The organism is Nitratireductor sp. B36, assembly GCF_020833685.1.
Lineage (GTDB): Bacteria > Pseudomonadota > Alphaproteobacteria > Rhizobiales > Rhizobiaceae > Nitratireductor.
Map to the genome: position 1 here is coordinate 914,570 of NZ_JACKZY010000002.1, position 166,833 is coordinate 1,081,402.

The 166,833-nt window shown below is 58.3% G+C and carries 149 protein-coding genes, 4 tRNA genes, 2 pseudogenes and 1 riboswitch (1 of these 156 running past the window's edge); of the genes and pseudogenes, 75 read left to right on the forward strand and 80 right to left on the reverse strand.

The features are described from left to right. On the forward strand, window positions 1–1,729 hold the 3' portion of the coding sequence (thrS, locus tag H7H48_RS10930) for a threonine--tRNA ligase (protein ID WP_229449072.1). 260 nt of this gene lie to the left of the window's left edge; 1,729 of the gene's 1,989 nt are visible here — the last part of the coding sequence; its start codon lies beyond the left edge, outside the window; it ends in the stop codon at window positions 1,727–1,729. 69 nt (window positions 1,730–1,798) lie between these two features. Here thrS and H7H48_RS10935 read toward each other — a convergent pair whose 3' ends face one another. Next, a complete protein-coding gene (locus H7H48_RS10935) occupies window positions 1,799–2,707 on the reverse strand; it encodes a hypothetical protein (RefSeq protein ID WP_229449073.1) in 909 nt (302 codons plus the stop codon). Between the two features lie 206 nt (window positions 2,708–2,913). On the opposite strand from H7H48_RS10935, the gene H7H48_RS10940 reads away from it, so the two are divergent. Continuing rightward, window positions 2,914–3,474 (forward strand): nitroreductase, encoded by a 561-nt coding sequence (locus H7H48_RS10940; RefSeq protein WP_370633362.1) that lies wholly within the window; start codon window positions 2,914–2,916, stop codon window positions 3,472–3,474. Then, a complete protein-coding gene (locus H7H48_RS10945) occupies window positions 3,474–4,082 on the forward strand; it encodes a flavin reductase family protein (RefSeq protein ID WP_229449075.1) in 609 nt (202 codons plus the stop codon). The genes H7H48_RS10940 and H7H48_RS10945 overlap by 1 nt, the downstream gene beginning before the upstream one ends. Before the next feature lie 10 nt (window positions 4,083–4,092). Here H7H48_RS10945 and H7H48_RS10950 read toward each other — a convergent pair whose 3' ends face one another. Together H7H48_RS10950 and H7H48_RS10955 are read right to left on the reverse strand one after the other, a co-directional pair. Next, a complete protein-coding gene (locus H7H48_RS10950) occupies window positions 4,093–4,971 on the reverse strand; it encodes a CoA ester lyase (protein ID WP_229449076.1) in 879 nt (292 codons plus the stop codon). Between the two features lie 2 nt (window positions 4,972–4,973). Then, window positions 4,974–5,429, reverse strand: coding sequence for a MaoC family dehydratase (locus tag H7H48_RS10955; RefSeq protein WP_229449077.1), 456 nt, complete (start codon window positions 5,427–5,429; stop codon window positions 4,974–4,976). 136 nt (window positions 5,430–5,565) lie between these two features. On the opposite strand from H7H48_RS10955, the gene H7H48_RS10960 reads away from it, so the two are divergent. Continuing rightward, complete coding sequence (locus H7H48_RS10960; protein WP_229449078.1) at window positions 5,566–6,711, forward strand: DUF2336 domain-containing protein; 1,146 nt, start codon at window positions 5,566–5,568, stop codon at window positions 6,709–6,711. A gap of 13 nt (window positions 6,712–6,724) precedes the next feature. On the opposite strand, the gene parE is transcribed toward H7H48_RS10960, so the two are convergent. The 8 genes from parE to H7H48_RS11000 form a co-directional block, all read right to left on the reverse strand. Beyond that, on the reverse strand, window positions 6,725–8,782 hold the full coding sequence (parE, locus tag H7H48_RS10965; protein WP_229449079.1) for a DNA topoisomerase IV subunit B: 2,058 nt from the start codon (window positions 8,780–8,782) through the stop codon (window positions 6,725–6,727). A 192-nt stretch (window positions 8,783–8,974) separates the two neighbouring features. Continuing rightward, a complete protein-coding gene (gcvP, locus tag H7H48_RS10970; protein ID WP_229449080.1) occupies window positions 8,975–11,776 on the reverse strand; it encodes an aminomethyl-transferring glycine dehydrogenase in 2,802 nt (933 codons plus the stop codon). A gap of 9 nt (window positions 11,777–11,785) precedes the next feature. Continuing rightward, window positions 11,786–12,154: a glycine cleavage system protein GcvH gene (gene gcvH, locus H7H48_RS10975; protein ID WP_229449081.1), complete on the reverse strand. Its 369-nt coding sequence runs from the start codon at window positions 12,152–12,154 to the stop codon at window positions 11,786–11,788. Window positions 12,155–12,161: 7 nt separating this feature from the next. Then, a complete protein-coding gene (gcvT, locus tag H7H48_RS10980) occupies window positions 12,162–13,265 on the reverse strand; it encodes a glycine cleavage system aminomethyltransferase GcvT (protein ID WP_229449082.1) in 1,104 nt (367 codons plus the stop codon). Window positions 13,266–13,307: 42 nt separating this feature from the next. After that, a riboswitch (glycine riboswitch) is annotated at window positions 13,308–13,415 on the reverse strand. 225 nt (window positions 13,416–13,640) lie between these two features. Further along, a complete protein-coding gene (locus H7H48_RS10985; protein WP_229449083.1) occupies window positions 13,641–14,024 on the reverse strand; it encodes a helix-turn-helix transcriptional regulator in 384 nt (127 codons plus the stop codon). A 211-nt stretch (window positions 14,025–14,235) separates the two neighbouring features. Then, window positions 14,236–15,075 carry an S-formylglutathione hydrolase gene (gene fghA, locus H7H48_RS10990; RefSeq protein WP_229449084.1) on the reverse strand — a complete coding sequence of 280 codons (840 nt, stop codon included), beginning with the start codon at window positions 15,073–15,075 and terminating at the stop codon, window positions 14,236–14,238. Window positions 15,076–15,079: 4 nt separating this feature from the next. Beyond that, a complete protein-coding gene (locus tag H7H48_RS10995) occupies window positions 15,080–15,544 on the reverse strand; it encodes a YaiI/YqxD family protein (RefSeq protein ID WP_229449248.1) in 465 nt (154 codons plus the stop codon). A 4-nt stretch (window positions 15,545–15,548) separates the two neighbouring features. Next, window positions 15,549–16,676 (reverse strand): S-(hydroxymethyl)glutathione dehydrogenase/class III alcohol dehydrogenase, encoded by a 1,128-nt coding sequence (locus H7H48_RS11000; protein WP_229449085.1) that lies wholly within the window; start codon window positions 16,674–16,676, stop codon window positions 15,549–15,551. A gap of 196 nt (window positions 16,677–16,872) precedes the next feature. On the opposite strand from H7H48_RS11000, the gene H7H48_RS11005 reads away from it, so the two are divergent. The 3 genes from H7H48_RS11005 to dnaE all read left to right on the forward strand — a co-directional run bounded on the left by H7H48_RS11005 (window position 16,873) and on the right by dnaE (window position 23,212). Continuing rightward, complete coding sequence (locus tag H7H48_RS11005; protein ID WP_229449086.1) at window positions 16,873–18,885, forward strand: acetyl/propionyl/methylcrotonyl-CoA carboxylase subunit alpha; 2,013 nt, start codon at window positions 16,873–16,875, stop codon at window positions 18,883–18,885. Between the two features lie 13 nt (window positions 18,886–18,898). Further along, window positions 18,899–19,585, forward strand: a complete 687-nt coding sequence (locus H7H48_RS11010) for an HAD hydrolase-like protein (RefSeq protein ID WP_229449087.1) — start codon at window positions 18,899–18,901, stop codon at window positions 19,583–19,585. Window positions 19,586–19,687: 102 nt separating this feature from the next. Beyond that, the gene (gene dnaE / locus H7H48_RS11015; RefSeq protein WP_229449088.1) at window positions 19,688–23,212 is read left to right on the forward strand and encodes a DNA polymerase III subunit alpha; all 3,525 of its coding nucleotides are present in this window, start codon (window positions 19,688–19,690) and stop codon (window positions 23,210–23,212) included. A gap of 60 nt (window positions 23,213–23,272) precedes the next feature. On the opposite strand, the gene H7H48_RS11020 is transcribed toward dnaE, so the two are convergent. Then, the gene (locus H7H48_RS11020; protein WP_229449089.1) at window positions 23,273–24,583 is read right to left on the reverse strand and encodes a DNA polymerase IV; all 1,311 of its coding nucleotides are present in this window, start codon (window positions 24,581–24,583) and stop codon (window positions 23,273–23,275) included. Between the two features lie 82 nt (window positions 24,584–24,665). Between H7H48_RS11020 and H7H48_RS11025 the strand changes: the two genes are divergently transcribed. Further along, window positions 24,666–25,241 (forward strand): GNAT family N-acetyltransferase, encoded by a 576-nt coding sequence (locus tag H7H48_RS11025; RefSeq protein ID WP_229449090.1) that lies wholly within the window; start codon window positions 24,666–24,668, stop codon window positions 25,239–25,241. 95 nt (window positions 25,242–25,336) lie between these two features. Here H7H48_RS11025 and H7H48_RS11030 read toward each other — a convergent pair whose 3' ends face one another. Both H7H48_RS11030 and H7H48_RS11035 read right to left on the reverse strand, forming a co-directional pair. Then, on the reverse strand, window positions 25,337–25,990 hold the full coding sequence (locus tag H7H48_RS11030) for a DUF2608 domain-containing protein (protein ID WP_229449091.1): 654 nt from the start codon (window positions 25,988–25,990) through the stop codon (window positions 25,337–25,339). A gap of 20 nt (window positions 25,991–26,010) precedes the next feature. Next, window positions 26,011–26,295 carry a DUF3572 domain-containing protein gene (locus H7H48_RS11035; RefSeq protein ID WP_229449092.1) on the reverse strand — a complete coding sequence of 95 codons (285 nt, stop codon included), beginning with the start codon at window positions 26,293–26,295 and terminating at the stop codon, window positions 26,011–26,013. Between the two features lie 225 nt (window positions 26,296–26,520). On the opposite strand from H7H48_RS11035, the gene H7H48_RS11040 reads away from it, so the two are divergent. Together H7H48_RS11040 and H7H48_RS11045 are read left to right on the forward strand one after the other, a co-directional pair. Next, window positions 26,521–26,892 carry a response regulator gene (locus H7H48_RS11040; protein WP_229449093.1) on the forward strand — a complete coding sequence of 124 codons (372 nt, stop codon included), beginning with the start codon at window positions 26,521–26,523 and terminating at the stop codon, window positions 26,890–26,892. Window positions 26,893–26,934: 42 nt separating this feature from the next. Next, complete coding sequence (locus H7H48_RS11045; protein ID WP_229449094.1) at window positions 26,935–28,299, forward strand: PleD family two-component system response regulator; 1,365 nt, start codon at window positions 26,935–26,937, stop codon at window positions 28,297–28,299. 598 nt (window positions 28,300–28,897) lie between these two features. Here the strand turns inward: H7H48_RS11045 and rpmG are convergent. Then, window positions 28,898–29,065 carry a 50S ribosomal protein L33 gene (gene rpmG, locus H7H48_RS11050; RefSeq protein WP_007008183.1) on the reverse strand — a complete coding sequence of 56 codons (168 nt, stop codon included), beginning with the start codon at window positions 29,063–29,065 and terminating at the stop codon, window positions 28,898–28,900. A gap of 345 nt (window positions 29,066–29,410) precedes the next feature. Between rpmG and H7H48_RS11055 the strand changes: the two genes are divergently transcribed. Both H7H48_RS11055 and H7H48_RS11060 read left to right on the forward strand, forming a co-directional pair. Beyond that, window positions 29,411–34,306 carry a DUF11 domain-containing protein gene (locus H7H48_RS11055; protein ID WP_229449095.1) on the forward strand — a complete coding sequence of 1,632 codons (4,896 nt, stop codon included), beginning with the start codon at window positions 29,411–29,413 and terminating at the stop codon, window positions 34,304–34,306. Window positions 34,307–34,482: 176 nt separating this feature from the next. Then, window positions 34,483–37,836 (forward strand): DUF11 domain-containing protein, encoded by a 3,354-nt coding sequence (locus tag H7H48_RS11060; RefSeq protein ID WP_229449096.1) that lies wholly within the window; start codon window positions 34,483–34,485, stop codon window positions 37,834–37,836. Window positions 37,837–37,896: 60 nt separating this feature from the next. On the opposite strand, the gene H7H48_RS11065 is transcribed toward H7H48_RS11060, so the two are convergent. Together H7H48_RS11065 and H7H48_RS11070 are read right to left on the reverse strand one after the other, a co-directional pair. Beyond that, window positions 37,897–38,598: a TIGR02281 family clan AA aspartic protease gene (locus H7H48_RS11065; RefSeq protein WP_229449097.1), complete on the reverse strand. Its 702-nt coding sequence runs from the start codon at window positions 38,596–38,598 to the stop codon at window positions 37,897–37,899. 5 nt (window positions 38,599–38,603) lie between these two features. After that, entirely contained in the window at window positions 38,604–38,837 is a 234-nt protein-coding gene (locus H7H48_RS11070; RefSeq protein ID WP_229449249.1) for a DUF1289 domain-containing protein, read from the reverse strand. Window positions 38,838–38,961: 124 nt separating this feature from the next. Here H7H48_RS11070 and H7H48_RS11075 point away from each other — a divergent pair, with 124 nt between their 5' ends. Next, complete coding sequence (locus H7H48_RS11075; protein ID WP_229449098.1) at window positions 38,962–39,918, forward strand: nicotinate-nucleotide--dimethylbenzimidazole phosphoribosyltransferase; 957 nt, start codon at window positions 38,962–38,964, stop codon at window positions 39,916–39,918. Window positions 39,919–39,945: 27 nt separating this feature from the next. Here H7H48_RS11075 and H7H48_RS11080 read toward each other — a convergent pair whose 3' ends face one another. Beyond that, complete coding sequence (locus tag H7H48_RS11080) at window positions 39,946–41,487, reverse strand: HAMP domain-containing sensor histidine kinase (protein WP_229449099.1); 1,542 nt, start codon at window positions 41,485–41,487, stop codon at window positions 39,946–39,948. Between the two features lie 165 nt (window positions 41,488–41,652). On the opposite strand from H7H48_RS11080, the gene H7H48_RS11085 reads away from it, so the two are divergent. The 4 genes from H7H48_RS11085 (at window position 41,653) to H7H48_RS11100 (ending at window position 44,007) form a co-directional block, all read left to right on the forward strand. Beyond that, a complete protein-coding gene (locus tag H7H48_RS11085; protein WP_229449100.1) occupies window positions 41,653–42,168 on the forward strand; it encodes a thermonuclease family protein in 516 nt (171 codons plus the stop codon). Further along, window positions 42,165–42,776 carry a glutathione S-transferase gene (locus H7H48_RS11090; protein ID WP_229449101.1) on the forward strand — a complete coding sequence of 204 codons (612 nt, stop codon included), beginning with the start codon at window positions 42,165–42,167 and terminating at the stop codon, window positions 42,774–42,776. Before H7H48_RS11085 ends, H7H48_RS11090 begins: the two co-directional genes overlap by 4 nt. Window positions 42,777–42,855: 79 nt before the next feature. Beyond that, on the forward strand, window positions 42,856–43,413 hold the full coding sequence (locus H7H48_RS11095) for a uracil-DNA glycosylase family protein (protein WP_370633363.1): 558 nt from the start codon (window positions 42,856–42,858) through the stop codon (window positions 43,411–43,413). 99 nt (window positions 43,414–43,512) lie between these two features. Then, entirely contained in the window at window positions 43,513–44,007 is a 495-nt protein-coding gene (locus tag H7H48_RS11100) for an Lrp/AsnC family transcriptional regulator (RefSeq protein ID WP_229449103.1), read from the forward strand. Between the two features lie 5 nt (window positions 44,008–44,012). Here the strand turns inward: H7H48_RS11100 and H7H48_RS11105 are convergent, their stop codons facing one another. The 10 genes and pseudogenes from H7H48_RS11105 to moaA form a co-directional block, all read right to left on the reverse strand. Next, window positions 44,013–44,570 (reverse strand): DUF3299 domain-containing protein, encoded by a 558-nt coding sequence (locus H7H48_RS11105; protein WP_229449104.1) that lies wholly within the window; start codon window positions 44,568–44,570, stop codon window positions 44,013–44,015. 9 nt (window positions 44,571–44,579) lie between these two features. After that, window positions 44,580–45,467 (reverse strand): annotated as a pseudogene (locus tag H7H48_RS11110) (NAD(P)-dependent oxidoreductase); the annotation flags it as partial. Between the two features lie 18 nt (window positions 45,468–45,485). Continuing rightward, the gene (locus tag H7H48_RS11115) at window positions 45,486–46,310 is read right to left on the reverse strand and encodes an ABC transporter permease (protein ID WP_229449106.1); all 825 of its coding nucleotides are present in this window, start codon (window positions 46,308–46,310) and stop codon (window positions 45,486–45,488) included. Beyond that, on the reverse strand, window positions 46,307–47,020 hold the full coding sequence (locus tag H7H48_RS11120; protein ID WP_229449107.1) for an ABC transporter permease: 714 nt from the start codon (window positions 47,018–47,020) through the stop codon (window positions 46,307–46,309). Before H7H48_RS11120 ends, H7H48_RS11115 begins: the two co-directional genes overlap by 4 nt. 155 nt (window positions 47,021–47,175) lie before the next feature. Next, window positions 47,176–47,961: an ABC transporter substrate-binding protein gene (locus H7H48_RS11125; protein ID WP_229449108.1), complete on the reverse strand. Its 786-nt coding sequence runs from the start codon at window positions 47,959–47,961 to the stop codon at window positions 47,176–47,178. A 141-nt stretch (window positions 47,962–48,102) separates the two neighbouring features. Beyond that, on the reverse strand, window positions 48,103–48,621 hold the full coding sequence (mobB, locus tag H7H48_RS11130; protein ID WP_229449109.1) for a molybdopterin-guanine dinucleotide biosynthesis protein B: 519 nt from the start codon (window positions 48,619–48,621) through the stop codon (window positions 48,103–48,105). Continuing rightward, window positions 48,618–49,241 (reverse strand): molybdenum cofactor guanylyltransferase MobA, encoded by a 624-nt coding sequence (gene mobA / locus H7H48_RS11135; protein ID WP_229449110.1) that lies wholly within the window; start codon window positions 49,239–49,241, stop codon window positions 48,618–48,620. Before mobA ends, mobB begins: the two co-directional genes overlap by 4 nt. 9 nt (window positions 49,242–49,250) lie before the next feature. After that, the gene (locus H7H48_RS11140) at window positions 49,251–50,456 is read right to left on the reverse strand and encodes a multidrug effflux MFS transporter (protein WP_229449111.1); all 1,206 of its coding nucleotides are present in this window, start codon (window positions 50,454–50,456) and stop codon (window positions 49,251–49,253) included. A 114-nt stretch (window positions 50,457–50,570) separates the two neighbouring features. Next, window positions 50,571–51,521, reverse strand: coding sequence for a DMT family transporter (locus tag H7H48_RS11145; RefSeq protein WP_370633349.1), 951 nt, complete (start codon window positions 51,519–51,521; stop codon window positions 50,571–50,573). Between the two features lie 149 nt (window positions 51,522–51,670). Continuing rightward, a complete protein-coding gene (gene moaA / locus H7H48_RS11150; protein ID WP_229449112.1) occupies window positions 51,671–52,675 on the reverse strand; it encodes a GTP 3',8-cyclase MoaA in 1,005 nt (334 codons plus the stop codon). A 174-nt stretch (window positions 52,676–52,849) separates the two neighbouring features. On the opposite strand from moaA, the gene H7H48_RS11155 reads away from it, so the two are divergent. Further along, complete coding sequence (locus H7H48_RS11155; RefSeq protein WP_229449113.1) at window positions 52,850–53,203, forward strand: gamma-butyrobetaine hydroxylase-like domain-containing protein; 354 nt, start codon at window positions 52,850–52,852, stop codon at window positions 53,201–53,203. Continuing rightward, a complete protein-coding gene (locus H7H48_RS11160; protein ID WP_229449114.1) occupies window positions 53,196–53,822 on the forward strand; it encodes a pyridoxamine 5'-phosphate oxidase family protein in 627 nt (208 codons plus the stop codon). Before H7H48_RS11155 ends, H7H48_RS11160 begins: the two co-directional genes overlap by 8 nt. 6 nt (window positions 53,823–53,828) lie before the next feature. Here H7H48_RS11160 and H7H48_RS11165 read toward each other — a convergent pair whose 3' ends face one another. Both H7H48_RS11165 and H7H48_RS11170 read right to left on the reverse strand, forming a co-directional pair. Further along, window positions 53,829–54,179, reverse strand: a complete 351-nt coding sequence (locus tag H7H48_RS11165; protein ID WP_229449115.1) for a VOC family protein — start codon at window positions 54,177–54,179, stop codon at window positions 53,829–53,831. A gap of 19 nt (window positions 54,180–54,198) precedes the next feature. Continuing rightward, entirely contained in the window at window positions 54,199–55,407 is a 1,209-nt protein-coding gene (locus H7H48_RS11170) for an MFS transporter (RefSeq protein WP_229449116.1), read from the reverse strand. Window positions 55,408–55,539: 132 nt separating this feature from the next. On the opposite strand from H7H48_RS11170, the gene H7H48_RS11175 reads away from it, so the two are divergent. After that, window positions 55,540–56,352 (forward strand): helix-turn-helix domain-containing protein, encoded by an 813-nt coding sequence (locus H7H48_RS11175; RefSeq protein WP_370633350.1) that lies wholly within the window; start codon window positions 55,540–55,542, stop codon window positions 56,350–56,352. 30 nt (window positions 56,353–56,382) lie between these two features. Here the strand turns inward: H7H48_RS11175 and H7H48_RS11180 are convergent, their stop codons facing one another. Then, window positions 56,383–56,835: a MarR family winged helix-turn-helix transcriptional regulator gene (locus H7H48_RS11180; protein ID WP_229449117.1), complete on the reverse strand. Its 453-nt coding sequence runs from the start codon at window positions 56,833–56,835 to the stop codon at window positions 56,383–56,385. Between the two features lie 212 nt (window positions 56,836–57,047). On the opposite strand from H7H48_RS11180, the gene H7H48_RS11185 reads away from it, so the two are divergent. Both H7H48_RS11185 and H7H48_RS11190 read left to right on the forward strand, forming a co-directional pair. After that, window positions 57,048–57,836 carry an alpha/beta fold hydrolase gene (locus H7H48_RS11185; RefSeq protein WP_370633364.1) on the forward strand — a complete coding sequence of 263 codons (789 nt, stop codon included), beginning with the start codon at window positions 57,048–57,050 and terminating at the stop codon, window positions 57,834–57,836. Window positions 57,837–57,961: 125 nt separating this feature from the next. After that, window positions 57,962–59,842, forward strand: coding sequence for a murein L,D-transpeptidase (locus H7H48_RS11190; protein WP_370633351.1), 1,881 nt, complete (start codon window positions 57,962–57,964; stop codon window positions 59,840–59,842). A 205-nt stretch (window positions 59,843–60,047) separates the two neighbouring features. Here the strand turns inward: H7H48_RS11190 and H7H48_RS11195 are convergent, their stop codons facing one another. The 11 genes from H7H48_RS11195 to H7H48_RS11245 all read right to left on the reverse strand — a co-directional run bounded on the left by H7H48_RS11195 (window position 60,048) and on the right by H7H48_RS11245 (window position 72,941). Next, on the reverse strand, window positions 60,048–61,502 hold the full coding sequence (locus H7H48_RS11195) for a TrkH family potassium uptake protein (protein ID WP_229449120.1): 1,455 nt from the start codon (window positions 61,500–61,502) through the stop codon (window positions 60,048–60,050). 130 nt (window positions 61,503–61,632) lie between these two features. Beyond that, entirely contained in the window at window positions 61,633–62,433 is an 801-nt protein-coding gene (locus tag H7H48_RS11200; RefSeq protein ID WP_229449121.1) for a methyltransferase, TIGR04325 family, read from the reverse strand. A 147-nt stretch (window positions 62,434–62,580) separates the two neighbouring features. Further along, complete coding sequence (locus H7H48_RS11205) at window positions 62,581–63,096, reverse strand: hypothetical protein (RefSeq protein WP_229449252.1); 516 nt, start codon at window positions 63,094–63,096, stop codon at window positions 62,581–62,583. 70 nt (window positions 63,097–63,166) lie between these two features. After that, window positions 63,167–64,510, reverse strand: a complete 1,344-nt coding sequence (locus H7H48_RS11210) for an HlyD family type I secretion periplasmic adaptor subunit (protein ID WP_229449122.1) — start codon at window positions 64,508–64,510, stop codon at window positions 63,167–63,169. Between the two features lie 13 nt (window positions 64,511–64,523). After that, window positions 64,524–66,650 carry a type I secretion system permease/ATPase gene (locus H7H48_RS11215; RefSeq protein ID WP_229449123.1) on the reverse strand — a complete coding sequence of 709 codons (2,127 nt, stop codon included), beginning with the start codon at window positions 66,648–66,650 and terminating at the stop codon, window positions 64,524–64,526. A 20-nt stretch (window positions 66,651–66,670) separates the two neighbouring features. Further along, window positions 66,671–68,638 carry a type I secretion protein gene (locus H7H48_RS11220; RefSeq protein ID WP_229449124.1) on the reverse strand — a complete coding sequence of 656 codons (1,968 nt, stop codon included), beginning with the start codon at window positions 68,636–68,638 and terminating at the stop codon, window positions 66,671–66,673. A gap of 168 nt (window positions 68,639–68,806) precedes the next feature. Further along, entirely contained in the window at window positions 68,807–70,603 is a 1,797-nt protein-coding gene (locus tag H7H48_RS11225) for a hypothetical protein (RefSeq protein WP_229449261.1), read from the reverse strand. A gap of 484 nt (window positions 70,604–71,087) precedes the next feature. Beyond that, the gene (locus tag H7H48_RS11230; protein WP_229449125.1) at window positions 71,088–71,573 is read right to left on the reverse strand and encodes a hypothetical protein; all 486 of its coding nucleotides are present in this window, start codon (window positions 71,571–71,573) and stop codon (window positions 71,088–71,090) included. A gap of 146 nt (window positions 71,574–71,719) precedes the next feature. Then, window positions 71,720–71,923 (reverse strand): hypothetical protein, encoded by a 204-nt coding sequence (locus tag H7H48_RS11235; RefSeq protein WP_229449126.1) that lies wholly within the window; start codon window positions 71,921–71,923, stop codon window positions 71,720–71,722. 181 nt (window positions 71,924–72,104) lie between these two features. Beyond that, window positions 72,105–72,179, reverse strand: a tRNA-Val gene (locus H7H48_RS11240). Window positions 72,180–72,257: 78 nt separating this feature from the next. Next, entirely contained in the window at window positions 72,258–72,941 is a 684-nt protein-coding gene (locus H7H48_RS11245) for an HAD family hydrolase (RefSeq protein WP_229449127.1), read from the reverse strand. Between the two features lie 145 nt (window positions 72,942–73,086). Between H7H48_RS11245 and rpiA the strand changes: the two genes are divergently transcribed. The 8 genes from rpiA (at window position 73,087) to H7H48_RS11285 (ending at window position 80,913) form a co-directional block, all read left to right on the forward strand. After that, window positions 73,087–73,788, forward strand: coding sequence for a ribose-5-phosphate isomerase RpiA (rpiA, locus tag H7H48_RS11250; RefSeq protein ID WP_229449253.1), 702 nt, complete (start codon window positions 73,087–73,089; stop codon window positions 73,786–73,788). Window positions 73,789–73,810: 22 nt separating this feature from the next. Further along, window positions 73,811–74,356, forward strand: coding sequence for a DUF2059 domain-containing protein (locus tag H7H48_RS11255; protein WP_229449128.1), 546 nt, complete (start codon window positions 73,811–73,813; stop codon window positions 74,354–74,356). Between the two features lie 165 nt (window positions 74,357–74,521). Then, window positions 74,522–75,907: a glutathione-disulfide reductase gene (gor, locus tag H7H48_RS11260; protein ID WP_229449129.1), complete on the forward strand. Its 1,386-nt coding sequence runs from the start codon at window positions 74,522–74,524 to the stop codon at window positions 75,905–75,907. A 1-nt stretch (window position 75,908) separates the two neighbouring features. Then, window positions 75,909–76,511, forward strand: a complete 603-nt coding sequence (locus H7H48_RS11265) for a gamma-glutamylcyclotransferase family protein (RefSeq protein WP_229449130.1) — start codon at window positions 75,909–75,911, stop codon at window positions 76,509–76,511. A 132-nt stretch (window positions 76,512–76,643) separates the two neighbouring features. After that, a complete protein-coding gene (locus tag H7H48_RS11270) occupies window positions 76,644–78,020 on the forward strand; it encodes a class II 3-deoxy-7-phosphoheptulonate synthase (RefSeq protein ID WP_229449131.1) in 1,377 nt (458 codons plus the stop codon). 99 nt (window positions 78,021–78,119) lie between these two features. Then, window positions 78,120–78,551 carry a GFA family protein gene (locus H7H48_RS11275; RefSeq protein WP_229449132.1) on the forward strand — a complete coding sequence of 144 codons (432 nt, stop codon included), beginning with the start codon at window positions 78,120–78,122 and terminating at the stop codon, window positions 78,549–78,551. Beyond that, window positions 78,548–79,141, forward strand: a complete 594-nt coding sequence (locus H7H48_RS11280; RefSeq protein ID WP_229449133.1) for a hemerythrin domain-containing protein — start codon at window positions 78,548–78,550, stop codon at window positions 79,139–79,141. Before H7H48_RS11275 ends, H7H48_RS11280 begins: the two co-directional genes overlap by 4 nt. Window positions 79,142–79,227: 86 nt before the next feature. Beyond that, on the forward strand, window positions 79,228–80,913 hold the full coding sequence (locus H7H48_RS11285) for an NAD+ synthase (protein WP_229449134.1): 1,686 nt from the start codon (window positions 79,228–79,230) through the stop codon (window positions 80,911–80,913). Here the strand turns inward: H7H48_RS11285 and H7H48_RS11290 are convergent. The 3 genes from H7H48_RS11290 to H7H48_RS11300 are packed head-to-tail and all read right to left on the reverse strand — an operon-like array spanning window position 80,910 to window position 82,279. Then, window positions 80,910–81,572 (reverse strand): ATP-dependent Clp protease proteolytic subunit, encoded by a 663-nt coding sequence (locus tag H7H48_RS11290; protein ID WP_229449135.1) that lies wholly within the window; start codon window positions 81,570–81,572, stop codon window positions 80,910–80,912. The two genes, H7H48_RS11285 and H7H48_RS11290, sit on opposite strands and share 4 nt — an antisense overlap. 39 nt (window positions 81,573–81,611) lie before the next feature. Next, window positions 81,612–81,968, reverse strand: coding sequence for an SRPBCC domain-containing protein (locus tag H7H48_RS11295; protein ID WP_229449136.1), 357 nt, complete (start codon window positions 81,966–81,968; stop codon window positions 81,612–81,614). After that, entirely contained in the window at window positions 81,965–82,279 is a 315-nt protein-coding gene (locus tag H7H48_RS11300) for a helix-turn-helix transcriptional regulator (protein WP_229449137.1), read from the reverse strand. The genes H7H48_RS11295 and H7H48_RS11300 overlap by 4 nt, the downstream gene beginning before the upstream one ends. Window positions 82,280–82,424: 145 nt before the next feature. Between H7H48_RS11300 and H7H48_RS11305 the strand changes: the two genes are divergently transcribed. Together H7H48_RS11305 and gltX are read left to right on the forward strand one after the other, a co-directional pair. Then, window positions 82,425–83,642, forward strand: coding sequence for an MFS transporter (locus H7H48_RS11305; RefSeq protein WP_229449138.1), 1,218 nt, complete (start codon window positions 82,425–82,427; stop codon window positions 83,640–83,642). 46 nt (window positions 83,643–83,688) lie between these two features. After that, window positions 83,689–85,062 (forward strand): glutamate--tRNA ligase, encoded by a 1,374-nt coding sequence (gene gltX, locus H7H48_RS11310; RefSeq protein WP_229449139.1) that lies wholly within the window; start codon window positions 83,689–83,691, stop codon window positions 85,060–85,062. Here gltX and H7H48_RS11315 read toward each other — a convergent pair. After that, a complete protein-coding gene (locus H7H48_RS11315; protein ID WP_229449140.1) occupies window positions 84,980–86,080 on the reverse strand; it encodes a DUF2865 domain-containing protein in 1,101 nt (366 codons plus the stop codon). The genes gltX and H7H48_RS11315 overlap by 83 nt on opposite strands. Before the next feature lie 167 nt (window positions 86,081–86,247). After that, window positions 86,248–88,563: an NADP-dependent malic enzyme gene (locus H7H48_RS11320; protein ID WP_229449141.1), complete on the reverse strand. Its 2,316-nt coding sequence runs from the start codon at window positions 88,561–88,563 to the stop codon at window positions 86,248–86,250. A 309-nt stretch (window positions 88,564–88,872) separates the two neighbouring features. Between H7H48_RS11320 and H7H48_RS11325 the strand changes: the two genes are divergently transcribed. Next, a complete protein-coding gene (locus H7H48_RS11325) occupies window positions 88,873–89,703 on the forward strand; it encodes a UDP-2,3-diacylglucosamine diphosphatase (RefSeq protein WP_229449142.1) in 831 nt (276 codons plus the stop codon). Window positions 89,704–89,727: 24 nt separating this feature from the next. Here the strand turns inward: H7H48_RS11325 and dgcA are convergent, their stop codons facing one another. Continuing rightward, window positions 89,728–90,711: an N-acetyl-D-Glu racemase DgcA gene (gene dgcA, locus H7H48_RS11330; protein WP_229449143.1), complete on the reverse strand. Its 984-nt coding sequence runs from the start codon at window positions 90,709–90,711 to the stop codon at window positions 89,728–89,730. Window positions 90,712–90,825: 114 nt separating this feature from the next. Between dgcA and H7H48_RS11335 the strand changes: the two genes are divergently transcribed. From H7H48_RS11335 to H7H48_RS11350, 4 genes are all read left to right on the forward strand, one after another. Beyond that, a complete protein-coding gene (locus tag H7H48_RS11335; protein WP_229449144.1) occupies window positions 90,826–92,016 on the forward strand; it encodes an ABC transporter permease in 1,191 nt (396 codons plus the stop codon). An 8-nt stretch (window positions 92,017–92,024) separates the two neighbouring features. Next, complete coding sequence (locus tag H7H48_RS11340) at window positions 92,025–92,837, forward strand: ABC transporter ATP-binding protein (RefSeq protein ID WP_229449145.1); 813 nt, start codon at window positions 92,025–92,027, stop codon at window positions 92,835–92,837. A 9-nt stretch (window positions 92,838–92,846) separates the two neighbouring features. Continuing rightward, complete coding sequence (locus H7H48_RS11345; RefSeq protein ID WP_229449146.1) at window positions 92,847–94,220, forward strand: MlaD family protein; 1,374 nt, start codon at window positions 92,847–92,849, stop codon at window positions 94,218–94,220. A gap of 109 nt (window positions 94,221–94,329) precedes the next feature. After that, the gene (locus tag H7H48_RS11350) at window positions 94,330–94,932 is read left to right on the forward strand and encodes an ABC-type transport auxiliary lipoprotein family protein (protein WP_229449147.1); all 603 of its coding nucleotides are present in this window, start codon (window positions 94,330–94,332) and stop codon (window positions 94,930–94,932) included. 19 nt (window positions 94,933–94,951) lie between these two features. Here the strand turns inward: H7H48_RS11350 and H7H48_RS11355 are convergent, their stop codons facing one another. Next, complete coding sequence (locus tag H7H48_RS11355) at window positions 94,952–95,992, reverse strand: zinc-dependent alcohol dehydrogenase family protein (RefSeq protein ID WP_229449148.1); 1,041 nt, start codon at window positions 95,990–95,992, stop codon at window positions 94,952–94,954. A 210-nt stretch (window positions 95,993–96,202) separates the two neighbouring features. Continuing rightward, window positions 96,203–101,008 carry a hypothetical protein gene (locus H7H48_RS11360; RefSeq protein WP_229449149.1) on the reverse strand — a complete coding sequence of 1,602 codons (4,806 nt, stop codon included), beginning with the start codon at window positions 101,006–101,008 and terminating at the stop codon, window positions 96,203–96,205. A gap of 263 nt (window positions 101,009–101,271) precedes the next feature. Between H7H48_RS11360 and H7H48_RS11365 the strand changes: the two genes are divergently transcribed. Next, window positions 101,272–101,631 carry an Hpt domain-containing protein gene (locus H7H48_RS11365; RefSeq protein WP_229449150.1) on the forward strand — a complete coding sequence of 120 codons (360 nt, stop codon included), beginning with the start codon at window positions 101,272–101,274 and terminating at the stop codon, window positions 101,629–101,631. A gap of 150 nt (window positions 101,632–101,781) precedes the next feature. Continuing rightward, window positions 101,782–102,102: a 2Fe-2S iron-sulfur cluster-binding protein gene (locus H7H48_RS11370; RefSeq protein WP_229449151.1), complete on the forward strand. Its 321-nt coding sequence runs from the start codon at window positions 101,782–101,784 to the stop codon at window positions 102,100–102,102. Between the two features lie 39 nt (window positions 102,103–102,141). On the opposite strand, the gene H7H48_RS11375 is transcribed toward H7H48_RS11370, so the two are convergent. Then, window positions 102,142–102,756, reverse strand: coding sequence for a DUF922 domain-containing Zn-dependent protease (locus H7H48_RS11375; protein WP_229449152.1), 615 nt, complete (start codon window positions 102,754–102,756; stop codon window positions 102,142–102,144). 152 nt (window positions 102,757–102,908) lie between these two features. Between H7H48_RS11375 and folP the strand changes: the two genes are divergently transcribed. From folP to folK, 3 genes are read left to right on the forward strand one after another with little or no spacing between them, the layout of a single operon-like run. Beyond that, entirely contained in the window at window positions 102,909–103,745 is an 837-nt protein-coding gene (gene folP, locus H7H48_RS11380; RefSeq protein ID WP_229449153.1) for a dihydropteroate synthase, read from the forward strand. 15 nt (window positions 103,746–103,760) lie between these two features. Further along, window positions 103,761–104,120, forward strand: coding sequence for a dihydroneopterin aldolase (gene folB, locus H7H48_RS11385; protein ID WP_229449254.1), 360 nt, complete (start codon window positions 103,761–103,763; stop codon window positions 104,118–104,120). Continuing rightward, a complete protein-coding gene (gene folK / locus H7H48_RS11390; protein ID WP_229449154.1) occupies window positions 104,089–104,643 on the forward strand; it encodes a 2-amino-4-hydroxy-6-hydroxymethyldihydropteridine diphosphokinase in 555 nt (184 codons plus the stop codon). Before folB ends, folK begins: the two co-directional genes overlap by 32 nt. 65 nt (window positions 104,644–104,708) lie before the next feature. On the opposite strand, the gene H7H48_RS11395 is transcribed toward folK, so the two are convergent. The 4 genes from H7H48_RS11395 to H7H48_RS11410 form a co-directional block, all read right to left on the reverse strand. Beyond that, window positions 104,709–105,254 (reverse strand): hypothetical protein, encoded by a 546-nt coding sequence (locus H7H48_RS11395; protein WP_370633352.1) that lies wholly within the window; start codon window positions 105,252–105,254, stop codon window positions 104,709–104,711. A 199-nt stretch (window positions 105,255–105,453) separates the two neighbouring features. After that, window positions 105,454–106,512, reverse strand: coding sequence for a YcjF family protein (locus tag H7H48_RS11400; RefSeq protein ID WP_229449155.1), 1,059 nt, complete (start codon window positions 106,510–106,512; stop codon window positions 105,454–105,456). Further along, the gene (locus H7H48_RS11405; RefSeq protein WP_229449156.1) at window positions 106,509–107,990 is read right to left on the reverse strand and encodes a YcjX family protein; all 1,482 of its coding nucleotides are present in this window, start codon (window positions 107,988–107,990) and stop codon (window positions 106,509–106,511) included. Before H7H48_RS11405 ends, H7H48_RS11400 begins: the two co-directional genes overlap by 4 nt. 70 nt (window positions 107,991–108,060) lie before the next feature. Beyond that, a complete protein-coding gene (locus tag H7H48_RS11410; RefSeq protein WP_229449157.1) occupies window positions 108,061–108,567 on the reverse strand; it encodes a histidine phosphatase family protein in 507 nt (168 codons plus the stop codon). A 266-nt stretch (window positions 108,568–108,833) separates the two neighbouring features. On the opposite strand from H7H48_RS11410, the gene dksA reads away from it, so the two are divergent. Beyond that, window positions 108,834–109,250, forward strand: coding sequence for an RNA polymerase-binding protein DksA (gene dksA, locus H7H48_RS11415; RefSeq protein ID WP_223020818.1), 417 nt, complete (start codon window positions 108,834–108,836; stop codon window positions 109,248–109,250). Window positions 109,251–109,359: 109 nt separating this feature from the next. Here dksA and H7H48_RS11420 read toward each other — a convergent pair whose 3' ends face one another. Then, window positions 109,360–110,205: a flagellar biosynthetic protein FliO gene (locus H7H48_RS11420; protein WP_229449158.1), complete on the reverse strand. Its 846-nt coding sequence runs from the start codon at window positions 110,203–110,205 to the stop codon at window positions 109,360–109,362. 241 nt (window positions 110,206–110,446) lie between these two features. Here H7H48_RS11420 and cckA point away from each other — a divergent pair, with 241 nt between their 5' ends. Then, the gene (cckA, locus tag H7H48_RS11425) at window positions 110,447–113,029 is read left to right on the forward strand and encodes a cell cycle histidine kinase CckA (RefSeq protein WP_229449159.1); all 2,583 of its coding nucleotides are present in this window, start codon (window positions 110,447–110,449) and stop codon (window positions 113,027–113,029) included. A 51-nt stretch (window positions 113,030–113,080) separates the two neighbouring features. Here cckA and pncB read toward each other — a convergent pair whose 3' ends face one another. Then, window positions 113,081–114,385, reverse strand: coding sequence for a nicotinate phosphoribosyltransferase (gene pncB / locus H7H48_RS11430; RefSeq protein ID WP_229449160.1), 1,305 nt, complete (start codon window positions 114,383–114,385; stop codon window positions 113,081–113,083). A 243-nt stretch (window positions 114,386–114,628) separates the two neighbouring features. On the opposite strand from pncB, the gene H7H48_RS11435 reads away from it, so the two are divergent. Continuing rightward, window positions 114,629–114,967: a hypothetical protein gene (locus tag H7H48_RS11435; RefSeq protein WP_229449256.1), complete on the forward strand. Its 339-nt coding sequence runs from the start codon at window positions 114,629–114,631 to the stop codon at window positions 114,965–114,967. 33 nt (window positions 114,968–115,000) lie between these two features. On the opposite strand, the gene H7H48_RS11440 is transcribed toward H7H48_RS11435, so the two are convergent. Further along, window positions 115,001–116,533, reverse strand: a complete 1,533-nt coding sequence (locus H7H48_RS11440; protein ID WP_229449161.1) for an acyl-CoA carboxylase subunit beta — start codon at window positions 116,531–116,533, stop codon at window positions 115,001–115,003. A 112-nt stretch (window positions 116,534–116,645) separates the two neighbouring features. Further along, complete coding sequence (gene gloA / locus H7H48_RS11445) at window positions 116,646–117,086, reverse strand: lactoylglutathione lyase (RefSeq protein ID WP_229449162.1); 441 nt, start codon at window positions 117,084–117,086, stop codon at window positions 116,646–116,648. A gap of 226 nt (window positions 117,087–117,312) precedes the next feature. On the opposite strand from gloA, the gene H7H48_RS11450 reads away from it, so the two are divergent. Genes H7H48_RS11450 through H7H48_RS11465 form a run of 4 tightly spaced genes read left to right on the forward strand, consistent with a single transcriptional unit; the run spans window position 117,313 to window position 120,093 of the window. After that, window positions 117,313–117,909: a cold-shock protein gene (locus tag H7H48_RS11450; protein WP_229449257.1), complete on the forward strand. Its 597-nt coding sequence runs from the start codon at window positions 117,313–117,315 to the stop codon at window positions 117,907–117,909. A gap of 33 nt (window positions 117,910–117,942) precedes the next feature. Continuing rightward, window positions 117,943–118,449 carry a DUF192 domain-containing protein gene (locus H7H48_RS11455; protein ID WP_229449163.1) on the forward strand — a complete coding sequence of 169 codons (507 nt, stop codon included), beginning with the start codon at window positions 117,943–117,945 and terminating at the stop codon, window positions 118,447–118,449. Window positions 118,450–118,472: 23 nt separating this feature from the next. Further along, window positions 118,473–119,237 carry an alpha/beta fold hydrolase gene (locus H7H48_RS11460; protein WP_229449164.1) on the forward strand — a complete coding sequence of 255 codons (765 nt, stop codon included), beginning with the start codon at window positions 118,473–118,475 and terminating at the stop codon, window positions 119,235–119,237. Further along, window positions 119,224–120,093 (forward strand): alpha/beta fold hydrolase, encoded by an 870-nt coding sequence (locus tag H7H48_RS11465; RefSeq protein ID WP_229449165.1) that lies wholly within the window; start codon window positions 119,224–119,226, stop codon window positions 120,091–120,093. The genes H7H48_RS11460 and H7H48_RS11465 overlap by 14 nt, the downstream gene beginning before the upstream one ends. 4 nt (window positions 120,094–120,097) lie before the next feature. Here H7H48_RS11465 and H7H48_RS11470 read toward each other — a convergent pair whose 3' ends face one another. Beyond that, on the reverse strand, window positions 120,098–120,898 hold the full coding sequence (locus H7H48_RS11470) for an enoyl-CoA hydratase/isomerase family protein (protein ID WP_229449166.1): 801 nt from the start codon (window positions 120,896–120,898) through the stop codon (window positions 120,098–120,100). 209 nt (window positions 120,899–121,107) lie between these two features. Here H7H48_RS11470 and cysE point away from each other — a divergent pair, with 209 nt between their 5' ends. After that, window positions 121,108–121,944: a serine O-acetyltransferase gene (cysE, locus tag H7H48_RS11475; protein WP_229449167.1), complete on the forward strand. Its 837-nt coding sequence runs from the start codon at window positions 121,108–121,110 to the stop codon at window positions 121,942–121,944. Between the two features lie 294 nt (window positions 121,945–122,238). Beyond that, window positions 122,239–122,445, forward strand: coding sequence for a DUF3126 family protein (locus H7H48_RS11480; protein WP_007008028.1), 207 nt, complete (start codon window positions 122,239–122,241; stop codon window positions 122,443–122,445). Window positions 122,446–122,535: 90 nt separating this feature from the next. On the opposite strand, the gene H7H48_RS11485 is transcribed toward H7H48_RS11480, so the two are convergent. Then, a complete protein-coding gene (locus H7H48_RS11485; protein WP_229449168.1) occupies window positions 122,536–123,321 on the reverse strand; it encodes a hypothetical protein in 786 nt (261 codons plus the stop codon). Window positions 123,322–123,485: 164 nt separating this feature from the next. On the opposite strand from H7H48_RS11485, the gene H7H48_RS11490 reads away from it, so the two are divergent. Continuing rightward, window positions 123,486–124,013, forward strand: coding sequence for a gamma carbonic anhydrase family protein (locus tag H7H48_RS11490; RefSeq protein ID WP_229449169.1), 528 nt, complete (start codon window positions 123,486–123,488; stop codon window positions 124,011–124,013). A 200-nt stretch (window positions 124,014–124,213) separates the two neighbouring features. On the opposite strand, the gene H7H48_RS11495 is transcribed toward H7H48_RS11490, so the two are convergent. The 3 genes from H7H48_RS11495 to H7H48_RS11505 all read right to left on the reverse strand — a co-directional run bounded on the left by H7H48_RS11495 (window position 124,214) and on the right by H7H48_RS11505 (window position 126,720). Continuing rightward, window positions 124,214–124,828: a transglutaminase-like cysteine peptidase gene (locus H7H48_RS11495; RefSeq protein WP_229449170.1), complete on the reverse strand. Its 615-nt coding sequence runs from the start codon at window positions 124,826–124,828 to the stop codon at window positions 124,214–124,216. A gap of 543 nt (window positions 124,829–125,371) precedes the next feature. After that, complete coding sequence (locus tag H7H48_RS11500) at window positions 125,372–125,989, reverse strand: PilZ domain-containing protein (RefSeq protein ID WP_229449171.1); 618 nt, start codon at window positions 125,987–125,989, stop codon at window positions 125,372–125,374. Window positions 125,990–126,081: 92 nt separating this feature from the next. Further along, window positions 126,082–126,720, reverse strand: a complete 639-nt coding sequence (locus H7H48_RS11505) for a PAS domain-containing protein (RefSeq protein ID WP_229449172.1) — start codon at window positions 126,718–126,720, stop codon at window positions 126,082–126,084. Between the two features lie 339 nt (window positions 126,721–127,059). On the opposite strand from H7H48_RS11505, the gene H7H48_RS11510 reads away from it, so the two are divergent. Continuing rightward, entirely contained in the window at window positions 127,060–127,809 is a 750-nt protein-coding gene (locus tag H7H48_RS11510; protein ID WP_229449173.1) for a rhomboid family intramembrane serine protease, read from the forward strand. 97 nt (window positions 127,810–127,906) lie between these two features. After that, entirely contained in the window at window positions 127,907–128,338 is a 432-nt protein-coding gene (locus H7H48_RS11515; RefSeq protein WP_229449174.1) for a CBS domain-containing protein, read from the forward strand. Window positions 128,339–128,374: 36 nt separating this feature from the next. On the opposite strand, the gene H7H48_RS11520 is transcribed toward H7H48_RS11515, so the two are convergent. After that, window positions 128,375–128,632, reverse strand: coding sequence for a YjhX family toxin (locus tag H7H48_RS11520; protein ID WP_229449175.1), 258 nt, complete (start codon window positions 128,630–128,632; stop codon window positions 128,375–128,377). 288 nt (window positions 128,633–128,920) lie between these two features. Between H7H48_RS11520 and gatB the strand changes: the two genes are divergently transcribed. The 5 genes from gatB (at window position 128,921) to H7H48_RS11545 (ending at window position 132,550) form a co-directional block, all read left to right on the forward strand. After that, complete coding sequence (gene gatB, locus H7H48_RS11525; protein WP_229449176.1) at window positions 128,921–130,423, forward strand: Asp-tRNA(Asn)/Glu-tRNA(Gln) amidotransferase subunit GatB; 1,503 nt, start codon at window positions 128,921–128,923, stop codon at window positions 130,421–130,423. 7 nt (window positions 130,424–130,430) lie between these two features. Further along, a complete protein-coding gene (locus tag H7H48_RS11530; protein WP_229449177.1) occupies window positions 130,431–130,925 on the forward strand; it encodes a GNAT family N-acetyltransferase in 495 nt (164 codons plus the stop codon). 2 nt (window positions 130,926–130,927) lie between these two features. After that, on the forward strand, window positions 130,928–131,410 hold the full coding sequence (locus tag H7H48_RS11535) for a GNAT family N-acetyltransferase (protein WP_229449178.1): 483 nt from the start codon (window positions 130,928–130,930) through the stop codon (window positions 131,408–131,410). Window positions 131,411–131,512: 102 nt separating this feature from the next. Then, entirely contained in the window at window positions 131,513–131,911 is a 399-nt protein-coding gene (locus H7H48_RS11540; RefSeq protein WP_229449179.1) for an NADH:ubiquinone oxidoreductase subunit NDUFA12, read from the forward strand. A 258-nt stretch (window positions 131,912–132,169) separates the two neighbouring features. Next, window positions 132,170–132,550 (forward strand): DUF2155 domain-containing protein, encoded by a 381-nt coding sequence (locus H7H48_RS11545; RefSeq protein ID WP_229449258.1) that lies wholly within the window; start codon window positions 132,170–132,172, stop codon window positions 132,548–132,550. Between the two features lie 11 nt (window positions 132,551–132,561). On the opposite strand, the gene aat is transcribed toward H7H48_RS11545, so the two are convergent. From aat to H7H48_RS11580, 7 genes are all read right to left on the reverse strand, one after another. Further along, the gene (gene aat, locus H7H48_RS11550) at window positions 132,562–133,182 is read right to left on the reverse strand and encodes a leucyl/phenylalanyl-tRNA--protein transferase (protein ID WP_229449180.1); all 621 of its coding nucleotides are present in this window, start codon (window positions 133,180–133,182) and stop codon (window positions 132,562–132,564) included. A gap of 47 nt (window positions 133,183–133,229) precedes the next feature. Further along, window positions 133,230–134,573: an acetyl-CoA carboxylase biotin carboxylase subunit gene (accC, locus tag H7H48_RS11555; RefSeq protein ID WP_229449181.1), complete on the reverse strand. Its 1,344-nt coding sequence runs from the start codon at window positions 134,571–134,573 to the stop codon at window positions 133,230–133,232. Between the two features lie 16 nt (window positions 134,574–134,589). Beyond that, on the reverse strand, window positions 134,590–135,057 hold the full coding sequence (accB, locus tag H7H48_RS11560) for an acetyl-CoA carboxylase biotin carboxyl carrier protein (RefSeq protein ID WP_229449182.1): 468 nt from the start codon (window positions 135,055–135,057) through the stop codon (window positions 134,590–134,592). Between the two features lie 21 nt (window positions 135,058–135,078). Further along, a complete protein-coding gene (gene aroQ, locus H7H48_RS11565) occupies window positions 135,079–135,522 on the reverse strand; it encodes a type II 3-dehydroquinate dehydratase (protein WP_229449183.1) in 444 nt (147 codons plus the stop codon). Window positions 135,523–135,641: 119 nt separating this feature from the next. After that, window positions 135,642–136,409, reverse strand: coding sequence for a DsbA family protein (locus tag H7H48_RS11570; RefSeq protein WP_229449184.1), 768 nt, complete (start codon window positions 136,407–136,409; stop codon window positions 135,642–135,644). A gap of 83 nt (window positions 136,410–136,492) precedes the next feature. After that, complete coding sequence (locus tag H7H48_RS11575; RefSeq protein WP_229449259.1) at window positions 136,493–137,854, reverse strand: M48 family metalloprotease; 1,362 nt, start codon at window positions 137,852–137,854, stop codon at window positions 136,493–136,495. A gap of 242 nt (window positions 137,855–138,096) precedes the next feature. Then, entirely contained in the window at window positions 138,097–140,835 is a 2,739-nt protein-coding gene (locus H7H48_RS11580) for a ribonuclease E/G (RefSeq protein WP_229449185.1), read from the reverse strand. A 668-nt stretch (window positions 140,836–141,503) separates the two neighbouring features. Between H7H48_RS11580 and H7H48_RS11585 the strand changes: the two genes are divergently transcribed. The 3 genes from H7H48_RS11585 (at window position 141,504) to prfB (ending at window position 146,724) form a co-directional block, all read left to right on the forward strand. Then, entirely contained in the window at window positions 141,504–142,691 is a 1,188-nt protein-coding gene (locus H7H48_RS11585; RefSeq protein WP_229449186.1) for an N-acetylmuramoyl-L-alanine amidase, read from the forward strand. A gap of 324 nt (window positions 142,692–143,015) precedes the next feature. Then, complete coding sequence (locus tag H7H48_RS11590; RefSeq protein ID WP_229449187.1) at window positions 143,016–145,472, forward strand: penicillin-binding protein 1A; 2,457 nt, start codon at window positions 143,016–143,018, stop codon at window positions 145,470–145,472. Window positions 145,473–145,592: 120 nt separating this feature from the next. Then, a protein-coding gene (gene prfB / locus H7H48_RS11595) for a peptide chain release factor 2 (protein WP_229449188.1) occupies window positions 145,593–146,724 on the forward strand; the annotation gives its coding sequence in 2 pieces (ribosomal slippage) (window positions 145,593–145,661 and window positions 145,663–146,724; 1,131 coding nt in all). A 65-nt stretch (window positions 146,725–146,789) separates the two neighbouring features. Here prfB and H7H48_RS11600 read toward each other — a convergent pair. Next, window positions 146,790–148,088, reverse strand: a complete 1,299-nt coding sequence (locus H7H48_RS11600; RefSeq protein ID WP_229449189.1) for a M23 family metallopeptidase — start codon at window positions 148,086–148,088, stop codon at window positions 146,790–146,792. 180 nt (window positions 148,089–148,268) lie between these two features. Further along, on the reverse strand, window positions 148,269–148,748 hold the full coding sequence (locus tag H7H48_RS11605) for a peroxiredoxin (RefSeq protein WP_229449190.1): 480 nt from the start codon (window positions 148,746–148,748) through the stop codon (window positions 148,269–148,271). Window positions 148,749–148,992: 244 nt separating this feature from the next. On the opposite strand from H7H48_RS11605, the gene H7H48_RS11610 reads away from it, so the two are divergent. Next, entirely contained in the window at window positions 148,993–152,214 is a 3,222-nt protein-coding gene (locus H7H48_RS11610; RefSeq protein WP_229449191.1) for a DUF3971 domain-containing protein, read from the forward strand. 57 nt (window positions 152,215–152,271) lie between these two features. Here the strand turns inward: H7H48_RS11610 and tyrS are convergent, their stop codons facing one another. Further along, window positions 152,272–153,525, reverse strand: a complete 1,254-nt coding sequence (gene tyrS, locus H7H48_RS11615) for a tyrosine--tRNA ligase (RefSeq protein ID WP_229449192.1) — start codon at window positions 153,523–153,525, stop codon at window positions 152,272–152,274. 64 nt (window positions 153,526–153,589) lie between these two features. Further along, window positions 153,590–154,264, reverse strand: a complete 675-nt coding sequence (locus tag H7H48_RS11620) for an alpha/beta hydrolase (protein ID WP_223004011.1) — start codon at window positions 154,262–154,264, stop codon at window positions 153,590–153,592. Between the two features lie 261 nt (window positions 154,265–154,525). Here H7H48_RS11620 and H7H48_RS11625 point away from each other — a divergent pair, with 261 nt between their 5' ends. The 8 genes from H7H48_RS11625 (at window position 154,526) to H7H48_RS11660 (ending at window position 162,070) form a co-directional block, all read left to right on the forward strand. Continuing rightward, window positions 154,526–155,689: a cysteine desulfurase family protein gene (locus H7H48_RS11625; protein ID WP_229449193.1), complete on the forward strand. Its 1,164-nt coding sequence runs from the start codon at window positions 154,526–154,528 to the stop codon at window positions 155,687–155,689. 181 nt (window positions 155,690–155,870) lie between these two features. Beyond that, the gene (gene sufB / locus H7H48_RS11630; RefSeq protein WP_229449194.1) at window positions 155,871–157,394 is read left to right on the forward strand and encodes a Fe-S cluster assembly protein SufB; all 1,524 of its coding nucleotides are present in this window, start codon (window positions 155,871–155,873) and stop codon (window positions 157,392–157,394) included. A 27-nt stretch (window positions 157,395–157,421) separates the two neighbouring features. After that, on the forward strand, window positions 157,422–158,177 hold the full coding sequence (gene sufC / locus H7H48_RS11635) for a Fe-S cluster assembly ATPase SufC (protein WP_229449195.1): 756 nt from the start codon (window positions 157,422–157,424) through the stop codon (window positions 158,175–158,177). 9 nt (window positions 158,178–158,186) lie between these two features. Further along, window positions 158,187–159,458 (forward strand): Fe-S cluster assembly protein SufD, encoded by a 1,272-nt coding sequence (sufD, locus tag H7H48_RS11640; RefSeq protein WP_229449196.1) that lies wholly within the window; start codon window positions 158,187–158,189, stop codon window positions 159,456–159,458. A gap of 159 nt (window positions 159,459–159,617) precedes the next feature. Beyond that, entirely contained in the window at window positions 159,618–160,859 is a 1,242-nt protein-coding gene (locus tag H7H48_RS11645) for a cysteine desulfurase (RefSeq protein ID WP_229449197.1), read from the forward strand. Between the two features lie 5 nt (window positions 160,860–160,864). Further along, a complete protein-coding gene (locus H7H48_RS11650) occupies window positions 160,865–161,263 on the forward strand; it encodes an SUF system Fe-S cluster assembly protein (RefSeq protein ID WP_229449198.1) in 399 nt (132 codons plus the stop codon). An 89-nt stretch (window positions 161,264–161,352) separates the two neighbouring features. Continuing rightward, the gene (gene sufA, locus H7H48_RS11655) at window positions 161,353–161,733 is read left to right on the forward strand and encodes a Fe-S cluster assembly scaffold SufA (protein ID WP_229449199.1); all 381 of its coding nucleotides are present in this window, start codon (window positions 161,353–161,355) and stop codon (window positions 161,731–161,733) included. A 10-nt stretch (window positions 161,734–161,743) separates the two neighbouring features. After that, entirely contained in the window at window positions 161,744–162,070 is a 327-nt protein-coding gene (locus H7H48_RS11660; RefSeq protein WP_229449200.1) for a TfoX/Sxy family protein, read from the forward strand. Window positions 162,071–162,144: 74 nt separating this feature from the next. Here H7H48_RS11660 and H7H48_RS11665 read toward each other — a convergent pair whose 3' ends face one another. Further along, on the reverse strand, window positions 162,145–163,551 hold the full coding sequence (locus H7H48_RS11665; RefSeq protein WP_229449260.1) for a DEAD/DEAH box helicase: 1,407 nt from the start codon (window positions 163,549–163,551) through the stop codon (window positions 162,145–162,147). A 164-nt stretch (window positions 163,552–163,715) separates the two neighbouring features. Further along, window positions 163,716–164,489: an NAD kinase gene (locus H7H48_RS11670; protein WP_229449201.1), complete on the reverse strand. Its 774-nt coding sequence runs from the start codon at window positions 164,487–164,489 to the stop codon at window positions 163,716–163,718. Window positions 164,490–164,650: 161 nt separating this feature from the next. Here H7H48_RS11670 and H7H48_RS11675 point away from each other — a divergent pair. Further along, a tRNA-Thr gene (locus H7H48_RS11675) sits at window positions 164,651–164,726 on the forward strand. Window positions 164,727–164,781: 55 nt separating this feature from the next. Here the strand turns inward: H7H48_RS11675 and H7H48_RS11680 are convergent. After that, window positions 164,782–165,195, reverse strand: a complete 414-nt coding sequence (locus H7H48_RS11680) for a nuclear transport factor 2 family protein (protein WP_229449202.1) — start codon at window positions 165,193–165,195, stop codon at window positions 164,782–164,784. A 93-nt stretch (window positions 165,196–165,288) separates the two neighbouring features. Beyond that, entirely contained in the window at window positions 165,289–166,143 is an 855-nt protein-coding gene (locus tag H7H48_RS11685; RefSeq protein ID WP_229449203.1) for an RNA methyltransferase, read from the reverse strand. Window positions 166,144–166,327: 184 nt separating this feature from the next. Between H7H48_RS11685 and H7H48_RS11690 the strand changes: the two genes are divergently transcribed. The 3 genes and pseudogenes from H7H48_RS11690 to H7H48_RS11700 form a co-directional block, all read left to right on the forward strand. Continuing rightward, window positions 166,328–166,412 (forward strand) — tRNA-Tyr (locus H7H48_RS11690). 32 nt (window positions 166,413–166,444) lie between these two features. After that, window positions 166,445–166,518 (forward strand) — tRNA-Gly (locus H7H48_RS11695). Window positions 166,519–166,756: 238 nt separating this feature from the next. Continuing rightward, window positions 166,757–166,833: pseudogene (locus H7H48_RS11700) on the forward strand (elongation factor Tu); the annotation flags it as partial.

Sequence of the window (166,833 nt, forward strand, 5' to 3'; positions counted from 1 at the left end):
GGAATTGTGGCCCGGCACGCAGGTGACCATCGGCCCGGTGATCGAGAACGGCTTCTACTATGATTTCGCCCGCAACGAGCCTTTCACGCCCGAGGACCTGCCGGTCATCGAGAAAAAGATGGCCGAGATCATCGCGCGCAACAAGCCTTTCACCAAGGAAGTTTGGTCGCGCGACAAGGCCAAGAAGGTGTTTGCGGAGAAGGGCGAGAGCTACAAGGTTGAACTGATCGACGCGATCCCCGAGGATCAGGACGTGAAGATCTATGCGCAGGGCGACTGGTTCGACCTGTGTCGCGGTCCGCACATGGTGTCCACGGGCCAGATCGGCAAGGCGTTCAAGCTGATGAAGGTGGCCGGCGCCTATTGGCGCGGCGATGCCAACAATCCGATGCTGACGCGCATTTACGGCACAGCCTGGCAGACTCAGGAGGAGCTCGACCAGTATCTGCATATGCTGGAAGAGGCCGAGAAGCGCGACCATCGCCGCCTTGGTCGCGAGATGGACCTGTTCCATTTCCAGGAAGAGGGGCCGGGCGTCGTCTTCTGGCACTCCAAGGGCTGGCGCATGTTCCAGAACCTCGTCAGCTATATGCGTCGCAGGCTTGCCAGCGATGGCTATGATGAGGTCAACGCGCCGCAGGTGCTCGACAAGAGCCTCTGGGAGACGTCTGGCCACTGGGGCTGGTACAAGGAGAACATGTTCAAGGTTGAGTGCGCCGATGACGAGGCGGAAGACACCCGTACCTTCGCGCTGAAGCCGATGAACTGTCCCGGCCATGTGCAGATATTCAAGCACGGCCTGAAATCCTATCGTGACCTGCCGATCAGGCTCGCCGAATTCGGCAATGTGCACCGCTATGAGCCATCTGGCGCGTTGCACGGGCTGATGCGTGTGCGCGGCTTCACGCAGGACGATGCCCACATCTTCTGCACGGAAGAGCAGCTTGCGGCCGAGTGCCTGAAGATCAACGACTTGATTCTCTCCACCTATGCTGATTTCGGCTTTGAGGAGATCACTGTCTACTTCTCCACGCGGCCGGAAAAACGCGTCGGCTCCGATGCGCTATGGGATCATGCCGAAGAGATCATGAGCAAGGTGCTGGTGCAGATTGCCGAACAGTCGGGCGGGCGCATCAAGACCGCGATCAATCCCGGCGATGGCGCATTCTACGGTCCGAAGTTCGACTATGTGCTGAAGGATGCCATTGGCCGCCAGTGGCAATGCGGAACGACCCAGATCGACTTCAACCTGCCGGAGCGCTTTGGCGCGTTCTATATCGATCAGGATTCAGAGAAGAAGCAGCCGGTTATGGTGCATCGCGCCATCTGTGGTTCGATGGAACGCTTCCTTGGCATTCTGATCGAAAACTATGCCGGACATTTCCCGCTCTGGTTTGCGCCGGTGCAGGTGGTGGTGGCGACGATCACCTCCGACGCCGATGATTATGCGCTGAAAGTGACGGAGACGCTGAAGGAGGCTGGGCTTCTGGCTGAGGCGGATCTGCGTAACGAGAAGATCAACTACAAGGTCCGCGAGCATTCGCTGGCCAAGGTTCCGGTCATTCTGGTGTGCGGCAAGCGCGAGGCGGAGGAGGGCACGGTCAACATCCGTCGTCTGGGCAGCCGCGATCAAGCCTCCATGTCGCTGACCGACGTGACCGCGATACTTTCAGAAGAGGCAACACCGCCCGATCTCAAGCGGAAGGCTGCAAAGGTGCCTGCGGCCTGACGGCGTTCAATGCCTCATTCGGAAAAAGCCGCGCCGATGCGCGGCTTTTTCATCTGAGGCGGAAGCAAATCAATCTGGAAACTGATTGCGCGTATCGAGCAGGTCTGTGGGGAGGAGTTCAACGTCCTGATTGCGACCGGGGACGACCGAGAAATCGCGTTGGTAGATTCGGTCACGGTTTTTGGCGACGATGGTATAGTCCCCCTCCGCTAGCACCATGGATGCATAGGCACTGACCGTTTCATACACGATTTCGCCTGTGTCGGTGAGCACCGACCAGGCGGTGTCGGCAATGGCTTCGCCACCGCGTTCGCGCACGAGCTTCATGGTGAGGTCGGCGGCCCGGTGCTCGACTGTCGCTTCAGTGAGCTTGCCAGCTTCGACACGGATATCGGAGCGGATCACGGCATTCATGGCGCCATACTTGGCGACGACGTGATATGTGCCGGCATTGAGACGCACGATGCTGCCAGGCTGAACGTCGGGGAGAATCAGCGTACCGTCTCCGATGTTGTCTTCACCGGCCTCGTAGATTGAAAAGCGAAGCTGATTCTGCGGAATCCTCACGCCGCCGGGAAGGATTGCATTCAGTTTCAGGCCACCCGCGTCAAGGAACAGGTCCTCACGCATCGGTTCCCGCCCGACCGTGATGCGCTTGGTGACACCGGCGCGACCGTAGGCAGCGTGTACCAGATAGCTCCCCGGGGCGAGCTGGAAAACCGTGTTGCCGCCACGGGCGGTGGCCACCAGTGGGAGCTTCTCATCTGCGCCTGGCTGCGTCCCAAAAATACGCCAAACAAGCCCATTCGGGATCTCCTCGCCACCCTCATTCAGGTGAGCGACAAGAGTGACCTCGCCAGTCTCGGCGATGGCCAAGGCATTATCCACTGAAGCAGGAGCATAATTGTTGAGGCCCGGCAGGCGCAGACCATCCACTGCATTTGCCCCATCTTCCTGCGCATGAGCGGGAAACGCCATCAGGGGAGAAGCACACAGGGCGAAACAGGAGAGTATCGATCTTAAAGGACTGCGCATGCCTGACATGAAGCCCAAGGCGGTGGCAATTTCAAGGCGATTGTGCGATCTGAATTCCACGAAAGAAAGCTTTCGCAAAACATTCTGCCTGAGTCAGGCCTTTTTATCCTACAGGAGACAGACAATTGCACCCATCCGTGCTTGATTTCATGCTTGCGCGCCGCTCGACGCCGGTGAAAGATCTTGCGGAACCAGCGCCGTCCGACAAGGAAATCGAGACCATATTGAAGGTGGCCTCGCGTGTGCCAGATCATGGCCGGTTAACACCGTGGCGTTTCATTCTTTATCGGGGCGACGCCAGAAAGCAGGTGGGTGAGGCCTTGGCCGCACGTGCCATGGAGCGGGAACACAACCTCCCGGAGGCGCGGATCGAGCAGGAACGGACCCGGTTTTCGCGCGCACCCCTGGTGATTGGCGTGGTGTGCGTTCCCAAAGAGAGCCCGACGATCCCCGAGTGGGAGATGTTCCTCTCCGGTGGCATGGCTGCAATGAACCTGATGATTGCCGCCAACGCTCTGGGCTACGGCACCAATCTCATTACAAACTGGTATTCGGATGATGCCGAAGGTCGCCGCATATTGGGGCTCGCGCCGCAGGAGCGTGTGGTTGGATTTGTTCACATCGGCTCTTTTGACGGTGAGCTTCTAGAACGTCCGCGCCCGGAGCTTGATGATATCGTCTCCGAGTACAGCGGACCGTGGGAGGAATGATGTTTTACGAACCATCCAAGGGCCATGGGCTACCGCACGACCCGTTCAAGGCCATCGTGTCGCCGCGCCCGATTGGCTGGATTTCCACGCTCTCTCAAGAGGGAGTTGCCAATCTCGCTCCATATTCCTTCTTCAATGCGATCTCGTCCAATCCGCATTTGGTCTTCTTTTCCTCGGAAGGGGCAAAGGACAGCGCTACCCACGCCGAAGAGAGCGGCGAGTTTGTCGTCAATCTGGCCAGCAAACATCTCGCCGAACAACTGAACGCCAGTTCGGTGGATGCGCCGCGTGGTGTCAACGAATTTGCATTTGCCGGTCTCACGGAAGCTCCCTCAAAGCTTGTAAAGCCGCCGCGCGTGGGTGAATGCCATGCGGCGCTTGAATGCAAGGTGACCGAGGTGAGGCGTCCGCTGGGTCTCGGTGGGGCACCGGCGGGCGTGATTGTTGTTACCGGTGAAGTGGTTGGCGTGTATATCAGCGAGGCGGTGTTGAAGGATGGCCAGTTCGATGCTGTCGCTGCAAGCAATCTCGCGCGTCTCGGCTATCGCGATTATGCGGCGATCACCGAGACTTTCGAGATGACACGGCCGCAATGGAAGGGCGACTGAACCCCTTCGGTCAATCCTCAGAAACCGCAGCGGCGCGTTCAAGAACACGCTGGGCAAGGGCGAGGTGCGGGCGATCATACATTCGCCCGCCAATGTTCACCACGCCTGCATCGCCCGCGGCGGAAAATGCCTTCACCACCGCGCGCGCGTCCTCTATCTCCCGAGCGGAGGGCGTAAAAATGGTATTGATGGGCTCGATCTGGGCCGGATGAATGGCCATCTTGGCGACGAAACCATCACGGGCAGCGGTGTGGCATTCTCTCTCAAATGTTTCTGTGTCGGAAAAATTGGGGAATACCGTGTCAACGGCTGGAACGCCCGCTGCGGCTGCGGCCAGAAGCGTCATGCTGCGCGCGAGCTGGAAGAGTGATGTATAGCTTCCGTCTTCGTGGCGCGCTGTGAGCGCGCCAATATGCGCGGAAAGATCTTCGGCTCCCCAGGTCAGTCCGCAGAGACGCGGGCTGCAATTGCGGTAGCTGGCGGCATTCAGAACGCCAAGGGCAGTTTCCGTGATGATCGGGAGAATGCGTGTTCTGCCGTCCTCAATTCCGTTTTCTGCTTCGTGGACGCGTAGCATCGTTGCGAGACGTGCCACGTCGTCTCCGCCTTCGGCCTTCGGGAGCATGATGCCATCCGGTTTTCCCTTCATGATCCCGTCGAGGTCATCATTGGTGAAACCGGAGGACAGGTCGTTTACCCGCACAAAAAGCCGAGCTTTTGTGCGGGCTCGTGCGTGCTCCAGAAACGCGGCCGTGACGCGACGTGCTTCTTCCTTCTTGTGGAGACCGACTGAATCTTCCAGATCAACAATCAGAACGTCGCTTGATCCGTGCAAAGCCTTTTCGAGCTTGCGTTCAGAATCGCCTGGAACAAAGAGCAGCGAGCGCATGTTCAAGCGCTCTTTTTCTTGAGGATCATCGCCTGGCGCAGGCAGCGGGCCACCAGTTTGTCATTCTGATTGAAAGCCCGATGCTCGAATTCCACGATGCCTCGATCGGGCTTAGATTTGGATTCGCGCACCGACTTCACCTCCGTCTCGACACGGATCGTGTCGCCGTGGAACACCGGGTTCGGGAAGTTGGTTTCGGTCATTCCAAGGTTGGCCACGGTGGTGCCGAGCGTTGTGTCGTGTACCGAGATGCCGATCATCAGACCGAGGGTGAAGAGTGAGTTGACCAACGGCTTGCCCCACTCGGTCTTCTCTGCAAAATCGAAATCGATGTGAAGCGGCTGAGGGTTCAGCGTCATGGTTGAAAACAACATGTTGTCGCTTTCGGTAACGCTTTTGCGCAGGGTGTGTTGAAACACCTGTCCTGGCTGGAATTCCTCAAGATAAAGGCCCGCCATAGGGCTCCTCCCGTCCAAAGGATGATCTGTCTCTTGATAGGGGCGGCGGCGGCGGGCTGCAAGTCGCTCTTATGGTAAACGTTTCCTATACGAATTCACGCTAGGTTTGCTTCAGACAGGGCGGGAGTGTGACTTCGTGCAAGTGGTTCAGCATTTTCTCAAGTGGACGCAGACGGCAAAGGTGTCCGAACGCGCAGGAGCAGCAGCAGCCCTCGCCAGAGCCTATCTCGAGGGAGAGCTGCCGTTCGAGGATCGCTACGCGGCAGAGGCCGCACTGACGGCTTTGCTTGACGATCCATCTTCCAAGGTGCGCTTCGCGCTGGCAGAGGCGCTTTCCATGAGCAGGCACGCGCCCGTGCAGGTGGTGGCGGCTCTGGCGTCTGATCAGCCGGACGTCGCTGCGCCAATCCTGGCGCGCTCTCCGGTTCTGTCCGACACTGATCTCATTGATCGGGTCGCGGACGAAAGAGTGGCAACCCAATGCCTCATCGCGCGGCGCGCGCATCTGAGTATGAGTGTGTCTGCCGCCATAGCGGAGGTGGGGGCTCTCGAGGCTTGTATAGCTTTGGCGGAAAATTCGAGCGCGGACATTGCGGCCGTGAGTTTTCGCCGCATGATCGAACGCCACGGAAACGATGCGCGTTTGCGGGAAAGACTGGCCGGGGACCCGCGTTTGCCCTCGGATTGCCGCCACGTGCTCTTGCGACAGTTGGGAGAAGCCTTGCGGGACGCTCCTTTAGTGCGAGCGCTGGTGGGCGCGGCGCGTGCTGAAAAGCTCACCAAGGATGCCTGTATTCGCGCTTCGCTCACGCTGATCGAGACCCTCGACGCTGATGAACACGGGGCTATGGTTGAGCATCTTCGCATCCAGGGGGAATTGACGACCAGTTTCATCGTGCGACTTGTGGCCCATGGAAAGATCGATTTTTTTGGCCATGTCCTTATGTCATTGACAGGAGAGTCCCTGGCAAGGATCGGGGGGCTTCTGGTAAGTGGACGCGATCTACCGCTGGCCGCTCTTTTCAAAAAAGCAGGTCTTGCAAAGCCTGTTCATGCACCGATCATCCGAGCTTTGGCCGTATGGCGTGACGTCGCGCTCGGTAAGCGGATAGCAGGCGCTCAGGAGGTTTCGTGGCTGATGCTTGAGAGCATTGGAGCCACGCCGGGGCAGGATGGACCTGCAGCGGATGCCGCAGAACTGGCCGGATTGTTGCGGTCCATTCACCTAGACGCCTTGCGCGAGAATGCGCGTATTCAAGCACAGGCGATCGCAGCCGCCTGAAGAAGCCGGCAGATCAGATGTCCAGCTCGTCAGCGAACTCTGCGTTCTCCTGAATGAAGCGAAAGCGTGCCTCGGGTTTGGTACCCATCAGGGAATCTATGGCGCTCTTTGTCGCCTCCTCGCCATCGAGAACGGACACGCGCAGCAATGTGCGTTTGGCCGGATCCATGGTCGTTTCCTTGAGCTGGCTCGCCATCATCTCGCCAAGTCCCTTGAAGCGCCCGATCTCGACCTTGCCACGACCCGTGAACTCCGTTTCCAGAAGCTCGTCCTTGTGCGCGTCGTCGCGAGCATACATGGTCTTGCCACCCTGGCTGATGCGGTAGAGCGGGGGTACGGCCATGTAGAGATGCCCGTTCTCGATAAGCTGCGGCATCTCCTGGTAGAAGAAGGTGATCAGCAGAGACGCGATATGCGCGCCGTCGACGTCGGCGTCCGTCATGATGATCACGCGATCGTAGCGCAGGTCATCTTCGCGATATTTCGACCTGGTGCCACAGCCAAGCGCCTGAACGATGTCGGAGATCTGCTGGTTGGCGGCGAGTTTTCCGGTGCCGGCACTGGCCACGTTTAAAATCTTGCCTCGCAGTGGCAATACGGCCTGACTGGCTCGATTGCGCGCCTGCTTGGCGGAGCCTCCGGCGGAGTCGCCCTCGACAATGAAGATTTCGGCACCCGCCGCTGCACCCATGGTACAGTCGGCGAGCTTTCCGGGAAGGCGCAGTTTTCGCACCGCACTCTTGCGGCTGACTTCGCGTTCCTGGCGGCGGCGCAGGCGTTCGTCTGCGCGGGCCACAACCCAATCGAGAAGCTTGGAGGCCTCCTGCGGATTTTCCGCAAGCCAGTGGTCAAAGGGATCGCGCACGGCGTTTTCGACAATGCGCATGGCGGCAGCCGTGGCCAGCTTGTCCTTGGTCTGGCCGACGAATTCCGGCTCGCGAACGAAGACGGAGAGCATGCCGGCGGCCGAGATCATCACGTCTTCGGAGGTGATGATGGACGCGCGCTTGTTGCCGGTGAGCTCGGCATAGCCGCGAAGGCCGCGCAGGAGCGCGTTGCGGAAGCCGGTCTCGTGGGTTCCGCCTTCGGGAGTGGGCACGGTGTTACAATAGGAATTGAGCATGGCGTCGCCGCCATACCAGGTGATCGCCCATTCCACCGCGCCATGGCCGGAGCTCTTTTCGCTGCGGCCGGAAAACACTTCCTTCGTGACCTGGAACTGCCCGTCGAGCGAAGCGATCAGATAATCCTTCAATCCGCCGGGGAAGTGGAAGGTGGCCTTGTCCGGCGTCTGGTCTTTCTCACCGATCAACTCGGGCGCACAGACCCAGCGGATCTCGACACCGCCGAAGAGATAGGCCTTGGAGCGTGCCATGCGGTAAAGGCGCGCCGGTTCAAACTTGGCGCCCTTGCCGAAGATCTGCTCGTCCGGCTTGAAGCGCACTTTCGTGCCGCGACGGTTGTGGACATCGCCGAGCTTTTCGAGCCCGCCCTGAGGCAGACCGCGCGAAAAGGTCTGGCGGAAGAGCTGTCGATTGCGCGCGACCTCGACTTCAAGGAGTTCGGAGAGCGCATTCACGACAGAAACGCCCACACCGTGCAAACCACCGGAGGTCTCATAAACCTTGGAATCGAATTTGCCGCCGGCATGCAGCGTGGTCATGATGACCTCGAGCGCCGACTTGTCCTTGAACTTAGGGTGGGGGTCTACGGGGATGCCGCGACCATTATCCGTGACAGAAAGAAAGCCTTCCGCGTCCAGCTCCACCTCGATGAAAGTGGCATGACCGGCCACCGCCTCATCCATGGAGTTGTCGATGACCTCGGCGAAGAGGTGGTGCAGCGCCTTGTCGTCGGTGCCGCCGATATACATGCCTGGACGTCGGCGGACAGGCTCAAGGCCTTCCAGAACCTCGATGTCGGCTGCACTGTAGCCCTCGCCAGACGATGCGGGCGAGGGGGAGGGCGCAGGGCGCGGCGCGGGCTTGCGTTCAGGCGCTGCCGGCTCCGGTGCTTTCGCACGTTCCACATTTGCGGTCATTCCGGCGAAGAGGTCGTTGTTGTCGTCCATGAAGCGTGTTGTGTCCTGTCCGCGAATCACATCGCAGTTTGCCATGGATTCCAAGGCAAAGCGAAGCCTGTTCCGGTTCCGTTCGGAGTGTGTGGACGACGCTTTATCAGAAAGCGCGGGCCCCAGCCAAGTGCATGCGGCAAAAAGAGCGATCATCTCCCCCGACAGGGGAGATGATCCGTGGTGTTAGTCTCAACTGGCCAATGCCTCGACGGGCGGGCAGGCGCAGACCAGATTGCGGTCGCCGCTGACATTGTCGACGCGCGAGACCGGCGGCCAGTATTTGGACGCGGACGCCAGCGCACCCTCGGGGAAGGCGGCTTCATTGCGGCTGTAGGGGTGTGTCCACTCGTCGCCCATCAGCTCCATCGCCGTGTGGGGTGCATTGACGAGAGGATTATCCTCCTTCGGCCATAGGCCCTTTTCAACCTTCGCTGCTTCCTCGGCAATGGAGATCATCGCCTGACAGAAGCGATCAACCTCGCTCTTTGGCTCCGATTCCGTTGGCTCGACCATCAATGTTCCCGCAACCGGAAAGCTCATGGTCGGGGCATGGAAGCCATAATCGATGAGCCGCTTGGCGATATCGTCGACGGTGATGCCGGCACGATCCTTGAAGACACGCGTGTCCAGAATGCACTCATGGGCGACCCGGTCATTGCGGCCTTTATACAGCACCGGATAGTGCTCTTTCAGCCTGTGAGCGATGTAGTTGGCGTTGAGGATTGCCATTTCCGTCGCCCGTTTGAGCCCGTCTCCACCCATCATTCGGATATACATCCACGTGATGGGCAGGATCGACGCGCTGCCATAGGGCGCTGCCGCGACCGCCTGGTCGCTGCCCAGCGCCACATGGCCCGGCACGAATGGTTTGAGATGTGCCTTGACGCCGATGGGGCCGACACCGGGGCCCCCGCCACCATGGGGGATGCAGAAGGTCTTGTGCAGGTTCAGGTGGCAGACATCCGCGCCCAGATCGCCCGGACGCGCAAGGCCGACCATGGCATTGAGATTGGCGCCGTCGAAATAGACCTGGCCGCCATGCTCATGAATGACCGTGCACATGTCGCGCACGCCTTCCTCGAACACGCCGTGGGTGGACGGGTAGGTGAGCATGAGAGCGGCCAGCCTGTCTGAATGTTCTGCCGCTTTGGCCTTCAGGTCGTCCTGATCGATATTGCCATCATCCGTGCAGCGCACGACCACCACCCGCATACCCGCCATGGAGGCGGACGCCGGGTTGGTGCCATGGGCGGAGGAGGGGATGAGACAGATGTCGCGACCGGCCTCGCCACGCTCGGCATGGTAGCGGCGGATCGCCAGAAGACCGGCATATTCGCCCTGGCTGCCGGCATTGGGCTGCAGGGAGACCGCATCGAAACCGGTGATTTCCGAAAGCCAGCGGTCGAGATCCTCGATCATGCGACGATAGCCTGCCGTGTGCCCGGCAGGAGCAAAGGGATGCAGCCCTGCCACTTCCGGCCAGCTGACCGGCATCATCTCGGCGGCGGCGTTGAGCTTCATGGTGCAGGAGCCGAGCGGGATCATGGCGCGGTCGAGTGCCAAATCCTTGTCGGCGAGCCGGCGCAGGAAGCGCATCATTTCCGTTTCCGAGCGGTGGGCATGGAAGTCGGGCTGGGTGAGGAAGCCTTCGCCACGCGCTTTTGACGGAGCAAGGCGCGGTGCTTCATCCGGCAGCTGCGCACCGAACAGGGCGGCAATGGCCGCAAGATCATCCTCATCGGTGGTCTCGTCGAGATTGATCCCGATGCGATCCGCGTCGATGACGCGAAGGAGACGGCCGCCAGCCTCTGCTTTCTGGGCGATTTCCTCCGCCTTGCTCGGAACGGTGGCGGTTACCGTATCGAAGATTGTGTCGCCCGCAAGTTGGATGCCTGCGGCTTTCAACGCTGCATGAAGGCGCGACGCACGCGCGTGGATGCCCTCGGCGATGGCAACGAGGCCTTCCGGTCCGTGCCATATGGCAAAGGCTGCTGCCATATTTGCAAGCAGCGCCTGCGCGGTGCAGATGTTGGAGGTCGCCTTGTCGCGGCGAATGTGCTGTTCGCGGGTCTGGAGCGCCAGACGATATCCCGGGCGGCCGTGGGCGTCGACCGACTGGCCGACGAGACGGCCGGGCATCAGACGTGTGAGCTTGTCAGAGACTGCACAATAGGCAGCGTGCGGGCCGCCAAAGCCCATTGGCACACCGAAGCGCTGCATTGAGCCAACAGCGATGTCCGCGCCAAGCGCTGCCGGCGTTTCGCTCAAAAGCAGGCCGAGCGGATCGGCCACCATGATGACGATGGCACCCTTGTCTTTGGCCTTGGCGATAAGCGCGCTGTAATCGCCATAGACGCCATATGTATCCGCCCAAGGCACGATGAGGGCGAACGTGTCGTCGTCGATCGTGTCGCCGTCAACCTCAATGCCCAATGGCTCGGCGCGGGTGACGACCACATCACGCGTTTGCGGATGGAGTTCGCCGGCAAGTGCCAGCCTGTTGCGCTTGGAACGATGGTGCCGCCAGGCAATGCCCACGGCCTCCGCCACCGCCGACCCTTCGTCGAGCAGGGAAGCGGAGGCGACAGGCAGGCCGGTCAGCTCTGTTACCAGCGTCTGGAAGTGGAACAGGAGCTCCAGGCGGCCCTGACTGATTTCAGATTGGTACGGCGTGTAGGCCGTGTACCAGGCCGGGTTCTCGAACAGATTGCGCTGGATGACCGGTGGCACCTTCACGCCGTGATAGCCGGTGCCGATGAAGCTTTTCAGAACCTTGTTCTCGCGCATGGCGGCGCTGAGCTCGGACAGAGCCTCGGATTCGCTGGCCGCCGGTGGCAGGTCGAGCGGACGGTCGAGGCGAATGGATTTCGGCACCGCCTGCGTGATGAGCGTTTCGAGTGAAGGAACGCCAAGCGTTGCCAGCATGGCCTTGGTTTCCTCACCGCGCGGGCCGATATGGCGGGCGGCGAAAGGGAGCGATTTGGCAGACATGGTGTTTCCTCAGGCTATCGACGCCTTGTAGGCGGCTTCGTCCATAAGGCCTTCGAGCTGGCTCTCATCGGCAAGTTTCATTTTCCACAGCCAGCCATCGCCGGTCGGGGCAGAATTCACCAGGGCCGGATCGCCCGTCAGAGCATCGTTCACTTCCGCGACTTCGCCATCGACCGGAGCATAGACATCGGAGGCAGCCTTGACGGATTCGACCACCACGGCAGTGTCACCCTTGGAGAGCGTGGCGCCGGTTTCCGGCAATTCGACAAAGACCAGATCGCCAAGCTGTTCCTGCGCGTAGTCGGTAATGCCCACGGTTGCGACGCCGTTCTCGACTTTGATCCATTCGTGATCTTCGGTGAAATAGGTCTGGCTCATCTGGCTGTTATCCTTTTTTGTAGCGCTGCGGCGTGAAGGGAAGGGGATGGACGTCGAGTGCGATGCGATTGCCGCGCACTTCGGTAAAAAGACGGGTGCCGGGTGCGGAGAGCGGTTTGGCCACATAACCCATGGCCACCGGGTGTCCGGCCGAAGGCCCAAACCCGCCCGATGTGACGCGGCCGACCCTCTCGCCTGCCTCGTTGATCAACAGCGCACCGGCACGGACCGGCTGACGACCTTCCGGCTTCAGACCGACACGCTTTTCCCTTGCGCCGTCCGCGATGATTTTCTGCAACGCTTCCGCGCCGATGAACTGGCCCTTTTCGCGCAGCGCCTTCGGCACGGCCCATAGGATGGCCGCACTCGCCGGATCTGTGTTTTCGTCGAGATCCTGACCATGCAGGCAAAGGCCTGCTTCCAGGCGCAGGCTGTCGCGCGCGGCAAGACCCACCCATTGAACCCGTTCATCGTCGAGCAGTGTGCGGACAAAACGCTCCGCCTCATCGACGGGCAGTGCCACCTCGAAACCGTCTTCGCCGGTGTAGCCCGACCGGGCCGCGAACCAACCCTTGCGCGGCTCGGTGCCGGTCATGAAGGTGAGGTCGCTCAGATCGAGGCCCGCCGCAATCATGGCAGCTTCGGCTTCAGGGCCCTGCAGCGCCAAGAGCACGCGTTCTAGCGGGGTGAGCGAAACCTCGAACGCGGTAGCAATGGCCCGGAAATGCGCTTCGTCCTTGTCGGCATTGCCGGCGTTTGCAACGACCATGAAGCGGTTTTCGCCAAGACGCGTGACAATCAGATCGTCGATGATGCCGGCATTCTCGTTGAGAAGAACGGTGTATTTCGACTGGCCCTCCTTCAGGGCCGCTGCATCGATGGGGCAGGCGCGCGACAGGAAATCGGCGGCACCGGCGCCTTCGACCTCGAAAAGCTGCATGTGGGAAATATCGAAGAGGCCCGCACTTTCGCGCGTGTGCAGGTGTTCTTTCATGACGCCGGCAGGGTAGGTCAGCGGCATGCGCCAGCCGGCGAATGTGCCGAAACGCGCGTTCGCATCTTCATGCAACGCTTCCAGCGGCAGGTGTTTTTGAGGTTTCGTATCGCTCATCATTCCTCCAGAATCGCACGCATGCCGCGATAAGCGACATGTTCGTGCCCCTCTGTCGGAAGCCTGAGAGACTCGCGCAGCCGGAACCCTGTCGACCACGCTTACACCTTCGGCGCGGGGATCGCTCCCCGACTTTCCAGAGTGTCTTGGCCCGTCTACGGTTCTTTTGCCTGAGAGATTTCGGGCGATTTCCCCTTCGGCGTCCGCTCCGGCACTTGCCGGTTTGGCCCTCTCCCGCAGCCAGGCAGGGCTTCTGCCCTCGACGGCTGGAAACTAGCGCAGGCGAATGTGTTTGTCACCTGACATAATGCTCTGCCTGGCATTGGCATGATGGTTTCTGTGCACAAGAGAGACGACGGCTTTAACGACCGTTTCTCAACGTGAGCCCACCGCGCGGGCAAGGTCGGCTTCGATCTGGGCGACCAGACGGTTTGTCTCGTCCTGAAGTTTGCGGATACGCTTCAGATTGGCTGAAACGGCATTGACAAGTTCCGAGCGGCTTTCATCAGCGGGCGAGACTCCGACACCATGCAACAGCCAGGACAGGCTCACATTCAAAACGCCGGCAAGCATGGCAAGACGGTTGGCGCGTGGTTGTGCCCGGTCGCTCTCCCAGGCCTGTATCGTTGCTGTCTTCACGCCCAGACGGCGGGCGAGTTCAGCGACAGGAAGTCCAGCAGCGTCGCGGGCTCGTGAAAGGCGGCCGCCCATCGTGTCGTGATCGGGTGAATCTGTATAAATGTGTGCGGTGTCATGCACCGGTCTGAACCTCCATATTCCCAGCGGACATCTCCGGTTGTGTCTTCCACCCCGAGAGCAGGTTATTCCCATGAAGCATGCCGGAAGGGACGCTTCAGGACAAGTTTTGGTAATATCGCGGAATGGGGCGCTGGCAAAATATCGTTATTTCTCGGTGTGTTGACCGGGAAAGGTGAGAGGGTGATTCATGGATGTCACAAATTGATTCAGATCAAGATGTGCCCTGGCGCTTGGCGTGCCAGGCAAGATGATCATTCATGAAGCTCGAGATGAAGAAATAGGAATGGTCGTATCCCTCGCGCATGTTGAGCGTAAGTGGAATTCCGGCCTTCTTGCAGGCTTCCTCGAACAGCCATGGCCGCAGACCTTCGTCCAGAAACCCGTCTGCGGTGCCCTGGTCGATCAGGAACTCTGGAAAGCGTGCGCCATCGGCGACGAGCGCACAGGCGTCGTATCGGCGCCAAGCCGCCTGATCCTTGCCCAGATATTTCTCGAGCGCTGGCTTCGACCAGCCGGCCGTGGATGGTTCAACTATCGGAGCGAAGGCGGAGCAGCTTTTGAACCGGTCGGGGTTCTTGAGCGCGATCGTCAGCGCGCCATGCCCTCCCATGGAGTGTCCGAAAATGCCTTGGCGGTCCATATCCGCCGGAAAGTGTTTTGCGATCAGTGCCGGTAGTTCGTCGGCAATGTAGGAATACATTCGGTAATTCCTGGCGAAAGGCTCCTGTGTCGCGTCGACATAAAAGCCGGCACCCTTGCCGAACTGCCAGTTCTCCGGCTCGTCCGGCACATCATCGCCGCGTGGGCTGGTATCGGGACAAACGATCATCAGGCCGAGGTCGGCGGCCATGCGGCGGTATTCGCCCTTGTCCATGACATTGGCGTGGGTGCAGGTAAGGCCGGACAGATACCACAGGATGGGGCAGGGGCCATCTTCGGCTTGCGGCGGAACGAACACGGCGAATGTCATGTCGCATTGGCAGGTTTCGGCTTCGTGGGTGTAAACGCCCTGAACCCCGCCATGCGAGCGGGCGGTGGAAACGGTTTTCATAGGTTCAGTCCTTTGGTTCTTTCAATGCGCGGCGTACCGTTCGGTCGAGCGCCTGCAGGAAGTCGGAGCGATCGCGGGCGGTGAAGCCGGGATTGTATCCCTTGATCTCCCCGGATTCGCGCAGGTCCTGCTTGAGATTGCGCATGGCGACGTCCATGCCGATGCTTGCGGGCGTGAAAGTCCGCCCGGTGGGCCCAAGCACATGCACGTCCCTTTCGACGAGGCGCGCTGCCAGCGGCACATCCGCCGTGATGGCGATGTCGCCCTTAACGGCATTCTCCACGATCCAGTCGTCGGCGGCGTCGGCGGTGCCCGGCACCACGACGTGCCGCACCATGGGATCGCGTGAAGGACGCAATCCGCCATTGGAGACATAAACGATCACAAGCCCGTGCCGCTCGGCGACACGGGCTGCTTCCGGTTTCACCGGACAGGCGTCTGCATCCACATAGATGGTCGTCAATGTGATGGCCTCAGTAGACCACCACGGAGCGGATGGATTCGCCCGCATGCATGAGGTCGAAACCCTTGTTGATCTCATCGAGCGAAAGCGTGTGCGTGATCATCGGGTCGATGTCGATCTTTCCTTCCATGTACCAGTCGACGATCTTGGGAACGTCTGTGCGGCCGCGCGCGCCACCGAAGGCGGTGCCTTTCCAGGTGCGTCCGGTGACGAGCTGGAAGGGACGGGTGGAGATTTCCTGACCCGCGCCGGCCACGCCGATGATAATCGATTCACCCCAGCCGCGATGCGCGCTTTCCAGCGCCTGGCGCATGACAGTGACATTGCCCGTGCAGTCGAACGTGTAATCCGCGCCGCCGATCTGGTCGGCGCCGCGCTTGGTCATGTTGACGAGATAGGGGACAAGGTCTTCGCCGACTTCCTTCGGATTGACGAAATGCGTCATGCCGAATTTTTCGCCCCACGGTTTCTTGTCATTGTTGAGGTCGACGCCGATGATCATGTCGGCACCGGCAAGCCGCAGGCCCTGAATGACATTGAGGCCGATGCCGCCGAGGCCGAACACGATCGCAGTCGCGCCGATTTCCACCTTGGCTGTGTTGATAACGGCTCCTACGCCAGTGGTCACACCGCAACCGATGTAACAGATCTTGTCAAAGGGGGCATCGGGATTGACCTTTGCCACCGCGATCTCGGGAAGAACGGTGAAGTTCGAGAAGGTCGAACAGCCCATATAATGATGCAGCTTTTCGCCGTTGATGGAGAAACGGCTCGTGCCGTCGGGCATCAGGCCCTGGCCCTGGGTCGAGCGGATGGCGGTGCAAAGATTGGTCTTCTGCGACAGGCAGGACGGGCACTCACGGCACTCGGGCGTGTAAAGCGGGATTACGTGATCGCCCTTCTTGAGGCTGGTGACGCCGGGGCCCACGTCCACAACGACGCCGGCGCCCTCGTGGCCGAGAATCGCCGGGAAAATTCCCTCGGGATCGGCACCCGACAGAGTGAACTCATCCGTGTGGCAGATGCCGGTCGCCTTCACTTCGATCAGCACTTCGCCTTCGCGCGGCCCGTCGAGGTCGACCTCCATGACTTCAAGTGGTTTTCCTGCCTGAACGGCGACAGCGGCACGGGTTTTCATGGACACTTCTCCTGCAAGTCCGGAATCTACGCCGAAAGTTTCAGGAAATGCATCATGCCGCAAGTCCGATCGGGCCTGCGGATGACGCAAACTGGCAAAGCCGCTTCGCACATGACAGTGCCGCGAAGTGCTTGAGTGGGGCGGCATCAGGCCATAGAACAGTGTCAACGCTGCTCGTTGGGGGGAACCACCGTTCATGTTCAAGAAGATCCTCATTGCCAATCGCGGTGAAATCGCCTGCCGGGTGATGAAGACAGCAAAACGGATGGGCATCGCGACTGTCGCAGTCTATTCCGATGCCGATGCGGATGCTGTGCATGTGGAGATGGCCGATGAGGCGGTGCATATCGGCCCGGCTGCCGCCAATCAGAGCTATCTTCTCGGCGATCGGATCATCGCCGCCTGCAAGCAAACCGGGGCTGAAGCCGTTCACCCAGGCTACGGATTTCTTTCCGAGAATGCTGCCTTCTGTGAAAAGCTGGAGGCGGAGGGCATCGTTTTCATCGGGCCCAAGCCCAAGGCCATTCAGGCTATGGGCGACAAGATCACCTCCAAGAAGATTGCTGCGGAAGCAGGGGTCTCGACCGTTCCAGGTTTCATGGGGCTGATCGACGATGCCGAACATGCGGTGAAGATTGCCGGTGAAATCGGTTATCCGGTGATGATCAAGGCATCGGCGGGCGGTGGCGGCAAGGGCATGCGGATCGCGTGGAACGATGATGAGGCTCGCGAAGGCTTCGAACGCTCGAAATCCGAGGCGGCATCATCCTTCGGCGATGACCGGATCTTTATCGAAAAATTCGTGGAAGAGCCGCGGCATATCGAAATCCAGGTGCTGGCCGACGCGCACGGCAATTGCCTCTATCTGGGGGAGCGCGAATGCTCCATTCAGCGCCGCAATCAGAAAGTGGTTGAGGAAGCGCCATCACCCTTTCTCGATGCGGAAACCCGCGCTGCCATGGGCGCGCAATCCGTGGCGCTTGCAAAAGCCGTTGATTATCAAAGTGCTGGCACAGTCGAGTTCATCGTCGACAAGAACCGCAACTTCTATTTCCTCGAAATGAACACACGCCTTCAGGTGGAACATCCGGTGACCGAGCTTGTCACCGGGATTGACCTGGTGGAGCAGATGCTGCGGGTGGCCGCAGGAGAGGCGCTCTCCTTTGAACAGGCAGATGTCAAGCTCAATGGCTGGGCCATTGAAAGCCGCATCTATGCCGAGGACCCTGTGCGCAACTTCCTGCCCTCCATCGGCCGGCTCACCCGGTATCGCCCGCCTCAGGAAGGGCGTTTTGGGGATGCGGTGCTGCGCAATGACACCGGTGTCACCGAAGGCTCCGAGATCTCGATGTTCTACGACCCGATGATCGCCAAACTGTGCACCTGGGCGCCGGAACGTCTGGACGCGATCAATGCCATGAGTGAAGCGCTCGACCGGTTTGTCATTGACGGGATCGAACACAATATTCCTTTTCTTGCCGCCCTGATGAGCCATCCGCGCTGGCGCGAAGGGCGGTTGTCGACAGGTTTCATTGCCGAGGAATTCCCGGAAGGCTTCTCTCCGCCTTCCCCGATGACTGGTGAGCGCACGGTGCTTGCTGCCGTGGCGCTGGCCGTGGAGCTTCTGCGGCGCGACAGGCTGGACCGGCTGACCGGTCGACTGGCCCCGCATTCGGGTGGATTGAAGCGCGACTGGGTTGTGCGGTTGGAGGACACGTATCTCCCGGTCAGTCTTGTTGAGGGCATGATTTCAATTCCGCTGGAAATGGATATCCGCATTGACGGTGCTGAACCATTGACCGTGCGCTCCAACTGGCGTCCCGGGGAGCCGGTCTGGGAAGGGGAGGTCAATGGCCGTAGTGTTGCCGTTCAGGTGCGGCCCATTCTGAATGGAGTGAAACTTGCGTGGCAGGGCGTCTCAGCGGATGCGCGCGTGATGCTGCCAAGAATTGCTGATCTGGACCGGCTGATGCCGGTGCGCGAAGCGCCGGACACATCCAAAATGCTGCTATGTCCTATGCCGGGGTTGGTCGTCTCCATCGCCGTCACGGAGGGACAGGAGGTGAAGGCCGGCGAGACGCTGGCCATCGTCGAGGCGATGAAGATGGAAAACGTCCTGCGCGCGGAGCGAGATGCTACCGTCTCCAAGATCAACGCAGCGCCGGGCGATAGTCTTGCCGTGGACGCGGTTATAATGGAATTCGAATAGGAGTTTTTTCTGAATGGCGGAGAACATAAAGCGGGCAGCGGCGCTGTTTGACCTCGATGGCACGCTGACGAACCCGTTTACCGGAATTTCAAACGGCATCCGCCACGCGATGGAAAAGATGGGGCGCACTGCGCCCGACGATGCCACCATTCGCTCTCATATCGGGCCGCCCTTGCAGGTAACCTTTGCTGCGTTTCTGGAGACGGATGACGAAGCGAGGATCTGGGAAGCGGTCGGCCACTACCGTGACCGCTATCAGGAGATCGGCAAGTTCGAGAACGAACTGATTCCCGGAATCAAGGATGTCCTCGTCCATTGCGTTGAGGCAGGATATTTTCTGTCGGTGGCGACGTCGAAACTGGAGAGTTACAGCAAGGACATCATCGCCCATTTCGGCCTCTCGGAATATTTTCATGCCATTCATGGTTCCGCGCCCGACGGGACCAATTCAAACAAGGCAGACCTGATCCGGCATATTCTGGCGAACGAACCCATCGATCCATCAAACGCCGTTATGATCGGCGACCGCCTTCACGATGTCGCTGGTGGCAAAGCCAATGCAATTCCGGCAATCGGCGTTTTATGGGGTTTCGGTGACAGGGACGAACTCGAAGAGGCCGGAGCCGTAGCGGTCGTTGAGCTCCCTTCGCAGCTTGCCGCTGCGATCGATCGGGTTCTGGTGCCTGCACCGGCGATCTGACCCCTGAATAAGCCGCCGGCGGCGGAGCGTCGGTCTTTACGCTCGATGCTCAATACGGAACAATGGCGATCTGAGTCTTCAGGAAAGAGACGGCATCAATTCATGGCGAGCGACCGACGTTTGCGCGACCCGATTTTCGCGGCAGCAGAGCGTGAGAAAAACAGACCCGAGCGCCCCTTCATACATCTGCGGGTACATTCGGCCTATTCGCTTCTCGAAGGCGCGTTGCCACTAGGCAAGATCATTGGTCACGCACTGAAGGACGAAGCGCCCGCGATTGCCATTACCGATACGAACAATCTGTTCGGCGCGCTGGAGTTTTCGCAAAAGGCATCCAAGGAAGGTTTGCAGCCGATCATCGGATGTCAGCTTGATTGTGCCTTCGAGGATGCGCTGGCGGAGGCCCGGCGCGGCAATGGCCGCAAGGGCGGTGGTACGCAGTATGAGCCCCTCGTTCTGATTGCGGCCACCAAGGAAGGCTATGCCAATCTTGTGCGCCTGGTGAGCCGCGCGTATCTGGAAAACGAGCCGGGGGAGGCCACCCATATCACCACGGAGTGGCTGTCCGAACTGGCTGAGGGGATTATCTGCCTGACTGGAGGGCCGCGCGGACCCGTCGGGGCGGCGCTCAAGGCGGACCGTCCGGAGGTTGCCGAGCAGCGGCTGATGTTTCTCAGGGAATGTTTTGGCAACCGGCTCTATATGGAACTGGAGCGGTTCGAGGGCTACGACCGGGCTTTGGAGGCGGCCACCGTTGAGCTTGCTTACAGGCATGAATTGCCGCTGGTAGCCACCAATGAGGCATTTTTCCCCGCTCGCGACGATTATGAAGCCCATGATGCACTGATCGCCATCGCGGAAGGGGCGGTCATCGCCATGGATGACCGCCGGCAACTCACCCCTGACAATTATCTCAAGAGCCAGGCCGAAATGGCACGGCTTTTTTCCGACCTGCCCGAGGCCATCGACAACACGATCGAGATTGCCCGGCGCTGTTCCTATTTTACGCAGACGCATCCGCCAATCCTGCCGCGCTTTACGGGCGCGGACGCTGCCGATGCGGAAGCGGCCCTTCAGGCAGAAGCCGACGAATTGCGGCGGCAGGCTCATGAGGGACTGCAGCGTCGGCTTGAAACACAGGGGCTGGCGGAAGGCTATACCCGCGAGACCTATGTCGAGCGGCTCGACTACGAGCTCGGCATCATCGAACGCATGAAGTTCCCCGGATACTTTCTGATCGTTGCCGATTTCATCAAATGGGCCAAGGCACAGGATATTCCGGTGGGGCCGGGGCGTGGTTCGGGTGCGGGCTCGCTCGTGGCCTATGCGCTGACGATCACGGATGTGGATCCGCTGCGCTTTTCGCTGCTGTTCGAGCGCTTTCTCAATCCCGACCGCGTGTCGATGCCCGACTTTGATATCGACTTTTGCCAGGACCGCCGCGAAGAGGTCATCCGCTACGTGCAGGAGAAGTACGGCCGCGATCAGGTGGGGCAGATCATTACCTTCGGAACCCTGCAGGCCCGCGCCGTGCTGCGCGATGTGGGGCGCGTGCTGCAGATGCCCTACGGACAAGTGGACAGGCTCTGCAAGATGGTGCCGTCCAATCCGGCCAATCCCACCCCGCTGCCCAAGGCGATCGAGGACGAGCCGCGCTTCGCCGAGGAAGTGGAGAAGGAGCCGATTGTTGGCACGCTTCTAGACTATGCGCAGAAGCTGGAAGGGCTCTACCGCCACGCCTCCACGCACGCTGCCGGCATCGTGATCGGTGATCGACCGCTCTCGGAACTGGTGCCCATGTATCGCGACCCGCGGTCCGACATGCCGGTCACCCAGTTCAACATGAAATGGGTTGAGCAGGCGGGGCTGGTCAAGTTCGACTTCCTTGGCCTGAAAACGCTGACGGTTCTGGAAACGGCGGTGAAGCTCATCCGCCGGCGCGGGATCGAGATCGATCTTTCACGCATTCCGCTGGATGATCCGGACACCTACGCGATGCTTTCGCGCGGCGAGACGGTCGGCGTGTTCCAGGTGGAATCGGCGGGCATGCGCAAGGCGCTGATCGGCATGAAGCCGGACCGGATCGAGGACATCATTGCGCTTGTGGCGCTTTACCGTCCAGGTCCGATGGAGAACATCCCGACCTACAACGCGCGCAAGCACGGCGAAGAAGAAATCGCTTCGATCCACCCCAAGATCGACCATCTGGTGAAGGAGACGCAGGGCGTTATCGTCTACCAGGAGCAGGTGATGCAGATCGCCCAGGAGCTGGCCGGCTACACGCTCGGACAAGCTGACCTTCTGCGTCGCGCCATGGGCAAGAAGATCCGCGCCGAGATGGAAAAGCAGCGGGGCATCTTCGTGAAGGGGGCGACCGAGCGCGGCGTTTCCAAGCAGCAGGCCGATTTCATTTTCGATCTTCTGGCCAAGTTTGCCGACTATGGCTTCAACAAGTCACACGCGGCCGCCTATGCCATCGTCTCCTATCAGACGGCCTATCTGAAGGCGCATTACCCGGTCGAGTTCCTGGCCGCGTCCATGACCTACGACATGGCCAACACGGACAAGCTCAACGACTTCCGGCGCGATGCCATGCGGCTGGGCATCGAGGTCGTTTCACCCTCGGTTCTGACGTCGCATCGCCCATTCGAAGTGGGCGAGAACAAGATTTACTACGCCCTTGCCGCAATCAAGGGCGTGGGCGATGCGGCGGTGGAGCACATCGTCGAAAAACGCAACGAAAAGCAATTTGAAAGCCTTGAGGATTTCTGTGCCCGCATTGATCCAAAGATTGTTGGCAAGCGGGTGTTCGAAAGCCTCATTCAGGCGGGCGCGTTTGATTGTTTCGGCCATGACCGGGCAGCACTGTTTGGTGGCATCGACCGTTTGATGGGCATGGCTTCGCGCGCTGCCGAAGATGCGGCGATGGGACAGGGCGATATCTTTGGCATTTCGGGGGGCGGTGAGCCGCAGAAAATCCACCTGCCTGCGGTCGAACCATGGTCGGCTGCCGACAAGCTCCACCGCGAATTCCAGGTTGTCGGCTGCTATCTCTCGGCTCATCCGCTCGATGAGTATGCCGAAATCCTCGAGAAGATGCGGGTGCAGAATTGGGCCGATTTCCAGGCTGCGGTGAAACGCGGCGCGACGGCCGGCCGGCTTGCCGGCACCGTCACCTCCAAGCAGGAACGGCGCACACGCACCGGCAACAAAATGGGGATCATTCAGCTCTCCGATGCCACGGGTCAATATGAGGCGGTGCTGTTTTCCGAAGCCTTGGCGCAGTACAGGGATCTGTTGGAGGCGGGCTCGTCCGTGGTCATCATGGTCGGAGCCGAAAACAGACCTGAAGGGGTCAATCTGCGTATACAGGCCGTGCAGTCCCTGGAAGAGGAAGCCTGTCGTATGCAGAAGGCGTTGCGGATCTATCTGCGTGATCCCAAGCCGCTACCGGCGATTTCCTCGCAGCTCACCCAGCGTGGTGATGCGCAAGTGAGCCTGGTGGTGATCAAGGATGGCGGACAGGGGGAGATCGAGGTGGGGCTACCCAACCGCTATCGCATTTCGCCGCAGATCGCCGCCGCAATGCGCGCCGTTCCGGGCGTTGTCGAGGTTGAGCTCGTCTAAGATTCGATTGTTTGCCTTGCAGACGTGCAGGCAAGGGCCGGTGCACATATCAGGCAGCGGTCAGGTTTCTTCATCGCGCTGCGGACGTCCGGCCTGTCCGTGGCCAAAGGTGTAACCGGTTTCAACGGCCTGTTTGCCGAACTTTTCGCGCAGACTGTCCATCGCGCCCTCCGCGAGAGCGCGTTTGTGGGAGAGGCGGTCCACAAGGTCAGGGGGATCTGCCCTTGCCGCATCCGTAAGATCACTCACTCCGATGCCGAGCAAGCGAAACCGCGTGCCGTCGATCTCGCGCTTAAGAAGCTCGAGCCCGGTGTGGAAAATCCGGTCGGCCAACCGGGTCGGATCTTCCAATTGTCGATTGCGCGTGCGGATCCGGAAGTCAGAGGTCTTGAGCTTCAAGACTATCGTGCGTCCGGCTATATCCGCTTTCTTGAGGCGGGTTGAAACGCGCTCCGAAAGTGCACGCAACACCGGAACCAGATCCGCCGCACTCGACAGGTCGTTGTTGAACGTGGTTTCCGAAGAAACACTCTTCGCCTCACTGCGCGGCTTAACGCTCCGGTCGTCCAGTCCGCGCGAGAGGTGATAAAGACGATCTCCCATGGTGCCATAGCGGCGCATAAGGTCGCCACGCTCCATGGTCTGCAATTGTCCGATGGTGCGCACGCCGTCTCGCGCCAGCGTCGCGGCAAAAGCCTTGCCCACACCCCAAATAAGGGTGACGGGCTTCTGCGAAAGAAAGGAGAAAGCTTCCGTTCTGCCGATGACCGAGAAACCCTTCGGCTTGTCCAGATCGGAGGCCACCTTGGCCAGAAATTTGCAGTAGGACAGTCCGACAGAAACGGTAATGCCCACCTCTTCTTCCACCTGACGCGCAAAGCGGGCGAGCACCATTGCCGGAGGAGCGCCATGCAATTTCTCGGTGCCGGAAAGATCAAGGAAAGCCTCGTCGATGGAAAGCGGTTCGACCATCGGAGTGAGCGCCTCCATCATCGAGCGTACCTGGCGTCCGACACGAACATATTTCTCCATGTCGGGCTTGATCACGACCGCCTCGGGGCACGCTTCAAGCGCTTTGAACATGGGCATTGCAGAACGCACCCCGTTGATCCTGGCGATATAGCAGGCTGTTGAAACCACTCCCCGCTTTCCGCCGCCGATGATGACGGGCCTGTCGCGTAGCGCCGGATTGTCCCGTTTTTCGACAGCAGCATAAAAGGCGTCGCAATCGATATGTGCCAGGAATAGACCTTCCAGCTCCGCATGGGCGAGCATACGCGGACTGCCGCAGGACCGGCAACGCCTCGACGCAGTCTGCGCCGGGGTCAGGCAATCACGACAAAGGCCGTGCGGAAGGGCGTTGACAGGCATGGTTGATCATGTGAACATAAAGTGAACATGAATATTACTGGAAACGCTGACGCTGCACAAGCTGTGGGCGGGGAGAGCATGGGTGCTCTATGAGGTTGCGCCTTTAACGCCGCATCTGTGGCCGGCATTTGAGGAACTGTTCGGTAAACAGGGCGCCTGTTACGGGTGTTGGTGTACGCATTTTCGGCTTCCGCCGTCGGTGCGACGCGAGAACAATCGCGAGCGTAACAAGGATCACATCAAAGCGCGGATCGAGGCTGGTCCGCCGCCCGGTCTGCTGTTGCTTGAGAACGACCGTGCTGATGGTTGGATGCAGATTGGACCGCGCGGTGATGTTCCCGAGTGGAACAACAAGGGCAGGGTTTCAGCACCGGTGGAGGATGGCGATGCAAGGGACCCGGCCGTCTGGGCGATATCCTGTTTTTTCCTGAGGCCGTCCGTACGTGGCAAGGGCCTGTCGCATCAGCTTGTGGCTGCGGGAATCGAACATGCCCGCCGTGGAGGGGCGCGCATTCTGGAAGCGTGTCCGATAACCCATTCGAGAGATTCGCGCTCTATTGGCCTGTTCGTCGGGGCCACACGGGTCTTTGAAAAGGCGGGCTTCAAAATGGTTCTGGAGCGCAAGGCCGGCCGGCCGCTCATGCGGCTGACACTGTAATTTCTGAAACTTTCTCACCTGTATCAGGCGCCCGTTTCCGGTGTCGCGCACCAACCTCTTTCAGCCATGAAAGACCATGCGGGAAAGCTTCCTGGCTATAGTGCGAGTGAGCGGGCGATCTTTTCACCGGCCTCCTTCCAGTGCTCCACCACCGTGATCCCTGCAGGGATTGGCGGCATGAGCGCTCGGACAGAATTGTCGGCCATAAGATGAAAGAGGTGAGCATCCTCGACCGTGTCGCGCACGGAAACGAGGTTGTAATACATGTCATCGACGAAGGCGACGGGACGGGGATGCTCCCCACGCAAGCGCTTGATCGCAGGACCCTTGGCCCGCTCCGTCGTCAGCAGCGGATAGCGCATATCGAGCTGATCGAGCAGGGTGCGACGCGTCTGCCGGTAACGGTGTGGCATCGCGGTCAGAAGAACAACCTGGCTCGCTGTGGACAGGCGTGCGATGGTCTCCGATGCATCCTCGGCGAGCTTTTGCCAATCATGCTGAACCTCGAAGAAGGAATCGACGAGCTGCGAGACCGTCTCGTCGTCGGCGCGGACACCTGTGGTCAGGTCGACAACATTCCCGTTCAAGCCAAAACTTTCCAGCTTCAGTTCGAAGCCGCGGGTGCGCAGATATTCCGGAAACGGTCTGATGAACTCCAGTATCACGTCGTCGACATCCAGCACGAGAAGAGGGTCGTTGCTGAGCGAAAGTTCGTCAATCTGCCTGGCTGTTTCAGGGTCAATCGTCATGTAGCTTGTCCAAAGTCATATTAAGGCTGGATGTCGTAGGATGGGTTGCCGTGGGGCAGCAGGGACGGCGCCCGTGCGACGATCTCCGGAGCGATGCCGCTTTCCTGGGAAAACCGTAGCAAGGTCGGTTCATGTGCGAGGATGAATTGCAAAACCCCGGTCAAAAAGCCTGGTTCGGCCGCCGCCGCGCGAATCTGATTTGCCTCGATACCGGTCAGTGAGAGAAACCTGGGAAGGAGCTGCTCGTCTGCCGCAATAAATGCCAGGGCAGAAACGGCGATGGTCTCGGCTTCCTCTCGTTGCATGGTGGTACCTCTCCATTGGGCATGAAACGCCATCGTGGCCCGTCGATCAGATGAATTGCGCAGCGATGCTGGGCCGCTATGCTGTAAAGCTACGATTCGCAGGCGCCCATTACCGATTCATAAATCAAATCGTGCAAGGGTGGCGCCGGAAATTTCGCGATTTGAGGCGGTGTCGGCGAGAACAGGTGACAAGCGGCGGCGCGGGGTTGAGTGGGACGGGGTGAAATGCCGAAGAAAGTCATGATCGTCGAAGACAATGAGCTCAACATGAAGCTCTTTCGCGATCTTATCGAGGCCAGCGGCTATGACACCGTTCGGACGCGCGACGGACTGCATGCGCTCGACCTTGCTCGTGAACATCGCCCCGACCTCATTCTGATGGATATCCAGTTGCCAGAGGTTTCGGGACTTGAGGTCACGAAATGGCTCAAGCAGGATGATGACCTCCACACGATCCCCGTCATCGCGGTGACGGCCTTCGCGATGAAGGGCGATGAGGAGCGTATCCGCCAAGGTGGATGCGAAGCCTATATCTCGAAGCCAATTTCTGTGCCGAGTTTCATCGAAACGATCAAATCCTATCTTGGGGATGCCTGATGCTGCTGATGGCTTCCCGGAGACATTCGTGAGGAGCCGGTCATGACCGCGCGCATTCTGGTTGTCGACGACGTCCCGTCGAATGTGAAGCTGCTCGAAAGCCGGCTCTTGGCTGAGTATTTCGAGGTTGTCTGCGCCTATAGCGGGGCAGAGGCGCTAAAAATCTGTGCTGATGGGAAGGTGGATGTCGTCCTGTTGGACGTCATGATGCCGGAAATGGACGGATTCGAGGTGTGCCGCAGGCTCAAGTCAGAGGCTTCGACACAGCACATTCCGGTTGTGATGATTACAACACTTGGCGAAACATCGGATCGTGTGCGAGGCCTGGAGGCGGGCGCTGACGACTTCCTGACAAAGCCAGTCGGCGCGCTTCAACTTGTCACGCGGGTCAAAAGCCTCGTTCGGCTGAAAATGCTCACAGATGAATTGCGGTTGCGCACCGAGACCATCGACAATGTGGGATTTGAGCCGGGTATGGAGGACGACCGGCGCGGGACGCCCTCTGTTTTGTTGATCGACGAGAACACCCAATCTTCTGCTGCGGTTTCTGCCATGCTGCAGCGTCGCTTCGCGCTTGACATCGAGGACGATCCCCAGGCCGGATTGTTTCGCGCGGCCGAGGGTGGCTATGAGTGCGTTCTCGTTACCTCCAACTACGCCTCCTACGATCCATTGCGGCTTTGCGCTCAGTTGCGGGCGCTGGATCGTACGCGTCTCCTGCCGGTCATGCTGGTGGTTGATGGGGATGAGGAGGGGATGATCGCCCGAGCGCTGGAACTGGGCGTGAATGATTATATTGTTCGCCCGATTGACGCGCAGGAACTACAGGCGCGTTTGCGGACGCAGCTGCGACGCAAGCGCTACAATGATCGCCTTCGGACGAGTGTCAGTCAGAGTTTTCGCATGGCTGTCACCGATCCGCTGACGGGGCTGCATAATCGGCGCTATCTTGATGCGCATTTGCCAAAGCTCCTGGCGCGAGCTGTTGCCCGGCGACGGCCTTTGTCCGTAATGATGGCTGATATCGACCGGTTCAAAACGATCAATGACCGCTGGGGGCACTCCAGTGGCGACGATGTGTTGCGCGAGTTCGCTGATCGATTACGCCAGAATATCCGTGGTATCGACCTGATTTGCCGGTTCGGGGGCGAGGAATTCGTCGTTGTGATGCCAGATACCGAGCATGACATGGCGGAGATGGTGGCAGAACGTTTGCGGGTTGCCATTGCCAGCGAACCTTTCACGGTCGACGGAGGCAAAAATGCTATTGCCGTTACCACAAGCGTAGGGGTTGTTGGCTGCGCAAATGGCAATGATGATCCGGCCGATCTGATAAAGCGTGCGGACATTGCGCTCTATGATGCGAAGAGCAAAGGCCGCAACCGCGTGGTGGCTTCTGCAGCCTGAAGTCGCAGCACACATGATGCCAACCAGAGAGGTGACGGCGCACGTCAGTCGGACCTCGAGAAGGGCAATTGTTGCCTTATTCGTGGCGCGTAATCGCACAACACCAAAGAGTGATGATGCATTCCACCAATTTGGGGGCTGACGGAGTGCCGCATCCGCCCCATATTTAACCCTAACGTAAGGGAGTTGGCGGGAATGGTTAAGTAAGTATTGATTTTCTAACCGCCCTGCGCAAATCTCTCGCCGAAAGGGGCGGGTCTTATGTCTCGGCGTTGTCGTCGGGCAGCCGCCTCGGGATACCCCATGATGCTCAGGTCCGCCGCATCTCCTGGGTCCGTGGGGTCGGCCGGCCGGCGCTGGTTGAAAGTGGCCTCCTCGTACCGCTGCCAGTTTGCCGACCGGCCCCCAGTTTCTTCACCGCTTCCCAATATCTTCAGATGATGATTCCGACTTCCGAAGCACATGGAAGGCTTTCTGCAGCGCGCATTTGCGGATCGCACTGGGAAATCGCACGGGGAAATCGCATCGGGAAGTTGAGATCTCAAACAGAAAACGCCGCCCGAAGGCGGCGTTTCGAAGGAATACGGTGAAACCGGATCTATTTGATCTTGGTTTCCTTGAACTCCACATGCTTCTTGGCGATGGGGTCGTATTTGCGCTTGGTCATCTTGTCGGTCATCGTGCGGCTGTTCTTCTTCGTGACGTAGAAGAAGCCCGTGTCCGCCGTCGACTGAAGCTTGATCTTGATGGTCGTGGCCTTCGCCATGTCTGTCGTCCGTTTCTGGTGGTTTGTCGGTCGCGCAAAAGCAGAATCTCTCCACCAGCGCTTAAAGAGTCTGGCGGACACATAAAGGGTACGCGCGGAAAGTCAAGCCGGGTTGTTTGAGGCGCGGTGTCAAAAAGCGCGCAAACAGTCTCCGTCTCCCCGTATGCACAGTGATACCCCACGCATGAACAAATGCGAAGGATGAGGCGAAACTCACACGTCTGACGTCAGGGCGCGTTTGCGAGCCCTGCGTGAAGAATTGTGGGCGCCGAGGGTTGGGAAATGCAATTATTTTAATATAAATTTATTAATAAATAGTTTTTCCATGATTTTAGGAAATAAAACATGAGAAAAATTATTAGATCATCAATATTTGATTTCAAAAAGCTCTCTTTCTTTTCCTGTTTCTGGGTTTTTGCCATCCTGGGGGGCTTTCTGGGAGTGCCGGGAGGAGGGGCTGACGCTCAAACCCTACCTGATTTTGGAACGTGCGATTCTCGCATGTGGCTGTCTCAGGGAACACAGACCAGCTTGAATGCCATCGACACGTCCACGAACCCTTTCACATTTGTGAACCAGGGGAGCGTGTCCTTCACCTACAATGGAACGGCTTACAACCCGTTGGACAATTATGGGTATGCTGTAAATAATAATTCGCCAACCCTTTATAGAATTGGTTCTAACGCTCAGCTTCAAAATCTTGGGAATATTACCGGTCTCCCATCGGGTTTTAAGGCGAATACGGGAGAGATATCTGATGATGGCTCTTACTATATATATAGTAGAACTCATGATAACAGTTTATACAAAGTAGATATCTCTGCGACGTCAGCAACCAGAATACCTCTGAGTAGAAGTGTATTCCTTACGGATCTGGCGTGGTCCAACGGGCTCCTTTACGCCAAAGAAGGTGACTCGCGCCAACTGATTTCCATCAACCCGGTAACCGGGGCGGTTATAAATATCGGGGATACAGGGCTTGCTGCGAGCAGCCTCTTCGGTGCCATGTTCGGCACACCAAATACCGTCTATGGCTCAGGAAATAGCGGAGAGGGCTTTTTCGAGTTTGATACTGCTACCGGGCGCGCAACCCGCATTTCCAACTCCCCCGGTTCGTCAATCAACGACGGCATGAAGTGCGCGACAACAATACTCAGCTTTCCAGCGGACATCGCCATTTCCAAAACGGATGGGAAGGAGGCCTACATCTCCGGGGAGGACGTGACCTACGCAATAACAGTGGTCAACAACGGTCCATTCGGGGCTACCGACATTGGGGTGGATGACCCGTTGCCAGCGGGGGTCACCGAAGCGAACTGGACCTGTTTCGGATTAAACGGCGGCGTGTGTGACGCGGCAAGCGGAACAGGCGCGCTTGACAATCAGACTGCCAGTCTTCCGGTGGGGGGCGTGGTGACGTATAATCTGACGATTTCGATCCCACCGGATCATTCGGGAGATTTGATCAACACGGCGACGCTCAATCTTCCTGACACGATCATCGACAATTCTCCAGAAGACAACAGTGATACCGACACCGACCTTGAAGCCTCGATGTCGATCGTCAAGGCCGCCAGACATGTCGACGCCAACGGAAATGGCAAAGTCGATATCGGAGAGGAGATCGTTTACGACTTCACAGTTGAAAATACCGGTGGCGCAACGCTTACCGACATCGAGATCACCGATTCAAAGGTGAGAATCGAGGGAAATCCAATTCTCTCCTTAGCTCCAGGGGCAAGCGACAGCGAAACCGTGAAGGGATACTACACGGTCACCGAGGCGGACCTGATCGAAGGTAAGGTCGACAATCTCGCTTCCGGTTCAGCGAAGGGGCCAGACGGTCAAGACGTCACCGCAAAATCTCGGGCACCGAACGGCAACCCAGGAGATCCCACAAGCATCGAAACACCAATGGAAGGCGACTACGACTTCGTAAAGGAGGCAGAGCACGTAGACGCAAATGGCAATGGGCGGATCGATGCCGGCGAAACGATCAGCTACAAGTTCATCGTGGAGAACACCGGCAATGTTCCGCTGACGGATATTGTGGTTACGGATTCTCGAGCGACGATTGAAGGCAGCCCGCTAGCTGGACCGCTGGAGCCCGGTGCTAAAGACGAGGAAAGTGTCAAAGGCACCTACGTCGTAACGCAGGATGATGTTGATGCTGGTGATCTCGACAACGTTGCCGATTCAACCGCAAAGCTGCCGACCGGCGACGACGTCACGAAGCAATCCCGTCCGCCTGGGGGAGATGCCGGCGACCCAACCAGACCGCCTGGGGGCTTGGAGCAGGAAACCGATTATGATGTGGTCAAAAGGGCGGTGCACGACGATGCTAACGGCAACGGTCGAGCTGATGTTGGTGAGGAGATCAAATACGATTTCACGGTGACAAACACCGGCAACACGACTTTGACCAATGTGGAAATATCGGATCCTAAGGCTGAGATATCCGGAAGTCCGACCGCCTCCTTGGCGCCAGGGCAAATTGACTCGGATTCGGTCAAGGGAGTTCACAAGATCACCGAGGAAGATCTGGCTGCGGGCAGTGTAGAGAATGTTGCGCTGGCGACGGCGAAGGGACCGAACGGCGAGGATGTCAATAAGCAATCGCGACCGCCAGATGGTCAGGAGGGAGACGCAACACGCGTCGAAACGCCCCTGGAGGGCGATTATGACTTCGTCAAACAATCGGAACATGAGGATGCGAATGGAAACGGTTTGATCGATGCTGGTGAGGTGATCAGGTATAGGTTTACCATTGAAAACACGGGGAATGTCTCGCTCACCGACATCGTGGTAACGGATGCGCGGGCCAGGGTGGAAGGCAGTCCACTGGCCGGGCCTCTCGCTCCAGGCCAGAAGGACGAAGAAAGCATATCCGGCACCTATGAGGTGACCCAGGCAGATATCGATGCTGGAGATCTCGATAACCTTGCCACCTCGAACGCCAAGTTGCCCAATGGAGTTAGCCTATCCAAGCAGTCGCGTCCTCCAGGCGGAGAAGCAGGCGAGCCCACACTGCCGCCTGGCGGTCTGGAAACGGTGTCCGACTACGATCTTGTCAAGAAAGCAGAGCATATCGATGCCAATGGAAACGGATTTGCCGATGCTGGTGAGGTAATCGAATACACATTCACAGCTGTGAACACGGGCAACGTCACACTCAGCAACATAGCGGTAACCGACGACAAAGCGGAGATTAAAAATAGCCCTATAGCTTCGTTGGCGCCGGGCCAGAGTGATTCCAACGTCACAGCCGAGCATGTCATCACTCAAGAAGACATTGATGAAGGCTCGTTTTCAAACAATGCGACCGCCGTAGCGCAAAATCCCAAGGGCGAAGACGTGGTCAGATATGCTCGTCCACCGGGGGGGCGCCCCGGCGATCCGACGACAGTACCATTCGAGACGATCCCGTCCGTAGAGCTTGAGCTTTCAGGGGAGTGGATCGACACAAACTCAAACGGGTTTCCAGATCCAGGTGAGCCGATCCAGTATTCATTCTCGGTTCGCAATACGGGCAATACGACGTTGGAGGACCTTGCGATCGATTCGATCGATTGGGAAACGTCCACAGTCCGGCCGGCGGCGAGAGCCGCATCTGTCTACAGTGGTTTAATTCCAGCTCTAAAACCAGGGGCAGAATTGGATTCCCTACCGAAGGTTTCCTATCCCATCACGCAGGCTGATATCGACGCTGGCGGTGTTGCCGCTACGACCAGAATTAGCGGTCGCACCCGAGACGGTACGGTGGTTTCGGATACGTCTGATGACCCGAATAACACAACAGATGAGGATCTCGATGGCGATGGGGAGCCGGATGATCCCAACTACACTCCGCTGCTGCAGGTCAGTGCACTCGGACTGAAGAAGTCAGGTGTGTTTGAGGGGACGGCCGGACGGCTTGCCAAACCTGGCGATACCATCCTCTACACATTGACTGCGACCAATGAAGGCAATTTGACCGTCTCGAATGTCAGGCCAGCGGACCCAGGACCACGATTTGGCGGGCAGCCGGGCAGTGGGAGTTTCACGCCTTTCTCTCCAGCCAGTGCGGATCTTGCTGCAGGAGAAACCAAGACTTTCACCGCAACATACACACTCACTCAGCGCGACATTGATGCAGCGGAGGGTCTTGAAAACGGCATCCAGAACTCTGCCAAGGCCTCTGGCCGTGGGGCGGATGGGCGGGAAGTCTTCTCACCGGTTGCAGGGGCTACCGTGGTCTTGCCTGGCTACGCTATTGGCAAAACGACACCGCTGGCGGAGGTGCGGCGTGGTGATCGAGTTCCCTACACGATTACCGTGAAGCAGCTTGGGTCTGCCGGCGGCAGCGCTGTCAAAATCATCGACATGACACCGGCGGGGCTGACATTCGCCCGTGGAAGCGCAAAGCTGAACGGCAATTCTGCAGAGCCACTGGTCGAAGGCCGCAGACTGACATTCGAAAACGTCACACTATCCCCTGGCGAAGCGGCAATTGTTGAGCTCGACCTCGTCGTGACTGGAGCCGCCAAGCCTGGAGAGTACGTAAACAAGGCCTGGGTAGAAACGACGGAAGGAGCCGTTGTTTCCCGTATTGCAACGGCCGTCGTAGAGGTGGTTGTCGAAGCTGTTTTCGATTGCGGCGACATCATCGGAAAGGTGTTCGATGACAGGAACCGGAATGGTTACCAGGAAGAGGAAGAGCCGGGTCTTCCGGGAGTGAGGCTGGCTACGATAAAAGGCCTGTTGCTGACATCAGACGCTCAAGGGCGCTTTCATATCGCCTGTGCGGATCTGCCTGATCAGCGGATCGGTACAAACTACATTTTGAAGCTCGACCCTAGATCATTGCCTTCCGGATACCGTCTCACCACGGAGAATCCACGTGTGGTTAGGCTTACAGCCGGCAAGGGGTCGGAGTTCCTTTTTGGCGCAACAATCGGCCGTGTGGTTCGCCTCGATCTGACCGACGCAGCGTTTTTGCAAGGCTCCGCGAGGTTGAACCCGGAATGGGAACGGCAAATCAATCAAATGATAGTGCTGCTCGATCAGGAACCGTCTGTTCTACGTCTCATTTATACCGGTTCCGGGGACGACACGAGGATGGCGGTGAAGCGTTTGCGGGAAATTCGCCGGATGGTTAGTTCCGCCTGGGGTCGGACCGGGCGAGGCTATCACCTGGAGATTGAAACGCGCTTCCGGCCTCAGAACGCTAAGGCCTCTGTCCAAAACGAGAAGTTTGAATAACGGTGGCACCCGTAGAGGCGCGCGCTTAGGGTGGCCCAACTGTAACGCTACGTTACTGTAACTCGTGTGCCGAGTGCGCCTGTTCTAGGGCTCGCAAATCCAATTGCCGTTCGTATCACCAGTGTTCCCGACTCAAGTTCTGCGTCTGGCCAAGAGGCCTAATAAGAAACCGAACCATGAACGATGGTATGATGAGGCTTGTCATGTTGAGAATTCTCCAGACGACATTGCTTGAGCAGCACGGTGTGGCAAACACAATCCGATCTCTTCGAAATTTTGCCTGGGCCACATCTGGTCTGTTGAAACGTCAGAGAGAAAGAAAAGTCTCTCCAGCGAAAGGATTTTTTTGTTCCATAATCGGCTGGAACCTGCAGATGAACCTAAGGCCGCCAATCGCAATTCGTGCGATAGTGCTCACCATTCTCATCGCCTTTGGATCGATCATGTTTGGCGAACGGCAGGCGAATGCGCAGGACATTCCGCCCACGTCACCCTGTACGCCGGGTATCGGTCAGACGCCTGCCGGATGGACGGACGGGGAAGGCAGTCCGGATTGTTCGACGCCTGAGGAGTGGGGCGCAACCCATGCCTGGGATGACGCGCCACTGCCCGCCGTTCCAACAGGTGATACGACGTTCCTCTCCATGATCGGCGGACCAGACTATTACGAATCCATCCTCACCACGATGAACGGGCTTGTACCTGGCCGTACATATCGAATTCCGTTCTATGCGATTGGACGCGCATCGGTTGCCGGCAACCGCCCAAGTGCCTGTGAAGGGCTCAAGCTGACGACAAGCGGCGCCAATGAAACAATCATGTTTCCCGATACAACTGCTTGGGAACAGTCTGTTTTTGTGTTCACTGCCGTGTGGAGCTCGCAAACTCTTGAAGTTGCCGCAGAGGGCACCTCCAACTGCCTGATCAGTTTCGCGTTGGGAGCGGAGGTCATTGAGATTATCAAAACGGTTTCGGAGGGTGATAAAGCTGGCGATGTCTTGACCTTCACGATGACTATAGAGAACCAAGGTATCGGTTCATTGACCGGCGTTGCGATCAGCGAAGAGAACCTGGTGCGCGCTGACGGCACGCCCCTGACGGCTGACAGCGGTCCGACATTCGTATCCGCTTCATCCGGTTCCTCCGAGGGCACGCTGGTTGAGAGGGAGACGGCCATTTACACGCTGACCTACACACTCACACAAGAGGACATTGATGCGGGTGGATCGTCCAATCAGGCGACCGCAGAAGGGACGGATGAGAACGGCAATCTTTTCAACGATATTTCCAGTGATACGGCAGGCGTAGACGAAAACCCTACCAGCGTAATGTTCCCACCCAATCCCGACTACGATTTTGTCAAGAAGGGGGAGTTGGAAGATGCCAACGTCAATAGAATGGCGGATGGAGGGGAACTGATCAACTACACTTTCAGCGTTGAAAATACTGGCAACGTGACGCTCACGGACATTGTCGTTGAGGATTACAAAATCGCGGTCTCCAACAGTCCGATTGCCTCGCTGCTCCCAGGAGAAAGCAATACCGATTTGACTGGGGCCTACGAGATCAAACAGGAGGATATCGACAATGGGTTCGTCGAAAATTTGGGCACAGCAACCGCTAAGGATCCGCAGGGCAACGATATCGAGCGACTGTCCCGGTCGGTTGAAGGGGTTGCTGGTGAGCCAACAACGATCAATTTTGAAACACTTACCAGACTTGAAGTTGACCTGATTGATGAATGGAACGACACAAACGGGAACGACTTTCCCGATCCAGGTGAGCCGATCGTTCACACCTTCGTAGCGCGCCACACCGGTAACGTCACGATAGACAACATCACCATCTCCTCATTGCAGAACGGGCCCAACACATCGGGACCTCCACCTTCGGTACCCGTTCCCAGCGGTAGCCTCTCGAGTTTTGCACCTGGCAGCGAGGACAGGACGACATTTCAAACGACCTACGAGCTCACTCAGGCCGACATCGACGCTGGCGGGATCGTCGCGACCGCCACGGATGGCGCTGCACCCAACGATACGCCGGTCTCCGACATATCTGATAAGCCTGATGAGACAGCTGACGTTGATTTGGAAGGAGACTGGGAGCCTGACGATGCAATCCCGACGCCGTTGCCGCAAAATATCTCCCTAGCGCTGGAAAAACATGGTGAGCTTCAGTCCACCGACGAAGAGTTTGCCGAGGCGGGAGATACCATTCTTTATACGTTCAAGGTGACAAACGACGGCAATGTAACCGCCACAGATGTAGTTCCATCCGGCCCCGGACCTCGTTTCAACGGACGGCCAGGCAGCGGTGAATTGTCTTCGTTCACACCAGCTAGTGGGGAATTGGGGGCAGGGGAGAGTATCACTCTCGAGGCGACGTATACGATGACACAAAGTGATATCGACGAAGCGCAGGGTATCGAAGGGGGCATAAAGAAGACTGCGACTGCGAGAGGTAAAGGTCCCGCGGGGCAGGAGGTGATCTCACCCGAGGATGAAGCTGTTGTTGATCTGCCTGGCTATGCCATCACCAAGGTGACCCCGATGGCAGAAGTGGCACGCGGTGGTCGTGTTCCTTACACGATCCGCGTAAAGTCACTTGGCCTCTCGACAGACAGTACCATCACTGTCATCGACATGACGCCCCCGGGGCTGACATTTGTACGCGGCTCTGCTTTGTTGAACGGCAGTTCTGTCACACCCGTAGCGGAAGGACGGAAGCTAACATTCAAGGATGTTGCCCTTCCTGGCGAAGGAGAGGTCCTGATCGATCTCGAACTGGGCGTGACCGCCGCTGCCAAGCCTGGCGAATATGTAAACAAGGCTTGGGTGGAGGATCTTTCCGGAGAAGTCATCTCACGAGTTGCAGAAGCAACCGTTGAGGTGGTGGTGGAAGCTGTTTTCGATTGTGGTGACATTCTCGGGAAGGTCTTCGACGACCGTAACCGCAATGGATACCAGGATGCCGGGGAGCCGGGCTTGCCTGGCGTGCGGATCGCCACGGTCAAAGGGCTGTTGCTCACGGCAGACGATCACGGGCGTTTCCATGTCGCCTGCGCGGATTTGCCCGATCAGCGGATCGGGACCAATTACATCATGAAGCTCGATCCGCGCTCGCTTCCATCCGGGTACCGCCTCACGACGGAGAATCCACGTGTGGTTCGCCTCACGGCGGGTAAGGCATCGGAGTTCATGTTTGGTGCCTCAATCGGACGTGTGGTTCGGCTGGATCTGACGGATGCGGCCTTCGTCCGGGGGGCACATGACCTGATGACGGAGTGGCGGCACCAGGTTTCACAGCTCATCAACCTTCTGGAAAAAGAACCTTCGATACTCCGTCTCGTCTATGCGGAAGGAGGCGAAGGAAGACGACTTGCAAACAGGCGTGTGCGTGCGTTGCGCAGATTGATTGCGAACGAATGGCGCGATGTCGGTCGTCGTTATCAGCTGGAAATCGAAACGCGTGTGCAGAGCGCGGCCCCGCGCGATGCGAGATCCGCCAGGAATGCAGTCTACAAATAGACCCTTTGTGAACACCCGGGCAATTGCTCCGGGTGTTCATCGTCTCCGTTTATGCCGTGCTCAGTCGCGAAGAACGATGCGGTCGCCCCGCAGATCGAAGCCATTCAATGTGTTTATGAAGCTCATGCCGAGCAGGCTTTGATCAAGGCGTCCCGGTTGCGCCACATAAATCGGAATCTCGTTGCGCGAAATGGCTCCTACATTGACCGTATCAGCTCTTGCCCGGGCGACAAGTGTGTTGCCATTTGCTGTTGCCACCGGTACTACGAAGCGCAATCTCTCAGGTTCGAAACCTGCTGCGCGTGCATCTTCATCCGACAAAACGATGCTGCTGGCGCCCGTGTCGATCAGCATTCGAAGATTGGTGCCATTCACGTCTGCGATAACCTCGAATTGGCCGCTAGAGGATCGCTCAACGATCACATTGACTTGGCCGTCCTTACTGACAGTGGTCATTGGGCTGCCGGGTATGAGGCCAGCCGTTACGCGACTGGCAATATCCTGAAGTTCATAACGGTACTGATAGGCGGCCACCAATGCCAGAAGCAGAAAAACCCAGAAGGCAAGGGTTCTTGCAACGTCTCCGATCCTCAGTCCCGATCCCAAGAAGCCCACGATAAGGACGGCTGCCCAGAGGCCTAGATACAGGGTGGCGGCGAAGGCCGCGTTTTCGAGCCCAAACACCCGGCCAGAATCGTGATTGGCAATCAGCAGGATCAAGCCTCCGCCAAGCGCCGACATCAATAACCAGAACAGGCGCATGGCTCCTATTGCCCCTCCATTCGTTGGCGCGCAATGCGCGCGCGCCGGGTTTCGCGGCGCGGTCTACGTTCCACCTGTTCCAGGCGCGCAGGAAGTTGGTTCATCACCGTCTCGCGCTGCTGGGACGTCATGAAGAGCCAATTCGCGATCTCAGCGCGTGTGCGTCCGCAACCGAAGCAGAATCCGGAGTTCACATCGATTGAGCAAACGAGGATGCACGGGGTTTTGATCTCGACCATCATCTTTCCATCATTTCCAGAAGACATGGGGCATCGCGCCCCTCGACGCAAGCGGTCTGTCTACCATTGCGCTCGGCGCGCTTGGTGGCTATCTCGTTTCCGACACCAAACGGGAACCAGCTTAATGTCCTTCTCCGGAATGCCTTTCGATGACGTCCGCTCCCTGCTTTCCCAATTGAATGCACCCGACGAGGCCGCCGCAGAGGGGATGGCAAAAGCATTCCACCGGGCGGGTTACAGCGTCGAGAAACTGGGGCGACTGTACGAGATTGGAGTCTGGCTCGCTCGCACCCGCGGCGCTGTCCCACCTTTGATCGGCAAATCCGGTGTTGCGCTCTATGCCGCGACTCATGGTTTCGATGAGGCGGGGCTTGCCGAGCAACGGGCGCAGGTGGATGCTGTCGCGGCGGGGGCTGCGGCGGTATCGCATTTGTGCGTGGCCAATGACCTGTCTCTCAATGTCTTTGATCTGGCGCTCGATTTGCCCTCCAATGACATGCGCACGGGTGCCTCCCTGGATGAGCGGGCCTGTGCTGCTACGATTGCATTCGGCATGGAAGCCACCGCTGAGGGGGTCGATTTGCTCTGTGTCGGAGCGTTGGGCGCGCAGGCGAGGCTTGCAGCAAGCGCAATGCTTCTTGCCCTTCTCAAAGGCGAATTGGATCAGTTCAGCCAGTCTGAGCGGGCGGTCATCTCTGAAGCGCTTGCTTTCCACGCCGATCACTTGGCGGATCCACTGGAAGTGCTCCGGCGATTTGGAGGGCGGGATATGGCCGCGCTTACGGGAGCCATCCTTGCGGCCCGTGCACAAAACATCCCCGTTGTTCTTGATGGTTTGCCGGCTCTGGCTGCGGCTGCGGTGCTTTACAAGTCAGCGCCGCACTCGATTTCTCATTGCGTTCTCGCGAGTTGCCATGGTCCGTTTGAGAAGTGGGTGGCCGCGGAGCTCTCGCTTCAACCCTTGCTTGGGCTGCAGTTTGCAGGGGAGGCGGGGTGTGCGGGGGCTGTGGCGGCCGATATTGTCAAGTCGGCGGCAGCACTTGCGGGTGGGGTTGCAGAGGTCGCGAGGCGCTTGGGTTAGGTGAAGCATTCCCGCGGAACGGTCCCCTCAAGCGTTACCTCGTGATGCTTGCTTGTGCTCGGTTGGAACAGCGGGGAGTTCCTCCATCACACGCGAGCGGGGAAAGGCCACGATGGCGTCGGTGCCTGAGCGCAATCTCGAGTTGAGCTCGAAAACACCGTTGTGCAAGGCTGCCAACCCCTGCACGATGGGCAGACCAAGGCCTGTGCCCTGTTCCGCACTCTTGATGGCTATAGACCCCTGGCCAAATGCGGAGAGGACCACGGCCAATTCGTCTTCCGGGATGCCCGGGCCGTTGTCCTTTATGGCGATGTATTGACCGCCACCCGCCGTCCACCCGACCCGGATGTGGACAGCACTACCGGTCGGACTGAACTTGATGGCGTTTGACAGAAGATTGAGGGTGATTTGGCGAACCGCACGTTCGTCGGCGAAAAGTCTCAATAAAGTGGGCTCAACGTCAACCCTGAAGGAAATGTCTTTGCTACGCGCTTTCATCTCCATCAGGCGGCAGCAATCCTCCGCAATCGCGCCGAGGGACAACGGCTCTTCGTTGAGCCGATAGCGACCGGCCTCTATGCGCGAAAGATCAAGTATCTCGTTTATCAGGCTCAGGAGGTGCTTTCCGGACGTGTGAATATCGTTCGCATAGTCGCGATAGGTGGTGTTTTCGAGCGGTCCCAGAACCTGGTTGGCCATGACTTCTGAAAACCCCAGAATGGCGTTGAGCGGTGTTCGGAGCTCATGGCTCATGGATGCGAGAAAACGCGATTTTGCCAGATTGGCTTCCTCAGCGCGCCGGCGCGCTTCATCTGACATGGATTTGGCTGTTTCAAGTTCGCCTATCAGCGCGTTCTTTTCACTCTGGAAAGAAAGGAGCCTCAATGCCGCGCGGTTTCGATGGTGTGCAACGTAGGCCAGGAAAGGGAGCGCGGCTGCGAGGACCAAACACATCATCAGCGAACCTGTCGTCGGAGCATTGCTGACCGTGAAGGCGAACATGCAGATCGGCAGCGCAAACGCGGCTACCAGTGCGCCGCTTAGGGTTGCCGTCACGATCGCTGTCCCGGCGATCACAAGAAGGAGTAGCGCCCCCTGCATGATCTGCGGTTCGGAGAAGGTGCTGGCTGGAAGAGGCAGATATGCGAAATACGCCCATCCAACGCCGCTGGTGAAATGGGCGGCAAAAAGCCAGTGCCGCATTCGCGTGACCTCAATCTCGTTTTCCGGCATCCGTTCCAGACGACGGGCGAGGAGGAAGAGCGGTACATAACCGAGAAGTGTGGTTAAGGCCCACAGACATGTGATTTTCAGGTCAACCCCAAGATAAATCCCGCCGAGGCTCATCGTCAGAATGAGCAAAGCCGGTTTGACGGCGTTCGAGAGAATGTCTCGCGCGTGCAGTTTCAGCATGTCGCGGTTGAAATCGGGAGGTCCGAGGCTTTGCGAAAGCCGGTCGCGCGTACGGCGCACGGCAAGCCCCACATTGCTGTTGCGATGCGGCTTGGTGCGGTCCACAATGAACTTGTCGGCGAACTTGTCAGCCGATTTTGACGCTTCCGCCACCATAACCCGTTTTTGAATTCCCGCTATTCACTGCTCAACTTATTCGTGAATGATTAAGAGACCCTTCAAAACATGAGAGGCCGACGAAACAGACGGACCCGCGGCCGCAGATCAATTCGCTTTATGGATATCCTGCTGACACTGTTGTTGTTGGGGGGAATTGCGCTCTTGGTCGACAGGGTGCAACGCCTTGGCGGACAGACACTGAGAGGTGACGTGATCGTGCATGATGGCGATACGCTGACGCTCGCGGGCGAGCGCATTCGCCTTGAAGGCATTGATGCGCCGGAGTTTCAGCAAAGGTGCACCAGCAACGGGAAGGATTATGCTTGCGGGCGTGAGGCGCTTCGGGCCTTGCGTCGACTGGTGGCTGGTGGGGAGGTCACCTGCGAAGGCTATCAGCGTGATCGCTATGATCGGCTGCTCGCACGCTGTAGGGTTCACGATACCGATCTGGGTGAAGCGCTCGTTGCGGCAGGCTGGGCATTGGCCTATGGCGATTATGATGCGGTGGAAGCGGAGGCGCGCCGGGCCCAGCGTGGCATATGGGCGGGCAGTTTCGAGGCGCCGCGCGACTGGCGTGAGGAACATCAGGGAGAGCCGCGTCCCGGCGACGGTGATTTGCTGAGGCGCCTTTGGGAGTGGCTTATGGGCTGGTTTTCAGGTGAGGGTAGCGGAACATGAAGCTCTATGATGGTGGCCGGGCACCCAACCCGAGGCGTGTACGGATATTTCTGGCAGAGAAGGCAATTGAAGTGCCGATCGAGCCGGTGGACATGGGCGCCATGGGGCACAAGTCTGAAACGCTCACTCGTCTCAACCCGCTGCAGCGTCTGCCTGTTCTGGAGTTGGACGACGGGACCGTTTTGACGGAAACGGTTGCCATATGCCGCTATTTCGAGGAGCTCTACCCTGAACCTGCGCTTTTCGGCAGGGGTGCGCTCGGCGTCGCCACGGTTGAAATGTGGCAGCGACGCGTTGAAATGCATCTGTTTTATCCCATTGCGCAAGCCTTCCGGCACCTGCATCCGGCCATGAAGGATTGGGAGGTGCCGCAGGTCGCGGAATGGGGGGAAGCAAACAAACCCAAGGCCCTGGAGTTTCTTGCTTATCTCGATAAGGCGCTGGCTGATCGTCCATTTATCGCGGGGGAAGCTTATTCGATCGCCGATATTACCGGGCTGGTGAGTATCGATTTCATGAAGCTTGCACGCCTGTCAGTCCCCGATGGGCTGGATCATTTGATGCGATGGTATCACACCGTCGCCGGCCGCCCGAGCGCGAAGGCCTGAGAGACCCGGCGTGCAGAAGCCGCAGCTTGAACCATTGCTGGCGCGAATTCGCAGTTGTCGGATTTGCGTCGAGAACCCGATGGGCGCCCCTTTGCCGCATGAGCCCCGTCCGGTTGTTGTGGGATCGGACACAGCTCGCATCCTCATTGCCGGCCAGGCACCGGGGACGCGGGTTCACGCCTCTGGTTTGCCGTTTGACGATCGGTCCGGAGATCGCTTGCGAGATTGGCTTCAGGTGGATCGATCTCAATTTTATGACCCGGCATGCTTTGCCATCGCGCCGATGGGATTTTGCTTCCCGGGTCTTGATGCCAAAGGCGGGGATTTGCCACCCCGTCGCGAGTGCGCCCCCGCATGGCGGGCGCAACTGATGGCAGCGATGCCACAGATCGAACTTGTTCTCGTCATCGGGCAGTATGCACAGGCCTGGCACCTTGGGTCTGAGAAATCCAGAACCCTCACCGAGACCGTGCTTGACTGGCGTCGACTGATGGCACTCGACCTCAGCCCCCGCGTTTTGCCGCTGCCGCATCCCTCATGGCGCAACACAGGCTGGCTGAAAAAGAATCCCTGGTTTGAACGCGAGTTATTGCCAGTCCTGCGTGAGGAAATTCATCGGCTTCTTTCTGAGAAGTGAGGATTATTCGGTCGCGTATTGGTCAATACAGGCAAAAAATTTCTTGTTGCTGGCGCGATCTCTTGTCATTTTAGGAAATCATTTTCTTTGGAGCTGAGTATGGACCGCCTTGATCGCAAGATCCTGCGTTTGTTGCAGGAAAATTCAACCCTTGCCGTAGCCGATGTGGCAAAAAAGGTCGGGCTCTCCACCACGCCGTGCTGGAGGCGTATCCAGAAGCTGGAAGAAGAAGGCGTCATTCGCCGGCGCGTCGCGGTGCTTGATCCGGAAAAGGTCAATGCCCGGGTGAACGTTTTCGTGTCCATCCGCACCAACATGCACAGCCACGAATGGTTGAAGCGTTTCTCCGAGGTGATCCAGCAGTTCCCGGAAGTGGTCGAGTTTTACCGGATGAGCGGCGAGGTGGACTACCTGCTTCGTGTTGTGGTGCCGGACATCGCCGCCTATGACGCGTTTTACAAAAAACTGATCGCGAAGATCGAAATCCGGGATGTTTCATCCACATTCGCCATGGAGCAGATCAAATACACGACCGAATTGCCACTCGACTATCTTGTCCTGGACAAGGATTCGGGTGGCGGCAATGGCGGCTGACCGGGCTATTCGTCGTCGTTTATGACACGATGCCAGGGATTGGCGGGGAAAGATGTTAGCGGTGCCGGCGAACTCTTGTTTGGAGTGACCGTAGCATGCCGCATCGTGTAGGCCGACTCTATAATCGCTGGGCCGTCGAGAATGAAAAGCTGCGTTTTTTCACGCCCGGACTGGAGAGAGCCGGTTATTGTCACCGGCTCGTAGTTGTAGCTTAACCGGTATGGGGACGACGGAACGACCCGGACGATCTGATCGGGAGGTGGTTGCTGCATGTGGCTGCAGGCACCATGGCGCGCCACCAGGATAAAGGAATAGACAAGCTCACCTTCCAGGTCGGCAGGCAGGAGAAAGCCGGAGAGGCTGACGGCCTGTTCGTCGAGATCGGCGGGGCGAGCGCTTGGTTCGTCCACAGTGGCAGGCGAGACGAGATCGCTCCAGGAGAGAGCCCGAATACCGCCAGCCAGGTCAGGGCGGTCGGTGCCGGCAGCAGCAGGTGCGATACAGACCGACGCGGGCAAAGCGGCAAGAACTGCTGCAAGACATGCCACGCGCCAGCGGGTCATCGTGGACTCCTATTTCGCAAGTCGGGCGAGCAGGGACGATGTATCCCAGCGATTTCCGCCCATTTTCTGTACATCCTTGTAAAATTGATCCACCAGCGCGGTAACGGGTAGGCTGGCGCCGTTGCGATCAGCCTCTGCCAGGCAAATGCCGAGATCCTTGCGCATCCAGTCAACCGCGAAGCCGAAGTCGTATTTCCCTTCACTCATCGTCTTGTGACGGTTCTCCATCTGCCAGGAGCCAGCCGCTCCCTTGGAGATGACGTCGACGACTTTCCCGATATCGAGTCCGGCTTTCTGGCCAAAGTGAATGCCTTCGGCAAGCCCCTGCACCAGCCCGGCGATACAGATCTGGTTGATCATTTTCGTCAGTTGTCCTGCGCCGGCCGGACCCATCAGGCCTACCATCCGTGCAAAGGATTCGATCACCGGTTTGGCCTTCTCGAAAACGACTTCCTCGCCGCCGCACATCACGGTCAAAACACCGTTTTCCGCCCCGGCCTGTCCCCCGGATACGGGAGCGTCGATGAAAGCGAAGCCACGCCTCTCGGCCTCTTCGGCGAGCTCGCGCGCAACCTCTGCAGACGCCGTGGTGTTGTCGATAAAGACCGCGCCCTTCTTCATGCTCTGGAAAGCTCCGTCCTCGCCGAGTGTCACCGAGCGAAGATCGTCGTCATTGCCCACACAGGCGAAAACGAAATCCTTGTCGATCGCTGCTTCCCGCGGTGTCGGCGCGTGAGCGCCGCCATGTTCCTTGACCCAGCTCTGTGCCTTCGCGGCAGTGCGATTATAGACCGTGACTTTATGACCGCCCTTGTTCTGAAGATGTGCGGCCATCGGATATCCCATGACTCCGAGCCCGATGAATGCGACGTCCGCCATTTCGAAACCTTCTCCCTGATATGCGTGTTGTGCGCCTCAGCGCTTCAGATGTTTGGTAATTCGACGCTCGATCCAATCAACGGCGTTGCGGAGGATCTCGACGAGGCCAAGATAGATGATGGCCGCCCAGATGTAAGTCTGGAAGTCGAAGGTGCGTGCATAGGCGCGGCGTGTCTCACCCATCAGGTCATAGACCGTGATGATGGCGACGATGGCGGACCCCTTGATCATCAGTATGATCTCATTGCCATAGGGCCTGAGCGCGACAATGAGTGCTTGCGGGAGGATGATCTTTCGCGCGGTCTGAAATCTGGACAGGCCCATTGCAGCCGCCGCTTCCCATTGCCCCTTGCCGACGCTCTCGATGGCGCCACGCAGAATTTCCGCCTGGTAGGCGGCGGTATTGAGCGTGAAAGCGAAGACGGCGCAGTACCAGGCCTCTCGGAAGAACGTCCACAGGCCCACAGCCTGAAGTTCCGGTCTGAAAGAACCGAGGCCGTAATAAACCAGGAAGGTTTGGGCAAGCAGCGGCGTTCCCCGGAAAAAGTAGACATAGGCGTAGGCGAGGGCGCCAATCAGCTTGTTCTTCGAGGAGCGTCCGAGTGCGATGGGCACGGAAAGGAGCGCCCCCAGGAAAACCGAAACGACGACAAGCTGAACGGTGATCCAAAGGCCTGAGAGATAGCGCGGCGCGTAGCGGGTGAAAATGTCCGGGTCCCAGGCGTTGATCATGAACCCCAGAACGGCAAGGCCCAGCGCTGCCCAGATCGTGAGCAGGACCACGCCGATTGTGCGAGCGCGCGTCCAGCCCTTTTTGACGACGGGCGGCCGTTCCACTGAGGCTTGTGCTTCGGCACTCATCGCTGGACTCCATGGCGTTTGGTCCAGTTTTCAATTGTGCGCAGGACGATTGAGGAGAGCATGGCCAATACGAGATAGAGCAGGCACGCGATCCCGAAAAACAGGAAAGCCTCCTTGGTGACGCGCGCGGCAATGCCCGTCTGGCGCAGGATGTCGGCGAGGCCGATCACGGATACGAGCGCGGTGTCTTTCAAAAGAATCAGCCAGAGATTTGAAAGGCCAGGCAAGGCAAGCCGTATCAGCTGAGGCAGGATGATAAGGCGCATGGTCTGCGCGTTTGAAAGACCAATCGCGTGACCGCCCTCGTACTGGCCTTCTGGAATAGCTCGAAAGGCGGCCAGAAACACTTCACTTGCATAGGAGGAGAACACGGCGCCGAGCGCGATCATGCCTGCTACAAAAGCGTTGATCTCCACACTCGCGCCGGGATTCACGAGCCGCACGATCTGCTGAAGGCCAATCTGCGCGCCGTAGAAAACAAGAAAGAGCGTCAAAAGCTCAGGCAGTCCACGGAAGATCGTCGTATAGATGTTGGCCGCAAGACGTAAGGTCTTGTCGCTCGAGCGCTTCCCCAACGCAACGAAAAAACCGATTGCCAATCCCAGCGGTAACGTGGCCAGCGCCAGAGAAACCGTTAGAAGCACGCCCTTGGCGATATCATCGCCCCAGCCTTCCGGCCCAAAACTCAAAAGGGTCCAGACCCTTTCCATCTCCCAAAACCCCTGTCCGAACCGCCTGATCCGGCCTTTGATGCCAACTGGCGATTTTTCTCGTTCGGGCTCTTTTACCGGAGCCGCATGCAACAAAGGCGGCCGCACTCCCGAAGGCGGCCGCCTGTGACAGTATCATCAGGACATAACGACGCTCAGTCGCCGTAAGCGTCGAACGTGAAATACTTGTCGTTGATTTCCTTGTATTTTCCATTCTCGCGAATGGCTGTGATCGCGGCGTTCAGCTTTTCGCGAAGCTCGTCCTCCCCCTGCCGCACAGCAATGCCGATCCCGGGGCCGTAAATGTCCTCGCGCGGGGTGAGTGTGCCCAGAACCTTGCAGCAGGCGCCATCGTCACTGTCGAGAAATTCCTGCAGCACGATGATATCGTCGATGACCGCATCAAGCCGCCCGTTGACCATGTCGAGCTTGTATTCCTCCGCGGTCGGATAGACCTTCACGTCACTGTCGGTAAAGGTGGTTTCGGCGAAGTTCGCGTGGGTGGTCGAGCCCTGCGCACCGATAACCTTGCCGGCGAGATCTTCCGGTGTGGTACCGGCAATATCCGACTCCTTGGGCACGACCAGCGCGGGTGGCGTGTTGTAATACTTGTTGGTGAAGTCGACCTGCTTCTTGCGCTCTTCGGTGATCGACATGGAGGCCACGATGGCGTCGAACTTGCCCGCCTGCAACGCGGGAATAATACCGTCCCAGTCCTGCGTGACGAACTCGCATTCAGCCTTCATCTCTTCGCAAAGCGCTTTGGCGATATCGATATCAAACCCTTCAAGAGAGCCGTCTGCGGTCAGGTTGTTGAAGGGGGGATAGGCACCTTCAGTGCCGATCTTGAGCTTCATCATGTCCTGGGCATGAGCCGAGCCCACTGCCAGAGCCAAAGCTGCCGCAGGCAGTGCAAGCGCGATACGCCTTGAAATACGCATTCTGGTTCCTCTCAATCTTATTATCTGCCGCTTCCGGCTTCCTGCCGGGCGGAACATGAAGCCGGATATTCCCACCGATCCGATTCAAATTGCAACCTTAAAGGTGACTGGTCCCATGCAATGAAGAGAGGGGGCGTTCCCCTAGCGCGCCCGTCGGCCGATGCCAGTGTGGCTAACAACAAAATCGGCGATCTGCTCCACCTCTCCGAGATCAAACCGTGGCAGATCCCCGGTATCTGTCTCGTGGTCTCCGGCAACAGCGACGATGGTTGGGTCTTCTGGTGCCAGGAAGGTCAGATCGCGCGCTTCCCGCCGCCGGCATTCCAACTTGGGATGATTTTCGCGTTTAAAACCTTCGATCAGGACGAGATCGCACGGGGAGAGACGCGCGAGCATTTCGGTCAGGCTGGGCTCTTGTGCGCCCTTCAGTTCATGAATGATCGCCCAGCGGTTTTTGGAGACGATCGCCACCTCCGAAGCCCCGGCGCTCCGGTGGCGGTGGGAGTCTGTGCCTTCATGGTCGATGTCGAACGCATGGTGTGCGTGTTTCAGCGTGGCGATCCGGAAACCGCGCTTCGTCAATTCCCTCACAAGCGCCGCTGTCAGGGTGGTTTTTCCGGAATTCTTCCAGCCTACAATGCCAAAAACCGCCTGTGTCACATTGCTTCCCTTTGGTGCCTTTCACGCGCTATCTGGAGATCTTCGGGCGTGTTGATATTGAAAAACGGATCGGCTTCGGGACTGCAAGGAAAGTCCACGAGAGCCGCGTTGTGTCGCTCGCAGGCATAGGCGCGAAGGCGACGGGTGCCGCCACTGGCAAGATGGCGGGCAAGGTCATCGGCGAGATGTTGAGGCCAGAGAGCGAAGACCGGATGAAGTGTGCCGTTGCTGCATGCCATTGCAGGCCCACCTGAAACACGAGCCGCTTCCATCAGGCGCGCAACAAGGTCTGCAGGAAGAAAAGGCGTGTCTGCTGCAGCGGTCACGATATGTGAAGGCTTGGGAGCGTTCGTTTTCGCCCATTCAAGGCCCGCCAAAACGCCACCCAACGGACCCATAGGTTCGGGGAGGGGATCGGCAATCACCTCAAGCCCCAGCGGGGCGAACCTCTGCGGGTCGCCGTTGGCGTTGAGCACCATGCGGTCGACCTGAGGTGAAAGCCGCTCCATTACCGTTTCGATGATGGTTTTGGCGTTGAGACGCAGCAGTCCCTTGTCGCCGCCACCCATGCGCTGCGCCGTTCCACCGGCAAGGATTACTCCAGCAACGCCCAAGCTCATCATCTCGCCTCAAATGTTTCCTGCCTGGCGGGCAACATAAATCACATAAAGCGATGCGACGATGGCGAGCGTGGAGGATGCGAGCATCACCCATATCAGCGGGAATGGGCCGGTTTCCGGAGAAAGCACAGCCCCGGCTATAACTGAAAGCGCCGCGCCCCCGCCGATCTGCAGCGCCCCGCCGAGGCCTGAGGCCGAACCTGCAAGATGCGGCCTGACGCTGACAATACCGGCATTGGCATTTGGCATGGTCATGCCGTTGCCGATGCCGACAAAGAATGAGGGTCCAAAAAGCGACATCGGATGGAAAAACCCGCCTGCAAACAGCACCAGCGAAAGAACAAGTCCGAGAGAGGCAAAAATATTGCCCGCAAGCATCATGGGATTGATGCCGATCCGCCTGGAAAAACGAGCAGTAAGGAAATTTCCGATCATGTACCCGACCGAGATCAGAATGAAATACATTCCGTATTGCGAAGGCGTCAGATCAAGAATTTCGGTGGCGACGTAGGGGCCGCCGCCGAGGAATGCAAAAAAAGCTCCCGATGCCATGGCCGCAGTTGCCGTGTAGCCCCAGAAACGCCTGGCGCGGAAAAGCTCGGGGTAGTTTTTCACTTGGGCCGTCATGCTGGCGGATAGGGTGCGGTTTGTCTCGCCCAGGTCGAGATACACCACCAGAAACGAGATGATCCCGAAGCCGAGGATCAGGTAAAACGTTGCTTTCCATCCGTAGAGCTCATCCAGGAACCCTCCGATCAAGGGCCCGAGCATGGGAGCGAGCGTCATGCCCATGGTGATATAACCTATCCGGCTTGCCGCCTCGTCTGCACCGACCGTGTCGCGAACGATTGCCCTTGAGAGAACCATGCCGGCGGCCGCGAAGGCCTGCATCACCCGGCAGATCAGGAAAACCGTGATGTTGGGCGCCATCAATGCCGCGATCGTTGCCAAAATGAATATTGCGAAACAGGTCAGCATGACCGGGCGTCGGCCGAAATGGTCCGAAGCGGGGCCGATCCCCAGCTGAAGGACGGCTGTGGCCGCTAGGTAGAGCGAGACCGCCAGTTGAACGATGCTGTAATCCGCCTGGAAATACTCTGCCATGCCGGGAAGGGATGGCAGAAAAACGTTCATGGAAACCGCTGCCGTTGCGGTCGCGATCACGAGTGTCACGATGTGAGGCGGTGTTGCGGAACGGGATAAGATTTTTTCCATAACGACTTGCGAACCTTGCATGTTCATCGGCCTGGTTACTTTGACCGAATGGTGCCGGCATTGTGGGATGATGCTTAATTTGGCCGGCGGTGTTGTCCGAGGGGCTTAAACACGTCATGTGCCCTCAGTGGCCATTCCGGGACTGGTGCTTTTTGCGGCAGGTTTTGTCCGATTGACGATCTGCTCGCGGTAAAGCGTGTAGAGACCTGAACATACGACCAACAACGCGCCTGTAATCATCACGCGATCGGGCCAGTCGGCAAAAAACACAATGCCAAGGCCGATAGCCCATAAGAGCGCCGTATATCGAAACGGCGCGATGAAGGAGAGCTCGCCAACCCGCAGCGACAGCACGATGAAATGATAGCCACAGACAATGCACAATGTGGCGCCCACGAGAACAGCGAAATCTGTTCCGCTCATTGGGGCCCAGCCTCCGTAGGGTACGAGTAAAACCGCGCCGGCGATCGTCACCGAAGCGGCGGTTGCGGCCGAAATCAGGGGCGAGGGGATATCTGGCGGAATTTTCCGGGTCGTAAGATCGCGCATGGTGGCAAACGCCACCGCTGCCACACCGTAAAGCGAATAGGCGTTGAAGGCATCGAAGCCAGGCCGAATGATGATCAAGATGCCGATGAAACCCACCAGGATAGCGCTCCAGCGGCGCCACCCAACCGGCTCGCCCAGAAAGAAGGCCGCACCGAGTGTGACAGCCAGCGGGAGTGCCTGCATGACGGCTGCAAGGTTTGCAATCGGCATATGGGCGAGGGCTGAAAGGAAACATATGGTCGCGCCGGTCTCGCCGGCGACGCGCAAGGCCACCATGGGGTGGAAGATGGCACGCGGCGCCTTCAGCGCCTTCCAGTGCCAGGCCAGCAGAAGCATCACCAGTGTGGCCATGACCCCGCGTACCAGCATGACCTGCGCCATGTTCATGTTTTCGGCGACGAGCTTTGTCAGGCCGTCATTGACCGTGAAACCAGCCATGGCAATGGACATGAAAAGCGCACCGCGCGCATTCGGCGAAAACGACACGACCACCTCGCGATGCACAGCGGCGAACACGCGACGGTTTTCAACGCACCGTGTCCACCTGGAATGAGTTCCTATGGTCTTCGGGAGAAACGAATCCCACCTCCACTATGGGATCCGATGCTAAGTATACCTTATGGAATTGGCAATCGGTTCGTGGCTGAAAAACCGGAGGCTGCGATCTAGCCGCCGGTGACGCTCATATGCCGCGAAACCGACGGACGATTGGTGCGCCGGTCAATGACGAAATCATGTCCCTTGGGTTTGCGGGCAATGGCATTGTCGATGGCCGTGGCCAGAAGATCGTTGCCTTCCGATGCTCTGAGCGCAGCCCGCAGGTCGGCTGAATCATCCTGGCCGAGGCACATATAGAGCATGCCCGTGCAGGTGATGCGCACACGGTTACAGCTTTCGCAGAAATTGTGTGTCATCGGTGTGATGAAGCCAAGCTTTCCGCCGGTTTCAGCGACTTCGACATAGCGCGCCGGGCCACCCGTTTTGAAAGGGATGTCTTTCAGTGTGAATTCCCGCTCCAGTTGAGCGCGAAGAAGGGACAGCGGAAGATACTGGTCCGTGCGGTCACCGTCGATTTCGCCCATGGGCATCGTTTCGATCACGGTCATATCCATTCCGCGACCATGTGCCCAGCGCAACATTGCGGGGATTTCATCTTCGTTGAACCCCTTGAGGGCCACGGTGTTGAGCTTGATCTTCAGGCCGGCATCCTCTGCTGCCTCAATGCCACGCATGACCTTTTCCAGCCTACCCCACCGGGTGATTGCATGAAATTTGTCCGGGTCCAGCGTGTCGATCGAAACGTTGATGCGCTTCACACCGCAGTCGGCCAGCTCACCGGCAAAGCGCTCGAGCTGAGACCCGTTGCTTGTCAGGGTAAGCTCGTCGAGTGCACCGGTTTTCAGATGCCGCGAGAGCTGGCGCACCAGGTGCATGATGTTCTTGCGTACCAACGGTTCTCCGCCGGTCAAACGCAGGCGCCGAACGCCTTTTTCGATGAAGACGGTGCAGAGACGGTCCAATTCCTCGAGGCTCAGCAAATCCCGCTTGGGGAGGAATGTCATGTCCTCCGCCATGCAATAGACACAACGAAAATCGCATCGATCGGTCACCGAAACACGCAGATAGTCGATGGCGCGCCCGAAGGGGTCGATCATGGTGCTCTGCGTCATAGGCTCGCTTCCGCTGGCATTCTTCATCGGGTTGGTACTCTGTTATGTCGTGACACAAGGTTCGCTGGTCAAGCGCTGCAGGCTAGCATTGGTGCAATTGTCCGAGCAATTGCAGGGAAGGGCTTTTCACTTGGGCCAAAGCTGAATAGGTCTAGACCCGAAAGGTGGTGGCGGATGAAACCTCCCAAGGAACTGCGTGTTTCAAAGGACCGTTCAGTCATGACGGTTCTCTTTCCGGATTCCGAACCAGCAGAGTTGTCGGCGGAAATGCTTCGCGTTCTGTCCCCCTCGGCTGAGGTTCAGGGACACTCGCCCGAACAGCGCGTGACAGTTTCTGGAAAACGGCATGTAACCATCAGCCGGGCTGAGCCCGTCGGCAATTATGCTGTGCGGCTTGTGTTCAGCGACGGGCATCAAAGCGGTATTTTCACCTGGGCCTATCTGCATGAACTCGTCACGAGCAAAGAGGCCAAGTGGCAGTGGTATCTGGACGACTTGCAGCAAAAAGGATTGAGCCGTGATGCTTGAGCAGGACGCATATTCCATTACGTCGATCGAAGCCCTTGAAGCGCTTTACGGGACGCCCGGCCAAGCCTCTCTCGTCAAGGTCACGGACCGGGTGATACCAGAGTATGCAGCGCTGGTTGAAGCGTCGCCTTTCGTGGCGCTCGCCACCATCGGGCCTGAGGGGATTGACTGCTCGCCGCGCGGCGACAAACCCGGATTCGTGCGCATTCATGATGAAAAAACGCTCATGATGCCCGACCGGCGCGGCAACAACCGTATGGATTCGCTACGAAACATTGTTCGTGATGAACGGGCCGCCTTTCTCTTTCTGATCCCGGGAGCCGGTACGACATTGCGCGTCAACGGTCGTGCGCGGCTTTCAGCCGATCCTGATTTGCGTGCTTCCTTTGCTGTTGATGAAGCCGCGCCGCGGTCGGTCATCGTTCTTTCGGTGGAGGAGGTTTATTTTCAGTGCGCCCGGGCGATCGTTCGTTCCGATCTCTGGAACAGTGAAAAGCATGTTGATCCGCAGAGCCTGCCGACGCCTGGGCAAATCCTGCAGGTGACAAGCCGGGCCGAGATCGACGGCGTCTCTTATGACCGGGAATGGCCTGAACGCGCCCGAAAGAGCATGTGGTAGTTTCCCTCAGCGGTGAACGAGAATGTTCACCAATTTTCCGAAGGGGTCCCGGGTGTAGAAGCGCCTGACACCCCAGGGCTCTACAGCTGGTCCGTACTCAATCGGATATCCTGCCTTCCGGACCCTCTCAAGTGCCTCATCGAGATCGTCCACCTCTATGGAAAGATCGGGCACTGGCGTGTCCGATCCGCCCTGTGACATGATGCTGACCTGCAGGGACATCTTTTCCTGCACGCCATAGGTTGCGATCCAGCCCTGGTCCATCAGGATGTCCAGCCCAAGAACTTCGGCATAGAAATGCTTTGCCTTGTCAACTCGCGCCGAGGCGATGTTGGCGACAATTCGCTTCACTTGCATGGCATCTCTCCGTTCGGCTTCATCCCGCCTTTTTGAGATTTGGGAGAAACACGGTCAACAGGCCGAGCAGTGGCAGGAAGGAGCAGATCCTGTAGACGAACTCGATCCCGGTGCTGTCTGCGATAATGCCCAGCACCGCTGCCCCCAGGCCACCGAGGCCGAAAGCAAAGCCAAAGAACATGCCAGCGACCATGCCCACGCGACCCGGCAGCAGTTCCTGCGCGAAGACCACGATTTGCGGGAAGGCTGACGCGAGAATTAGGCCGATTGCGACGCTCAGGACGGGGGTCCAGAAAAGGTTCGCATAAGGGAGAGCCAGGGTGAATGGCAGAACGCCGAGAATGGAGAACCAGATCACGGTCTTCGAACCGATACGATCACCGATCAATCCTCCCAAAACGGTGCCGGCTGCCACCGATCCGAGGAAAACGAACAGAAGAATCTGTGACTGCTGGACGCTGATGCCGAATTTCTCGATGAGGAAGAACGTGTAATAGCTTGAAATGCCTGCCATATAGACGTTCTTCGCAAAGACCAGAGAAACTAGAACTGCGAGCGACATGGCAATCTTGCCGCGTGGGAGGGTGAGGGCCTGTGCAGGTGCTGCACGTTTTGCAGCGCGCTGCCGGTAGCCCGCATACCATGCGCTCACACGCCATAGAACGATCATGCCGAGAAGGGCCGCGAGGCAAAACCACGCGACGCTGCCTTGGCCTCTCGGCACCACGATAAAGGCGGCGAGCAGTGGACCGATTGCAGACCCGGCATTGCCGCCCACCTGGAAAACCGCCTGCGCCAGCCCGTATCGGCCACCCGAAGCGAGACGCGCTACACGAGAAGATTCGGGGTGAAAGATCGCCGATCCCAGTCCAATAAACATCGCGCCGGTCAGGAGCAACGCGTAGTTGGCAGCCGTTGCCAGCAGAAGCAGTCCGAAAAAGGTCGAACCCATACCAACGGGTAGGGAGTAAGGCATCGGTTTCTTGTCGGTGGTCAGTCCGATTGCCGGCTGGAGCAGCGATGCGGTCACCTGAAATGCCATGGTCAAAAGACCGATCTGCCAGAAATCCAGCCCGTAATCGCTTTTCAGCATCGGATAGATTGCCGCAAGCATCGATTGCATGATGTCGTTCAACATGTGGCAGAAGCTGACGGCCAGAAGGACCGCGAATGCGGTCTGTTCTGCTGGTGCGGTGGGCCGGTCGGCGGTGGTGTCGGTCACGTTCATGCTCCATGGGAAGAGGCTGCCGATTGGACGGCAGCCGCTTATACGCTTCTTGCAAATGACCTGCGTCAGTGATTTGGTCTAGTTTTTTCGCAAGTGGGCCAAATGCGTTCTCCCTCTCGTCCAGACAAAGTTGTGTTCAACAGGGACCGACCGGTCGACGATGAAAAGCGTCGCTCATGGCTCGAGCAAATGGAGGGCGATCTCGTCATCGGCGAGATTGCGCAGGCGGCGCATGCCGAGGTGCCTGCGCATCGTCATACGCGGGGGCAGCTTCTTCATGCCAGCCGCGGTGTGGTGCTGGTCAGGACAAGTTTTGGTCACTGGATCGTGCCCACCGGTCAGGCCATCTGGATACCCTCGGGGTTGGAGCATGCGGTGGAGATGATGACCGATGTGCGCGTGCAGTCGGTTTATATTTTGCCTGAAGCGATCCCTGATCTGCCATCGAGGCCGCGTGTCGTTCGTATCACACCACTTTTGCGCAGCCTTCTGGAGGAGGTGGCGTCCTTGCCGCATGTGGCTCAACCGACCGGCCGAACCGGCTTGCTCTATGAGCTTATCATGCATGAAATTCCACGTTTGCCGGAATTGCCGCTCGGATTACCCTTTCCGTCGGACCCGCGGCTTGTGCGCATGTGCCGATCTTTTCTTGAAACACCGGAGAGCCGTGTCACCATCGATCATTGGGCACGCTCGGCAGGCATGAGCCGCCGCACATTCACCCGACGTTTCAAGCAGGAGGTCGGGCTTAGCCTCTCGCTTTGGCGTCAGCAGGCCAGTTTGTTTGCCGCGTTGCCGAGGCTGGCAAGCGGCGAAGCCGTAACCACGGTGGCTCTGGATCTGGGTTATGAAAGCGTTGCCGCCTTCACGACGATGTTTAAGCGTATGCTGGGTGCATCGCCGCGCAACTATCTGAAAGCGCCCGACGCGGAAAGTGGCACGTAAGACACGCGGCGTTGGTTGAAAACCCGCACCTCAATCATCTGCCAGCGCCTCGCTGATGCGACGCATCTGCTCCCCCATCGCTTCACATTGCGCCGGCGTCGATTGCGCCATCACCCGATCAATGAGTTTGGTGTAAACCGCAAGCGCTTCCATGAGACGCTGTTCACCATCCTTCGTCAGATAGAGGCGTAAGACGCGACGGTCATTGGCGTCGTTCTCGCGACGTACCAGACCCTGCGTTTCAAGTTGGGGCAACAACATGGTGATGTTCGAGCGCCCAACCAGAAGGCGGCGCGCCAGATCATGCTGAGATTGGCCGGGATGCCGATAGAGGTTCATCAGCATGTCGAGCTGCGCAATCTTGAGGCCAAGAGGCTCGAGTGCCTTGCTGAGCGCTCGAACAATGGCTTTTTCTGCGCGTGCAACAGCGATCCATGTGCGGAAACGCGGATTGTCCCAAGGGAGATCTTGTAATTTGTTCATGATTGAACTAACTTTGTTCATGCTTGAACATTATGTGGGTTTCCACCATGACTCGTTTCAGCCTGAGCATCCTGAAGAACCTTTTTGGCACATTCGAATATGTCGCGCCAAGCCTTGGCGGGCGTCTGGCATTCTGGTTGTTTTGCCGAACGCCCGATCCGATGCAGCAGACAGAGAAGGAGAGGCGTCTTCTCGCACAATCCCAGGATTTTATGCGCCAAGCACGCAGGCATCACCTGACGACAACCCATGGCGAGATCACGGCGTATGAGTTCACAAACTGGGGCGCACGGCGCGATGGACCGGCGGTGTTGGTCCTTCACGGCTGGCGTTCGCGAACGGAACATATGCGGGCCGTTGTGGAAGCTTTGCTTCGGCGAGGGTTTCGCGTTGTTTCGATGGACCTTCCAGGACACGGAACTTCAGGCGGGAGAGTGCTTAATATACCCAAGGCGGTTGCAGCCGTGAATTCCGTCGCCCAATGGCTGGGGCCGTTTGACAGCATGGTGGGACATTCCTTTGGAGGCGCGGTTGCGCTCAACGCGATTGCCGGTTCTGTGGCCGGATTTGCGGCTGTGCCGGTGCGACGCCTGGTGACCATCGCGTCCCCCAATGCGCTCCCTGAACTTTTTTCGCAGTTTGGTGCTTTTCTGGGGCTGGGTCCCAGAACCCAACAAGCCTTCGAAGACCGTGTTGAGGTGATCGCTGGCACACCTTTGCGGGCATTCGTTGCGGCTGAGCAACTGCGTCAGGTCCATGTCCCGACACTGGTCATTCATGCGCCGGAGGATAAGGAGGTGCCTTCCTCGGATGCCATAGCAATGGATGAGGCGGGGGACCATGTCACGGTGGTGTGGGCGCCTGGCCTTGGACATCGCCGTATTCTCGCGGACACAGGCATCGCTTCACGTGCGGCAGAGTTTGTCGCGACGCGCAGGATAACCTGGTTGAAGCCGGCAGCTGCAGCGCCGTTAGAAGATTGTTTACCAGTCCTCGATTGAGCGTGAATTTCATAACAATTTTATCGATCAGCCCGCGACCTTGCGGCCGAGACCTGTTATTTTGGTTGTGAAACAGAATATCCTGGTTGTGGCAACGAGCTCAAATCTCGGCGGGGTGATCGATTATGTTGAAGTCCATGCGCAAAAGCGGGCTGACCTGCATGGCAGCTGTGCTGTTCGCTGGAGGTATGGGGCAGGCCCATGCGCAGTCGGATAATCTTTTTGACATGCTTTTCGGAGGGGGCAATCGGGCACCGGCCCGGGCCCGGAGCGAGCCGCCGCGGACCGTCAAGCCCGCCCCGGTAAAGCGGAAGCCGGCCAAAGCACCAAAGATTTCAGGCCCGTCTTACTACAGTTACAAGCCAGAGCCGCTTGCTCACGTCGAGTTTTCCGAAATTTCAGTTCCTTCGTCTGAAGTTGCATTTGCGCCGACCCTTGAGGGGGTGTCCTTCCGGGAAGCCCTTCCCATGCTGGAAGGGGTGGAGTTGTACGCTGAAAAGGAAATTGCCGACGCAATCGTGGCATTTTACTCTCAGAAGCCCGACTTCATCTGGGTTTCCGGTCATCAGGTCAACGAGCGCGCGAAGCGCGTCCTGCGCGTACTCTCGGAAGCCTCAAGTCATGGGCTTTCGGATGTCGACTATACGGTTGGTGTCCCTTCGAGCGACTTCTCCTATGACGACATCGCAAGCCGCCAGAAAGAGTTGATCCGCTTTGAGATGACGCTTACTGTACGCGCCCTGCGTTATGCGCGCGACGCGCATGCAGGCCGTATCAATCCCAACAAGCTCTCAGGGTATCATGATTTTCCCGAGAAGCCGATGGACCTGGTTCAAAGCATTGGCTTCATGGCAAATATGACAGAGGCGGATCGCTATCTGGAGGGGCTGCACCCGCGCAATGACGCTTACCGCCAACTTCGTGCCGAGTTGGAAGTGTTACGTGGCGCTGCCGAGCGTGAGATAAACGTCGACCCGAAGACATTCGTCCGCCCCGGTGGAAAATCGACTGAATTCGCCAAACTGCTCAAAATCATTGAGCGTGATGCCAATGATGCCTTTCTCGAGGCTCACGGTGCTGTTCTGAAGGACCATCATGGAAGTGAAGCCTATGATGAAGCCTTGGTCCCGGTCATCAAGGCAGCACAGGAAAGTCACGGCCTCAAACCGGATGGCATCATCGGGCCACGGACGGTCGCAGCGATCGCCGGGCTTTCAAAAACCGCGCGGATCGAAAAGGTGCTTTATGCGCTAGAGCGGTTGCGCTGGCACCCGTCAGAGTTGGGCGAAACACGGGTGGTGATCAACGCCGCTGCTTTCAACGTCGATTTCTTTGAGAATGGGAAGCCGCGGCTTTCCATGCGCACGGTGGTCGGACGGAACAGCAACCAGACCAGTTTCTTCTACGACAAGCTGGAAACCGTGGAGTTCAACCCATATTGGGGGGTTCCGCGTTCGATCATCGTCAATGAGATGCTCCCGAAGCTGTGGCGTGATCCAAGTTATCTCGACCGAAATGGCTATGAGGTGATCAACGGTCAGGGGCGTCAGGTTTCGTCTTCCGCCGTGAACTGGGGGCGCTACGGAGCCAATGTTCCCTACAGCGTTCGCCAAAAACCGGGACGCAGCAATGCGCTGGGTGAACTCAAGATACTCTTCCCCAATCGCCATGCGATCTACATGCATGACACACCGGCCAAGAGCCTGTTTCAGCGGGACACGCGCGCGTTCAGCCATGGTTGTGTTCGGCTGGCAGACCCGCGCGCCATGGCGGCGGCGGTTCTGGGGGTCTCCGTTGATGAGGTCTCGCGGGCTATCGAGACGGGGGACCGCAGCCGTCCTACCCGGCGCAAGATCGAGCGGGACATCCCGGTTTATGTCGGTTATTTCACGGCCTGGCCGCAGACGGATGGGGTGATTGCCTACCATGGCGACGTCTATGAGCGTGACGTCCATTTGAAAGCTGCGTTGGAAAAAACCACGGACATGCGCTCTTCAAGTATCTGAGTGCACAACGTTCTTGCGGACAAAGCTGGCCGGCGCGCTGAATGCGAAACCGATCCAATCGTGCCATGGCTTCATTAGCACCAGGGTCACGGCCCTAGGGCATTTTGCAGTCAGGTGGAATCACCTGACGTCCGCATAAATGCGGAAAAACAAGAAGATTGAGCGTCCTTTGTGCGTCCAAGAGGACGCACGGCGCTCTAGGTCTTCAGTCGCGCCAGAAGGTGGGAACGAGAAGAACCACAACCGCGAGTATCTCCAACCGGCCGAGCAGCATTGTGGCCGAAAGGACCCATTTTGCGAAATCGCTGAGTGGCACGAAATTGCCGGCGGGGCCGATCGTTGTGCCCAGTCCTGGACCGACATTGGTCAGTGCGGTGAGCGAACCGGTTGTCGAGGTCAGGAAATCGAGACCCGTCGCGGCCAGCAAAAGCGTTGCCACCACCCACGATATCAGGAAGCCGGTAACGAAAAGAACCACGGAGCGTTGCATTTCCTCGTCAACGACCCGCTTGCCATATCGCAAGGCCTGAACGGAATGGGGGTGAATGAGCAAACGTAGACCATTGCGCAGCATTGCTCCCAGAATAAGGAAGCGATAGGCCTTGACGCCGCCGGAGGTTGAACCGGAACAACCTCCCAAAAAGGTCGCGAAGAAGGCCAGTGTGACCGCAAAAGGCCCCCAAAGCGTATAATCCTCGCTGGCAAAGCCGGTCGTGGTGATGATCGACGCAAAATTGAAAGCCGTGGAGGCAAGAATGTCATCGAATGGATCACCGGTGGCGATACGACGCTGCACGGCCAGTACCAGAACGATCATCGTCACATAGCTGAGGAAGAGCCTGATCTGCGGATCGCGCAGGGCATCAAGGCGCCCCCGCGCGAAGAACAGCACCAGAATGGAAAAGGGCAGGGCGGCGAGCAGCATGAAGACCGTCCCAACCCACAAAACGGCATTGCCTTCGAAATAGCCAAAGGACGCGTCGTGCGTGGAGAATCCGCCTGTGGCGATGGTGGTCATGGCGTGGTTGACGGCGTCGAAATTGCTCATCCCGGCCGCAGCATATGCAAGGGCGCAAAGTGCCGTCAGAAGACAATAAATGCCTACAAGCGCTATGAGAAAGCTGATGAAGCGCTCAAAAGGACGGTTCTCAATATCCGATGATTCGACGCGGAAGTAGGAGAACCCGCCCACTTTAAGCAGCGGAAGCAGGAAAAGGCCGAGCGCGACCACGCCGATTCCGCCAATCCATTGCAGAATCGAACGCCACAGCAGCAGCCCGGGCGGCAAGGTGTCCAGTCCGGCGATGACGGTGGACCCTGTCGTGGTGATTGCAGATACCGATTCGAACACGGCTTCGGCAAGGTCGAGTTTCAGCGACGCCGTGTAGAATGGCAGGGCACCCACGAGGCCCAGCATCAGCCACAGCAACACCACCACCAGAAACGTCGTTTGCGTGGAGCCACGGGTGAGGGGCGCGCGTGTGGCGGCGGCGATGGTAAGGGCGATGGCGCCTGTCGCCAGCGAGCAGACGACAAAGATCTGCCAGTCGTCATTTCCGTAATAGAGATCAACTGCGGCTGGAAGAAGCATCGAAGCGGCGACATAAACAGCGAAAATGGCCGCTGGGTAGGTGGCCGTCCGGATTGTGGATGGTTGCACTTTCTCTACCTCGAAATGAACCGGCTCCGTGGTAGAGGAGAATGCGCTTCAAGGAAAGAGACTTCACAAGAAGTGCAGGCATGCACGGTCGGCATGGCTGAGGGCAAAGGCATCCGGTGCCGGATGGCGGTCAATCTCTTACACAATAAAAACCGGCACTTTCGCTCGCACCATATTCGGGATGCGTGTCGATGATGTGAGAAAGTGAAGGAATGTTCCAGCGGTCAACGACCCGATAGCCCATGCTATCGAGCGATTCCAGAAACGAGGCTTCGCTACGGATTTGATAAGGCACCAGGGCCGGCCCGATGCGCTCCAGGGTTACGATGGTTTCTCCCTTCCGCAGCGCCACCTTGTTCAGGAGCAGGTGTTTGGGCAACGCCACCAGACGTCCAAGAAGAGTGACCAGGGGAACGTCCAGATATTGCAGCAAACCTGATCCGAGAAACAGGTCGTAGGGGCCGTATCCATCGATGCTGCTTGTGAACTGCAAATTGTCGATACCGTCGTGGCGAGCACGTTTTTCTCCTGCCTTTACGATGGCTGGAACGTCGTAGATGGTCCATGCGATGGAACCGATTTCGGGCAGAACATTTGTGAATGCACGGAATTTCGTGCCCATGTGGCCGCCTGCGTCAAGCAGTGAACGGATATCCTGGCGGCGTTGACTGAGCCAGAACAGGATCGGGTAATCCCACGGCATCAGTCGGCACATCTCTTCGAACGCCACCCCCGCGACCGCGTCATGATCATATCCGGCGAGACCACGCCGGCTGGCGGCGCTCAGGGCATCGTCATAGGTGGCGTAGACACCTGAGAAACGCACGGAACGATGCGCGACCATCCGCATGCGGCCAGCTGCCGCCTGAAACGGCAGGAGCGCTGTTCCATGCACTCGCTTGAGACCCTGTTTGATATGGTTCAGCGACATTTCTGAAATTTTGGCCCGTTTGCTCAAAAACCCGGTTTTTCTGGCGAAAACGTAGCCTCTGAGCTCTGTTTTCACCAATTCATCAATCCGGCTTAGGGAAGAGCCGATCTGATTAGAGAACAGGAAGGGTTCATGATGCCGAAGGCTTCAGACCGGGAACCCATGTTTCTTCGCCAACGCCCAGATCTCGCGGTTCGTGGCGATCAGGCGATTGATGGAACTGGTGATGTTGGCGATTTCGGCATCATCAATGGCGTCGACCTTTCCATATTTCAATCGGTCGCCTGAATCCGAAATCCGCATGAGCAATGTGGAGACGTTCTCTCCCGTGTCATCAAAGGAATAAATGCAGTGATTGTATTTGTTTCGAAGCTTGGCTTCGCTCATCATGCGGCGTGTGACGCCCAGCACGTCTTCACGGATCTGCAGCTCGGTCCGGTCGAGTTTGGCGAGGCGTTCAACCAGATCAACACGCGCTCTCGACGTGTTCAGGGTCAGGAAGATCACCGTGGCAGTTTCCATGTCCACCCGGGCGAGCCCGGCGATAAGATGAATGAGAAGGCTTTCCGTGTTGGTCCATGTGTAATTCAACTGCCCCAGCAGGGTCAGCACGTCGCGGAAACGCTGATTGCCTTCCTTCATCGCAAGAGTGCCCGCACTCATCTCGAATGGCTCGATGAAGCACATGCTAGCACTGCGCATTTCAAGCGTCCACGCCGCCCGCAGATGGGGTTCAATCCTCACGGAAGGCGCGATTCATGCTGTCCATGATCGGTTTCGAGAGATATTCGAAAAATGTGCGTTCCGCTGTCTGGATCAAGACTTCCGCAGGCATGCCTGGCGTGGGCAGAAACCCGCGAACACGCGCGAGTTCGCTTGGAGGCAGGCGAACACGCGCAAGATAGATCTCGCGCTTGTCAGCCGCGGACTGATCACGCAGGGCGTCGGCCGAAACATAGAAAACCTCGCCCATCAGGACAGGCGTGGTGCGCTGATTGAGGGCGGTCAGCCGAACAGTGGCCTCCTGGCCAACTCGCACACTGTCGATCTTGGTGCGCGGAATCTGGGTTTCGATGATTAGGGGAACATCGGAGGGCAAGATCTCGGCGATGCTTTTGCCGCTCTCAATGACCCCGCCCGGGGTGTGGTAATACAACCGTATGACGGTGCCGGTAACGGGCGCATTGATGGTGGCACGGCGCAACACATTCTCGGCTGCGCGTGACTGCTCTCGCACCGCATCGAGTTCGGCCTCGATGGCTTGCAGCTCATCGAGAGCGGCCTGTCTATAGGCCGCAAGGGTTTGGTCTGCCTGCTGCCGGTAACGGGCGATCTGCGCCTGCGTTTCATCCACCTCTGCAGCGAGGCGTCCGATCTGCCCCTCCGCTTCGGCCATGGCCCGCTTGATCGCCGAAATCTCCGGTTTGCGCATCAGCCCCTGCTGATAGAGTTTTTGCTTGCCGGTGAACTCATCGGAAAGGAAGGCAAGTTGGCGGGTCAGAGCCTCATGCTGTGCTTCGTAACCCCGACCTCGAATTTCAAGTGCGGCGATATTGTTGTTGAGCAGCTCGATTTCACTGTTCAGCTTGCGTTTTGAGGATGTGAAGTTGAGTTTCTGGCTGTCGAGGATTTCCGCGACTTCCGGATCGACCATCCGCTCGGTCAGCTCACCTGGAAAGTCGATGCTGTCTTTCTCCTGATATTCCGCGCTCAATCGGGCGACGATGGCCAGCAGGCGGGCGCGCCGGAGAAAGAGTTGCCGTTCATTGGCAAGAGCCGAGGTCTCATCAAGCTGCACCAGGGGTTGACCAGCGAGGATGTGATCGCCTTCCGAAACCAGAATTTCCTTGATCACGCCGCCTTCGAGATGCTGGACGATCTTGTTTTGACCAGTGGCGACAAAACTGCCTTGCGAGATGACGGCCGCGGCCAGCGGGGCGAAACTTGCCCAAACCCCAAAACCGCCAAAGCAAAGAACCAGCAGGACAATCCCGGCGATGGATTGTTTGCGTATCGAGCGCGGAACGTCCGCGTACCACGTCATGTCCTGGAGTTTTGCGATATCTGAGGAACTCATGGGGAGCCTGCCTTCAGGGGAGCTGAGCGGCCAGAGGGCCGTTTTGCAGTTGTCCGGCCTGGTGTGCCGCAAGCGCGCGCAGCACGTCCTCGCGGCGACCGAACATGGAGATCGTGCCGTTCGTCATCAGCAGAATCTTGTCGACATGCTGAAGCAGGGATGGGCGCTGTGTAATGACGACCGCGGTAATCCGGTTCTGCTTGGCATGCTTCAACGCCCGCGCCAGGGCTGCATCTCCGGCACTGTCGAGGTTCGAATTCGGTTCATCGAGAACAATCATGCGCGGGTTGCCAAAGAAAGCGCGGGCGAGGGCGATCCGTTGCTTCTGTCCGCCCGACAGGGGGGAGCCGTCGGCCGCGACGATTGTTTCGTACCCCTGCGGGAATGTTGCGATCATCTCGTGCACGTCGGCGAGTATTGCCGCCTGATAGATTTCCTGATCGTCGACGTCGTCCCGCATGCGCGCAATGTTGGCTTTGATGGAACCCGGGAAGAGCTGAACGTCTTGCGGTAGATAACCGATATTATCGCCGAACTGACGTTGATCCCAGTTGCGCAGGTCCATGAGATCCAGGCGAACGCTGCCTGAGGTCGGCAAGATTGACCCGACGAGCATTTTGCCGAGCGTCGTTTTTCCGGCGCCGGAATTGCCGATCACGGCGAGTGAATCTCCTGGGCGTAGAGAAAAATTGATGCCGTTGAGAACAACGCGTTTGGTGCCCTGGGGCACATAAAGTACCCGTTCCACGTCCAGTCTGCCTTCGGGCTTCGGCAACACCAGCCGTTCGAGATTCAGAGGAGAGGACCGGAGCAGCGTGCTGATCCGGCGATAGGCTCCGCGTGAGAGAATGAACTGATTCCAGCCTTCGATGGAGCCCTCTATCGGCGCCAGCGCCCGGCCTGCGATGATGGAGGCGGCGATCACCATGCCACCGGTTATATGGCCCTGGATGGCGAGATAGGCCCCCCAGCCAAGCAGGGCGACTTGCGTCAGCAGGCGGATGGCCCGGGAGGTGGCGGCCGAAACGATGTTGCGGTCCTGTGCCTTGACCTGCGCCTTCAGCGAACCGGCGGTATCCTGCCCCCAGATCTTCACCGCTTCCGGGATCATCGCCAGGGCGTTGATGATCTGAGAGTTTCGCGCCATGGAATCGAGATGCAGATTGGCTTTGCTCTGAAAGACATTCGCTTCGCCGAACGGGGCCGCGGTGGCACGCTGGTTGATAAAGGCGACCAGGGTGAGGAGAAGCGCCGAAAGCACAACAATGCTCCCCAGATGAGGGTGGACCAAAAAGACGGCGAGTACGAAGATCGGAGCGAAGGGGATGTCGAGAAAGGCGAGCAGCGTGCCTGAGACCAGAAATGAGCGCAGTTGCTGCAGGTCGCCGAGGGTCTGGTACTCGCGTCCGGTTCCATGCAGCGAAGCGCGCGCCGCCGCACTCAAGATCGGCGCCCCCAATTGAGCCGCGACCTCGACTGCCGTGCGCATGAGGATAAATCGTCTTATGGCGTCGAAAATGGCTTGAAGCAGTACTGCGCCCACGATGACAATCGTCAGCATAATAAGGGTATCGGTGGAGCGGCTGGTCAGAACGCGGTCAGAGATCTGGAAGAGATAGATCGGGATGGCGAGAACGAGAATGTTGCTGGCGTTGGTGAACAGGAGCACCATGAGCATGTTTTTGCGCACCGCTGACAGGCCTGCGGTGAGGCTCTTTGAAAAGTCTACTGGGCCGAGCCGGCGGTGAAACGAGCCTTTGGTGCCGGTGCTGTTGGTAATTTCTGCTGCTTTGGTGCCTGATTGAGTGTTGTCGATCTCGTTTCTATCGGGGTCACGTCCCGAGTGGGGGTTATCTGCTTGCGCGGCATTGTCCCCTGATCGCATTGCGCTGGGAGAGGGCTTGTCTTCCCGCGAGCCCGGAGCGGTGTCATCTGCGGGGGTGAAGTCGCCGCTGGGTTCTGCCTTTCCTGACTGTTCGCTTGTTCTTGCAGCCCGGGCATCCACTTCCTTGAAGATGCGAGAAATCTCTTCATCGGCAGCGCGCAGAATTCGCTGTTTGTGCGCCTCCTCTTCCGTGCCAAACGTGCAGGAGGAGGCGTCGTTCACACGGGCCAGCCGCTTTTTCGGTTTGTCCAGCATGTCGTTCCCCCCGGCCTTTGCTACCCAAGCATCGTCTGCATCACGTCTGCGGTGCCACCGTCAGGGATCGACGCATCGGATGGATTTTGTCCGGCGTCCCCTTCGCCTGGTGCTACGAGATCATCGCTCAAAAACACCACCGCCTCGCTGATCAGCGTGTCGGCGCTTTTGGTATAGAGGCCCGTGTCGTGCGAAATCAGTTCAGCCTGAATGAGCAGCTCATCGGAGTAGACCGACCCCGCTATGTACGTCGTGGAATTTACACCGCCATCGACAATGGCCGCTTGATTGATGAGTGCGTTGGAGCCGGTGGAGATATCCCAAGATGCGTCGGCATTTTCCGCGGTTTGGCTCTTCGCAAGCGCGACCTGGTCCGCATCGCCCAAAACATTGGTCTGGCTGACATATTGTAGATCGACCACGTCGCCGGAAATATAAAGGACCCGGATGGTAGGCACGCCGGCGAAATCCATTTCCGAAAGAAGCGATTGTGGAGCGGCGCCCGTGCTCTCGGCCAGCTGGTTCAACGCTTCCAGATAGGAAGGGGGCATCTCTTCGAACGATACGGTTCCATACTGGGTGATGGAAGCCTCATTCCACAGGAGATTTCCACTGGTCGAAAGCGTGGCGGTGCCCTCGGTCTGAAAATCACCAACCGTCCCAACGATATCATCATCCAGAAGTATGTTCGTCTGGCTTATAATGTTGGCATGATAGACATTGCCGCCGACAATGATGAGGTCGTAGTAGTTTCCCAGCTCGGCAAGCGACGAAGCGTTGATGACCGTGTTGTCGCCGAGAACGATTTCCGTTCCGCCACCGGAAGCCGACATGATCGTAATGTCATTGTCCTCCACGAAGCTGACCTGCTTGATCCAGTTGGTCAGCATCAGATCGCCGTCGATCCGTGAAACCTGCCAGTGGGCAGGAAATACCGGATCGCCTTGGGCATTCTGGACGCCAGCCGGAGGCGGATTGTCGATCGTCCGAATGGTGGCGGTGTTGAAGGCTTTGGTCGGTGTTTCCGTCAACGATTTCCAGCCGTTGAGCGCTTCGCCCGTCGTGTCGTTGTCGCTCCATACATTCAACTGACTGATCACGTTGATATGGACATAGTCGCCGGCCACGGCGAGCACCGGCGCCCCGTACCAATCATTCACCAGTATTGCCTCGTTGACGAGCAGGTTTGCTCCTGCTTCGACATTCATTGTCGAGTGCGTTGAGAAATCGGTCGCGTCCGCGTCCGGACTTTCAACTTCCGCAATTTTCGTTGGGAGATGGGCATCCAGTACCGGCAGGTCCTCGACTTGCTGACCGTTCACAAACTTACCCTCTATGGTTTCGCCCCGCAGGACGAACACACCGTCGCCTTCCCCCAGGGTGTCGATGAACGCGTCGGCAAGGTCCGGCGCATGCATGATGAAGTCTCCGATCTCAGCAGCGGATCCTGGCGCCTCAAGATCGGCGAATGGCTGGAGAGACGAAGCGGCCTCAATAAGATTTGCAAGTGCCGAGTCTGCGTCACCGACGGGATTGAGGCGTAGCCCATGATCGCCGATGCTCAGATAGTCATTGTCTTCCAAATAGGCCTGTTGCTTGAGGTAGAAAGCAAGCGAGCCGAGCGGCTGGTATTCAGCAAAAACTTCTGTGTCGGCTGCCATGAAGGGTGTGCTGCCACCCATCAGAGCCGGGACAGCACTTTGACCGTCGAGCTCTAGTGGTATTGGATCGAAACGCACATGGACGATCACATGCGCGTCAAATCTATCGATCGGGGGCGGCGCGTATTCAATCCGTGGAGAGAAGCCTTCAAGAGCGTAAGGGCTGACAATGTTAATACGGACATTAAGGAGCTCATTGGGCTCCAACGGGGTTTCCTGAAGCGCCTTGAAGTCCGCATAGTCGAGCCTCAGCCTAGCGTCTTCAATGGCCTGGGAAAACAGTCCGATGAAGTGGGCGATCGCTTCTGTGGTTTGATCCATATGCATAAAGCATCACCTTGCTTCGACCTGAGCTGGATCGACATCCTGCCGACCATCATTGTCCGCACACACTGGTTGAAAGGTGCGGAGGTTTGCGGGTGTCAGACGAAGGGTGAATGTCGCAAACCTCCGTCTCCGGCGCCCAGGGGGGCGGGCGCCGGAAGTCGCTTGTTGTCAGGCGTCGTCTTCGCCGACAACGGTGTTGTTCAGATCGCCACCAACCACGGTGGTATCCACGCTGTTGCCGAGTACATTGGCGCCCATGACGATTTGCTGATTGAAGGCACTGTTGTCGACAAGCGCATCCGCGCTCGCCTCTGAAATGCCATTCACATAGCCATCATCGCCATTGTTGGATCCCCACATGCCACCGGCGCCGCCTGCGCCGCCTGCACCTGTGGTCGCGATGCCACCCATGCCACCGGCGCCGCCATTGCCGCCTGAGACCGGTCCGGCCCATGCATCACCAGCGTCACCGCCGATTGCAGAAGCCCAACCGCCTGCGCCGTTGCCACCATTGCCACCGTCGCCACCGCGGGCGGCACCTAGACCGAAGCCTTCCCCTTCGCCGAGGCCAAAGCCGAGGCCTGCGCCGCCGTCAGCCGCGCCGCCCAGACCACCGAGGCCGCCCATGCCGCCTACGCCGCCGTCGCCGCCGGTGCCTGTTCCGCCATTGCCGCCGGAGCCTTCACCACCTGCAGCACCGGTGCCGGTGCCTCCTGCACCGCCAGCGCCAGCTGCACCGCCAGCACCACCTGCGGCCGCTGCTGCATCTGCTGCAGCGGCAGCGTCTGCTGCACCGCCAAGTCCAAGACCACCGGAGGCTGCGGCAGCATCGGCTGCAGCGGCTGCATCGGCCGCAGCGTTTCCGCCGTCGCCGGCTTCACCGCCCGAGCCGCCTTCGCCGCCTGAACCTTCACCGCCGGCGCCACCGGTTCCGGTACCACCTGCGCCACCTGTGCCATAACCGCCCAGGCCGCCTGCGCCGCCGGCGCCGCCTGCGCCGCCGGCACCGCCCGTGCCACCATCGCCGCCAAGGCCGACGCCGACACCAAGGCCACCGAGGCCAAGACCTGTGCCGGTGGCTGTTCCGCCTGATCCGCCTGCGGCGCCGTTTCCATTGCCGCCATAGGCTTTGGCGTCGTCAGCCATGCCGCCGCGGGCATAGCCACCGTCGGCATAACCGTGCGCACCATTGCCGCCATCGGCGTCGGCATCGCCGCCACCTTCGCCACCGTCGCCGCCGGCAACGATGCCATCATCGGCTGTCGCATTGCCGCCCGTCGCGTGGCCATTCTGATTGAACGCGGCCTCATTTGAGACGTTCGGGTTCTCAAGCGTATCGTTATCTACCAGGTCGTTCACCTGACCGATCACGAAGGCATTGTCATTCCCGCCGCCGTTGAGCGAGTTGTTGAGAATGTCGTCAAACGACATGTCATCGCCCGGATCGTAGGAAATTTCGCCGTCGCGGTTGATGAACAGTTGGTCGACTGTGCCGCCACCGTAGATGTCCACGTCCGCGAAATCATCGTCGGTGGGCACAAAACCGTCCAGACCAACGTTCACGGATGTGTTGACCGAGGTGGCGACGTTGGTGGCCACGTCTGTGTTGTTGGTCGCGTTGTTCTCGGCGTTGTTCTGTGCCGTGTTGCCGGCATTGTTGCTTGCCGTGTTGTCGGCCGCATTGGTGGCAGCGTTCTCAGCCGTGTTGCCAGCCTGATTGGTGGCCGCATTCTGCGCTGCGTTGGACGCTACGTTTGTGCCGGCATTGTTGCTGGTGTTGTCGGCATCATTGGTGGCGCCGTTGTCCGCGTTGTTGCCGGCGGTGTTTTCCGCCGTGTTGATTGCGGTCTGTTCCTGGCCCTGATGCTGCCATTCACCTTGATGCTGATGTTGATGTTGATCCTGGTCCTGATTGTTGCCAGGCCAGCCAGGGAAGAATACGCCAAAACCGTTTTGTTTAGGCATGATCGTGTCCTCATCCTCAAAATGAGAACCGTGTGGACACGATCACTGTTCATCTCTCAGGTGATATTGTGTCTACACGGTCCTGCTGTTTCGCGGCCCATGAGCCGCCTTTGGAAGTGCAGAGCCACGTTCGGACATCGAATGAAGATGCACTCCTCCCTCTGCCGGATGAGACCCGTGATCCCGGTGTGAATCCCCACCGCCCACATCATCGTTGCGACCCATGAACAGTCTTCACGGCAGGGGCGGGCTTATCCGACGGGAGGAATTGTCGTGCCGGGACCGCCAACAAAAAACCTGCAAATTCGGTCGATTGGGGCTCATCAGAGCCTGACCATAGGTCCACCCACCACGTCAAAATGGGTAGAGGTGGGGTAGCCAGGTTTGGGTGAATCGGAGAAAGCATGGCGGGAATATGCCGCTTTCCACAGCTTTGTACCTGCAAGGCGAGCCGACCGGGAACGCCTTGATTCGGCGAAGCTGCTCAGAAGCGAAAAGTCCAGTAAAGACAGACGAGCGTAGCCAAGCCGAATCCTATGAAGGCCAAAGTGCGCAAAAGCACATTGCGCCGTAGCGTGTCGAGTGACAGATGAGCCGCCACGATCCCCACGGCGAAAAGGAAGTGCCAGTCGAGGAGAGCCTGCAGCGCTTGCATATTGCCGAACGCCAGCCTTGCACCTTGCACACCGACAATCGTTGCAAACAGCACGATGGCTGCCAGATAGAGCGGGGTTGTGCCGCTTGTGTGCACCACTGCTGCGGCCCGGATTGGCAGTATGGTGACCAACATGGCTGCAAGGGCGTAGAGAGCCGCCAGTGGCATGAAGCTTGATGCGCTGGCGAGCCCATCAAGCCTCTCGTTGCCGAGGCTGCCAAACCCGTATCCCTTGCTCTGCAGTGCGAACCCGAGGGCGACGAGCAACCCCGTCAAGACTGCAACGACAAGGAAGGCGGACGCTGTGCGGTTCATGCAGGATCACTCCGATATTGAGACACTCCTCGCTTAGGATGATCCGCAGGTCTTGAAAAGTCCGGAGAGCAGAATTGCTGCTCAAGAACATGCATGGCCTGGATGGGCCACTGACAGAGGAGGCCGCGTAAGAGCAAGTTTCGCCGTTAGGTGTTGGCGACTTTCTTGCGTTCCTCACGCGCGAGGCGACGTTTCTCAACCTCGTTGAGAACATAGCAGGCGTCTTCTGCCTCGGATTTGCTGATGCCGGCTACGATCGTCATGCCGATCATTGCCGGCTCGTTACGCAGATTGTCCCAAACGGTCCAGAGTTCTGAAGGGTCCAGGACTATCTCGTAGCGGGGTTTCATCTCCCGTCTCCTTCATCGGGTTGATCTCCGTGTCTTGCCTAATGAGAGATCAATGATTCTGATGAAAGAGAAGTAAGTAAAAACAATCGGATATGACTAAAATTGTACTGAATTTTCCAGGCCGCATGGCGGTCCGAGTCGGCCTTCAAGGCGGACAGACAGGAAGATGAGGAATATGGGATGGTGGGCGCGGCAGGGATTGAACCTGCGACCCCACCCGTGTGAAGGGTGTGCTCTCCCGCTGAGCTACGCGCCCGCTGACGACGTGTCGCCAAGCGAGCCGCGATATAAGGGGCGGCGTGGGTGGGTGTCAAGCGGGCTTTCAGTCCTGTGGTCAGGACGCCGTCGCAGCGATCAGATTTTCCACCATTTCGACTGTGAGCTCGTCAAAACCTGAGATCACACGTGAGGGTTCAAATGTGCTTACATGCTGATCGGTATAACCAAAATCAACCGCGATAACGGGAATGCCGGCAGCCTTCGCTGTGTCGATATCCGTCCGCGAATCGCCAACCATCACCGCCCGTTGAGGATCAGCGCCTGCCATGGCGATGGTCCGCAAAAGATGACCGGGGTCGGGTTTGCGCATGGGGAAGGTGTCGCCGCCACATATCGCGTGGAAATGTCCGACAAGACCAAGCGCTTCAAGAAGCGAAAGAGACATCCCTTCGAGTTTGTTGGTGCAGACTGCTGCTGTGTATCCCGCCGCCAGAAAACGTTCGATCGTCTCGACCGCGCCGGGAAAGGGGCGGGAATGACCGGGAACGTTGGCGGTATAATGCTCCAGGAAAATGGCCTGCAGCGCGTCCAGCTGGTCTCGGGCCAGATGCCTTTTACGAAGGGCGAAGGCCCGCTCGATCATCACACGACTGCCAAAACCGACAATGCGGTTGATGTCTTCCTGCCTCACCGGTTCCATGTCGACAGTCTCGAGGCAGTGATTCAGGCTGTCGAGCAGGTCTGGTGCCGTGTCGACGAGTGTTCCGTCGAGATCGAAGACAATGATTGGCGCTGACATGATGTTCCCTTCGTTGAGTTTCACTGGGATACAGTGCACGGCTGGGTGAAGCAAGTTTGGCCCTGTCGCCGCCCATGCGCTCTGGCCTGCATTGCGGGGAGCGATAAAACGGGTTAGGAACCGCTGAGATATGACCGGGGGCAAGATGTCGGCGGATATGCGGGAATTGAAGATCGAGGCTGCTCGGGCCGCGCTTGATCACGTTGAAGACGGGATGCGACTGGGCATCGGAACAGGGTCCACCGCAGAGGAGTTTGTCCGCCTGTTGGCTCAACGGGTGGCTGGTGGCCTGACCGTGATTGGTGTGCCTACTTCGGAACGCACGGCCACGCTGTGCAGCGAACTGGGTGTAGCGCTCACCACACTCGAAGAAACACCCGAACTGGACCTGACTGTGGACGGTGCCGATGAAATCGGCCCGCAGCTTGGTTTGATCAAGGGGGGCGGAGGCGCGCTGCTGCGCGAAAAGATCGTCGCGGCGGCCTCCAAACGGATGATCGTCATTGCCGACAAGTCGAAAATCGTTGAAACGCTCGGTCGTTTTCCATTGCCGATTGAGGTCAATGCCTTTGGGCGAGGCGCTACGGTTCGGGCCATCGGTGAAGCCGCGCGTGCGCTCGGACTCGAAGGAAGCCTGGAAGTTCGGGAAAGGGACGGATCATCGTTTGTTACCGATGGCGGGCATCTCATCGTTGATGCATCTTTTGGCCGCATTCCCGATCCAAGAGCATTGGCAAGCGCTTTGAACGCCATACCGGGTGTTGTAGAACACGGCCTGTTCCTCGACCTTGCGGACACCGCTTTCGTGGCTGGTGATGGCGAGGTGCGAACCCTCCGGGCCGCATGAACAAGAATGGAGTGAGAAACATATGAACCTGGCAACCCGCATCCGCCTTGTTGCAGCTTCTGCAGCCTTGGCGATGACGTTCGCTTTCACCCCTGCCGGCGCGCAGGAGATTTCCGCTTCGCATCTTGCAGCGGCACGCTCCGCGATTGATGCGATCAACGCCACTGATGATTTTGATGGCGTTTTGCCCCAGGCGGCAGCGGCTCTGAAATCAGAGCTCATTCGCAAAAACCCGGACATGGTTGCATTGATCAATGCCACGGTCGACGAGAAGGCCATTGAACTGGCGAGCCGTCGGGTCGATCTGGAGCGCGAGGCGGCACAGGCTTATGCCCGTGTCTTCTCGGAGCAGGAGCTTACCGAAATCGCGCAGTTCTACTCGTCACCGACCGGGATCAAGCTGATAGAGGATGGCCCGATCGTGACCCGCGAGGTGCTGAAGGCCGGTGAAATCTGGCGGCGTGGCATTGCCCGCGATCTCGCTCAGATGGTGGGCCAGCAGATACAGGCCGCGACCAAGGCGACGGGAAACGGAGAGGCTTCTGAAGAGGGAACGAAGGCTCAATAAGCTTTCGATCACGAAACAGTTAGAGCCCGGTCTTCGTGCCGGGCTTTTATTCTTCTATGGGCGTTTCTAAGTGAGTTCTGCAATGAGGCGGTCGCAGGGGTGCCAAACGGCGCCAGCCCGGTGAACGCCGGTTATTCTAGTTATTCAAGGGGCGAGAAATAGACGATGAGCGATTTCGACTACGATCTATTTGTGATTGGCGGCGGTTCGGGCGGTGTGCGCGCCGCACGCGTGGCCGCGGGGCTGGGGAAGCGCGTTGCGATTGCTGAAGAATACCGCTTTGGCGGCACCTGTGTCATTCGCGGCTGCGTACCCAAAAAGCTCTATGTCTATGCCTCTCAGTTTCCTGAGCATTTCGAGGATGCAGCCGGGTATGGCTGGTCGGTGCCCAAACCCACGTTTGACTGGAAAACGCTCGTCGCCAACAAGGACCAGGAGATCACTCGGCTCGAAGGTCTCTATCGCAAGGGACTTGAGAATGCCGGCGCCGACATTTTCGAGGCGCGTGCAATGCTGGTGGATCGGCACACGCTCGATGTCGGAGGAAAGCGCGTAACTGCTGACAAGATCATCATCGCCGTTGGCGGTCGCCCCAATCCACATGTCGCATTGCCCGGTCAGGAGCTCTGTATCTCTTCCAATGAGGCATTTGATCTTCCTGAACTGCCTTCGAGCATTGTGATTGAAGGTGGTGGTTATATCGCTGTCGAGTTTGCAAACATTTTCCACGGCCTGGGTGTCGACACGACGCTGGTCTATCGCGGTAAGGAAATCCTGTCGCGCTTTGATCTCGATTTGCGGCGTGAGCTTCATGCTACCATGGAAGCCAAGGGGATCCGCATCATCTGCCAGGATGTCCTTACCCAGGTCGAAAAGCGCGCCGATGGTGAATTGGATGTTCGCCTGAAATCGGGTGAAGTGCTGCGGGCGGGCCAGGTGATGCTTGCCATTGGCCGAATTCCCAATACTGAAGGGCTGGGACTTGAGGCGGCCGGCGTTGAAACGGGCAAGACCGGTGAGATCATCGTTGATGCGTATTCACGCACCAATGTCGACAATATCTGGGCGCTGGGCGATGTCACCAATCGGGTACAGCTGACACCGGTCGCGATCCATGAGGCGATGTGCTTCATCGAGACCGAGTATAAGGGCAATCCGACCGAGGTCGACCATGACACGATCGCCACCGCCGTGTTTTCCCAGCCGGAGATTGGTACGGTCGGGCTTTCCGAGGACGAGGCAGCGCAACGTTTCGACCGACTGGAAGTCTATCGTGCGAGCTTCCGCCCCATGCGGCACACGCTTTCCGGCCGTCAGGAGAAAATGCTGATGAAGCTGGTTGTGGATGGCGACAGCCGGCGGGTGCTCGGTGCGCACGTTCTTGGGCCGGATGCCGGCGAGATGGCGCAGGTGTTGGGTATCGCCCTCAAGGCGCGGCTCACCAAAGACGATTTTGATCGAACCATGGCAGTGCACCCATCGGCGGCCGAAGAACTGGTCACGATGTATCAACCGACCTACCGTGTCGAAAAAGGGCAGCGGGTCGACTGATATGGGGGAGGGCGCGACATCGGGTGCTCTTGTCGGGTATTTTGGCTATGGGTCGCTCGTCAACCGCGATACCCATCGCACCGAGATTGTGGATGCGCTGCCTGCTCGCCTGAAGGGCTGGCGGCGCCACTGGGTGCGTCGCGATGAGGCAAGCAACCGAGCCCTTCTGAGCGTGCGCCGTGAAGCGGGGGCCGTCATCGACGGCCTGCTGGTCCTGGATCGGGCTGAGAACCTTGCCGCAGTCGATATTCGTGAAGAGCGTTACAAGCGCGTCTTGATTGCGCCGGACGATCTTGAGCTGACCGGAGGGGTGCCGTCGGATTTCCCGCTTTATGTATATGAAGCATCGGTTTGCGAAGGGAAGGGGCGTCTGGAGATCATCCAGTCCTATCTCGATGCAGTGCTTCAGGGCTTCCTGCGTGAACATGGCCGTGCCGGGGTCGAGCGTTTCATTCATGAGACCGACGGCTTTGATGCTGCTATCCTTGCGGATCGCAAGAGGCCAACTTATCCGCGCGCCGTGACGCTTGAGGCCGAGGAGCAGGCTTTTTTCGATGCACTTTTAATGCAGATAACTCCTGATTTTGCATCTTTCGTGCGTTAGTGTTCCCTTCATGCCACAATTGCGGGCTAGTATCAGGCGCTTCCTTTGGTTAAGAAGCGGCCTTCCAGTATCCGTCTTGGAGATTTCAGCGGATAGAGGGCATGATCCTGTAGCAACTGTCGAGTAAGCAAGATGACGAAGTGGTCGCCGAATTCGTGGAGAAACAAGCCAATCCAGCAGGTTCCGGCCTATCCGGACGCTGAGGCCCTGGCCGAGGTCGAGGCGCGCATGGCCACGTATCCGCCGCTCGTTTTTGCAGGCGAGGCGCGCAAGCTGAAGAAGCAGCTCGCTGCTGTCGCCGAAGGCAACGGATTCCTGCTTCAGGGGGGCGATTGCGCCGAAAGCTTTGCCGAGCACGGCGCTGACAACATCCGCGATTTCTTCCGTGCCTTCCTGCAGATGGCCGTTGTCCTGACCTATGCGGGATCGCAGCCCGTTGTGAAGGTGGGGCGCATTGCGGGCCAGTTTGCCAAGCCGCGTTCCTCCGACAACGAGACCAAGGGCGATGTGGTGCTGCCGAGCTACCGCGGTGACATCATCAACGGCATCGAATTCGACGAAGCCTCGCGCATTCCCGACCCTGCGCGTCAGGAGATGGTCTATCGGCAGTCAGCCGCGACACTCAATCTTCTGCGCGCTTTTGCCCAGGGCGGGTTTGCCAATCTGGAGAACGTTCACAAGTGGATGCTGGGCTTTCTGTCCGACAGCCCGCAGGCCGAGCGCTATCAGGAACTCGCCAATCGCATTTCCGAGGCGGTCGACTTCATGCGTGCCATTGGCATCACGGGTGAAAGCACCCATGCACTGCGCGAGACGGATTTCTACACCAGCCATGAGGGCCTGCTTCTTGGGTATGAGGAGGCATTGACGCGCGTCGATTCCACCTCCGGCGACTGGTACGCCACATCCGGTCACATGATCTGGATCGGTGATCGCACGCGCCAGCCCGATCATGCTCATGTGGAATACTGCCGTGGCATCAAGAATCCGCTTGGGCTGAAATGCGGTCCCTCGCTATCGCCGGACGGCCTGCTCGAACTGATTGATATTCTCAACCCGGAAAATGAGCCCGGCCGCCTGACCCTGATCGCACGTTTCGGCGCGGACAAGGTCGCAGACCATCTGCCGAAGCTCATTCGGGCGGTGGAAAAGGAAGGCCGCAAGGTCGTGTGGTCCTGCGATCCTATGCACGGCAACACCGTCACTGCCGCCGGCTACAAGACGCGACCCTTCGACCGCATTCTCAAGGAGGTCCAGACCTTCTTCGAGGTGCACCGCGCCGAGGGCTCGCACCCGGGCGGCTTGCATGTGGAGATGACCGGCAAAAACGTTACCGAGTGCACGGGCGGCGCGCGCGCCATCCGCGACGAGGAACTGCAGGATCGATACCACACGCATTGTGACCCGCGTCTCAATGCCGATCAGGCGCTGGAACTGTCTTTCCTGGTGGCGGAGCTCTTGAAGAAAGACCGAGAGTCATTGCCGGCAGGCAAGGTCGCCAACGGCTGAAACGGATTGAGCCATAGCTTCAGCGATAGTTGATGTCGCTTGGGGCGTGCCACTGATAAACATGGTCTCCATACGACTTGGTCGCGTTGGGAGAGAACCATGACAAACGAATGCAGCGGATCGTGCCTGTGCGGTGCGGTCCGTTTTCGCACCAAGGGCTCATTGCGTGGTGTGGTCTATTGCCATTGTTCGCAGTGCCGCAAGCAGACGGGGCTTTACTATGCGGCGACGGATGTCGACGTCTCGAACGTGATGCTCGAAGGCGAGGATCAACTCACCTGGTATGCGGCGTCCGATTTTGCGCGACGTGGATTTTGCAAGACATGCGGCTCAGCCTTGTTCTGGAGACGGCTTGGCGCGGATAAGATCTCAATACTGGCCGGTGCGTTCGACCTGCCGTCCGGGCTCACCGCCGAAAGCCATATTTTCGTGGCGGACAAGGGCGATTTCTATGATATCGCGGATGGGTTGCCTCAGTATCAGCGCGGCAGCCCTGGTGTCATTGTCGCGGAGGAACGTGAGCAGGAATGACTGACATTTCGGACGCCCTCAAACTCGAGACACGTGTCGGCCTCCCGGCAGACCTGCTTTATCTCGTGGAGAAATATCCGCGCGAGGTCTGGCATGGGCATCCCAATCTCGGTGAAATGGCCCGGTTCTGGCTGCAGCGACACGACATGTTCCGCGAGTTGGGGGACATGCTGAAGACGGGAATGGTCGACTACCGGGAAGAGAGGCTTGCACCGCGCGATTTTGCTGGCTGGTTTGCGCCGCGCCTGCGTTTCTTCCTGCAGCAACTCCACGGGCATCATCAGATAGAGGATATGCACTATTTCCCGGTTTTCGCGAAAGCCGAGCCGCGCATGAAGCGCGGATTTGATCTGCTCCACAGTGATCATCATGTGATCCATGACGCCTTGGAGCGCAATGCACAGGCGGGTACAGCCTTCCTGCAGGCGCTGCAGACTAACAATGCGCGCGAGCGCTTCGCTGCGGATGCCTATGCACGCGAGAATGAGGCGCTGCTTGGCATGCTTCTTCGGCACCTGGACGATGAGGAAGATCTGATCATCCCGCTCATTCTGGACCGCAGCGAGGAGGGGCTTGGCGTGGGTGTCTGACCAGTGCGGCAGTGTTGCCAGCGGGGGGTGCAAAGGCTACACGCTTAAGGCACTTCGCTTCCTCAGACATATCGAACAGGAACGTCATGGTACCCCAATCTGCCCCTTCCGACATTCTGCGCATCGCCACCGCTCAGCTCAATCCGGTTGTGGGGGATGTCACGGGAAATCTGGCAAAAGCGCGCGAGGCCAGGGCAGAGGCCGCGCGCCATGGTGCCGATCTCGTTCTGTTCACGGAGCTGTTCATCGCCGGTTATCCGCCGGAAGATCTGGTCCTCAAACCGGCCTTCGTCGACGCGTGCGAGAGGGCTGTCCGCGAGCTTGCCGAAGACACCAAGGATGAGGGGCCGGGTGTCATCATCGGGGTGCCGCTCAAACGTGAGAGCGGGCTGCACAATGCGGTGATGGTCCTCGATGGTGGTGAGGTGATCGCCGAACGCTTCAAGCTTGATCTTCCCAATTACGGAGAATTCGACGAGAAGCGTGTTTTCCAGCCGGGACCGCATATGCCGGGGCCTGTCAACTTCCGTGGTGTTCGCATCGGCATCCCCGTCTGCGAGGACATTTGGGGGGAACTCGGCGTTTGCGAGACGCTGGCCGAATCGGGGGCCGAGATGCTTCTGGTGCCGAACGGCTCGCCTTATTATCGCGGCAAGGTCGAAGTGCGCCATCAGGTGGTCATTCGCCAGGTGATAGAGAGCGGTCTGCCGATCCTGTATGCCAATCAGCTCGGCGGGCAGGATGAACTTGTCTTCGACGGCGCATCCTTTGCCATCCAGGCCGACAAATCCCTTGCCTTTCAAATGAGCCAGTTCGAGGAAGTCGTCTCGATATCGACCTGGAAGCGCGAGGGAGAGGGGTGGCGCTGCGATGACGGTCCCATGTCGAAGATCCCGGAGAAGGAAGAAGCCGATTATCGTGCCTGCATGCTGGGCCTGCGCGACTATGTGAACAAGAACGGCTTCAAGAATGTGGTTCTTGGCCTATCGGGCGGCATCGATTCTGCCATCTGTGCTGCGCTGGCAGTGGATGCTTTGGGGGAGGAGCGGGTTCGCTGCATCATGATGCCATACCACTACACCTCCAAGGATTCGCTCAAGGATGCGGAAGACTGCGCGCGGGCGCTGGGTTGCCGTTACGACATCGTTCCGATCTTCGAACCGGTCGAAGGGTTCTCGAACGCTCTCGGCCAGCTTTTTGAAGGCACCAAGGAAGGGGTGACGGAGGAAAACCTGCAAAGCCGCACCCGCGGCACCATCCTCATGGCTGTCTCGAACAAGTTCGGCTCCATGGTTGTCACCACGGGCAACAAGTCGGAAATGTCCGTCGGTTACGCCACGCTCTACGGCGATATGAATGGCGGCTTCAATCCTATCAAGGATGTGTACAAGATGCAGGTCTATGCCCTGTCGGCCTGGCGCAACACGACCGTTCCGCCTGGCGCGCTGGGGCCTTCGGGAGAGGTCATTCCGCAAAACATCATCGACAAGGCGCCGTCTGCCGAGCTGCGTCCGGATCAGACGGATCAGGATTCCCTGCCGCCCTATCCAGTGCTCGACGATATTCTGGAATGTCTCGTCGAAGGGGAAATGAGTGTCGACGCGATCGTCGCGCGCGGGCACGATCGCGAAACGGTCCATAGGGTCGAGCATCTCCTCTACATTGCCGAATACAAGCGTCGGCAGGCTGCACCCGGTGTGAAGATTACCAAGAAGAATTTCGGGCGGGACCGTCGTTACCCGATCACGAACAGATTCAGGGATCGATCCTAAGTTTCTGTTTTTTCAGGATTTTCTTTGATTTTTTCTTGCTGTTTTCCCGTCCGGGCCTCCAGGTCCTTTCGGGTTGAATAGACCCGGTCGACCAAGCCCCAGGCACAGGCTTCCTGCGCTGTCATAAAGAAGTCTCGGTCGAGCGTTCGCTCCACCTCCTCTTCCGCGCGCCCGCAATGTTCTGCATAGAGCCGGATCAGCCTGCGCTTCAGCTTCAAAATATCTTCTGCGTGGCGCTGCACGTCGGATGCCTGGCCACGAAATCCGCCGGAAGGCTGGTGTAGGACGATGCTGGCATTGGCAAGGGCCGCACGCCGGCCAGGCGCGCCCGCCATCAGCAGAAACGATCCCATGGAACCGGCCGTCCCCATGCAGACGGTCGCCACGGGGCTGTTGATGAAATTCATCGTGTCATAGATGGCAAACCCGCTCGAGACGACGCCGCCCGGCGAGTTGATGTAGAAGGAGATTTCCCGTTCCGGGTTCTCCGATTCCAGATAGAGAAGCTGCGCGCAGATGAGCGCCGCCGAATCGTCATTCACCTCGCCGTTCAGAAAGATGATCCGCTCCCGCAGGAGCCTCGAATAGATGTCGAAGGAGCGTTCACCTCGGGGTGATTGCTCCACAACCATGGGGACGAGCGCCATCGTGTCGCGCATGCGCGATCTCCTTGTCATCAATGTCGTTTGGTATGGGCCTTAGGCAGCGAGCGCCGTGGGCCTCCAATTGCCGTTCGCAGCCATGCGGGGTAGGGCGCGCGGGCTGTGCGTCAGTCGGAACCAGGTCTTGCCGCCAGGCGCTGCGCCGATCTCAAAAGTCACGAGGGTCTGCGGTGTGTCCGTCTCGATGTCGTGCAAGGTGTAGCGCACTCTGGAAAACGGTACCGTGTCGAGCATTTCGTATTCCGGCATGCCTGTGCTTCCGTCCGGTTTACCAAGCCAGCTTTCAGCCAGCTCGGCAATGGTGAGCGCACGCCAGACCTTCTCGGGAGACGATTCCAGAAGATATTCCAAGACAATGGTTTCATGTTCTTTTTCGTCTTTGGCTTCGCTCATTGGTCCATCTCCCTGAGCAGTGTTTGGAGCTTCTCGACCCTTTCTGGCCAGAAGGCGCGATATCGTGTCAGCCAGCTCACCGCAGGCTCCATTCCACCGGCCCTGATGCGGTAGCGCATCTGCCGGCCCAGTTTTTGCTCTTCAATCAGTCCTGCCGCACGCAACACAGCGAGATGCTGCGACACTGCCGGCTGGGATATGGCCAACCCTTCGCGCAATTCCGTCGCGTTGCGCTCGCCGCTGCTCAACCGTTCCAGGATCTGCCGGCGCGTCGGATCGGCAAGTGCTTTGAAGATTTCCGCTTCTGTCATGCCAAAAACATAAGTCGATTCTTATGCGTTTTGCAAGGGGCCTTGTCGGGACTGGCCCATTGCGCAATCGTGTTGGCGGGCTAGGATGCACCAAACCGCGTCCGCGGGGAGTCCACGGCCATTCGGCCAAACATCAGAGCTTTTCATGTCTTATCTGAATTTTCTTCGCGAGAACGCGCGCTGGCTTGCGGGCGGATTTCTTCTCACGTTGTTTTCATCTTTCGGGCAGACATTCTTCATTTCGCTTTCTGCAGGTGAGATCCGCGCGGAATATGGCCTTTCCCACGGCACGTTCGGCACGCTCTACATGGTGGCCACACTGGCCAGTGCATTCACCCTTCCACGGCTGGGACAGATCGTGGACCGCTATTCGGCGCGCAAGGTCACCTTCATCATCATTCCTCTGCTGGCGCTGGCCTGCATCTCCATGGCGCTATCGCATTCGTTGCTCGTACTGGTGGTGACGATTTACATGCTGCGCCTGTTCGGGCAGGGGATGATGACGCACAATTCACTGACGGCGATGGGGCGCTGGTTTTCTGCGCAGCGCGGGCGCGCGGTGTCTGTGGCGACCCTCGGCCACAATGTGGGCGAGGCAATTCTGCCACTGGCCTTCGTTGCGGTAGCTGCTCTCGTCGGCTGGCGCAACAGCTGGTTCATCGCCGCCGCCCTGCTTCTGCTGTTTGCCTTGCCGGTCATTTCCGGCTTGATCGCCGTTGAGCGGGCGCCGCGCGCCAGCGATCCAACGGAACGCCGCAGCACCGCCCGTGACTGGACGCGCAGCGAGGTCCTGCGCGATCCCGTGTTCTACCTGCTTCTGCTCGGTGTGATGGCGCCGGGCTTTATCGGCACCACGATCTTCTTTCATCAAATCTATCTGGTGGAATTGCGTGGCTGGTCGCTGGAGGTGTTTGCCTCTTCCTTCACCTTCATGGCCTCGATGACGGTTGTATTCGCGCTGATTTCCGGACAGTTGATCGATCGGTTTTCAGCGGTTTCACTTCTTCCCGGTTTCTTGATCCCTCTCGGCTCGGCCTGTCTCATACTCGCGGCCAGCAATGCCCAGTGGAGCGCGTTTGTTTTTATGGGCCTGATGGGCGTTTCCTATGGTTTCTCATCCACTCTTTTTGGAGCGTTGTGGCCGGAGGTCTACGGCATCAGGCATCTGGGCTCCATCCGTGCGCTCACCGTCGCCATCATGGTCTTTGCAACAGCCATGGGTCCGGGCATTACCGGATTCCTGATTGATCGCGGCGTCAGCTATCCGTTTCAAATCGGGATAATGGGGATTTATTGTCTTGCAGCCTGCGTGATGCTTCTGTTTGTATCCCGTGGCCTCGCTGCCCGTCAGCTAGCTGCATAGCCGGTTCTCCTTGCCAATTGCAGCGCTTTTGGATAGGCCCGCACCCATGACAGTCACCGTTCGTTTCGCGCCGTCTCCGACCGGCCATATCCATATCGGCAACACGCGCACCGCGCTCTTCAACTGGCTCTACGCAAAGAAAAAGGGCGGGCGCTTCATTCTGCGTTTCGACGACACGGATGTTGAGCGCTCGCGCAAGGAGTATGCCGATGGCATCTCCCGCGATCTTGAATGGCTCGGCATCAAACCGGATTTGACCGTCGCGCAGTCGCAGAGGTTCAGCCTCTACGACGCGGCGGTGGAAAAGCTCAAGGCCGCAGGGCTTCTCTATCCTTGCTACGAGACGCCGGAGGAACTGGAGCGTCGGCGCAAGATCCGCCTGTCACGCCGTCTGCCACCCGTTTACGGCCGCGAGGCGTTGAAGCTGACGGATGAGGAAAGGGCCGCGCTGGAGGCTGAGGGCCGCAAGCCCCACTGGCGCTTTCTCCTGCCCAATTATCAGGGTGATCCCTTTACGACCGAACGCACGGAAGTCCAGTGGGACGACGTGGTGCGTGGTCCCCAGACGGTGGATCTCGCTTCCATGTCGGATCCGGTTCTGATCCGCGCCGATGGCACTTATCTCTACACGCTGCCCTCGGTGGTCGATGATATTGATCTTGGCGTCACGCATATCATCCGCGGCGACGACCATGTGACAAACACGGGCGCGCAGATTGCGTTGTTTAGGGCGCTTTCAGCGGAACCGCCGGCTTTTGGACACCACAATCTGTTGACAACCGTTTCGGGTGAGGGACTGTCAAAACGTACAGGTTCCCTTTCCGTCGCCAGCCTGCGCGATGCCGGAATAGAACCCATGGCGGTCGCTTCGCTTGCCGTGCTAATCGGCACCTCAGAGAACGTGACCGCGGCCTCCTCAATGGAAGAGCTGGCCACGCTTTTCGAGCCGACGTCAACGTCCCGGTCGGCGGCGAAATTCGACCCCGCCGAACTATCGGGCCTCAGCCGACACCTCATTCAGACGTTGCCATTCGGCGAGGTCGCGGATCGCCTGTCGCTGTTGGGCATCGCCGGGGACGATGCCGAGGCATTCTGGATCGCCGTGCGCGGCAATCTAGAAACAGTTTCCGAAGCAGAAGACTGGTGGCGGATCGTAAAGAAACGCCCGGCCAAGGATGCGGATCTATCGACAGAGGACCGTGATTTCGTTCGGGCTGCCGCAAAACATTTGCCTGAGGAGCCGTGGGACGCGGATACCTGGCGCGCCTGGACTGGGGCCGTCAAAGCGGAAACCGGCCGTAAGGGGCGCAGCCTCTTCATGCCGTTGCGTATCGCCCTCACGGGGCGGGAGCAGGGTCCGGAGCTCGCAGGTCTATTGCCTCTTTTGGGTCGGGAAGAAACGCTGGCCCGACTATCCTGACACGTCGCTGGGCTGCTTCATCGTCGAATGAGCGGGCTGGAGGGACGGTCTTGTTCAGTACCGGTTCCGGGATTTCACTTTGTTCGACTTCCTGTTTCGGAGGCACTGCCACATAAAAGCTTGGGGTCGTGTCGGAGGTCTTTTCGTTTGCGATCAATTGGGGCTCCGGCGCGTTCGTGGTCTCCTCGTCTGAGAAAGCTCGCGCGTCTACTGCTTTTTCCCCTGCCAAGATGGTGAAACGTCTGTCCTTTCGGCAACTGCAGGTTTCGCGGGATACGCCTGTGCGACGGTAGCTGAACGCTTTTGGAAGCTCACGATACGGGGTGCCATCCACCGTCGAAACCATGTCTTCGGCCTCCTCGTTCAAAACGTCATGTGCATAGAGCGCCACCTCCGCTCCTGGACACCGCGCCATACAGGTCTTTTCGTCCCTGGAAAATTTGTCCTTGGATACGGAAAAGGAGATTGGGAAATAATACCCGTCGCACGTCCGCACGCACATGGTTTGAAAAACCGTGCTGGGACGATGCCGCTTGCGGGGCGCTGACGTCGCGCTTTTCTTTGCTGTTTCTCTGGTGCTCTTGCGCGCTTGTGCGGCGCCCTTATCGTGGCAATTGTTGGCCCTCAGCCTTGCCTGAATTCGCGAGCGTTGCGCCTGAGAGCCGCCACCGATGCGGCCTTGCTGCCGGCGCAGTTTCGCGAGGTTGTTCTCCATGCTTGCGGCAGATTTTCTTAGCTGCGCACATTCAGGAATCCGGTTGCCAAAAATACCGAAGCCACACCTTGCCTGCTTCATGCGCGCCCGCACGATGCCGAGTTGCTGCTGCTGCTTTGCTATGGCGCCAGCGTAGTTCCGGCTTTTTTTGGATGGGCCCGACGGCAATGCCGCGAGTTGCGCCTCGAGTGTTTTGCAGATGCGCGATGTTGCTTGGGAAGGCAAAACTGTGATTGCAACGATTGGCATGGCTGTAAAAGCCAGCAAAATCAATCGCAACAGGTGTTTTCCAACCAGACGCATTTTGTGCCCCGCCTGCACTTTCCGGCTGACGCGCGAGCAGATCGCATCGCACTTCGGTATACATCGCCGGTTGAACGGCGAAGTTAAGGCAACCAGGTTAAGCTAGGGTTAGAGACAACAGTTTTTCACCGGCTCGCATTCTATTCATTCTCCGACCCGACTGGCAGTCAGCCGGTCATGACCGCCTTGCTTTTTTGCAGGGCCTCCACGGCTGCGAGAGCAGTCATGTTCACGACGCCGCGTGAGGTCACCGAAGGTGTCAGAATATGTGCAGGCATGGCCGTTCCAAGGAGAATTGGGCCGACATGCAGCGCATCTGTCATAATCTTCAATGTGGTCAGCGTGATGTTGGCTGCGTCGAGGGTGGGGAAGACGAGAAGGTTGGCCTCTCCGGTGAGCGATGCCTGTGGGTAGACGCGCTGGCGCAGTACCTCAGAGAGCGCGGAATCGCCGTGCATCTCACCATCGGACACAAGATCCGGCGCGATGCGCTTCAGCGTCAATGCGGCTTCGCGCATCTTGATCGAGCTCTCAGAATCGCGTGAGCCAAAATTGGAGTGCGACAGCAGCGCCGCCTTGGGTTCGATACCAAACCGCCGGATTTCTTCGGCTGCCAGAATGGTGGTTTCCACGATCTCGGAAGCCGTGGGGCATAGCGTGACGTAGGTGTCGGTGAAGAATGTCACGCCAAACTGCGAGATCAACATGGAAAGGGTGGAGAGATCGCACACCCCTTCGCGTTTGCCGATGATCATGTCGACATAGCGCAGATGCTTTTCAAAGCGCCCTTCGAGGCCGCAAATCATGGCGTCGGCTTCATCGCGCATCATGGCGATGGCGGCAATGACCGTTGTGTTGGTGCGAACCAGTGTTCTGGCCGCTTCGGGCGTCACACCGCGTCGGCCGGCCAGTTGCACCAGCAGATCCACATAGTCGCGATAGCGCGGGTCATCTTCCGGGTTGATGATGGCGAAGTCCTCGCCAGGTCGAATACGCAGGCCATAACGCTTCAGTCGTGTTTCCACCACGTGCGGGCGGCCGATGATGATGGGCTCTGCAATGCCTTCCTCAATCACAACCTGGGCAGCGCGCAGCACGCGCTCATCTTCTCCATCGGCGTAGATCACGCGCTTGGTTCCCGCGCCCTTGGCCGCGGAGAAGACAGGTTTCATCACCAGACCCGAGCGGAACACGAAACGGTTCAGCCGATCAAGGTACTGGTCCATGTCCTCAATGGGGCGTGCGGCAACGCCGCTCTTCATAGCCGCTTTTGCAACAGCCGGAGCGATGCGCAGGATGAGACGTGGGTCGAAGGGTGAAGGGATAAGGAAATCCGGACCGAAGATCGGTGTCTCAGCGGAATAGGCACGCGCCGCGACATCAGAGGGTTCTTCGCGAGCCAGGCCGGCGATTGCCTTCACAGCGGCACGTTTCATTTCCTCGTTGATGGCGGTCGCCCCGACATCGAGTGCTCCTCTGAAGATGTAGGGGAAGCACAAAACGTTGTTCACCTGGTTTGGGAAATCCGAGCGCCCGGTGCAGATCATGGCGTCGGGCCGTGCTTCGCGCGCCACGTCCGGCATGATTTCGGGCACGGGATTGGCGAGCGCAAGTATCAGCGGCTTTTCGGCCATGTTCGCCAACATTTCCGGCTTCAAAACACCGGCTGCCGAAAGCCCGAGGAAAACATCCGCACCACCAATCACTTCGGCCAGCTTGCGGGCCTTAGTGTCCTTCACATAGGGCGCTTTCCAGCGATCCATCTCCTCCTTGCGGCCTTCGTAGACAACACCGTGCCGGTCTGTCAGCCAGATGTTGTCGGTTTTTGCGCCGAGCGAAACAAGCAGATTGAGGCAGGCGAGCGCAGCAGCTCCCGCACCAGACGAAACGATCTTGGCCGAAGCTATGTCCTTGCCTGCCAGTTCGAGACCGTTCAGAACGGCGGCGGCGACGATGATTGCAGTGCCATGTTGATCGTCGTGGAACACGGGGATGCCCATGCGCGCCTTCAACTGCTCCTCTACCTCGAAGCATTCAGGCGCTTTGATATCTTCCAGGTTGATGCCGCCGAAGGTGGGTTCGAGGGCAGCGACGGTTTCCACCATGCGATCGATTTCAGGCGCATCGATCTCGATGTCGAATACGTCGATGCCGGCGAATTTCTTGAAAAGGACGGCCTTTCCCTCCATCACCGGCTTGGATGCAAGTGGACCGATATTGCCGAGCCCCAGCACTGCCGAACCGTTCGAGACCACGGCCACGAGGTTTGCACGGGCCGTATAATCGGCAGCGCACTTCGGATCATCATGGATGGCCATGCAGGGGGCGGCGACACCGGGTGAATACGCCAATGCCAGATCGCGCTGGTTGCCCAAAGGCTTGGTTGCTTGGATTTCCAGCTTGCCGGGGGTTGGGTGACGGTGAAAGAAGAGCGCAGCTTCGTCGAATTCTGATCGCTGCGGCTTCTTGTTGTCGGACGACATTGGCTGCTCCACATTATGGCTCTGGCGGCGTGGCCGTTTGGCTTGCGGCATTGCATCCAAGCGTCGCGCAATTCTGTGAAAAGGCTCCGACGCTCGCACGGCCTGATTCATCTCCTGTGCTTAGGCGCTCGCAGAGGCTTTTTCCAGCGTTGAATGTCGCGAAGCAGTTTCATGCGCTGGAATCATGCCGCGACCGGATATTTTGCGGTCTGCTGGAGCCGATTTTCCGTATTGAAACGGTAGTCGTCATATGTCTGTGACATGAATCGGGCCATAGAATGCGCGACTTAACAAGGCTCAGGCGGGACAATGACCGGCGCTGAACACCGCAGATTTCGCGCACTCTTCATTTCAGACGTTCACCTCGGCTCGAAACCGGCAAAGGCCGAGTTTCTGATCGATTTTCTGCGCTATCACGATGCAGACAAGATCTATCTGGTCGGTGACATCGTCGATGGTTGGCGCCTCAGGCGATCATGGCACTGGCCGGCGGCACATAACGACGTGGTGCAGAAGCTTTTACGCAAAGCGCGCAAGGGTGCCGAGATCACATATATCGCCGGGAACCACGACGAGTTTCTTCGCTCGTTTCAAGGGATCCATTTTGGTGGAATCGTCGTGGCTGACCGGGTGGTTCATGAGACGGTCGACGGGCGAAAGTTCCTCGTCATTCACGGTGACCAGTTTGATCAGGTCGTGCACAACGTACGCTGGCTCGCCTATCTCGGCGACAAGGCGTACGATCTGGCCATTGTCGTCAACCGCGTGATCGGGCGCGTGCGGCGTGTGCTGGGACGACCTTACTGGTCCTTCTCCTCATGGGCGAAGATCAAGGTCAAGAAGGCGGTCAAATTCATTAGCTCCTTCCAGGACGTGCTTGCGCAGGAAGCCCAGCGTTCCGAAGTTGACGGTGTTATCTGCGGTCATATCCACCATGCTGCGATGGAGGATATCGGCGGGGTCACCTACATGAACACGGGCGACTGGGTGGAAAGCTGCACGGCCCTTGTCGAGCATTTCGACGGGCGCTTTGAAATCATCACCTGGGCACAGGTTCTCGGTGCGAACCCTGCGGTCGCCGAGGTCCGGGAAAAGGGGGTGGTGACTGCATTTCAAAGAAATCGGATCAAAGCCGCCTGAGCACGTTCGATACCCGGAAGGCATTTACCCCCAGAGCTGCGGTGAGGGCGGTGAGACCAGCGAACCGGAATAGGAGAGCCCATGAGGGCGATCCTTGGCCAGAAGCAGTGGCCCGTCCAGATCCACGTAATCGGCGCCCTGGGCAAGCAATACAGCGGGCGCCATGGCGAGCGACGTCCCGACCATGCATCCCACCATCACGCCGAAGCCCATTTCACGTGCGCGGTCTCGCAATTCCAGCGCTGCGGTCAGGCCGCCCGTCTTGTCCAGTTTGATGTTGACGAAGTCATAAAGCCCCGCAAGGTCGGGGAGGCTTTCGGCGGTGTGCACGCTTTCGTCCGCGCAGATCGGCACAGGATGCGGGATTTCGCGCAGGAGCTCATCCTTGCCGGCGGGCAGGGGCTGTTCAATCAGAGCAACGTGGAATTCCGCCGCCGCCAGAATGTTCTCGCGGATATTCTTTTCCGTCCAGCCTTCATTCGCATCCACGATAAGGCGGCTGTCGGGGGCCGCGCCTGCCACCGCATGAATGCGCGCCGCGTCGTTTTCTCCGCCCAGTTTCACTTTCAAAAGCGGACGGGTTGCATGTGCGCGCGCCTGGGCGGCCATTTCCTCAGGCTCAGCGAGAGAAATCGTGTAGGCGGTTTGAAGGGGGCGCGGGGGGATGGTGCACGCAGTTACGGAAACGCGCCGACCGGAGAGTTTCGCTTCCAGATCCCACAGTGCGCAGTCGACGGCATTGCGCGCCGCTCCGGCCGGCATGGATTTGGCGAGATCAGCGCGGCTGATACCGTTGACGATGTCCTCTCGCATCGCTTCAATCTGGCTGATCACGCTCTCCTCGGACTCGCCATAACGGGGGTAGGGCACACATTCTCCCTGCCCACGGACACCGTTTTCGCTCACCGTGCAGGTGACGACTCGCGCCTCCGTTCGCGAGCCTCTGGAGATCGTGAAAACGCCAGCTATGGGAAAGCTCTCGGTGCCTGTGGCCAATTCGCGTGTCATTTCCGCCCTTCTTCTCGCAAAAATCTGAATTATCAGAGGAACATGCCTTATATGGAGGCTGTGTGAGCCGGCAAGCGGTTCCCTTTGGACCTGCTCCGAACTAATGATGGTGCCATGTTGACCAATTCCGTTGACGACGCAAGCGACGCGGGGCGCCCGAGCGGCCAGAGTGAGGAACCTCACCTGGAGACAGGCATCGAAGATGGCGTGCTCTCATGCCGCCTTAGAGGCGCGTGGAACACGCGCACCGTGGCTCGGGTCGACGCGCGTATGCGTAAGCTGGAAGCGCAGGATGAGCCGCAGCATGTCCGGATGGATCTTTCCGGGGTGACAAGCCTCGATACGGCAGGGGCGTGGATTATAGAACGTCTTGTCTATGCACATCAAAGGCGCGGTGCCGAGGTCGTGATCAGCGGGGAAAGCGAGGCGGCCAAGATACTTTTGCCAGCGGTGCGGGATGCGGTCGAACAGGATAGCGAAAGCAAGCCCCCGAAAAAAAACGCGCTGTTTCTCAACATGTTGGAGCGTATCGGCCACGCCATGTACGAGGCGCGGGACGATATCATCTATGGTGCTCATATTCTGGGGGCTACCATCGGCGGCGCCCAGATGAAACTTGGCCGCGCGCATGCCATCAATCCTGCCGCCATCGTCAACCAGATTGACCGGATGGGGGTGGGTGCAGTCCCGATTATCGTGCTGATGTCGGCCATCGTCGGCGCCATCATCGCCCAACAGGGGGCGTTCCAGCTGCGGTATTTCGGGGCTGAAATCTTCGTTGTCGACCTGGTCGGAATTCTCATTCTGCGCGAACTCGGCGTGCTGATGACCGCGATTATGATCGCTGGCCGTTCCGGCAGCGCGATCACCGCTGAAATCGGCTCGATGAAGATGCGCGAAGAAGTGGATGCGCTGACCGTGATCGGTCTTAATCCGGTCGGTGTTCTCGTCTTTCCACGTCTCGTGGCACTCATGGTGGCAGTTCCCTGTCTCACCATCGTTGCCAACTTTGCAGCGCTCGGTGGCGCGATGCTGATCGCCTGGCTTTACTCGGGGATCCCGCCGGAGGCCTTTATTGACCGGTTGAGAGATTCCATCGATCTTTCAACGATCTTTGCCGGTTTGATCAAGGCGCCCTTCATGGCTCTGATCGTCGGAATCATTGCTTCCATCGAGGGAATGAAAGTGGGGGGAAGTGCCGAGTCTTTGGGAACCCACGTCACCGCGTCGGTGGTCAAGGCGATTTTCGTGGTGATCGTTGTGGATGGGATGTTTGCCATCTTTTACGCGGCAATCGACTTTTAGGTGGCGGGATGGTGCTGACCCAAGAACGACAGGAAGAGCAGGTGGCGCAGTCGCGCGATGTGGTTCTCTCCGTGCGCGATGTAACAGTCGGGTTTGGTGACACGCTGGTGCTCGATGGCCTTTCGCTTGATGTGTACCGCGGTGAAATTCTTGGCTTTGTCGGGGCCTCGGGCGCGGGAAAGTCCGTGTTGCTGCGTACCATCCTCGGTCTCGTGCGAAAGCAGTCGGGATCCATTCACCTGTTGGGGCAGGATCTCGACGCGGCGACTGATGAAGAGCGGCTGAAAGTCGATATGCATCAGGGTGTGCTGTTTCAGCACGGTGCGTTGTTTTCGGCCCTCACGGTCCTTGAGAACATACAGGTGCCGATGCGTGAATATCTGGATCTGCCGCGCGCGCTGATGGATGAACTGGCCTATCTGAAACTCGAACTCGTGGGATTGCCGCGCAACGCTGCGCCGAAATATCCCTCCGAGCTCTCCGGTGGCATGATCAAACGCGCAGCGCTTGCACGCGCGCTGGCGCTTGATCCGGACATCGTATTTCTCGATGAGCCGACTTCCGGCCTTGACCCGATCGGCGCGGCCGAGTTCGATGAGCTGGTCGGGAAACTGCGCGACACGATGGGTCTGACCGTCTATATGGTCACGCACGATCTCGACAGTCTCTTGACGGCGTGTGACCGCATTGCCGTTCTCGGTGGCAAACGTGTGCTCGTGGAAGGCACGGTCGAGGACATGCTTGCATGCGACGATCCTTGGGTGAAAGCCTATTTCAGGGGAAAGCGTGCACGGCAAATCGACCGTACCGCGAGAGGTTAGCAGGTTATCATGGAAACCAGAGCCAACTACGTTCTTGTCGGCTTCTTCACCGTGCTGGTCATTCTGGCTGCATTCGGTTTCGTCTATTGGAGCGCAAATATCGGTGACCGGGGAGAGACGGCAGTCCTGCGGTTTCGGATTCCCGGTTCCGCGTCAGGTCTCTCGCGTGGCAGCGCGGTTCTCTTCAATGGCGTGAAGGTGGGCGATGTTCGACGGGTTTATCTGGACCTTTCGAACCCCAGCGTGGCGATTGCTGACGCGGAGGTCGACCGCCTGACACCGATCACGCGGTCCACCAAGGCGGATGTGGGCTTGGCCGGATTGACCGGCACCGCCAATATCGAGCTGACGGGGGGCGATCCAACGGAGCCTAATCTCTTCGATCTGGCAGAAGAACAGGACACGGTCGCGGAAATCCAGGCGAGTCCTTCAGCGGTGACCAATCTTCTTCAGACCGCGCAGAGCCTGCTGACGCGCGCCGACAATGTGGTGTCCCAGCTTGAGGGATTTACCAAGGACGCCCGGCAGCCGCTGACCGACACGGTCAAAAACGTCCAGCGTTTCTCTGAAGCCTTGGAGCGCAATGCGTCGGGCATCGATTCCTTTCTCGCGAATGTGAGCTCTCTTTCCGAGACGATCTCCAACGTATCGGGCCAGCTCGACAGCACCCTGAAGGCGGCTGAAGAACTGATCACGTCGGTGGATCGCGACAAGATTTCGTCCATGGTGAGCAATTTTGACGAGTTTTCCGGTCGACTCGAAAAGGCGAGCCGCAACATCGACACGGTCATGTCCAGCGTCGAAGAAACGGTGCGCTCGATCGGTACGTTCTCGACCAACGCTAATCAAACGCTGGCCAAGCTCGACGGTGTTCTGGACAGTGTGGATCCCGCCACGGTGAAATCTGCCGTCGGAAATTTCGAAGAAGCAAGCGCTACGGTGAACCGGGCAGCCAAAAGCATCGCCGATGTCAGCGAAACTGTGGACAAGCGCAAAGAAGATATCGATCAGTTCATCACCAATGCCAGCGAACTGGCCAGCCAGTTGAACAAGTCGTCGGTGCGGCTCGATTCGGTTCTCGCCAAGCTCGACGGCATGCTCGAATCCGGTGACGGCGAAGGCCTCATGGCTGATGCGCGTGAAACACTCAAATCGTTTCGCAAGATGGCTGAAACACTTACGGTTCGGGTCGATGCGATCTCCGGAAACCTCGAGCGCTTTTCGGGCGGCGGATTGCGAGAAGTCGAGTCGCTGGTTCGCGATGCACGGCGCTCCATCAACCGGATTGAAAGCGCTGTCACGGACTTCGAGCAGAACCCGCAGCGCATCATAACCGGCGGAGAGGGCACGATTCGTCGTTATGACGGCCGGGTGCGACGTTGACATTCATGCAGCATCATCCCAAACCAGATGAGATAAGGTCGTTGGTTTTTTAACGATTTCAGGGGCTGGTCCCGCCGGGTTCACCGGCGTTCGGATTGAGGAGCGTTTGTTGAGGACGAGGGCGAGGATTATAGCGCTGCTGGCGCTGGGGGGCGTTCTGTCCGGCTGTGCTGCCTTGCCAGGCGGCGGGCCTGCGCCCGTCGATGCATTTGACCTCACCACACCCTCCGTATCGCAGGATGGGCGTCGTGTTAGCCGAAAACAAATTCTGGTGACCGAGCCCACAGCGATAAAGATGCTCGACGGGCAGGACATCGTCGTGAAAACGTCGAGCGGTGCCATTCAGTATCTTGGCGGCGTGCGGTGGGCAGATCGCCTGCCGCGAATTGTCCAGACGCGTATGGCTGATCTCTACCAGCGCTCGGGTCGCTTCGGTGGTGTGGGTATGCCAGGCGAAGGACTGGCAATCGATTACCAGATCCTGGCAGACTTGCGCGCCTTCAATGTCCGTGTGGACGGGCAGGATCGTGCTGAAGTCGAGATCTTCGTTCGCATTCTGAATGATCGAAACGGGGTGGTGCGGGCTTCCCGCATCTTCAGTGCTTCGGTGCCCGTGGGCGGGAGCGGCGGGCAAGCATTTGCTTCGGCGCTCGACCGTGCCTTCGGCACGGCCATGGCCGGACTGGTGGACTGGACTGTGGCGAACATCTGAAGTTTTGGACGAGGCTGCTTCAGAAGCGACTGATTACAGTGGCTCCGACCGACTGGAATGTGTCCATCTGCATCAAGGCATTGATTGACTCTTCAAGGCTTATCTGGCGCCCCACAAGGCGATCAGGAGCGAGCTTACCCGCCTGAATCATGGTCAGCATCGCGTCATAACGGTGTGCCTGCATGCCATGACTGCCAAGAATCTCCAGTTCATGCGCGATGACCCTGGCCATCGGCACTTGCGGAGTGCTGTGACCGGCCAGCATCAGCCCGACCTGAACATGCTTGCCCCGGCGACGCAGGCTCTGAATGGAATTGAAGCAGGTTTCGGGGTGTCCCAATGCGTCGATGGAGACATGCGCACCACCATTGGTCAGGTCGAGGATCGCTTCAGCGACACTGGACACCCTGGTTGCGTTGATGGTGTTCACGGCGCCGAGTTGACGTGCAAGCTCAAGCTTTTCCTCTGCGATATCCACGGCGACGACATTGGCTCCCAGCGCGCCGGCGATCATGATGGCGGAAAGACCGACGCCGCCGCAGCCGTGTACTGACACCCATTGACCGGCGGAAACCTTCCCCTGATCCACAACCGCTCGAAACGACGTTGCGAAACGGCAGCCTAGGCTCGCCGCGGTCACGAAATCCATGGTTTCAGGCAGTGCCACAAGATTGAGATCGGCCTGGTCGATCGCGACGAATTCTGCGAACGAGCCCCAGTGGGTAAAGCCCGGTTGGAACTGATTGTGGCAGACCTGTTGGTGGCCGGCATGACACTCGGGGCAGGTTCCGCACCCCCCGACAAAGGGAACGGTGACCCGATCGCCGACCTTCCAACGCTGTACATCCCTGCCGATGGCTTCCACAGTGCCAGCCAATTCGTGACCGGGGACATGCGGAAGCCGGATGTCCGGGTCGTGCCCCATCCAGCCATGCCAGTCGCTGCGACAAACTCCGGTAGCCTGGACCCTGATCACCACGCCGTGGGTGGTGGGTGTCGGGTCGGGCAGGGTAGCGATCTGGGGCGCTTGCGCAAAACTCTCAAAAAGAACGGCTTTCATATGGATCTCTCAAAGGCTGAAATCTTGAGGGCTGGATCACCAGGGCTGTTGATGATGTGCCAGGGGCAGAGGGATTGTCTTGTTCCTGCGGGCATTGTGCTTTGGCGCAAATAGTGTCCGGCCGCTGGGTGCGCGGACCTGAATGCCGCTACCGCGAAAGAAAACGGGCCCTGATGGGGCCCGTTCGCCATTTCAAATCTGCGCCGGTTGTTAGCGCAGGCGGCCACTGGCATGAGCCAGCATCGTGTAGACCTTGCCGGTGTCGGAGGTCAGATAGGTCTGGGTCATCATATTGTCGCGATCGGAACGGGAGACATCCCGCAACAGTTTCTCGAAATCACGGCAGTACAAATCGACAGCGGCATGAAATTCAGGATCAGAACGATATTTGTTCTGAATCTCGTCGAATGTCTGCTGCCCCTTCAACGTATAGAGGCGGCGCGTGAAGACGTTCCGTTCGCCGCGACGATACCGGTCCCAAAGATCGATCGAGGCTTCATGATCGATTGCCCGAGCAATATCCACGGAGAGCGAGTTCAGTGATTCCACCACATGCAGGGCTGACCGGTCTTCCTTCTGAACGGATGAGGCCGGGCGTTCACGTTCGTTGCGACCTTCTTCGTTGGAAGCGCTGCGCAGGAGGTCGCGAATCCAGCCACCGCCAGCCGCTGGCTGGCTTGCCTGCTGGGGTGCGCGTGTGGGCTCTACCGGACGCGACGCCGGTGCCGCGGACTGACGCGGTCTTTCAATGACCGGCTGTGCCGCTGCTGAGGGCGCCTGCGGAGCAGGTGCTGGCGCCGGCTGGCGCAATGGAGGTGTATCGGTGGGCAGGCGATTCTCGCTTGCTCGATCACGACCGGGCATCCGGCCGGATTTCGATACGATATCCGAAAGCTCTTTCAGCGCGTTCACCTGTTCTGTAATCGCGTTGCGCATTGCCGAGGTCGACTGTTTGGCTTCAGCCGGCAGTTCGGCAATTCCGCGTTTCACATCACTGCGCGTCTGCTCGAGCTCGTTGCGGATTTCGGCAGCCGTCCGACGAATTTCATCCGTTGCTCCGCTAAAGCGGCTTGTAGCCGCTTCCACGACTTCGGCGATCGACTGTCGAATACCTTCGACTGACTGCTGCGTGCGTCCCTCGGCGGTGGTGAGGGTTCGCGCCACAAAATCCTCGAACGCGTTCATTGTGCGCTCGATATGCTCGGATTTCTCAGCCAGGCCGGAGGCCAGGGCCTCCAGCGCCTTCTGACGGTCCTCAAGATTCCCGCTCAAGCCCGATTGCGCGCGCTCCAGCAACTCTGATGCTGTCTCCAGAACCTTGCTGTGATCTTCGAACCGGCTCGCAATCGCTGAAATTTCGCGAAGGGTCCTGTCGGAGAAGTCAGCCAGACGGCCGGAGTTTGCATTGATGAGGCTCGCTGAGTTGGAGAAGGTCTCGGCAGCCTTTTCCGCGTTCTCGGCAAAGCTGGTGGCTGTGGTGCTGAGGCGCTCGTCCACCTCGGAGAGATTCTTGGACGCCGTGGAAATCAACGCGCCCAAACGCTGGCCGGAAACGCCGAGTTTCTGAAGAAGCTCGTCGATGTGCCCGGTCAGGTTCGACTGCACATTTTCGAAAGCAGATAGAGCTTCGTTCGTTCGGTTGGTCAGCGCATTGAGCAGAGCAGCGTTCTCTGACTGCAGACGCTGCGTCGTTTCCGTCGTGATTGCCTGAATGCTTTCGCGCAGCTCGCCGCCGCTGGCGGCGAAACGCTCCACGAGCGGTTTCGCCGTCTCGTCCAGAATACGCGACATCTCCGCTGTACGGCCCGCCAAGATGGAATTGAGTTCGCGGGTGCGCTCTTCCAGGCTTGAAACGGTTTCGTTCGTACGTTTGCCGATGTGTTCGTCCACCGACGCAAAGGTCTGAGCGATCGTGTCGGCAGTGGAGACGAGACGGGCCTGCGTGGTGGAGAGTTGCTGGTTGACGTGTTGGGCAACCGACTCTGCGCTTTCCCGCAGGCGCGCATCTGCGTCGTTGATGCCGCCGGAGATGGCGCTGGCGATCATGCTGGCACTGTTCGACAGGCGTTCCTGAAGTTGCGAAAGCGATTCGCTCATGGCACTGGCGCGTGCGTCGAGCTCGGCCGATGTCTGGTGAGTCCGGGCGATGACACGCTGGTCAAAGTCCTCGAAAGTCTTGGAAAGATCTTCCGTGCGCGCCGTGAGCTGTTCCGTGGTCTGATCGACCCGGCTCAGGATCTTGCGATCCGCTGCATCAAAGGTGTCGGTGATTGCCTTGGTGTGTTGCGACAATGTCTCTGCGGTCGTCTCCAGGCGCGCAGCGATGCGGCCATCAACTTCGGCAAAGGTCTGCGCGAAGACGCCGGCACGCTCGGTGAAGCGCGCCGAAGCGTCGTCAAATGTCCGGTCGATGTCCTCGATGCGTGCGCCGAGGGTCGATGCGGTTTGTTCGGCGCGCGCGGCAATGCGCTTGTCTGCGTCCTCGAACACCTTCGCTGCTTCCTCGTTCAGCGTCGAGGTTGCCTCGATGACTTTGTCGCGCAGGGCGCCCGCGACGACAACGGCGCTGTTCTCCAGTGTGCTGCGGACATTTTCCACGCCGATCGATAGCGCTTTTTCCATAGTCTGGGTGCGCTCTTCGATGATCCCCGTCTGCTTGGTGAAGATCTCGTTGACGCGCATGGCTTCGTCTTCGATCACGGCATTGAGTGCAGTGCGGTGTTCATCGATCTTGGCAATGTTGGCGTCGAGGGCTTCGCCGAAACTGTCACGCGTTTTGGCAAGCTGCTGCACCTGCTCGCCGATTCCGGCTTCGAAGGTTGCGCGCGCCAGATCGAGTTTCTCCATATCCGCGCTGAATGCGCCGGAGAGCCGCTGGTGCGTTTCCTCGAACGCCTGGATCTGACGCTGTGCGGCCTCGCTCATGCGCGACTGGGTCGCGTCGATACGTTCAATGCCTTCGTCGAACTGAGCGGCCATCTGCGACCAGTTCTGGTCGAGACGTTTGCCAAACTCACCAGCTGTGTTTTCCAGCATGATGCTGGTCGAAGCCACAAGGTCTGACAGCTCGCTGCTAAGAGCGGTTTTGCCTGCCTCGACAGCTGCGGAGACTTCATCCTTGCCCTGAGCGAAGGTGTTGGCGATTTCGCGGGTACGTTCAACGAGTGTTTCGTTGATGCTGCGCGCCCGCGCTTCCAGAGCTGAGTTCAGCTTCTGCGTGCCGGCGTCGAGCGCTTCGGCACGCGTGGTAAACTCGGCGATGAGAGCGCGGCCCCGCTCGGTGACGGCATTTTCGAGCTGGCCAAGGCGGGTGTCGAATTCACCGGTCAGGGATTCAGTGGCCTCGCCCAAGGAAGACATAAGAGCGGAGCTGCGGGTCTCGAACAGCGAACTGAGCGAGCGCGTCGTCTGATCGGTGCGTTCGGCGAGCGTCGCCATGCGCTCATCGAACAGGTTGCCGAGTGTCTGCGCCGCTTCCTGGGTTTCCTTTGTGAGCGTGCCCAGACGCGAATCGAGAACCTTGGTCAGGGTCTGTTCTGCATCTTGCGTGTTCTGGCTGAAGGCAGAGATGCGCGAGTCAAGCACATTGCCCAGCTTGGTGGCTGCTTCTTCAGCGCCATCGGCAAGGGCGGAGACACGCGAATCGAGCAGGCCACCAATCTTCTCGGTGGCTTCGTCGGTTCTTTGCGCGAGCGTGGCCATCCGCGTGTCAAACAAGGTGGCGAGATTCTGGGTTGCATCCTCCGTCCCCTTGGTCAGGGAGGCAATGCGGGTATCGAGCAGGCTTGCCACGGCGTCGCCAGACGTGGTGATGCGCTCCGAAAGGCTTTGGATGCGATCGTCGATCCCCTTATGAAGGGTGCCGCCAGTGCCTTCGAGCTGCTTCAGCAATGCTTCACTCGACGCGTTCACCGATGCCGCAAGTTGGCGGGATGCATCGGCAATCGTTGCGCGTATGCGCTCGCCGGCCGTGTCCAGCTCATCTTTCAGTATCTCGTGTGCGCCGGCTATGGACGCACGAACACGCTCGGCATGGCCTACTATGCCCTCGCGCTCAGACCCCAGCCCATCAACCAGATGGCGAATACGCGTTTCGTTCTCCGAATAGGCACGCTCGAGTTCGCTCACCTCGGTGTGAACCAGCGTTTCAAGCTCCACCGCGCGGGAGAGGGTGCGATCCATGCCGTCCCCCATCGCCTGAACTTCGCGGCGAACGGCCTGGCCAACGGTCATGATGCGTTCGTGGGCGAGGTTTTCAGGTTCGGCGAGGCGGAAGGCTGCCTCTGCCATGGATTGCGCGGCAAGCCTCATTTCCTGGGCGCGGCGCACCATAACTGCAAAGCCCCAGAACAGGATAACCGGAACGACAATGCCAACCAGCAGGGCGATCGCGTGCGGAGCCGCCAAAAGGGCGTCGGTCGAGCGGATCTGCCAGATTTCGGGACCGTAAAGCATCTGGCCAAGGAGCAGGCCGCCGCCGATCCACAGTGCCGAGAGAATGGCAACCAGCCAATAGGCGGTGTTGGGGGCGCGTCGGTCGAATTTGCGCATCACCGCACTGAAGTCGCCGGCACGGTCGTCGTTGGCGGGCGCGAATGACGGGGCGGCAGTGTTCTCGGGGGCAGGTTCGACCGGGGTGAGGTTCTTCCGGTTGGCGAGCGTATCCTCTGATTTCTCGGGTTTGGAGGCGGTGCTGGTGGCCTTTTCCGGCGCAGCTGCGGTGGAAACCGGGGAGCTCGCCTTTGCGGCCGGGGCGGGTTCAGCCTTTCCCTTGGAGGATGGCGCAGTGTCTTTCTTCTCGCTCACGGCGACTTTCTCGTCTCCGTTCTGATCGCGATTTTCGCGCGCGAGTTCCTCAGCCGCTGCAGAAATCTGCGCTTCCAGGTCCTCCATGGAGGCGGCGAGGTCCAGGTCGCCATTCTCCAAGCCGTCTGCAAGCTCCAGGTCGAGGGCATCCTCGAGTTCCTTCGCAAAATCGCGCTTGGGTTGATTCTTCTTTGCTACTGTACGCGCCATACCGCCAAACCTCAGCTACTCTCAGCCGGAGCCTCATACGCAAACCAGAGGAACCTCGTACTCCGACACTATGCCCAAAATGAGCCAAGCGTATCGTAATGGGACAAGGCTCTGTTGAAAACACGCAATCGGCTCGATGTGTAAAAGTTTAAACATAAGGTTAACGACGTTTATGGTGAAACAGTCACTTTGCAGCAATCCCATTAACCCGTTGTCCATCCGGCATTAATAGGGTGTGAAGATTGACGTAGAGGAAGCCGGAGATGAATGGTCAGGTTGTTTCAGAGGGGCTTTTCGACGAGCGAGGCGCAGGCACGGGTCCAACCCCGTTCGATCTCGCACATTTGGCCCGTCAAACCATGGGGGATCCGGCTCTGGCGCTCGAAGTTCTTGGCATGTTTCAAACCCAGACCGGGGGCATGCGCGAACGTATGCTCTCGTCCGACCTTCAATCGAGACGCGAGATGGCCCATGCGCTTGTCGGCTCAGCGCGTGGGGTAGGGGCGCAGGCAATTGCTGCCTGTGCTGCGGTCATCGAAAAGAAACCTGACGATGATGACAGCATAAGGCAACTCGCGAAATTGATCACGGAAGCCAATGATTTCATTTCGAAATTGCGGTGATTTTCCTCTCCACTGGAAGACACGGATTGCCTTTCAGGTCCAAAAACCATAAGTGAAGCGCTGAAGTTGAGCGTGAGCGCCCCAGGGGCGGCTGCGCCCATATTATTGCCGCACAATCCGCGACCATTTCACCAAAAGCCGAGTGACCGCATGCCGAAGATCACCTATATCGTCCCCGATGGAACGCGCTTCGATGTCGATGCCGCCAATGGGTCCACGGTCATGGAAAACGCAATTCGCAATGCTGTACCGGGCATCGAGGCGGAATGTGGCGGGGCCTGCGCCTGTGCCACTTGCCACGTATATGTGGACGAAGAGTGGGCTGGCACAGTCGGCCAACCTGAGGCAATGGAAGAGGATATGCTGGACTTCGCCTACGAGGTTCAGCCGACTTCGCGTCTGTCTTGTCAGATCATTGTGCGCGATGAACTGGACGGTTTGATCGTTCGCATTCCCGAGCGACAAGCCTGAAGAGACAAGTTTTGCATGCGGCGCAACTGACCATGCGCCTCAACCGGGGTTCCGCCCTTTTTCAAGCTGCTCCAGGCGGTAGTTTAGCAGGCGCATCAACCGCCATTCGAAGTTGCCGCTTTCGATACGGTCGAATCGCACCTGTGCGGCATCGTGCTCATCAAGTTTCTTCTGTGCCACGCGCTCCGCGCGCGCCTGAAGTGTCTTGCAATCGGAATGGGGCGCGAGTTTTCCAATTTCGCTTTCAATGCTGCGCGCGTAGCGTTTGGCAATGCCCAGATGGCTCTCTTCATGGCGTTTGATGTCCTTAGAGAGCGTGTCCCAGATGAGAGCGGTTTCCGGGCCTGCGGTCTTGCGGTTGCGCCAGCGTGGCAGGAATACGCGCGCATCAACTGAAACCTTGACATCCGCAATGCGGCAGCGGCGCTTTTCCTCCTCATAGGTGATCTTGGTCTTGAACTCCATGCGCGTCGCGCCGGGGTGGCGCTGCCCGGTGCTTTGCACATGAGGGCCGCGCGAGCGAAGCTGTTGTTCTATTTCGCTCAGCGTGTTTCCACCGATCGAGAAATAACTGTAGGTACGGGAAATGTCGGCGCTTGTGGCGGAACTCGTGGCGAGGGCCAGCAGGGCGAAGGTCAGCGTGATGTGTTTCATATTGTCTCCCAAAAACACCCTGCGACCTGAGACGCACGATGACAAGCCTGACCTGAATGGTTTCCGACGCGTTCCATAGAACACATTGCGGTTGATTTTGGCGGCAATGAGCCGCAAAAACGCCTCACAGTGATCCGGAGGCTCAAAGCCCTATGACTTTTCCTGTCTGGCGACTTGCGCATGGGCGCGACCTTGTTCTCGGACCAGATGCCATCATTATGGGCATTTTGAACGTCACACCGGACAGTTTTTCCGATGGGGGCGCTTTTGTCAGTCTCGATTCCGCGCTTCGCCAAGCCGACACGTTGATCGGCGAGGGAGCTCACATCATCGATATCGGCGGGGAATCGACCCGGCCGGGTGGTATTCCGGTGACAGCAATGGAAGAGCAGGATCGGATTTTACCGGTGTTCGAAGCGCTTGCCGGTCGTGATGATGTCTTACTCTCCGTAGATACTTACCGGGCTGAGACGGCCCGGCTTGCGGTCGCTGCAGGCGCACATATCGTCAATGATGTCTGGGGGCTTCAGCGCGAACCGGACATTGCGGCTGTTGCTGCGAAAACCGGAGCAGGGCTTGCCATCATGCACACGGGACGCGAGCGGGAGAAGCTTCCCGATGTGATCGCCGATCAGTTCTCGTTTCTGCGTCGCTCTCTTGAGATCGCTCGTCAGGCAGGCGTGAGCGATGATCAGATCATGCTGGATCCGGGTTTTGGTTTTGCCAAGGACACGGCAGAGAACATCGAAATCATGGCCCGTTTTGAAGAACTGAGGGGGCTTGCCTTCCCTCTTCTTGTCGGTACATCGCGCAAGCGTTTCGTTGGGGCGGTCACCGGCCGGGAAAATGCGGAGGCGCGGGACGCGGGAACGGCTGCGACCAGTGCGCTGCTGAGAATGAAAGGCGCGGCCGTTTTTCGTGTGCACAATGTCGCAATCAACAGGGACTGCCTGAGAGTTGCGGATGCTATTCTTGCAGCTCAGAGATAGGCCGGTGAGGCGATGATGTATGTTATCCGGATGAAGAATTGTGCTTTCTTCGCACGCCATGGCGTGCATGACGAAGAGGAGCGCCTGGGGCAGCGTTTTTATGTGGACGCGGAGCTCACCGTAGAGCCCGGGCGGGCTTTGAGCGACGATTCCCTTGAAGGGACAGTTGATTACGGCGCAGCCTTCAAGGTCATCGAAGAGATCATTTCCGGCAAACGCCGCTTTCTGATCGAGGCATTGGCACTTGAGGTGGCAAAGGCGCTGGCGTCCCGCTTTCCACAGATCGCGCGATCTGAAATCACGATACGCAAGCCCAATGCACCCGTTCCAGGAGTGCTGGACTATGTCGAGGTTTCACTGGCCTGGCCCCAATAAGATGCAGGATGTCTTTCTGGGGTTGGGTGGTAATGTCGGCGATCCACGTCGTGCAATGCAGATGGTCTTATCCACGTTGGATGCGAGGGATGACACTGAAGTTCGTTCGGTTTCCTCGCTTTACCGGACGCCGCCCTGGGGCAAGCTTGATCAGCCTGATTTCCTCAACGCTGTTGCCTGGGTGCGCACCAATCTTGCTCCGCACCCGCTCCTCGAACAGTGCCTGACGATTGAACGTGCTCTCAAGCGTGTGCGTCAGGAACGTTGGGGGCCGCGCCCCATTGACGTGGACATATTGATTTACGGGGATTTGGTGGTGGATGAAGCGGGGCTGACGATACCACATCCGCGCATGGCCGAGCGCGCGTTTGTCCTGGCTCCGCTGGCCGAGATCGCGCCGGCGCAGGAGATCGCCGGAAGGTCGATCAAGACGCTTCTGGAACCGCTTGATCAAAGCGGTATGGAACGGATCACACCGGACGGATCCTGGTGGCGTATCAATGAAGACAAGAAAAGCGACTGATAGCCGCTTTTCTATCCAGAGAACCTGGAAACATTATCGGGTTAGCGCGCTGGAGGGACCGGCTGCTACTGCCGAGCGATGGCTTCGATGCCGCCGGAATCCGTGCGCTTCAGCTTCATTCCGATGACAGGAACCATGTCGTCGTTCACCTGTACAGAAATGGTGATGTGCATGGTGTTCTTGTCACTGATGCGCGCGCGCATGGCACCGCTCAGTGATGAACGGTGAAGTGCGAAAACCACGTCATTCCCAATGACTTTGCCCCCGGTAACATCGAGGCCTTTTCCAGCCGCGCCGTCAAGGAATGTGCCACGGTAGCCGCCCTTTTCGCGGACCACGCTGGCTTTCATGGGCTGCGTGAAAACCCCAACCCGGCAACTTCCGTCCAGTGCCATGCCAATGTTCTTTTCGGGCGTGCCGCCGTCGAAGTTGCAGACGAATTTCGTGCCCTTGTATTTCCCGGCGACAATCTCACCCGGCCCCGACCAGCTTCCTTCGACTGACTGGAAAAAACGCCTCTCGCTTTCCGAGGCTTCCGCCGAGCCGGCCAGTCCGGACATCGGGGCAGCGGCAGCGGCCAGAAGGGCAAGCTTGAGCGCGAATTTCAGCATGAGCTAAAGAACCAAGTCTGGTTGAAACGAAATCTGACGGAAATCCTGCCGCAGATTGGTTAAGGCTTTGTCTACCATATCGCGGCGATTCGGTGCAGCCGCCGTTCGCATCAAACCCTGGTTCCCGGACATCATAATTGGCGGGTGTGTCTTTTGAGACTCACCTGACTGGCTCGCGGGCACAGAAGAGTCGCTCCGCCTAAGCGCTGTCTTTGCCCGCATTCTTGGTGGCGGCGAAACTCGTTAACGCTTTCAGAAAATCTCCTACGCCAGGCCTGGGAACGCTGTTGAAGGGAAGCGGCCGGGCTGCTTCCATGGCGGCAATGCCGATGCGCGCCGTCATCATGCCATTGACCACGCCTTCGCCGAGTTTGGCAGAGAGGCGCGCAGCCAATCCGTGGCCGACGACTTGCTGCACAAGCGTTTCACCTGCGGCCATGGAACCGGTGATGGCAAGATGTGTGAGAATGCTGCGCACGAGGCGCATAAAACCGAGGAACCCGGGACGCGCGCCATAGAGGTCGGCGATGCGCCTTGTCAGCCGTGCAGCCTCGAAGAGTACATAGACAATATCCACCAACGCCCTTGGGGATACGGCAGTCACCACCGAAACACGCTTGGCGGCGTTCAGAACCTGGATGCGGGCCATCGTATCGAGAGGGGCAAGAAGTTCCTTTTCGGCAACCGCAAGCAGGTCCGCCCCATCGATCACCTCATCTTTCAAACTCTCGAGCGTTCTGCGGCCGGCAGCCGTCTCGGGCTTGTGCGCGAGCAGGCCCACAAGATGCTCCACGGTTTTTCGCGCCTCTCTGGTGTCGTTCCCAAGGATTGCCTCCATCGCATCCCGGCGGAGCGTCTCAATGGAAGCGAGCCGCAGGATGCCGAGCACCTCCCGTACGATGATTGCCACCAATGCTATCAGCGCGATGGCCGCCACGCCCAGCGCCAGCCAACCCAGCCAGTCGGCTCGGCTGAAAAGATCGCGGATCAAACGGTCGGTCCACAGGCCAATCGCCAGTGAAATGAGAATTCCGAAGGCTGCAAAAAATACACGCCCGAGCAGGGATCGGCGGCGAGGGGGGACCGGTGGCGGATCATAGAATGCAGGATCCGGATTGGCGAAAAAATCATCGCTCTCTGCGACCACCACTCCGGCCTCGCCGGGTTCGATTGACCGCGGTTTCCGTTTCGCCGCCGGTTTGTCGGCACTGGCGGATTTTGGTGGATCCATACGAAATGAAGCGGGCGCTCTCTTCATGCGAGGTGGTCTCCGACGAGGAACTGAAGAGCCCGGTCGAGCCTGATATGGGGTAGGGACAGGGTAATGCCTTCCGCGGTGCGTTCCAGTCGCGGAGGGCGAAAGCGCACAAAGCGGAGCGTTTCTTCCGCAAAGGGATCGCCACCGTCCTTACCCGGTTTGGGCTGTTGAAAGATCAAGCCGGGCTTTTCAGGCAGGTCACCCGGAAAGATCGCCGTTTCCGTATCGCCATCGAAGATGTCACCCGCGATGGTTTCGCCCTTGAGAGGTGTCCCGATAATGACAGGCAAGGTTTCCTTGCCTTGCCTCACCGTTCCTTCGCGTGTGGCCCGCACGGCGGCCATGGCGAGGACATCCACCGCGGCGCCCGAGAAATCGGCCCTGGCAATGGCCCGGTCGGCGAGCCTTCTTACAATTGCCTGCAACCGGTCATGGCTCTCGTGATGAATGTGATCGGCCTTGGTGGCCGCCACGAGTATCCGGTCGATGCGATGGGAAAACAGGCTGGTCAGAATATTTCCCCGCCCCTGTCGAAAACAGGACAGAATTTCGGTCAAAGCCTGCTCGAGGTCGGTAACTGCCTCGGTACCAGCGTTCATGGCCTGCATCGCGTCGATCAGTACGATCTGACGGTCGAGCCGGGCGATATGCTCCCGAAAGAACGGGCGAATGACATGTGTCTTGTACGCCTCATAACGCCGCTCCATCATGGCATGCAGTGAGCCGGGCTGTGCCTTTGTGCCGGGTTGGACGTTGAGAGGAGCAAATGTCAGGGCTGGAGAACCTTCAAGCTCGCCAGGCATCAAGAACCGGCCGGGCGGCAGTGTCGAAAGAGCCCTTTGATCAGATTTGCACGCACGCAGATAGGAGGAGAAAGCCTCGAAGAGCTTGCGAGCAGTCATTTCGTCGGCTGGTTGGCCAGGGTCGCAATCGTGGGTCTGATCACGCCACTCCTTTGAGAGATCGGCGCGTCCCGGTAGGGCTGACAACTCCAATGCTTCACGGCTGAAGGTCTCGAAATCCTTTAGGAGAAGTGGAAGGTCGAGCAGCCATTCTCCCGGATAATCAACGATATCGAAGGATAGTTTTCCGCGAGACAACAACCGATTCCAGGCCGACGCGGATTCGAACTCGACGGTCAGGCGGAGTTCGGAGATGGCGCGGGTCGATTCAGGCCAAATGCGACTTTCCACCAGCGCGGCGATATGGTCTTCGTACTGGAAACGGGGCACCGCATCATCGGGCTGATGCTCCAGGTAAGCTTTGGATATCCGGCCCGAATTTTGTGCGTCGAAGAGGGGCAGGCGCCCTCCATGCAGCAGATTGTGCACGAACGCGGTGATGAACACGGTTTTGCCCGCGCGTGACAGCCCTGTCACGCCGATTCTGAGTGATGGCGACATGAGACCGGCGGCACGTCCGGCCAGTGTGTCGAAAGCGATCCGTGCTTCGTCGGTGTAAGTGGTCAATGAAGCCAAGTGGCGAAATCCTCAAAAATCGCAAGACCTTGCATATAGGAAACCGACGCTGCGATAGAAGAGCGCTTTCTCAGCGACCCGGTTTCAGGAAGGTTTCCAGCCGCCCGCCATTGCGTCTCAGATCAGCCAGAGGACCCTCGAAGCTGATGACGGCGAGACCGCATGTGGGGAAGCCCGAGCCCGCCGCTTGAAACGCTTGCTGGTCGCTTTCGCTCGGCAGTTCAAACGCAAGATCCTCCATCATCGGATTGTGTCCCACCACCAACAATGTATCGGCGGCGGGCGCTTCTCGCACGGCCTGGAGGTAATCCGCCGCGTCGGAGTTGTATAATTCCCGCACCATGTCGGTTTTGGGAGGCTGATCGAAAAGTGTGGAAGCGAGGTGCTCAAGGGTCTCGACAGCGCGCCTGGCCGGTGAGCAAAGGACCAAATCGGGAATCAATCCACTGGAACGCATGCGCTGACCGAGTTTTCGGGCGTCATTTTGCCCTGATTGGGTTAGGCCTCGGTCATAATCTGACACGCCAGGCGCGCCCCAACCGGCCTTTGCGTGACGAAGCAAAAGAAGCCGAGACATCAGAAAAATCCGGAAAAAAATGAAGAAAACCTGTCTGAACGCCTCTGAAATAAGCGAAAAATGCGCGGTTTCTCTATCATCTTACCCTCGTCAAAAACCTTTTGCGGCGCTTTCGGGAGTTTATACGCTTCGCGCGTCTGAGGTAGGAGATATCCACTTTTTCCGCTGCAATTAACAAAAGCGTGAAGCAGGTGGCCTTTGTGCTTGTGGTTGTGGGGGTGCGTGAATATATAGGCGCGGGCGTCACAATATCTCAGGGTGACTCGATGAATGAGCTCAGCAATGCCGAATACGTGCCCACCGAGGACGAGCCCTTCATGAATGAGCGCCAACGTTCATATTTCCGTGCGAAATTGCTGCGTTGGAAGAGCGATATTCTGAAAGAGGCGCGTGAGACCCTCGAGGCACTGCAACAGGAAAGTGCAAACCACCCGGACCTCGCTGATCGAGCGTCGTCCGAAACCGATCGCGCAATCGAACTGCGCGCGCGTGACCGTCAGCGGAAGCTGATCTCCAAAATCGATGCTGCACTCCAGCGGATCGAGGAGGGGACTTACGGGTATTGCGAAGAGACGGGTGAACCCATCTCGCTGAAACGTCTCGATGCACGCCCTATCGCAACCTTGTCGATCGAGGCTCAGGAACGTCATGAACGACGTGAGAAAGTCTATCGCGACGATTAATCTTATTACAGGCTTGGACGGAAGTTTGTCTTGTTTGTACGCGCCACCCCCCGGGTTGGCGCTTTTTTTCTTGCCCTGAGCGTACTCGAGAATGGTCGAACGCCAATTGTTAGTGCTTCTGCTCCGACAGTTCTTCCAGCAGCTTGCTCATCTCATCCTCAAGGGTGTGATCGCTGCTCTTGCTTGGAGCGCTGGACCGTTCGGTCCGCGATACGTCCAGATCCACCACAGGGGCCTCACGGGTGTGCGCTGCTTCCGCTTCGTCCGCTTCTTGCAGGTTTTCAATGCGCTGCTCAATTTCCGGCTCCCGTTTTGGGACGGATGGCGACACGGCAGCCAGTGATGCAGTTGACGTCGAAGCCACGGTGGGGCGCGAAGAGATCGGTGTGACCGAATCACGGACAGGCTGCATCGCCTCTGTCGGGTAGCGGCGCGGGGCGGACGTCGGGGCTGGTGCCGGGCGGCTCGCGATCTGGATCTCAGGGTTTGGCGTTGCGGGTCGGCGCTCCGGTAGCGGCGTTCCCCGTTCTTCCGAACGAGGCAGGGGGCGGGGTTCATCTCGCCCATTGTCCGGTTCTTCGACGTTCTCGATTTCCCTGTCCCTCGGCGAAGGCCGCCCTTGGCTGCCGGGAAGTTTGCGTTCAGCCTGCTCCGGATGTGCGCGCCCGATATTGGTTTCAACGACCAGGTCCGTCGGGCCGCCGATGAGAATGAGGTGCTCCACCTCATCACGACGAACCAGAACAAGACGTCGATTGTTGTCCACAGGAGTGGCGTCCATCACGGCCAGACGCGGCTGCTTACCGCGGGAGCTCGAAATAAAGGTCCCGGTCGTAAAACGACGATTGACCCGTACAAAGACGAGCAGAACAATCGCGACGGCAACGAGAATGATCGTCCAGAAGGCCGCGGTCGCGTACGCCTCTCCAAATATTCCCACAAGCCAATCGCGCATTCGTTCACTCCAGTCTCAATTTGATCTGCCAAAATATGCGTCTCGCAGGTGAGCGGCAACCCATGGAAGCCATGCCACCTGAAAGCACCGTGGTTTTCAGCAGCAAAATTCGCGCAAAGGATGGCGATTTGCGGTTCGATTACACGTGTACGCTTGCAGATGCCGGGAGCCCTGATATATCCCGATGAGGCTGGGTTCGCGTGGAACCCGGCAGGAATTGGGCGCGACAGACGGGAAACGCATGGCCAAGCAGACCGGGGGAGAAATCCACGCAGCACCGATCGTCGACCAGAGTTCTCGACCTGGTGCCATTACGCGCCTGATCATCTTCATTGTCATTCTCACGCTTTCCGCGGTTGCTTTTTCTGTTTTCCGCGAACGTCTCGGGGATCCGTTTCTGCTCGGTCTTCTTGGCGTTTTGGCGATGATTGGCGTGGGGTTTCTGTTCGCGACAGCGATCGGTTTCGTGCAGGTCGCCCCGCGTTCGGCAGGAAGTGAGCTCTCCAGGGCTTTTGTCGATTCCATGGAGGAGGGCCTCGTGGTTGCGGACGCCAAGGGCCGCATCCTTTACGCCAACAATGCTTATGCACAAATGACGGGCGCCACATCGGTGGCAGATGTCAAAACGGTCGATGCGCTGCTGGCAGATAATCCGGAAGCCGCACCGGTGGTCGAAAAACTTTCAGCGGGTCTGCGTGACGGACGCGCGGGCGATGGAGAATTTCGCCTCGCGCGCTCGATCCGTCCCGGCGGTGCCTTGGGCGCGCGCTGGTACAGAACGTGGGCGCGTATTTTCAAGCTGCCGGGCTATCGCCAGCCGGTCTCGGCTTGGCAAATTGCGGATATTTCGGAAGAACGCGCGGAACAGGAACGCTTTTTCCTGGATCTGCAGAAGGCCATTGACCATCTGGACCATGCACCAGCCGGTTTTTTTGCAGCCGATCCGGACGGGCGTGTCACCTATATCAATGCGACCCTGGCAGAATGGCTTGGCATCGACCTTGCCAATTTTGTGCCGGGCGCGGTCCGCTTGCCCCAAATCGTTGCGGGTGATGGCATGGCGTTGATAAACGCGGTGAAGGCCGACCCAGGGACGGCGCGCAATGCGGTGATCGACCTTGACTTGTCGACCGTGGGTGGCGAGGTGCTGCCTGTCCGGTTCATGCATCGAGTGACAGCCAGCCGCGAGGGAACGCCAGGGGCGACCCGCACGATTGTTCTGAACCGCCAACTGGGTGAAGACGCTTCTGCGGACCTTCGTGCCTCCGAAGTGCGTTTCACCCGCTTCTTTAACTCCACACCGATGGCGATCGCATCCGTGGATCATGAAGGGCGAATTCTGCGAACGAATGCGCCGTTCCTCTCGCTTTTCTCGCGTGTCGTCGACAGTGATGCGGTTGAACGCCATATCAAGCTCGATACCGTCATCCACGAAAACGATCGCGAGGCATTTGCAGCAGCGCTCGAAAGGGCGAAGCAGCGCCAGGCAGAAATCGCGCCAATCGATACCATGCTGCCCGATGACGCTGAACGGCATGTGCGTTTCTACGTCAATCCTGTGGTCGATCACGAAGGAGGCGAGGGGGCTGAGGAAGCCGCAATTGTCTATGCGGTTGAAACCACGGAGCAGAAGGCGCTTGAGGCGCAGATGGCGCAGAGTCAGAAAATGCAGGCCGTGGGGCAACTCGCCGGTGGCATCGCCCACGACTTTAACAACGTGTTGACGGCCATCATCATGGCCTCGGACCTGTTGCTGACCAATCACCGTCCATCCGATCCGTCCTTTCCGGACATCATGAACATCAAGCAGAACGCCAATCGCGCAGCCTCGCTCGTGCGGCAACTTCTTGCGTTCTCTCGCCGGCAGACCCTGCGTCCGGAGGTGCTCAATCTAACGGATGTGCTTGCGGATCTGAGAATGTTGCTTGCCCGCCTTGTCGGCAGCGAAATCTCCCTCTCCATTGAACATGGCCGAGACCTCTGGCCGGTAAAGGCAGATATCGGTCAGTTTGAGCAGGTGGTGGTCAATTTGACGGTCAATGCACGCGATGCCATGCCCGAAGGCGGCAAGCTGGCAGTCAGGACCCGCAATATTTCGGCTGAAGAATGTGCTCAATTCCCGTATCGCGAGATGGTGGCCGCCGACTATGTGGCAGTTGAGGTCAGCGACACGGGTACCGGCATCGATCCCGATACTATCAAGAAGATTTTCGAGCCCTTCTTCACCACCAAAGAGGTGGGCAAGGGAACCGGGCTCGGCCTTTCCATGGTCTATGGCATTGTGAAACAGACCGGCGGTTATATCTTCTGCGATTCTGAACTGGGTGAAGGCACCACATTCCGGATTTTCCTGCCACGACACATTCCAAGCGAAGCTGAAAAATCGGCCGAAGAAGCTGCTGCGCGGGGGAATGACGCAGCGAAGGCGAAAGAGGAGAAACGCGATCTTTCCGGCTCCGCGCGCGTGCTGCTCGTGGAGGATGAGGATGCTGTGCGCATGGGTAGCGTGCGCGCTCTTTCCTCACGAGGTTACGAGGTGCATGAGGCGAGTTCGGGCATTGAGGCGCTTGAGATATTCGAGGAACTGGACGGTAAGATCGATATCGTCGTTTCCGACGTGGTGATGCCTGAAATGGACGGCCCGACGCTGCTCGGTGAACTGCGCAAGGCGCAACCCGACATCAAGTTCATCTTTGTGTCTGGTTATGCAGAGGATGCATTCGCCAAGAACTTGCCAGAGGATGCGCAGTTCGGCTTCCTGCCCAAGCCTTTCTCTCTGAAACAGCTTGCGACTGTCGTGAAGGAAATGCTCGAGGAAACCTGAGACCCCAAAGGCCGCAATAGCGGCCTTTGGGGGGGCAGGCTGGATGGCGTCTCAGACTGAGACTTTGCGACTGACACGGTTTTGCGCACCGAACAGCTCGATGTAGCGTTCGATCTCAGCAGGATCGCCTGTCGCTTTTTCCGGATTATCAGACAGCTTGACCGCCGGTCTGCCGTTGGCCTTGCTGACTTTGCAAACAACCGAAATCGCCTTAAGGCCGTTCACTTCGGTCGGCGCGCAATTCTCGAAATCATTGGTGAGATTTGTGCCCCAACCGAATGCCATGCGCACATTCCCTTCGAAGTGCCGGTAGGTGTTCTCGATCGTGTCCACGTCCAGACCGTCCGAAAAGATCAGCAGTTTATCGCGAGGATCTTTTCCGTGCTTGCGCCAGAATTCCATGATGCGTTCTCCACCCTCGATGGGGGGAGCGCTGTCGGGGCGGAAGCCCGTCCAGTCTGCCACCCATGGTGGCGCGTTGCGCAGAAACGTCTCAGTGCCGAACGCATCGGGAAGCACGATCAGCAGATTGCCACCGTAGTAGCTCTGCCAGTCTTCGAGCACCCGGTAAGGAGCCCGCAGCAACTCTTCGTCGGTTTTGGCCAAGGCGGCCAGCACCATCGGCAACTCGTGCGCGTTGGTGCCAAGTGCTTCAAGATCCGTGTCCATGGCGAGGAGGACATTGGATGTGCCTGTGAATGAATCTCCGATGCCCTCTTTGAGTGCTTCCACACACCAGCGCTGCCAGAGGAAGGAGTGCCGACGCCTTGTGCCGAAATCGGATATCTTCAGTTCGGGTAGCGTTTTTAGACGCTCGACCTTCGACCACACCTTGGCCTTGGCGCGCGCGTAGAGCACGTCAAGCGCGAAGGGGCCGAGTGAGCGCATGGCAGCCCGCGACCGCAACTCGTTGATAATGGCCAGGGCAGGGATTTCCCACATGGTGGTTTCCATCCATTTGCCGTGGAAATGCAGCTCGTATTGACCGCCACGACGGGTGAGTTCGTATTCGGGTAACCGGAAATCCGCGAGCCAGTTGAGGAATTCGGGCTGAAAGATCTGCTTGCGACCGTAGAACGTGTTGCCGGCGAGCCAGATCATTTCCTTTTTTGTGAACCGGATTGCACGGGCGTGATCCAATTGTTCGCGCAGTTCTCCTTCATCGATCTCGTCTGCCAGAAGAACAGTTTTGTTTCGATTGATGAGGGAAAAGGTTGCATCCACATTGGGATACAGACCCCAGATCATCTGCAGCATCAGCAGCTTGTAGAAATCCGTGTCGAGAAGGCTGCGACAGATAGGGTCCAACTTCCAGGCGTGGTTGTAGACGCGACGCGCGATATCGGTTTTCGGCATGGGATGCGTTTCCTGAGTGTGTCATTCACCGGTTCGCGGCGTTTGATCGGCAGACCACACCGGCAGACCGGAATTGTCAACGACCGCCGGCGCCAAACTTGTCTCAATTGGCCGCGATCTCTGGGGGAATATCTTCTGTCATCGCCATTCTTCAGCTTTGAGGCAATTGCGATTTGGATGGTTAAAGCTTCGTTAATGGATGCGGCGGAGACTGTTTGCGGGAGGAGTCTCGAGGAGATGAGTATGATCTACTCTGGCTTTTCCAAACGACGTCTGGCTTGTTGTGGTGTTTTTCTATTGGGGCTTTTGACGTCATTCTGGACCGTAGCCGTCGCGCACGAAGCGCAGAGCGGGTGGCGGTATCCCTACGCTTGTTGTTCTGATCAGGACTGTCAGCAGGTCTCCGACGCAGCCATCGAGGAGGGACCTGAGGGCTACGTGGTCAAGGTCACCGGCGAAGTTCTGCCTTACACGGATAAACGGGTGCGGAACTCACCTGACGGCGTGTTTCACTGGTGCTCCGTGGCAGGCAAGAAGGATGGGCGGACCATCTGCCTGTTCGTGCCGCCGCGCAGCTTCTGATGGATCGTGGGACCCGCCGTGCAGCGCGGAACCTCAAAGCGGGATGTTGTCGTGCTTCTTCCAGGGATTTTTGAGATCCTTGTTGCGCAGCATCCGTAAGGCCCGCGCAATGCGCATCCGGGTGGAATGAGGCATGATCACCTCGTCCACATAGCCGCGCTCGGCTGCCACGAAGGGAGAAAGAAAGCGGTCCTCGTACATTTTTGTGTGGGCTGCGATCTTTTCTGGATCATCGATATCCTTGCGGAAAATGATTTCCACCGCACCTTTGGCGCCCATCACGGCAATCTGGGCGGAGGGCCAGGCGTAGTTGATGTCGCCGCGAAGATGCTTCGAGGCCATGACGTCGTAGGCTCCACCGAACGCCTTGCGCGTGATGAGGGTGATTTTGGGCACGGTTGCTTCGGCGTAGGCAAAAAGCAGTTTTGCGCCGTGCTTTATAAGACCACCATATTCCTGGGCGGTGCCGGGCAGAAAACCGGGAACGTCCACATAGGTGACGATCGGAATATTGAAGCAATCACAGAACCGGACGAAGCGGGCGGCCTTTCTGGAAGCGTCTGAATCCAGAACGCCCGCCAAAACCATGGGTTGGTTGGCCACGAACCCAACGGTTCGCCCTTCGACACGACCAAACCCCGTGACGATGTTTTTGGCGAAGGACGCCTGGATTTCAAAGAAATCCGCTTCATCGCAGGTCTTCAGGATCAGTTCGCGAATGTCGTAGGGCTTGTTGGCATTGTCCGGGACGAGCCGGTCAAGAGAATAGTCGGGGTCGGACACTGACTGGAAACATTCGAGCTCCGGTAGTTCGCCTGTGTTCGAGGTGGGCAGAAAGTCGATAAGGCGACGCATCTGCAGAAGGGCTTCAACGTCGTTGTCATAGGCACCGTCGGCAATGGACGATTTGACGGTATGAACGGATGCGCCGCCGAGCTCTTCTGCTGTCACGGTTTCGTTGGTCACGGTCTTGACCACGTCCGGACCGGTGACAAACATGTATGATGTGTCGCGGACCATGAAGATAAAGTCGGTCATGGCGGGGGAATAGACATCGCCGCCCGCGCAGGGCCCCATGATCACGGATATCTGGGGAATGACGCCGGAGGCGAGGACGTTGCGTTGAAAAATTTCAGCGTAGCCGCCGAGCGCTGCCACCCCCTCCTGAATGCGCGCACCACCCGCGTCGTAAAATCCGATGATGGGCGCACGGTTCTTGAGCGCCATCTCCTGCACCTTCACCACCTTTTCCGCATGCGCCTCGGAAAGAGAGCCGCCGAAAACGGTAAAATCCTTGGCGAAGACAAAGACCGTGCGGCCATTGACCGTCCCCCAGCCTGTCACAACACCATCGCCGGATATGCGCGTTTTCTCCATACCGAAATCGGTGGATCGGTGTTCGACGAACATGTCGAATTCTTCGAAAGACCCTTCGTCCAGAAAGATCTCGATGCGCTCTCGCGCCGTCAACTTTCCTTTGGCGTGCTGGGCATCAATGCGCCGCTGGCCACCCCCCTCGCGCGCGGCGGCGCGACGGCGTTCCAACTCGAGAAGAACCTCTTTCATGCTTGTCTCCCCCCAAAGGCGATCAATCAACGGCTCCAATGCTGTTAGCATGGTGTCAACGACGCGGAAATACGCCGTGCATCTCATATGACGCACGGCGCGTTTGCAGAATTTACCAGCTTCCGGTGTTTTCCATGGAGGCCCACGGCTCGGCCGGTTCCTTCGCGCCACCCTTTTGAAGAAGCTCGATGGAGATCCCATCCGGGGAACGAACAAAAGCCATACGACCGTCGCGAGGGGGGCGGTTTATGGTGATACCTGCCTTCATCAACCGGTCGCAGAGAGCGTAAATGTCATCAACCTCATAGGCGAGGTGTCCGAAATTGCGGCCGCCGTCATACTTTTCCGGGTCCCAGTTATATGTGAGCTCGACAAGCGGCGCCTGTTCCTCTTTGGCGCGGTCTTGATCCGCAGGCGCGGCAAGGAAAACCAGAGTGTAGCGTCCTTTTTCATTCTCCGAGCGGCGAACTTCGGTCAAGCCGAGCTTGTTACAATAGAAATCGAGCGATTCATCAATGTCTTTTACACGGACCATGGTGTGCAGATAACGCATCTTGTCTCTCGCTTGCTGGTTTACGTATACGGTACGGGGTGTCTACCCGTTCTATTCGGCAATGTTGCACGTTAACCGGTTGTGCCATTTCGCCGAAATCTCTCAAATCCGGCTGATTTCACCTGCTGTTGAAAATCAGAAACTGGGTCTTGCTATGCCACAAAGCGCCAATGCTATCTTTGAAACACACAGTGAGTCGGGCGGACTTGAGAAAAGGCTTGATGGGATGGACGACAAGTCCTCGACAACCAAGAGGTACGAGGCTGGCGACAAGGCGCCCAAGGCGGATGACGCTGCGGAAGCCGGGGAACTGGTAGAAATCTCTGGCGCCATTAAATGGTTCGACGTGGCGAAAGGCTATGGCTTTATCCTCCCTGACGATGAAGAGCATGGTGATGTGCTACTTCACGTAACCTGCCTGCGCAAGGATGGGTTCCAAACTGCGCTGGAGGGGGCCAGGATTGAGTGTCTTGCCCGCCAGGGCGATAAAGGCCTGCAAGCCTTCAAGGTGGTCTCTATCGACCTTTCGACCGCGATTCATCCGAGCGAGGACCAGGCACCGCGCACCCATGTTTCGGTGGTTGCGGAAAGCGGCTTGGAGCGAGCGCTCGTCAAATGGTTCAACCGCACCAAAGGCTTTGGTTTCCTGACCCGGGGTGAGGGCACCGAGGATATCTTTGTCCACATGGAGACACTGCGCCGCTACGGGCTAACGGAGTTGCGGCCTGGGCAAGTGGTGATTGTGCGCTTCGGTCGCGGCGAAAAGGGCCTCATGGTTGCCGAAATTTATCCGGATAATGGCACACCTCCTCCCACGCATTAGCGCTTGTAACCTGCGCCCCGGAGAGTGCTGAGAATGCCGAGTTTCCTTTCACGCCTGCCATTTTGCATCCGTTCGTTCGGTCTTATGGCGATGTTTCTGCTGATCGCGATCAACACCGGTTTTGCTCAGACCTCTGCAATGCGCTTGCCAGTAGACCCTGACCCTTTGGTGGTTTTGACATCGGCTGGGGAAGTCGCTTTCAATATCGAGATTGCCGATGAGCCGGCGGAGCGTCAGCGAGGCTTGATGTTCCGTCAGTCCATGCCAGTCGATCGAGGCATGCTCTTCATCTTCCCGGCGGAAAGCAGACAGGGGTTCTGGATGCAGAACACACCGCTGGCGCTTGATCTTCTTTTCGTAAGCGCGGATGGAGAGGTTCGGGCAATCGCACCGGGGACGCCATTCTCGACGGCATCGATTTCGCCGAATGTCGAATCCCAATTCGTGCTTGAACTGCTGGCCGGAACCGCGCAGAAGATGGGTATCGAGGTCGGTGATCGTCTGCGTCATCCGCGGATTGAGGCTGCCGGCGCACAATAGTCAGCAACGGCGTTTTCCAGAACATGCAATCTTTCAACCATGACGGGTGCGACCTCTCCTTCATTGATGAGGGGCAAGGTGTTCCTATTCTTCTGATACACGGTTTTGCTTCCACACATTATGTGAACTGGGTGGCCCCCGGCTGGGTGAAAACTCTGCGTGATGCCGGCTTCCGCGTGATCGCACTGGACAACCGCGGCCACGGGCGCTCGACCAAAAGCCATGATAAGAAGGATTACACGCCGCAAAAAATGGCCAGCGATGCAGCGGCACTGCTTGATCATCTAGGCATCGCGAAGGCCCATGTTATGGGCTACTCGATGGGAGCGCGCATCTCCGCATTCTTGGCTCTGGCCCACCCGGAAAAGGTCGCCACCTTGATCCTCGGGGGACTAGGGTTGGGTATGATCGAGGGGGTCGGCGAGTGGGATGAGATCGCGGAGGCGCTGTTGGCGAGCGATCCAGAGACCATTCTGTCGGAACGTGGACAGATGTTCCGCAAATTCGCTGATCAGACGAAGAGTGACAGAAAGGCGCTGGCTGCCTGTATTGCAACGTCGCGCACGCTTTTAACTGCACAGGATGCAGGCAGGATTACAGCGCCGACGCTCGTTGCGGTGGGGACCCGCGATGACATCGCCGGCTCGCCCGAAGGCCTGGCGGATCTGTTGCCCAATGGCGCCGCGTTTGCCATTGAGAGAAGGGATCATATGCTGGCAGTCGGCGATCGAACATTTAAGGCTCGCGTGCTGGCATTTTTGGAGGAGCACCCTCTTGATCGAACCTGAAGCGATTTCATTTGTCGGCGCAGAAGACAATCGCCTGACCGGCGACATCTGGGACGGTGGCGGCCAGCCTGTCGTTTTTCTCCACGGTGGCGGGCAGACCCGTCGCGCATGGGATGCCACTGCGCGGGATGTGGCCAGCCGTGGAATGCGCGCAATAGCTGTCGATCAGCGCGGTCACGGCGAAAGCGCCTGGGTGGAAAGCGGGCATTATGGCTTTCACCATTACGGCGCGGACGCAGCGGCAATTTTTCGCCAGGTTCAAGAGCGTTTTCATACCCGGCCGGCAGCCGTTGGCGCATCGCTTGGAGGACTTGCTTCGCTGACGGCTGAAATGCGCGAAGGCCCGCTGCTGGATGCACTGGTTCTGGTCGATATCACGCCGCGACTTGATCCGGCGGGCGTGAACAAAATTCAGGGTTTCATGGGCGAGCGGATGGAAGAGGGGTTCGCGTCTCTCGAAGAAGCGGCTGACGCCATAGCGGCCTATCTTCCACATCGCGCGCCCCGCCGATCACTGGAGGGCTTACGCAAGAATCTGCGACAGGATGAAGATGGCCGCTATCGTTGGCACTGGGATCCAGCCTTTATCAAAGGGGCGGCAAACATCAATTCCGGCGCGGAAGCGTTGATGCAGGAACTTATTGCGGGTTTGCCGCGACTACATCTGCCTGTTCTTCTGGTCCGTGGGATGCGTTCCGAGTTGGTGCAGGAAGCACATGCCCGGGAATTTGTGACGCTTGCTCCAGCAGCATCCTATGTGGATGTCGGCGGAGCCGGGCACATGGTTGCAGGCGACCGAAATGACGTGTTTGCGACCGAAATTTTGAAGTTTCTGGGCCGAGACAAGGCAGCCTGAACGCTTACCGACCCCGAAAGCGCGCAGGGCGGCGCTCGCGGAATGCCGCACGACCCTCCGCATAATCAGCGCTTTCGAAGGTGATGTCACCCAGCTCCTGGGCGCGCGAGATATCCTCGGAGCGGCATGTGAGTGCCGCGGTGATGGACGCTTTGGATGCATGGATGGATAAGGGGGCGTTGACGGCGAGCATCGCTGCGATGGCATCAGCTCTGCTCACCAGAACGTCGGTTGGAACGATCTCGAGGATAAAGCCGCAGTCTCTTGCCCGGGCCGCATCGATTCGGGCGCCGGTGAATGTGAGATAGCGGGCCATTTGTGCGCCAGTGGTTGCTACAATATCTCCCATAGCCTCGACCGGATAGGCGAGGCCGAGGCGCGCTGCGGGGATTGCAAAGAGCGCATCGGGTGTTGAAATGCGCAGATCGCACGCGGCTGCCAAACCGAAGCCGCCTCCAAAACAGACACCGGAAATTGCAGCAATGGTGGGCAGGCGTGTGTTGCGGATGGTGGCGAATGCCTTCGCATTCAGACGTTCATAGACTCGCGCCGTTTCGGCGTTCCGCCGCACGGTATCGAACTCTGCAATGTCGGCGCCTGCGCAAAAATTATCGCCTGCGCCCCGCAATATGACGGCGCGGACGGTTTCATCAGCCTCAAGATCTTCAATAGCCTTGATCAGATCGTGCCACATCGCCTGAGAAACCGCATTCATCTTTCCCGGGCGCGAGAGGAGAATTGTGGCGACACCGTTTGCGCAGGAAACGCGCAAGGCTGGCTCAGTGGATTGCGCAGGCACGGTCATACATCAATTTTCCTGTATCTATGCTCACGGATTTTTGCGGTTCAACTACCTTGGCTTCTGACGTATGTTGGCGTGCAAGGCAAGCTTGTGCCTTTGTGAGTTTTCTGGCGGAGGTGCCAGGTGAAAGCCGCACCAATGTGGGAAATGATGAAATGGAGCGTCCTTCACAGGTTGGGAGAGACGTGTGTTGCTCCGGATGGAGAAATCCAATGAACGCACACAATGCAATTCGCCAACGCAGTTCCGGGAAAAGCACACCGCAGCCCGTCGATCCGATCTGGTATGCCGTGCGCGAGGAGGCAGAGGCTGCCGTCGCCAATGATCCGCTTCTCGCAGCGTTTCTTTATGCGACGATCCTCAACCATGACGATCTTGAAAACGCGGTCATACACAGGGTGGCAGAGCGGCTCGACCATCCGGATATGGGTGCGGACCTCATCCGTCAGACCTTCCATGCCATGCTGGGTTCACAGCCTGAATGGCGAACAGCTGTGCGCGTCGATATTCAGGCGTATTATGATCGGGATCCGGCCTGCGACCGTTTTCTGATGCCGGTGTTATACTTCAAGGGGTTTCACGCGATCCAGACACACCGTTTGGCGCATTGGCTCTGGAATGAAGGGCGCCGGGATTTCGCCCTCTACCTGCAAAGCCGTTCCTCCGCAGTTTTTCAGACCGACATTAATCCGGCAGCCCGCATGGGCAAGGGGATCTTCATTGATCATGCGACGGGAATCGTGATCGGCGAGACAGCTGTGGTTGAGGACGACGTTTCTCTGTTGCATGGTGTGACACTCGGCGGCACCGGCAAGGAAACGGGTGACCGGCATCCGAAAATTCGGCGTGGTGTTCTGATCGGTGCCGGTGCGAAAATCCTCGGCAATATCGAAGTTGGTCATTGTGCTCGGGTGGCCGCGGGATCGGTCGTGCTGAACGACGTGCCCCCCGCGAAGACGGTTGCAGGCGTTCCTGCGAGAGTGGTCGGCGAATCCGGCTGTAGCGAACCCTCTCGCTCCATGGATCAGATCGTGCACGGTGGAGCCTGAACAGCTTTCCGAAGCTACCAGAGAGACTTTTCTCCAGTGCGAAGACGCCGTGGTCGGTTGTGGCTTGCCTCTCCGAATGAGGAGGAAGCGGTTCACCCCCGGGGCTTTCCGACTGAAATTCCCGTTTCAGGGTTTACAGTGGCGGCGGGCTCATGTCAGAAGCGCGCGACCGCAGCATTGCCGCCGGTCCGCCCCTCGGGTTAGATGGCGGTACTGCACGAAATTTGAAGCCGCGCATCAGAGCGTCTCACTCGATGTTCATAACTGCGTTGGGCAATGCACTGGAGATGTCTCTTGAATCCTGAGGAAATCAGAAAGCTGGAAGCGTATTTCAAACGCACCTTCAACAATCCCGCATTGAGCGTGAAGGCACGTCCTCGCAAGGACGATTCCTGTGAGCTCTATCTTGGCGACGAGTTTCTCGGGATCATCTTCAAGGATGAGGACGAGGGAGAACTGTCTTACAATTTCTCGATGGCCATTCTCGACATCGACTTGTGATATTCTCTAACGAGAAGAAGTCTTTATAGGCCTGCACACCCTGCTGTGCGGGCCTTTTTCTTGCGTGAGAGCATTCGGGAATGTCCGCTTTCAGTCGGGCGTGTTGAGGAGGCGAGACGCTTTCTGCCTTATCGCCCTGTCGAGAACCTGCCACTCGCTGAGCAGTGCGGCGGGAAAGCGATAGGTCAAGCTTAGGCGGTTGCCTATGTTGATATCCCGTTCGCAGGGTGCCAGGGCCTCTTTTGCGGCAGTGCCCGTCAAGCAGCGGGCCACGAAGGGTTGCTCGGCGTTGTCGGTCTCCGCGATTGCGAGCACTTCGCCCGCAAAACCCGACTCCTTCTTGAAGCGGTGGAAGCGGACATTGCTCGGGCCGGCAACAGAGCGGGCTTCGATGATTTGCCGATAGACCGGCTCCAACCGACTGCTCATGTCCCGAGACATGACCTGCTCTTCGAATGTGAGGAATATGATTTCGCGGGAGCCGTCGACATGATTGAACGCGTCCCGCCGCTCGGAGGCATATCCTTCGAGCTCGGGCCAGGAGAGATAAAGGTCAAGACGCAGCGTCACACCGTCCATGCGCGCGCTCTTAAAGCGTATGGCGTTTTCAGGGACTGTCAGCACGTTGTTTCGGATCACGATTTCGCGGAGCCGATCCGACGTGGTGTGTCCCGCATCGGATAGGGAAGCCCCATACCAGCGCCCGAAACCGAGAATTCCCAGAGACAGCACCAAAAGAAGCAGGCAAAACTGGAAAACGCGGAACGCAAAACGGTTTCTGCGTGCATCCAGCCCCGGGCGGGGATCTCCTGTGGTTTCGTCGGTCGACAGTATTGTGCCCTCACACATGCCTTTCGTACGGGAAAGAATCAGCATCAAGCTCGCGAACAAGAATGGAGCCTTGGATAGACATGGTAAAGAGAGTGTAAAATCAGGTTCAGGGATACCCTTAGGGTTGCAGGAGGGGTTTTGTCCGCTCACCGTATTCTGATTTGCGGTTGGATGTTGCACAGTGCGCGTTCATCGAACTGGAGTGAACTATGCCGATTTATGCATTGGCGGGCGAAAGCCCGATTTTCGAAGACAGGGAAACCAACTGGATCGCGCCGGATGCATCGGTCATCGGTCGGGTACGCCTTGGCCGCAACGCCGGCATCTGGTTCGGTGCGGTGCTGCGTGGCGACAACGAGCCCATCGAAATCGGCGAGAACACCAACATTCAGGAACATTCGGTGCTGCATACGGATATGGGGTTCCCGCTGACCATTGGGCGTGGCTGCACCATCGGCCACAGGGCGATATTGCATGGCTGCAGGATTGGCGAGAACAGTCTGATCGGCATGGGCGCTATCGTCCTCAACGGAGCCGAAATCGGCAAAAATTGCCTTGTAGGCGCGGGCGCTCTGGTGACGGAAAACAAGAAGATCCCCGACAATTCGCTTGTCGTTGGTTCGCCTGCGAAAGTGGTGAGAGAACTCGATGACGAGGCCATACGCAACCTCCAATGGTCATCGGCTCATTATGTTGAAAATGGAAAGCGCTTCCTGAAAGATCTGAAGCCGCTCTGATGTTCCGTGGAAAAAGGCGGAGCCGACCCATGGGGTGGGCCGGCTCCTGAACCCGGTCGTTGGGGACGGGGAGGTGGGGACTCGACCGGGTGTCCCAAAGCGGACCCGCCTGCGTGGAGGTCATAAATGCAGGAAGGTCCGTTGGATGTCAGCCTGTCATGGGCGCGCTCCGTCCATCGCGCCCACGATTATGAGATGTTTCAGCGGCTCGAAGCAACGCTGCCGACGGCGATGGAGCGCCCATCATTGATGGTGACCCATTTGCCGGAATGAGATGCCGACTGGCGTTTCAGATAGGTGTAGTCCGTATCCGTCCAGACGGAAACACGCGCCTCCAGATTGTCCAGTATATAGTCCCCCATGCTGGTGACGACCGTCAGAACAGCGTGACCATCGCCGTTGGGCTGACGCACAACTGTAATCAGAAGATTGCCGGCCGGAACACCCGCGCGAATGAGGCGCCGACGCTTCTCAAGGACATAGTCCTCGCAGTCGCCATAAGCCTGTGGGTAGGACCAGTACTCTTCAATACCCCACATTTCCATGTCTGTGCGCGGCATAACCGTCGAGTTGACCGCGTTGTTGACGTCGATCATGGTCTGCCAGAGCTTGCGCGTCAGTTTGACCGGCCGCGGACGCGCCGTGGTCTGGCGGCACTCTTCCGTCTCGCGCTGGCACAGTTCGTAATGTCCGATCGGCTGGCTGGTCAGTCCGCCAACTTTCATGAAATTGGGTGTGGCGAACGCGCTCGTGCTGAGCGCTCCGATCACCATTGATGCTGCGGCGATGAGCCGTGCGCCTTTTGAAAGCCCCATTGTCTTAACTCCCCGTTTGAGGAGACAATGACAGAGGGGAATTTATTCCAGGCAAAATTGCACAGTATAAATCGCGCTAAATGCGAATTGTATTTGGTTTTAATAAGAATAGATTTTGAGTTTTATTTGAGGAAAATTTGTCTAAAATTGTAGCGAATTCCACAATCATACCGAAGTGCCCGGGCTGTCACGGTTTTTGGCGTTGCCGATGCGGTGTTGAGGGGGGGGGCTGCACCTCGGCGCGGTGGCGAGGTTGTCGCGAGTGTGTACGAGCTGGCGCTTTGACCCGCCCGGGAACACTAGACCTGGTCGGTGCGAGTGAGCATGGAAGCGAGGCGGTGCCTCATTCGCGCCAGTGCGCCGTGATGGCATGTAGGTGCGCGCCAACGACGATATCGGAGTTGACCGCAGCCGTCGTGCTATGTGAGCTTGCAAGGCTCACTCACTTCATTTCAGGCCTGGAAGCCTCTCGTCGCCCGAGAGAGGGAGGTCATTGCTGGAAAATCAGAAAGCCAGGAGGCGTGGATCGGCGCCCTACGGAAATCAGACTTCCGCCGGCAGGGAGAACTCTGCCTCTAGGGCCTGGCGATCCTGAATGCTGGCGAATTCGATGGCGACGCCGTCGTCGAAGTGACGGACCACCTGACCTCGCATTGTGCCAATATGAACCTGCGTGCCACGTTCGGGCCTGACTTCGCTCTCAATGGCGGCCCCGGAGAGCGATAGGTCGATAATGCGGCAACGATACTCGCGACCGTCCGGCAGACGCAGGACGCTGATCGGATTGCGTGGCGCGATGCGCTCGTGACGGCGATCTTCAGGCAGATCCAGTTCGTGCTTGTTGGCCAGCCAGGTAAGCTGGGCCGCGAGTTTATCACGCTTGCGCTCCGAGGCGACCACCGTCATGGCGAAACCATCACGGTTGACCCGGATAATTTCACCTTCAATGCGACCGACATGATCGAGATAGGCGATCACGCGCTCACCCTGTCGTCCGGATCGCTGGGCAATCAGGCAGACATCACCCGGCGACATATCTGTCACCCGGCAAGCATGCTCGCTACGGTCTTCCAGCATGAAGCGGCCGTAGATCGACACTTTCACGCGCTGAAAACTGCGTCGCTCATCGTCCAGATTGGACCGGTTTATCGCCGCTGACATGGTGGTATGCGCTCTTCGCTCTGGCGGTTCTTGCTGCCCTAAACAGGCAGCGCAATGTTATGCCTAAGCGGTTAACAAGCGGTAAGAGGCAACTATGCGTTGCGTCCCCCGTCAAAAACCACCAGATGGCGGAAGCGTCGCCCTTGTCCAGGTTCGATCAGGCTGTCCGTGATGGAGCGTTTTTCGGGAACCAGCGGGGGAACCTCAACCGCGGGCCGGTTTTTAAGAAGCACTGGTTCGCGATCGGCATCTATGAGACGAAGAGACGTTACTTCGCAGTCAACGAGACTCTCTGCGCCCAGCCAGAAAGGCTTTTCGCAGGCGAGGAGGGAGCCCATGGCGCGGGGGCTTTCCATGCCGCCTTCCAAAGGCAGCATCAAAAGCTCGAAGGCTGCTTTGTCGCCGGCCTTGTTCTTTCCGTCGAATGTTAGGATGACGACGGATTTCATGTCGAAGACACTGCGCGCGAGCTTCCCCACGACAGTCTGATCGCGGCCGGCCCATAAAGATGCAAAGGAAAGGCCCTTCAGCTCTTTTCCAAATGTGGCACACAGTCTGGTGCCGGCGAGGCGGAACACGGCTTCGCCCCGTGCATCCTTCTCGAGAATAAATGTATCTGCCAGAAGGGATTTGATCTCTGCCGGCTCAACTTCCGTGCGCCTGGGGGCCGGACGATTGCCACGCAACCTGTTCCAATATTGGAACAACGTTACCGAACCATCATGTCTCATGCCTCTTGGCTCCTTACTTTCGGCCCGGGCCTGTCTCATAGGCGGACAGGTGCGGGCATTTTCAATAGCGACATGTGGATGGGGTGCAGGTTGCGTGCCAAAGCGCCCGAGGTTGTTCACCTCACCGTTTTGTTAAGGTTAAAAAAGAGTTTCATTTGTAGGGATTCGCCGAAGCTGGCAGGGTTTTGGGAGATAGCAAGGCCGAATCATTGGCAGGCAGATACGGGCAGGACCGAAGTTCTGAATAGAACAAGAACCGGCAGGGGGGCTCGGCAAAGCCGTTCAGGTTGTTTGACCTGAACGGCTTTTTTCCTTCAGACAGGTCTGCTAGGCAAAATCATGAACAGTGAAGAAGACCGCCGCGCGGAGCTGTCTGCGCAAAACGAGACCCTACCGCATCACAGCGATGACGGACGCGAACCGGTGTTCAATCTGGCGCCTGTAGTGACGGGCCTAGGCCTTCTGTGCATCGCCATCTACGCGGTGGAAGCGTTCTGGCTTAACTTCGATCAGCAGATTTGGCTGATGGTCCACTTCGCGTTCATTCCCTTTCGCTACACGGGGCCGGTGGCGACGGATCTCTATGCCCTGACCAGTCCTGTCACCTATTCGTTTCTGCATGGGAGCTGGGGCCATCTGCTCGTGAACATGGTGTGGCTCGCCGCGTTCGGCTCTCCGCTTGCCAACCGGATTGGTGCGATCAGATTCCTTTGTTTCTGGGTGGCCGGAGCTTTGGCCGCAGTGGCGCTTCACTTTTTCCTTTACCCTTCATCGATGGTTCCGCTCGTGGGGGCTTCCGGTTCGATCTCGGCGATGATGGGAGCAGCAGCTCGGTTTGCCTTCCGGGTCGATCGCCGGGCGCAGAAGCCGGCGTTCACCGGCCCGGTCCTGCCGGTATCAGTGGTTTTGAGGTCGCGCATGGTGCTGGTCTTTCTTGGTGTTTGGATGGTTGCAAACCTCGTGACGGGCCTATTCAGCGGGACCGCGGTCGATGGGCCACAGATCGCATGGGAGGCCCATATCGGTGGCTTTCTTCTGGGATTTTTTGGCGTTCGGGCATTCGAACCCGGTCAGGCTGCCCGTTACTAGATTCGGCTACTTGTTGAGCGCCTGATGGAATTGCGACACTTGCCAAGCCGTCTTGCTCGGCGCAACATTGGCTTGTTGCGAGGAGAAGGAGATTGCCATGACGGTGAAGGCCATTCTGGACGCCAAAGGGCGCAATGTCGTCACCATTGCCCCAGATATGAAGCTCGCGGACGCAGCAAAGCTTCTGTCGGAACGCGGTATCGGTGCCGTCGTGGTGACCGAGCGCGATGGCCGTATTGCCGGCATATTGTCGGAACGCGACATTGTGCGCGTTGTCGGCAGGGATGGTGCTGTTGCTCTCGATCAGCCGATTTCCAGGGTTATGACGTCGAAGGTGCAGCGCTGTCATGAGCAGAACACCATCAACGAGGTCATGCAGATCATGACCACGGGACGTTTTCGCCATCTCCCAGTGGAAGAAAACGGCAAGATTGCCGGCATCATTTCCATCGGAGACGTGGTCAAGAAGCGGATCGAGGATGTGGAGCGTGAGGCGGAAGACATCCGCAGCTACATCGCCACAGCCTGAAAAATGAGAGGCTGCCTTTCGGCAGCCTCGCCCAACCTAGCGGTTGTCACCTTGTGAGCGAACCAATTCCAGTCCGCGTCTTGTAATGCGGTAAGGTCCGCCATTGCGCGACTTGATTGCGCGTTTGCGTTTGATTTTTCTGAAGATGATCATGTCGAGGCCGGGGAAATACCAGCCATCGCGGGTGATGCAGTTCAGTTCGATGATCTGGCCGCGGTCATCTTTCTCAATGTCTATGCGGCCGCCCTGCGCCAATATGTGCAGGATGCGCTGTTCTGCGCGGGAAATGTCCATTTCTTGAAGTCCTGGAAAAAACCAGTGGCCAAATGGCCACAAAACATCGCCGCGCCATCTCTGGATGGTGCGGGGGTTTCAAGGTTTTCTCGCCCCGACCCTGTCTTCGTTCAGGTTCGGGGCCTTACCGGGCCTCAAGGCTGATGGACATAAAAACTCCGTTGGTTCGGAGGTTTCATAATGCAAACTTCGGCAGGAATAAAGCGCTTGGCTTGCCACACGAGAGTGTTTGGTCTAGCGAATGCGCATCCAACTTCGAACCATCCGACTGCACGGCACCGTGAACCCATGACAATCATCGATACGCGCACGCCCGATCCCAAGCGTTTTATCTCCGGAGCCACTGGCGACTGGGAAATTATCGTGGGCATGGAAATCCATGCGCAGGTTACCTCTGAAGCAAAGCTCTTCTCGGGCGCCTCCACATCTTTCGGCGCTGAGCCCAATGCCAATGTGTCTCTCGTGGATGCGGCCATGCCCGGCATGCTTCCGGTGATCAATGAAGTGTGCGTGAAGCAGGCAATCCGCACGGGGCTGGGCCTTAAGGCGCAGATCAACCTGCGCTCCGTTTTCGACCGCAAAAACTATTTCTATCCGGACCTGCCCCAGGGCTACCAGATTTCCCAGTTCCAGCAGCCGATCGTCGGCGAGGGCAAGGTGACTGTTTCAGTCGGCCCGGCCAAGGACGGCTCGTTCGAGGAGATCGAGGTTGGCATTGAACGTCTGCATCTGGAACAGGACGCCGGCAAGTCGATGCATGACCAGCATCCGACCATGTCTTATGTGGATCTCAACCGATCCGGCGTTGCGCTGATGGAGATCGTCTCCAAGCCCGACATACGTTCGGCTGACGAAGCCAAGGCTTTCCTGACAAAGCTGCGCACCATCCTGCGCTATCTGGGCACCTGTGACGGCAACATGGACGAAGGCTCCATGCGCGCCGACGTGAATGTTTCCGTACGTCGGCCCGGTGGCGAATTCGGCACGCGCTGCGAGATCAAGAATGTGAACTCGGTGCGTTTCGTCGGTCAGGCCATCGAATCGGAAGCGCGTCGTCAGATCGCCATTCTGGAGGATGGCGGGTCGATCGATCAGGAAACCCGTCTGTTCGATCCCGCGAAGGGCGAAACGCGCTCCATGCGTTCCAAGGAAGAGGCGCATGACTACCGCTATTTCCCGGATCCGGATCTGGTGCCGCTGGAGTTCGACCAGGCATATGTGGATGCGCTTGCCGCTGATCTCACCGAGCTTCCCGATGAGAAGAAGGCACGGTTCATCGAGACATTCGGTCTTTCGGAATATGACGCATCGGTGCTTATTGCCGAAAAGGCCACAGCGGATTTTTTCGAGAAAGTTGCTGAAGGCCGTGACGGCAAGGCCGCAGCCAACTGGGTCATCAACGATCTTCTTGGCGCGTTGAACAAGGCCGGGCAGGGGATCGAGGACACAAGCGTGACCCCCGACCAGCTGGGCGCTATCATCGACCTGATCAAGGACGGTACGATTTCCGGCAAGATTGCCAAGGACCTGTTTGAGATCGTTTTCACTGAGGGCGGCGATCCGCGTGTCATCGTTGAAGAACGCGGGATGAAGCAGGTCACCGATACCGGTGCCATCGAAAAGGCCGTGGATGAGGTCATCGCGGCCAATCCGGACAAGGTCAAACAGGCCAAGGCCAAGCCTACGCTTGCCGGCTGGTTCGTCGGGCAGGTGATGAAGGCCACGGGCGGCAAGGCCAATCCGCAGGCGGTCAACGCGCTTGTGAAGGAAAAGCTCGGGATCGATGCCTGATAACGGCATGGATTTTTTCGTACGCACGGCAAGCGAGCGGGACTTGCCCGCCGTGCGTGCGCTTCTCGTGCAGACGTGGCACGACACCTATGACCCGATCTATGGGCGCGAGCGTGTGGTTGAAATTACCGATAGTTGGCATTCTCTGGATGCACTGAGCGCGCGTCTGAAACGGCCACACTCGGAATTCGTTCTGGCAGACAATGGCCGGCTGATTGGCGGCATGGCGTTTGCGGTGGCCGGAAAAGACGGCAAGGAAATCCAGCTGCACCAGCTCTATGTGCATCCTGAATGCCAGGGACAAGGCATCGGAATGGCGCTTTTCTCCGAGATCGCTCAATGCTTTCCGGAAGCGCGTGAAATCACGCTCGAGGTTGAAGAGGCGAACAGCAGGGCAAGAGCCTTTTACGCACATCTGGGATTTGAGGAGGTTGGGAGAAGCGGCGACTGCGGTGGTGCGGGCTTCGAGCTGCCGGCGCTCATTTATCGCCGGGGGCTTTGAAGGTGACGGGTGAGGGAGCGCGCACCGAAGGACTGTTGATACGAATCGCTGAAAGGCGTGATGTGGGGGCCATTGTCGCTCTCTTCGCTGCAGATGCGTTGGGTGGCCACGGCGATACGACCGAAGCGGAAGCGGCAGGGGCTTATCTTGCGGCATTCGAGCGCATCAGCCGTAGCCCGAACGATACGCTTTATGTGGCAGAACTGAACGGCGAGATCGTCGGTACATTCCAGACAACGCTCATTCCGGGAATGCCGGGTCGCGGTGGTACAAGCTTTCAGATCGAGGCTGTGCAGACGCGGCAGGATATGCGCGGCCGTGGAATAGGCGCGTTGATGATCAACCACGCCGTTTCAAAGGCGAGGGCGGCCAATGCACGTCTGGTACAGCTTATGTCCAATGAGACGCGCGAGCGCGCGCACGGGTTTTATGAGCGGCTTGGCTTTGCCAAAAGTCATGTCGGTTTCAAGATGAAGCTGAAATGACTCTGGAGGATCGACTGGAGGTCTTGCCTTCCGGCGCAGCGGACGCCATAACGCCAACCACGAGCCATCTGTGACGATGACAGCGAGCGACTTGAGGACGCCATGAAGAAGTTTTTGCTTCAGTTTTTCACCTGGTGGAACGGCCAGACGCTGGGCACGCGCTTCCACACGTGGCGCAAGGGCACACGCGTCGGTGAAGACGAATTCGGAAACATCTATTATGAAGGTGGTAAGGATTCCGAGGGACGCACGCGCCGCTGGGTGATCTATAATGGCATTTCCGATGCTTCGCTCGTTCCGCCCGGTTGGCATGGCTGGCTGCACCACCGTGTCGACGTGGCGCCTGTCGACGAGAACTACACGCCGCGCGAGTGGCAGAAACCGCATCTTCCTAATCTGACCGGCTCCCCCGCAGCCTACCGTCCGAAAGGTTCGATTGCCACTGGGGCGGATCGCCCGCGTGTGACTGGCGACTATGACGCCTGGACGCCCGGCGGCTGAGGCTGATCGCTGATCTCGCCACAATTGCGCAGTAGATTGCTGTTCGTCCATACGGACGCACAAAGGACGATCTGAACCATCGATAGAGCATCGGAACCAGCCGAATACCGGATTCCACTTTTCGGTCTGATGCTCTAGTCGTAAGCTTGACCGGGTTCTGGGCGATTCCGTCTGGTTGTCAGAGCTTGCAAGCGAACAAAACGGGTGTGGAGCCATATGAAGTCAGGCCAGAAGAAAAACGCCAGTTTCGGGCTGCTTATGGCGATGGGACTGGCGATAATGGCGACTGCGCCGGTCCAGGCTGCCAGAATCAAGCATCCGGTTGCCGAATTTACGGGTATCGACAAGATTACCGGACGAATCATCGCCTTTGATGTTTACATGGACGAGACAGTTCAGTTCGGAGCGCTGCAGGTCACGCCGCGGGTTTGTTACACGTCCGAGGAAACCGAAGAGCCACGCACCGACGCGTTTGTGGAAGTGGATGAGATCACCCTGGACCGGGAGATTCGACGCATCTTCACGGGCTGGATGCTTGCCGAGAGCCCTGGTCTGAACGCCGTCGAGCATGCGGTCTACGATGTCTGGCTCAAGGGCTGCAAGGAAGACACTGACGTACCCCCGCCGGAAACCAACTGATCTGAGCTCCGTTACGGATTGAAGCGGGCTTCACCGCTCTGCAGGGCCTCCTGCAAGAGCTGCTCGTAGCGGGCTCTGGGGACATCTATCGCCCCAAATTGCTTCAGATGCGGCGTGGTGAATTGCGTATCGAGGAGCATGAAGCCCTGTGCGCGCAGGCGCTCCACAAGGTGAGCAAGACAGATTTTTGACGCGTCGGTGCGGCGCGAGAACATGCTCTCACCAAAGAAAGCGCGCCCCAAGGTCACCCCGTACAGCCCGCCGACCAACCCTTCATCCGTCCAGGCTTCCACGGTGTGGCAATGGTCATTTTCAAACAAAAGCCCGTAGGCTTCGCGGATCGGAGCATTGATCCACGTTTCATCGCTGTCGCGCCTCGCTTCTGCACAGCCTTCAATGACCCCGTCAAAGTCTGTGTCGAAAGCAATGCGAAAAGGGTTGCGACGCAGGCGCTTTGCCAGGCTTTTGGGAACGTGAAACGCATCCAGTGGGATGATGCCACGCGTCTCTGGCCGCACCCAAAAAACCTCCGGATCCTCCGCGCTTTCCGCCATCGGGAAAACCCCGGTGGCGTATGCCCGAAGAAGAAGATCCGGAGGAATCCGAAATCCTGGTGCGAAAGGTCGTGCCATCGTGTCCAACCGGCGCGGCGCCGGAGAATCACAGCGAGCGGCGAGCCTCAGCTCGTCTTTGCCAGGTAATTCTCCAGCCAGTGGATGTCGTAATCGCCATTGGCGATGTCAGGATTGCCGACCAGATCCTGGAACAGCGGCAGGGTGGTCTTGATGCCATCCACCACAAATTCGTCCAGAGCGCGGCGCAGACGCATCATGCACTCAACGCGATTGCGCCCATGCACGATCAGCTTGCCGATCAGGCTGTCGTAGTAAGGCGGGATGCGGTAGCCCGAATAGACGCCCGAATCGACGCGGATGCCAAGACCGCCCGGCGTGTGGAAATGCGAGATGGTGCCGGGTGAGGGCGTGAAGGTGCGCGGGTCTTCGGCATTGATGCGGCACTCAATGGCGTGGCCCTCGAAGCGAACCTCATCCTGTGTGCAGGAAAGACCGCCGCCAGAGGCAACACGAATCTGTTCGTGCACCAGATCGATGCCGGTGATGGCTTCGGTGACCGGATGCTCCACCTGGAGACGGGTGTTCATTTCGATGAAGTAGAATTCACCGTTCTCGTAGAGAAACTCAATCGTACCGGCGCCCGAATAGCCGAGATCGGCGATCGCCTTTGAGACGACTTCGCCGATGCGGTTGCGCTGTTCGACATTGAGAGCGGGAGAGTTGGCCTCTTCCCAAACTTTCTGATGGCGGCGCTGGAGCGAGCAGTCACGTTCGCCCAGATGGATGGCATTTCCAGCACCGTCGCCCATCACCTGAACCTCGATGTGGCGCGGCTTTTCGAGATATTTCTCGATATACACCGCGTCGTCGCCGAAGGCTGCACCAGCTTCCGAGCGCGCTGTTGAAAGCGCCTCAGCGAGATCGGCCTCGGTGCGTGCGACCTTCATGCCGCGGCCGCCGCCGCCGGCAGAGGCCTTGATCAGAACCGGGTATCCGATGTCAGCGGCAATCCGCTTGGCTTCCACATCGTCGGTAACGGCGCCATCGGAGCCCGGAACGACGGGAATGCCAAGCTCTTTCACGGTTTTCTTGGCCGTGATCTTGTCGCCCATAATCCGGATATGTTCCGCAGAAGGCCCGATGAAGGTGAGGTTGTGGGCTGCCAGAATCTCGGAGAACTTGGCGTTTTCGGAGAGAAAACCGTAACCGGGATGAACGGCATCCGCACCGGTGATCTCGCATGCAGCCAGAATTTGATGAATGTTCAGATAGCTGTCGCGCGAGGGTGGTGGCCCGATGCATACACTTTCGTCGGCAAGGCGCACATGCATCGCATCCGCGTCGGCCGTGGAATGGACGGCGACGGTCTGGATGCCGAGCTCCTTGGCGGCGCGCAGAACGCGCAGGGCGATTTCGCCGCGATTGGCGATGAGGATTTTGTGAAACATGCGCGCCTGTCCCGGACTACTCGATCACAACCAGCGGCTCGCCGAACTCGACCGGCTGGGCATCCTCAAAGAGGATCGCCGTCACGGTGCCGGAGCGGGGAGCGGGGATCTGGTTCATGGTTTTCATCGCTTCGATGATGAGAAGCGTCTGGCCCTCCTTCACGGACTGACCGACCTGGATGAAGGGGCTCGCGCCTGGCGCAGGCGCCGCATAGGCGGTTCCGACCATCGGGGAGGGCACGGCATTCTTTGAATCAGCCGGATTTGCGGTGGGAGCCTCTTCCTTGGGCGAAACCGCGGGTGCAGCAGGAGCGGGAGCGGGGGCTGGCGCCGCGTAGGTCTGCACCGCCGCAGCGGCCTGTTTGGCCACGCGAATCCGCAGGTCGTCCTGCTCGACCTCGATTTCAGTGAGGTTGGTGTCGTTCAAGATCGTCGCAAGCTCGCGAATGAGTTGCTGATCGACCCCCGTCTTTTTTGTCGACATATTCTTATTCCTGCCTTGTTCTCAATCGGGCTGGCTTGCGGCCAACGCATCCAGCGCGAGTACATAACCGATTGTGCCCAAACCGCAAATCATGCCTTTTGCGGCCGGAGCAATCATCGAAACGTGGCGAAAGGCCTCGCGTGCGTGAATGTTGGAGATATGCACCTCGATCACCGGTAGCGGGCTGACGGCGCGGATCGCATCGTGAAGGGCAATGGACGTGTGCCCATAGGCACCGGGATTGATGACGACGCCAATCGCGCTTTCCCCTGCTTCATGGATCCAGTCAACGAGGTCGCCTTCGTGGTTGGACTGGCGAAACTCGACCTGCATTCCAAGAACCGAGGCCTTTTCCTGGCATGATGCTTCGATCCCCGCCAGGGTATCGCCGCCGTAGATGCCGGGCTCCCGTTTGCCGAGCGCATTTAGATTGGGCCCGTTCAATATGAAGACTGTTTTCGCCATGAAATTGTCCCCTGGCCCTTCGCAACACGCTCCGTATGCTCCTCTATAGAGGGCTTAGACCGTGCCGCAAAGATGGCAAGGGGCTTCTTTGTCTGTCCACAGCGCGCTCGAGGCGCCGATCAATTGCTTTGCGAGCGTGCCTGGTCGATTTTCTCGGCAAGAACATCCTTGCCAAGGGCGCCGAACACCACTTCATCGCCGATGACATAAGCGGGTGTACCGGTGACCGCAAGCTGATTCGCCAGTTCATAAGTCTCGGCAAAAATCTTTTGAATGGCGGGGTTCTCCATTTCCTTGCGCAACTCGGTCTCGTCGATCCCTGCCTCCTTAGCAATCTTGATTGCCAAATTGCCATCGGCGCGCGTTTCTGCACCTAGGAGCTGCTGATGAAACTCGGCGTATTTTTCCGGCGCGATGGCGTGCACAGCCATCGACACCACGTGAGCTTCACGGGATTGGGCGGAAAGGATGGGAAACTCCTTGAGAACGAAGCGAACATCATCATTCTCTTCCACCAGTGCCTGCATATCGGCCATGGCCCGTTTGCAGTATCCGCAATTGTAGTCAAAGAATTCAACCACAGTGATGGCTGCGTCCGGATTGCCGACCACACCGTCATAGGGACTATTGAAAAGCTGGTCTTTCTTTTCTTCCATGACAGCTTGCTGAGCCATTTTTTGCTCTTCACGCTGCTTGGCCTCAAGCGCATCCTGAACCTCCAGAAGGAGTTCGGGATTGTTGAGCAGGTAGTCGCGAACAATCTGTTCCACTTCTGGCTTGCCAAGCGGTGCCGCAGTCTCGGCTTGTGCAGCAACGCTGAACAGCGTGAAGGGCGCAAGCACAGCGGCCGTGGCGGCGAGCACTCGGATTTTTCTCGTGAAGATCATGTCATGTTCCGATTCATCTGTTTGGTTGAGCGGGTGCACTCATGCATCACTCATGGGTGCGGACGGGGCCGCAAAGGTTCATCCTAACCCGGTTTCTTGAACTGAATGATGTCCTGCGCACGCAGCCAGCCGGGCGTGCCGCGTTTCATGCGCTTTTGCGCTCTGGTGGCAAAGATTTTCGCATCCTGATACTGGCCGAGATGGAAATAGCCTTCTGCGGTGGCCAGTTCGGCAGCAGCGATTTCGCCGATCTGGCCATAAGCCTGGGCAAGATACCGATAGCCATTGGCATATTCGGGCTCGCGCGACAGGCCGGTTTGCAGCTCCGAAGCAGCTTTTCTCACCAGGTCCGGCTTGCCAGTCGCAAGCAGGGCCTGTCCGTAGCCCACCTGCAGAAGGCCCGGGGTTCCAGGCGCAAGGGAAAGTGCGCGCGCATACGCATTGGCGGCGTCTTCAGGCCGGTTGGCTTTGATGAGGATATCTCCACGAAGTTCCTGGAGATAGGGGTTGCCTGGCATTTGAGAAATCAGCGCGTCAACCTTTTGCAAGGCGGTACGCGGATTGCCAGTAAGATATGTGGAGATCGCATCGCCATAGCGTGCAGGGATGCCTCGAGGATCGTTGCGGAACAGGCGCTGCACAGCCTGGCCGCCCTCCATGTAGGCGGCAATCTTGGCGCGCATCATGTCATGACGCAGCTGCAGTTCCGGCGGATCCTTGCGATCGAAGTGGCTGCTCTTGCGGGCGAGCTCCTCCAGATTGGCGATGCGTTCACGCGGCATGGGATGGCTAATCTGGTAGGGGTCGACATTGACCCCGGCGAGTGCCATGCCCCCTGCCAAACGTTCGAACGTTTTAAGCATCCCTCTGGCCGACTGTCCGGTCCGATTGAGGTATTCAATAGCGGTCCGGTCCGCAGTGGCTTCTTCGGAGCGCTGATAGCCAAGCAGGCTGCGGCGCGCCATTTCGGCGCCTCCAGCCGCCATGCCAACGCCAGCAGACGCCAGCCCGCGAGAGTCAGAGGCCGCGCCTGCGACGCCCGCACCGATTCCGATCAGGGCAGAAACGATCGCCATGGTTTGGGCCCGCTGCAACTGTTGGCGCAAACGCTCCTGGTGGCCGCCCGCGATATGGCCGGCTTCATGGGCGATCACGCCGATCACCTCGTTGGGGGTCTCCGCATCCGTCAGAGCGCCAGTGTGAATGAAGATACGGCGTCCATCCACAAACGCATTGAAGCTGCGATTGTTGACCAGGACAATATCGATACCAGATCTCGCAAGCCCAGCGGCCTTGAGAATCGGGCGAGCGTATTCCGAGATAAGCGCTTCAATTTCCGCGTCGCGGACAACGGTCACGCGGGCCTGTGCAAATGCGGCAGGGGCCGTGACCACGGTCAGATAAGCGGCAGCTAGGAAGAAGGCAATCGTTCGCGTCACAGTCATGTAGGCCATGGGGTTTCTCACAAGCATTGCCGAAGTGGTAGACGAGCATAAGGGCAATGGGAAGGCAGAACCGCGTGTGATCATGGAGTTGTGATCCATCGCGTCGCTATGTCCCGAACGCAAGAAGCCGGCGCGGGGCGCCGGCTTCCAAGGATGAAAGAACGAAGGCTGGAAGCGGATTTCGGTGTTCTCCAGTCGTCGATCAAAAAGTTGAGCGTCTCACGTTCTTCCAGGTTCGCGGCCTAGAAGAAACTTTTACGTTGCCACCAGCCGGTTTTGCGCGGTCGATCAGTTTCCGATGATTCTGACGACGACACCACGGGTTCGGCTTCTGCCGCGACACCGTCTCTGGCAGGACGTTCGTTTTCCTCTGCCTTGGCTTTTGTTGACGTCCGCCGGGTGGAGGTTCGACGTTTTTTCGTAGCCGCGGTCACACTCTCTGCAGATGCAACCGTCTCGGTGGACCCGTCCTCGGCAGCCTTCTCCTCTGCAGGGGGTGTTGCGCCATTGCTCGTGTCTTCCGGCGTATGGGCTTCGGTTGCAGAAGTCGACGTCTTGCGTGCACGACGGCGCGGTTTCTTGGCCGGCTTCTCATCCGTTGCAGCTTCCTGCTGGGCGTCGGCCGGTGTTTCCTGTTGTACCGCCTCTGCCGATGCTTCGATGTTGTCCGAATTGTCGGCCTGCACCGTTTCGGAAGCGACGGTTTCGCCGTCCTGATTCACATCCTGGGATTGGCTCTCTCGGCGGTTTTTCCGCCCGCCCCGTTTTCCGCGATGGCGCTTCTTGCGTTCGCCTTCACCGGCTTCGGCGGTCGCGGTGTCGAGAGTTTCCTCGGCGGTCGCAATCTCGTCTTTTGCGTTCCCGTCGGTCGCGGTGGCGTCAACTGCGCTGTGCTCTGTGCTTTCAGCTGTGCTCTGCTCGGTCGCAGCCTCGCCATTGTTGTTGCGATTGCGACCACCGCGCCGCTTGCGCTTGCGCCGACGTTTGCGAGGCTCGCCATCCTCACCATTGGTGGCTTCGTGGGAAGGAGCGGCGGCTTCTTCCGGTTCCGAAATTTCGATCGGAGCGGTCGGGGCAGGCTGTTCCATACCGGACTTGTCCGCTGGTTGCTGCCTTGTGATCGCAAAATGCTGCGCGCCGACTTCATCATCCGCTTCAACGGTGATGCTCACGCCGAAGCGGTTTTCCATCTCAACGAGGTTGGCGCGCTTGTGGTTGAGGAGATAGAGCGCTGTGGGTGTGGGGGTCCTTACAGCGATGTTGTTGCGGGAATCCTTGAGAAGATATTCCTCAATGGAGCGGACCACGAACAATGCCACCGAGGAATCGGAACGAATATGCCCCGTGCCACCGCAATGTGGGCAGGGCTGCATCGTGCTTTCAAGAACGCTTGCACGAATGCGCTGACGCGACATTTCCAGAAGTCCGAAATGCGAGATCCGCCCCACCTGAATGCGTGCGCGATCATTCTTGAGGCAATCCTTGAGCCGCTTTTCGACGGCACGGTTGTTTCGGTTTTCCTCCATATCGATGAAATCGATCACGATCAGGCCTGCAAGATCCCGCAAGCGCAACTGACGCGCAACTTCTTCCGCGGCTTCCAGATTGGTCTGGAGCGCGGTGTCTTCAATGGAGTGTTCCTTCGTGGAACGGCCGGAATTGACATCGATCGCGACCAGCGCTTCCGTCTGGTTGATGATGATGTAGCCACCTGATTTCAATGTCACCTGGGGTTGCAGCATCCGGTCCAGCTGCGCTTCGATGCCATTGCCTGCGAAGATCGGCGTGACCTCACGATAGGGCTGCACAACCTTTGCGTGGCTCGGCATGAGCATCCGCATGAAATCCTTGGCTTCGCGATAACCCTCCTCGCCAGCGACCAGAACTTCGCCGATATCCTTGTTGTAGAGGTCGCGTACGGATCGTTTGATCAGGCTCCCTTCCTCATAAACCAGGGCAGGGGCCGTTGATTCCAGCGTCAGGGTGCGGACCTTTTCCCAAAGACGCATCAGATAATCGTAGTCGCGCTTGATTTCCGCCTTGGTGCGGTTGGCGCCGGCTGTACGCAGGATCACTCCCATGCCCTGCGGGACATCGAGCTGCTTTACCACATCCTTCAGGCGTTTGCGGTCCTGAACATTGGTGATCTTCCGCGAGATGCCGCCGCCGCGAGCGGTGTTTGGCATCAGGACAGAGTAACGTCCGGCGAGCGAAAGATAGGTGGTCAACGCCGCGCCCTTGTTGCCGCGTTCTTCCTTGACCACCTGGACCAGAAGTATCTGGCGGCGCTTTATGACTTCTTGGATCTTGTAATTTTTGCGGGCAGCACGACGCGGGGGCTGAACCTCTTCAAGCGCGTCATCGGCGCCTACAGTGTCGACGTTCTCTTCCTCGTCGTCGCCGTTGCTTTCGTCGACGTCGCCATCGTCCTTGGAGCGGCCGCGGCGGGAGCGTTTGGCACGGGGTTCTTCCGAAACGACGTCTCCTGCCGCTTCGGCAGCCATGGATGCGGGCTTGTCCTCGCCTTCATCTTCGACGGTGTCGTCGTCACCGGACGAATCATTTTTTTCTTCGTCGCCGACGCTTTCGTCCTGCTTCGCAGATTTCTTGCGGGTGTTGGCGCGGCGACGCTTCCGTCCGTTCTTCTGTGACTGACGCTGTTCGCCTTCCTCCTCGTCTTCATCCGCCTTGGCTTCTGCAGCCTCGGCTTCGATGAGCGCTTGGCGGTCCGCTACGGGGATTTGATAATAATCAGGATGAATCTCGCTGAAGGCGAGAAAGCCGTGCCTGTTTCCACCATATTCGACGAATGCCGCCTGAAGCGAAGGTTCGACACGTGTCACACGCGCAAGATAGATATTTCCGCGAAGCTGCTTCTTATCCTGAGATTCGAAATCGAATTCTTCGATGCGATTACCGCGAAGGACGACAACCCTTGTTTCCTCCGGATGGGAGGCATCTATTAGCATTTTGTTCGGCATAAATTCTTGTCTCCCCGGCAGGGAACGATTGTCGGGCCGGACTCCACGTGGGTCGCCGCAAGCCAGTGTGACAATCTGTGCCGGATAATCTGAGGTTCGTCGGCGTTGAAGGCCGCGCGAAATTGGGCCGGAACACCGATTTCGCGGTGCGCTTTAATCCGGATCTATTTCCAATCGCGCCTGAAGCCATTCCATCGCCCGGCAGAACCGTTTCAACCAAAGCCCGGATTTACGGGCCAGCTTTTGCTCATAGCGAGCCGGCACGGACGTTTCTTAAGGTCCGGCCGTTTCCTACGTCAGAGCTCTCATGTCTGGAGATTGCCCTGAAAAATTCCTTCTGAATCACCGCCCGTTCCGGTTTGCGGCGGCGGAAAAGGTTCGCCCCATTGCTCATCGCCGTTTGTCAGCAGGGACTCAAACCAAGGACGCTTATCGCGATGATTCATAGATGCTTTTATGATTTGACAGTTGTATTGGCAACCCTGATTTCCATCGGCGGGCTGCACTGAAGGCTGATGGAGAAGCGTGTCATCAATTGCCCAACGGTTGCCGACAGCGCATAAAAACTGGGAATTTTCCGGCGATTCGAAAGAAAAACGCCATTTTTCTCAGAAGGAATCGGTCTCGATTCGATGGAAATTCGCACAAGGCATCGCAAAGAGGCAGTTTTGCACAGACCGACACTATTCATTTGGGCTCTTTTCGCGGCGATCACTCTTGCTTTCAACAATGCCGTTGGTGGTGAGCCGATCTTCAAGGCGCACGACTACAAGATGGCTGGCGATGCGCAGTACACGCGCATCGTTGTTCATTTCGATCAGGAGCCTGAATTCCGGTGGTTTCTCTTGCGCGATCCCAGCCGGTTGGTTGTTGATCTTCCGCCGACGGAATTTTCGTTCGATCCGTTGGAATTGCGCGCTCGCGGTCTGGTCGAATCTGTCCAGTACGGTGCGGTTGACGCGTCTCGCGCGCGACTGCTCTTCCGGGCGGTGGGTCCGTTCTCTGTCGAAAAAGCCGAGGTGATGAAGAATGAAACCTCAGAAGGATTTCGCCTGATCATTGAGATGCGTGCCAGCTCAGCGGAAGATTTCGATGCAGCGCTTCGTGCGAGCATGTTGCAGCCCCAATCGGTGGAGCCAGCGGAGGGCGCCACACCGGTGCAAGATCGCTTTACCGTTGCGCTGGATCCAGGACATGGCGGTGCGGATGGCGGCGCCCGCGGCATCAACGGGACGATCGAAAAGCAGATCACCTTGCTGTTTGCGCTTGAGCTCGCCCGGAAACTGGAGAAAACAGGGCGTTACCAGGTCGTCCTGACGCGTGAAGATGACCGGTTTCTGCGTCTCGACGAACGGGTCCGGATCGCGCGCGAGAAAGGCGCAGATCTGTTTGTCTCGGTTCACGCCGACGCCATCGCTATCCGCAGTGTGCGGGGCGCAACTGTGTACACGGTTTCAGACAAGGCATCGGATGCCGAGGCGGCGGCGACAGCGGCCCGGGAAAACCTTTCGGACGAGATTGCCGGCAAGGTGCCCGAAGAGGAGCAAGATGAAGTTGAGGATATTCTTGTTGATCTTATCCGGCGCGAGACCCACGCGTTCTCCATCCGCTTTGCCCGCACCCTCATCGGCAAATTGTCTGATACGGTTCAATTGGTGAAGAATCCGCATCGCTACGCGGGTTTCCGGGTTCTTCGTGCGCCTGATATACCCTCAGTGCTTCTGGAACTCGGCTATTTGTCGAACCCGGAAGATGAAGCCCAACTTCGGGATCCGAAGTGGCGTGCTGAGACGATGGATGCGATTGTCGAAGCTGTGGGCTACTTTGCGAAGGCCAATGGCGCTGCGGGCGGATGATTAAAAGACGTTGCAAGACTGCAACGCTTGAAATGATTAACGTTGTCAGTGGTTCTGCCGTTTATGCCGCCGCATTTTGCCCACAAGGCTGAGGCAGTAAGAACCCATGCAGGATTTTCCGGAAACACCTGGTGCTCCGGGCGGAAGATCATGACAAAAAGTGGTATATAGAATCGCTGGCAGCGAAGAGGGCGGAGTGTGTCGCAGCGACACGGCAGGACTTCGTCACTGGTCTTCGTGAGGCGGTTGGAATTTGAAAGACAGCTCTGGCGGTTTTGACTTTTTGCAGCAAAAGGCCGCGCCGGAGTATGAATTGGAGCGGGCATGGTACGTCTCATCGGGTATTTCTTTGGCGTTGGCATCGTGCTGGCGTTGCTGGTGGCAGCGGGCATCGCGCTATATGTCGGCGATCTTACGAAAGATCTTCCCGACTATGAGGTGCTGGCGAAATATGAGCCGCCGGTGACCACCCGTGTTCATGCTGCTGACGGCGCGTTGATGGCTGAATTCGCGCGCGAGCGTAGATTGTACCTTCCCATCCAGGCAGTACCTGATCGGGTCAAGGCCGCGTTTCTCTCTGCCGAAGACAAGAACTTTTACAAGCACCCGGGCGTTGACGTGACAGGCCTTGTGCGTGCTGTGATCACCAATATCCAGAATTTTGGTTCTGGCCGCCGCCCCGTCGGAGCATCGACGATCACACAGCAGGTGGCAAAGAACTTCCTGTTGACGTCCGATCAGACCATGCAGCGCAAGATCAAGGAGATGGTGCTCTCCTTCCGCATCGAGCAGGCTTATTCCAAGGACCGTATTCTTGAGCTCTACCTGAACGAGATCTTTTTCGGCCTTGGCTCCTATGGCATTGCCGGAGCGGCGCTAACCTATTTTGACAAATCCGTCAATGAACTGACGCTCGCCGAAGCGGCTTACCTCGCGGCGCTTCCGAAAGGTCCCTCCAATTATCACCCTTTCCGGTACACGGAGCGCGCCATTGAGCGCCGCAATTGGGTGATCGATCAAATGGTCGAGAACGGCTATGCAACTGCAGAGGAGGGCGAAAAAGCCAAGGCGACCGGGTTGAACGTTTCTCCGCGCCGACGCGGGACCTATCTCTTTGCGGGCGAGTACTTCACAGAAGAGGTTCGTCGCGACATCATCTCACGCTATGGCGAGGACGCGCTGTATGAGGGTGGCCTGTCCGTTCGCACGACACTCGATCCGAAACTGCAGCTCTACGCCCGTAAGGCGTTGCAGAATGGTCTGATCCGCTACGATACGCTGCGCGGATACCGCGGGCCTGTTACGCAGATCGACGTTTCGGGAGACTGGGGTGCGCCGCTTGGCGAGATTGACGAGTTGAGCGATGTGCCGGAATGGAAACTCGCTGTCGTTCTTGGAACCGAAGATGAGAAAATTTCCATAGGTATCAAGCCTGAGCGCACAGTCTCCGGCGCTCTTTCGGAAGACAGGGAAACAGGTACAATCGCGCTTGAGGACATGAAATGGGCCATGCGGCATGTCGTCGACGGCGAACGTCTCAAGGCCAACAAGCAATCGGACGTTCTGAAGCCGGGCGATGTGATTTTCGTCGAGAAGAAGCCGGATGCCGAGCGCGCTTGGCAATTGCGTCAGGTGCCGGAAATTGAAGGGGCGCTGGTGGCCATGGATCCCCATACGGGACGTGTTCTGGCCATGGTTGGCGGCTTTTCCTATGCCGATTCCCAGTTCAATCGGGCAACACAAGCCTATCGTCAGCCGGGTTCCGCCTTTAAGCCCATCGTATACGCCGCAGCATTGGACAATGGCTACACGCCGGCTTCAGTCGTGCTTGACGCACCGATCTCGATCCAGGTCGGCAATGAGGTCTGGGAGCCAAAGAATTATGGCGGAAAGTCCGCCGGTCCCTCCACGCTGCGTGCTGGTATCGAGCGGTCGCGCAATCTCATGACCGTGCGCTTGGCCAAGGACATGGGCATGCAGCTGGTAGCCGATTATGCAGAGCATTTCGGCATTTATGACAAGATGCTTCCGGTGCTGGCCATGTCCCTTGGCTCCGGTGAAACGACGGTCATGCGCATGGTGTCGGCTTATGCGGTGATGGCAAATGGCGGCAAGCAGATCGTTCCGTCGCTGATTGACCGTATTCAGGACCGCTACGGAAAAACCGTCTACAAGCATGACCGCCGTGAATGCGTCGGCTGTGTCGCAAGCGAGTGGAAAGGGCAGGAGGAGCCGGAGATCATCAATGATCGCGATCAGGTTCTCGATCCCATGACCGCTTATCAGATTACCTCAATGATGCAGGGCGTGGTGTCGCGGGGTACCGCGGTCACGGTTTCCGAGCTTGGCCGCCCGATTGCCGGTAAGACAGGGACGACGAATGACGAGAAAGACGCCTGGTTCGTCGGCTATACACCCGACCTGGTCGTTGGCGTGTTCATGGGCTATGACACGCCACGCCCGATGGGGCGTGGCTCCACTGGCGGTGGCCTTGCGGCTCCGATCTTCAAGGAGTTCATGGCGAATGCGCTGAAGGATATGCGCCCCGTCGATTTTCAGGTTCCGGAAGGCATGAACATCATTCCCATCGATCGCAAGACGGGAATGCGCGCCCAGGCAGGGCAACCCGGTGTGATCATGGAAGCCTTCAAACCGGGGACGGGGCCCGCCGACAGCTATTGGGTTATCGGTATGGAGGACCTTGAAGGAGCAGGTACCCCTCGGGTCATTTCTCCGCAGGCAAATCGTGCTGTGAACTCGGGGGCTGGTGGGCTCTACTGATATTGTTGCCTGAGAGTGCGCGTGTCCGCTTTACACATGCGGGCACGCTCCATATGGTCCGACACGATTCAGGACGCCGTTTCTGAAAAAAATCCAAACAAACCGAGGTGTTAATCTGCAATGCGCGCAGAAACCGAAAATCTTGTCGACGAAATCAAGCAGGCCATAAGCCTGCTGAGGAGGCATCTTTGACTGGGATGAGGCGGTAAAAAGGCTCGATTATCTCAATTCTCGCGCTGAAGAGGCCGATCTGTGGAACGATCCGCAAGAGGCCCAGAAGCTTATGCGCGAGCGTCAAATGCTCGAAGAAAACATCACCAGTGTTCGCAGCCTTTCGCAGGCGCTCGAGGACAATGTCGGTTTGATTGAACTTGGCGAGGAAGAGGGCGACACTTCCGTGGTTTCGGAAGCCGAAGCTGCTCTCAAGGCGCTCAAAGAAGAGATCGCCGCCCGTCAGGTCGAAACCTTGCTCTCCGGAGAGGCTGACAGCAACGACACCTATCTGGAGATTCATGCCGGTGCGGGTGGCACCGAAAGCCAGGATTGGGCGCAAATGCTGCTGCGGATGTACACGCGATGGGCAGAGCGCCGCGGCATGAAAGTCGACGTGATGGAGGTCCATGACGGCGAAGAGGCTGGCATCAAATCTGCGACACTGTTGATCAAGGGGCGAAACGCCTATGGGTGGCTGAAGACGGAGTCGGGCGTGCATCGCCTTGTTCGTATTTCTCCCTATGACAGCAATGCGCGGCGGCACACCTCTTTCGCCAGTGCCTGGGTCTATCCGGTTATCGATGACACGATCGAGATTGATATTCCCGACTCCGAGGTTCGCATCGACACATATCGGGCTTCGGGAGCGGGTGGTCAGCACGTCAACACGACCGACTCGGCTGTTCGCATAACGCATATCCCGAGTGGCATTGTGGTTCAGTGCCAAAAGGAACGGTCACAGCACAAAAACCGCGCTACTGCCTGGGACATGTTGCGGGCTCGCCTCTATGAAGAAGAGCTCAAAAAGCGTGAAGACGCTGCCAGCGCGACCGAGGCCTCAAAGACGGATATTGGCTGGGGCCATCAGATTCGCTCCTATGTCCTGCAGCCATATCAGTTGGTGAAAGACCTGCGCACCGGCGTGGAAAGCACAAGCCCTCAAGATGTACTCGACGGCAAACTGGATGCTTTCATGGAAGCGGCCTTGTCGCAGCGTGTTCATGGCAGCGACGGCGCGGAGGTCGAGGACCTGGCATAGCTGCCTGTTTACCCCGGCGCGACATTTCTTGCGGGCGGACGCGTGGCGTTCGCCCGTTTTTATTTTCAGGACTCGCTTTTGAGATATTCGGCGATCTTGCGCCCTGCCGTAATAAAGCGGGCGGGGTTTATGGCGGCGCCGGATCTGCGAACTTCGTAATGGAGATGTGGTCCTGTGGAGCGGCCACTGGAACCGACTTTTCCCACCGTGGTTCCCACATCTACCTTGTCACCAGTCTTTACGAGAATCTTGCTCATATGCGCATAGCGGGTCGTCAGGCCATTTCCGTGATCAATCTCCACCATGCGTCCATATCCGCCGTTCCATCCTGCTTTGATGACAGTGCCTGCACCGGTGGCATGAATGGACGCGCCGCGTTTGGCTCGGAAGTCGATGCCCGAATGGTGTGCAAGGCGGCCGAGAAAGGGATCTTTCCGCGCGCCGAAACGGCTCGAGATCTGTGCTCCCGGGGCAGGGCTTGCCAGCGGTAGACGCCTTGCCTTGGCCTTGACCTCATTGAGATGGGACAGCGCTTCATCCAGTTCGCGCACCTGATCCTCAAAAACCAGAGCAGATGTGGATGCCAGAAGGGGACCTCCGATATTCTGTTCTCTATGGTCGCTGGCGATTGTCAGCCCCACATCTTCTAACGAACCAGCTATGGCATCAGCCGTCTGGTAGGCATCGTCGGCAAGCAATCTCACACTGTCAATCTGTTCGGTTTCGATAGTCTCCAGCGCACGATTGAGCTTTACGAAAAGGTAGTCGGCTTTATCGGCAGCCGACAATTTCTCACTTTTCTGCGAGGTCCTCGAGCGGAGTGGCCAGGGGACTGAGCCAGTATGGGAGGGGGCAAACGAAGCGACCGCGATGCTGCCGGTGGCGGTCGGGTCGAGTAGCGGTTTGTTCTCGGCCTTGATCCTGGGCCTTGGCTCTGGCACAGGCGGGTTGGCGGGCAACAATTCGGCCCCCGCGCGGTTGAGCACAGGGTCAAGCCGGCTTTGTCGTTTGGTCAACTGATCCTGCCGCGCAAGCAGCTCACCGACCTTTTCTTGCATGAATTGTTGATCAAGAAGTTGCCGGCTGGTCACGCGATCCAGTTGTGCTCGAAGCGCAGAAATTCGATCTTCGTATGCCTGCTGGAGCCGTGCCTGCCGGGCAACGGTGGCGCCGATGAGATCATCCCGGAATACCAGATACGAGGTGGCAAGGAGATAGCCTATCGCCAGCGCGGCCACAGCCGAACCAGCCATGGCGGCGATCCATGGCCGCACTGTGAAATGCCGGATCGTATCACCCCGCGCGATAATAATCGTATGGGGTTCCTTACGTTTGCCGAAAACCGCAGATTGCTGTGGGCGCATCGAAAATCGTACTTATATTGAGCAGACCTTGTTCGATACCGATTACACTTGATTAGGGTTAACAAAGTTTTTCGTGCCGTGGTTGAGCGGCATTAAAAAACACAAGAGCTGGTGTAGTCTCTTCTCTGGTGAAATACAGGTTGGGGATGCAGCTGCAAACCAATTGGCAAAGAGAGCCTATCAGCGGCCCGATTCCAGCGCTTTTGTGGCATCCAGCACTGACTGGGCGTGGCCCGGCACCTTTACTTTGCGCCAACACTCGGCAATGCGGCCCTCACGGTCGATCAAGTAGGTGGAGCGCTCGACACCCATATATTTTCGCCCATACATGCTTTTCTCGACCCAAACGCCGTATGCTTGAAGTGTCTCCTTCTCCTGGTCGGAAACAAGAGACACTGTCAACGCGTGTTTGCTTTTGAACTTGTCGTGGCTTTTGGGACTGTCTGGGGACATGCCGAGAAGCACCGTGTCCAGGACGTCGAATTCGGGTTTGAGCGCTGTAAAGTCGATTGCTTCTGCAGTGCAGCCGCTGGTGTCGTTTTTCGGGTAAAAGAAGAGAACGACGTTTTTCCCGCGGAAGTCCGACAATCTGATTTCGCCGCCACCATCTGCGGGCAATGCAAAATCCGGTGCTTCGCTTCCTTTGACGGGTCCTGTCATTTTCTTTCCCCTGTTTGTGGATAGGCGGTGGAAGGGAGAGATATAATCAAGTCGATGGATTCGTCCATGGCTGCGCGTGTCGACGGGAACGGTTTTGGATCAGCAAGGTGCTTCACATAGAAAGGTCAGGTTCAAGCGCGGCGAGATTGCGGCTCTCGAGACTTACCCCTCTACCCATGAGAGGGCGCGCCGGGTTCTCCGGCGTTCTGTTTTCTGGCGCTGGCTAAGGCGTGGCGTCGCCGGATTGGCATTCGCGGTTGCGCTCCTCGTTGCGCTTGGTCTGGTCCTCCAAGTGGTGGGGACAGGAACCATCGGTCAGGAGCGGCTGCGGTCGGCGGCGCAGCGGGCGCTGACCTCCCTTGCTGGTTATGACGTCGAGACCACGATGGGGGCCTTGAGGTTGGTCCCCAGCGACCGCAGTCTGATCGCTCTTGAGATACGCGATGTGCATCTGACGAAGGTCGAAACCGGCGAAACCCTGATCAATGCCGACACGCTCCGGTTTGGTTTCAGGATGTTGCCCCTGCTCACAGGGCAGATCAAGGTAGGAAGCGCCGAGATTTCCGGTGCCCGCATTCAGCTTGCCGCATTGTCATCACGATCTGAAGAAGTGGCCGCCGTCGCGCGCTGGAGAAAGCCTGTCGATCCGAGCCTGGTTGAGAAAGATGTTTTTGACGGTCTCAGGCGTGTTTATGCACTGACCGAACGCATGGGAACGCGATATCTGCGTCTGCGCGATGTGGAGGTCGTCCTGGATGAGGCCTCCAAGCGGAGCGTGGCCATCGACATCAATGCGTCCATGGCGCCTTCAGGAAAGTTCGATTTCAAGAGCAATGTCTCACTCGACGACCATGGTTTGGAAATTGTTGGAACTGCCTTACGCCCCATGCGAGAGGGGCCGATCCAGTCGCTGGATGTGGAAATTTCGGCTCCGAAGCCGTCGCTCCTGGAAACCGCGCGCGCTGTTTCCGGGCGCGATGAACGAACACTCGGCCTTCTTGGGGCGGTCCGCCTATCGCTGAGTGGCGGCGAAAGCAAAATCGGTAATGGCCGGCTGAAACTCGAACTGGCTCTGGAAAACGCCCCCTTTGATCTTGGAGAAGATGGGGTTTTGTCCGCGACGGGCCGTATCCGCGCCGAGGTCGGGGATGATGAGGGCATGATCGTTATCAACCAAGCGAACATGGTTGTCGGTCGCTCTGCGTTCAATTTTACAGGGCGGATTGTCCCTGTCCAAAACACCGGAACCGGGAATGCGGTCTATCGCTTTGATCTCGCCAGCAGCAAATCCACAATCGCACCGATTGATTCTCCTGAGGCTGCCGTTCCCTTCGTTGCAGGCGTTTCTGGACGGATAGACACAGCAAGTGGACGCATCGTCGGAGATACGATCCGCATTGCCACCGCATCCGGTGTGATCACGGCGAGCGCTGCGGTCACCCTCAGGTCTGGAAAGACGCCAGGGCTTTCGCTCGCCGTCTATACCGAAGGTATGCCGACCCATGAGGTGAAGCAGTTCTGGCCGTGGTTTGCTGCCTCAGGCGCGCGCGAGTGGGTTCTTGGGAACCTGTTCGGCGGGCGGGTCGCCGAAGGCAATCTTCGCCTGCGTGTGCCGCCGGGGCGTTTTGGCAATGGAAAACCGCTGAACAATGAAGAAGTCAGTGGAGCCTTCACGGTTGCTGATGCGCGGTTCGACATCGCTGGGCGGATACCGCCGGTGCGGGACGCCGTCGGACGCATCGCATTTCAGGGCTCAGATATCGATATTGCCATCGAAGCGGGCACGGTCTTCATGCCGAGTGGGCGGAAAGTGGCTGCCAGCAAGGGATCGCTCACGGTGCGCAATGCCCATGTAAAACCACGCATCGGCAAACTTGAGATAGACGTGGCAGGTAAGGCTCCGGCCATTGTCGAACTGGCTTCATATGAACCTATCGACGTGTCCGACAAGATCGACATTTCGCCTCAGGATGTGACTGGTGATGTGACCGGACATGTGACCGCCGACATCCCCTTGAGCGATGGGATACCGCGCGAGGATCTCGGTTGGCAGGCGACTTTGGAATACAAGGATCTTTCGATCGCCAAGCCCTTTGATGGGCAGATGGTTGCGGATGCCAACGGAGTGCTGATCGTTGAGCCGGGCAGGGCGGACATATCCGCTTCGGCGACCCTGAATGGTGTGCCGGCGCGTCTGGACCTCGTTGAACCTTTCGGAGAGTCCGAGCTGAAGCGTTCACGTAGGATCGAACTGACGCTCGACGACAAGCTGCGCAACAAAGTGGTGCCTGGCCTGGATGGCATCCTGTCTGGTCCCATGACGGTGGACTATTCTGAACTCGCCGATGGGCGCAAGGCGCTCTCGGTAAAACTCGACCGAACCCGCCTGACGCTTCCCTGGATTAACTGGAGCAAGGGGGCCGGAATCCCGGCGAAGGCGTCTTTCGTTCTCCAGGAGACACCATCGTCGATGGAGCTGACCGACTTTCGACTAACGGGCGAGACATTTTCGGCCGAAGGGCGCATCACCATTGCCGACGGCGAGCTCTCCGGCGCACGTTTCGTCAAGGCCAGACTGAACCGAGGGGACGAATTTTCAGTCTCTATCGACCGGTCAGGCAGGAACTACAAGGTAACAGTCAGCGGTGCGTCGTTGGACGGGCGCGCGATGATCAAGCATTATCTCGCAACCGGGCAGGGCAGCGCCGATAACGGAGGTGGTGCGGGGGCGAATGCCGGCGTCACACTTGACGCGAAACTTGCCCGCGTGACCGGGTTCGGCGGTGCGGTTCTGAGGGATGTTGCCCTCAATTACGCGTCTGCCGCGCAAGGCGCGGGCCGCCTCGAAATCTCTGCGACGACGGCCTCGGGCGGAAAGGTGACTGTGACGCGTGGCCCAAGCGGTATCGCCGCCAATTCATCGGATGCCGGCACGGTGATGCGCTTCGTCGATTTCTACGAGAACATGGAAGGCGGGCGGATGGCCTTGTCGCTGAGCGAAGGGAAAGGCGGTGTATTGAGCGGGCGCGTATCAGCTGAGAATTTTTTCATCGTTGACGAACCGCGCCTGCGTTCGCTGGTGTCCGCAACCGAAAGCGCTGGCGAGGTAGATGCCAACAGAATCAGCTTCGAACGTGGCTATGCAACAGTGCTGAAGGGCCCCCGCCGCCTGGAGCTCAGAGATGGTGTTCTGCGCGGGCCATTGATCGGCACGACCTTTCAGGGAACCCTTTTTGACGCGAACGACAATATCGCGATTACCGGTACCTTCATGCCGCTTTATGGCCTGAACCGCATCTTTGGTGAAATCCCGGTGTTCGGCGAAATCCTTGGAAACGGGCGCGATCGCGGGCTGATTGGAATTACCTATCGGCTTTATGGCAAGCTCGCCGAGCCTCAGATGGAGGTGAACCCCATCTCGGCCATCGCCCCAGGTATCTTCCGGCAGATATTCGAGTTTCGATAAAAAAAGTGCGCCCGGACGGGGCGCACCTAAGATGTCCTGGCGTTGAATTCCCGCGGTTTAGACCGGGCGCAGGAGTACGTGCTTTTTCTTCCCGAGGGAGAGTTTCACCACGCCCTCATCGGTGATGTTTTCGATGGTGACCTCCTGCCTGTCATCGCTCACAGGCTGGTCGTTAAGACGAAGAGCTCCACCCTTCACATGACGGCGGGCTTCGCCATTGGAACCGGCCAATCCTGCGGTCACAAAAAGCGAGAGAACACCAATTCCGTCCTCGAGCGCGGAGCGCTTCACTTCTATGGTGGGAAGCGTTTGCGCCAGAGACCCTTCTTCAAACGTCTTGCGTGCGGTCTCTGCTGCTTCTTCGGCCGCAGCGCGGCCATGAAGCATGGCAGTCACTTCAGTAGCAAGGATCTTCTTTGCCTCGTTCAGCTCCGCTCCCTGCAGCGCCCCAAGCCGCACAATCTCGTCCATGGGCATGGTCGTGTACAGCTTCAGGAAGCGCTCGACATCCGCATCCTCTGTGTTGCGCCAGTATTGCCAGAAATCGTAGGCGCTGAGCATATCGGGGTTGAGCCACACAGCGCCGTCGGCGCTCTTGCCCATTTTCGCGCCAGACGCGGTGGTCAGGAGAGGCGAGGTGACGGCGTAGAGTTGTGGCGTGCCCATGCGGTGGCCGAGATCGATGCCGTTGACGATATTGCCCCACTGATCGGAGCCGCCCATCTGCAGACGACAGCCAAGCCGCTTGTTCAGCTCCACATAGTCATATGCCTGGAGGATCATGTAGTTGAACTCCAGGAACGATAGCGACTGTTCGCGATCGAGGCGTAGTTTCACCGAATCGAATGACAGCATTCGATTGACCGAGAAATGGCGGCCCACATCGCGCAGAAACTCAACATAGTTGATGCCCAGTAGCCAGTCTGCGTTGTTGACCATCAACGCATCCTGCGGTCCCTCGCCGAAGGTGAGGTAGTTGGAGAAAACCTTTTTGATTCCGGAGATGTTCTCGGTAATCGTCTCGGGTGTCATCAGCTTGCGCGCCTCGTCTTTAAAGGACGGGTCGCCGATCATACCGGTGCCGCCTCCCATCAACGCGATCGGGCGGTGGCCGGTCTTCTGCAGCCAGTGCAGCATCATGATCTGGATCAGGCTGCCCACGTGCAAGCTGGGCGCGGTCGGATCGAAGCCGATATAGGCCGTGACCGTCTCATTCCGGAACAGTTCATCGAGACCAGCATCGTCGGAGGTCTGGTGAATGAACCCGCGCTCGCTGAGCGTGCGCAGGAAATCGGATTTGAAGGCGGTCATGGTCTTTCAGGCTCTTTGATTTCGGTGGATGCGGCGACACCAGGGCCCGCATCCCTGCAATAGATTATTTCAGGCGTTTGGGGCGAGGTTCGGAAAGTTCACCGCGCAGTCGGCGATCAAGATAATCCGAGCACTCGCCAATCAGCTCGTCGACGTGATCCGTATAGAAGTGGTTCACACCGGGCATGGTCTTCTGGGTAATGGTGATACCCTTCTGAGATTGGAGTTTGTCAACCAAGCCCTGAACGTCGGCGGGTGGGGCAACCTTGTCGGCGTCGCCGTGAATGATCAAACCCGAGGACGGGCAGGGTGCAAGGAACGAGAAATCGTAGAGATTGGGCTGCGGCGAGATGGACATGAAGCCTTCGATCTCGGGTCGGCGCATCAGAAGCTGCATGCCGATCCAGGCACCGAAGGAGTAGCCCGCGATCCAGCAGTTCTTCGAATCGGGATGCAGCGACTGGACCCAGTCGAGTGCTGCGGCCGCGTCGGAGAGTTCTCCGGTACCGTGATCGAACGCGCCCTGGCTGCGGCCGATGCCGCGGAAATTGAAACGCAGCGTGGTGAAACCCCGGCTTTGGAACATGTAGAAAAGATCGTAGACGATCTTGTTGTTCATGGTGCCGCCGAAATGCGGGTGTGGATGCAGGATGAGCGCGATCGGAGCGTTCTTTTCCTTCGACGGCTGATATCGTCCTTCCAGACGTCCGGCAGGCCCGGCAAAAATGACCTCAGGCATGAGTACTCCACATTGGGCGTCGCTGCATTTCAGGTTCAACGGGGATCGAAGTCCCTTAACCCTTGACGCGACGCCGACGCCTCCATAGAAGCTAGTTTAGAATTGTTCAAAATTGATGGCGCGCGAGCAACCATCATATCGGCAAGCCGGGTAAATAGGACGGCTCGCCCTGAAAATTCAAGGAAATTACGTCAAGCCAGGCAAGTTTGGCCTGAATGACGTGAAGCAGACAGCGGATTCGCGGAGAAAAGCGGAAGATCAATGTCGGCAACGCGAGCATATCTCGATTTCAATGCCAGTGCACCGCTTGTCGAAAGGGCAAGGGTGGCGATGCTTGACGCGCTGTCCATGCCGGGAAATCCGTCATCCGTTCATGCTGAGGGCCGGGAAGCCAGGCGCGTCCTGGAAGAGGCCCGCAAGCACGTGTCTCGTCTTGTGGGTGGCCGTGCGGAGCATGTTGTTTTTACCTCCGGTGCGACCGAGGCGGCAGCGATGCTTCTCACTCCCCACTGGACAATGGGGCGCGCGGCACTCGAATTCTCCACGCTTTATGTGAGCGCCGCTGATCATCCCTGTGTCTTGAAGGGTGGGCGGTTTTCTCGAAATAAAATCAATATCATACCGGTTCAATCTGATGGACTGATCGATCTGGGCGCGTTAAAGGCGCTGTTGGCCGCGCACGATCGGGATGCAGGCCTGCCATTGATTGCCGTCCATGCGGTGAACAATGAAACGGGCGTCATTCAGCCTATTGAGGAAATCGGACGTTTGGCCAAGTCACATGGCGCAACCACGATCTTTGATGCCGTCCAGGCTGCAGGCCGTATTCCGTTGGATATTTCAGCGGGTTACGCTGACTATTTTATATTGTCGTCGCACAAGATCGGCGGACCCAAGGGAGCTGGGGCGGTGGTCGGCAACGCCGACCTGATGATGCCGCGGGCGCTGATCGGTGGCGGTGGTCAGGAGAAAGGTCATCGGGCCGGCACCGAGAATCTCGCTGCCATCGCCGGTTTTGGTGCCGCCGCTGCAGAAGCCCTCAAAAATCTGGAACGCGTCGATCTTGTGGCAAAGCTGCGCGACCGCTTCGAAACCGCCATTCTAAAGCAGATTCCGGATGCCGTGATTCACGGACTTGGTGTGAACCGTGTTGCGAATACGTGTTTCTTTTCCATTCCGGCCATGAAAGCTGAAACCGCGCAGATTGCCTTTGATCTGGGTGGTGTGGCGCTTTCTGCGGGGTCTGCTTGTTCATCCGGAAGGGTTGGACCGAGCCATGTCCTTGAAGCTATGGGCCTCGGTAACGAAGCCAGTGCCCTGAGGGTCTCCATTGGACATGATACCACTGAAGCAGATTTGGCCTTGTTCGAGAGTGTTTTGGTCAATATCGCCAGGCGGAGGAAGGGCTCTGCGAAGGCGGCTTGAAGCGGCAAAAGGGAAAAACGAGGGTAAAGCGCATTAAAATGGAGAAAAAGACACATATTTAATATGTGACCAGATGAAACCTTTGCTCTGACGCACTACATGAAGTCTGCCGAAAGGCGACCACGGTGTGCTCAATTTGAAGACGGCCGGGCCTTGACCCCGGCATGGATGGAGAACGCATATGCCTGCCGTGCAGGAAACGATTGATCAGGTCCGCATGATCGATGTGGACCAGTACAAGTATGGTTTTGAAACGCTTATCGAAAGCGATCTGGCGCCCAAGGGCCTGAACGAAGACATCATTCGCTTCATTTCGGCCAAGAAGGATGAGCCGGAATGGATGACGGAATGGCGTTTGAACGCCTACAAGCGCTGGCAGGCCATGGAAGAGCCGAGCTGGGCGCGCGTCAGCTACCCCAAGATCGATTTTCAGGATCTGCATTACTACGCAGCGCCGAAGAACCAGACCGGCCCGAAGTCGCTGGATGAAGTCGATCCGGAATTGCTCAAGACTTACGAAAAGCTTGGTATCCCCCTGAGAGAACAGGAGATTCTTGCCGGCGTTCGCAAGCAGGGTGAGCCGAGTGAGCTGGACGAGAACCCGAGCGACAATGTCTACAGCTCTGGCCGTGTGGCGGTTGATGCGGTGTTCGATTCCGTATCGGTCGTGACCACCTTCAAGGAAGAGCTTGCCAAGGCCGGTGTCATCTTCTGTTCCATCTCCGAGGCGATCCGGGAACATCCCGAACTGGTCCAGAAATATTTGGGATCGGTCGTTCCGGTGTCGGACAACTATTATGCTGCGCTCAATTCCGCCGTCTTCACGGATGGCTCCTTCGTCTATGTGCCGAAGGGCGTGCGTTGCCCGATGGAATTATCCACGTATTTCCGCATCAACGAGCGCAACACCGGCCAGTTCGAGCGCACGCTGATCATCGCGGAAGAGGGCGCCTATGTGTCCTATCTGGAAGGCTGCACCGCGCCGCAGCGCGACGAGAACCAGCTCCACGCCGCCGTGGTCGAGCTGATCGCGCTGGACGATGCGGAGATCAAGTACTCCACGGTCCAGAACTGGTATCCGGGCGATTCCGAGGGCAAGGGCGGCATCTACAATTTTGTCACCAAGCGCGGCGATTGCCGGGGCAACAATTCCAAGATCTCCTGGACCCAGGTCGAGACCGGTTCGGCGATCACGTGGAAGTACCCGTCCTGCATCCTGCGTGGCGACAACAGCCGCGGCGAGTTCTACTCGATTGCTGTTTCCAACGGCCATCAGCAGATCGATTCCGGCACCAAGATGCTGCATCTGGGCAAGAACACGTCGAGCCGCATCATCTCCAAGGGCATTTCTGCCGGCAAGTCGCAGAACACCTATCGCGGACAGGTTTCGGCGCACCGCAAGGCGGCCAACGCCCGAAACTTTACTCAGTGCGACAGTCTGCTGATCGGCAATGAATGCGGCGCGCACACCGTACCCTATATCGAAGCGAAGAACGCCACCGCGCAGTTCGAGCACGAGGCAACCACGTCGAAGATTTCCGAGGATCAGCTGTTCTACGTCATGCAGCGCGGCATTCCCGAGGAAGAGGCCATCGCGCTCATTGTCAACGGCTTCGTCAAGGACGTCATCCAGGAACTGCCGATGGAATTTGCCGTCGAGGCGCAGAAGCTCATCGGTATTTCTCTTGAAGGTTCTGTCGGCTGAGGCCGGCGCATTTGTTTGGAAAAAATCATGCTTGAGATCAAAAACCTGCACGCCCGCATCGCTGAGGATGGCACCGAGATCATCCGTGGCCTCAACCTGTCTGTGAAGGCCGGCGAAGTGGCCGCGATCATGGGGCCGAACGGCTCCGGCAAGTCCACGCTGTCCTACATCCTCGCCGGTCGTGACGACTATGAGGTGACCGAGGGCGAGATCCTCTACAATGGCGAGTCCATCCTGGAGATGGATCCGGCCGAGCGCGCCGCCGCCGGCATCTTCCTTGCCTTCCAGTACCCGCTCGAAATTCCGGGCGTTGCCACGATGGAGTTCCTCAAGACCGCCATTAACGCGCAGCGCAAGGCGCGCGGTGAGGAAGAGCTGAAGATCCCCGAGATGCTGAAGCGCGTTCGCACTGCCGCCGACGAGCTGGAGATGAGCATGGACATGCTCAAGCGTCCGCTCAATGTCGGTTTCTCAGGTGGTGAGAAGAAGCGGGCCGAAATCCTGCAGATGAAGCTTCTGGAGCCAAAACTCTGCGTTCTGGACGAGACCGATTCCGGCCTCGACATCGATGCGCTGAAGATCGTTGCCGATGGCGTGAACGCACTGCGTTCGCCCGATCGCGCCGTGCTGGTGATCACCCACTACCAGCGTCTTCTCGACTACATCGTTCCCGACACGGTTCACGTTCTCTACCGCGGCCAGGTCATCAAGTCCGGCGACAAGAATCTGGCGCTTGAGCTGGAGAAGAACGGTTATGCCGGCGTCATTGACGCAGCCGCTTGAGGTGACGAGATGAACCTTCATGCTCAAAACACGCTGACGGAGGCCGAGACGGCGCTGGTCAACGGCTATTCCAGCCGTTTCTCGGACCTGCCCGGCGATGCCGATGTCACCGTCCGCCGCGATGAGGCGCTCGAGCTTCTCAAGCAGGGCCTGCCCACGCGCCGCGTCGAAGCCTGGCACTACACAGATCTGCGCCGGCTTCTTTCCGTCGTTCCGGATTTCAAGCCTGTCAGCAACGCCGAGGCGGTCGCGCCGCTGATCGACAACGCGCTCGTCCTGCCTGTGCTGAACGGCACTGCGCATGGCCGCGAGGCAGGACCCGAAGGGCTCACGGTCGCCACACTGGCCGACAAGCTTCAGGAAGGCGCGCTGCCTGCCGAATGGCTGACGGCTTCCGACCGGTTCGACGCTGTCGGCGCGATCAATGCAGCCTTCGTTTCGGATGGCTACTGGCTCGACATTGCCGAAGGTGCGGAGCTTGACCGCCCGATCGAGCTTCAGAATATCCATGCGGGCGGCCAGGTGCATGGCCGCTTCGTGGTCAATGCGGGAGCCGGCTCAAAGGCGACCATTATTGAGCGCCAGACCGGTGCCGGCGATGCGCTTGCATCTTCCGTCACGCATCTGGACGTGGCCGATGGCGCGCATGTGTTCTGGATCCTGCTTCAGGAGCAGCCGGATGATGCGGCCTATCTCGGCCAGTTCACGGCTTCGCTAGGCAGGGACTCGACCCTCACGCTCTTCATCCTGAACAGTGGTGGCAAGCTGGTTCGCCAGGAAGTGAAGGTTGAAGCGCGGGGCGAGGGCTCCGAGTTCAAGCTTCGTGGAGTGAACCTGCTTGGTGGCGAGACCCATTGCGACGTGACCATGGTGCTCGATCACCTGGCGCCGGACACGGTTTCGACCGAGACCTTCCGCAATGTGGTCACCGGCAAGGCCAATGGCGTGTTTCAGGGCCAGATCCGCGTTGCGAAGATCGCCCAGAAGACCGACGCCAAGATGGCCTGCAATACGCTGTTGCTGTCCGATGAAGGCGGGTTCTCCTCCAAGCCCGAACTCGAGATCTTTGCCGATGATGTGGCCTGCGGCCATGGCGCGACGGTGACCGATATCGAAGAAGATCACCTTTTTTACCTCATGGCGCGTGGCATCGACGAGAAGACCGCACGCGGCCTGCTGGTCAAGGCTTTCGTGGCCGAGGTCATCGAGGAGCTTGAGGATGAAACCGTGATCGAGGCGCTGGAGGCCAGGCTGGTCGACTGGTTCGCCGAGCACGGTTAGAGCGCCGCGTGTCCATTCGGACGCACAAAGGACGCTCTATCCTATTGGAGCTTCGCATCGTGCTTTCCGAAAATCGATTTGGATTTTCGGGCCGATGCGATAATCCCAAACCACTCACGCCCGCCTTTCTGAGCGAGGGGCGGGCACGCGGGGTTCGAAATGGACCATAAGGTCGACACTATGCGTTATGACGTTGAAGCCGTTCGTCGGGATTTTCCCATTCTAGCGCGGGAGGTTTACGGCAAGCCACTCGTCTATCTCGACAATGGCGCGTCGGCGCAGAAACCGCAGGCGGTGATCGATGCGATCACGCACGCCTACAGCAATGAATATGCCAATGTTCATCGCGGCCTGCACTTTCTCTCGAACGCCGCCACGGATGCCTACGAAAAGGCGCGTGAAACGGTCCGGCGCTTCCTGAATGCGGAAAGCACCGATCAGATCATCTTCACCAAGTCGGCCACCGAGGCGATCAACACCGTCGCCTATGGCCATGCGATGCCCAATATCGGCGAGGGCGATGAAATCGCTCTGTCGATCATGGAGCATCATTCAAACATCGTGCCCTGGCATTTCCTGCGCGAGCGCCACGGTGCCAAGCTCGCCTGGATCCCGGTCGATGAGCAGGGCGATCTTACGGTCGAGGCGTTCGAGAAGACGCTCACCGACCGTACGAAGCTCGTCGCCATTACGCATATGTCGAATGTGCTTGGCACCGTCACACCGCTGAAGGAAATAATCCGCATTGCCCATGAGCGCGGCATTCCGGTTTTGGTCGATGGCAGCCAGGGCGCTGTCCATCTGCCGGTCGACGTACAGGCGCTCGATTGCGATTTCTATGTCTGCACCGGGCACAAGCTCTACGGTCCTTCGGGCATTGGCGTGCTCTACGGCAAGAAGGAGCGCCTTGCCGCCATGCGGCCCTTCCAGGGCGGCGGCGAGATGATCGAGGACGTGACGCTCGACAATGTCACCTACAACGATCCGCCGCACCGTTTTGAAGCCGGTACACCGCCCATCGTGCAGGCGATCGGGCTTGGCGCGGCGCTGGAATACATCGAAGGCATTGGCCGCGAGGCGATAGCGGCTTATGAGGCCGATCTGGCTCGATATGCGCATGAGCAGCTTGGGAAGATCAATTCGCTGCGTATCTTCGGCACCGCTCCCGACAAGGGCGCCATCGTCTCGTTTGAGATCGAGGGCATTCACGCGCACGACGTGTCAATGGTGATCGACCGGGCTGGAGTGGCCGTTCGGGCAGGAACCCACTGCGCGCAGCCACTCTTGAAACATTTCGGCGTGACCTCCACATGCCGTGCATCGTTTGGCATGTACAACACACGCGAGGAGGTAGATGCCCTCGCTGAAGCGCTTGAGAAAGCGCGGCGTTTTTTCGGGTGAGCAAGATGACTGATACACCGCAGGACACGGAGCAGACGGCTGAGGCCGTGGCTCAACAGGAAACCGAAGCCAAGACGTCTTCCATTCCGCAGGAAGAGCTTGCGCGTCTGACGGACGACATCGTCAGTGCGTTGAAAACGGTCTACGATCCGGAAATTCCCGCCGACATCTATGAGCTCGGCCTGATCTACAAGGTCGACATCGAGGATGACCGCTCTGTGAAGATCGACATGACCCTGACCGCTCCTGGCTGCCCCGTGGCCGGCGAAATGCCGGGCTGGGTGCAGAACGCTGTCAGCACCGTCGAAGGCGTCAGCGACGTGGAAGTGACAATGGTCTTCGATCCGCCATGGACACCCGATCGCATGTCCGAGGAAGCCCAGTTCGCCGTTGGCTGGTACTGAGGTCTGCACTTGCAACACTGGGCGTTCTTGCCCATCTTCACAAGAGAACCTTTCCGCGAGCCTTTCACTCGCCGTGAACGGAGAATTTGATGAGCCGATTTCAAGTGATGACCATGACCGACGCGGCTGCCAGCCGGGTGCGCGAGATCGTTGCCGCCCGCGAAGGTGCCATGGGGGTGCGTGTGGGGATAAAAAAGGGCGGCTGTGCGGGCATGGAATACACAGTCGATCTTGTCACTGAGGCTGATCCGAAGGACGACCATGTGGAACACGAGGGCGCGCATGTCTATGTGGCGCCGGAAGCCGCCCTTTTTCTGCTTGGCACCGAGCTTGACTTCGAAGTAACCAAGCTGCGCACGGGCTTCACCTTCAACAATCCCAACCAGACATCGGCTTGCGGTTGCGGAGAATCCATTGAGCTGAAGCCAGCGGATCTAAAGGCGCTCGCCGAAGCGCGCGGTACTGCCTGACCGGCTGGCCGTGGACGACGACGCCATACGCGATCTGTTTGCGGGCCTCGGGCCGATCTCCATTCGACGTATGTTCGGTGGCAAGGGCATTTACCACCAGGGCGTTGTCTTTGCGTTGCAGGTTAATGGGGAGATATTGCTGAAGGCGGACGCTCGAAGCGCCCCGGCATTTCAGGCAGTTGGCTGCAGACAATGGATGCCGGCTGGCCGAAAAGGGCGAGGGCCGGTTGCTATGCCTTACTGGTCCATCCCTGAAAGTGCGATCGATGATGCTGAGGAAATGACGCTCTGGGCACGTCGTGCATATGAGGCGGGCGTGCGAAGCATAAAAAAATAGGCTTTTGCATATTAAGAAGCCGCTGCGGATGTACTCCGGCAGCGGCTTGGTTGAGTGCGTCACCCTGTGTCGTGTCAGGTTTTTACCGCAATCTTCATGAAAGCAGGCACATCCTCGCCGAAACCGACCGTGGCGTCATCTTCACGCTGCTGATGGCGGCGCTGCTCTTTTGGCTGCTCCGCTTTGTCCTGCTTTGCCTTGCGATCGGCATTCTCGGATTTGATATCGTTCTTTCGCGTTTTCTTGCCGGAGGACGGCTTTTCCTCCGTCGCCGCAGCGGCTTTCCCGCCGCGCTTTGCACCACGGCCGCGCTTGGTCTCGTTGTCCGTGCTCTCATCCGCTTGCAACGTGGATAGGTCACCGTCTAGCCATTCCACATCCTGGCCGATCAGCTTTTCGATGGAATCCATGTACTTGCGATCCGCCTTGGTGATCAGCGTGAACGCGGCACCCTTGCGGCCTGCACGACCGGTACGGCCGATCCTGTGCACATAGTCATCAGCATGGGTGGGAATATCGAAATTGAACACGTGGCTGACATCGGGAATGTCGAGACCGCGGGCGGCGACGTCCGATGCGACCAGCAATTTAAGATTGCCCTTGCGGAAGTTCTCCAGCATCGTCATCCGCGCGCGCTGGTCCATGTCTCCGTGGAGCGCGCCAGCGTCATATTCGTGACGGACGAGAGAGCGGAACAGTGTCGCCACTTCGCTCTTGCGGTTGCAGAAGATGATGGCGTTCTTCAACGTGTCGCCCTGTGCGTCGATCAGCGAACGCAAACGCTCGCGCTTCTCCCAGGGCTTGGCACCGCTCTTTACAAAACGCTGGGTAATGTTCGTTGCCGTGGTCGCCGGCCGGGAGACCTCCACACGGACAGGCGCCTGCAGAAACTGCTCGGTAAGCTTGGTGATCTCCGGCGGCATGGTAGCCGAGAAAAACAAGGTCTGCCGTGTAAAGGGGATGAGTTTGCAGATACGCTCAATGTCCGGGATGAAACCCATATCGAGCATGCGGTCCGCCTCGTCGATCACGAGAATCTCAACACCGGTCAGGAGAAGCTTTCCGCGCTCGAAATGATCAAGCAGGCGCCCCGGTGTCGCGATCAACACATCGGCGCCGCGCTCCAGCTTCTTTTCCTGCTCGTCAAACGAAACGCCACCGATCAAAAGCGCGATGTTGAGGCGGTGGTTCTTGCCGTATTTGACAAAGTTCTCCTCGACCTGCGCTGCGAGCTCGCGTGTGGGCTCAAGAATAAGCGTCCGCGGCATGCGCGCCCTTGCGCGACCGCGCTCAAGGCGCGTTAGCATGGGCAGGACGAAAGAGGCGGTCTTTCCCGTGCCTGTCTGGGCAATGCCCAGCACATCCTTGCCGTTCAAAGCATGCGGTATGGCGCCTGCCTGGATCGGTGTGGGCTGCGTGTAGCCCGCATCGGCCACGGCGGAAAGGACCTTTTGGGACAGGCCCAGATCGGAAAATGTCAACGCTTCCTGAGCGGTGTCTTGTTCTTCTGCTGGCACGTTTCGGCTGTCTTTGTGTTTGCGGCGTAATGCCGCCTTGTGAGGTCTTGGAGACCCGAATCCCTCGAGGGCGTACGGCCTGACGCGTTCGATGTCAACAGATCACTTGCCGTAAAGTCAGCTATTGTTCAGTAACGAAACTGCTCCGAAAGGATGCGTTCGTTCCAGGAATGGCTTTCGTCGAAGAGGACCGTGACGGTTTCGTCGTGCGATTCGCGAACCACAACTGAAACGACGGATTTAATTTCCGTGTGGTCTGCAACCGCATTCACCGGCCGCTTTTCCGGCTCGAGAATGTCAAACCGCACAGTCGCCTGATTGGAGAGCAGGGCACCTCGCCAGCGGCGTGGACGAAACGGACTGACCGGAGTAAGTGCAAGAAGCGGTGCGTCCAGCGGAAGAATTGGTCCGTGGGCGGAGAGATTATAGGCCGTGGAGCCGGCAGGCGTGGCCACCATCACACCATCGCAAATCAGCTCTTCAAGGCGGACCTTGTCATCAATGGCAATACGGACCTTTGCCGCCTGGTAGGACTGGCGCAGAAGCGAGACCTCGTTAACCGCAAGCGCCCTGACCTTGTTACCATCGGCATCGATGGCTTCCATCTGGAGAGGCCGCACGGTTTCGGGAATCGCTGCGGCCACACGCTCGCGCAAGCCTTCCTCACGGTACTCGTTCATCAGAAAACCGATCGAGCCGCGGTTCATGCCGTAGATGCGCTTTCCTGCTCCCATCGTTTCGCGAAGTGTATGGAGCATGAACCCATCACCGCCGAGCGCCACGATAACGTCGGCATCCTCCGGACGTTCCTGACCGTAGAGGGCGGACAATCGTTTCGCCGCTTCCTGGGCATTTTCGGTGTCGGCGGAAACAAAGGCGAGGGCCATCGGTTGTTGAGTCATGGCAATCAGACTGCCTTGGATTAAGCGGCGGGTTGCTATCGGTTAGCACGCGGAGGTTGGCCTGCAAAGGCAATCGGACTGGCATTCATGTGGGGATCGTATATCGTCGATGCCAGTTTTGATTTTACTCGCGCGCACTTTGTGCTAACGGAGCGCCGGATGCCCTTGTAGCTCAGTTGGTAGAGCACCTGATTTGTAATCAGGGGGTCGGCGGTTCGAGTCCGTCCGGGGGCACCAACTTCTCCGTGTCCGTGCCTCTCTGTCCAGAGGCGGCGCCGGAAGAAAAAAACGCTCAGAAATCGTCGCAGCTTTCCGCAATCTGGGTCTGATCGCTTTCCTCGATTTTTGCTTCCCCGATCATAAAGCGTTCCTTCGTGAGCACGGAATTGTTCGGAAAATCATAGCAGACAGTCACGATTGTCTCAGCATCGCTCTCTTTGTCGACGTGATAGCGGATATTGGTGCCGTTGCCCGTGGCTTCCTCCCAGGTGTCCATCGTCTCGAGAAATTCTGCTTTTGTCTGTTCAATTCCGATGTCGTTGAGAATGATCCGCGCATCATCGGACAACAGGTCTGAGAGCGCCTGCCGGTCGGCGGTGCGCAAAGCATCGAACCATTGCGCGAGCACCTTGTCCTCCTCGGCGAGGGAGTGGGAAACAGTCAAAGCCATAGCGGCAATGATCAACTGTATGCGGTGCAGCCTCATTGGAAACCCCAATCGCGTGCGGTTGTGTTCTGTCGACGCCGGCATTCTATCGGCATCGGAGCGAAACGGAAATCCTGCACCGATATGAGGGGTTCAATCGCCTGAAATGGTGTTCAGATGCCTGCAGGCCGCGTAGAGTGAGACCGCGGCGGCATTTGATACATTCAGCGATCGGATGGCGCCGGGCACATCGAGGCGGGCAAGGGCGGAGACGGTTTCACGGGTTTTTTGCCGAAGGCCTTTGCCTTCGGCGCCCAGAACCAGAGCGATCCGGTCCGCCTGAAAGGTGTCTTCCAAACGCTCAGGCCCCTCAGAATCAAGGCCGATCGTCTGGAAACCGGCCTGGGACAGCTCCTCGAGGGCCTCCGCAAGGTTACGGACTGTCAGATGGTCGATATGTTCGAGCGCGCCGGAGGCTGCCTTGGCAAGAACACCGGATTCGGCCGGGCTGTGGCGCGCAGTCGTCACTAGGGCGTTCACGCCGAAAGCCACGGCAGAACGCATGATGGCACCGACATTGTGCGGATCAGTCACCTGATCAAGCACGAGGACAAGGGCGGCGCCATTGAGATCCCGGAGTGGTTTGGGGCTTAGGGGCTCTGCTTCCAAGAGAACACCCTGGTGAACGGCGTCGGGCCCGACAAGCCGGTCAATCTCGCGCGGCTCGACGGTTTCGACCGGAAAGGGCAGGGACGCTGGGTCATTCAAATCGAGACGCGCGGAAGCGTTTCGGGTGATGGAGAGACGCCTGATTCGACGCTGTGGATTGTCCAGCGCTGCGCGAACGGTGTGGAGCCCATAGAGACGAACGATACCATCCTCGGTAGCGGCATCGGCATGGACAGGCCCTTTGCCACCTCGCTTTTGTGTGGCGCGTTCTCTGTGCGCGCGGCGCAGGCGAGCATAATGGCTGTCTTTGGGGGTTCTGGAATTGTGATCGTCACTCATGGCGCTTCTATAATCCGGCGGCGGCATTCTGGAAACCGGATTTGCAGGAGGAAAGTTTTTCGGCGAAGATTTGCGACAGGCGGTTGACACCGGAGAGCCGCCTCGTCATAAGGCGCATCGCGGAACGGAGCAGGGCGATTTGCCTTTCGAAATTCCGCCACGTCGCTGAAGCTCCGACGGAAACGGAGGGGTGTCCGAGTGGTTAAAGGAGACGGACTGTAAATCCGTTCGCTATGCGTACGCTGGTTCGAATCCAGCCCCCTCCACCACCGTCGATCAGAGCCAGCGAAGCGAGAACCCGGCGGGTATAGCTCAATGGTAGAGCAGCAGCCTTCCAAGCTGAATATGCGGGTTCGATTCCCGCTACCCGCTCCAGCTTTTTCCTTGTTTTTCGACCTCATGTGAATGTCGTTGCGTCGCCTGTCTGTCCTGGCATCGGCGAGAATGTTGTGCCGCAGTTTACCCGTGCAGCGGTCGGCTTTGCGACGTTTGTGCAGCCAAAAGGCGCGCGATCACCCCGGAGATGGTAAAGGGGCTTGTAATTTATCGACTTTGTCGGTAATCGCCCCGCATCTAAAACCCAAACGCATCCACGGCGCCAAAGGAAGTTGCAATGGCCAAAGGTAAATTTGAGCGTACGAAGCCGCATGTGAACATCGGCACGATTGGTCACGTTGACCACGGCAAGAC

Excerpts from the sequence above, each read along its gene's own strand:
- H7H48_RS10935 (WP_229449073.1), bottom strand. The coding sequence starts at position 2,707 with ATGGCGTTTCCCGCTCATGCGCAGGAAGATGGGGCAAATGCAGTGGAT.
- H7H48_RS10940 (WP_370633362.1), top strand. The coding sequence starts at position 2,914 with ATGCTTGCGCGCCGCTCGACGCCGGTGAAAGATCTTGCGGAACCAGCG.
- H7H48_RS10945 (WP_229449075.1), top strand. The coding sequence starts at position 3,474 with ATGTTTTACGAACCATCCAAGGGCCATGGGCTACCGCACGACCCGTTC.
- H7H48_RS10950 (WP_229449076.1), bottom strand. The coding sequence starts at position 4,971 with ATGCGCTCGCTGCTCTTTGTTCCAGGCGATTCTGAACGCAAGCTCGAA.
- H7H48_RS10955 (WP_229449077.1), bottom strand. The coding sequence starts at position 5,429 with ATGGCGGGCCTTTATCTTGAGGAATTCCAGCCAGGACAGGTGTTTCAA.
- parE (WP_229449079.1), bottom strand. The coding sequence starts at position 8,782 with ATGGACGACAACAACGACCTCTTCGCCGGAATGACCGCAAATGTGGAA.
- gcvP (WP_229449080.1), bottom strand. The coding sequence starts at position 11,776 with ATGTCTGCCAAATCGCTCCCTTTCGCCGCCCGCCATATCGGCCCGCGC.
- gcvH (WP_229449081.1), bottom strand. The coding sequence starts at position 12,154 with ATGAGCCAGACCTATTTCACCGAAGATCACGAATGGATCAAAGTCGAG.
- gcvT (WP_229449082.1), bottom strand. The coding sequence starts at position 13,265 with ATGAGCGATACGAAACCTCAAAAACACCTGCCGCTGGAAGCGTTGCAT.
- fghA (WP_229449084.1), bottom strand. The coding sequence starts at position 15,075 with ATGAAAACCGTTTCCACCGCCCGCTCGCATGGCGGGGTTCAGGGCGTT.
- H7H48_RS11000 (WP_229449085.1), bottom strand. The coding sequence starts at position 16,676 with ATGAAAACCCGTGCCGCTGTCGCCGTTCAGGCAGGAAAACCACTTGAA.
- H7H48_RS11005 (WP_229449086.1), top strand. The coding sequence starts at position 16,873 with ATGTTCAAGAAGATCCTCATTGCCAATCGCGGTGAAATCGCCTGCCGG.
- H7H48_RS11010 (WP_229449087.1), top strand. The coding sequence starts at position 18,899 with ATGGCGGAGAACATAAAGCGGGCAGCGGCGCTGTTTGACCTCGATGGC.
- dnaE (WP_229449088.1), top strand. The coding sequence starts at position 19,688 with ATGGCGAGCGACCGACGTTTGCGCGACCCGATTTTCGCGGCAGCAGAG.
- H7H48_RS11020 (WP_229449089.1), bottom strand. The coding sequence starts at position 24,583 with ATGCCTGTCAACGCCCTTCCGCACGGCCTTTGTCGTGATTGCCTGACC.
- H7H48_RS11030 (WP_229449091.1), bottom strand. The coding sequence starts at position 25,990 with ATGACGATTGACCCTGAAACAGCCAGGCAGATTGACGAACTTTCGCTC.
- H7H48_RS11035 (WP_229449092.1), bottom strand. The coding sequence starts at position 26,295 with ATGCAACGAGAGGAAGCCGAGACCATCGCCGTTTCTGCCCTGGCATTT.
- H7H48_RS11040 (WP_229449093.1), top strand. The coding sequence starts at position 26,521 with ATGCCGAAGAAAGTCATGATCGTCGAAGACAATGAGCTCAACATGAAG.
- H7H48_RS11045 (WP_229449094.1), top strand. The coding sequence starts at position 26,935 with ATGACCGCGCGCATTCTGGTTGTCGACGACGTCCCGTCGAATGTGAAG.
- rpmG (WP_007008183.1), bottom strand. The coding sequence starts at position 29,065 with ATGGCGAAGGCCACGACCATCAAGATCAAGCTTCAGTCGACGGCGGAC.
- H7H48_RS11055 (WP_229449095.1), top strand. The coding sequence starts at position 29,411 with ATGAGAAAAATTATTAGATCATCAATATTTGATTTCAAAAAGCTCTCT.
- H7H48_RS11060 (WP_229449096.1), top strand. The coding sequence starts at position 34,483 with ATGAACGATGGTATGATGAGGCTTGTCATGTTGAGAATTCTCCAGACG.
- H7H48_RS11065 (WP_229449097.1), bottom strand. The coding sequence starts at position 38,598 with ATGCGCCTGTTCTGGTTATTGATGTCGGCGCTTGGCGGAGGCTTGATC.
- H7H48_RS11070 (WP_229449249.1), bottom strand. The coding sequence starts at position 38,837 with ATGGTCGAGATCAAAACCCCGTGCATCCTCGTTTGCTCAATCGATGTG.
- H7H48_RS11075 (WP_229449098.1), top strand. The coding sequence starts at position 38,962 with ATGTCCTTCTCCGGAATGCCTTTCGATGACGTCCGCTCCCTGCTTTCC.
- H7H48_RS11080 (WP_229449099.1), bottom strand. The coding sequence starts at position 41,487 with ATGGTGGCGGAAGCGTCAAAATCGGCTGACAAGTTCGCCGACAAGTTC.
- H7H48_RS11090 (WP_229449101.1), top strand. The coding sequence starts at position 42,165 with ATGAAGCTCTATGATGGTGGCCGGGCACCCAACCCGAGGCGTGTACGG.
- H7H48_RS11095 (WP_370633363.1), top strand. The coding sequence starts at position 42,856 with ATGGGCGCCCCTTTGCCGCATGAGCCCCGTCCGGTTGTTGTGGGATCG.
- H7H48_RS11100 (WP_229449103.1), top strand. The coding sequence starts at position 43,513 with ATGGACCGCCTTGATCGCAAGATCCTGCGTTTGTTGCAGGAAAATTCA.
- H7H48_RS11105 (WP_229449104.1), bottom strand. The coding sequence starts at position 44,570 with ATGACCCGCTGGCGCGTGGCATGTCTTGCAGCAGTTCTTGCCGCTTTG.
- H7H48_RS11115 (WP_229449106.1), bottom strand. The coding sequence starts at position 46,310 with ATGAGTGCCGAAGCACAAGCCTCAGTGGAACGGCCGCCCGTCGTCAAA.
- H7H48_RS11120 (WP_229449107.1), bottom strand. The coding sequence starts at position 47,020 with ATGGAAAGGGTCTGGACCCTTTTGAGTTTTGGGCCGGAAGGCTGGGGC.
- H7H48_RS11125 (WP_229449108.1), bottom strand. The coding sequence starts at position 47,961 with ATGCGTATTTCAAGGCGTATCGCGCTTGCACTGCCTGCGGCAGCTTTG.
- mobA (WP_229449110.1), bottom strand. The coding sequence starts at position 49,241 with ATGAGCTTGGGCGTTGCTGGAGTAATCCTTGCCGGTGGAACGGCGCAG.
- H7H48_RS11140 (WP_229449111.1), bottom strand. The coding sequence starts at position 50,456 with ATGGAAAAAATCTTATCCCGTTCCGCAACACCGCCTCACATCGTGACA.
- moaA (WP_229449112.1), bottom strand. The coding sequence starts at position 52,675 with ATGACGCAGAGCACCATGATCGACCCCTTCGGGCGCGCCATCGACTAT.
- H7H48_RS11155 (WP_229449113.1), top strand. The coding sequence starts at position 52,850 with ATGAAACCTCCCAAGGAACTGCGTGTTTCAAAGGACCGTTCAGTCATG.
- H7H48_RS11160 (WP_229449114.1), top strand. The coding sequence starts at position 53,196 with ATGCTTGAGCAGGACGCATATTCCATTACGTCGATCGAAGCCCTTGAA.
- H7H48_RS11165 (WP_229449115.1), bottom strand. The coding sequence starts at position 54,179 with ATGCAAGTGAAGCGAATTGTCGCCAACATCGCCTCGGCGCGAGTTGAC.
- H7H48_RS11170 (WP_229449116.1), bottom strand. The coding sequence starts at position 55,407 with ATGAACGTGACCGACACCACCGCCGACCGGCCCACCGCACCAGCAGAA.
- H7H48_RS11180 (WP_229449117.1), bottom strand. The coding sequence starts at position 56,835 with ATGAACAAATTACAAGATCTCCCTTGGGACAATCCGCGTTTCCGCACA.
- H7H48_RS11185 (WP_370633364.1), top strand. The coding sequence starts at position 57,048 with ATGCGCCAAGCACGCAGGCATCACCTGACGACAACCCATGGCGAGATC.
- H7H48_RS11190 (WP_370633351.1), top strand. The coding sequence starts at position 57,962 with ATGTTGAAGTCCATGCGCAAAAGCGGGCTGACCTGCATGGCAGCTGTG.
- H7H48_RS11200 (WP_229449121.1), bottom strand. The coding sequence starts at position 62,433 with ATGTCGCTGAACCATATCAAACAGGGTCTCAAGCGAGTGCATGGAACA.
- H7H48_RS11205 (WP_229449252.1), bottom strand. The coding sequence starts at position 63,096 with ATGAGTGCGGGCACTCTTGCGATGAAGGAAGGCAATCAGCGTTTCCGC.
- H7H48_RS11210 (WP_229449122.1), bottom strand. The coding sequence starts at position 64,510 with ATGAGTTCCTCAGATATCGCAAAACTCCAGGACATGACGTGGTACGCG.
- H7H48_RS11215 (WP_229449123.1), bottom strand. The coding sequence starts at position 66,650 with ATGCTGGACAAACCGAAAAAGCGGCTGGCCCGTGTGAACGACGCCTCC.
- H7H48_RS11220 (WP_229449124.1), bottom strand. The coding sequence starts at position 68,638 with ATGCATATGGATCAAACCACAGAAGCGATCGCCCACTTCATCGGACTG.
- H7H48_RS11225 (WP_229449261.1), bottom strand. The coding sequence starts at position 70,603 with ATGCCTAAACAAAACGGTTTTGGCGTATTCTTCCCTGGCTGGCCTGGC.
- H7H48_RS11230 (WP_229449125.1), bottom strand. The coding sequence starts at position 71,573 with ATGAACCGCACAGCGTCCGCCTTCCTTGTCGTTGCAGTCTTGACGGGG.
- H7H48_RS11235 (WP_229449126.1), bottom strand. The coding sequence starts at position 71,923 with ATGAAACCCCGCTACGAGATAGTCCTGGACCCTTCAGAACTCTGGACC.
- H7H48_RS11245 (WP_229449127.1), bottom strand. The coding sequence starts at position 72,941 with ATGTCAGCGCCAATCATTGTCTTCGATCTCGACGGAACACTCGTCGAC.
- rpiA (WP_229449253.1), top strand. The coding sequence starts at position 73,087 with ATGTCGGCGGATATGCGGGAATTGAAGATCGAGGCTGCTCGGGCCGCG.
- H7H48_RS11255 (WP_229449128.1), top strand. The coding sequence starts at position 73,811 with ATGAACCTGGCAACCCGCATCCGCCTTGTTGCAGCTTCTGCAGCCTTG.
- gor (WP_229449129.1), top strand. The coding sequence starts at position 74,522 with ATGAGCGATTTCGACTACGATCTATTTGTGATTGGCGGCGGTTCGGGC.
- H7H48_RS11265 (WP_229449130.1), top strand. The coding sequence starts at position 75,909 with ATGGGGGAGGGCGCGACATCGGGTGCTCTTGTCGGGTATTTTGGCTAT.
- H7H48_RS11270 (WP_229449131.1), top strand. The coding sequence starts at position 76,644 with ATGACGAAGTGGTCGCCGAATTCGTGGAGAAACAAGCCAATCCAGCAG.
- H7H48_RS11275 (WP_229449132.1), top strand. The coding sequence starts at position 78,120 with ATGACAAACGAATGCAGCGGATCGTGCCTGTGCGGTGCGGTCCGTTTT.
- H7H48_RS11280 (WP_229449133.1), top strand. The coding sequence starts at position 78,548 with ATGACTGACATTTCGGACGCCCTCAAACTCGAGACACGTGTCGGCCTC.
- H7H48_RS11285 (WP_229449134.1), top strand. The coding sequence starts at position 79,228 with ATGGTACCCCAATCTGCCCCTTCCGACATTCTGCGCATCGCCACCGCT.
- H7H48_RS11290 (WP_229449135.1), bottom strand. The coding sequence starts at position 81,572 with ATGCGCGACACGATGGCGCTCGTCCCCATGGTTGTGGAGCAATCACCC.
- H7H48_RS11295 (WP_229449136.1), bottom strand. The coding sequence starts at position 81,968 with ATGAGCGAAGCCAAAGACGAAAAAGAACATGAAACCATTGTCTTGGAA.
- H7H48_RS11300 (WP_229449137.1), bottom strand. The coding sequence starts at position 82,279 with ATGACAGAAGCGGAAATCTTCAAAGCACTTGCCGATCCGACGCGCCGG.
- H7H48_RS11305 (WP_229449138.1), top strand. The coding sequence starts at position 82,425 with ATGTCTTATCTGAATTTTCTTCGCGAGAACGCGCGCTGGCTTGCGGGC.
- gltX (WP_229449139.1), top strand. The coding sequence starts at position 83,689 with ATGACAGTCACCGTTCGTTTCGCGCCGTCTCCGACCGGCCATATCCAT.
- H7H48_RS11315 (WP_229449140.1), bottom strand. The coding sequence starts at position 86,080 with ATGCGTCTGGTTGGAAAACACCTGTTGCGATTGATTTTGCTGGCTTTT.
- H7H48_RS11320 (WP_229449141.1), bottom strand. The coding sequence starts at position 88,563 with ATGTCGTCCGACAACAAGAAGCCGCAGCGATCAGAATTCGACGAAGCT.
- H7H48_RS11325 (WP_229449142.1), top strand. The coding sequence starts at position 88,873 with ATGACCGGCGCTGAACACCGCAGATTTCGCGCACTCTTCATTTCAGAC.
- dgcA (WP_229449143.1), bottom strand. The coding sequence starts at position 90,711 with ATGACACGCGAATTGGCCACAGGCACCGAGAGCTTTCCCATAGCTGGC.
- H7H48_RS11335 (WP_229449144.1), top strand. The coding sequence starts at position 90,826 with ATGTTGACCAATTCCGTTGACGACGCAAGCGACGCGGGGCGCCCGAGC.
- H7H48_RS11340 (WP_229449145.1), top strand. The coding sequence starts at position 92,025 with ATGGTGCTGACCCAAGAACGACAGGAAGAGCAGGTGGCGCAGTCGCGC.
- H7H48_RS11345 (WP_229449146.1), top strand. The coding sequence starts at position 92,847 with ATGGAAACCAGAGCCAACTACGTTCTTGTCGGCTTCTTCACCGTGCTG.
- H7H48_RS11355 (WP_229449148.1), bottom strand. The coding sequence starts at position 95,992 with ATGAAAGCCGTTCTTTTTGAGAGTTTTGCGCAAGCGCCCCAGATCGCT.
- H7H48_RS11360 (WP_229449149.1), bottom strand. The coding sequence starts at position 101,008 with ATGGCGCGTACAGTAGCAAAGAAGAATCAACCCAAGCGCGATTTTGCG.
- H7H48_RS11365 (WP_229449150.1), top strand. The coding sequence starts at position 101,272 with ATGAATGGTCAGGTTGTTTCAGAGGGGCTTTTCGACGAGCGAGGCGCA.
- H7H48_RS11370 (WP_229449151.1), top strand. The coding sequence starts at position 101,782 with ATGCCGAAGATCACCTATATCGTCCCCGATGGAACGCGCTTCGATGTC.
- H7H48_RS11375 (WP_229449152.1), bottom strand. The coding sequence starts at position 102,756 with ATGAAACACATCACGCTGACCTTCGCCCTGCTGGCCCTCGCCACGAGT.
- folP (WP_229449153.1), top strand. The coding sequence starts at position 102,909 with ATGACTTTTCCTGTCTGGCGACTTGCGCATGGGCGCGACCTTGTTCTC.
- folB (WP_229449254.1), top strand. The coding sequence starts at position 103,761 with ATGTATGTTATCCGGATGAAGAATTGTGCTTTCTTCGCACGCCATGGC.
- folK (WP_229449154.1), top strand. The coding sequence starts at position 104,089 with ATGTCGAGGTTTCACTGGCCTGGCCCCAATAAGATGCAGGATGTCTTT.
- H7H48_RS11395 (WP_370633352.1), bottom strand. The coding sequence starts at position 105,254 with ATGCTGAAATTCGCGCTCAAGCTTGCCCTTCTGGCCGCTGCCGCTGCC.
- H7H48_RS11400 (WP_229449155.1), bottom strand. The coding sequence starts at position 106,512 with ATGAAGAGAGCGCCCGCTTCATTTCGTATGGATCCACCAAAATCCGCC.
- H7H48_RS11410 (WP_229449157.1), bottom strand. The coding sequence starts at position 108,567 with ATGTCTCGGCTTCTTTTGCTTCGTCACGCAAAGGCCGGTTGGGGCGCG.
- dksA (WP_223020818.1), top strand. The coding sequence starts at position 108,834 with ATGAATGAGCTCAGCAATGCCGAATACGTGCCCACCGAGGACGAGCCC.
- H7H48_RS11420 (WP_229449158.1), bottom strand. The coding sequence starts at position 110,205 with ATGCGCGATTGGCTTGTGGGAATATTTGGAGAGGCGTACGCGACCGCG.
- cckA (WP_229449159.1), top strand. The coding sequence starts at position 110,447 with ATGGCCAAGCAGACCGGGGGAGAAATCCACGCAGCACCGATCGTCGAC.
- pncB (WP_229449160.1), bottom strand. The coding sequence starts at position 114,385 with ATGCCGAAAACCGATATCGCGCGTCGCGTCTACAACCACGCCTGGAAG.
- H7H48_RS11435 (WP_229449256.1), top strand. The coding sequence starts at position 114,629 with ATGATCTACTCTGGCTTTTCCAAACGACGTCTGGCTTGTTGTGGTGTT.
- H7H48_RS11440 (WP_229449161.1), bottom strand. The coding sequence starts at position 116,533 with ATGAAAGAGGTTCTTCTCGAGTTGGAACGCCGTCGCGCCGCCGCGCGC.
- gloA (WP_229449162.1), bottom strand. The coding sequence starts at position 117,086 with ATGCGTTATCTGCACACCATGGTCCGTGTAAAAGACATTGATGAATCG.
- H7H48_RS11450 (WP_229449257.1), top strand. The coding sequence starts at position 117,313 with ATGGACGACAAGTCCTCGACAACCAAGAGGTACGAGGCTGGCGACAAG.
- H7H48_RS11455 (WP_229449163.1), top strand. The coding sequence starts at position 117,943 with ATGCCGAGTTTCCTTTCACGCCTGCCATTTTGCATCCGTTCGTTCGGT.
- H7H48_RS11460 (WP_229449164.1), top strand. The coding sequence starts at position 118,473 with ATGCAATCTTTCAACCATGACGGGTGCGACCTCTCCTTCATTGATGAG.
- H7H48_RS11470 (WP_229449166.1), bottom strand. The coding sequence starts at position 120,898 with ATGACCGTGCCTGCGCAATCCACTGAGCCAGCCTTGCGCGTTTCCTGC.
- cysE (WP_229449167.1), top strand. The coding sequence starts at position 121,108 with ATGAACGCACACAATGCAATTCGCCAACGCAGTTCCGGGAAAAGCACA.
- H7H48_RS11485 (WP_229449168.1), bottom strand. The coding sequence starts at position 123,321 with ATGCTGATTCTTTCCCGTACGAAAGGCATGTGTGAGGGCACAATACTG.
- H7H48_RS11490 (WP_229449169.1), top strand. The coding sequence starts at position 123,486 with ATGCCGATTTATGCATTGGCGGGCGAAAGCCCGATTTTCGAAGACAGG.
- H7H48_RS11495 (WP_229449170.1), bottom strand. The coding sequence starts at position 124,828 with ATGGGGCTTTCAAAAGGCGCACGGCTCATCGCCGCAGCATCAATGGTG.
- H7H48_RS11500 (WP_229449171.1), bottom strand. The coding sequence starts at position 125,989 with ATGTCAGCGGCGATAAACCGGTCCAATCTGGACGATGAGCGACGCAGT.
- H7H48_RS11505 (WP_229449172.1), bottom strand. The coding sequence starts at position 126,720 with ATGAGACATGATGGTTCGGTAACGTTGTTCCAATATTGGAACAGGTTG.
- H7H48_RS11510 (WP_229449173.1), top strand. The coding sequence starts at position 127,060 with ATGAACAGTGAAGAAGACCGCCGCGCGGAGCTGTCTGCGCAAAACGAG.
- H7H48_RS11515 (WP_229449174.1), top strand. The coding sequence starts at position 127,907 with ATGACGGTGAAGGCCATTCTGGACGCCAAAGGGCGCAATGTCGTCACC.
- H7H48_RS11520 (WP_229449175.1), bottom strand. The coding sequence starts at position 128,632 with ATGGACATTTCCCGCGCAGAACAGCGCATCCTGCACATATTGGCGCAG.
- gatB (WP_229449176.1), top strand. The coding sequence starts at position 128,921 with ATGACAATCATCGATACGCGCACGCCCGATCCCAAGCGTTTTATCTCC.
- H7H48_RS11530 (WP_229449177.1), top strand. The coding sequence starts at position 130,431 with ATGGATTTTTTCGTACGCACGGCAAGCGAGCGGGACTTGCCCGCCGTG.
- H7H48_RS11540 (WP_229449179.1), top strand. The coding sequence starts at position 131,513 with ATGAAGAAGTTTTTGCTTCAGTTTTTCACCTGGTGGAACGGCCAGACG.
- H7H48_RS11545 (WP_229449258.1), top strand. The coding sequence starts at position 132,170 with ATGGCGATGGGACTGGCGATAATGGCGACTGCGCCGGTCCAGGCTGCC.
- aat (WP_229449180.1), bottom strand. The coding sequence starts at position 133,182 with ATGGCACGACCTTTCGCACCAGGATTTCGGATTCCTCCGGATCTTCTT.
- accC (WP_229449181.1), bottom strand. The coding sequence starts at position 134,573 with ATGTTTCACAAAATCCTCATCGCCAATCGCGGCGAAATCGCCCTGCGC.
- accB (WP_229449182.1), bottom strand. The coding sequence starts at position 135,057 with ATGTCGACAAAAAAGACGGGGGTCGATCAGCAACTCATTCGCGAGCTT.
- aroQ (WP_229449183.1), bottom strand. The coding sequence starts at position 135,522 with ATGGCGAAAACAGTCTTCATATTGAACGGGCCCAATCTAAATGCGCTC.
- H7H48_RS11570 (WP_229449184.1), bottom strand. The coding sequence starts at position 136,409 with ATGATCTTCACGAGAAAAATCCGAGTGCTCGCCGCCACGGCCGCTGTG.
- H7H48_RS11575 (WP_229449259.1), bottom strand. The coding sequence starts at position 137,854 with ATGACTGTGACGCGAACGATTGCCTTCTTCCTAGCTGCCGCTTATCTG.
- H7H48_RS11580 (WP_229449185.1), bottom strand. The coding sequence starts at position 140,835 with ATGCCGAACAAAATGCTAATAGATGCCTCCCATCCGGAGGAAACAAGG.
- H7H48_RS11590 (WP_229449187.1), top strand. The coding sequence starts at position 143,016 with ATGGTACGTCTCATCGGGTATTTCTTTGGCGTTGGCATCGTGCTGGCG.
- H7H48_RS11600 (WP_229449189.1), bottom strand. The coding sequence starts at position 148,088 with ATGCGCCCACAGCAATCTGCGGTTTTCGGCAAACGTAAGGAACCCCAT.
- H7H48_RS11605 (WP_229449190.1), bottom strand. The coding sequence starts at position 148,748 with ATGACAGGACCCGTCAAAGGAAGCGAAGCACCGGATTTTGCATTGCCC.
- tyrS (WP_229449192.1), bottom strand. The coding sequence starts at position 153,525 with ATGACCGCCTTCAAATCCGATTTCCTGCGCACGCTCAGCGAGCGCGGG.
- H7H48_RS11620 (WP_223004011.1), bottom strand. The coding sequence starts at position 154,264 with ATGCCTGAGGTCATTTTTGCCGGGCCTGCCGGACGTCTGGAAGGACGA.
- H7H48_RS11625 (WP_229449193.1), top strand. The coding sequence starts at position 154,526 with ATGTCGGCAACGCGAGCATATCTCGATTTCAATGCCAGTGCACCGCTT.
- sufB (WP_229449194.1), top strand. The coding sequence starts at position 155,871 with ATGCCTGCCGTGCAGGAAACGATTGATCAGGTCCGCATGATCGATGTG.
- sufC (WP_229449195.1), top strand. The coding sequence starts at position 157,422 with ATGCTTGAGATCAAAAACCTGCACGCCCGCATCGCTGAGGATGGCACC.
- sufD (WP_229449196.1), top strand. The coding sequence starts at position 158,187 with ATGAACCTTCATGCTCAAAACACGCTGACGGAGGCCGAGACGGCGCTG.
- H7H48_RS11645 (WP_229449197.1), top strand. The coding sequence starts at position 159,618 with ATGGACCATAAGGTCGACACTATGCGTTATGACGTTGAAGCCGTTCGT.
- H7H48_RS11650 (WP_229449198.1), top strand. The coding sequence starts at position 160,865 with ATGACTGATACACCGCAGGACACGGAGCAGACGGCTGAGGCCGTGGCT.
- sufA (WP_229449199.1), top strand. The coding sequence starts at position 161,353 with ATGAGCCGATTTCAAGTGATGACCATGACCGACGCGGCTGCCAGCCGG.
- H7H48_RS11670 (WP_229449201.1), bottom strand. The coding sequence starts at position 164,489 with ATGACTCAACAACCGATGGCCCTCGCCTTTGTTTCCGCCGACACCGAA.
- H7H48_RS11680 (WP_229449202.1), bottom strand. The coding sequence starts at position 165,195 with ATGAGGCTGCACCGCATACAGTTGATCATTGCCGCTATGGCTTTGACT.
- H7H48_RS11685 (WP_229449203.1), bottom strand. The coding sequence starts at position 166,143 with ATGAGTGACGATCACAATTCCAGAACCCCCAAAGACAGCCATTATGCT.